The sequence below is a fragment of the Chryseobacterium piperi genome (assembly GCF_002285635.2).
In the GTDB taxonomy this organism is placed as follows: domain Bacteria; phylum Bacteroidota; class Bacteroidia; order Flavobacteriales; family Weeksellaceae; genus Chryseobacterium; species Chryseobacterium piperi.
On sequence record NZ_CP023049.2, the window covers coordinates 692,056 to 922,741 of the forward strand.

The 230,686-nt window shown below is 35.6% G+C and carries 204 protein-coding genes, 1 other RNA gene and 6 pseudogenes (2 of these 211 running past the window's edge); 118 read left to right on the forward strand and 93 right to left on the reverse strand.

The genetic code is table 11. The features are described from left to right. The 9 genes from CJF12_RS03060 to CJF12_RS03100 form a co-directional block, all read left to right on the forward strand. Positions 1-69 carry the end of an ATP synthase F0 subunit C gene (locus CJF12_RS03060; RefSeq protein ID WP_034681712.1) on the forward strand. Its footprint begins 150 nt before the window's first position, so 69 of the gene's 219 nt are visible here — the last part of the coding sequence; its start codon lies beyond the left edge, outside the window; it ends in the stop codon at positions 67-69. A gap of 98 nt (positions 70-167) precedes the next feature. Continuing rightward, on the forward strand, positions 168-662 hold the full coding sequence (locus CJF12_RS03065) for a F0F1 ATP synthase subunit B (protein ID WP_034681710.1): 495 nt from the start codon (positions 168-170) through the stop codon (positions 660-662). A 2-nt stretch (positions 663-664) separates the two neighbouring features. Further along, on the forward strand, positions 665-1,204 hold the full coding sequence (gene atpH, locus CJF12_RS03070; protein ID WP_034681709.1) for an ATP synthase F1 subunit delta: 540 nt from the start codon (positions 665-667) through the stop codon (positions 1,202-1,204). An 18-nt stretch (positions 1,205-1,222) separates the two neighbouring features. Continuing rightward, on the forward strand, positions 1,223-2,800 hold the full coding sequence (gene atpA, locus CJF12_RS03075; RefSeq protein WP_034681707.1) for a F0F1 ATP synthase subunit alpha: 1,578 nt from the start codon (positions 1,223-1,225) through the stop codon (positions 2,798-2,800). Positions 2,801-2,885: 85 nt separating this feature from the next. Next, positions 2,886-3,749, forward strand: a complete 864-nt coding sequence (gene atpG, locus CJF12_RS03080; RefSeq protein WP_034681705.1) for an ATP synthase F1 subunit gamma — start codon at positions 2,886-2,888, stop codon at positions 3,747-3,749. Positions 3,750-3,855: 106 nt separating this feature from the next. Then, entirely contained in the window at positions 3,856-5,214 is a 1,359-nt protein-coding gene (locus tag CJF12_RS03085) for a hemolysin family protein (RefSeq protein WP_034681704.1), read from the forward strand. A gap of 11 nt (positions 5,215-5,225) precedes the next feature. Beyond that, positions 5,226-5,531, forward strand: coding sequence for an ATP-dependent Clp protease adaptor ClpS (locus tag CJF12_RS03090; protein ID WP_034681703.1), 306 nt, complete (start codon positions 5,226-5,228; stop codon positions 5,529-5,531). Between the two features lie 140 nt (positions 5,532-5,671). Further along, positions 5,672-6,055, forward strand: a complete 384-nt coding sequence (locus tag CJF12_RS03095) for a hypothetical protein (protein WP_084675593.1) — start codon at positions 5,672-5,674, stop codon at positions 6,053-6,055. After that, a complete protein-coding gene (locus CJF12_RS03100; RefSeq protein WP_051887180.1) occupies positions 6,012-7,529 on the forward strand; it encodes a T9SS type A sorting domain-containing protein in 1,518 nt (505 codons plus the stop codon). The genes CJF12_RS03095 and CJF12_RS03100 overlap by 44 nt, the downstream gene beginning before the upstream one ends. A 132-nt stretch (positions 7,530-7,661) precedes the next feature. Here the strand turns inward: CJF12_RS03100 and CJF12_RS03105 are convergent. Further along, a pseudogene (locus CJF12_RS03105) lies at positions 7,662-8,998 on the reverse strand (IS1182 family transposase). A 177-nt stretch (positions 8,999-9,175) separates the two neighbouring features. Here CJF12_RS03105 and udk point away from each other — a divergent pair. The 21 genes from udk to CJF12_RS03210 all read left to right on the forward strand — a co-directional run bounded on the left by udk (position 9,176) and on the right by CJF12_RS03210 (position 30,629). Next, entirely contained in the window at positions 9,176-9,790 is a 615-nt protein-coding gene (gene udk, locus CJF12_RS03110; RefSeq protein ID WP_034685198.1) for a uridine kinase, read from the forward strand. A 1-nt stretch (position 9,791) separates the two neighbouring features. After that, positions 9,792-10,145 (forward strand): FtsB family cell division protein, encoded by a 354-nt coding sequence (locus CJF12_RS03115; RefSeq protein WP_034685197.1) that lies wholly within the window; start codon positions 9,792-9,794, stop codon positions 10,143-10,145. Between the two features lie 42 nt (positions 10,146-10,187). Continuing rightward, entirely contained in the window at positions 10,188-11,351 is a 1,164-nt protein-coding gene (locus CJF12_RS03120; RefSeq protein WP_034685195.1) for a methylmalonyl-CoA mutase family protein, read from the forward strand. Continuing rightward, positions 11,351-11,791, forward strand: a complete 441-nt coding sequence (locus CJF12_RS03125) for a DinB family protein (protein WP_034685193.1) — start codon at positions 11,351-11,353, stop codon at positions 11,789-11,791. The genes CJF12_RS03120 and CJF12_RS03125 overlap by 1 nt, the downstream gene beginning before the upstream one ends. Before the next feature lie 144 nt (positions 11,792-11,935). After that, positions 11,936-13,084, forward strand: a complete 1,149-nt coding sequence (locus CJF12_RS03130; protein ID WP_034685192.1) for a class I SAM-dependent methyltransferase — start codon at positions 11,936-11,938, stop codon at positions 13,082-13,084. A 132-nt stretch (positions 13,085-13,216) separates the two neighbouring features. Further along, complete coding sequence (locus CJF12_RS03135; RefSeq protein ID WP_034685190.1) at positions 13,217-13,492, forward strand: hypothetical protein; 276 nt, start codon at positions 13,217-13,219, stop codon at positions 13,490-13,492. A gap of 180 nt (positions 13,493-13,672) precedes the next feature. Then, the gene (locus tag CJF12_RS03140; RefSeq protein WP_034685188.1) at positions 13,673-15,052 is read left to right on the forward strand and encodes a dipeptidase; all 1,380 of its coding nucleotides are present in this window, start codon (positions 13,673-13,675) and stop codon (positions 15,050-15,052) included. A 312-nt stretch (positions 15,053-15,364) separates the two neighbouring features. Next, on the forward strand, positions 15,365-16,237 hold the full coding sequence (locus CJF12_RS03145; protein ID WP_034685186.1) for a T9SS type A sorting domain-containing protein: 873 nt from the start codon (positions 15,365-15,367) through the stop codon (positions 16,235-16,237). Between the two features lie 78 nt (positions 16,238-16,315). Continuing rightward, complete coding sequence (locus CJF12_RS03150) at positions 16,316-17,023, forward strand: SDR family oxidoreductase (RefSeq protein ID WP_084675647.1); 708 nt, start codon at positions 16,316-16,318, stop codon at positions 17,021-17,023. Between the two features lie 150 nt (positions 17,024-17,173). Then, complete coding sequence (locus tag CJF12_RS03155; protein ID WP_034685185.1) at positions 17,174-17,920, forward strand: electron transfer flavoprotein subunit beta/FixA family protein; 747 nt, start codon at positions 17,174-17,176, stop codon at positions 17,918-17,920. A gap of 43 nt (positions 17,921-17,963) precedes the next feature. Further along, entirely contained in the window at positions 17,964-18,911 is a 948-nt protein-coding gene (locus tag CJF12_RS03160) for an electron transfer flavoprotein subunit alpha/FixB family protein (protein WP_034685184.1), read from the forward strand. 107 nt (positions 18,912-19,018) lie between these two features. Then, the gene (locus tag CJF12_RS03165) at positions 19,019-19,618 is read left to right on the forward strand and encodes a bifunctional nuclease family protein (protein ID WP_034685183.1); all 600 of its coding nucleotides are present in this window, start codon (positions 19,019-19,021) and stop codon (positions 19,616-19,618) included. A gap of 20 nt (positions 19,619-19,638) precedes the next feature. Then, complete coding sequence (locus CJF12_RS03170) at positions 19,639-21,021, forward strand: nucleoside permease (protein WP_034685182.1); 1,383 nt, start codon at positions 19,639-19,641, stop codon at positions 21,019-21,021. Between the two features lie 309 nt (positions 21,022-21,330). Next, the gene (locus CJF12_RS03175; protein ID WP_034685207.1) at positions 21,331-21,726 is read left to right on the forward strand and encodes a hypothetical protein; all 396 of its coding nucleotides are present in this window, start codon (positions 21,331-21,333) and stop codon (positions 21,724-21,726) included. Then, entirely contained in the window at positions 21,713-22,129 is a 417-nt protein-coding gene (locus CJF12_RS03180; RefSeq protein WP_034685180.1) for a hypothetical protein, read from the forward strand. The genes CJF12_RS03175 and CJF12_RS03180 overlap by 14 nt, the downstream gene beginning before the upstream one ends. A gap of 53 nt (positions 22,130-22,182) precedes the next feature. Further along, positions 22,183-23,361 carry an acetyl-CoA C-acyltransferase gene (locus tag CJF12_RS03185; RefSeq protein WP_034685179.1) on the forward strand — a complete coding sequence of 393 codons (1,179 nt, stop codon included), beginning with the start codon at positions 22,183-22,185 and terminating at the stop codon, positions 23,359-23,361. Between the two features lie 106 nt (positions 23,362-23,467). Further along, positions 23,468-24,958, forward strand: a complete 1,491-nt coding sequence (locus CJF12_RS03190; protein ID WP_034685178.1) for an MFS transporter — start codon at positions 23,468-23,470, stop codon at positions 24,956-24,958. A gap of 213 nt (positions 24,959-25,171) precedes the next feature. After that, on the forward strand, positions 25,172-27,337 hold the full coding sequence (locus CJF12_RS03195) for a T9SS type A sorting domain-containing protein (RefSeq protein WP_034685177.1): 2,166 nt from the start codon (positions 25,172-25,174) through the stop codon (positions 27,335-27,337). Between the two features lie 188 nt (positions 27,338-27,525). Beyond that, the gene (locus CJF12_RS03200; RefSeq protein WP_034685176.1) at positions 27,526-28,452 is read left to right on the forward strand and encodes a mevalonate kinase family protein; all 927 of its coding nucleotides are present in this window, start codon (positions 27,526-27,528) and stop codon (positions 28,450-28,452) included. Between the two features lie 11 nt (positions 28,453-28,463). Further along, positions 28,464-29,393 (forward strand): UbiA family prenyltransferase, encoded by a 930-nt coding sequence (locus tag CJF12_RS03205; protein WP_034685175.1) that lies wholly within the window; start codon positions 28,464-28,466, stop codon positions 29,391-29,393. 63 nt (positions 29,394-29,456) lie between these two features. Next, entirely contained in the window at positions 29,457-30,629 is a 1,173-nt protein-coding gene (locus tag CJF12_RS03210) for a proline dehydrogenase family protein (RefSeq protein ID WP_034685174.1), read from the forward strand. 196 nt (positions 30,630-30,825) lie between these two features. Here the strand turns inward: CJF12_RS03210 and CJF12_RS03215 are convergent, their stop codons facing one another. Beyond that, positions 30,826-31,365 (reverse strand): helix-turn-helix transcriptional regulator, encoded by a 540-nt coding sequence (locus CJF12_RS03215; RefSeq protein ID WP_034685173.1) that lies wholly within the window; start codon positions 31,363-31,365, stop codon positions 30,826-30,828. A gap of 847 nt (positions 31,366-32,212) precedes the next feature. Between CJF12_RS03215 and CJF12_RS03220 the strand changes: the two genes are divergently transcribed. Next, positions 32,213-33,322 carry a M14 family zinc carboxypeptidase gene (locus CJF12_RS03220; protein WP_034685172.1) on the forward strand — a complete coding sequence of 370 codons (1,110 nt, stop codon included), beginning with the start codon at positions 32,213-32,215 and terminating at the stop codon, positions 33,320-33,322. Between the two features lie 51 nt (positions 33,323-33,373). Here CJF12_RS03220 and CJF12_RS03225 read toward each other — a convergent pair whose 3' ends face one another. Continuing rightward, positions 33,374-33,889 (reverse strand): DUF4920 domain-containing protein, encoded by a 516-nt coding sequence (locus CJF12_RS03225; protein ID WP_034685170.1) that lies wholly within the window; start codon positions 33,887-33,889, stop codon positions 33,374-33,376. A gap of 144 nt (positions 33,890-34,033) precedes the next feature. Between CJF12_RS03225 and CJF12_RS03230 the strand changes: the two genes are divergently transcribed. From CJF12_RS03230 to CJF12_RS20530, 6 genes are all read left to right on the forward strand, one after another. Then, entirely contained in the window at positions 34,034-35,449 is a 1,416-nt protein-coding gene (locus CJF12_RS03230; RefSeq protein WP_034685169.1) for an APC family permease, read from the forward strand. 184 nt (positions 35,450-35,633) lie between these two features. Next, positions 35,634-36,074, forward strand: coding sequence for a GPW/gp25 family protein (locus CJF12_RS03235; RefSeq protein WP_034685168.1), 441 nt, complete (start codon positions 35,634-35,636; stop codon positions 36,072-36,074). A gap of 15 nt (positions 36,075-36,089) precedes the next feature. Continuing rightward, on the forward strand, positions 36,090-37,973 hold the full coding sequence (locus tag CJF12_RS03240; RefSeq protein WP_034685167.1) for a type VI secretion system baseplate subunit TssF: 1,884 nt from the start codon (positions 36,090-36,092) through the stop codon (positions 37,971-37,973). Positions 37,974-38,530: 557 nt separating this feature from the next. Next, the gene (gene uvrA, locus CJF12_RS03245; RefSeq protein ID WP_034685164.1) at positions 38,531-41,359 is read left to right on the forward strand and encodes an excinuclease ABC subunit UvrA; all 2,829 of its coding nucleotides are present in this window, start codon (positions 38,531-38,533) and stop codon (positions 41,357-41,359) included. 282 nt (positions 41,360-41,641) lie between these two features. Continuing rightward, entirely contained in the window at positions 41,642-42,049 is a 408-nt protein-coding gene (locus CJF12_RS03250) for a hypothetical protein (RefSeq protein WP_034685163.1), read from the forward strand. Between the two features lie 163 nt (positions 42,050-42,212). Continuing rightward, entirely contained in the window at positions 42,213-42,347 is a 135-nt protein-coding gene (locus CJF12_RS20530; RefSeq protein ID WP_034685161.1) for a bacteriocin-like protein, read from the forward strand. Positions 42,348-42,392: 45 nt separating this feature from the next. On the opposite strand, the gene CJF12_RS03260 is transcribed toward CJF12_RS20530, so the two are convergent. Further along, positions 42,393-42,944 (reverse strand): nuclear transport factor 2 family protein, encoded by a 552-nt coding sequence (locus CJF12_RS03260; protein WP_051887298.1) that lies wholly within the window; start codon positions 42,942-42,944, stop codon positions 42,393-42,395. A gap of 140 nt (positions 42,945-43,084) precedes the next feature. Between CJF12_RS03260 and CJF12_RS03265 the strand changes: the two genes are divergently transcribed. The 3 genes from CJF12_RS03265 (at position 43,085) to CJF12_RS03275 (ending at position 44,570) form a co-directional block, all read left to right on the forward strand. Then, positions 43,085-43,597, forward strand: coding sequence for a DUF421 domain-containing protein (locus CJF12_RS03265; RefSeq protein WP_034685160.1), 513 nt, complete (start codon positions 43,085-43,087; stop codon positions 43,595-43,597). A 4-nt stretch (positions 43,598-43,601) separates the two neighbouring features. Beyond that, positions 43,602-44,102, forward strand: coding sequence for a GNAT family N-acetyltransferase (locus tag CJF12_RS03270; protein ID WP_034685203.1), 501 nt, complete (start codon positions 43,602-43,604; stop codon positions 44,100-44,102). Between the two features lie 273 nt (positions 44,103-44,375). Then, on the forward strand, positions 44,376-44,570 hold the full coding sequence (locus CJF12_RS03275; RefSeq protein WP_228379094.1) for a hypothetical protein: 195 nt from the start codon (positions 44,376-44,378) through the stop codon (positions 44,568-44,570). Between the two features lie 331 nt (positions 44,571-44,901). On the opposite strand, the gene CJF12_RS03280 is transcribed toward CJF12_RS03275, so the two are convergent. Beyond that, positions 44,902-45,216 carry a DUF4286 family protein gene (locus CJF12_RS03280; RefSeq protein WP_034685156.1) on the reverse strand — a complete coding sequence of 105 codons (315 nt, stop codon included), beginning with the start codon at positions 45,214-45,216 and terminating at the stop codon, positions 44,902-44,904. Positions 45,217-45,364: 148 nt separating this feature from the next. On the opposite strand from CJF12_RS03280, the gene gyrA reads away from it, so the two are divergent. From gyrA to CJF12_RS03310, 6 genes are all read left to right on the forward strand, one after another. Next, a complete protein-coding gene (gene gyrA, locus CJF12_RS03285) occupies positions 45,365-47,968 on the forward strand; it encodes a DNA gyrase subunit A (protein WP_034685154.1) in 2,604 nt (867 codons plus the stop codon). 24 nt (positions 47,969-47,992) lie between these two features. Further along, complete coding sequence (locus CJF12_RS03290; RefSeq protein WP_034685153.1) at positions 47,993-49,018, forward strand: tetratricopeptide repeat protein; 1,026 nt, start codon at positions 47,993-47,995, stop codon at positions 49,016-49,018. 180 nt (positions 49,019-49,198) lie between these two features. After that, positions 49,199-50,035, forward strand: a complete 837-nt coding sequence (locus tag CJF12_RS03295; RefSeq protein ID WP_034685151.1) for a 1,4-dihydroxy-2-naphthoyl-CoA synthase — start codon at positions 49,199-49,201, stop codon at positions 50,033-50,035. A gap of 65 nt (positions 50,036-50,100) precedes the next feature. Further along, complete coding sequence (gene menA, locus CJF12_RS03300; RefSeq protein ID WP_034685150.1) at positions 50,101-51,030, forward strand: 1,4-dihydroxy-2-naphthoate octaprenyltransferase; 930 nt, start codon at positions 50,101-50,103, stop codon at positions 51,028-51,030. A 12-nt stretch (positions 51,031-51,042) separates the two neighbouring features. Beyond that, entirely contained in the window at positions 51,043-51,489 is a 447-nt protein-coding gene (locus CJF12_RS03305; protein WP_034685146.1) for an SRPBCC family protein, read from the forward strand. A 135-nt stretch (positions 51,490-51,624) separates the two neighbouring features. Further along, positions 51,625-52,311 (forward strand): metal-dependent hydrolase, encoded by a 687-nt coding sequence (locus tag CJF12_RS03310; protein WP_034685144.1) that lies wholly within the window; start codon positions 51,625-51,627, stop codon positions 52,309-52,311. Positions 52,312-52,326: 15 nt separating this feature from the next. Here the strand turns inward: CJF12_RS03310 and ffs are convergent. After that, an RNA gene (gene ffs, locus CJF12_RS03315) (signal recognition particle sRNA small type) lies at positions 52,327-52,424 on the reverse strand. 132 nt (positions 52,425-52,556) lie between these two features. On the opposite strand from ffs, the gene CJF12_RS03320 reads away from it, so the two are divergent. The 15 genes from CJF12_RS03320 (at position 52,557) to CJF12_RS03390 (ending at position 67,449) form a co-directional block, all read left to right on the forward strand. After that, on the forward strand, positions 52,557-53,135 hold the full coding sequence (locus CJF12_RS03320; protein ID WP_034685141.1) for a DUF4199 domain-containing protein: 579 nt from the start codon (positions 52,557-52,559) through the stop codon (positions 53,133-53,135). 16 nt (positions 53,136-53,151) lie between these two features. Then, entirely contained in the window at positions 53,152-54,102 is a 951-nt protein-coding gene (locus CJF12_RS03325; protein WP_034685139.1) for a glycosyltransferase family 2 protein, read from the forward strand. 1 nt (position 54,103) lies between these two features. After that, entirely contained in the window at positions 54,104-54,496 is a 393-nt protein-coding gene (locus CJF12_RS03330) for a hypothetical protein (RefSeq protein ID WP_034685136.1), read from the forward strand. After that, positions 54,489-55,196 (forward strand): GIN domain-containing protein, encoded by a 708-nt coding sequence (locus tag CJF12_RS03335; RefSeq protein ID WP_034685134.1) that lies wholly within the window; start codon positions 54,489-54,491, stop codon positions 55,194-55,196. Before CJF12_RS03330 ends, CJF12_RS03335 begins: the two co-directional genes overlap by 8 nt. A gap of 104 nt (positions 55,197-55,300) precedes the next feature. Continuing rightward, positions 55,301-55,657 carry a four helix bundle protein gene (locus CJF12_RS03340; protein WP_034685132.1) on the forward strand — a complete coding sequence of 119 codons (357 nt, stop codon included), beginning with the start codon at positions 55,301-55,303 and terminating at the stop codon, positions 55,655-55,657. 88 nt (positions 55,658-55,745) lie between these two features. Then, complete coding sequence (locus CJF12_RS03345) at positions 55,746-57,461, forward strand: phospho-sugar mutase (RefSeq protein WP_034685130.1); 1,716 nt, start codon at positions 55,746-55,748, stop codon at positions 57,459-57,461. Between the two features lie 32 nt (positions 57,462-57,493). Continuing rightward, entirely contained in the window at positions 57,494-57,856 is a 363-nt protein-coding gene (locus CJF12_RS03350) for a four helix bundle protein (RefSeq protein WP_034685119.1), read from the forward strand. 43 nt (positions 57,857-57,899) lie between these two features. After that, positions 57,900-59,153 carry a pyridoxal phosphate-dependent aminotransferase gene (locus CJF12_RS03355; RefSeq protein ID WP_034685117.1) on the forward strand — a complete coding sequence of 418 codons (1,254 nt, stop codon included), beginning with the start codon at positions 57,900-57,902 and terminating at the stop codon, positions 59,151-59,153. Positions 59,154-59,442: 289 nt separating this feature from the next. Beyond that, positions 59,443-59,733: a DUF1272 domain-containing protein gene (locus CJF12_RS03360; RefSeq protein ID WP_034685202.1), complete on the forward strand. Its 291-nt coding sequence runs from the start codon at positions 59,443-59,445 to the stop codon at positions 59,731-59,733. A 95-nt stretch (positions 59,734-59,828) separates the two neighbouring features. After that, positions 59,829-60,554: a 3-deoxy-manno-octulosonate cytidylyltransferase gene (gene kdsB, locus CJF12_RS03365; RefSeq protein ID WP_034685114.1), complete on the forward strand. Its 726-nt coding sequence runs from the start codon at positions 59,829-59,831 to the stop codon at positions 60,552-60,554. 160 nt (positions 60,555-60,714) lie between these two features. Continuing rightward, a complete protein-coding gene (locus CJF12_RS03370) occupies positions 60,715-61,377 on the forward strand; it encodes a LolA-like protein (RefSeq protein WP_034685111.1) in 663 nt (220 codons plus the stop codon). Positions 61,378-61,430: 53 nt separating this feature from the next. Next, positions 61,431-62,006, forward strand: coding sequence for a glutathione peroxidase (locus CJF12_RS03375; protein WP_034685108.1), 576 nt, complete (start codon positions 61,431-61,433; stop codon positions 62,004-62,006). Positions 62,007-62,637: 631 nt separating this feature from the next. After that, positions 62,638-65,025 carry a GNAT family N-acetyltransferase gene (locus tag CJF12_RS03380; protein WP_034685106.1) on the forward strand — a complete coding sequence of 796 codons (2,388 nt, stop codon included), beginning with the start codon at positions 62,638-62,640 and terminating at the stop codon, positions 65,023-65,025. 11 nt (positions 65,026-65,036) lie between these two features. Next, on the forward strand, positions 65,037-65,639 hold the full coding sequence (locus tag CJF12_RS03385; RefSeq protein WP_084675646.1) for a GNAT family N-acetyltransferase: 603 nt from the start codon (positions 65,037-65,039) through the stop codon (positions 65,637-65,639). 10 nt (positions 65,640-65,649) lie between these two features. Then, positions 65,650-67,449, forward strand: a complete 1,800-nt coding sequence (locus tag CJF12_RS03390) for an IucA/IucC family protein (protein ID WP_051887299.1) — start codon at positions 65,650-65,652, stop codon at positions 67,447-67,449. A gap of 136 nt (positions 67,450-67,585) precedes the next feature. Here CJF12_RS03390 and CJF12_RS03395 read toward each other — a convergent pair whose 3' ends face one another. After that, positions 67,586-68,242 carry an NAD(P)H-binding protein gene (locus tag CJF12_RS03395; RefSeq protein WP_034685100.1) on the reverse strand — a complete coding sequence of 219 codons (657 nt, stop codon included), beginning with the start codon at positions 68,240-68,242 and terminating at the stop codon, positions 67,586-67,588. Between the two features lie 100 nt (positions 68,243-68,342). On the opposite strand from CJF12_RS03395, the gene CJF12_RS03400 reads away from it, so the two are divergent. Then, positions 68,343-68,696 (forward strand): MmcQ/YjbR family DNA-binding protein, encoded by a 354-nt coding sequence (locus CJF12_RS03400; protein WP_034685199.1) that lies wholly within the window; start codon positions 68,343-68,345, stop codon positions 68,694-68,696. Here the strand turns inward: CJF12_RS03400 and CJF12_RS03405 are convergent. Beyond that, positions 68,693-69,613, reverse strand: a complete 921-nt coding sequence (locus CJF12_RS03405; RefSeq protein WP_034685098.1) for a bifunctional riboflavin kinase/FAD synthetase — start codon at positions 69,611-69,613, stop codon at positions 68,693-68,695. The genes CJF12_RS03400 and CJF12_RS03405 overlap by 4 nt on opposite strands. 207 nt (positions 69,614-69,820) lie before the next feature. On the opposite strand from CJF12_RS03405, the gene atpD reads away from it, so the two are divergent. The 3 genes from atpD (at position 69,821) to CJF12_RS03420 (ending at position 72,602) form a co-directional block, all read left to right on the forward strand. After that, positions 69,821-71,329, forward strand: coding sequence for a F0F1 ATP synthase subunit beta (gene atpD / locus CJF12_RS03410; protein ID WP_034685095.1), 1,509 nt, complete (start codon positions 69,821-69,823; stop codon positions 71,327-71,329). A gap of 89 nt (positions 71,330-71,418) precedes the next feature. Beyond that, on the forward strand, positions 71,419-71,700 hold the full coding sequence (locus tag CJF12_RS03415; RefSeq protein WP_034685093.1) for a FoF1 ATP synthase subunit delta/epsilon: 282 nt from the start codon (positions 71,419-71,421) through the stop codon (positions 71,698-71,700). 80 nt (positions 71,701-71,780) lie between these two features. Beyond that, complete coding sequence (locus tag CJF12_RS03420) at positions 71,781-72,602, forward strand: hypothetical protein (protein ID WP_034685090.1); 822 nt, start codon at positions 71,781-71,783, stop codon at positions 72,600-72,602. A gap of 184 nt (positions 72,603-72,786) precedes the next feature. Here the strand turns inward: CJF12_RS03420 and CJF12_RS03425 are convergent, their stop codons facing one another. The 4 genes from CJF12_RS03425 to CJF12_RS03440 form a co-directional block, all read right to left on the reverse strand. After that, entirely contained in the window at positions 72,787-74,976 is a 2,190-nt protein-coding gene (locus tag CJF12_RS03425) for a B12-binding domain-containing radical SAM protein (RefSeq protein ID WP_034685085.1), read from the reverse strand. Between the two features lie 83 nt (positions 74,977-75,059). After that, positions 75,060-75,518: a glucosaminidase domain-containing protein gene (locus CJF12_RS03430; protein ID WP_034685081.1), complete on the reverse strand. Its 459-nt coding sequence runs from the start codon at positions 75,516-75,518 to the stop codon at positions 75,060-75,062. Positions 75,519-75,707: 189 nt separating this feature from the next. Further along, positions 75,708-76,979 carry an aminotransferase class I/II-fold pyridoxal phosphate-dependent enzyme gene (locus CJF12_RS03435; protein ID WP_185097164.1) on the reverse strand — a complete coding sequence of 424 codons (1,272 nt, stop codon included), beginning with the start codon at positions 76,977-76,979 and terminating at the stop codon, positions 75,708-75,710. Between the two features lie 77 nt (positions 76,980-77,056). Beyond that, entirely contained in the window at positions 77,057-78,094 is a 1,038-nt protein-coding gene (locus CJF12_RS03440; protein WP_034685075.1) for a PLP-dependent cysteine synthase family protein, read from the reverse strand. Positions 78,095-78,318: 224 nt separating this feature from the next. Here CJF12_RS03440 and CJF12_RS03445 point away from each other — a divergent pair, with 224 nt between their 5' ends. From CJF12_RS03445 to CJF12_RS03495, 11 genes are all read left to right on the forward strand, one after another. After that, on the forward strand, positions 78,319-81,804 hold the full coding sequence (locus tag CJF12_RS03445) for a glycosyltransferase family 117 protein (protein WP_095591051.1): 3,486 nt from the start codon (positions 78,319-78,321) through the stop codon (positions 81,802-81,804). A gap of 295 nt (positions 81,805-82,099) precedes the next feature. Next, positions 82,100-85,585 (forward strand): glycosyltransferase family 117 protein, encoded by a 3,486-nt coding sequence (locus tag CJF12_RS03450; RefSeq protein ID WP_034686516.1) that lies wholly within the window; start codon positions 82,100-82,102, stop codon positions 85,583-85,585. Between the two features lie 97 nt (positions 85,586-85,682). Beyond that, complete coding sequence (locus CJF12_RS03455; protein ID WP_034686518.1) at positions 85,683-87,167, forward strand: LTA synthase family protein; 1,485 nt, start codon at positions 85,683-85,685, stop codon at positions 87,165-87,167. 85 nt (positions 87,168-87,252) lie between these two features. Further along, complete coding sequence (locus CJF12_RS03460; RefSeq protein WP_034686564.1) at positions 87,253-87,783, forward strand: DUF1697 domain-containing protein; 531 nt, start codon at positions 87,253-87,255, stop codon at positions 87,781-87,783. Next, entirely contained in the window at positions 87,780-88,640 is an 861-nt protein-coding gene (locus tag CJF12_RS03465) for a hypothetical protein (protein WP_034686519.1), read from the forward strand. Before CJF12_RS03460 ends, CJF12_RS03465 begins: the two co-directional genes overlap by 4 nt. Continuing rightward, positions 88,640-89,449: a 3-deoxy-8-phosphooctulonate synthase gene (gene kdsA / locus CJF12_RS03470; protein ID WP_034686520.1), complete on the forward strand. Its 810-nt coding sequence runs from the start codon at positions 88,640-88,642 to the stop codon at positions 89,447-89,449. Before CJF12_RS03465 ends, kdsA begins: the two co-directional genes overlap by 1 nt. Positions 89,450-89,451: 2 nt before the next feature. Further along, entirely contained in the window at positions 89,452-89,967 is a 516-nt protein-coding gene (locus CJF12_RS03475; protein ID WP_034686521.1) for a hypothetical protein, read from the forward strand. A 40-nt stretch (positions 89,968-90,007) separates the two neighbouring features. Next, the gene (locus CJF12_RS03480) at positions 90,008-92,239 is read left to right on the forward strand and encodes a TonB-dependent receptor plug domain-containing protein (RefSeq protein ID WP_034686523.1); all 2,232 of its coding nucleotides are present in this window, start codon (positions 90,008-90,010) and stop codon (positions 92,237-92,239) included. A gap of 241 nt (positions 92,240-92,480) precedes the next feature. Further along, a complete protein-coding gene (locus CJF12_RS03485) occupies positions 92,481-92,858 on the forward strand; it encodes an HYC_CC_PP family protein (protein ID WP_034686524.1) in 378 nt (125 codons plus the stop codon). 118 nt (positions 92,859-92,976) lie between these two features. Beyond that, entirely contained in the window at positions 92,977-93,450 is a 474-nt protein-coding gene (locus CJF12_RS03490) for a DUF3347 domain-containing protein (RefSeq protein ID WP_034686525.1), read from the forward strand. A 248-nt stretch (positions 93,451-93,698) separates the two neighbouring features. Further along, on the forward strand, positions 93,699-96,404 hold the full coding sequence (locus CJF12_RS03495) for a multicopper oxidase domain-containing protein (protein ID WP_034686527.1): 2,706 nt from the start codon (positions 93,699-93,701) through the stop codon (positions 96,402-96,404). Between the two features lie 119 nt (positions 96,405-96,523). Here CJF12_RS03495 and CJF12_RS03500 read toward each other — a convergent pair whose 3' ends face one another. The 5 genes from CJF12_RS03500 to CJF12_RS03520 form a co-directional block, all read right to left on the reverse strand. Then, entirely contained in the window at positions 96,524-97,642 is a 1,119-nt protein-coding gene (locus tag CJF12_RS03500) for an FAD-dependent monooxygenase (RefSeq protein ID WP_034686528.1), read from the reverse strand. Between the two features lie 18 nt (positions 97,643-97,660). After that, positions 97,661-98,167, reverse strand: coding sequence for a GNAT family N-acetyltransferase (locus tag CJF12_RS03505; protein WP_051887360.1), 507 nt, complete (start codon positions 98,165-98,167; stop codon positions 97,661-97,663). Positions 98,168-98,169: 2 nt separating this feature from the next. Further along, positions 98,170-98,763: a hypothetical protein gene (locus CJF12_RS03510; RefSeq protein ID WP_034686530.1), complete on the reverse strand. Its 594-nt coding sequence runs from the start codon at positions 98,761-98,763 to the stop codon at positions 98,170-98,172. Positions 98,764-98,937: 174 nt separating this feature from the next. Then, the gene (locus CJF12_RS03515; protein WP_002979276.1) at positions 98,938-99,804 is read right to left on the reverse strand and encodes a sigma-70 family RNA polymerase sigma factor; all 867 of its coding nucleotides are present in this window, start codon (positions 99,802-99,804) and stop codon (positions 98,938-98,940) included. A gap of 211 nt (positions 99,805-100,015) precedes the next feature. Next, complete coding sequence (locus tag CJF12_RS03520; RefSeq protein WP_034686532.1) at positions 100,016-100,807, reverse strand: S1/P1 nuclease; 792 nt, start codon at positions 100,805-100,807, stop codon at positions 100,016-100,018. A 330-nt stretch (positions 100,808-101,137) separates the two neighbouring features. Between CJF12_RS03520 and CJF12_RS03525 the strand changes: the two genes are divergently transcribed. The 3 genes from CJF12_RS03525 to CJF12_RS03535 are packed head-to-tail and all read left to right on the forward strand — an operon-like array spanning position 101,138 to position 104,204. Continuing rightward, positions 101,138-102,079, forward strand: coding sequence for a type VI secretion system baseplate subunit TssG (locus CJF12_RS03525; RefSeq protein WP_034686534.1), 942 nt, complete (start codon positions 101,138-101,140; stop codon positions 102,077-102,079). A 54-nt stretch (positions 102,080-102,133) separates the two neighbouring features. After that, positions 102,134-103,036 carry a TssN family type VI secretion system protein gene (locus CJF12_RS03530; RefSeq protein WP_034686535.1) on the forward strand — a complete coding sequence of 301 codons (903 nt, stop codon included), beginning with the start codon at positions 102,134-102,136 and terminating at the stop codon, positions 103,034-103,036. Between the two features lie 28 nt (positions 103,037-103,064). Further along, entirely contained in the window at positions 103,065-104,204 is a 1,140-nt protein-coding gene (locus CJF12_RS03535; protein WP_034686537.1) for a hypothetical protein, read from the forward strand. Positions 104,205-104,339: 135 nt separating this feature from the next. Here CJF12_RS03535 and blaIND read toward each other — a convergent pair whose 3' ends face one another. Continuing rightward, positions 104,340-105,062, reverse strand: a complete 723-nt coding sequence (gene blaIND, locus CJF12_RS03540; RefSeq protein WP_034686566.1) for an IND family subclass B1 metallo-beta-lactamase — start codon at positions 105,060-105,062, stop codon at positions 104,340-104,342. A gap of 155 nt (positions 105,063-105,217) precedes the next feature. Then, positions 105,218-105,700: an Lrp/AsnC family transcriptional regulator gene (locus tag CJF12_RS03545; protein ID WP_034686538.1), complete on the reverse strand. Its 483-nt coding sequence runs from the start codon at positions 105,698-105,700 to the stop codon at positions 105,218-105,220. A 119-nt stretch (positions 105,701-105,819) separates the two neighbouring features. Here CJF12_RS03545 and CJF12_RS03550 point away from each other — a divergent pair, with 119 nt between their 5' ends. Then, positions 105,820-106,728 (forward strand): DMT family transporter, encoded by a 909-nt coding sequence (locus CJF12_RS03550; protein ID WP_034686539.1) that lies wholly within the window; start codon positions 105,820-105,822, stop codon positions 106,726-106,728. Between the two features lie 57 nt (positions 106,729-106,785). Here CJF12_RS03550 and CJF12_RS03555 read toward each other — a convergent pair whose 3' ends face one another. Then, positions 106,786-107,439: a metal-dependent transcriptional regulator gene (locus CJF12_RS03555; RefSeq protein ID WP_034686540.1), complete on the reverse strand. Its 654-nt coding sequence runs from the start codon at positions 107,437-107,439 to the stop codon at positions 106,786-106,788. Positions 107,440-107,524: 85 nt separating this feature from the next. On the opposite strand from CJF12_RS03555, the gene CJF12_RS03560 reads away from it, so the two are divergent. After that, a complete protein-coding gene (locus CJF12_RS03560; RefSeq protein ID WP_034686541.1) occupies positions 107,525-108,553 on the forward strand; it encodes a threonine aldolase family protein in 1,029 nt (342 codons plus the stop codon). Between the two features lie 61 nt (positions 108,554-108,614). On the opposite strand, the gene CJF12_RS03565 is transcribed toward CJF12_RS03560, so the two are convergent. Continuing rightward, positions 108,615-108,938 carry a hypothetical protein gene (locus CJF12_RS03565; protein ID WP_034686543.1) on the reverse strand — a complete coding sequence of 108 codons (324 nt, stop codon included), beginning with the start codon at positions 108,936-108,938 and terminating at the stop codon, positions 108,615-108,617. A 102-nt stretch (positions 108,939-109,040) separates the two neighbouring features. Beyond that, positions 109,041-109,541 (reverse strand): hypothetical protein, encoded by a 501-nt coding sequence (locus CJF12_RS03570; protein WP_034686544.1) that lies wholly within the window; start codon positions 109,539-109,541, stop codon positions 109,041-109,043. 253 nt (positions 109,542-109,794) lie between these two features. Between CJF12_RS03570 and CJF12_RS03575 the strand changes: the two genes are divergently transcribed. Beyond that, entirely contained in the window at positions 109,795-110,757 is a 963-nt protein-coding gene (locus CJF12_RS03575) for a hypothetical protein (RefSeq protein WP_034686545.1), read from the forward strand. Between the two features lie 136 nt (positions 110,758-110,893). Here the strand turns inward: CJF12_RS03575 and CJF12_RS03580 are convergent, their stop codons facing one another. The 13 genes and pseudogenes from CJF12_RS03580 to CJF12_RS19835 form a co-directional block, all read right to left on the reverse strand. Next, positions 110,894-111,454: a DUF4256 domain-containing protein gene (locus tag CJF12_RS03580; protein ID WP_034686546.1), complete on the reverse strand. Its 561-nt coding sequence runs from the start codon at positions 111,452-111,454 to the stop codon at positions 110,894-110,896. A 50-nt stretch (positions 111,455-111,504) separates the two neighbouring features. Continuing rightward, positions 111,505-111,894 carry a DoxX family protein gene (locus CJF12_RS03585; protein ID WP_034686547.1) on the reverse strand — a complete coding sequence of 130 codons (390 nt, stop codon included), beginning with the start codon at positions 111,892-111,894 and terminating at the stop codon, positions 111,505-111,507. A 225-nt stretch (positions 111,895-112,119) separates the two neighbouring features. After that, positions 112,120-112,699 (reverse strand): annotated as a pseudogene (locus CJF12_RS03590) (YdeI/OmpD-associated family protein). A gap of 224 nt (positions 112,700-112,923) precedes the next feature. Then, positions 112,924-113,382, reverse strand: coding sequence for an SRPBCC domain-containing protein (locus CJF12_RS03595; protein WP_034686548.1), 459 nt, complete (start codon positions 113,380-113,382; stop codon positions 112,924-112,926). 222 nt (positions 113,383-113,604) lie between these two features. Further along, on the reverse strand, positions 113,605-113,922 hold the full coding sequence (locus tag CJF12_RS03600) for an ArsR/SmtB family transcription factor (RefSeq protein ID WP_034686549.1): 318 nt from the start codon (positions 113,920-113,922) through the stop codon (positions 113,605-113,607). A gap of 408 nt (positions 113,923-114,330) precedes the next feature. Beyond that, positions 114,331-115,857, reverse strand: coding sequence for a phosphoethanolamine--lipid A transferase EptA (eptA, locus tag CJF12_RS03605; protein ID WP_034686551.1), 1,527 nt, complete (start codon positions 115,855-115,857; stop codon positions 114,331-114,333). Further along, a complete protein-coding gene (locus CJF12_RS03610) occupies positions 115,844-116,671 on the reverse strand; it encodes a phosphatase PAP2 family protein (RefSeq protein ID WP_034686553.1) in 828 nt (275 codons plus the stop codon). Before CJF12_RS03610 ends, eptA begins: the two co-directional genes overlap by 14 nt. A gap of 481 nt (positions 116,672-117,152) precedes the next feature. Then, on the reverse strand, positions 117,153-117,491 hold the full coding sequence (locus tag CJF12_RS20115; protein WP_228379109.1) for an EamA family transporter: 339 nt from the start codon (positions 117,489-117,491) through the stop codon (positions 117,153-117,155). After that, the gene (locus CJF12_RS20120) at positions 117,488-117,895 is read right to left on the reverse strand and encodes an EamA family transporter (protein WP_228379110.1); all 408 of its coding nucleotides are present in this window, start codon (positions 117,893-117,895) and stop codon (positions 117,488-117,490) included. Before CJF12_RS20120 ends, CJF12_RS20115 begins: the two co-directional genes overlap by 4 nt. 192 nt (positions 117,896-118,087) lie before the next feature. Then, a complete protein-coding gene (locus CJF12_RS03620; protein WP_034686555.1) occupies positions 118,088-118,600 on the reverse strand; it encodes a hypothetical protein in 513 nt (170 codons plus the stop codon). A gap of 37 nt (positions 118,601-118,637) precedes the next feature. Next, positions 118,638-118,877, reverse strand: a complete 240-nt coding sequence (locus CJF12_RS03625; RefSeq protein WP_034686557.1) for a hypothetical protein — start codon at positions 118,875-118,877, stop codon at positions 118,638-118,640. Between the two features lie 465 nt (positions 118,878-119,342). Next, positions 119,343-119,561, reverse strand: coding sequence for a bacteriocin-like protein (locus CJF12_RS03630; protein WP_034686558.1), 219 nt, complete (start codon positions 119,559-119,561; stop codon positions 119,343-119,345). An 80-nt stretch (positions 119,562-119,641) separates the two neighbouring features. Then, entirely contained in the window at positions 119,642-119,893 is a 252-nt protein-coding gene (locus CJF12_RS19835; protein ID WP_034686559.1) for a bacteriocin-like protein, read from the reverse strand. A gap of 310 nt (positions 119,894-120,203) precedes the next feature. On the opposite strand from CJF12_RS19835, the gene CJF12_RS03640 reads away from it, so the two are divergent. The 5 genes and pseudogenes from CJF12_RS03640 to CJF12_RS03660 form a co-directional block, all read left to right on the forward strand. Continuing rightward, complete coding sequence (locus CJF12_RS03640; RefSeq protein ID WP_034686560.1) at positions 120,204-121,478, forward strand: NAD(P)/FAD-dependent oxidoreductase; 1,275 nt, start codon at positions 120,204-120,206, stop codon at positions 121,476-121,478. A 215-nt stretch (positions 121,479-121,693) separates the two neighbouring features. Then, a complete protein-coding gene (locus CJF12_RS03645; protein ID WP_034686561.1) occupies positions 121,694-124,096 on the forward strand; it encodes a TonB-dependent receptor domain-containing protein in 2,403 nt (800 codons plus the stop codon). 58 nt (positions 124,097-124,154) lie between these two features. Continuing rightward, positions 124,155-125,150 carry a sensor histidine kinase gene (locus tag CJF12_RS03650; RefSeq protein WP_051887361.1) on the forward strand — a complete coding sequence of 332 codons (996 nt, stop codon included), beginning with the start codon at positions 124,155-124,157 and terminating at the stop codon, positions 125,148-125,150. A gap of 14 nt (positions 125,151-125,164) precedes the next feature. After that, the gene (locus CJF12_RS03655) at positions 125,165-125,920 is read left to right on the forward strand and encodes a LytR/AlgR family response regulator transcription factor (RefSeq protein WP_034686562.1); all 756 of its coding nucleotides are present in this window, start codon (positions 125,165-125,167) and stop codon (positions 125,918-125,920) included. A 55-nt stretch (positions 125,921-125,975) separates the two neighbouring features. Next, positions 125,976-126,422: pseudogene (locus tag CJF12_RS03660) on the forward strand (PhzF family phenazine biosynthesis protein); the annotation flags it as partial. A 104-nt stretch (positions 126,423-126,526) separates the two neighbouring features. On the opposite strand, the gene istB reads toward CJF12_RS03660, so the two are convergent. Together istB and istA are read right to left on the reverse strand one after the other, a co-directional pair. Continuing rightward, positions 126,527-127,270 (reverse strand): IS21-like element helper ATPase IstB, encoded by a 744-nt coding sequence (gene istB / locus CJF12_RS03665; RefSeq protein ID WP_034681199.1) that lies wholly within the window; start codon positions 127,268-127,270, stop codon positions 126,527-126,529. 41 nt (positions 127,271-127,311) lie between these two features. After that, positions 127,312-128,970: an IS21 family transposase gene (istA, locus tag CJF12_RS03670; RefSeq protein ID WP_228423525.1), complete on the reverse strand. Its 1,659-nt coding sequence runs from the start codon at positions 128,968-128,970 to the stop codon at positions 127,312-127,314. 44 nt (positions 128,971-129,014) lie between these two features. On the opposite strand from istA, the pseudogene CJF12_RS03675 reads away from it, so the two are divergent. Together CJF12_RS03675 and CJF12_RS03685 are read left to right on the forward strand one after the other, a co-directional pair. Next, positions 129,015-129,368: pseudogene (locus CJF12_RS03675) on the forward strand (PhzF family phenazine biosynthesis protein); the annotation flags it as partial. A gap of 315 nt (positions 129,369-129,683) precedes the next feature. Continuing rightward, a complete protein-coding gene (locus CJF12_RS03685) occupies positions 129,684-130,379 on the forward strand; it encodes a VIT1/CCC1 transporter family protein (protein ID WP_034688304.1) in 696 nt (231 codons plus the stop codon). A 13-nt stretch (positions 130,380-130,392) separates the two neighbouring features. On the opposite strand, the gene CJF12_RS03690 is transcribed toward CJF12_RS03685, so the two are convergent. Continuing rightward, entirely contained in the window at positions 130,393-130,902 is a 510-nt protein-coding gene (locus CJF12_RS03690) for a hypothetical protein (RefSeq protein WP_034688302.1), read from the reverse strand. Between the two features lie 354 nt (positions 130,903-131,256). Between CJF12_RS03690 and CJF12_RS03695 the strand changes: the two genes are divergently transcribed. The 3 genes and pseudogenes from CJF12_RS03695 (at position 131,257) to CJF12_RS03705 (ending at position 134,603) form a co-directional block, all read left to right on the forward strand. After that, complete coding sequence (locus CJF12_RS03695) at positions 131,257-132,192, forward strand: NAD-dependent epimerase/dehydratase family protein (RefSeq protein WP_034688300.1); 936 nt, start codon at positions 131,257-131,259, stop codon at positions 132,190-132,192. Positions 132,193-132,238: 46 nt separating this feature from the next. Next, positions 132,239-133,148: pseudogene (locus CJF12_RS03700) on the forward strand (helix-turn-helix domain-containing protein). 117 nt (positions 133,149-133,265) lie between these two features. Beyond that, positions 133,266-134,603: an IS1182 family transposase gene (locus CJF12_RS03705; RefSeq protein ID WP_095591034.1), complete on the forward strand. Its 1,338-nt coding sequence runs from the start codon at positions 133,266-133,268 to the stop codon at positions 134,601-134,603. A 130-nt stretch (positions 134,604-134,733) separates the two neighbouring features. On the opposite strand, the gene CJF12_RS03710 is transcribed toward CJF12_RS03705, so the two are convergent. From CJF12_RS03710 to CJF12_RS03765, 12 genes are all read right to left on the reverse strand, one after another. Then, positions 134,734-136,251: a TSUP family transporter gene (locus tag CJF12_RS03710; RefSeq protein ID WP_034687903.1), complete on the reverse strand. Its 1,518-nt coding sequence runs from the start codon at positions 136,249-136,251 to the stop codon at positions 134,734-134,736. Between the two features lie 4 nt (positions 136,252-136,255). Further along, positions 136,256-139,132: a TonB-dependent receptor gene (locus tag CJF12_RS03715; RefSeq protein WP_034687901.1), complete on the reverse strand. Its 2,877-nt coding sequence runs from the start codon at positions 139,130-139,132 to the stop codon at positions 136,256-136,258. Positions 139,133-139,504: 372 nt separating this feature from the next. Continuing rightward, positions 139,505-141,181 (reverse strand): NADPH-dependent assimilatory sulfite reductase hemoprotein subunit, encoded by a 1,677-nt coding sequence (locus CJF12_RS03720; RefSeq protein ID WP_034687898.1) that lies wholly within the window; start codon positions 141,179-141,181, stop codon positions 139,505-139,507. Between the two features lie 34 nt (positions 141,182-141,215). Continuing rightward, complete coding sequence (locus CJF12_RS03725; protein WP_034687896.1) at positions 141,216-142,928, reverse strand: diflavin oxidoreductase; 1,713 nt, start codon at positions 142,926-142,928, stop codon at positions 141,216-141,218. Beyond that, positions 142,918-143,763 carry a uroporphyrinogen-III C-methyltransferase gene (gene cobA, locus CJF12_RS03730; RefSeq protein ID WP_034687894.1) on the reverse strand — a complete coding sequence of 282 codons (846 nt, stop codon included), beginning with the start codon at positions 143,761-143,763 and terminating at the stop codon, positions 142,918-142,920. The genes CJF12_RS03725 and cobA overlap by 11 nt, the downstream gene beginning before the upstream one ends. Before the next feature lie 26 nt (positions 143,764-143,789). Next, positions 143,790-144,701 carry a cysteine synthase A gene (cysK, locus tag CJF12_RS03735; protein WP_034687892.1) on the reverse strand — a complete coding sequence of 304 codons (912 nt, stop codon included), beginning with the start codon at positions 144,699-144,701 and terminating at the stop codon, positions 143,790-143,792. A gap of 26 nt (positions 144,702-144,727) precedes the next feature. Further along, complete coding sequence (gene epsC / locus CJF12_RS03740) at positions 144,728-145,558, reverse strand: serine O-acetyltransferase EpsC (protein WP_034687890.1); 831 nt, start codon at positions 145,556-145,558, stop codon at positions 144,728-144,730. Positions 145,559-145,561: 3 nt separating this feature from the next. After that, a complete protein-coding gene (locus tag CJF12_RS03745; RefSeq protein WP_034687888.1) occupies positions 145,562-146,800 on the reverse strand; it encodes a sulfate adenylyltransferase subunit 1 in 1,239 nt (412 codons plus the stop codon). A gap of 86 nt (positions 146,801-146,886) precedes the next feature. Then, positions 146,887-147,795: a sulfate adenylyltransferase subunit CysD gene (cysD, locus tag CJF12_RS03750; protein ID WP_034687886.1), complete on the reverse strand. Its 909-nt coding sequence runs from the start codon at positions 147,793-147,795 to the stop codon at positions 146,887-146,889. A 10-nt stretch (positions 147,796-147,805) separates the two neighbouring features. Next, entirely contained in the window at positions 147,806-148,519 is a 714-nt protein-coding gene (locus CJF12_RS03755; RefSeq protein WP_034687908.1) for a phosphoadenylyl-sulfate reductase, read from the reverse strand. Between the two features lie 86 nt (positions 148,520-148,605). Continuing rightward, entirely contained in the window at positions 148,606-149,016 is a 411-nt protein-coding gene (locus CJF12_RS03760; protein WP_084675694.1) for an RrF2 family transcriptional regulator, read from the reverse strand. Between the two features lie 135 nt (positions 149,017-149,151). Continuing rightward, positions 149,152-150,126, reverse strand: a complete 975-nt coding sequence (locus tag CJF12_RS03765) for an IS110 family RNA-guided transposase (protein ID WP_095591053.1) — start codon at positions 150,124-150,126, stop codon at positions 149,152-149,154. Between the two features lie 683 nt (positions 150,127-150,809). On the opposite strand from CJF12_RS03765, the gene CJF12_RS03770 reads away from it, so the two are divergent. Then, positions 150,810-152,141: a hypothetical protein gene (locus tag CJF12_RS03770; RefSeq protein ID WP_051887293.1), complete on the forward strand. Its 1,332-nt coding sequence runs from the start codon at positions 150,810-150,812 to the stop codon at positions 152,139-152,141. Between the two features lie 270 nt (positions 152,142-152,411). Here the strand turns inward: CJF12_RS03770 and CJF12_RS03775 are convergent, their stop codons facing one another. The 7 genes from CJF12_RS03775 to CJF12_RS03805 all read right to left on the reverse strand — a co-directional run bounded on the left by CJF12_RS03775 (position 152,412) and on the right by CJF12_RS03805 (position 161,134). After that, a complete protein-coding gene (locus CJF12_RS03775) occupies positions 152,412-152,900 on the reverse strand; it encodes a GNAT family N-acetyltransferase (RefSeq protein WP_034685037.1) in 489 nt (162 codons plus the stop codon). Between the two features lie 151 nt (positions 152,901-153,051). Continuing rightward, positions 153,052-155,184: a zinc-dependent metalloprotease gene (locus CJF12_RS03780; RefSeq protein ID WP_168173092.1), complete on the reverse strand. Its 2,133-nt coding sequence runs from the start codon at positions 155,182-155,184 to the stop codon at positions 153,052-153,054. A gap of 293 nt (positions 155,185-155,477) precedes the next feature. After that, on the reverse strand, positions 155,478-156,743 hold the full coding sequence (locus tag CJF12_RS03785; RefSeq protein ID WP_034685035.1) for an NAD(P)/FAD-dependent oxidoreductase: 1,266 nt from the start codon (positions 156,741-156,743) through the stop codon (positions 155,478-155,480). 16 nt (positions 156,744-156,759) lie between these two features. Further along, a complete protein-coding gene (locus CJF12_RS03790) occupies positions 156,760-157,758 on the reverse strand; it encodes a 4-hydroxyproline epimerase (RefSeq protein ID WP_034685033.1) in 999 nt (332 codons plus the stop codon). Continuing rightward, on the reverse strand, positions 157,755-159,239 hold the full coding sequence (locus tag CJF12_RS03795; RefSeq protein ID WP_034685030.1) for an aldehyde dehydrogenase (NADP(+)): 1,485 nt from the start codon (positions 159,237-159,239) through the stop codon (positions 157,755-157,757). The genes CJF12_RS03790 and CJF12_RS03795 overlap by 4 nt, the downstream gene beginning before the upstream one ends. A gap of 16 nt (positions 159,240-159,255) precedes the next feature. Beyond that, on the reverse strand, positions 159,256-160,161 hold the full coding sequence (locus CJF12_RS03800) for a dihydrodipicolinate synthase family protein (protein ID WP_034685028.1): 906 nt from the start codon (positions 160,159-160,161) through the stop codon (positions 159,256-159,258). A gap of 88 nt (positions 160,162-160,249) precedes the next feature. Then, positions 160,250-161,134, reverse strand: coding sequence for an AraC family transcriptional regulator (locus tag CJF12_RS03805; protein ID WP_034685026.1), 885 nt, complete (start codon positions 161,132-161,134; stop codon positions 160,250-160,252). A gap of 187 nt (positions 161,135-161,321) precedes the next feature. On the opposite strand from CJF12_RS03805, the gene CJF12_RS03810 reads away from it, so the two are divergent. From CJF12_RS03810 to CJF12_RS03820, 3 genes are all read left to right on the forward strand, one after another. After that, positions 161,322-162,716: an aminopeptidase P family protein gene (locus tag CJF12_RS03810; RefSeq protein ID WP_034685024.1), complete on the forward strand. Its 1,395-nt coding sequence runs from the start codon at positions 161,322-161,324 to the stop codon at positions 162,714-162,716. Between the two features lie 13 nt (positions 162,717-162,729). Continuing rightward, positions 162,730-164,901, forward strand: a complete 2,172-nt coding sequence (locus CJF12_RS03815; protein ID WP_051887291.1) for a S9 family peptidase — start codon at positions 162,730-162,732, stop codon at positions 164,899-164,901. 97 nt (positions 164,902-164,998) lie between these two features. Then, complete coding sequence (locus CJF12_RS03820; protein ID WP_051887290.1) at positions 164,999-165,625, forward strand: DNA-3-methyladenine glycosylase; 627 nt, start codon at positions 164,999-165,001, stop codon at positions 165,623-165,625. 16 nt (positions 165,626-165,641) lie between these two features. On the opposite strand, the gene mug is transcribed toward CJF12_RS03820, so the two are convergent. Further along, entirely contained in the window at positions 165,642-166,142 is a 501-nt protein-coding gene (gene mug / locus CJF12_RS03825; protein ID WP_034685022.1) for a G/U mismatch-specific DNA glycosylase, read from the reverse strand. A 415-nt stretch (positions 166,143-166,557) separates the two neighbouring features. Between mug and CJF12_RS03830 the strand changes: the two genes are divergently transcribed. Beyond that, positions 166,558-166,875, forward strand: a complete 318-nt coding sequence (locus CJF12_RS03830; protein WP_034685019.1) for a DMT family transporter — start codon at positions 166,558-166,560, stop codon at positions 166,873-166,875. A 19-nt stretch (positions 166,876-166,894) separates the two neighbouring features. Here the strand turns inward: CJF12_RS03830 and xth are convergent, their stop codons facing one another. The 6 genes and pseudogenes from xth to CJF12_RS03860 all read right to left on the reverse strand — a co-directional run bounded on the left by xth (position 166,895) and on the right by CJF12_RS03860 (position 171,185). Beyond that, positions 166,895-167,668, reverse strand: coding sequence for an exodeoxyribonuclease III (gene xth / locus CJF12_RS03835; protein ID WP_034685017.1), 774 nt, complete (start codon positions 167,666-167,668; stop codon positions 166,895-166,897). A gap of 165 nt (positions 167,669-167,833) precedes the next feature. Then, entirely contained in the window at positions 167,834-168,445 is a 612-nt protein-coding gene (locus CJF12_RS03840) for a low molecular weight phosphatase family protein (protein ID WP_034685015.1), read from the reverse strand. 15 nt (positions 168,446-168,460) lie between these two features. Further along, positions 168,461-168,917 (reverse strand): annotated as a pseudogene (locus tag CJF12_RS03845) (DUF6428 family protein). A 57-nt stretch (positions 168,918-168,974) separates the two neighbouring features. Next, entirely contained in the window at positions 168,975-169,301 is a 327-nt protein-coding gene (locus tag CJF12_RS03850) for an ArsR/SmtB family transcription factor (RefSeq protein WP_034685013.1), read from the reverse strand. 124 nt (positions 169,302-169,425) lie between these two features. Beyond that, positions 169,426-170,184, reverse strand: coding sequence for a LytR/AlgR family response regulator transcription factor (locus tag CJF12_RS03855; RefSeq protein WP_034685011.1), 759 nt, complete (start codon positions 170,182-170,184; stop codon positions 169,426-169,428). Further along, on the reverse strand, positions 170,181-171,185 hold the full coding sequence (locus CJF12_RS03860) for a sensor histidine kinase (RefSeq protein WP_051887289.1): 1,005 nt from the start codon (positions 171,183-171,185) through the stop codon (positions 170,181-170,183). The genes CJF12_RS03855 and CJF12_RS03860 overlap by 4 nt, the downstream gene beginning before the upstream one ends. A 284-nt stretch (positions 171,186-171,469) precedes the next feature. Here CJF12_RS03860 and CJF12_RS03865 point away from each other — a divergent pair, with 284 nt between their 5' ends. Beyond that, a complete protein-coding gene (locus CJF12_RS03865) occupies positions 171,470-172,513 on the forward strand; it encodes a beta-ketoacyl-ACP synthase III (RefSeq protein ID WP_168173093.1) in 1,044 nt (347 codons plus the stop codon). Between the two features lie 1,050 nt (positions 172,514-173,563). Next, positions 173,564-173,833: a hypothetical protein gene (locus CJF12_RS03870; protein WP_157759836.1), complete on the forward strand. Its 270-nt coding sequence runs from the start codon at positions 173,564-173,566 to the stop codon at positions 173,831-173,833. A gap of 90 nt (positions 173,834-173,923) precedes the next feature. Here CJF12_RS03870 and CJF12_RS03875 read toward each other — a convergent pair whose 3' ends face one another. Next, positions 173,924-175,108, reverse strand: a complete 1,185-nt coding sequence (locus CJF12_RS03875) for an MFS transporter (protein WP_034685005.1) — start codon at positions 175,106-175,108, stop codon at positions 173,924-173,926. A 91-nt stretch (positions 175,109-175,199) separates the two neighbouring features. Between CJF12_RS03875 and CJF12_RS03880 the strand changes: the two genes are divergently transcribed. The 3 genes from CJF12_RS03880 (at position 175,200) to CJF12_RS03890 (ending at position 177,397) form a co-directional block, all read left to right on the forward strand. Then, positions 175,200-176,057 (forward strand): helix-turn-helix domain-containing protein, encoded by an 858-nt coding sequence (locus CJF12_RS03880; protein ID WP_034685003.1) that lies wholly within the window; start codon positions 175,200-175,202, stop codon positions 176,055-176,057. A gap of 116 nt (positions 176,058-176,173) precedes the next feature. Beyond that, positions 176,174-176,986 (forward strand): hypothetical protein, encoded by an 813-nt coding sequence (locus CJF12_RS03885; protein ID WP_034685001.1) that lies wholly within the window; start codon positions 176,174-176,176, stop codon positions 176,984-176,986. A 120-nt stretch (positions 176,987-177,106) separates the two neighbouring features. Further along, positions 177,107-177,397, forward strand: coding sequence for a DUF6150 family protein (locus tag CJF12_RS03890; protein ID WP_034684998.1), 291 nt, complete (start codon positions 177,107-177,109; stop codon positions 177,395-177,397). 87 nt (positions 177,398-177,484) lie between these two features. Here the strand turns inward: CJF12_RS03890 and CJF12_RS03895 are convergent, their stop codons facing one another. The 3 genes from CJF12_RS03895 to CJF12_RS03905 form a co-directional block, all read right to left on the reverse strand. Beyond that, on the reverse strand, positions 177,485-178,618 hold the full coding sequence (locus CJF12_RS03895) for an FAD-dependent oxidoreductase (RefSeq protein WP_034684995.1): 1,134 nt from the start codon (positions 178,616-178,618) through the stop codon (positions 177,485-177,487). A 774-nt stretch (positions 178,619-179,392) separates the two neighbouring features. After that, positions 179,393-180,142 (reverse strand): DeoR/GlpR family DNA-binding transcription regulator, encoded by a 750-nt coding sequence (locus CJF12_RS03900; protein ID WP_034684992.1) that lies wholly within the window; start codon positions 180,140-180,142, stop codon positions 179,393-179,395. After that, positions 180,136-181,320: an MFS transporter gene (locus CJF12_RS03905; RefSeq protein WP_034684991.1), complete on the reverse strand. Its 1,185-nt coding sequence runs from the start codon at positions 181,318-181,320 to the stop codon at positions 180,136-180,138. Before CJF12_RS03905 ends, CJF12_RS03900 begins: the two co-directional genes overlap by 7 nt. An 85-nt stretch (positions 181,321-181,405) precedes the next feature. Here CJF12_RS03905 and CJF12_RS03910 point away from each other — a divergent pair, with 85 nt between their 5' ends. The 4 genes from CJF12_RS03910 (at position 181,406) to CJF12_RS03925 (ending at position 185,282) form a co-directional block, all read left to right on the forward strand. Next, the gene (locus tag CJF12_RS03910) at positions 181,406-181,798 is read left to right on the forward strand and encodes a VOC family protein (protein WP_034684987.1); all 393 of its coding nucleotides are present in this window, start codon (positions 181,406-181,408) and stop codon (positions 181,796-181,798) included. Positions 181,799-181,899: 101 nt separating this feature from the next. Further along, positions 181,900-182,787: a LysR family transcriptional regulator gene (locus tag CJF12_RS03915; RefSeq protein ID WP_051887287.1), complete on the forward strand. Its 888-nt coding sequence runs from the start codon at positions 181,900-181,902 to the stop codon at positions 182,785-182,787. 135 nt (positions 182,788-182,922) lie between these two features. Continuing rightward, entirely contained in the window at positions 182,923-184,086 is a 1,164-nt protein-coding gene (locus tag CJF12_RS03920; RefSeq protein ID WP_034684986.1) for a DmpA family aminopeptidase, read from the forward strand. 56 nt (positions 184,087-184,142) lie between these two features. Next, a complete protein-coding gene (locus tag CJF12_RS03925) occupies positions 184,143-185,282 on the forward strand; it encodes a serine hydrolase domain-containing protein (RefSeq protein WP_084675642.1) in 1,140 nt (379 codons plus the stop codon). A 72-nt stretch (positions 185,283-185,354) separates the two neighbouring features. On the opposite strand, the gene CJF12_RS03930 is transcribed toward CJF12_RS03925, so the two are convergent. From CJF12_RS03930 to CJF12_RS19840, 5 genes are all read right to left on the reverse strand, one after another. Further along, positions 185,355-186,047 (reverse strand): MgtC/SapB family protein, encoded by a 693-nt coding sequence (locus tag CJF12_RS03930; RefSeq protein ID WP_034684980.1) that lies wholly within the window; start codon positions 186,045-186,047, stop codon positions 185,355-185,357. 252 nt (positions 186,048-186,299) lie between these two features. Further along, positions 186,300-186,959 carry a phosphatase PAP2 family protein gene (locus CJF12_RS03935; protein ID WP_051887286.1) on the reverse strand — a complete coding sequence of 220 codons (660 nt, stop codon included), beginning with the start codon at positions 186,957-186,959 and terminating at the stop codon, positions 186,300-186,302. A gap of 225 nt (positions 186,960-187,184) precedes the next feature. Further along, positions 187,185-188,648 carry a RagB/SusD family nutrient uptake outer membrane protein gene (locus tag CJF12_RS03940; protein WP_034684977.1) on the reverse strand — a complete coding sequence of 488 codons (1,464 nt, stop codon included), beginning with the start codon at positions 188,646-188,648 and terminating at the stop codon, positions 187,185-187,187. Positions 188,649-188,658: 10 nt separating this feature from the next. Further along, positions 188,659-191,619 carry a SusC/RagA family TonB-linked outer membrane protein gene (locus CJF12_RS03945; protein ID WP_034684973.1) on the reverse strand — a complete coding sequence of 987 codons (2,961 nt, stop codon included), beginning with the start codon at positions 191,617-191,619 and terminating at the stop codon, positions 188,659-188,661. 181 nt (positions 191,620-191,800) lie between these two features. Beyond that, positions 191,801-191,959, reverse strand: coding sequence for a hypothetical protein (locus tag CJF12_RS19840; protein WP_157759837.1), 159 nt, complete (start codon positions 191,957-191,959; stop codon positions 191,801-191,803). A gap of 238 nt (positions 191,960-192,197) precedes the next feature. Between CJF12_RS19840 and CJF12_RS03950 the strand changes: the two genes are divergently transcribed. Together CJF12_RS03950 and CJF12_RS03955 are read left to right on the forward strand one after the other, a co-directional pair. After that, positions 192,198-193,016 carry a DUF2490 domain-containing protein gene (locus CJF12_RS03950; protein WP_051887285.1) on the forward strand — a complete coding sequence of 273 codons (819 nt, stop codon included), beginning with the start codon at positions 192,198-192,200 and terminating at the stop codon, positions 193,014-193,016. 54 nt (positions 193,017-193,070) lie between these two features. Next, positions 193,071-193,922 (forward strand): helix-turn-helix domain-containing protein, encoded by an 852-nt coding sequence (locus tag CJF12_RS03955; RefSeq protein WP_228423527.1) that lies wholly within the window; start codon positions 193,071-193,073, stop codon positions 193,920-193,922. Between the two features lie 79 nt (positions 193,923-194,001). Here CJF12_RS03955 and CJF12_RS03960 read toward each other — a convergent pair whose 3' ends face one another. Beyond that, the gene (locus CJF12_RS03960) at positions 194,002-194,775 is read right to left on the reverse strand and encodes an SDR family NAD(P)-dependent oxidoreductase (protein ID WP_034684971.1); all 774 of its coding nucleotides are present in this window, start codon (positions 194,773-194,775) and stop codon (positions 194,002-194,004) included. 169 nt (positions 194,776-194,944) lie between these two features. On the opposite strand from CJF12_RS03960, the gene CJF12_RS19845 reads away from it, so the two are divergent. From CJF12_RS19845 to CJF12_RS03965, 3 genes are all read left to right on the forward strand, one after another. Beyond that, positions 194,945-195,085, forward strand: coding sequence for a hypothetical protein (locus CJF12_RS19845; RefSeq protein WP_157759838.1), 141 nt, complete (start codon positions 194,945-194,947; stop codon positions 195,083-195,085). Positions 195,086-195,154: 69 nt separating this feature from the next. Continuing rightward, on the forward strand, positions 195,155-195,325 hold the full coding sequence (locus tag CJF12_RS19850) for a lmo0937 family membrane protein (protein WP_034684968.1): 171 nt from the start codon (positions 195,155-195,157) through the stop codon (positions 195,323-195,325). A 72-nt stretch (positions 195,326-195,397) separates the two neighbouring features. Beyond that, positions 195,398-196,009 (forward strand): alpha-ketoglutarate-dependent dioxygenase AlkB family protein, encoded by a 612-nt coding sequence (locus tag CJF12_RS03965; RefSeq protein WP_034684967.1) that lies wholly within the window; start codon positions 195,398-195,400, stop codon positions 196,007-196,009. 14 nt (positions 196,010-196,023) lie between these two features. On the opposite strand, the gene CJF12_RS03970 is transcribed toward CJF12_RS03965, so the two are convergent. The 4 genes from CJF12_RS03970 to CJF12_RS03985 form a co-directional block, all read right to left on the reverse strand. Next, positions 196,024-196,479, reverse strand: a complete 456-nt coding sequence (locus CJF12_RS03970; RefSeq protein WP_034684965.1) for an NUDIX hydrolase — start codon at positions 196,477-196,479, stop codon at positions 196,024-196,026. 54 nt (positions 196,480-196,533) lie between these two features. After that, entirely contained in the window at positions 196,534-199,305 is a 2,772-nt protein-coding gene (gene acnA / locus CJF12_RS03975) for an aconitate hydratase AcnA (RefSeq protein ID WP_034684962.1), read from the reverse strand. Between the two features lie 213 nt (positions 199,306-199,518). Continuing rightward, positions 199,519-200,514, reverse strand: coding sequence for an aldo/keto reductase (locus tag CJF12_RS03980; protein WP_034684959.1), 996 nt, complete (start codon positions 200,512-200,514; stop codon positions 199,519-199,521). A 219-nt stretch (positions 200,515-200,733) separates the two neighbouring features. Beyond that, entirely contained in the window at positions 200,734-201,234 is a 501-nt protein-coding gene (locus tag CJF12_RS03985) for a CinA family protein (RefSeq protein ID WP_034684956.1), read from the reverse strand. Positions 201,235-201,634: 400 nt separating this feature from the next. On the opposite strand from CJF12_RS03985, the gene CJF12_RS03990 reads away from it, so the two are divergent. Next, the gene (locus CJF12_RS03990; protein WP_034684952.1) at positions 201,635-202,222 is read left to right on the forward strand and encodes a YciE/YciF ferroxidase family protein; all 588 of its coding nucleotides are present in this window, start codon (positions 201,635-201,637) and stop codon (positions 202,220-202,222) included. A gap of 200 nt (positions 202,223-202,422) precedes the next feature. Here CJF12_RS03990 and CJF12_RS03995 read toward each other — a convergent pair whose 3' ends face one another. Next, complete coding sequence (locus tag CJF12_RS03995) at positions 202,423-202,641, reverse strand: CsbD family protein (RefSeq protein WP_034684949.1); 219 nt, start codon at positions 202,639-202,641, stop codon at positions 202,423-202,425. A gap of 307 nt (positions 202,642-202,948) precedes the next feature. Between CJF12_RS03995 and CJF12_RS20335 the strand changes: the two genes are divergently transcribed. Then, positions 202,949-203,080: a hypothetical protein gene (locus CJF12_RS20335; protein WP_262483414.1), complete on the forward strand. Its 132-nt coding sequence runs from the start codon at positions 202,949-202,951 to the stop codon at positions 203,078-203,080. Positions 203,081-203,158: 78 nt separating this feature from the next. On the opposite strand, the gene CJF12_RS04000 is transcribed toward CJF12_RS20335, so the two are convergent. Beyond that, positions 203,159-204,967: a hypothetical protein gene (locus tag CJF12_RS04000; protein WP_034684946.1), complete on the reverse strand. Its 1,809-nt coding sequence runs from the start codon at positions 204,965-204,967 to the stop codon at positions 203,159-203,161. Between the two features lie 292 nt (positions 204,968-205,259). Between CJF12_RS04000 and CJF12_RS04005 the strand changes: the two genes are divergently transcribed. Then, positions 205,260-205,724 carry an SRPBCC family protein gene (locus tag CJF12_RS04005; protein ID WP_034684943.1) on the forward strand — a complete coding sequence of 155 codons (465 nt, stop codon included), beginning with the start codon at positions 205,260-205,262 and terminating at the stop codon, positions 205,722-205,724. Positions 205,725-205,826: 102 nt separating this feature from the next. On the opposite strand, the gene CJF12_RS04010 is transcribed toward CJF12_RS04005, so the two are convergent. The 5 genes from CJF12_RS04010 to CJF12_RS04030 form a co-directional block, all read right to left on the reverse strand. After that, positions 205,827-207,242 (reverse strand): efflux transporter outer membrane subunit, encoded by a 1,416-nt coding sequence (locus CJF12_RS04010; RefSeq protein WP_034684942.1) that lies wholly within the window; start codon positions 207,240-207,242, stop codon positions 205,827-205,829. Between the two features lie 5 nt (positions 207,243-207,247). Further along, positions 207,248-210,388, reverse strand: a complete 3,141-nt coding sequence (locus CJF12_RS04015; RefSeq protein ID WP_034684938.1) for an efflux RND transporter permease subunit — start codon at positions 210,386-210,388, stop codon at positions 207,248-207,250. Between the two features lie 34 nt (positions 210,389-210,422). Then, positions 210,423-211,544 (reverse strand): efflux RND transporter periplasmic adaptor subunit, encoded by a 1,122-nt coding sequence (locus tag CJF12_RS04020; protein WP_034684937.1) that lies wholly within the window; start codon positions 211,542-211,544, stop codon positions 210,423-210,425. A gap of 319 nt (positions 211,545-211,863) precedes the next feature. Then, a complete protein-coding gene (locus tag CJF12_RS04025; RefSeq protein WP_034684936.1) occupies positions 211,864-212,628 on the reverse strand; it encodes a LytR/AlgR family response regulator transcription factor in 765 nt (254 codons plus the stop codon). Then, positions 212,625-213,725: a sensor histidine kinase gene (locus CJF12_RS04030; RefSeq protein WP_034684934.1), complete on the reverse strand. Its 1,101-nt coding sequence runs from the start codon at positions 213,723-213,725 to the stop codon at positions 212,625-212,627. The genes CJF12_RS04025 and CJF12_RS04030 overlap by 4 nt, the downstream gene beginning before the upstream one ends. 240 nt (positions 213,726-213,965) lie before the next feature. Here CJF12_RS04030 and CJF12_RS04035 point away from each other — a divergent pair, with 240 nt between their 5' ends. Next, complete coding sequence (locus CJF12_RS04035; protein ID WP_034684931.1) at positions 213,966-215,540, forward strand: discoidin domain-containing protein; 1,575 nt, start codon at positions 213,966-213,968, stop codon at positions 215,538-215,540. A 106-nt stretch (positions 215,541-215,646) separates the two neighbouring features. Here CJF12_RS04035 and CJF12_RS04040 read toward each other — a convergent pair whose 3' ends face one another. Continuing rightward, entirely contained in the window at positions 215,647-216,570 is a 924-nt protein-coding gene (locus CJF12_RS04040) for a DUF3078 domain-containing protein (protein ID WP_034684929.1), read from the reverse strand. 303 nt (positions 216,571-216,873) lie between these two features. Here CJF12_RS04040 and CJF12_RS04045 point away from each other — a divergent pair, with 303 nt between their 5' ends. Beyond that, the gene (locus CJF12_RS04045) at positions 216,874-218,289 is read left to right on the forward strand and encodes an aminotransferase-like domain-containing protein (protein WP_034685042.1); all 1,416 of its coding nucleotides are present in this window, start codon (positions 216,874-216,876) and stop codon (positions 218,287-218,289) included. Positions 218,290-218,783: 494 nt separating this feature from the next. Here CJF12_RS04045 and CJF12_RS04050 read toward each other — a convergent pair whose 3' ends face one another. From CJF12_RS04050 to CJF12_RS04075, 6 genes are all read right to left on the reverse strand, one after another. Further along, positions 218,784-219,872, reverse strand: a complete 1,089-nt coding sequence (locus CJF12_RS04050) for an alpha/beta hydrolase (RefSeq protein ID WP_034684925.1) — start codon at positions 219,870-219,872, stop codon at positions 218,784-218,786. A 20-nt stretch (positions 219,873-219,892) separates the two neighbouring features. After that, the gene (locus tag CJF12_RS04055; protein WP_034684923.1) at positions 219,893-221,071 is read right to left on the reverse strand and encodes an acetyl-CoA C-acyltransferase; all 1,179 of its coding nucleotides are present in this window, start codon (positions 221,069-221,071) and stop codon (positions 219,893-219,895) included. 253 nt (positions 221,072-221,324) lie between these two features. Continuing rightward, positions 221,325-222,272, reverse strand: a complete 948-nt coding sequence (locus CJF12_RS04060; protein ID WP_034684921.1) for a hypothetical protein — start codon at positions 222,270-222,272, stop codon at positions 221,325-221,327. Between the two features lie 498 nt (positions 222,273-222,770). Further along, entirely contained in the window at positions 222,771-223,922 is a 1,152-nt protein-coding gene (locus CJF12_RS04065; protein WP_034684920.1) for an efflux RND transporter periplasmic adaptor subunit, read from the reverse strand. A gap of 7 nt (positions 223,923-223,929) precedes the next feature. After that, positions 223,930-228,267 (reverse strand): CusA/CzcA family heavy metal efflux RND transporter, encoded by a 4,338-nt coding sequence (locus tag CJF12_RS04070; protein ID WP_034684919.1) that lies wholly within the window; start codon positions 228,265-228,267, stop codon positions 223,930-223,932. A gap of 82 nt (positions 228,268-228,349) precedes the next feature. Further along, positions 228,350-228,682, reverse strand: a complete 333-nt coding sequence (locus CJF12_RS04075; RefSeq protein ID WP_051887284.1) for a hypothetical protein — start codon at positions 228,680-228,682, stop codon at positions 228,350-228,352. A 368-nt stretch (positions 228,683-229,050) separates the two neighbouring features. On the opposite strand from CJF12_RS04075, the gene CJF12_RS04080 reads away from it, so the two are divergent. Both CJF12_RS04080 and CJF12_RS04085 read left to right on the forward strand, forming a co-directional pair. Next, positions 229,051-229,809 (forward strand): IS5 family transposase, encoded by a 759-nt coding sequence (locus CJF12_RS04080; RefSeq protein WP_095591055.1) that lies wholly within the window; start codon positions 229,051-229,053, stop codon positions 229,807-229,809. A gap of 92 nt (positions 229,810-229,901) precedes the next feature. After that, positions 229,902-230,195, forward strand: a complete 294-nt coding sequence (locus CJF12_RS04085; protein ID WP_034687201.1) for a hypothetical protein — start codon at positions 229,902-229,904, stop codon at positions 230,193-230,195. On the opposite strand, the gene CJF12_RS04090 is transcribed toward CJF12_RS04085, so the two are convergent. Continuing rightward, positions 230,167-230,686: the end of a hypothetical protein gene (locus CJF12_RS04090; RefSeq protein WP_051887381.1), read on the reverse strand. It continues 599 nt past the right edge of the window; the window shows 520 of its 1,119 coding nt (coding positions 600-1,119); its start codon lies off the right edge, out of view — the gene reads right to left on this strand; the stop codon is at positions 230,167-230,169. The two genes, CJF12_RS04085 and CJF12_RS04090, sit on opposite strands and share 29 nt — an antisense overlap.

Below are 230,686 nucleotides of genomic sequence, written 5' to 3' on the forward strand. Positions count from 1 at the left end.
CTTATTGCTGCTGGTCTTATTGAAGGTGCTGGTCTTATCGCGATCATCTTTGGTGCTTTCATCAAGTAATTATCCTCAAAAAAACATTCTTAGCAGTAAAGCGGTTGGCTGCTGCTAAGAATTTTAAAAACAATCCATAATTAACACTTAAAAAAGAATTTACAGATATGGGAATTATTGAACCTGGAATTGGACTTTTGTTTTGGATGACGCTTACTTTTGTTATCCTGTTGTTTCTTTTAGCAAAATTCGCTTGGAAACCAATTGTAAATGCAGTAAATGACAGAGAAACTTCTATTGTTGATGCATTGAATCAAGCTAAATTGGCTAAAAAAGAAATGGAAGATCTTAAAGCTGATAACGAAAGAATCATTCGTGAGGCTAAAATTGAAAGAGATGCTATCCTTAAAGAAGCAAGAGAAATTAAAGATAGAATTGTAGGAGAGGCTAAAGATGTTGCTAAATCTGAAGGAGATAAATTGATTGCTGCAGCTAAGCAAACGATTGAAACTGAGAAAAACGCTGCTATGGCAGATATCAAAACTCAAATCGGTGCTTTATCTGTAAATATCGCTGAGTCTATCTTGAAACAAAAACTGGATAACAGTGAAGCTCAAAACGAGTTGGTTCAAAACTATTTAAATAAATCTAATCTTAACTAATAATGCTTACATCTAAAGTAGCTAAAAGATACGCACAAGGTTTGCTGGATTTCACAAATGAAACCGGGCAAACAGCTACTGTGTTTTCTGAAATGAAAGATGTAGCGAAGCTAATGTCTGAATCTACGGATTTGAACAAATTCTTCCTTACGCCTTACATTGACGCTAAAAAGAAAACAGAAGTAGCAAATGAGATTTTCAAAGGTTTATCACTTTCTTCTCAAAATTTAATCAGATTGGTGATTAGACAAGGTCGTGAAAGCCAATTGAAAAATATCGCTCAGGAATTTATCAACAAAGTTGAAGATATCAATGGAGTACAACGAATTAAACTGACTACTGCAACTGAGCTTTCAAAAGAAAATATTGATCAAATCTTAAGATCTACAAACTTGGTAAACAGTACTTCAAACTTTGATTTGAAGGTTAATGTAAATCCTAAACTATTAGGAGGGTATATTTTAAGAGTAGGAGACCAGCAGATCGATGCATCTGTTAAAAGTAAACTTAATCAGGTTAAAAAAGATTTTCAATTAAATTAAGATAAAAACAACCATACAATGGCAGAAATAAATCCGGCAGAAGTATCTGCGATCTTAAAACAACAATTGGCCAACTTCGACACTCAATCAAATGTTGAGGAAGTAGGTACAGTTTTAACCATCGGTGATGGTATTGCTCGTGTATACGGGTTAGAAAACGTACAATACGGAGAGTTGGTTAAATTTTCTAGTGATGTAGAAGGTATTGTACTTAACCTTGAAGAAGACAACGTAGGTGTTGCTCTTTTAGGAGAAAGTAAATTAGTAAAAGAAGGAGATACAGTAAGAAGAACAAACAGAATTTCTTCTATTAAAGTAGGGGAAGGAATGTTAGGAAGAGTAGTAGATACTCTTGGTAATCCAATCGATGGTAAAGGTCCTATTACTGGGGATTTATACGAAATGCCATTGGAAAGAAAGGCTCCTGGAGTTATCTTTAGACAACCGGTAACTGAACCTTTACAAACAGGTATCGTTGCTATTGACTCCATGATTCCTGTAGGAAGAGGGCAAAGAGAGCTTATCATTGGTGACAGACAGACAGGTAAAACTACTGTTGCGATTGATACGATCATCAACCAAAAAGAATTTTATGATGCAGGTCAGCCTGTATATTGTATATATGTTGCTATTGGACAAAAAGCGTCTACTGTAGCACAAATCGTTAAAACACTTTCTGATAAAGGAGCTTTAGCATATACTGTAATTGTTGCCGCTAATGCATCAGATCCGGTTCCTATGCAGGTTTATTCTGCTATGGCAGGTGCTTCTATCGGAGAGTTTTTCAGAGACACTGGTAGACCTGCTCTTATCATCTATGATGATTTATCAAAACAGGCTGTTGCTTACCGTGAGCTTTCTCTTCTATTGAGAAGACCACCGGGACGTGAAGCTTATCCTGGTGACGTTTTCTATCTGCACTCAAGATTATTGGAAAGAGCAGCAAAAGTAATTGCTGATGACAATATTGCAGGCCAAATGAATGACTTACCAGAGTCTTTAAAGCCAATCGTAAAAGGAGGAGGTTCATTAACAGCACTTCCAATTATTGAAACTCAGGCTGGAGACGTTTCTGCATATATTCCTACCAACGTAATTTCGATTACAGACGGACAGATTTTCTTGGAGACTGATCTATTCAACTCTGGAGTTCGTCCAGCGATTAACGTTGGTATCTCTGTATCGAGAGTAGGGGGTAATGCTCAGATCAAATCAATGAAAAAAGTTTCTGGTACATTAAAATTGGATCAGGCACAGTATAAAGAATTGGAAGCATTTGCTAAATTCGGTTCTGACCTTGATGCTTCTACTTTAGCAGTAATTTCTAAAGGAGAAAGAAACGTAGAGCTTCTTAAGCAGCCGGTAAACTCTCCACTTCCTGTGGACAGCCAGGTAGCAATGATCTACGCAGGTACAGAAAACTTATTAAGAAATGTTCCGATCAGAAAAGTAAAAGAATTCCAAGTGGAATATATTGCTTTCCTAAGATCTAAGCATCCTGAAACAATGGCTGCTATTAAGGCTGGGAAAATCGATAAAGATATTACAGACGTTCTTAAGCAAGCTGCTAACGATTTAGCTTCTAAATATAATTAAAAATTAGTTGATGGTTTTTGGTTGATAGTTGACAGAAATTTCTAAAACTAGCAACCAACAACCGACAACCAACAACTAACCCAATATGGCAAACTTAAAAGAAATACGAGGAAGAATCAGTTCAATTTCATCTACGATGCAGATTACACGTGCTATGAAAATGGTATCTGCTGCGAAACTTAAAAAAGCGCAAGATGCCATCGTGATGTTAAGACCTTATTCTGAAAAACTACAAGAAATCATCCAGAATGTAAATTCTAGTTCAGATCCTGATCAGGTTTCTATTTATGCTCAAAAGAGACAAGTTAAAAGAATTCTTTTTATCGCTGTTACTTCTAACAGAGGTCTTGCCGGTGCTTTTAATTCAGCAATCGTAAAAGAGCTTAATATCCAGTTTCAGAATAATTCTCAATATGATATTGAAGTTCTTACCATCGGTAAAAAAGCATTTGATGCTGTAAGAAGAAGCCGTACGGTATATGCAAATGAAAGTGCTGTTTATGACAATCTGAACTTCGATGCAGTTTCTAATCTTACTGAAGGGGTAATGACAAGTTTCAGAGAAGGAAAATTTGATGAAGTTTATTTGATCTATAATAAATTTATCAATGCTGCTACTCAGGAAGTAACCAGAGAACAGCTTCTTCCTATCTTAATGCCTGAAACGACTGAGCCTCAAGTAGAAACAGATTATATTTTTGAACCTAACAAAAATGAAATTTTGGATAACCTAATTCCAAAGTCGATTAAAACTCAGGTTTTCAAAGCTGTTTTAGACTCAGTAGCATCTGAACACGGAGCGAGGATGACTGCAATGCATAAAGCAACGGATAATGCCCAGTCTTTGAAAAATGATTTGGTGATATTCTATAACAAAGCAAGACAGGCTGCTATTACAAACGAGATCTTAGAAATCGTTTCAGGAGCAGAAGCTTTGAAAAATTCATAAAGAATTATTTTAATAAAAATACTAAAGCATCGAGTATATCGGTGCTTTTTTTGTTATTTTTATTTTATATATCTTTGTATAACTAAATTTTATATAACTTTCGTAAATGGACTCGGACATAGTCAGGCTTTTGTTAGCCTTGTTTCTTGTATTACTTAATGGCTTTTTCGTAGCCGCAGAATTTTCAATTGTTAAAGTTCGTTATTCACAAATCCAGTTAAAAGCTGCAGAAGGGGATTCTATGGCTAAACAAGCAGAACACATCATCAAGCACCTTGATGAATATTTGTCTGCAACACAATTAGGAATTACATTAGCTTCCCTGGCATTAGGTTGGGTAGGGGAAAGCGCATTACATCATATTGTCGAAAATATTTTTGTATCCATCAACTTTCAATTAAGCGCAGCATCGGTCACTACCATTTCATTGGTGATCAGTTTTGTTCTTATTACTATTATGCATATTGTGTTTGGTGAGCTTATTCCCAAATCAATTGCTATCAGGAAATCAGAAGCTACCACCATGGCAACTGCTGTTCCTTTACGTGTTTTCTACACAATTTTCAAGCCATTCATCTGGTTGATGAACTCTATGTCAAATGGAGTTTTAAGATTAATGAAAATTCACCCTGCTTCCGAACAGGAAATCCATTCAACGGAAGAGCTTCAGCTTTTGGTTAAACAAAGTGCAGACAGCGGAGAGATTGAAGAAGAAAACTATGAGATCATTAAAAATGCATTTGATTTTACAGATCATTCTGCAAAACAGATCATGGTTCCCAGACAGAATATTACTTCTATTGATTTTGAGGAAGATATCAATGATATTATTAATAAAATTATGGATAGCGGATACTCCAGAATTCCGGTGTATATCGACTCCATAGATAATGTAATAGGTATTTTATATACAAAGGAAATCATCAGGGAATTTGTTAAAAGAAAAGGAGAACTTAATCATGATGATCTGAAAATTTTAATGCGTGATGCCTTCTTTGTGGTAGGTAGTAAAAAGATTTCAGATTTATTGAAAATTTTCCAGCAGAAAAAGCAGCATTTAGCTATTGTAATTGATGAATTTGGTGGAACAGAAGGGATTATTACATTAGAAGATATTCTTGAAGAATTAGTAGGTGAAATTCAGGATGAAGAAGATGATGAGGATAAAATAGTAGATAAAATTGGGGACAATATCTTCTGGGTACAGGCTACACAGCCTTTGGAAGAAATTAATGAACATTTACCGAAGAAATTACCTCTTTCAGAAGAAAGTGAATACAATACTCTTGCTGGATTTATCCTTCATGGTTTAGAAGATATTCCCGGAGAAAATCAGGAGTTTGATCTTGATAATTATCATTTCAAAATCCTGAAAATGAATAATAAAAGTGTCGAGCTTGTCGAATTGGTCTATAACGAACCCAATATTGTCAATGAGCTCACAGACAAATTAGGAGAATTTTAAATAACAAAAAAATGATTTTTTATAACAGCATAAAAGATTATGAAAATCCCAAACGGCAGTACGAAGAAGAAGTTCTGGTCTTAGAAGATACAGATGACGTTTATAAGCTGATTGTACATAATGATGACGTTCATACTTTTGATTATGTAATTGACAGTTTGGTTGAAATTTGTAAGCATACTTTAGAACAAGCCGAACAATGTACCATTTTAATACATTATAAGGGTAAATGTACGGTAAAAACGGGATCAATGGAGCTTTTAAAGCCAATGCACGAAAAATTGATTTCACGGGAATTAACAAGCGAGATAGTATAGCAAAACCCTAACATTGTGTTAGGGTTTTTATATTGTGTAAATATGCAGGTAATTTAATGTTTTATTGAATTTTTATTAAAATTATGTATTGTGTTTAGATAATATTTCATAATTTAGTGAAACAACTTAAAAAATATTAAATGAAATTAAAATTTACTTCGCTAGCTCTTTGCGGGATGCTATGTTTTTCCGCATTAAATGCACAGACATCATCTTTTGAAACTTCGGCCAGAAGTTGGATCAAAGAAAACACAAGAAATTTAGGAATTCCAGGATTCAGTGAACTTACACTAAGTTCAGTGCGTAAGGGGAATATAGGGGAAACACTACGTTTTCAGCAGATGCTAAAAGACGTTCCTGTTTTCCAGTCTGAGATTGTAGTCCATTTCGATAAGGAAGGAAAATTAAGCTATACCGGTACAGAAAGTCTGAAAAAAAATCTAAAGGAGGTGAATACAACTCCTTCTATTTCTGCTGCTGATGCTTTTAAAAAAAGCCATCGTAGCCAGCAAAGCAGGCGGTGAGATTACCTATAAGGAAAATAAGCTGTTCGTATATGTTACAGATGAAGGAGATACAAAATTGGTTTACAGAGCTGTAATTGATCCTTATGAAAACCCTGGAAGCTGGGAAACGATCATTGATGCAAAGACAGGTGCTGTGATAAGCGTAAAAGACATTGCTGTATACCACCGCGGACATGAAGACGAGCAGCCTCATAAAAAAGACAAAGTAAATAAAACACAGAAACAGGCGAGTTTTAAAGCTTCCGGTTCAGGCTATGTATTTAACCCTGATCCGTTGTCAAAAACAGGATCTGCATATGCAGGTGATTTTGTAGATAATAATGATGCGACCAATACCAGCCTTGATAATGCCAGGACTCTGGTAACTTTATCAGATATAGAGTTTGCCAATAATGTTTACAAACTAAAGAATGCTTACGTAGAAATAAGAAATATCAGCGCACCTAATACAGGTTTATTCACGCAGGCTTCCAACCAGTTTTTGTTCAATAGAAGCCAGCTAGGGTTTGAGGCGGTAAATGTTTTCTGGCATGTTGATCAAAGTATGAGATACATCAATGAAACCTTGGGAATAATCTGCAGACCAAAAACTAATGGAGGAACTGTTCTTTATGATCCTCATGCTTTAAATGGAGCTGATAATTCGAGTTATAGTACTTCTGGAGTCCTGCAGTTCGGCCAAGGAGGTGTAGATGATGGTGAGGATGCAGATGTGATCATACATGAATTAGGACACGGAATCTATCACTGGCTTTCCGGAGGAGTTTCAAATTCTGATGGATTAAGCGAAGGGAGTGGCGATTATTGGGCACAGTCCTACAGCAGAAGTTTAAATCAATGGTCTTCAACAGCTCCTGAATATCAGTGGGTGTTTAACTGGGATGGGCATAACCAATATTGGGCAGGAAGAATCACAAACTATACTGTTACCTATCCGGGAACAGGGGCAATCCATACAAAAGGTCAAATCTGGGCTTCTGCACTCATGAGAATTTATAATAGAATAGGAAAAGAGAAAACAGATAGAGCCTTTTTAGAAGGATTGGGCTTAACAACCTCAAATACAAACCAGCAGAATGCAGCTATTGCTATAAGACAGGCCGGTATCAATATGTTGGGGCAATTCGGGTTCAATTGCAATGATATTTCGGTTATGACAGAGGAGTTTAAGGCAGCCGGATACGTTCTTCCTGAATATAATTGTGTATTGAGCGGAAGAGAGATCAAAAAAGAGATCAAAAAAGAAAACGTTGCTTCTGTATATCCAAATCCGGTTACTGATGTTCTCACTGTTTTATTAAAAGAAAACAAAGAAGAAAAAGTAGAAATTTATAATATGGAAGGACGAAAAGTTCTGGAAACGACAATCGGAAATGATAAAAACAAAATTGATGTTTCTCATCTTCAAACGGGTGATTATTTGCTCAACATAAAAGGAGCTGATGTATCAACCAAATTCATTAAAAAATAAGACTTATAATGAAAAGAGGCTGTCTCAAAAGGACAGTCTCTTTTTAGTATTTCATTGAAAAAAGATTTCGATATTTTGAATAAAAAAAATATCTTGGAAAAAAGAAGATATAAGTCAAAAAAGCAGTCTGTTTTAGGCTGCTTTTGACATTTTCTTTAGATTGTGGGCAATTGCGAGTATGCCGATTTCTACCTCGACTTTATTTTTTCCCCGAAGCATGAATCGTTTAAAATTTTTGTTGTGTTTGAGCTCTGCAAAAACAGGTTCAACATCATGGGATCTTTGTTTTCTGAGTTTGATGCCCTTGCTGGTATTAAGAAGTTTGAAAACCTTTTCTCTGATTTTTGCCAATTTAGGATTGTTTTGTGAAGTGGTTATTTGTCCCGATTTCTGATCTTTTCTGAAGTAATTATATTTAACATAAGCTTTTATTTTCTTAGATTTTAACAAGTTGTAATTTTCTTCTGAGCCATAACCAGCATCAGCAACAAGCTCTTTGGGAGCTTTATGATAGCTTTCTTCAAAACCCAGTAAATGAGTCGCTAATGTTTTGGTGTCTGTTGGGTTGGGATGAATTGAATAATGTAAAATGAATTGTCTATGGGTAGAAATTTGTAGATTGTAAGCGGGTTTTAGTTGTCCGTTTCGCATATGATCCTCCTTCATTCGCATAAAAGTAGCGTCTGTATCGGTTTTGGAATAGTAATTTCTATCTTCTAATAATTCTTGCTGTTTTTTATATTTCTCTAAATTATCTGCCCAGTTTTTCTTAGCATAATTCAGTTTCTGACGAACTTTTGAAGCTACTTTTTTATCTTTCAAAACTTCATTGATCTTTTCGATGGTTTGAGTTACTTTTTCAGAATCTACTTCTTTAAAATCAATACTTTCTGTATTTTCAAGCTCGTCTTTGGCAACTGTTTCTGCATAGTTCCAAAGCTCTTCTAATTGCTCTGCAATCCTTTCTTTGTGTTTTTTGACAGCTCTTCCCCAAACAAAAGTATAGCGATTGGCATTGGCTTCTATCTTGGTGCCATCTACAAAAGTGGTTTTCAGACTTACCAAACCTTCCTTTTCCAAAAGAAGAACAATTTGTGTGAAAATAGCTTTAATCTCACCTTTCAATCGTTCACTACGGAACCTGTTTAAGGTGTTATGATCGGGACGGCTCATTGCAGAGAGCCACATAAAATGGATGTTTTCTTTCAAGGCCTGCTCCATTTTGCGGCTTGAATAGATATTGCTTAAATAGCCATAAATCAAAACTTTCAAAAGCATTTTCGGGTGGTAGCAAGATGTTCCGCCAGGTTTGTAGGTTTTAATTAAGCTTTTGATATCCAAGCCATCAATAATGTTTGAAACAATTTTCACAGGATGTCGCTCATCAATCAACTCCGATAAATTGGGAGGAAAAAGCAGATTTTCTTTGGGGTGTAATCTTTAAAGACTACTTTTGACGTACTTAACACAATGCAAATTAATCAATTTGCAACTATTAGGAAAGCGAAAGCTTTCCTTTTTGCATAAAAAAGGCTATCTCTTTTGAGACAGCCTCTTTTTTTATTGAAGAAATTACTTGTCCATTCCTTTACTTGCATCCAACTAAAATAGTATATTTGTACCAATTATATAGAAACTCAAAAAGAATGCTTGTAATAGGAATTGCAGGGGGTACAGGATCCGGCAAAACTACAGTTGTTGATAAAATATTGCAACAGCTTGATATTGAAGGGATGAATATCCTATCTCAGGATAATTATTATCATGATAACCAAAATCTGACACTTACTGAAAGGGAAGCTTTGAATTATGACCATCCCAAGTCGATAGATTTTGAATTGATGCTGAAACATGTAAAAGCTTTAAAAAATAATGAGTCTATTGAACAGCCCATTTATAGCTTTGTTACTCATTCCAGAACCGGAGATCATGTGACTGTGGAACCTAAAAATGTATTGGTTGTAGAAGGTATTTTAGTACTTACTAATAAAGAATTATTGAAAGAATTTGATTTGAAAGTTTTTGTTCATGCAGATTCTGATGAAAGATTAATTAGGAGGATAAGAAGAGATACTCAGGAAAGGGGGAGAGACCTAAGTGAAGTATTACACCGTTACCAAACTACTCTAAAGCCTATGCATCAGGAATTTATAGAACCATCAAAAAATGAGGCGGATCTTATCATCCCCAATATGAGGCAAAATTCCGTAGCGATTGATTTTTTAACTACTGTTATCAAAAACTCGTTGAGAAAACATTAAAATGGCAAATAAATTAATTAAAGAGATACAGCCAAAATCTGAAGTGGTAAAGCTACTCCAGAAATATATTTTAAACAGATACTTTATTACGATCTGTTTATTTTTGGTCTGGATGATTTTCTTTGATAAAACTTCGTTTCTGGTAATTAATGAGCTGAACGGAGAAATTCACAAATACGAAGAACAATTGCAGTATTATAAAACGGAATACGAAAAAAATGATACGTTTTATAAGAAGCTGATGAACAATAAATCGGAAAAAGAAAAATACGCAAGGGAAAATTATTTTATGAAAAAGCCGGATGAAGAAATCTTTATTCTGGTGGTAGATAGCACGCATATATCTAAAAAATAATATTTCATACGCCTAAAACTCTTAATTATAATCTTCAACTAAATGTCAAATATAGATATACTTCCAGATTGGGAAAATTTAGTAAAAAAACAGCTTAAAACAGAAGATATTTATACCATTCTGAAAAAAGAAAACTTAGAGGGGATTGATGTAAAGCCTTTCTACAGCTCAGTTCAGAAACCTCTGGTAAACCTTCCAAAAGTTGAAGAAAGTACTCATTTGGTTGCCAAATATCACGAAAGTTTAGAAGAAGATGTTTTTGCATTTATACTGGATCAGAATGTAGAAAACCTTGAAGAAAAGACAATCTTCATTAACAATAAAGATCTGGCAGAACATATCAGCCCTAAAGATGAAGATCAGTATTTTTCATTAATTGATGTGTTTGATGAGAAAGAAGGAACAATTAATGATCAGCTTGCCAAAGAATTACTGGCTAAAAGTTTTAAAAGAAATATTTGTATAGATATTTCACTTCATCAAAATTCTGGAGCGGCGATATACCAGCAATTGGGAATTGCTTTAGCAAAAGCCAAAGAGCTTGTAGAAGTTTTTGGACCTGAAATTTTGAATAAATTAATTTTTAAAATAGCAATCGGAGGAAATTATTTCTTTGAGATGGCGAAAATAAGAGCTTTTAAACTGATCTTTAATCAATTTTCCAAAGAATATGGTCTCGATGATATCCCTTATATCTTTGCAGAGACTTCCTTAAGAAATAAGGCAACCTCAGATCGTGAAAACAATCTTATCCGTTCTACATTAGAGCTTGCTTCTGCGATGATCGCAGGTGCAGATGCAGTATACAGTACCAATTATCTGGTCAATAATAGCACAGATAACTCTGAAGAGATATCATTTAAGCAACAGATTGTGCTGGCTTATGAAAGTATTATCAATGTATTTGAAGATGCCTCTAATGGAAGCTATTATGTTGAAGACATAACAAAGCAAATTGCTGAAAAGTCATGGGGCTTATTTATAGAGCTGGAAGAAGCAGGAGGATATCTTGAATTACTCAAACAAGGTATGATTCAGAAAAAGATTTATGATCATGCCATTGAAGAACAAAAATGGGTTGAAGAAGGTAAAATAAAGCTAATCGGGGTTAATCTTTATCCCAAGCTGGAAGTGAAAAAGTCGGTAGAAGACTTATACAATGAAAAAGAGATAAAACCTGTCCGCTGGGCAGAAATGTTTGAGTAATGACAGAAAAACTGATTGATTTATTTGAATATACCCATCACTATAATCGGGAAATAATTAATTTCATTTCAGAAAATATCTCGAAGATTGATGATAAGACCATTGCATTGATCAATCATACCCTCAATGCTCAGCAAATCTGGAACTCAAGGATTCTGGGGAGTGAGCCTTTCGAAGTTTGGCAGATCAATCCTTTTGAAAATTTAATAGAGATCAATCATCAGAATTTTATAAAAAGCTTAGATATTGTTCAGAATTTTGATTTAGATACCAGGATTGGATATAGAAATTCAAGAGGAACGAAATTTGAAAACAGTATTTTTGAAATGCTTTTTCATGCGATCAATCACTCGACCTACCATCGGGGGCAAATCAATTCTCTTTTGAAACAAAACGACCTTCAACCATTGCTGACAGATTATATTTTTTATAAAAGATAAACTTGTTCGCTGAGTAGAATTATAAACTACGTTTTAACAACAGATTACACGAATTAGTACAGATGTTTACCTTAATTTTTCATATGGAATATTAATAAAGTATTGATAGTTAGTTTTTAAGTTATAAATATATTTGTGAGATCTGTGGGAAATAATATATTAATTCAAAAAGTTCAAGAGTTTATCAATGCAAACCTCCATTCAGATTTGCATGCATTGCTGCTTAAGAAATCCCCGTTTCCTGATGTTACCATGCAGGAAATTGTTCAACAGATAAAAGGAAAGCAGGTTGCAGAGAGAAAATTCCCATTTTTACTTCAGGATGGAATCATCTTTCCTCCACAGCTCAATCTGGAGCAATCATCTTCAGAAAAGACTGCTCTGTACAAATCTTCTATTTTAAATGGGACAAAATTTATTGATCTTACCAGTGGTTTTGGAATAGATGCTTATTACCTGTCTCAGAATTTTGACGAAATTACCTTAATTGAGCAAAATACAGAGCTTTTAAATATAGTAGAGTCCAATTGGAGAGCTTTGGGGAGAAAGGCAAAATTTCTCAATCTTAGACTGGAAGACTTTTTAAATGAAAATCAGGAAACTTTTGATGTTGTTTATTTAGATCCGGCAAGAAGGGATACTCAAAAGAATAAGGTTTTTCTTTTAGAAGACCTATCACCTAATATTCTTGAAATTCAGGATCATCTGGTATCGATGTCGAATGAAGTGGTGATTAAGCTATCTCCTTTGATTGATTTGAAATACCTGGTATCCGTTCTGAAAAATATATCAAGGATCGATATCATCGCTGTAAAAAATGATGTAAAAGAGATCGTGGTTTTCTTATCCGGGAAAAGTTCCGGGAAAATTGATTGTCATTGTGTAAATCTGGAAAGCAGTGAACCGGATTTTGTATTCAGGTTTGGAGATGGAGAAGTAGCACACTCAGAATATGGTGAGCCTGAAAAGTTTATTTACATTCCAAATCATTCCATACTAAAGGCAGGGGTTTTCAATTTGATATCAGAAAGGTTTCAGTTGAAAAAACTTCATCCTAACTCTCATATCTATACATCCCATGAAAGAAATAATCAATTTCCGGGACGAATTTTAGAAATGGAAGTTGTTGATAGTAAGCAGATTAAAAAGAAAGAACAATTCAATATTATTTCAAAAAATTACCCGTTGAAACCGGAAGAAATTAAAAAGAAGTATACTTTAAAAGATGGTGGAGAACATTACCTTATTTTTACACAATCCAAAAAAGGGAAAATTATTTTAAAATCAATGTAAAAATGTTGCCAAGAGATGCAAGATTTCTTAATTTTGGGCAATCAAAAATTTAAGCATGAAATCGCGGACTGTTTACTGGACGATTTAAAATAGACCGATTTCATATGACCTTTAAAAAAATAAATCTTACATATGAAAAAATTAATTATATGTTTAGCCGTTGCAACTGTAGCAGTAAGCTGTAAAAAAATACAAGCCGGAGGAAATAAGAATACCCTAAAACTGGAAGAAGGAGTAGAAAGATATTCTGATGATTCACAAGGTGGTGCAAAAGCTCACGGTGATGCTCATGGTGAAGCAGCAGGACATAAAGAAAATGCTGTTGCTGAAAAAAATGAGACTGAAGCTCCAAAAACAGATAGTACTGCTGCTGCAAAGCCTGCAGAAGCTGCTAAAGCTGAACACTAATTACGAGTACAAAATATAAAAAAGTCCTGCAGCAATGCAGGACTTTTTTATATGCACGAGTCACCGATTTCTGAGTATAATTTTTTAATTTCTAATAAATAGCGGTCAGCAGGAAAATTCTTTCTTTTTGTTTGCTCCTGCAGGCCATTTTTTATAATTTTAACCAAACAAAATTTTACAATGCAAGAGACATTAAATTACATCAACGAAAACAAACAACGTTTCGTGGATGAATTATTTGAGTTATTGAGAATCCCTTCTATTTCTGCAGATCCTGCCTATAAAGATGAAGTATTGAAATGTGCAGATGTGTGTGCAACCCATCTTAAAAATGCAGGTGCCGACAATGTTGAAGTATGCCAGACGAAGGGGTATCCTATCGTTTTTGGTGAAAAGATTTTAGATAAGAACCTGCCAACGGTTTTAGTTTACGGACATTATGACGTTCAACCGGCAGATCCATTAGAATTATGGAAAAAACCACCTTTTGAACCTTATATTGAAAAAACAGAACTTCATCCTGAAGGAGCAATCTTTGCCAGAGGTTCAGCGGATGATAAAGGGCAATTTTTTATGCATGTGAAGGCTTTTGAGGCAATGATGAAAACGAATACTCTTCCTTGCAATGTTAAATTTATTTTAGAAGGAGAAGAAGAAGTAGGATCCGTAAGTTTAGGAGATTTTGTAAATGAAAATAAAGAAAAGCTGGCTTGTGACTGTATTCTTATTTCAGATACACACATTTATAGTAACGAACAACCAACGGTAACTACGGGTTTAAGAGGGTTAAGCTATGTAGAAGTAGAGGTGGAAGGACCTAACAGAGATTTGCATTCAGGACTTTATGGTGGTGCTGTTCCTAATCCTATTCATGTGCTTTCGAGAATGATTGCCAAACTAATTGATGAAGATGGACACATTACAGTAGATGGATTCTATGATAATGTGGAGGTTGTTTCAGATGAAGAAAGAGCCGAAATGAATAAACTGAAAGATAATCCTGGGGAATTTAAAAAATCAATCGGATTAAAAGATATAGAAGGAGAAAAAGGATATACCACATTAGAAAGAACCTCTATCCGTCCAACTTTGGATTGCAATGGAATCTGGGGAGGGTATACAGGAGAGGGAGCTAAAACAGTGATTCCTTCAAAAGCTTTTGCGAAAATTTCAATGCGCTTAGTTCCTTATCAGACTCCGGAAGAAATTACTGAGAAGTTTACGAAATATTTTGAGAAAATTGCTCCGGATACCGTAAAAATAAAAGTAACTCCACATCACGGAGGAATGCCGTATGTTCTGCCTGTAGCAACTAAAGAGTTCTTAGCAGCCAAGCAAGCAATGGAATCTGCATTTGGAAAAGAGGTGCTTCCTTACAGAAGTGGAGGAAGTATTCCTATTACCTCTATGTTTGAAAAAGTTTTGGGCGCAAAGTCTGTATTAATGGGCTTCGGATTGGATTCTGATGCCATCCATTCACCTAATGAACACTACGGATTGTTCAATTTTTATAAAGGAATTGAGAGTATCCCTCTGTTTTTTGAAAACTATTCAAAATAATAGAATTTTTTGAAACATTACTTACTGGTCAGGTTGTACTGGTAGTAACAAAGATATTATTTAAGAGAATGCCTAAATTAGGTATTCTCTTTTTTTTGTTGTATTGTTATCCATTAAAAATATAATCTATGGTTTATTTTATTCATTAAATATTTAGATGTATAAAATGCTTATTTTCTAATGTTATGTTCTTTGTATTGTTTTATTTGTTTGTTGTTTGGTGAATTATTTTTGATTATTTGATTTATTTAATAAAATTTTTTTTAATCAAGAAAATAAAATATATTTACAATTTAAATTAAATTAAATATTATGAAGGAAATTTTTACATCTTTAGCGGTTGTAATACTTACAAGCGTTGCCCATTCTCAAGTTATTACACAAAATGCAGTTTCGAATACTGTATCACCTACAGGTTCTGTAGCGTGCGGAAGCCAGGCTAACGGCTATACTGCCGATAACTCTTATTACAGAGTATTTAAACTATCAGATTATGGTATTAATTACAGCTATAATATTACCAATATTGCATTTGGAGTACAGACTGCCAATACTACTTTCCCTGTAGAGGTTAATCTTTATACTTTGGTAGGTGCATTCCCAACTGGAACGCCGACTCTTTTAGGGACTACTAATGTTAATATAGCACCAGCTAATGCCGGTCAAATGGTAAGTACAGGAACAGCTTTATCGCAAACGGTTCCTGCTGGAGGAACATTTGTTGTTGAATTATATCATGATGGATCTACTGCTAATCCCCCTCAGTCTTTTTATTTAGGAACGCACCCGGGAGCGCAGACGGGTCTTTCTTACTTATCTTCAGAAACATGTGGAATAGATACGCCTATTGCAACAGGAACTGGAGCTCTAGCTGGATTTGCTTCAGCTAGATGGGTAATGACTATTACAGGACAGAATACTTTGGGTGTTACTGAGGTAATTAATTCAAAAGACCTGCAAATTTTTCCAAATCCGGTTAAAGATGTCCTGAAATTTAGATTTGGTAACAATTTGAAATCTGAAGCAATTGATATTTATGATATGAATGGAAGAGCTGTTACTTCTATTTCTAATAATAAAAATGTTAATGAAGTCAATGTATCAAGCTTTACAAAAGGGGCTTATATCTTAAAGGTAAAAGCTAATGACGGGAAAGTATATGTTCAGAAAATTCTTAAGGACTAATTCCTGACAAATCTTACACTATATAAAACGCTCTAATTGGAGCGTTTTTTTTATTTTAGAGAAATTAAAATTAATGACATGCTAGAGAATAAAGTGGCTTATATAACCGGAGGTACAAAAGGGATCGGTTTCGGAATTGCAAAAATATTGCTTAAAAATGGAGTTTCTGTTGCATTTTCGGGAAGGAAAAGAGAAGATGTTATGGAAGCTGAAAAGTTGCTTCTGCAATATTCGCCTCAGGTATTAGGAGTTGTTTCGGATGTCAGAAGTCTGGAAAGTGAAGAAGAGGCTGTAAAATCTATTATAGAGAAATTCGGTAAAATAAATTTTGTTATAGCTAATGCCGGACTAGGGATATTTAAGCCCGTGGATGAGTTAACATCCGAAGAATGGAACTCTATGATTGAAACTAATTTAACGGGCGCATTTTATACTTTAAAAGCTTCCGTGGAGGCACTAAAGAAAACGGAGGGATATTATATTACCATTTCAAGTTTAGCCGGAGCTAATTTCTTCGAAAACGGAACCGGTTATAATGCATCAAAATTCGGAGTAGTAGGGTTTACTCAGGCGGCGATGATTGATCTGAGAAAATATAACATCAAAACAACCGTGATAATGCCAGGTTCGGTAGCCACCAATTTTAATGGAAATATAGTATCTCAAAAAGATGAATGGAAAATCCAGCCGGAGGATATGGGGAATCTGGTACTGGATATTTTGAAAATGAATCCCAGGGTTTTACCCAGTAAGATAGAGTTTAGGGCAACAAAACCAGCCAGGTAAGTACTTCTAATGTATTGAATAATAAATTCATAAGTATTATGCATGCATAATATATTTTTTATTTATATTTACAGAAATTAATCAAACAAAATCTCTGCATAAAGGCATCGGGTTTTTATGCAATAAAAGGGAAATAATAAAATAGTACACATGAAAATATTAGTTTGTATTAGTAGTGTTCCGGATACTACTTCCAAAATTAACTTTACAGCAGATAAGTCTGCTTTCGACAAAAACGGAATTCAGTGGGTGATCAATCCTTTAGATGAATTTGCGTTGACAAAAGCGGTTAAACTTCAGGAGTCTCAAGGAGCTACAGTGACAGTAATTAATGTAGGAGATACTGCTACAGAACCTGTAATCAGAAAAGCATTGGCTATTGGAGCAAATGATGCAATAAGAGTAAACCTTGATCCTAAAGATAGCTATTCTACTGCTAAAGAAATTGCTGCAGTAGCTCAAAACGGAGGATATGACCTTATTCTTTGTGGTAAAGAATCTATTGATTATAACGGTGGTTCTGTTCCTGGGATGATTGCTCAGTTATTAAACCAGCCTTTCGTTAACGCTTCCGTAGGTTTAGACGTTAATGGAAGTGAAGCGACTGCTGTAAGAGAAATTGAAGGTGGGAAAGAAACTATTTCTGTAAAACTTCCTGCTGTTATTGCAGGTCAGAAAGGATTAGTGGATGAAAAAGATTTGATTATTCCTAATATGAGAGGAATTATGTCTGCAAGAACAAAACCATTACAGGTTGTTGAGCCATCTTCTTCAGAAGTGAAAGTTCAGGGAGTTTCTTATGATAGTGTTCCACCAAGAGCAGCTGTGAAAATGGTTTCTCCGGATAATCTGGATGAATTGGTAAGATTACTTCACGAAGAAGCTAAAGTGATCTAAATCTTTTAATTATTAAATTTTTTAATCTTTTAAATTTAAGAAAATGGCAGTATTCGTATACGCAGAAAATATAAACGGAGTTTACAAAAAAGCAGCTTTTGAGGCAGTCTCTTATGCTAAGGCTGTTGCAGATCAGGCTGGAGATACCGTTACAGCAATCTCTGTAAACCCTACTGATTCTTCAGATTTATTATATAAATATGGAGCATCAAATGTAATCAATATTAAAGACGAAGGTCTTAAAAACTTTTCAGCAAAAGCATTTGCTCAGGCAGTAAGTGAAGTAGCTGATGGAAATATTATTATTTTCCCACACACTACAGATGCATCTTCTATTGCTCCAATGTTGGCAGTGATGAAGAACTATTCTTTAATTACTAATGTTTTGGCAGCTCCGGAAAGCCTTTCTCCATTCCAGGTGAAAAGAAGAGCTTTCTCAGGAAAAGGATTTATGCATGCTAAAGCTGAAGGAAATGGAGTAATCGTTACGGTTTCTCAAAATGCTTTCGGAGTTAAAGAAAATGCAGTATCTGGATCTGAAGAGGTGAAAAATCTTTCAGTAGCTAACGAAGATACCAAAGTAATTTCTCATGAGCAAAGCTCAGGAAAATTAGACCTTAAAGAAGCTGAAGTTGTTGTTTCTGCAGGTAGAGGAATGAAAGGCCCTGAAAACTGGGGAATGATTGAAGATTTAGCTAACGTTTTAGGAGCTGCTACAGCTTGTTCTAAGCCGGTTTCTGATATCGGATGGAGACCTCATACAGAACACGTAGGGCAAACAGGTAAAGCTATTGCGCCTAATCTTTATATTGCTGTAGGAATTTCAGGAGCGATCCAGCATTTAGCCGGAGTAAACTCTTCAAAAACAATTGTAGTAATCAATAGTGATCCGGAAGCACCTTTCTTCAAATCTGCAGATTATGGAGTAGTAGGAGACGCATTCCAGATTATTCCTGCATTAACTGAAAAGATTAAAGCAATCAAAGGATAAAATTTAGTTTTATAACAAATAAAAAAATAAAAGTTCGGGTTTTCCGAACTTTTATTTTTGTCTAAAAATTAAAACCTACAATAAAAAATTAATTTATCTTTGTAGTTATGGATTATAAGCAACTAATTATTCGCGGGATATCGTACAGCCAGACCCAATCAGGGGCGTACGCATTATTATTGGAACATGAAGAAACACACATAAAATTACCAGTTGTTATAGGGAATTTCGAGGCACAATCCATTTCTCTTGGTCTGGAGAAAGATATTCATCCGCCGCGTCCTCTTACACATGATTTATTTACAAAATTTATAGTGTCAGCGAATTATGAATTGGTTTCAGTCATCATTTATCAAATCGTAGATGGTGTTTTCTTTTCAAATATTAATTTCAAAAATAAGGTAACAGAAGAAGAATTAATTCTGGATGCCAGAACCTCAGATGCCGTTGCAATGGCGGTACGATTTGATGCTCCTATTTTCACTACTCAACAAGTCTTGAACGAAGCCGGAATTCTTTTGGAACTGGAAGATGTTTCCAAAGAAGAACAATCATTCTCAGAAACAGTTCAAACCGAAGATAATTTACGTTCTCTTTCTATGGAAGAGCTTCAGAAATTACTCGAAGATGCTGTAAAAGAAGAAGATTATGATACTGCTTTAGAAATTCAGGAAGAAATCAAGAGGAGGAAAAAGAAAATAGACTAAAGAGATATTTACAACTAACTATGAATTTAAAATTACGACTTACCATCCTCAGCTTTCTGCAGTTTTTTGTTTGGGGGGCATGGCTGATTACGATGGCTAATTTTTGGTTCGGTACAAAACATTGGGAAGGGACTCAGTTTGGAGCTGTTTTCGGAACCATGGGGATAGCCTCTATTTTTATGCCGACCATCACCGGGATTATTGCCGACCGCTGGATCAATGCGGAACGTATTTTTTCGGCATTACAAATCCTTTATGGGATTGTTTTATTCATCTTACCACATACAGGAGACCCTGATTCTTTCTTTTATGTTATGCTTGTTGCGATGTGTTTCTATATGCCGACCATTGCTCTTGCCAATTCTATTTCCTATACGATATTAAAAAACAGTGATCTGGATGTAGTCAAAGACTTTCCTCCGATTCGGGTATGGGGGACGATAGGGTTTATTGTAGCAATGTGGATCACCAACCTTACAGGAAATAAAGCAACGGAAGGGCAGTTTTATATTGGCGGGGTAGTAGCCATCTTTTTAGGAATTTACGCACTTACTTTACCCAAGTGTCCACCACAAAAGCTAATCGACAAAAATGCACCTTTATCAGAACAGTTTGGGCTGAATGCATTTAAGCTTTTCGGAAATTACAAAATGGCATTATTCTTCTTATTTTCCATGCTTTTGGGAGCTGCATTACAGCTGACAAATGCTTATGGAGATGTTTTCTTAAGTGAATTTGCTCACTTTCCAAAGTATGAAAACTCCTTTGTTGTACAACGGTCAACAATCATTATGTCTATTTCTCAGGTTTCTGAGACTTTATTTATTCTTGCTATTCCTTTCTTTCTGAAAAAATTTGGAATAAAAAAGGTGATGCTGATGTCAATGTTAGCATGGGTTTTAAGATTTGCCTTTTTTGCTTATGGTATTCCGGATGGGTACGGTTTGGCTTTAATTATTCTTTCCTGCATTGTATACGGAATGGCTTTCGATTTCTTTAATATTTCGGGCTCTCTTTTTGTAGAGACTACTACTGATAAAAAGATTCGTTCTTCCGCACAAGGTTTGTTCATGATGATGACCAACGGCTTTGGTGCTGTTTTCGGAAGTTATATGGCAGGCTGGGCTATTGATAAATTTTTTACCCACAAGTTTACTAACGTATCAGATTTGTCTTCCTATTTAGAAACCACTCCTGATAATCCTGCGTTTTTAAGAATTTTGAAAGATTCATTTAATGCGGTGGTCAACTCTGATGGAACTTTGTCATCCATCGTTATGATGAAAGACTGGCAACAGATCTGGCTGTCTTTTGCTGCTTATGCATTGATATTAGCCATACTTTTTGCCCTTCTTTTTCAGCACAAACATGATCCGAAAGAAGTAGCTAATGTAAATCACTAATTTATTAAGCTTAGTATCGATATATTAAAATGCACCTTGCTAAAAGGTGCATTTTTTATTTTACAGAGAACCCTTTTCCAATTTTCCGTTTTGTAAATAGAAATAATTCATTGGTTACAGGGATCAGTTTATGGATGAAAAAAGTCCGGATTCTAATTTTTAATAGCCATGCTTTGATGAAAAACAAAAATAGGTTATCGATAGGAATAAGGATTTTTGATTTAACAATGTGATTTACAAGATTATGTGTTCGTTTTAAACATGCTTTTCGGACTGTGTTTTTTTTTGTATTTTGGTGCTTTAAGAAATATGAGAAATATTCAGTTCATAGGATTGGTATTGGTGATAGCTGGAAGCTTTTTACCATTGGTTCATATCCCTATTATCGGGAATTGGAACTACTGGAAATTGGATCACTATTTGGCAATTGCCTGTTGGATCCTCACTGCAGGTGCCCTTTTCGGACTGGTTAATAATCGTCCTAAAATGGTAAGGACTTTTGGTTTTTTGTTGATTGGGCTATTCATTTTTACGCTTATTGCCATTAAACTTCAGTCTTTGGATTATTTCAGCTTTCTGCCTTTTAAATCCTGGAGAGACACCTTTGCAGGTGTTGTAAAGCTGAAATGGGGCTGGATCCTTGAATTTTCAGGAGCTTTCTTATTATTATTGACAAGAAAAACACAAACATATGAAACATCTTAATTTTTTATTGATTACATTTCTATTAGCCGGTTTCACTGAAGTGAAAAGTCAAGGGAATACTTTTATTTCGGATGAGGAGACCAAGTGCACAAATATGAAAGAGGGAAAATTTTTACGCGTCGATACACCTGTTACTGAATGGGTAATGGTCATAAAAGACAATGTTCAGACCGAGTATTTTAATGACGGGAAAGATTATGTACGATCCAGGTTAGAATTTGTTTACGATTGTAATTATAGATCTATTGTCGTTGCGAAATCAAATGAGGAGAATCCGGTGAAACTAGGTGAAGTAAAGATTAATAAAATTGTGGCAACAGAACGTAATCTGATCAAAATATTATCCGAATGCGATCATAAGACTACAGAATTGATCTTAGATAAAGTAGAAAGTAATAATTAAACTCAGATAAAGTCAAAATTTTTACTAAAATTAAAAAATAGAATTATAAAAAAATGAAAGAAGTATTTATCGTTTCCGCAGTAAGAACACCAATGGGTAGTTTTATGGGTAGTTTATCAACTGTTCCGGCTACAAAGCTAGGAACTGTTGCCGTAAAAGGAGCATTAGACAAAATTGGTCTTGATCCTAAAAAGGTTCAGGAGATCTACATGGGGAACGTTTTACAGGCAGGAGAAGGACAAGCGCCGGCTCGTCAGGTTGCACTGGGAGCAGGACTTTCTATTGAAACGCCTTCTACTACAGTTAACAAAGTTTGTGCTTCAGGAATGAAAGCTGTAACGATGGCTGCACAGGCAATCAAGGCAGGAGATGTAGATGTAATCGTTGCTGGAGGTATGGAAAATATGTCTTCAGTGCCTCATTACTATAATGCGAGAATCGCTACAAAATTAGGAGATGTTAAAATGCAGGATGGAATGGTTCTAGACGGTCTTACAGACGTTTATAATAAAGTTCACATGGGAGTTTGCGCTGAAAAATGTGCAACGGATTACAGCATTTCAAGAGAAGATCAGGACCAGTTTGCGATTGAATCTTATAAAAGATCTGCAAAAGCATGGAGTGAAGGAAAATTCAAAGATGAGGTGGTTCCTGTTGAGATCCCACAAAGAAAAGGAGAACCTGTAATTTTTGCTGAAGATGAAGAATATAAATCAGTAAACTTTGACAGACTTCCGACGCTTCCGACAGTATTTAAAAAAGAGAACGGAACAGTAACGGCAGCTAACGCTTCAACATTAAATGACGGAGCTTCTGCTTTAGTGCTTGTTTCTAAAGAGAAAATGGAAGAATTAGGCCTTAAGCCATTAGCAAAAATAGTTTCTTATGCTGATGCAGCTCAGGAACCTGAAAACTTTACGACGGCTCCTGCAAAAGCTTTACCTATTGCTCTTAAAAAAGCGGGTCTGGAAATTTCAGATATCGACTTCTTTGAATTCAATGAAGCGTTCTCTGTAGTTGGTTTAGCTAATAATAAAATCTTAGGATTGGATGCTGCTAAAGTAAATGTAAACGGTGGAGCGGTTGCTTTGGGACATCCACTGGGAAGTTCAGGTTCAAGAATCATCGTTACTTTAATTAACGTATTAAAACAAAACAACGCAAAATATGGTGCTGCTGCTATCTGTAATGGAGGTGGAGGCGCTTCTGCTATTGTTATTGAAAATATATAACATTCTGTTTTAGAGTGTTCTACCATTAAGAAATAGATAAATTTTATAAATTTTCATCCATTTCTTAATGGTTTTTCTATTTTTGTGCAACTAATATTTATTTCACATGTCTGAAATTGAGAATCAACAACCTAAAAATATAAAGAATAATCCTAAGATTATGAAGGCCTGGGCCGTTTACGACTGGGCTAATTCGGTATATTCTCTGGTAATTACTTCTACTATTTTTCCTATTTACTATTCTATTCTTACCACTGCGTACGAAAAGAAAGAATATGTAACCGAAACAAAACAATGGATTGATGTCCCGGTAAGACACTTAATAAAAATCTTTGGAAAAGAATATCAGCCGGACGCTGTGTATGGTTATTCATTGACGATATCTTTCTTTATTGTGGTTTTGCTTTCTCCGTTTTTATCTTCTTTGGCAGATACCATTGGGAATAAAAAATCATTTTTGCAGTTTTTCTGCTATTTGGGAGCAACGTCTTGTATGGGATTAGCCATGTTTACGGGAATGCATAATGTCTTTTTAGGATTGCTCTTCAGTATTACTGCAAGTGTGGGGTTCTGGGGTAGTTTGGTATTTTATAATTCATTTCTCCCTGATATAGCAACACCTGACAAGCAAGATGCCCTTTCCGCTAAAGGATATGTGTACGGATATCTCGGATCTGTTGTTTTAGTGGTAATCTGTTTAATATTGATTCAGGTTTTTGCTAAAGGAGCGGCTCAGCAGCTATTATTTACAAGGATCAGCTTCCTGTTAACAGGAGCATGGTGGTTTGGTTTTTCCCAGTACACATTTAAACATTTACCTCAGTTTGGGAACGTTAAGGACAAGCTTCCTAAAGATCTGGTTTTATTAAATTATAAGAACATCTTTAAAAAGCATGAAGAGCAAGGTGGCTTTTTTGAGGTTTTTAAGGACAATATGAGCTTTTATAAAGATATTGCTAAGGAAAGCTTCCATGAGCTTTTTAAAGTGGGAAATGAGCTCTTTAAAGACAAAAATTTAAAATTCTTTTTATCCAGTTTTTTCTTTTACAGTGTAGGGATGCAGACTATTTTTTTGATGGCTACATTGTTTGGTAAAAGTGAAATCAACCTCGCTCAGGATAAGCTTATCGGAACCCTTTTGGTTATTCAGATTGAAGCGATTATAGGTGCGGTGATTTTCTCGAGACTTTCTAGAAAGATAGGAAATAAGAACGTTATCTCGATTGCTATTGTATTATGGATTGTAGCTTGTATTTGGGCATTCTTCTTAAATAAGGAAAACCCTACGGTAGAATATCAATTCTATGGAGTTGCTGCGGTAGTAGGGCTTGTGATGGGTGGTTTACAGGCTATGTCAAGATCTACTTATTCAAAACTTTTACCAGAAGACTCAATGGAGAATACGACGTTCTTCAGCTTCTATGATGTATTAGAGAAAATAGCGATTATTATAGGAACATTTATATTTGCAACCCTTATTGAGCATTTTAATAATATGCGTATAGCAGCTCTTTCTATGACCTTGTTTTTTGGAGTTGGATTGGTATTAATCCGATTTCTGAAAGTCAAAACACTTAAGAGCCGGGATACTTTATAAATAAAAACAAAAAATTAAAAGACGTTAGAAATAACGTCTTTTTTTATGACCATCCAAAAGTTGGTATACTAATAAATGATGGGTTTTTAATGTGTTTTTTTTAATTAAACTATATTTTTGTTGTATTTAAATCTGCTATTTGCTGTAAATTGTGATAATTAATCACATGATGTGGAATTTTTTTGTTTATTTGTATTAATTAATAATATGATAATGATAAAAAAAATTCTACTTCTTAGCATTTTTCTATGCTTTATTTTAAGTTTTTCTCAAGGTGTAAGACCTGTAGCCCAAAAAATATCAGAATATCACCATCAGGGCAAAAGTTTTGCAGGATATGATTTGTTTGAAGTTAATAAAGCTTCATCAAAAATGACTGAATATAAAAGAGCAGCTACGGATATTACAATGATGACTATTAGTTCTGCTGAGCTTAAAAGACTTGTTAAAGAGAAACCTGAAGTGATTGAAATGTCATTTCCATTCCAGGGAGATAAAAAAATTACTGTTGAATTATATAAAAACCAAATTTTCACCAGTAATTTTAAGGTAACTACCAATAAGGGAGAAATTATACCTTATACTCCTGGAGTATATTACCAGGGAATTGTAAAAGGAGATCAAACATCAGTGGTTGCATTTAGTTTCTTTGACAATGATGTGGTAGGAGTAGCGTCAACGTCTGTTCTGGGAAATGTTATCGTTGGAAAAGTGAAAAATTCTGAAGATTTCGTTAGTTATTCTGAATCTAAACTGACAGGAGCCAATCCATTTGTTTGTGGGGTAGATGAATTGAAGGAAAATCAGAATCAAAAAATCGCATTTGATCCCGGAACGAGCAAAAAAGCGGTAACGGAAAACTGTGTAAGAATTTATTACGAAGTTTGCTATAAGCCTTACCAAAATAATGGTTCCGACCCTGTTACAGTGACCAACTGGCTTACAGCAGTCCACAACAACATCGCAACACTCTACAATAATGATGATGTAAAGGTAGCATTAAATGAAATTTTTATCTGGACAACAGCTGATCCTTATACTGGAGCTCCAGGTGCTAATCTTAGTAGTTTTAGAACTAACAGGCCTACATTCAATGGAGATTTGGCTCATTTGATTAATGCTCCTGCTACAACAAGTGTTGCGTATCTCAATTCACTTTGTACGGGAAATAAATATGCTTATTCAGGGATTTCACAAACTTATTCCAATGTACCTGTGTACTCCTGGACGATACAGGCCATGACTCATGAAATGGGACATAGTCTGGGTTCTCCTCATACCCACGCATGTGCATGGAACGGAAATGGAACGGCAATTGACGGATGTGGAGCACAAGCAGGATATAGTGAAGGATGTAATGGTCCGATTCCTTCAACTACAGTTAAGGGAACCATTATGAGCTATTGCCATTTAATTTCAGGTGTAGGGATTAGTTTTAGCAACGGATTTGGCCCTCAACCGGCAGCACTGATCAGAAATACAGTAGACTCCAAAGCTTGTTTAGGGACTAACTGTACAACAGCTTGCAGTACTACCATTACTGCGATGAATATCTCGAATGTTACAGTAAATGCAGCGAATGCATCTATTACCGATGCTGTTTCTACATCATGGAAATATAAACTTACCACGATGGATGGCACTGTTGTAACATCAGGTAATACCACAACACAAAATCTTAATTTAACCAATCTCCAGCCAGCGACTTATTATAAGCTTTTAGTTGGTTCAAGCTGCTCAGGATCTAACGCCTATCAAAGGTCACAAATCTTTTTGACAGATGCTGACTGGTGTGGAGATGCTCTTTTTACCGATACAGGTGGAACTACAGGAAGTTATGGTGATAATGAGACTATTGTCAAAACATTTTATCCAAATTCCGGTTCAGCTCTCACTTTGAATTTTACAGAGCTTGCTCTGGAAGAAGATTATGATTATTTGTATATCTACAACGGACCTTCTACTACATCACCATTGTTTGCCAATGGTACATTAACAGGAAATACACTTCCGGGCCCATTTACTTCGACTCATTCGAGTGGGGCAATTACCGTAAGATTTGTTTCAGATCCTGGAGTGACGGAAGATGGCTGGAAAGCTAATTTCTCATGTGCTGTTTTAGGAATTGAAGAGGTTAGTACCAAAGATAATACGGTAAATATTTTTCCTAATCCTGCAAAAAATATGATCACTATTTCATCAAAAGAAAATCTGAAATCGTATAAAATGTATGATGCAGCCGGAAGAGTAGTTTTATCATCTTCTTCATTGAAAGGGAATAAACTTGAAGTTAATATCTCTTCAGTTCAGACTGGAAATTACGTGGTTTCTGTAGAAACAGATAAACAAACCGTTATCAAGAAATTAATCAAACAGTAATATAATTCCTGTTGTTATCGATCAAAGCCTGAATTTATCAGGCTTTTTTCATGTCAGGCTAAATAGCCATAAAAGGTGAAAAGATTTAGCATAATGGTCTTCTAACAATAAAAAATATAGGAATTCGGCCTGAATTTTGCTTATATTCAGCAGAATAATTTTAAATTTGCAAAAAGATTTATTGTCAAATGACGAACCCTCTATTTTATGCTAAAATAATTCTGTTTGGAGAATATGGGATGATAGAAGACTCTCAGGGTCTTGTTGTACCTTATAGCTTTTATAAAGGAGCCTTAAAATTCTCTGATCTGAATTCCGATTTTGAGCTGAAATCTAATCAGCACCTGCAGAAATACTCTGATTTTCTTGCGGAACTTGACCTGTCTGATGATTTCAAACTAAATATTGAAAGTTTTAAAAACGATATTTCAAACGGACTTTTCTTTGATTCTAATATCCCGCAAGGATATGGAGTGGGAAGTTCAGGAGCTCTGGTAGCTGCTATTTTTGAGAGATATTCAGTGAATAAACTTAATCCGGATACTATTTCAAAAGATAATCTGAAGAAATTAAAAGCTGTTTTTGGCGAAATGGAGAGCTATTTCCATGGTAAAAGTTCTGGAATGGATCCTTTGATCTGTTATATGAATCTGCCTATTCTTATTGAAAATAAGGAAAATCTGGACAGAGTTTCAATTCCTGATGGAGAAGAAGGTAAGGGAGCTATATTTCTTATAGATTCCGGGATGACAGGAGAGACAGGACCTATGATTCAGATTTTCTTTGAAAAAATGAAAACCGAAGGATTCCGTAAGACACTAAAAGAAGAATTTATCCGTTATAATAATGCTTGTATCGAATCTTTTCTGAAAAAAGATATGAATCCTTTCTTCAGAAATTTAAAAAAGCTTTCCCATTGGGCTTACGAACATTTCCGTCCGATGATTCCTGAAAGTATTTTTAATATCTGGAAAAAAGGACTTGATTCCAATGCATATTATCTTAAACTCTGCGGAAGCGGTGGTGGCGGTTATATTTTAGGTTTCACCAAAGATTATGAAAAGGCAGAAAAAATGCTTGATGGCTTTAATAAAGAAATTATTTACAGATTCTAAATATATTGGGAATGAATTCTGAAAAAGAAACTTTCCAATCAAAAAACTTTATATCTAAATCTTTATTTTATAGATTCTCACAATTCGTGGGCTTTCTCTTGGGAGCAAGGTTCTTTGTGGCTGCTTTGCTTACATTTGCCTTGTATGTTTCTACATTTTTTCTCTTTAATCAAGAGGAAAGCTTCAGAAAATTTGTCTTCGATTTTAAAGTCCATGGAATTATTTTCTGTACTGTTCTTACCATTTTGGCCGGAGGTATTATTAATCAATTCTATGATTTTGAAAAAGACCATGTAGTAAAACCATTTCGCACAAGGCTTCAAAGCTTTATTTCCCAAAAATATTTCTTATATGCTTATTTGTTTTTAAGCATTATTTCTTTAGGAGTGGCATGGTTTATTTCCCATAATGTTTTTATTTTCTTTCTGGTTTATCAGTTTTTTATGTGGTTTTATAGCCATAAGCTGAGCCGTATATTATTCCTGAATAACCTTACTTTTGTAAGTCTTACCCTTTATCCTTTTTTTGGAATGATGGTATATTATGAAACTTTTTCCAGAAAAGTTCTCTTAATGGCCATATTTCTTTTTCTTATCCTTTTATGCATAGACATCGTAAAAGATACCCTTACAAAAAGTGTAGATAAGGCATTCGGATATACTACAATTCCTAATTTTTTTAAAAACAAAACAGCGAAGATCATCATCATATCCTTGTTGATAATTACAATGGCAGTATCTATGAAACTGATTACCAAAACGGGAATTACAGGATTTATGGCCTATTACTTTGCCGGAGGGATATTTATTATGATTCTTTGCATCTATCTTATGCTTACTTACACCCGAAAGAGCAAGTTCGTTACACTCAATATATTAAGACTTTGGGTATTTGTAGGAATTGTTGCAATGCTTTTAAACGGAATTGAGAGTAAATTATAAAAATATTTTTTAAAAAGACTGAGGTTATTATTACCTTTGCAAAATTAAATTTAATAAAAAGGAATGCCCATTTTTAACGATACTAAAGTTGCATTTGCAGATAAAACAGATGCCCAATTGAAAAAAGCATATTGGATGTTTAAAATGATTGAACAGCCAGCTTTAACAAGTGTTGGAACCTCTATTCTTAATTTTACGGTTCATCATAATTTTCCGTTCGTTACAGGAATTGTTAAGAATACTTTATTCGAGCAGTTTTGCGGTGGTGAAACACGGGAAGAAAGTATGAAAGTAGTAAAGCAACTTTTCAAAAGAGGAGTTGGAAGTATTTTCGATTATTCCATTGAAGGAAAAGAAGATGAAGAAACGTTTGATGCGGTATGTAAGGAGATTAAAGATATCGTACGATTTTCCGTAGGTAATCCGGCTATTCCTTTTATCGTTTTTAAGCCTACTGCTTTCGGGAGAATGGATCTGTATGAAGCTGTGGGTAAAAATGCAGAATTGACGACAAGCCAGAAAGAAGAATGGGAAAGAGTTGTTAAAAGATTTGATGAGGTTTGTAAGCTTTGCCATGAACATGATAAGAAAGTTATGGTAGATGCGGAAGAAACCTGGATGCAGGATGCAGCTGATCATCTTTGTGAAGAGATGATGGAGAAATATAACCAGGAGAAACCTATTGTCTGGAATACCATTCAGATGTATAGAACAGGAAGGCTTGAGTATATGGAAGAACATTTACAAAGGGCAAGAGAAAAGAACTACTTCATCGGCTATAAAATTGTTCGTGGTGCCTATATGGAAAAAGAAAGAGCAAGAGCAGAGCAGAGAGGCTATGCAGACCCGATCCAACCTACCAAAGAAGCTACCGATAAAAATTACAATGCCGGAATTGATTTTGTGATGAACCACCTGGATAAAGTTTCTGCGTTCTTTGGAACCCATAATGAGATTTCTTCCGAGTTGGTGATGGATAAAATGAAAACCAAATCTCTCGAAAACGGGAATCCTCATGTTTATTTTGGACAGCTTTACGGGATGAGCGATAACATTACCTTCTATTTGTCAGATAAGGGCTACAATGTGGCTAAATATCTTCCTTATGGACCTGTAAAGGATGTTGTTCCGTATCTTACAAGAAGAGCCCAGGAAAATACTTCTGTTGCAGGGCAAACAGGAAGAGAGCTGGGACTTATCAAAAAAGAATTGGAAAGAAGAAAAAGCAATAGATAATTTATTGTAATCATAAAAAAAGAGGCAGTCTCAAAATGAGATTGCCTCTTTTTTGTTTTAACTACGAACGTGTCAAAAAAATTCGTGTATTCGTGGCTAAAAAAGAATGCGCATATATTTATTCAATATGAGATTCAGTTTCTGATTTTCAAAGCAACATTTTTATGCAGCTCCAAAAATTCTGCTAAATCATTTTTTAAGGTTCAAAACTTTCGAATTTTCCGTTTTCGTAGAATAAAACAATCCTTTTTATTTTATGACTTTGATTTCCAATAACTTGACTAATGATTTGTTCATTTGATCTTTCTAATCGCTGAGAATCCTTTATTTTTTCCTGTGATGTACCTTGATGAGCTATACTTGATTCTCGGGAGGTCGGTTTTGGACTGCTTATTTCTGCTTCTTCAATACCAAAATCATCATCATTGTTCATCATCGTAAATAAATCGGGAAGAGAAGTAGGCTTAACCTTATCCTCTTCAATTTCTTCCTGTGCTTTGATAGGAGCTTCCGGTAATTCAGACTTTAGCATTTCACCTTCACCATTCACCAACCAGTCCCAAAGAATCTCAGGGAAGTGTGATTTTATTTTTATGATAAACTCCAGGGAAGGCTTGTTCCTTCCTGATGTAATATGCGAAATAGAAGAACGCTGTACATCTACCTCGTCTGCAAATTCAGAAGGAGTCAGTTTAGAGTATTCGATAACTTTTGAAATTCTTTCATTTAAACTCATAAAAATAAGCTTTTAATCATTTTACAAATGTAAAAATATAATTTACAATTGCAAAATACAAATGTAAACAATTTTCAACTTATTCAGTATACAAAAGTAAACGATGTATTTTACTGATAAACAATAATTTATAATGTTGATAAAATTTAATCTCTATTTTTAATAAACAATTTATCCTCAAATTACATTTTTAAAAAGTAGACTTAAAGTAAAAGATGAGGTAAATATTTTATTGGTATTTCTCTGGTTGAATAACTTCGGTAAACATCCTATTGATGGTATTGTACTAATGTTTTTAATGTTAATTATACGTATATAGAGTAGGAGACTGGCTAAATAGCTGATTATATAGATAAATGATCAATTCATCCTATTATTATTAACCTGCTAAATGCCCAAAACCTCTTATATACCCTCATTTCATAAGTTTCTTAAGATAAAGGACCATGAGACGATATAAGGCCAATTAATGGAACAGTTAGGTAATTTTGTAAAATCTAAAATCGATCAAAATTTAAGAGCTAAATTCAAAATTTATTAACAATTTACATTTGTATATAATGCAAGTAACATACTTTTTCCACACTTTTTCATGTTTAAGTTAGTTACGCTCATTTGTTGATAAATAGAGTTTTAATCACTTAAAGTAAGGTTATAATTATAATTTATATAAACATTATAATATATTGAATATTATCTACTTGAATAATAGTAATTAAATTATTAGCAATCCACAATTTTATCCACAGACATTCTGTCTATTTACAATGTTTAATAAAGTTACAAATGTTAATTTCTTTTTCTGCTTAAAAATGGCTATTTTTGACTCTTGTAAATTATTATTCAAATGAAATTTGAACAGATCTACCGTGAGAATACCGATTTTCCTAATCGCTATATTTCCCCTGAAAAATTATTTTCTTACCTACAGACGAATCTCAGCGATTATATTCAAGAGATTGGAAAGTCATATCTTGAAAAGCCTATTTATAAATTAAGCAAAGGAACCGGTAACCTATCTGTTCTGGCTTGGTCGCAGATGCATGGAAATGAGTCTAACGCTACGCATGCAATGCTGGATCTGCTAATCAGCTTGGATAATGCTCCTGAACTGAAAGAAGAATTATTTACTAAAATCAAGCTGGATTTTATCTTTATGTTAAATCCAGACGGATCGGAAAGATGGACCAGACTTAATGCTGCAGATATCGATCTGAACAGGGATTTTCACAATGAAGCCAGCAAGGAAATTAAATTTCTTAAGAATATGGTTTCTGCGCATCCGTATGATTATGCATTAAACTTACATGAGCAGAGGACGATCTTTACCACTGACGGAATCCATCCGGCTACCCTCTCTTTTTTAGCCCCATCGGAAGATGAAGAGCGTACCGTTACGCATAACAGGAAAAAATGTATGGCAGTTATCGCCAGTGTTTATAATCATCTTAAAGAGTTAATTCCAAATCAGATCGGAAGGTATTCTGATGAGTTTTATCCTACATCTACAGGGGATAACTTTATTAAGGCAGGAATGCCGACTATCTTATTTGAAGGGGGACATTTTGTAGATGACTATACAAGGAAGGGAACACGTAAATACTATACTATTGCGCTTTACTACGCTTTGAAAGCAATCAGTGAGCTAAACTCTGATATTACGGGATGGGAATCTTATCTGGATATTCCTGAAAATAAAGAAACACATTACGATATTATATACAGGAATGTGAAACTGAATACAGATCATCATTGTGTGTTGGATATTGCAGTTCAGTACAGGGAAGTAAAAGAAGATGGAAAAGACGATATTTCTTTTATTCCTTTTGTAATGGAGGTGGGAGATGTAAAGAAAAAGAACGGATGGCTGGAAATAGACTGTGCAGATAAGAAATTTGTTTGTTCAACGAAATATCCCAAACTGGATGAAAAAGTAAATTTTACAATTGAAGAATAAAATAAAAAGCGGAACAATTTGTTCCGCTTTTTTTATCTAACCCTAAGGCTGTTAATTCACTACCTTAATTCCATTAGCTACAAACCTGATTTCTTCTTTAGGCTTTGTAATGGCATCAATTTCAGATTGTGGTTTCTTAGCGTCTTCTGCGTAATGCTTTTGTTCATCAACTGAAATTACTTTCCTTTCAGCATTGCCTTCTAATACTACATTTTTCCCTTTGAGAGCAGTAGGAACAAAAAAGGCGTAGTCTTTCATTTTAACGAAAAACTGAGAATCATCTTCAGTCTGTATCGTCAGCCAGCACCCTTTTTTCTCACAAACGTCAGTTACCTTGCCCTTAATTGCTACATTTTCTACTTTTTTATTATCTTTTTTAAGTTTTTTACCTAGTTTATCAACAGAAATTGCTTTAGATTCTGATGTAGAAGCTACTCCAGCTCCGTAGGTGTCTCCTATAACAGCATTTCCGGCCGGAGGAGAAAATTTCTTGGGTGAGGTTTCTTGCGCAAATGTTAGCGTAGAAGCACTGATTGCTACTGCAAATAGTATAATGTTGAATTTCATTTTTATTATTTTTTCCAAAAATAACAATAATAAATGAATTAATAAGTGCGAAAAACTTGTTAAAAAACAGCTGTAATCCCAAATTTAAAACAAATTTCAAAATCGAATGCTTATTTGTTTATATTTGAAAACTTTAAATAACGTATGCAGAAAAAATTAAAACTTTGGGATGCCATTATGCTGGTAATGGGTTCCATGATAGGAAGCGGAATCTTTATTGTAAGCGCCGATATGATGCGGAATTTAGGCTCTGGATACTGGATGATCGTGGTATGGGTAATTACAGGCATAATGACAGTAGCCGCAGCGATAAGTTATGGAGAGCTTTCTGCCTTATTTCCTAAAGCAGGAGGGCAGTATACCTATCTTAAAGAGATCTTCGGGAAGAGGATGGGATTCTTATATGGATGGGGACTTTTTACAGTTATTCAGACCGGGACAATTGCTGCTGTAGCAATGGCTTTTGGTAAATTTACCGCTTATCTCGTACCTGCTCTTAATGATGCCCAACCTATTTTTCAAAGTGGTGAATTTAAAATTACCTGGATACAGATATTAGCAATAGCGATTATTATCTTATTGACGTATATTAATACCAGAGGAGTGGAAAGTGGTAAACTGCTTCAGAATATTTTTACAGGGTCTAAAATCATTGCATTATTAGGCTTAATTGCGGCTGGTTTCATATTGGTTGATTTCTCACACCTTTCCGAAAACTTTGCATCCGGTTATGAGGCTTTCAGTAATCTTAAAAAAGATGCAGGAGGAGATTTTCTTAAGAATGGATGGGAACCAATAGGAGGAATGACTTTGTTAGGTGGGATTGCTGCAGCGATGGTGGGGTCTGTTTTCAGTTCAGTGGCCTGGGAAAGCGTAACTTTTGTATCCGGAGAGATTGATAATCCAAAGAAGAATGTCGTAAAATCAATGATTTTTGGTACATCAGCAGTGATGATCCTCTATATAGCCGTAAATTTTGTTTATCTGAATTCGCTTGACAGAGATTCTATTGCATTTGCAGCCAATGACAGGGTAGCGGTTGCTGCATCCCATCATATTTTTGGCAGTGCAGGAACCGTCATTATTGCTTTATTGGTGATGGTTTCTACATTTGGATGTGATAACGGTCTGATTCTGGCAGGTGCAAGGGTTTTCCAAACCATGGCAAAAGATGGAATGTTCTTTCAGGCGGCAGAAAAAAACAATAAAAATGAAGTTCCCGGAAATGCATTATGGATGCAGGGGGTCTGGGCTTCCCTTTTATGCTTAAGTGGTCAGTACGGAAATCTACTGGATATGATTTCCTTTGTTATTGTTCTGTTTTATATGATTACTGTTTTTGGCGTCATTTACCTAAGATTTAAACAACCTGATCTTGAGAGACCTTATAAAACGTGGCTCTATCCTGTTACCCCTATTATTTACTTACTGATAGGAGCAGGTTTCTGTATTTTATTGCTGATTTATAAACAACAATATACCTGGCCGGGATTCGTACTTGTTTTACTGGGATTACCGGTTTATTATTTTATCAACAGAAATAAAAAGGCCAGAGAATAGCTTTAATAAAAAGAATATTTCTGCTGATCTGAGTCTATCATGTAATTGCGGCTTCCAAAACTATTTGGAAGCCGTAAATTTTAAATCATTTTTAAATTCGGATAATATATTATTTCCTGAAAATGTTTAAATTGGTATTTTGTTTTATATCAATTAAACCATGAAGTAAAAACAAAGTTGACTTATGGACACACCAAATTACAGAATGCCTTTTGTTCCATCAACATTAATGTCCGAAGGAGGAAGTATTGATACCTGCGACATGGGAGAGAGCATCGCCCATAACATTATGCTGCTGATCACAACCAAAAAAGGCGAAAACAGATATGATGAAAATTACGGAAACGATGTTTGGAATCTTGAATTCGATAATGGAGTTACAAGCGCTGTTTGGGAAAACATTTTTATTAAAAGTCTTAAAAGACAGATACAGGAATATGAACCCAGAATTGTTCAACCGCAAATTGACGCTCACATCCAAATTGTAGAACATAGCTATGACACCAAAGAACATACGGAAATCAAGAAAAAAGTGAAGATTGCCATTAATGCCAAAATGGAGGCTACGGGTGATCGGTTCAGTTTTTCCACAGAATTATTTCTGAGTCCGATGTCTATTGATTAATATGTAATTAGAATTATGAATTTAGATCAGAATATTTATTCCAAAGAATCCGTAAAAGCAAGAATGCTTCAAAATGCGACCAAAGTCTGGGGATTAAAAAGTCCACAGTCTTTAGATCCTTTTGTGAAATTGCTAATCGATGCATTCAGTACGGAGATTTTTAAAGCAAATAACGAAATACAAACAGTAAATGCCAGAATCCTTGAAAAACTGGCTAAATTACTGACCCCATCTATTTATACTCATCCTATTCCTTCACATGCTATAGCATTTACCCAGCCTTATGAATCTTCCGAGATCTTATTGGGGCATACGGAGTTTTTTTTCAGAAAGCAAATGACTTCAACGGTAAAGTCGGAATCGGATAAACAGATCAATATTCCTTTCACACCTATCGGAAATGTAAGAATTAATAAGGTGCAAACTTCAGTCATGTTTGTTGGGAATACTTGTTACAGTATTGATGAAAGACTGAATAAAATTCCTATCGCAAGGTTTCAGGGGAAACCTGAAGATTACAGGAAAATAACTATTGGAGTTAATGTATCTAAATATACAAGTGAAAATTTTCCTAAATATTTAAGCTTGTTTTGCTCGAATCCTGCTTTTGAACATCTTGATTTTGTGTATAAGCTTTTACCTTACCTTACTGTTTCCAGTAATGGAAATCCTTTATTTGTGAGAGAAGGATTGTCTTATCTTAAAAACTCGCAGACTGAAGGTTACGAACAAATGTTTCGGGAACAATCAATCAGAACAAAAACGATAGAAGATATCAAGAGTATTTATCATCATAAATTTATTGAAATAACCGGGCTGTCTGGCAGTTTATTTTCTGATACAGGGCAGCTTCCTCAGAATCTGGATTTCCTTGAAGGCAGAGAAGAGATCGAAAAATATATTGAAGGGAAACGATTTCTGTGGTTAACCTTTGAATTTCCTCCTCAATTTTCGGCTGAAATTCTGGATAATTTTTCATTTGTATTCAATGCTTTTCCTATTTATAACAGAGGATGGAAAAAAACGGAATATAGTCTGGATATTATGGGGAATAATATACCTCTGGTGACGGATGAAGGTGAACACTTTTTATATGTAGATGAGGTCCAGGATGGAGAAGGAAGAAGATATACCGAAATTCCTTTTACTCCGGCTGATGATTTGAAGAAAGGATTGTACACTGTGAGAAAAGGGGGCATGGAACGGTTTACCAATAGAAATGCCGTCGATATGATTGCAAACGTATTAGAACTGACCAGAGATGAAATTGCGGCATTTTCTCTTTTGAACAGAGATAATGTGAAAGGAGTACTAAGTGAGATGTCGGATAAGATGAAATCAATGGTACAAAAGGTTAATAATGCTAAAAGAAGTATTAAGCAGGAGCTGAACTATGTTATTATGGAACCTGTCGAAAAAACAGATCATACTTATGCTTCTTTCTGGATTACCCATTGTACACTGGCTAATCATATGCGTCCGGGAACGGAGCTTTCCAATCAGTTAAAATCACAAACACTGGTACTTCTTACGGAAACTATTGGCGGTGCAGAAGAGCAAAAAGGAACAGATAGTATTCAGGCCTATAAATATGCCTTAACGACAAGAGATAAGATTATTTCCCTGGAAGATGTTAAAAACTATTGCAGAATGGTTTTAAAAGATGAGGTAAAAGAAGTAAGGGTGAAAAGAGGAACCATGATCAGTAATAAACCTAAAGAGGGATTCGTGCGAACGGTTGAAATTGAAATTATTCCACAGAACTATACTTTTTATGGAAGAGCTTACTGGGAAAACATGGCCAATATTCTCCGGAATCAAATTATTTCAAAAGCCATAGATGGGATTGAATATATGGTTCGGGTGAGCAATGAGGATACAGATTTTTTTGAGAATTAATTGAAAATAAGCTATAGAGAAGAAGGCCGGTAATGATTTATCGGCTTTTTTATTTTAATAGACCTGCCTAATCCGCATGATTTGAGAGAATTAGTAAAATTGTTGTATCATTGATTTTACAGATGTTTTAAACACAAAGTCGCAAAGTATTTTAGAAGAAACATGTTTTTAAGACGCAAGGGCGTTTCACTTAGCAAGGGCTAAATGTTTTTATTATCCCGCAGATTTCACAGATGTTTTAAACGCAAAGTCACAAAGTATTTTAGAAGAAACATGTTTTAAGACGCAAAGGCGTTTCACTCAGCGAGGGCTGAATGTTTATTATCCCGCAGATTTCACAAATAACACAGATGATTTTTATTACGGTGAGTAATCCATATTGAAGAATATATCTGTTTTTGAAACTTTCTGAGAAAATCACATTCTGATACGAGATGATCTTAAATAAATAAGGAACAATAACGATAGACATTTTCCATGTACTTTTTAACGTATAAATTTCATAAAATTCCGTATTTTTGCACTTTGTGATTTTCAGGTAAAATCATTCCCAAATTATGAGTAAATCAACAGAATATATAGAAGTTTACGGTGCCCGTGAGCATAATCTAAAAAATATTAATGTAAAAATTCCACGTAATGAATTGGTCGTAATTACCGGTCTTTCCGGGAGTGGAAAATCGTCATTAGCTTTTGATACGATTTTTGCTGAAGGGCAACGCCGTTATATTGAAACATTTTCAGCTTATGCACGTCAGTTCCTTGGAGGCTTGGAACGTCCCGATGTTGATAAAATTGAAGGACTTTCTCCTGTAATTGCCATAGAACAAAAAACGACGAATAAAAACCCGCGTTCCACTGTAGGAACCGTTACTGAACTTTATGATTTTCTTCGTTTATTGTATGCAAGAGTTTCAGATGCATATTCAATGTCTACAGGGAAAAAGCTGGTAAGTTATACGGAAGATCAGATTCTTGAAACCATTAAAGAAAACTATAAAGGTGAAAAGCTTATGCTGATGGCTCCGGTTGTTCGTTCCAGAAAAGGGCACTACCATGAGCTTTTTGTTCAGATGGCAAAAAAAGGATACGGACAGGCAAGAATTGATGGTGAGCTACAGGATATTGAATATGATTTAAAATTGGATCGTTATAAGACTCACGATATTGATATTGTAGTCGATCGTTGGATCATTGGGGAAAGCGCATCCGAAAGTAGAATGGAGAAGTCGTTGAGAACAGCGATGGAAATGGGTGAAGGGATTATCGGTATTCAGAAATTAGGAGGTACGGATATCGAGTATTTCTCAAAGAACCTCATGGATGCTGAGACCGGACATTCTCTGGCGCTGCCTGAACCCAATACTTTTTCATTCAATTCTCCAAAAGGGAGTTGCCCGGACTGTAAAGGACTTGGAACAATTAAAAAAATAAATACGGATTATTTTGTTGATAATCCAAAGCTATCCATCAACCAAGGGGCTTTATTACCATTAGAAGATATCAAGTCTAATAAATGGATCTTAGCACAGATTAAAAGTATTCTTGAAATTTTTGGCCTTGGATTGACAACTCCAATGAAAGATATTCCTGAAGAGGCATTAGACTATATATATAACGGTTGTCATAAAGAATTCAATAAAGATCTTAAGTATGCCGGGATTACTAAAAAGATAAAAATCAGCTTTGATGGATTGATTCCTTTTATGGAAGAGATTATTGAAGAAAAGGAATCTTATGAAGGAGTTCTGCTGGAAAGGCATTTTACAACAGAAGAAACTTGTCCTGAATGTCATGGTACCCGTTTACAGCCGTCAAGCTTAAGTTTTAAAATCGATGGAAAAAATATTGCTGAGGTCAATGCGTTGAGCCTAGCTGACCTTAAAGATTGGCTGCACGATGTTAAAGATAAATTTTCAGAGAAAAATAAGATCATTGCTCACGAAATTTTAAAAGAGATTGAAACCAGACTCCAGTTTTTATTGGACGTGGGATTAGATTATTTAAGTCTGAGCAGAAGTTCAAAAACACTTTCCGGAGGAGAGTCTCAAAGGATTCGTCTGGCTACCCAAATCGGATCCCAGTTGGTGAATGTATTATATATTTTGGATGAACCTAGTATTGGTCTGCATCAAAGAGATAATGAGAGGTTGATCAATTCACTTAAAAACCTTAGGGATATCGGAAACTCAGTGCTCGTGGTAGAGCATGATAAAGATATGATCCTTGAAGCAGATGAGGTTTTGGATATTGGCCCGAGAGCAGGGAAGTTTGGTGGTGAAATTCTTTGGCAGGGAAAACCGCAAGATTTATTAAAAGCAGATACGATAACAGCCGACTATATTACCGGAAAAAGAAAAATTGAAATTCCAGCTGAAAGAAGGGCAGGGAATGGAAAAAATATACTGTTAAAAGGAGCTACAGGAAATAACCTTAAAAATGTGACTCTTGATATTCCTCTTGGAAAGCTTGTGGTGGTGACAGGGATTTCAGGAAGTGGAAAATCTTCTTTGATTAACGGAACTTTATATCCGATTCTTAATAAACATTTTTACAGAGCAGTTCAGGAACCTTTACCTTATAAAAAGATTGAAGGACTTGAGAACATTGATAAAATTGTAGATGTTGATCAGACTCCTATCGGAAGAACTCCCCGTTCTAATCCGGCTACTTATACAGGAATGTTTACGGATATCAGAAACCTTTTTGCTGAATTGCCTGAAAGTAAGATTCGTGGTTATAAGCCGGGAAGATTTTCTTTCAATGTTAAAGGAGGAAGATGTGAAACATGCCAGGGTGGTGGCTTGAAAGTCATTGAGATGAATTTTTTACCTGATGTATATGTTCATTGTGAAACTTGTAACGGAAAGCGTTTCAACAGAGAAACCTTGGAGGTTCGTTATAAAGGGAAATCCATTTCCGATGTATTGGATATGACAATTGATGAAGCGGTAGATTTCTTCCAGCCTATTCCTAAGATTTTTGCTAAGGTGAAAACATTGCAGGATGTTGGATTAGGGTATATTACATTAGGACAGCAGTCGACGACTCTTTCTGGAGGAGAAGCTCAGCGTATCAAGCTGGCTACAGAATTAGCAAAGAGACAAACAGGAAATACCTTGTATATTTTAGATGAGCCGACTACTGGTTTGCACTTCGAAGATGTGAAGATTCTGATGGAAGCGATCAATCAATTGGTAGAACTTGGAAACTCATTTATTATCATTGAACATAATATGGATGTTATTAAGCTGGCAGATCATATTATTGATGTAGGTCCGGAAGGAGGAAAGTACGGTGGGCAGATTGTAGCCCAGGGAACTCCTGAAGAAATTGTAAAATCCAAGAAAAGTTTGACAGGTAAATTCTTGAAGAGAGAATTATAGAAAATATAAGTTTAAAACTTAAATACAAGAAGCCACAATAATTATTGTGGCTTCTTGTATTTAATGATAAATATTAATTGAAATAATAGGTTTTATGAATTTTTTTAGATTCTAATATTAATTTTTTAATTATTTTAAAAATTTATTTATTTGAAAATCAGTATTTTATGTTTTAATGTGAACTTAATGTTAACGACATGTGAATTTAGTATTAATTATTTTTAATATCTTTGATTCAGAGATACAGAATAAGTTCAATATATAATTTAAAACCAAAGAGTTATGAAAAATAAAATTCAAATATTTGTTGCTTCACTTTTCGTTTGTGGTTTCATGGTAGTTTCTAACCAGATGAAAGCTCAGACTACATCAAATAATAACACTATTCAGGAAGTGCAATTAAATAAAAATGATGCTTTCAGTGAAATAAGAAACCTGCTGATGGCTAATTTTGATTTTACCAACTCTGATTATAAGCAAGGAACTGTTAATTCACAAGTTCAGTTTGAAGTTTCTGATGATGGAAAGATTGTTAATGTACGTTCTAAAGGAGACTGTAAAAATGTGAGTAAAGAGATTGAAAACGTCTTAAGTCACCTTCAGTATAGAATTGACAGTAAGAAATTAAACGATAATATGATTGCATCTACCTATGTGATGCCTGTAAGGGTAGATATCAATAACAGATAAAATAAAATCTTTTATATAGGAGAGCCATACGGATTTATTCCGTGTGGCTTTTATTTTTTTGATAAAAACTAACTGTGAATAGTGAAAATTTTAAATATAAAATTGTAATAATTGAATAAAAAATTCGTTTTATTTTTAGTCAACTATTCAAAATTAAAACATTATGAAAAATTTAAAGAAACTTAACAAGCAAGAATTAAAAACAGTATATGGTGGAGAGCCTAAAAAGTATTGCGTATACTGTGAAAGATTAAATAAGATCGTATGCAGTGAAGCTCAAATTGCTCAATGCCCTTAAAAAAAGAAAGCAGCTAAAAATAGCTGCTTTTTTATTTGTTTTATTTTAATTATTCTCAGCGTACGAGATAAAAGCATTTAAACTGCTTTTGAGATCTGATGAGTTACTGATAGAATTATTAAAACTAATATTATCAATCTTCCACTGATGATCTGTGTTGATCAGATGAATGGTATCAGTCCAGATTATTTTAGGAGATACTTTATCATATTCAAAATCCACGGTAACCTTAGCCCTGTTGGAAATAATATCAATCGATTTAATATTATAAGAAGTATAGCCTTCATACAAGCTTGAGAATACAGCACCCTCAAGTAAAAGAGGTTTGTCTGTAGGGTAATTACTGCTCTTAACTTTTTTTATGTCAGTTTTCGAATTGTAGATGGACTTTTCTAGTATTTCTTTCAGATCAGAAGAAAATAGGTTGGTCTCAATAGGCTGATTATATAAAGCTTCGTTAGATTGACCATACACTCTATATAATTGGGTTACTTTCTGTTTAATTTCAGCATTGGCTGACTGTTTATTGTAATCGGGTTCGTTTTTACAAGAGGCTAATACTAAGAAAATACTTAGATAGAAAAAAAATCGTTTCATTTGTTGTGCTTTAGGGATTTAGACCCTTTTCATTGAATCACAAATTTTATACCAATTCTTTGCTTTTAAAAAAACATTCAACTTAAAATTTACTTCGGTATTTTAAGAATTCTTTACTACATTTGGATAAATAATTTCCAGTGAACTCCATTCTAGATGTAGTGGTACGCTCGCTTTGCGTTTACCTTTTTATGGTTATTGCAATCCGCTTGTTTGGTAAAAACCAGCTTTCTCAGCTTAATGCAGGGGATGTGGTTTTATTACTGCTTATTTCCAATGCGGTACAAAATGCAATGGTAGGGCCGGATACTTCTTTACAGGGCGGACTTATTGCTGCACTTGTTCTTTTTGTAGCTAATTTCCTCTTAAAAAGACTAATGTTTTCCAATCATTCCTTTGAGACTTTTATGGAAGAAGATCCTATAATTTTAATCAAAGACGGAGTGGTAAATGAAAAGGGGCTTAACAAAGTGAAAATTACTAAAGACGAGCTCGAAGAAGCAATACGAGAACATGGAGTGGAAAAGATTGCCAATGTGAAATTATCTATTCTGGAAGTTGATGGGAATATCAGTGTCGTGTCTGAAGATGATGAAAGTAAGCAAACCCACTATTCAAGAATCAAAAGAAAAAATAAAAGAAAATATCATTAAACAAATGAACTACGAGATCAGAGAAATGCTTCCCGACGATGAGGTACGGGTTTTAGAAATATTTCAACAGGGGATAGACGGCGGTATTGCTACATTTGAGACCGAAGTGCCTAATAGAGAAGTCTGGAATACGGAATTTTTTAACGATTGCAGATGGATATTGGAGAACGAAACCAGTGAAGTGGTGGGATGGGCTGCTTTGAAACCGGTAAGCAAAAGAGAATGTTTTAAAGGTGTGGCCGAAGTAAGCATTTATTTTGATTCTAATTACCAGGGAAAGGGTTTGGGTTCAGTCTTGCTGAAAAAGTTGATTTTAGACAGCGAAAACCATGGTTTCTGGACATTGCAATCTAACATCTTTCCCGAAAATGAAGCTTCGATAAAATTTCATCAGAAAAATGGATTCAGAACAGTAGGAATTCGAAAGAAAGTAGGGAGGCTGAACGGAGAATGGAAAGATCTGGTTATGCTTGAAAAAAGAAGTGAAACAGTTGGATTTGAGTAGTATTAGGTAGCAGGTTATAGGTGGTGGTGGAAAATTGAAGAGTTCGAGATTCGAGTTTCGGGTTTCGTGATTGTTGTTCAAGTTATTATTTTTGTTCTAACTTCTAACTTCTAACTTCTAACTTCTAACTTCTAACTTCTAACTTCTAACTTCTAACTTCTAACTTCTAATTTCCTTTTTGGCATTAAAATGGTTTATTTTCATTTCGGAATTTGAAATAATGAAAATATGAAAGGTTTGATAAAGATAGTAGGAGCTGTATCTATAGTGTTTATGCTCGCAAGCTGTACAGTACAAGAACGTCACTATCATGGAAGGAAAGGAATGCCGCCGGGACAGGCAAAAAAAGTGTATGGAGGAAGTGCCAGATACTATGCTCCCGGACAGGTGAAAAAGAGAACTTACTATTATGAATATGATGATAGAGGTCATAAGGATAAAAAGCGTAAAAAACATTACAGAGATTAGTATCTGATAATAAAAAAAAGCCTTGAAAAATCAAGGCTTTTTTTGTTTTTTTATATGAGGTCATAAAATAAATATTCGGAATACAATATTCTGGCATTCAGCTTGTTTGTATTATTTTATGTCATAAATAAAACATATGAAAACTTTCACCAAAATTATCGGAGTATTCATTTTGGCTGGTATACTGGTTTCATGCCTACATCGTCCGCCACTGCCTCCAAGACCGCCTGAGCCTCCAAGGCATCATGCGAGATAAGAAAGACATGTATTTGATTGAATATCAAAAGAAATAGAAAAGCACTGTAATCGTACAGTGCTTTTATCTTGAAAATTACATTCTTGATTTTTTTGGATTCAGGAAGGTATTGAAAATAATAACTTCGTCGCCAAACTTTTTTTCTACTATTTCAGCAATATTCACCAATTCGCTTTTAATGAAATCACTCCGGAGATCATCATTATCGAATATCAAAAGAAGGTTATAATTTTTTCCATCTTCGATATAATCACTATGTACTTCAGAAAGAATATATTTACTGACATCCATGAGATTTTCAGTCATTAAAACCAATGTTTCGTCCATATAATTTTCCCATTTCTCCAGATTATTTTTTGTACAGTGGAAAGTTATACTTAATACGCTCATATTTTAAGAATTTTTAAGATTTTGTGGATAAATTCTAGGACAAAAATCGGTAAAAATTTCGTAAATTAGCCCGTTAATAAAAATCCGAAATAAATAATTTTCAGACCCACAGCTAATGGTCTGACTATCATTATAATAAAATTTGTTTATGCAAAAAGAAGGAGAAAGACTAATTCCTATCAACATTGTTGATGAAATGAAGTCATCTTATATCGATTATTCGATGTCAGTTATCGTTTCCAGAGCGTTACCTGATGTAAGAGATGGCTTGAAACCCGTTCATAGAAGAGTGCTTTATGGTATGTATGGATTAGGGGTTTTTTCTAATAGAAAATACTTAAAATCTGCGAGAATTGTTGGGGATGTATTAGGTAAATACCACCCGCATGGAGACTCCTCTGTTTATGATGCAATGGTAAGAATGGCTCAGCCTTGGAGCTTACGTTATCCTCAGGTTGACGGCCAGGGTAACTTTGGTTCAATGGATGGTGACCCGCCAGCGGCAATGCGTTATACCGAGGCAAGATTGAAAAAGATCTCTGACGATATACTTGCTGATCTTGACAAAGAAACTGTTGATTTTCAGAATAACTTCGATGATAGCTTACAGGAACCTACTGTAATGCCTACCAAAATTCCAAATCTTTTAGTAAACGGAACTTCGGGTATCGCTGTTGGTATGGCAACGAATATGGCGCCACACAACTTATCTGAATCAGTAGATGCTATTACTGCCTATATTGATAACAAAGATATTACTATCGATGAATTGATGCAGCACATTGTTGCTCCGGATTTTCCAACAGGTGGAATTATTTATGGATATGACGGAGTAAGAGATGCATTCCATACAGGGAGAGGAAGAGTCGTTCTTAGAGCAAAAGTAAGCTTCGAAGAAATAGGAAACAGAAATGCTATTATCGTTACTGAAATTCCTTACCAGGTAAACAAAGCTGAAATGATTGCCAGAACAGCTGAGTTAGTGAAAGATGAAAAGATTCCTGGAATTTATGAGATAAGAGATGAATCCGATAGAAATGGACTTCGTGTCGTTTATGAATTAAAGAACGATGCTATTCCGAATGTTGTATTGAATCTATTATATAAATATACATCACTTCAGACATCTTTCAGTGTTAATAATATTGCTTTAGTACATGGAAGACCGGAGCAGCTGAATTTAAAAGATATTATTCATCACTTTGTAGAGCACAGACATGAGGTTGTTATAAGAAGAACTCAATTCGAGCTTAGGAAAGCAAAGGAAAGAGCACATATCTTGGAAGGATTCATGAAGGTGATCGGTACACAGGATTCATTAGATAAAGCTATTTCTATTATTCGTCACAGTGCTAATCCTCAGGCTGCAAAAGAAGGCTTAATTCAGGAGTTTGATCTTTCAGAACTTCAGGCACAGGCAATTCTGGATCTTCGTTTGGCTCGTTTAACCGGAATGGAACTTGATAAGATCCGTGATGAGTATGACGCAATTATGAAAGAGATTCAGAATTTGGAAGATATTCTGGCAAATGAAAGCAGAAGATTCGAAATTATTAAAGAAGAACTATTAGAAGTAAAAGAAAAATACGGAGACGAAAGAAGAACTGAAATCGATTATTCAGGTGGAGAGATGTCAATTGAAGACATTATTCCAAACGAATCGGTAGTTCTTACGATTTCTCATGCCGGATATATCAAAAGAACTTTACTTTCAGAATACAAAATTCAAAGTAGAGGAGGTGTAGGAAACAGAGCTGCAACAACAAGGGATGAAGACTTCCTGGAGTACATTGTTTCTGCGACGAACCACCAATACATGTTATTCTTTACAGAAAAAGGAAGATGTTATTGGCTAAGAGTATTTGAAATTCCGGAAGGTTCTAAAACAGCAAAAGGAAGAGCTGTTCAGAATCTGATCAACATCGAACCGGATGATAAGATCAAAGCATACATCAGAACAAACAACCTAAAAGATTCTGAGTACGTGAATCAGATGAGCGTTGTGATGGTTACCAAAAATGGAACAATCAAGAAAACGTCACTAGAAGCTTACTCTAGACCTAGGGTTAATGGAGTAAATGCGATTGAAATCAGAGATAATGATCAATTGTTATCTGCTTATTTAACAAACGGAACTTCTGAGATCATGATCGCTACTAAGAATGGTAAATGTATCCGTTTCCCTGAAGAGAAAGTAAGAGAAGTAGGTAGAGGTTCTATCGGGGTTCGTGGTATTATGATGGAGGATAATGATGAGGTAATTGGTATGATTGTTGTGAACGATGTAGAGAACGAAACCGTTTTAGTTGTTTCTGAAAAAGGATACGGTAAGAGAACTGCCGTAGAAGATTACAGAATTACAAACAGAGGAGGGAAAGGAGTGATCACTCTTAACATTACCGAAAAAACCGGAAATCTTATCGCTATTCAGAATGTAACTGATGAAGATGGACTGATGATTATCAATAAGTCTGGTGTTGCTATTCGTATGAATATGGATGAGATGAGAGTAATGGGTAGAAATACTCAGGGAGTGAGAATGATTAATCTTAAGAAAAATGATGAAATTGCAGCGATTGCAAAAGTAGCAATGGATAAGGATGTTGAGGAAGATTTGGAAGAAAATGGAGAAGGAGTAGATGTACCTGCTGAAAATGGCAATCCGGAGCTTAATGCAACACCTCAATTGAATAATAATTCAGAAAATGATACCCCGGCAGAAGATGCTGAGAATTCTGATTCTGAAGAATAAAGGTAAATAAAATAAATTGTTATTATGAAAAAGCTAATTTTAAGTATAGCGATCATTTCTTCAGCTTTTGTTTTTGGACAGAAGAAAGACGTAAATGCTCAGCTACAAGATGCTAACAAGGCAGCTATGGATGCATACAATGCAAAAAACTATGCTGTTGCGGCTCCAAAGTTTTTAGAAGTTTATAACTTGTTGAAAACTAATGGTCAAGATGATAAAGTATATATGTATTATGCAGGGCTTAATTACGCTTTAGCTAATAATATTGACGAAGCTACCAAAATATATACTGAACTGATCAATTCAGGATATACAGGAGTTCAAACCAACTACACGGCAAAAGATAAAAAGACAGGTCAGGTAGCTACCTATGATAAAGCAACATGGGAAATGTTGAAAAAATCAGCTGATTATTCTGATTTCAAAACAGAACAAACTCCAAGTGTTGAGCCTGATTTATATGAAACTTTATCTACTTTGCTTTTAAATGCAAAGAAAAATGATGAAGCTTTAGCTATTATTGAAAAGGGGTTAGCTAAATTCCCTAATAATGCGAAGTTGAAAGATTTCCAAAGTACAGCTTATTATCAGTCAGGAAATACAGATAAGTTTATTACTACGCTTAAAGAACAGTTAGCAAAAAATCCTAATGATGCTACCAACTGGTATAATCTGGGAGTAATGCAGTCTAAAAACCCTGCAAGTGCTGCTGATGCTGAAGCTTCTTTCAAGAAAGCTATCGAGTTGAAACCAGACTTTGCTAATGGTTATCAGAATTTAGTATATACTATAATCGGAGAAGATGATAAAGCAGTCAATGAAATCAATACACTTAGAAAAACTAAGCCGGATGATGCGACTAAACTGATTGAGGCAAGAAAGGAAAGATTCAACAAGGCTTTACCTTATGCTGAAAGCTGGTATAAAGCACTTCCTAATGATATCAATGCTGTTACTATGTTAAAAGAGATTTACAGCATTACTAAAGATCAGGCTAAAATGGCTGAAATGAAAGCTAAAGAAGCTGAACTTCAGGCAAAAGCTAAATAATTATTCTTTTACAAGAATCTATTGATTATAAACAAAAACCGGAACAAATTGTTCCGGTTTTTTTGTTTTTCCAGATCATAATAAGATTACAGAATTTCAATATTTTTTTAGACGATTATCCTCATTTTTGGACTTAAAAATTCTCTGTAATTCCGTATCTTTGAGAAAAATTTTTACAAAATGATTGAGTGGAAAACCGCCAAAGAATACGAAGATATTACCTATAAAAAATGTAATGGTGTAGCGAGAATTGCGTTCAACAGACCGGAAATTCGTAACGCTTTCAGACCTAAGACAACTTCTGAATTATATGATGCTTTTTATGATGCTTATGAAGACTCCTCAATAGGGGTTGTTTTGCTTTCAGGAGAAGGACCGAGTCCCAAAGACGGAGGCTGGGCTTTCTGTAGCGGAGGTGATCAGAAAGCGAGAGGACATCAGGGATATGTAGGAGAGGATGGAAGACATCGTTTGAATATTCTGGAAGTTCAGCGTCTGATTCGTTTTATGCCTAAGGTAGTCATCGCGGTTGTTCCGGGCTGGGCTGTTGGTGGCGGACATTCACTTCATGTGGTTTGCGATCTTACTTTAGCAAGTAAAGAACATGCTATTTTTAAACAAACCGATGCTGATGTTACCAGTTTTGATGGTGGATATGGTTCCGCTTATCTGGCCAAAATGGTGGGTCAGAAAAAAGCTCGTGAGATTTTCTTTTTAGGAAGAAACTATTCTGCTCAAGAGGCATTAGAAATGGGAATGGTGAATGCGGTGATTCCTCATGCTGAATTAGAAGATACTGCTTACGAATGGGCACAGGAAATCCTGGCCAAGTCTCCGACTTCTATCAGAATGCTGAAATTTGCAATGAACTTAACAGATGATGGTATGGTTGGGCAGCAGGTTTTTGCAGGAGAAGCAACCCGTTTAGCTTACATGACTGAAGAAGCGAAAGAAGGAAGAAATGCATTCCTTGAAAAAAGAAAACCGGATTTCGGGGATAATCAATGGATATCTTAACATTAGTAACAGGCAATGAGTAATTTTCACATTATTTATTGCTAATTACTTATTACTCATATTTTATGAAAGACTGGATAAAAGCCGCTAGGCTGAGAACTTTACCGCTTTCTTTAAGCGGAATTATTATGGGAAGCTTCATCGCCAAATGGAAACTGTATGGTGAAGGAGGAACCTGGGACTGGAAGATTTTTGCATTGGCACTTTTGGTAACTTTATTGTATCAGATTTTGTCAAACTATGCCAATGATTATGGAGACGGGGTAAAAGGAACGGATGCAAAAAGAATTAATGAGGCAGAAGCAAGAGCTGTAGCTTCGGGAAGAATTACCGCAAAGCAAATGAAGAACGCGGTCATTATATTTTCTGCACTATCTTTTATAGCAACAATCGTTTTGTTGTATGTTGCTTTTATTCCTGAATATATGAATGAGTTTTATATTTTTATAGGATTAGGAGTAGCAAGTATTCTGGCAGCAATCGGATATACGGTTGGGAAAAAACCATATGGCTATATGGGCTTGGGAGACCTTTTTGTATTTATCTTTTTTGGCTTGGTTTCAGTATGTGGAAGTTATTTCCTTTTTACGAAAACATTCAGCTGGGATATTTTATTGCCCGGAACGGCTGTAGGAATGATGAGTATGGCAGTTCTTAATCTTAATAACATGAGAGATATAGAAAGTGACAGGTTATCAGGAAAAAATAGCCTGGCATTAAGATTAGGCTTTAAAAATGCGATGATCTATGAGATGATCCTGTTGCAGCTTCCCCTTGTTTTAATTCTTATTTTTTTTGGAATAAATGGCTTTATACAATCACAAAATTATTACGTTTTCATTGTAATGATTCTGTTAATTCCTTTTGCTAAGTTGAGAAGAAAAATAATGTCGGTAAAAGAGCCTAAAGAGCTTGATCAATATTTGAAACAAGTGGGGATTCTCACTTTTACTATGGCTGTTCTTACAGCAATCGGACTTAATTTTTTTAACTAAAAAAAAATAATTATGAGTACTCCTGTTTATGTTGAAGCTCAGATGCTTATCAGAAAACCGGTTGAAGATGTTTTTGAAGTATTTATCAATCCTGAACTGACGACTCAATTTTGGTTTACAAAGTCCACCGGAAGGCTGGAAGAAGGTAAAACCATTACTTGGGAATGGGAAATGTATGGTGTGAAAAATAATGTCACTGTTCATGAAATCATTCCCAATCGATTGATCAAAACAGAGTGGGGAGATCCATCAAGTAATGTGGATTATGAATTTAAGGAAATGGAGAAAGGAACGCTGGTTGTGATTAAGAGCTATGGATTTACGCAGACGGGAGAAGAACTTCTAAAAACAATTAATGACAATACCGGTGGATTTACAACCGTTTTGGATGGATGTAAAGCGTATCTGGAACATGGAATTAATTTAAGATTGATTGAAGATAAGTTTCCTCAGAAATAGCGGTTTAGTATTCTTCGGTTTTAAATAAACACTAAATACGCAAATATTTTCACAAATTTCATCATAAATTTAGTTGTGAAATTATTGAGAAGATCTAAAAGCTATGTTTAAAAATAATTAAAAATAAAATTTAAAATGAAAATACAATTTTTAGGACAAAACTGTTTTTTGTTTACATACAAAGACAAGACGATTTTAAGCGACCCTTTTTATAATTATAAAAAAGCAGAGTCGGGATTTGATATTTCGGCACAGAAAATCGATTATATTTTATTAACACATGCTCACGGAGATCATATTGCGGATGTAGTGGAAGTATTGGAGCACCATCCGGATGCCACTGTAATCGGGGTGCCTGAGGTTTGCGCTTATTTCAAAACAGCAAAAAATAAAGATGATGTAAACTTAGGGGGATCGGCAAAAATCGACGATCTTAAAATTTCTATGGTTCCGGCTCACCATACAAGTTCGTTCCCGGATGGAAGCTATGGAGGCGTTCCTGTGGGGTATATCTTCAGGTTACCTGAGGGAAAGAATGTTTATTTGGCAGGTGATACAGGAGTAATGGCTGATATGGAATTATTTCCAAGATTATACGGAAAGCTTGATTTATCCATTTTACCAATTGGAAGCCATTATACAATGTGTCCGAGAAAAGCAGCATTTGCAGCAGCAGAATTATTGAAAACTCCAAAAGTAATCGGATGTCATTTTGATACATTTCCAGCGATTGAGATCAATCATGAAAGTGCATTAAAACATTTTAGTGATAAAAATGTTGAACTTGTTTTGCCGAAATTGGGAGAGGAGTTTGAATTTTAAACTAAGAGAAATAAAAAATGGCAAGCTATCTACATCACACCGCTACGACCAATTACCTTTGCTGTGTTCCCACCCTGGAGGATTCTCAGGAGCTGGTTGTGTAGGACTTGCCGGTGCAAAGATAGGAATTAATTATAAATTTGAAAATAATATTACAGAAAAATGAACGAAAAAATGCTTTATAAGAGCTAAAATACTGACATATAGAGCAATAATTTTTAAATAATTTTTCTAAAAATAAGAATATGACGAAAAGTCCATCCACATTAGGAATTATACTATTTATCGCTACAATGATTGTTTTTTTTATAGCGTACTTCTTCTTCTCAGGAATTCAGTATTTTGATACATCACTCAAAATCAATGCATTCGTATTACCCGTTCTCTATGCCGGTGTTGCATTCTGGTCGGTAAAATCCCACTGGAACAATCATAAAATGGGTTTTAGAGAAGCTTTTAAAAGATCTTTCGTTCCCATGTTTATTGGCGGAATTCTTTCCATCTTCAGCATTTATGCATTCTTAAATTTTGTTGATACAGATGCTAAAAAGCTGTTGAATTACCAATATGTTGAAAGACAAAAATCAGAGCTGGATACAGAGTATCAGTCTGCAAGAAAAATTTTAAAACATCAAAAAGATATTGATGAGCTGGATCAAAAATATAATGAGCGGGTTCAAAGCTTTTCTCCGGAAGCGGTTAAAGGAAAAGATATGCTTACAGCAAGTCATTTTTCAGGATATTTTGCAGCAATTCTTATATTTTACGTAGTTTTGTCACTGTTTTTCGGAGCGTTTTTCAGAACAAAAACGATTCACCAATAATTTTTATAAAAATTAAATGAATTTATCTATAATTATTCCGCTATTGAATGAGGAAGCCTCTCTGGAAGAATTGTTTTCCAGGATTGATACTGTTTGCAAAACAAACAATTTATCATATGAAGTTTGGTTTGTAGATGACGGAAGTACAGATTTATCGTGGAATATTATTGAGAACATGAAGGTTCAGTATCCTCAGATTCACGGTATTAAATTTTCCAGAAATTATGGAAAGTCCCAGGCGCTCCATGCTGCTTTTGAAAGAGCGAACGGGGAAGTGGTTGTTACCATGGATGCTGATTTACAAGACTTTCCTGAAGAGATTCCGGAATTATACAAAATGGTCATTGAAGACAATTATGATATTGTATCAGGTTGGAAGAAAAAACGTTTTGATAACGTAATGACGAAAAACGTTCCTTCTAAACTGTTTAATGCAGCAGCAAGAAAAGTTTCTGGTGTGGAACTTCATGATTTCAATTGTGGCCTAAAAGCCTATAAAAAACAGGTGGTTAAATCCATTGATGTTTACGGAGACATGCACAGATATATCCCTGTTTTAGCTGCTAATGCAGGATTCAGAAGAATTACAGAAAAAGAAGTTCAACATCAGGCACGACCTTACGGAACTTCAAAATTCGGAACCGAAAGATTTATCCGTGGTTTCCTTGATTTAGTAACTCTTTGGTTTGTAAGTCGTTTTGGCGGAAGGCCTATGCATTTCTTCGGTGCAGTGGGAACAATTATGTTCATTTTGGGTTTTCTTTCTGCACTTTGGCTGGGAGTTTCAAAATTAATTGATGTATCAAGAGGTATTTACGGACATCTGATCACCAATAATCCATGGTTTTTTATTGCACTTACCATGATGATTATGGGAACACTTCTTTTTATCGCAGGATTCTTAGGTGAAATGATCATCAGAACCAACAGAGAGCATAAAAACTATAATATTGATGAAGTGATATAGTATGGAAAATAATCTGCCAAAAATATATTCGAAAACGGCTATTTTAGGTTTTTCTATTCTTCTTTCTACGCTTTTTGGAGGGGTTTTACTGTATCAAAATTTATTGGATGTTAAAAAGAAAAAAGAAGCCTATATTGTACTGGGAATATCCATATTGATTACCATTGCCAGTATTATTATTGTTAATATACCAGAAAATCCTAAAAGTTCATTAGCTTACCTATGTGGTATAGGTGGAGGAAGTTTACTCTCGTATTATTTTGTTCCAAAATATTTTCCAAATGAGAGCGAATATCCTAAAAAGGCACTTTGGAAACCTATTATAATAGGATTAATGATCACAGCATGCTTTGTTGCAATTCTAATATATTCTAATTCTATTGAAAATGCTTAAAAGAAATTATTATTTATTAATCTTGATTTTTGTACTTTCTTCTTGCGGAAAAATAGCTCCCAAAGGAAATATTGAGAAAAAAGATATTGATGTTTCAGAATTTGTGAATCTGGATCTTGAAGGAAAGTTTAGGGTCTTTTATGCAAGAGGTCCCAAAAACTTTGTGGAAATAGAGACATATCCCAATATTGCTGGAAACCTGAAAGTTGATGTAAAAGACAAAACCCTTTTAATCAAGGAAAAAAGAGGAACAAAAAGAGTGGATTTTTATAATGTAACCATTTACTCTAAATACAATCTTGAGAAAGTTTCTATTTCAGATTCTGTAGAAATGAACATTTCTAGCGAAATAAAAACCGATAATTTTAAGCTTAATCTTAAGAATAATGCTACATTTATAGGTTCAGTGAATACAAGAAGAGCAGAAGTAGAGATGGTGAACAGAAGTAGAGCGAACTTTTTAGGAGAAACAAAAAATGCTGTAATCAAAATTTCTGATACCGCAAGTTTAATAGCTCCCTACTGGAAAATCACCAATCTGAACATTGATTCCAAAAATGGAAATTACGCTGAAGTTAATGTAAAAGATTCTTTGAAAGGTCACATCCAGAATACAGCTAAATTTCTTTATTATAATGATCCGATCCGTGCTTTTAAAATTGATAAAACGACGAGGGTTGAGAATAAGAGACTGGAATAGAGAGGTATAAAGCTGGATGCTGGAAGAAAGAAGAAGGAGGTTAGAAGCTAGAGGAATTGAAGTACTGCGTATGGTGGAAGAGAGATAATATATTAAATTAAGTAATGAGTTTTAAATTTGAGAAATTAATTATCTGGCAAAAATCTATGGACTTTGGTGAGAAAATTTTTAATTTATCTCAAAATTTTCCAAAAGATGAGGCTTTTAATTTAACTTCACAAATTCGGAGAGCTTCGGATTCTATTGCTCTTAACATTTCAGAAGGAAGCATTTTGCAATCAAAACCGGAGTTTAAAAAATTTTTAGGATATTCTATTCGTTCTCTGGCTGAAGTAGTAACCTGCCTTTATAAAAGTAAAAATAGAAAATACATTTCTGAAGAGAACTTTAATGAAGTGTATATGGAGAGTTATCATTTGATGAATCAAATTATAGCTTTCCGAAATCAAATAAAAGAATAATAAATATGTGCTGGAAAGTGAACGTAGGACTATGGGAGTTTCCTACTTCCAACATCAAGCTTCCAGCTTTTAAATAACAAAATACAATATGACAACATTAGAAAAAGCAAAACTTTGGTTAAGTGATACATTCGATCAAGAAACGAGAGATGCTGTTCAACTTCTTATTGATAGCAATTCCCCTGATCTGGAAGACTCTTTTTATAGAGAGCTCGAATTCGGAACCGGAGGGATGAGAGGAATTATGGGAGTTGGAACTAATCGTTTAAATAAATATACTTTAGGGCAAGCTACACAGGGACTTGCGAATTATATGCTAAAGCAATTCCCTAATGAGGAAATCAAGGTAGCTATTGCTTATGATGTACGTAATAATTCCAAAGAATTTGGAAAACTGGTTGCTGATGTTTTAACAGCTAACGGAATTAAAGTACTGCTTTTCAAAGATCACAGACCTACTCCTGAATTATCTTTCACGGTTCGTGACAAAAAATGTAACGGTGGAATTGTTTTAACAGCTTCACATAATCCACCAGAATATAACGGATACAAAGTATATTGGAATGACGGAGCACAAATTGTTCCGCCACATGATGAAGCAATCATCAATGAAGTATATTCTGTGAAGTTTGATGAAATTAAATTTGATGGGAACGATGATCTGATCGAATGGATCGGAGAAGAGCAGGATGATGTATACATCGATGCTTGTATTGAAAACTCTACTTATCAGAACGTAGGAAAAGAAAACTTGAATATTGTATTTACTTCCATTCATGGAACTACCTATACAACGATTCCAAAGGCTTTAGCAAAAGCAGGATTTAAAAAAGTAGACCTTGTTAAAGAGCAAATGATTCCTAGTGGTAACTTCACTACAGTGGAATCTCCTAATCCTGAAGAACCGGCAGCATTGGAAATGGCTATGGATTTGGCAAGAATTACAAATGCTGATATTGTTATTGGAACAGATCCTGATGGAGACCGGTTAGGAATTGCAGTAAGAAACCTTGATGGTGAAATGCAGTTATTGAATGGTAACCAAACCAACACTATTCTAACCTACTATATTCTTAATGAATGGAGAAAACTGGATAAAATTACAGGGAAGGAATTTATAGGCTCTACCATTGTAACTTCAGATATCTTCTTTGATATTGCCCAAAAATTTGGAGTGGCTTGTAAAGCGGGTCTTACAGGATTTAAATGGATAGGTAAAATGATTCGTGAGGCAGAAGGAAAAGAAAAGTTTGTATGTGGGGGGGAAGAAAGTTTCGGGTTTATGACCGGAGATTTTGTTAGAGACAAAGACTCTTGCGGTAGTATTTTGCTGGCTTGCGAAATAGCAGCATGGTGTAAAGCTAATGGCAGAACGATGTATCAGTACATGATAGAAATTTATCAGGAAACCGGAATGTATTATGAAGGATTGGTCAATCTTGTAAGAAAGGGTAGAGATGGAGCTGAAGAAATCCAGAACATGATGAAAAACTTCCGTGAAAACCCACCTAAGCAGATTGCAGGTTCTCCGGTTGAAGAAGTAAAAGATTTTAAAGAACAAACCAACTTTATCGTTTCCAAAAATGAGAAGCAGGTAATGAATGAGATTCCAAAATCTAATGTTCTGATTTATTATACGCAGGACGGAACTAAAGTGTGCGTACGACCTTCAGGTACAGAACCTAAAATTAAATTTTACATTTCTGTAAAAGATATAATTACATCTGAAGCAGATTTCAGAGAAAAATTGGAATCTTTGGATGAGAAAATTGATCAGGTAAAGAAAGACTTAGAATTAAATTAATAAGATAAGTTATAAGTTTTGAGTTATAAATTATGAGTGAAAGTATTATTGGGAAAAAGAGTTTTGAATTCGCAATATGTATTGTTAACTTTTATAAGAGATTTAGTTCAGAAAAAAAAGAATTTATATTATCTAGACAAATTTTACGATCAGGGACATCCATTGGAGCGAATGTAAGAGAGGCACTAAATGCTCAAAGTAAAATGGATTTTATTCATAAATTATCTATTTCACAAAAAGAATGTGATGAAACTATTTACTGGCTTGAGCTCTTATTTGCAACAGATTATATATCAAAAGAAGAATTTGAAAATCTAAGGAATCAAGCATCGGAAATTTTAAAGATAATCAGAAGCATTATTATAACGACTAAAAATAAAACTCATAACTCATAATTAATAACTTATAACATCGTAAAACAATAAATATTTAAATAAAGTGAAAGTTTCAAAATTAGCGGCGAACCTGATTGGTTCTGAAATTGTAAAAATTGGTAATGAAGTAAATGATTTAAAAGCAAAAGGAGCGGAGATAGCCAATCTTACTATTGGTGACCTGAATTCTAATATCTATCCGATTCCTGCAAAATTGAAGGAAGAGATTCAGAAGGCTTATCAGAATAATCTGACGAATTATCCGCCTGCGAATGGACTTTTATCTTTAAGAACAGAGGTTTCTAAGGATCTTAAGAACCGATGGAATCTTGATTATTCTCCGAATGATATTCTGATTACTGCAGGTTCCAGACCTTTAATTTATGCAGTTTACAAAACTATTGTTGATGAAGGAGATAAAATTATCTATCCGATACCTTCATGGAATAATAATCACTATGCATACCTTACATCAGCTGATGCCGTTGAAGTGAAAACAACACCGGAAAACAATTTTTTACCTACTGCTGCAGATCTTAAGCCTCACTTAAGCGGAGCTGTTTTATTAGCGCTTTGCTCACCATTGAACCCTACGGGAACGATGTTTACAAAAGATCAGCTTTCAGAAATTTGTGAACTGATTTTAGAAGAAAACAAAAAAAGAGGTGCAGATGAAAAGCCGTTGTACTTAATGTATGACCAGATTTACTCTAATCTTACTTTTGATGCTAAACATTTTGATCCTGTTTCTCTTTTTCCAGAAATGAAAGAATACACGATCTATATTGACGGTATTTCAAAATGTCTTGCTGCGACAGGTGTTCGTGTTGGATGGGGCTTTGGTCCTGCTCATATCATCGACAAAATGAAAGCGTTACTCACTCACGTAGGAGCATGGGCGCCAAAACCGGAACAAGAAGCTACCGCAAAATTCTATCAGAATACAGAAGATGTCAATACTTTTGTACATGACTTTAAAGGAAAGCTGGAGGAAATCCTGAAAGTTTTACACAAAGGAATCCAGGACCTTAAAGGAAAAGGTTTGGCAGTAGAAAGCATTGAACCGATGGGAGCTCTTTATCTTACGATCAAATTAGACTATATTGGTAAAACTAAACCAGATGGTACTGTGATTGAAAACTCTTCTGATCTTGTATTTTATCTGATCAATGAAGCTGGAGTAGCATTGGTCCCGTTCTCTGCCTTTGGAGAAGAAAAATCAGAACCTTGGTTCCGTGCTTCCGTAGGTGGATTAGCAGTAAATGAAATCGAAGTGATGATGCCAAAACTTGAGCAGGCACTGAACGGTTTGAAATAAAATAAATGTCCACAATTAATTATTGGTGGCTAAGAATTTTTCATTACAATAGGCTGTCCGAAAAACAGACAGCCTATTGTTTAAATTTCAAATAATCTTTATCTTAAAATAGGGTTTATTTAAAGGTAAATCGCGAAATCGCTGATTTGCTAAATTGTGGATTTAACGAGTGTTTGCATCTCGATGAAGAGAATGCTCTTAAACCTATTTTTTGTTATCCTATCTCTATATTCTTATTATTGTAGATTGATTTATAAAAATTATTATCCTTTGAAAAGCAGTTAAAATGATGCTTGAAATTAGACCAATATGTGAACATTGTGGAAAACAATTACCCAATGAGAGTCAAGAAGCAATGATTTGTACTTTTGAATGTACATTTTGTTGTCATTGTGTGGAAACGATACTTGAAAATGTTTGCCCCAATTGTGGAGGTGGTTTTGAGAAAAGACCGGTGAGGCCGAAAGAGAAACTTGTAAAATATCCTGTTAAAACTGAGCCTTATCTGAAACCTGTAAATTTGGCAGAGTTTGAAAGTTTAAAGAACGAAAAGAAAAATATAAAACCTCACGACAGATAAATAACTACAGTATGGTATTCAAACGGTACATCTGGTATGTCTTTACCCTATAAAACTTTAAAATAAAGAAAACTATAAAAAATTAGAATCAAGCAATGAAGATTATAGCCGTTATTCCTGCTCGTTATGAAGCAAGCCGCTTTCCAGGAAAATTAATGCAGATTTTAGGAGAGAAAACCGTAATTACCACGACTTATCAGAATGTTGTAGAAACGGGACTGTTTGATGAAGTCTTTGTAGCCAGTGATTCGGATATTATTTATAATGAAATTGTTGCTAATGGAGGAAAAGCTGTGATGACCGGTCAACATGAAACAGGGAGTGATCGTATTGCAGAAGCTGTTCAGAATATTGATTGTGATATTGTGATCAATGTGCAAGGGGATGAGCCTTTTCTTAAAACAGAGCCTTTAAGACAGCTTATAGAGGTTTTCAGACAAGATGATAATCAGGAAATATCTTTAGCTTCCTTAAAAATAAAACTTACTGAAAAAGAAGAAGTTGAAAACCCTAATAATGTAAAGGTAATTACAGACAACAATGGATTTGCTCTTTATTTCAGCCGTTCTGTAATTCCGTTTCACAGGGAAACTTCTTACAAGGTAGATTATTTTAAACATATTGGAGTGTATGCATTCAGGAAACATGCCTTGCTCCAATTTTCTAAGTTGGAAATGAAGCCTTTGGAAATTTCAGAAAAGATTGAATGTATCCGTTATCTGGAATACGGAATGAAAATCAAAATGATAGAGACTAACTTTATAGGTGTAGGGATCGATACTCCCGAAGACTTGGAGAAAGCCCGAAAACTGATAGGTTAAGATAGCTGAATCGCAAAATCGCAGACTCGCAAAACCGTTATATTCATACAATTTAGCGATTTAACATCTTTACGATTATATGGTTTTACATTTTTACGAATTTGGTTTTTTACAAATTCGCCTTATATTTGAATTATAAATTGAATTAATTAATTAATTAATGAAGAAATTACTTTTAGTACTCGTCCTGATCTATTCGCAAATAGCATGGGCACAGACCGCAAAGGAGATTATAGATAAAAATATTGAATTATCCGGTGGACTAACGAACTGGAAGTTATTAAACTCAGTATTGCTGCAGGGTAAAGTAATTTTAGGAATCAAAGATGAATACCCGATCAAAATTTATCAGCAACGTCCCAATCTAACCAAGACCGTTCTTACCATCAATAATAAAGAAACTGCTATTGAAGGGTATGATGGAAGTAAGGGATATGCAATGAATTATGCAGCTAATAAAGTTCAGGAGTATCAGAGCTATGTTGCCGAAAGTTTTGATAACGATTTTATTGAGTGGGAAAATAAAGGTTTTGATGCAAAATATTTAGGGAAAGAAAAAGTAGGAGAGATCTATTGCCATAAAGTAGAACTTACAAAAAATGTCAATAAGAACTTTTATTACTTTGATACGAATACGTATATGCTCTTAAAAGAAGTAAAGAAGGATGAAACATTAATTTATTCTGATTACAAAAAAGTGGGTAATCTGGTAATGCCTTTCAGAATAGAGTCTTCAAGTTCTAAAAAAGATGGTGACTTTGTCATGCAGATTAATAAGATAGACGTTAATAAAGTATTTCCGGGTAATACTTTTAAATTCTAAAATACGCATTCATTAAATAATTGCAGTAAATTGCAAGCTAATAATATATACTCATGAAAAAGATTTTTTTATTGCTGCTATCTTTTGTAGCCTTCTTACAGAGTTGTACTAATCAGAAAAGTGAAATTTCTAAAGCTAAAACCAACGAACTTATGGGAAAAACAATATATGATTTCAAAGTTGAAAGCCTGGATGGCAAAGAAATCAATTTTGCTGATTTTAAAGGAAAGAAAATCCTTATTGTAAATACTGCCTCAGAATGTGGTTTTACTCCACAATATGCTGATTTGGAAAAGGTATATGAAGAGTATAAAGATAAATTGGTAGTTGTTGGCTTTCCTGCGAATAATTTCGGAGGTCAGGAGCCGGGAACCAATACTGAGATCGGAGCTTTTTGCCAGAAAAACTTTGGGGTAACATTTCCATTGGCCGCTAAAGTTTCTGTAAAGGGAGATGATACTGCTCCCATTTTTAAGTACTTGACAGAGAGAGACTTAAATGGTGTTAAAAATACAACCATCCTTTGGAATTTTACCAAATTCTTAGTAGATGAGAATGGCAAACTAATCGACAGCTTTGTAAGTACTACAAAACCGACAGATCAGGCAATTACGAAGTATTTGAAATAAATATAAAAAGTAGATTTTTACAAAGTGGATGGGTTTTCATCCACTTTTTTTATGCCCCTATTTTTAGTATTTAGATTAATGAGAGGGCAGTCGTCAGATCAAGTGTTTTTCGCAATACAGACTGAAAGTCTGTGAAGGTAGTTCGGAAGAAAAATGTACTGAGACTTTGTTTTGAACCTTACAGATTAAAGATGTAAGGTTTTTTCTTTTTTTCAACCAATAAGAGATAAAAATGCAAATTTTAGGACTTAAATAATTTCAAAAACATTGATTAATACATCAATTACTGGTGAAAAAATTATAAAAAACTAATTTTTTTAGCCTGGTTTTAGACTGTATGTATAGGAGTAATTTATTGATTAAGTGTTTTTTATAGACTATTTCATTTTACTTCCTTAACCCTAGCTGATATTTTTTTTAGAAGAGGAGATTGTATTATACAAATTATTTTTATTTTTGTTTAGAATAAATATAAATAATAATCAAATGAAATTGAAAGAAAAAATAAGAGCTATTAGGCAAGAAAGTACACCCATTACATCTTATCTCACTGGCCAATTCTAATTCCAAATTCTGGATTACTAAAATTGATTAAGCCTGTAAAAATAATAATTAATTAAAAGATCAAAAGATGGGTACATATAAACCTGTATATAGCACCACCATTCCGGATTTTGGAACTATAGATTTTCGTCCGCTTCAATTGGAAACAGATGCTATAACCATTCACGATTGGGTCAATCGTGATTATGCACAATATTGGGGAATGCAAGGAAAAGACCTCGAAGAAGTTCGTTTAGAATATGAAAAAATTATCAAAGAATCTGATGTCTTTATAGGGTTGGTCAATGGTGAAGTTTCATTTTTACTGGAACGCTATAACCCACAATTAGATATCATTGGGAATTACTATGCTGCGAAGGATTATGACTGTGGTATTCATATTATTGTGGCACCACCAACAAAACCAATACATCAGTTTACGTGGCATATTTTTTCAAGTATTATCAAATTTATTTTCAGAGACCTAACGGTTGAACGTATCGTAGTTGAGCCGGATATCAGAAATAAGAAAATGTTTGATATCTGCCACCGCGTAGGTTTTGAAGATGCTGATATCGTGCACTTACCACATAAAACTGCTTTACTGGCATTTTGTACAAGAGAACAATTCATTAAAAAAATAGATTCATTTAACCTTAATTATACCGAGATGAACAACGAAAATCAATTAGAGTTTCCGGAAAAAGCAATTACTCATATACAACCTGGAGTTTGGGAAAAAGCCAATCGTTTGCTGTTAAAAAAAGCTATCTGTGAGTTTTCGCATGAACTTTTAATAGCGCCTGTTTTAGAAGCTGATCATCAATATTCACTGACCTCTGATGACCAATCGATTCAATATACTTTTAAAGCAGAACCACTTGCGATGAACCATTTGAATATTGAAGTGAATTCGATCTCAAAATATGAAAATGGGGTATTAATTTCTTTAGACGCTGTTGATTTTATTCGGGAATTTAAAACCAGCTTAGGAATTTCGGAGCAACTACTTCCTTCCTACATAGAAGAAATTATCAGTACATTATACGGAAGCTGTTATAAATTATTAAAAGAGAACTCCACATCCAAATCATTGGCCAATTCTGACTTCCAAACTATTGAGCAGGCTATGATGGAAGGTCATCCTGGTTTTGTTGCCAATAATGGTAGAATCGGTTATAATAGTATGGATTATAAAGCTTATGCACCCGAATCCGGAAACCCGTTTAAAATTTTGTGGCTTGCCGGACACCGTGACAGAACAGTTTATGCCGGAACTCAGAAGCTGGATTATGATAGTTTAATTCAACAGGAATTAGGATCAGAAACCATTGCAAAATTCAATGCTACTATTTCAGAACAAGGACAAGATCCTGACGACTATTTCTTTATTCCTGTACATCCATGGCAATGGTTTAATAAACTGGCTAATTTATTTTCTCCTGAAATTGCGAAACAAAAACTGATATGTGTAGGGTATGGCCCCGATTTATATCAGGCACAGCAATCTATCAGAACTCTATTTAATCTTAGTAATCCTAAAAAGTTATATACCAAAACATCACTCTCTATATTAAATATGGGCTTTATGCGAGGCTTACCTGTATTTTATTTAGGAACAGCTCCGGAGATGGCAGAATGGTTAGATCAATTATTAAGTGGGGATCCGTATCTTCAAAAAGTTGGTTTTGGAATGTTGGGTGAAGTTGCTTCTGTAAGTTATATCAATCCATATTTTGAAAGTTTTGGAAAGCATAACCCATACAATAAAATGATTGCTTCGTTATGGAGAGAAAGTCCGGTTGCAAAACTTAAAAATAACGAACAGCTAATGACAATGGCAGCACTTCTGCACCTTGATAAAGACGGAAACTCTCTATTATCTGAGATTATAAAAGCATCTTCGTTATCCATAGATCATTGGCTTTCTGAATACTTCAAGGTTTATTTAAGTCCTTTATTACATTGCTTTTATCAGTATGATTTGGTATTTATGCCTCATGGAGAAAACATTATTTTAGGATTGGAAAATCATGTTCCGGTGCGTTCTTTTATGAAGGATATTACTGAAGAAGCAGCTATCCTGAATCCTGATGTTGTGATTCCGAAAAATATAGACCGAATTTATGCGGAAGTCCCTGAAGATGTAAAATTATTATCAATATTTATTGATGTTTTTGATGGATTTTTCCGTTTCATGTCGGCTATTTTAGTTTCGAGTGATGGATACTCTGAAGACCGTTATTGGGAATTGGTAGCAGAGTGTATCTCTGATTATCAGGAACAGAATTCACATTTAAATGCCAAATTCGAACAATATGATTTATTTACAAATGAATTCCAATTGTCTTGTCTCAACCGTTTGCAGCTTAATAATAATAAAACGATGATTGATCTCGATGATCCTGTAGCTTTATTGCAATTTCAAGGAAAATTGCAAAATCCGATTGCACCGTATAAAAGAATAATCGCTTAATCCAGATACAGATGAATAATACAATAACTCATCCTGATAATAATGCGCCAACGGATACTGATATTGTTTTTGTAAAAACAATTCCAGGTTTAGGTGTTTTTGAGCTACGTCCAATTGATATAGAAATGGATATCCCGTTGATTCATGATTGGGTTAACCGTGATTATGCCATTTATTGGGAGATGAATGGATTTTCCCAAGAAGAAGTAAGGGAGACTTATTACAATATTCTGGAAAAAGCAGAGGTTTATGTTGGGGAATTTAATAACAAGGTTACTTTCTTATTAGAATGTTACGATCCTCAAGATGATATTGTTGGCGAATATTACGAATCACAAAAAGGGGATAGGGGCATGCATATCCTGGTTGCTCCTGCAGAGAAAAATATTCCGAATTTTACCTGGAGTATTTTTACGGTCATTCTTGATTTTATTTTTAGTGATGGTAAAAATAAACGTATCGTGGTAGAACCCGATGCAAGGAACCATAAAATTCATTCATTGAATAGAAGAGCAGGATTCGTTTTTCAACAAATCCTTGATTTGCCTCACAAACAAGCTCATCTTGAAATTTGTACCCGAGAAGATTATTATCATGCATTACAAACGATTTAATTTAATATCAATGATAACACCTACCCAAAATATACAACACCTAACGAAAAAAAATTGGGACAAAGCAAATGCTGTTTTGCTGAAGAAAACCTTGAGTGAATTTGCACACGAATTATTAATTCAGCCGGTTTCCAAGGGGAATAACTCTTATATTGTTTCTTCTCCCGATAAGAAGACTGAATATACTTTTGAAGCCACCATTTTAGCTCTAAATCATTGGTCAATTCCCGTCGATTCTATAAAAAGAACAATCGAAGGAAGAAATTGTCCTTTACGTTTATTGGAGTTCATAATTGAATTTAAAGATATTTTAGGAATAAGCAGTAGCTTACTACCAACATATCTAGAAGAAATAACAAGTACATTATACAGTACCGCATATAAAATTGCCAATGAAAAATATACTTCAAAAGATTTATTAGCACTGGATTACCAAATTATTGAACATGCAATGACTGAAGGGCATCCTTGTTTTGTAGCTAACAGTGGTAAAAATGGTTTTAATATTGATGATTTTGAAGCGTTTTCTCCGGAAGCGAATACTCCTGTAAAATTATTATGGATTGCCGGAAATAAGAGTAGGGCGACATTTACAGCCATTGACACGTTAGATTATCAGCAGGTATTACAACAGGAATTATCTGCAGAAAATATTACAGCGTTTGAAAATATATTGAAATCTCAAGATTTAAATAGTGAAGATTATTATTTCTTTCCTGTACATCCGTGGCAATGGTTTAATAAACTGGCTTTGATTTTTGCTCAGGATATTGCTGAAAGCAATTTGGTTTGTTTGAGATATGGGGATGATGATTATTCTGCACAACAATCGATTCGTACATTTTTTAATACCTCTTCACCGGAGAAATTCTATGCAAAAACAGCACTTTCCGTAATTAATATGGGATTCATGCGAGGGCTGTCTCCATATTATATGGAAAGTACACCAGCAATCACCGAATGGGTAGCCAATCTTGTTGAAAATGATTCGTATTTACAACAAAAAGGCTTTACGCTTTTGGGGGAAGTGGCTACAATTGGATATCGCAATTTTCTATACGAGCCTTTAGGTCGAAGTATTCCACATAATAAAATGTTAGCTACCTTATGGCGCGAAAGTCCGATTCCAAAACTTTCGGAAGGACAAAGCATTATGACGATGGCGGCTTTGCTGCATATTGATCAGTCAGGAAGTGCTTTTATTGTTGACCTGATTGAGAAGTCTGGGATTAGTGCGAAGTCCTGGATAAACCATTATTTAGACGCTTACCTTTCGCCTTTATTACATTGTTTTTATGAACATGAAATGGTTTTTATGCCTCATGGTGAAAACCTGATTTTAATATTAGAAAATCATATTCCCATAAAAGCGATTATGAAAGATATTACTGAAGAGGTAATGCTTTTTAATGGGCAAATTCCATTGCCTGAAAAAGTAAAGCGTATCCATATTGATATGAAAGAGCCCTTGAAAATATTATGTATTTTTAATGATATTTTTCAATTCTATTTCCGTTTTCTTTCCGCTATTTTATCCGAGAGCAAAACGCTTTCAGAAGAAGATTTCTGGTCAGCGGTTGCTGACTGTATCCACCAATATCAGCTGTCACAACCTCATTTACATGAACAATTTAAGAAATACGATTTATTTGTATCTGAATTTGACTCATGTTGTCTTAATCGTTTACAGCTGCGTAATAATAAACAAATGCTTGATTTAGCAGATCCACCTGAAAGCCTTCAGTTCGTTGGGAAGCTAAAGAATCCTATAGCTGTTTTTAGCGAAACTTTAAATCCTGTTTTAGACTGATGTAAGGAAAACTAATCTGGCTTTGAAACTATCTTTTTTATCCTAATTCAGCAAGAACTGGAATACAAGAGATAAAAAAGATAGTTCCATTTGGAGTATCAATTTTATTCTATTTTGGTTTGATAATTCGATCAAATTAGCGGTCCGTCTTTTCTGCAAAACAGAAAATATTTCCTAGCTTGATGCTGGAGTATCCATTACTTTTAATCTTTGCCGAATTGATCATAGCTTTTGCTAAAACATCAGTAGGTAGCGGTTTCTGACTTTCTAAAAGGCCAATCTTATTGGCAAATTTTATAATCCGGCTTCCCAGAACTTCCCCGGTTCTGTCAGAATCTTTTCTTTCCAGCATTCCGGGTTTGAAAATAGTAATCTTATTAAAATGGAGTTGTTTTACAGCATCTTCAAGTTCACCCTTCATTTTCGAGTAGAATATTTTAGATTTTGGGTTGGCCCCATATGCTGAAACTAAAATATAATCATCTACATTATTTTGCTTGGCGGCTTTGGCAAACTCATATTGATAATCAAAATCAACTTTTCTCTGAGCTTCTTTGCTTCCGGCAGTTTTCAATGTTGTTCCAAGACATGAAAAGGCAACATCTCCCTGTACAGAATCCATCCATTCTTCCGGCTTGTCAAAATTTACTACATGAACCTTTAGTTTATCACTTTTAACGTCAATTGGCTTTCTAACAAAAACATCGACTTCCTCGAAATCTTTATCATTCAATAATTGACTGACTAAATCTTTTCCTGTAGCACCTGTTGCGCCAATGACCAAAGCTTTCATAATAGAATGTGTTGTGTTGGTATTTTGTTTCTTAAATTTACTAAATTTGATTCAAAGAAAAAAATATTACTCATTACCCATTATTAATTACCCAAACGTTATGGATGCCAATGAAATACTAGATTACTGTCTTGCGAAAAAAGGTGTTGCCGAAAGTTTTCCTTTTGATAACGAAACGCTTGTGACCAAAGTGGGGACCAAAATATTTTTGTTGATGAGCCTGGAAAGGCAGCCCTTAAGTATTAATGTAAAAACAGATCCGGAATGGAGTGCTGAACTCCGGGAGCAATATCCACAAATTACCGGTGCTTATCATATGAATAAGACGCATTGGAACACCGTATCTATCGATGGTTTGAAAAGAGAGCTTATTTTAAAACTGATCGATCATTCTTATGATCTTGTATTTAAGTCTTTAACTAAAAAAATGAAAGAGGAAATTAGCAACAATTAAAAATCAAATGCTTCTGTAAGCCTTTTATCTTCATCTAATCTTTCGATTAATTTTTCAAGACCTTCAAATTTAATTTCTTCGTGTAGGAAATCCCTAAACTTCACAGTGATATTCTGATCATAAATATCTTCGTTAAAGTCAAGGATATAGACTTCAACCGTTAGAGCTTTACCACCTACTGTTGGATTAGTTCCAACACTCAACATCCCTTTATACTGTTGACCTTTTACTTCAACTTCAACAATATAAGCACCTTTTTTAGGTAATAATTTGATAGATTCAGTATTGATATTGGCTGTAGGATAGCCGATTGTTCTTCCTATTTTCTTTCCGTGAATTACTTTTCCTGAAACAGCGTAAGGATATCCCAATATCTCATTGGCTTCTTTAATATTTCCTGCAAGAAGGGCATTTCTGACTTTGGTAGAACTCACATTATATTCATGAAGATTAATAGCCTCCATTTGTTCAACTTCAAAATCTAATTCTTTTGACAGCTTTTGAAGAAGTTCAAAGTTTCCACTCTTATTTTTCCCAAAAGAATGGTCATATCCTATAATAAGGTATTTCACATTCAGTTTGTCAATCAGGATCTGGCGAACAAATTCTTCTCCGGTCAGATTTCTGAATTCTTCATCAAATTCTTTCAGAAATAAATTATTGATGCCATACTTTTCCATCAATAATGTTTTTTCCTCCACGGTGTTTAAAAGTTTTAAATCTTCATTAGGATTAAAAACAAATCTGGGATGGGGCCAAAAAGTAAGGATAGCAGTTTCCAAATGATTTTCTGCACCCACTTTTTTTAATTCATCAATAATACATTTGTGCCCAAGATGCACTCCGTCAAACATACCTAAAGACAATGCCAAAGGCTTTTGAGAGGAATAATCTTTAAAATTCTTAAAAACTTTCAAAACGAAAAAATTTGATTGCAAATATAGATATAATGTAACAATCTATCAATATAACGATGTGCCAATATTTTTTGTAGTTAAAATATGATTGTCAGATCGGTAAACTTCTCCATTGATAAATTTGTAAAAAGTATGATAAAAATCTTTTTTTTAGCAATTGTGGGTTTATGAAGAATCATTATATTTGCACCAAGAAAAAATTTAGCAATGGCAAACCAAATTAAAGGAAAAATTTCTCAAATTATTGGTCCTGTAATCGACGTAGTTTTTAATAATGTGGAAGCAATTCCAAGTATTTATGATGCTTTGGAAATTACAAAAGGGAACGGTGAAAAAGTAGTCTTAGAGGTAGAACAACATATTGGTGAAGATACAGTAAGATGTATTGCAATGGACGCTACAGATGGTCTTCAAAGAGGGCAGGAAGTAGTAGGATACGGAAATCCTATTACGATGCCAATCGGTGAGGCTGTGAACGGAAGACTATTCAACGTTGTTGGTGATGCTATCGACGGACTTCAAAATATTTCTAAAGAAGGTGGTCTGCCAATTCACAGACCAGCTCCAAAATTTGATCAATTGTCAACTTCTGCGGAAGTTTTATTTACAGGTATTAAAGTAATCGACTTAGTTGAGCCTTATGCAAAAGGAGGTAAAATTGGTTTGTTCGGTGGTGCCGGAGTAGGTAAAACAGTATTGATTCAGGAGTTGATTAACAATATTGCAAAAGGACACGGAGGTCTTTCAGTTTTCGCCGGAGTAGGTGAAAGAACGAGAGAAGGAAATGACCTTTTAAGAGAGATGCTAGAATCTGGAATCATCAAGTATGGTGACGCTTTCATGCACTCTATGGAAGAAGGTGGTTGGGATCTTTCTAAAGTAGATTTAGAAGCAATGAAAGATTCTAAAGCTGCATTCGTTTTCGGACAGATGAACGAGCCACCAGGTGCGAGAGCTAGAGTTGCACTTTCTGGTCTTACATTAGCTGAGTATTATAGAGATGGTGGAGAAAGCGGACAAGGTAGAGACGTACTTTTCTTCGTAGATAATATCTTCCGTTTTACACAAGCGGGTTCTGAGGTATCTGCACTTCTTGGTCGTATGCCTTCTGCGGTAGGTTATCAACCAACGCTTGCTTCTGAGATGGGAGCGATGCAGGAGAGAATTACTTCTACTAAAAACGGATCTATTACATCAGTACAGGCAGTATATGTACCTGCGGATGACTTAACTGACCCGGCTCCAGCAACTACGTTTGCTCACTTGGATGCTACTACCGTATTAGATAGAAAAATTGCTTCTTTAGGTATCTATCCAGCAGTAGACCCATTGGCTTCTACTTCTAGAATCCTAGCTCCTGAAATTATTGGAGAAGAACACTATAACTGTGCTCAAAGAGTAAAAGAAATTCTTCAAAGATATAAAGCACTTCAAGATATCATTGCTATCCTTGGTATGGAAGAACTTTCTGAAGAAGATAAATCTGTTGTTTACCGTGCTAGAAAAGTTCAGAGATTCTTATCTCAGCCTTTCCACGTTGCAGAACAATTTACAGGTATTCCAGGATCACTAGTAGATATTAAAGATACGATCAAAGGATTCAACATGATTATGGATGGTGAATTAGATCACTTACCAGAAGCTGCTTTCAACTTGAAAGGAACTATCGAAGAAGCTATTGAAGCTGGACAAAAAATGTTAGCTGATAACGCTTAATAAGTTAGACATGAGATATCAGATACTAGACATGAGACTTTAAAAGTTGTCTGAAATCTGAGATCTGAAATCTTTTAATCTAAATTAAAATGAATATAAAAATTTTAACACCAGAGTACGTAGTTTTTGAAGGCGAAGTAAACTCTGTATTGCTGCCAGGTAAGAATGGTGAATTTCATATCATGAAAAACCACGCAGGAATCGTTTCTTCTTTAATCAACGGTAAAGTAAAATTGTATACTAATTCTATCGAAGAAGGATACGCTAAACACTTTACAAGGGAGAATGAAAAAGATTCTGTTTTTTCTTATCCTATCAAAAGCGGTGTTGTAGAATTTAATCATGATAAAGGGATTATCCTTTGTGAGTAATTAAATGAAAAGCTAAATATATTTTCAAAAAGTGTAACTTTGGTTACACTTTTTTTTATGTGTTGTAAAAATCTGATTCTATGAGGAAAAGTATAATCATGTTGTTTACAGTTTTGGGTATGCTGCTGAATGCTCAGAATTTCAAAACGAAAAGAGGCATTATAAGCCTTGATGGAGTGCATGTCGCAAAAATATCTAACAAATCAAGTGAATATACTTTCATGGATTTGAAAGAGACTCCCATCTATACCATTCGATTCATTGATAAAAGTATCGTAGACTCAGTAAGAGATAGCTATATCCAGCTGAACAGGGTTTATAACAGAGAGAAGACATTAGACCTGGACTACATTTCTCCATCCGCATTTTCAGGCGAAGAAAGGTCTGCTGTATACACCTCAATAAAAGGTTTAAAGCTCATTGATAATAAAGGAATTAATATCAAGAACCTGGATGAACTTTTTAACAACAACCCTAAACGAAAACTTGACAGCAAAACAAAAGATGCTTACTCTACGAGAAGTAAGATCGACAGGCTGAAAATTGAAGTGAATAGTGTAGGGGAGATTCTAAGTAATGGAGTTCCTGTAGGGTATTTCACCAACTTACCGGTAAGCTTCGGTTCCGATGATACTATTTCAGAAAAAACCCTTTTGGATATTGAGATTTATGATGCTAAAAGCAAGTACATCGGTAAATATATTACGACAACAAAACAGATTAAGACTGCTGGTGGAAAAACGTTCACTCTTTATAGGGAAATTTCGGGAAGAGCTTCGATTTTAAAATTTCCGACGTATAAATCTATTGCAGAACGGATGGCAATTTTAGATCCGAATTTTATTAAAGTTCAGGAGAAAGTGATTGTTGGGCAGGTTGTGAAGGATGGCGTTGAGAAATAAAAGATCTATCATTTAGTTGGATTCGAAATTTATTTGCTAATCAATCTGCTTCGTTTTCAAAATATTCAAATGAATCTGCATAAACTTTGTCATTCCGTAGGAATCTCAACGAACCTTATAAAAGTCAGAATCTAGATTCCTACGGAATGACAAAATCGATGTTAAAATTTTTTTAAAATTAAGATTACAAACTCAAAATAACGCCATTATCCTTTAGTTGCTGTACCGGCTTTGAAAACCAAAATAATTCGAAATCCTCAAAATTCTCTTCAAATTGGGTTTTCAATTGTTGAAGAGTAATTTTTTTACTACTCACTTTAGAGTTTTCTTCGAACATTCTCATGAGCCATTCCGCTTTTTCCTGTTCCATATCTACTTTTACAATATTTGTTTTTAAATGGAACGTGAGCTGTGTATATGGCCATGAATTTTGTTTTTTCGTTTTGATGTAATTCTCACGGATTACATTTCTATCCAGAAAAATAACTTTTGAATTCCCTTTAAATGAAAAATTCTCTTCCTCTAAAAGACAATCATGAATATAATCCGGATGAACGGTTGTTTTCGGAATTTTAAAAGTGAACCAATCCTGTAATGGAATGTCGAAATTAATTCCATGCATATAATTAAAAAGGGATTTTTTGAGACCAAAGCTAAACTGGCTATGATCGATTCCCGTTTTATCTGTGAAATCAATATCATTATTAGCAAACAGAATTTCCTGTTTGATAGGGGTAACTCCAAATTCTTCAGGATTTAAACCAACCGGTGAATGAGCGGTCATAGCAAACTGATGCCAAAATCCACTCTGTAAAATCCCCATTTCAAATAATTGCCTAACCATTTCTAAAGAATCAATGGTTTCCTGAACAGTCTGGGTAGGGTAGCCGTACATGAGATAAGCATGGATCATAATCCCCGCTTCTGTAAAATTTCTGGTTACCTGAGCTACCTGTTCTACTGAGATTCCTTTATCAATTAGTTTCAATAAACGATCGCTGGCGACTTCCAATCCTCCGGAAACGGCAACACAACCGGACAGTTTCAGTAAAAAGCATAGGTCTTTAGTAAAGCTTTTTTCAAATCTAATATTGGTCCACCAAGTAACGACTAAATTTCTCCGTAAAATTTCTAAGGCGACTTCTCGCATTAAAGCGGGTGGGGCAGCTTCATCCACGAAATGGAATCCTGTTTCTCCTGTACTTTTGATAAGTTCTTCCATTCTGTCTACCAGAATTTTTGCAGAGATAGGCTCATAAATTTTAATGTAATCCAGAGAAATATCACAGAATGTACATTTCCCCCAATAGCAGCCATGAGCCATTGTCAGTTTATTCCATCTTCCGTCACTCCATAAGCTATGCATTGGGTTAGCGATTTCGATAACGGAAATATATTGATCGAGGAGCAAATCCGTGTATTCCGGTGTTCCAATCTCGGATTGCTTATAATCGTGTCTTTTTGAATTATTTATATAAGTAACTTTCTCATTTTCAATTAAAAAAGTTCTTTTGAATTCGGCAGTTGTGACGGGAATATTTAGATTTTCATAGAGAAGTTCAATGGGAAGTTCTCCGTCATCTAAGGTGATAAAATCAAAAAATTCAAAAACCCGGCTATCTTTTATTTCTCTTAATTCAGTATTGGGGAAACCACCACCCATCGCAGTTTTGATATGGGGAAAATTTTCTTTAATGAATTGGGCACATCTGAAAGCAGAATATAAATTTCCGGGAAAAGGGATAGAAAAACAAACCAGTTTAGGTTGAACAAATTCCAGTTTTTCCTTTAAGATTTGTAGAGTAATATTATCAATAAACGTCTGCTGGCCTTGTAATTTCAGATATAATTCATCAAAAGAATTAGCACTTTTCCCCAGGCGCTCAGCATACCTGCTGAAACCAAAATCAGCATCCACATTTTCAACAATATAGTCTGATAAATCTTCCAGATATAACGTTGACAGATGTTTAGCTTTATCCTGTAACCCCATATTTCCAAAAGCAAATTCCATATCATCTAACTGATTGAATCGGGAGGCTTCCGGTAAAAAGTTCATGCTGCAGATCTGTCTTGCCAAAGTGGGATTTTTCCCTTGAAGAAAAAGTATAACCTGATCAATGGTTCTTAAATATTCTTCCCTTAAAGCAAAAATCCTTTGAGAGTTTTCTGATGCGTTTTGAAGACTTATTTCCTTATTGAAAATAGTTTGGAGTCCTTCTTTAGAAAATAAGTCCAGAATAACTTCAATTCCCAGATCCAGCTGATAGCTGGAAATATTTTTGGTATTTAAAAAACCTTTAATATAAGCTGTCGCAGGATAAGGAGTGTTAAGCTGAGTAAAAGGTGGAGTGATAAGAAGAAGATCTTTCAATAGGAAAATTTTTACAAATTTATTTTAAATTATTATATCCGGACTGCACAAAAAATAAGAGTTTGTAAAAAATAATATGAAACCTATTTCTGTAAGCCAAACTTAGCAATAGTTGAATTTATTTTTTTCATCCATTCGTTGGGTTTTGTAGAGTATCCCGAAGAAGCAATGGCTTTAACCCAATCATTATAGTTGTTGTTATCTTTTAGCTGATTATAAAGCTTTTTTCTGGAAAGCATCCGGCAAAAGGCCTCATAACTTTCGCGTACAGAATTAAAACTCTTAAATCTGGAAGTATTAACATCATTTTTTCCCACAATGCCAAAATGATTGTTAAGTGTTTTGCTGGCTTTGCTGGTACCGGCTCCTGATTCAACAATAGCAATAGCCAAAATGATTGAACTCGGAATTCCATACTGCTTTGACAGTTCCGTAGCGATATTTTTATGATCTTCAATATAAGAACGCTGAGCATTAGCTGTTGTAAAACAAAAAAAGAAAAAGCTGATGATCGCTACTTTAATATATTTAGAATTTTTCATATAAATTCATTTTGACGCAAATTTATTAGATAAAATAATGAAGCTTAAAAATTTTAACGATGTTTAACGAATAGGGTAGTCTGATTCATTTTTCTTTTCGACAATTATCCGGAATAGATTCCAATACAAAAACGGATAGATGAAGATAAAAAAGGCCATTGTATTTCAAATGACCTTTTATATTTTATTTTAAATTGCTTTAAACTGAATATTATTCTCTTTAAGATAATGTTCAGCTTGCTCTTTGTAATGCCCACTCATTAATTTGTCGTGAATAGCTTCAAAAGCAGCCAATGTTTCATTAATTTCAGAATCAGTGTGAGATGCTGTTGGAATTAATCTTAATAAGATCATTCCTTTAGGAATTACAGGATAAACAACAACAGAAGTAAAGATACCATAGATCTCTCTTAGGTCTTTTACCAGAAGGGTAGCTTCTACGGGTGTTCCCTGCATCATTACCGGTGTTACACAAGTATTACTATCCCCGATGTTGAACCCTCTCTCTTTAAGCCCGTTTTGTAGTTTATATGTATTTTCCCAAAGTTTTGCTTTAATCTCCGGTCTTGTTCTTAATAATTCCAGTCTTTTAAGACCACCGATTACCATTGGCATCGTAAGAGATTTAGCGAAAATCTGAGATCTTAAATTGAATTTTAAGTATCTGATGACTTCTTTATCTCCGGCAATAAAAGCTCCAAAACCTGCCATTGATTTGGCAAAAGTAGAGAAGTATACATCAATCTGATCCTGGCATCCCTGCTCTTCTCCAGCTCCGGCTCCTGTTTCTCCAAGAGTTCCGAAACCATGAGCATCATCTACCAATAGTCTGAAGTTATATTTTGATTTAAGGTCACAAATTTCTTTAATTTTTCCCTGCTGGCCTCTCATTCCGAAAACCCCTTCAGTGATTACAAGAATACCCCCTCCGTTCTCTTCAGCTACTTTAGTAGCTCTTTGAAGGTTTTTTTCAAGACTTTCAATATCATTGTGTCTGTACGTAAATCTTTTTCCTGAATGAAGTCTTACACCATCCACGATACATGCATGTGAATCTACATCATAAACGATTACGTCATTTCTGTTAACTAAAGCGTCAATAGTGGAAACCATTCCCTGGTATCCAAAGTTTAATAAATAAGCAGATTCTTTTTGAACAAAATCAGCAAGCTCTCTTTCCAGTTGTAGGTGCTGTTCTGTTTCTCCGGACATAGCTCTTGCTCCCATCGGATAAAACATTCCGTATTGAGCAGCAGCCTTTGCATCAGCTTCCAATACTTCAGGATGATTACATAATCCTAAATAATCATTAGCACTCCAGAAGATTACTTCTCTTCCCTGAAACTGCATTCTAGGTCCGATAGGCCCTTCAAGTCTTGGGAAAATAAAATAGCCTTCTCCATAATCTGCAAATTGTCCAAGAGGTCCTGGATTTTCTTTTATTCTTTCAAAAATATCCAACATTTTATTAGTAATTTTAAGTAAAAAAGCCTTTTGTGATCTACAAAAAAGGCTTTATTGTATAGTATTTGTTATTTTTATTTGATGAATTCTGTTTTAAACACTTCATCGTAGTTGTGTACACAATTATTGACGAAGCCTTGTTCAGCCATCCATTTGTCGCTATATACTTTGGTTATATATCTTGATCCGTGATCCGGATAGATGAGTACAACCAGATCGTCTTTTGAAAATTCATGAGACTGAGCATATTGTATAAGGCCCTGTGTTACGGCACCTGTCGTATATCCACCCATGATGGCTTCTTTTAATGCAATTTCACGCGTTCTGTATGCTGACATTTCATCATTCACCCTTACAAACTCATCTACTTTTTCAAAAAGCAAAGCACCTGGAATCAGGTTTTTTCCCATTCCTTCAATCTGATAAGGATGAACATCTTCTTTATGAATTTCTCCGGTTTCATGATAGCTTTTCAAAATAGAGCCATCAGCATCTACTCCGATAATCTTGATATCCGGATTTTTTTCTTTTAAAAATTTTGCTGAACCTGATAACGTTCCACCAGTACCGGTGCACGCAAAAAGGTGGGTAATCTTACCTTCCGTCTGTTCCCAGATTTCAGGTCCCGTAGTTTGGTAATGGGCATCAATATTCAATTCGTTAAAATACTGATTGATGTATACCGAATTAGGTGTTTCTGCAGCAATTCTCTTTGCTACTTCATAATAAGACCTGGGGTCGTTAGCCGGAACATTCGCCGGACAAACATACACTACAGCACCAAGTGCTTTAAGATAGGCAATCTTTTCAGGTTTAGTTTTATCACTTACTGCTAAAATACATTTGTATCCTTTGATGATGCAAACCATTGCAAGAGAAAACCCGGTATTCCCAGATGTAGTCTCTACAATTACAGAATCTTCTTTTAATAAACCTTTCTTCTCAGCGTTTTCTATAATATGAAGTGCGATTCTATCTTTAGTGGAATGTCCAGGATTATATGATTCTAACTTGGCATAAACGGTTGCAGGAATATCTTTCGTTACAGTATTTAGCTTCACCATAGGAGTGTTTCCTATTAGGCCAAGGATATTATCGTAAACATTACTCATTATTTGTTATTTTTCAATAAAAATCTGAGGGCAAAAATACAAAAAAATAAATAATTTCTAAACTTTTGTTTGATTTCTAAGTCGCCATCAGATAATTAGTTGTTTTTTCATCTTCAATCATTGTACCAATATGCTCTCAAATACTACATCAGTATTTTTAAAATATGTTAAAATCAGCATAAAATGAGATAAAAACCCTATTTTCGCGTAATTGATTTTATACTATGAAAAACTGGACTTTTAGGCAATGGAACACCGTTTTAGGGTGGATTATTTTCGTCATTGCATTTTTCACGTACTTGTCAACCATAGAACCCAACTTTAGTTTTTGGGATTGTGGAGAGTACATTTCTTCTGCTGTAAAATTAGAGGTAACACATGCCCCGGGAGCTGCTTTATTCCAGATTGTGGGTGCTGTTGCGGCTATTTTTGCATTGGGGAAAGGAGAAAATTATTCTATCGTAATCAATGCGATGTCTGCGCTATTCAGCGCCTTTACTATTTTATTTTTGTTCTGGACCATTACTCACTTTGTAAGAAGGTTACTGAACAAAGATTTTGAAGAAGTAACGAAACATCAGGAAATATCCATTCTTTTTGCCGGTGTAATCGGAGCTTTATGTTTTACATTTTCTGATACTTTCTGGTTTTCGGCTGTAGAAGGAGAGGTATATTCCATGGCTTCTATGTTTATCGCTCTTTTGGTATGGTTGATTACAAAATGGGAAAATGAATATACGGCTGCGGATAATGAAAGATGGATCATTCTTATTTTCTTTATTGTAGGACTTTCAGTAGGGGTGCACATGATGTGTATGTTGTCTATTCCAGCAATCTGTCTAGTATATTATGCAAGAAATTATAAGTTTACCTGGAAAAGCTTTATCTGGGCTAACTTAATTACATTGGGAATTTTAATTATCGTATTTAAGATTATTTTCCCATTAATCATGACCATGTTTGGAAAACTTGAAATATTCTTTGTGAATGGTTTAGGGCTTCCTTTCCATTCAGGAACTATTGTCGCTTTCCTTCTTATGGTTGCGATCTGCTACTTCATTATTAAATATGCGAGAAGAAGTAAGAAAAATGTTTATCAGACCGTTGCTTTATCTGTTGTTTATATGATGATTGGTTTTTCATGCTGGATGGTAATTCCAATCAGAGCGAATGCTAATCCACCGATGAACCTTAATGATCCGGATACGGCTATTGGAATGCTGGATTATTATAATAGAGAGCAGTATGGAGACTGGCCAACGATCTACGGGCAAAACTATACGGCTTTTCTTGATGCTAACGGAATTGAAAAAAATGAAGACGGAAGTTTTAAAACAAAGAAAACCGGAGAAATTTTCGAGAAAGATGAGAAAACCGGTACTTACCGAAAGACCGGAGATCGTTTCAATTATGTTTTCAGCAAGTCTCAGATCAGCTTAATGCCGAGAATGTTTAATGAGGATAAGGCGGTGATGGCCAACTACATTTCGATGTATGGAGCACCTGATTTTACCTTTAACTATGGAAATGAAGATGTAGCTGATAATCCTCAGGCGAAGGAAATTTTTGATGACCTTAGAAAGAAATACGAAGATAAGTCCATTACTGCTTCTGATTATCTGAAAGTAAAACCATACAATCTTATTAATGTTCAAAAGCCTTCTCTGGCTCAGAATATGGATTATTTTATTACATTCCAGAACGGATATTATTTTGTACGATACCTGATGTGGAATTTTGTTGGAAGACAAAATGACTTGGAAGGAAATATGGAAAGCACAAAAGGAAACTGGATTTCCGGATTCTCTTTCATTGATAATGCGTTGTGGGGAAACCAGGATAAAATGCCGGCTAAATTTAAAAACGAAAGTACGGTAGCCTTTTTCTTCTTACCCTTAATTTTAGGATTAATTGGATTCTTCTTCCAGCTGAACAGAGACTTTGGAAGATTCTATGCGATATTATCATTATTTGTTATAACCAGTGTAGGGATTATTTTCTACACAGGGGTAAAACCTTTCGAACCGAGAGAAAGAGATTATGCAATGGTGGGCTCATTCTATGCTTTTGCCATATGGATTGGTTTAGGAGCGGGTGCTATTTTATGGTTCATTCAGTCTAAAGTAAAATCTAATGCAGCTAATATTGTTGCCGGAGTAATATTATTAGGAGTTCCTTTCATGATGGGATTCCAGAATTATAACGTACACGACAGAAGTAACCGATATACGGCTTATGATTATTCATACTCAGTATTAAAATCATTACCAAAAGAGGGAATCTTATTTGTATATGGAGATAATGATACATATCCGGTTTGGGCTATTCAGGAAACTGAAAGATTCCGTGATGATGTTAAAGTAATCAACTTTACACTTTTATCTACTCCATGGAATATCGATCAGGTAAAAAGAAAAACCTATAATGCGAATCCAATTCCGAGTCAGTTGACACATGAAGACTACAGGGATGGATCTAATGATCAGGTTTATTTAATGAAGAAAGAAGATTGGAAAAATATTTTTGATAATCTTCAGCAGCAAGGAGCTCCTGCCACGGAATTCCAATCTTTCAGAAAATATCTTACACAGGATTCCATTACCTTAAAAGAAGCGGTGAATTTCATTAAAATGAAATCTCCGGAGAAAGATGAGATTTTAAAAATGATCTTTGGTGAAGCTCGTTATGAAAAGTACAACTTCCTTCCGGTAAGTAAATTTATCTTACCTGTGAATAAAGACAATGCATTAAGAGCAGGAATCATTAATCAGGCTGACTTGCCTAATGCAGTCAATCAGATCATGATCGATTATAAAGCCAATACATTATATAAAAGCAACCTGATGATGTTTGATATTCTGGCTAATTTTGACTGGAAAAGACCGATCAACTTCTCTTCAGGAGGTATTTATGACAGTGAAAATATTTTCTATCTGGACGAGTATCTTCAGTTTGACGGTTTCAGCTACAGGTTGATTCCTATCCACACGCCACCAAACAATGATGGTGATATGGGAAGGGTAGATGCCAACTCATTATATAATGTGGTGAAAAACTTCAGATGGGGGAATTTTAAAGATTTAAATACCCATTTCGATGAAACAGCTACATCTAATATTATCAGTTACAGAAGCTCGGCAAGCAGAGCGGCGGCAGCACTTTCTCTGAGCGGACAGAAAGCTAAAGCAGTTGAATTATTGGATTTGGCAGCAAAAGAAATTCCAGTAGAAAAATACAATGATCCACGTTCATTAAGCTCTATTGTTTACGGATATATCGTAGCGGGTCAGGAGCAAAAAGGATTAAAGCTGGCAGAAATTCTTAAGAAAGGAATTTTTGATGAATATGATTATTATCTAAGTCTTGCTCCTGGTGAGCAGAGGTATCTGAGAAGAGCAATGGGAGCAAAACCTATGGAATATTCTCTTGTGGTATCTGCTGTAACAACTGCTTACACTGCAATTGGCCAAAAAGATAAGGCCTATGATTATTTAGTGAAGTCCATAGAACCTATTGATAAAAAATTCAATGTATTTGTCAAAGACCTTCAGCAGATGGGCAAAGAAAAAGCGATGAGCGAATCTGAAAATGTACAGAAGATTACACCATTCTACCAATATCTATTTGATATTATGGCGCCTTTTGATTCCACTTATTCTAAGGAAAAAGAAAATCAGATTACCACAGCTATTATGAAAGCAACACAATAGAAACAGTATATTTTAAAAACGGAACTTCGGTTCCGTTTTTTTTTGTTTTAAAAGTAAATGGATTTATTAAAAACTGAATAGTAATTTAAATGTACAATAAGCTATATCTGAATATGTCATAACCATATCATTAAAAAATTACAAGTCTAATATTAAAAGGTATTATTAAGTAAATTATTAAGAACAATAGCTGTTGAAAAGGGTTAAAAAAAAGTATCTTTGAAATCCTGGTGAGTAAAAGAGTTTAACTGGATGAAAAATTACTTAAAAAAGATATTATAAATTAACTTTTTATATGAAGAACTGGACTTTTAGGCAATGGAATACCGTTTTAGGATGGATTATTTTCGTCATTGCATTTATTACTTATTTATCAACAATAGAGCATTATTTGAGTTTTTGGGATTGTGGAGAGTACATCTCTTCTGCTGTAAAATTAGAGGTAACACACGCCCCGGGAGCTGCTTTATTCCAGATCGTGGGTGCTGTTGCGGCTATTTTTGCATTAGGAAAAGCAGATAATTATGCAATTGTCATCAATGCGATGTCTGCGCTATTCAGCGCATTTACTGTTTTATTTTTGTTCTGGACCATTACTCACTTTGTAAGAAGGTTACTGAACAAAGACTTTGAAGAAGTAACGAAACATCAGGAAATATCCATTCTTTTTGCCGGTGTAATCGGAGCTTTATGTTTTACATTTTCTGATACATTTTGGTTTTCAGCTGTAGAAGGAGAGGTATATTCCATGGCTTCTATGTTTATCGCCCTTTTGGTGTGGCTGATTACAAAATGGGAAAATGAGTATAAAGCTGCGGATAATGAAAGATGGATCATCCTTATTTTCTTTATTGTAGGACTTTCAGTAGGGGTGCATATGATGTGTATGTTGTCTATTCCAGCAATCTGTCTAGTATATTATGCAAGAAATTATAAGTTTACCTGGAAAAGCTTTATCTGGGCTAACTTAATTACATTGGGAATTTTAATTATTGTATTTAAAATTATTTTCCCATTGATTATGACGATATTTGGAAAACTGGAGATACTATTTGTAAATGGTTTAGGACTTCCTTTCCATTCAGGAACTATTGTCGCTTTTCTTCTTATGGTTGCGATCTGCTACTTCATCATTAAATATGCGAGAAGAAGCAAGAAAAATGTTTATCAGACCATTGCTTTATCTGTTGTTTATATGATGATTGGTTTTTCATGCTGGATGGTAATTCCAATCAGAGCGAATGCTAATCCACCGATGAACCTTAATGATCCGGATACGGCTATCGGAATGCTGGATTATTATAACAGGGCACAATATGGAGACTGGCCAACGATCTACGGGCAAAACTATACGGCTTTCCTTGATGCTAAAGGAATTGAAAAAAATGAAGACGGAAGTTTTAAAACGGAAAAGACAGGTGATATCTATGAAAAGGATGAAAAAACCGGTACTTACCGAAAGACCGGAGATCGTTTCAATTATGTCTTCAGCAAGTCTCAGATCAGCTTAATGCCGAGAATGTTTAATGAGGATAAGGCGGTGATGGCCAACTATATTTCGATGTATGGAGCACCTGACTTTACCTTTAACTATGGAAATGAAGATGTAGCTGATAACCCTCAGGCTAAGGAAATTTTTGATGACCTTAGAAAGAAATATGAAGATAAATCCATTACTGCTTCTGACTATCTGAAAGTAAAACCATACAATCTTATTAATGTTCAAAAGCCTTCTCTGGCTCAGAATATGGATTATTTCATTACATTCCAGAACGGATATTATTTTGTACGATACCTGATGTGGAATTTTGTTGGAAGACAAAATGATTTGGAAGGACACATGGAAAGTACTAATGGGAATTGGATTTCCGGATTCTCTTTCATCGATAATGCGTTGTGGGGAAACCAGGATAAAATGCCGGCTAAATTTAAAAATGAAAGTACGGTGGCTTTTTTCTTCTTACCATTGATCTTAGGATTAATTGGATTCTTCTTCCAGCTGAACAGAGACTTTGGAAGGTTTTATGCTTTGTTGTCTTTATTTATTCTAACAGGTGCGGGAATTGTTTTCTATACAGGAGTAAAGCCGTTTGAAGTAAGAGAAAGAGATTATGCAATGGTAGGGTCTTTCTATGCTTTTGCCATATGGATTGGTTTAGGAGCGGGTGCTATTTTATGGTTCATTCAGTCTAAAGTAAAATCTAATGCAGCTAATATTGTTGCCGGAGTAATATTATTAGGAGTTCCGTTCATGATGGGATTCCAGAATTATAATACTCATGATCGTAGTCGTAAATCGGCTGCTCACGACTATGCCTATTCATTTTTAAAGTCTTTACCAAAAGAAGATATTATGTTTCTGTACGGAGATAATGATACATTCCCGGTTTGGGCTATTCAGGAAACTGAGAGATTACGGGATGATGTAAAAACGGTTAATTTTACATTGCTTTCCACTCCTTGGTATTGTGATCAGGTAAAAAGGAAGACCTATAATGCTAGCCCTATTCCAGGAGAACTTACGCGTGAAGATTATAAAGATGGTGTAAACGATCAGATTTATATTATGAAAAAAGAGGACTGGCAGAATATATTCAGTAATCTTCAGCAGCAAGGAGCTCCTGTCACGGAACTTCAATCCTTCAAAAAGTATCTAACTCAAGATTCCATTACTTTAAAAGAGGCCATAAGTTTTATCAAACTGAAATCTCCGGAGAAAGATGAGATTTTAAAAATGATCTTTGGTGAAGCTCGTTATGAAAAGTACAACTTCCTTCCGGTAAGTAAATTTATCTTACCTGTGAACAAAGAAAACGCTTTGAAAGCAGGAATTATCAACCCAAGTGATTTGCCGAATACCGTTGATCAGATCATGATTGATTATAAAGCTAATACACTTTTTAAAGGTAACTTAATGATGTTCGATATTTTTGCCAATTTTGACTGGAAGAGACCAATCAATTTCTCTTCGGGAGGAGTTTATGATAGTGAAAATATTTTCTATCTGGATGATTATCTTCAGTTTGATGGTTTCAGCTACAGATTGATTCCTATCCATACGCCACCGAGAAGCGATGGTGATATGGGAAGAGTAGATGCTAATTCATTATATAATGTCGTGAAAAATTTCAAATGGGGTAATTTTAAAGACCTGACCAACCATTACGATGAAACTGCAACATCCAATATTATAGGTTATAGATCAACAGTTAGCAGAGCTGTAGGAGCATTATCATCTACCGGACAGAAAGCTAAAGCAGTTGAATTATTGGATTTGGCGGCAAAAGAAATTCCGGTAGAAAAATATAATGATCCACGTTCATTAAGCTCTATTGTTTACGGATATATCGTAGCGGGTCAGGAGCAAAAAGGATTGAAGCTGGCAGAAATTCTTAAGAAAGGAATTTTTGATGAATATGATTATTATCTAAGTCTTGCTCCTGGTGAGCAGAGGTATCTGAGAAGGGCAATGGGAGCAAAACCTATGGAATATTCTCTTGTGGTATCTGCTGTAACAACTGCTTACACTGCAATTGGACAAAAAGATAAGGCCTATGGCTATTTAGTAAAGTCCATAGAACCTATTGATAAAAAATTCAATGTATTTGTTAAAGATCTTCAACAGATGGGCAAAGAGAAAGCGATGAGCGAATCTGAAAATGTACAGAAGATCACGCCATTCTACCAATATCTATTTGATATTATGGCACCTTTTGATTCCACTTATTCTAAGGAAAAGGAAAATCAGATTACCACAGCTATTATGAAAGCAACACAATAGAAACAGCATATTTTAAAAACGGAACTTCAGTTCCGTTTTTTTTTGTTATTGTATTCATTCATTTTTAAGATTATATTTGTGCAGTTAAAGAAGCACAATGTCTGAAAGAACAAATAAACTCCCAATTTATGCTGTCATTTGTACAGTAGTTTTTAAACTCATTTTTTTACTGACGCACCATATTCAGGAAGATGCGTTCATTACCTGGAGGGTAGCTCAGAACCTAATGGACTATGGAGTTATAGGATTTAACGGAGATACTAAGATTTCAGCGTCTACGACGCATTTGTATGTTTTTGTCTCTTATCTTTTCAATCTTATCTTTGGAAAAGAATATTTTATTGAGCCTATTCTTATTTTTAATTCTATTCTTTTCACGATAGGAAGTTTGTTCTTATCGCACCTGCTTCTTAAAAATCCATGGCATAAAGCCATCTTTATATTTTTGTTCGGAATTTTACCGCCTTCTATAAAGATTTCTATTTTAGGAATGGAGTATGGACTTCTTTTTTTCCTGGAAATGGCATTGCTATATTATGGCTTTAAAAAAGAAAAAAAGTGGGCGCTGATCCTGCTTCCTGTATTTATTTTATTTACGAGAATTGACACGGTTATTTTCTTAGGGATTGTATTTCTGGTAGATACTTTTTACAATAAAAAAATAAGATGGAGTTATATTCTGGGTGGAATCTTAGGGATTTCCGTCGCTCTTTCTTTCAATTGGCTGTATTTTGGAGAATGGGTTAACAATACCATTGTCGCAAAAAAACTTCTCTATGATAAAAATTTCACCTTAAATCAGGATATAGAATATTTCAGACTTAATTACGGAAACTTTTGGGGAATGCTAAAAGTGCCGGGTGATTTTAATCCGCTCACCATACTTATTCTGATTTTTGAATTGGTATGCTTTATATTTCTTATCCGGCAGAAGGAAAAGAGAAATTACTTTTTATGGATGCTTTTTCTTTTCGGTTGGGCCAAACAGTTCATTTTCCTTTCTCAGAAAAGTCTTTTTGATTGGTATTATTGGGTGCCGCAGATTCTCCTTTTTGTTCCGGTGATCATATTTGTATTGGAACAGAAACAGAAAAGAAGACTATGGTTATCTTTATTAATCATTTTCTATATCCTGCCGATGCTGATTTTCCAGACGGTTCATTCTATTGCTACAGGAAATGGAGAATGGAACTACAGGAGGTCAATAGGAATATTTTTGAACTTCTATGAAAAAGATAAGAACCAATGGATTCTATTGGAACCTGCAGGGTATATTCCTTATTTCTCCGGATTGAAAACGATTGATGAAGTCGGATTGGTAGATAAGCAGATTCAGAATGAAATTAAAAAAGATAAGCCACATTACTGGATCAATACGGTAAAAAACAGAAAACCTAAATATTTACTTTCTTATAATAACTTATTCAATGGTCCCGATGCAGAATATTATAAAGAACATTACAGATTATTGGAGGAATGCAGAATAAATAATTATCTGAAAAGTGATAATAAGATTCTGGAGAAGATTTATAGACTGAAGCCATCAGGAACTGATTATAATTTATATGTGAGGGTGAAATGATACGAGTTGAGAGGTACGGGATATCAGATTAGCTGTAAAAATGGTAACTCGAATCTCGACCCCGAATCCTAAAAAACTAAAAACTATGAAATACTGTGCTTTTCTCAGAGGAGTCAATGTAAAAGGGACCAATATGAAAATGGTTGATGTCTGCCAGGTTTTTAAAGAAGTAGGAATGGAAGACGTAAATTCCATTCTGGCATCCGGAAATATTGTATTTTCTTCTGATAAACATGCAGCAGACCTCAAGGTAATTCTTGAAAAAGCAATGTCTGATTATTTTTCTTATGAGGCTTTTTTGTTCATTAAATCTCAGGAAGAAATTGAGCATTTCTGGAGCGGAAATCCTTTTGAGAAAAATGAGGATCTTCATATTTATACTTTTGTCGGAAATAAAGAGATAGAAGGTATTCTTATGAAAGAATTTGATATGGCTTCTAAAACTGAAAATGAGAGAGCTCAAATTGTTAATGGGGTATTTTATTGGCAGGTTCCTAAAGGAAATACGCTGGATTCAAGCTTTGGAAAAATATTGGGTAAGAAAAGTATGAAAGATCAGTTTACGAGTAGAAACATCAATACTTTTGAAAAAATATTGAAAAAAATGAGTTCATGATAAAACTATTAACCATCACTTTTTTAGCTGCTTGTGTTTCTATATCTGCACAAACTGTTATTCCTTTGAAATTTGATAAGAATATTCCGGATTCGGAAAATAACTGGGTTGCTTTGCCTAAATCAGACAAAGAGAAAACCTATCATGTTGGGTTTATCTATTTTGATGAATATGCGGGATATACGTATAGAAATGCGGGAATTTTAACAGATGAAAACAATCAGCTGAATTATACTGAAGATGAAGATTCAAAGAAGAGGTTATTAATAGCACGAATGGGCAACCTAGAATATAAAGTGGCTGAAATTTCTCCGGATTTATTAAAACGATTTAATTTGCCTGCTCAACCGGATTGGTTGAAAAACTATTTATCCTCAGGATCTGAAAATGATAAAGTTCTCAATAGAGCAAGCAAAATGAATGGTGCTAATTTTCCCCAACTAGCACTTCCAAAGTTAGAAAAGCTCTATCAAAATAATTTTAAAACTAATAAAGTGTATTTTGAGCTTGCCTTTTCATATAATGCACTAAAAGACTTCGCCAATGCGGAAAAAATCTGTATGGAAGCCATGCGTAATAAAATTTCTGATGATCTTATCAATAAAGAATATATTTATTCGTTATTACAACAGAAAAAGACTAGTGAAGCGGATACTTTTTTAAGTGGAGCGCTGGGGAACTTTATAAATAAAGACAATAAAGCAGAATCGATGATGAATATGGTGGCTTTTAATGCCCAGTATAAGAATATAGATTTAGCTGAAAAATGGCTAAATTTACTAAAGAAAGAAAATGACGAAAAGTACAAGCAAAATATAGAACAGCTAGAAAATATAATAAATAAAAATAAAGATTAATGATTCAGTATTTAGATAATATCCAACACAAAGATTCAAAAAACTTCTTTCTTATTGCCGGTCCATGTATTATTGAAGGTGAAGATATGGCTTTGAGAATTGCTGAAAAAATTATAGAGATTACTAATAAATATAATATTCCCTATATTTTTAAAGGAAGCTTTAAAAAAGCGAACAGAAGTAGAGTAGATTCATTTACTACCATTGGGGAAGAGAAATCTTTGGAAATCCTGAAAAAAGTTGGAGAAACCTTTAATATTCCGACTACAACAGATATTCATGAAAACGAACATGCAGCTTTAGCAGCTCAGTATGTGGATGTTTTACAAATCCCTGCATTTTTAGTGCGTCAGACTGATTTATTGGTTGCTGCTGCTGAAACAGGAAAATGTGTGACGCTTAAAAAAGGACAGTTTCTTTCTCCGGAATCGATGAAGTTTGCGGTTCAGAAAATTACAGATTCTAACAATCAAAAAGTAGCGATCATTGAAAGAGGAAATTCTTTCGGATATACAGACCTGATTGTAGACTACAGAGGTATACCGACAATGAGAACGTATGCTCCGGTAATTCTGGATGTTACGCATTCTTTACAACAACCTAACCAAAACTCTGGTGTTACAGGAGGAAGACCAGAGTTAATTGAAACCATTGCTAAAGCAGGAATTGCTGTTGGAGCGGACGGACTCTTTATAGAAACACATCCTACACCAGAAACAGCATTGTCTGATGGAGCTAATATGTTAAGATTAGATTTATTAGAAGATTTGTTACAAAAATTAACGAGAGTTAGAGAAGCCATTCTATAAATATGAAAAAACTATTAATACTTTTTGCCTTTTCTTTTTGCTCCTTTATTTATTCTCAGAAAAGAGATTCCTTACAAATTGTTTTGCCTCCAAAGTATAACCTACATTTGGCTGAAAAGCAGGAAAATGATAAAATGGTCATGATGGAATATATTCCGAAGGGTCAAAACTGGGATAATTATGATATCATTGTTACAAAAATAACGATAAAAAATGCTGCAAAAGTTCCATTACAAAATTTTTTTGAGAGCCAAAAAAAGATTGTTGAAGGAAAAGCTGATAACCTAAGAGTTAAAGAATTGTCCAGGAATAAAGAAAATGAAAGAGAGTATATTCTTTTCACTATGAAAGCAGATTCTTATAAAGATTCCAAAACCACAGAATCTCAGGTGTATTACATTGCAAAAGGTGAGCAAGATGTATTTATCTTTATTTCAGCTATAAAAGAAAAAAACTTACCTGATGAATTTGTCAAGGAATGGGCAAAAGTTTTTGAGCAAAGCCAAATTATCAAATAAAATTTATAAATTCACTTCTTGAAATTTTAAAATATTTCTTTTGAAAAAACTAGTTTTACCGCTGAGCCTTATGGTTCCCATGTTAGTCTTCTCCCAAACTAAAAAAAGAGATACTACAAAAGTCACCGATATTGAGGAGGTCGTTTTCCAGAAAAAAATAAAAGGAAAAACAACCGACCTTACAACGGTGAAAATCTCAGCAAAGGATGCTAAGAATGTAGCCAGTATTTCGGGAGGGATAGAAGGGATTCTTAAGACGTTACCTTCCGTAAATTCAAATACAGAGCTTTCTTCGCAGTACATGGTTCGTGGTGGAAACTATGATGAAAACCTTATCTATATTAATGATATTGAAATATACAGACCTTTCCTGATCAGAAATTCTCAACAGGAGGGACTCAGTATGATTAATCCGGATATGGTTTCAACGGTTAATTTTTCTGCCGGAGGATTTGAACCCCGATATGGAGATAAAATGTCGTCTGCCTTAAATATCTATTACCGGGAACCTGAAAAGTTTGAACTTTCAGGAGAAGCTAGTTTGATTGGCGGAAGATTAACGACTGGTTTTGCATCAAAAAATAAAAAACTGACCGCTTTATTTTCAGGAAGATACAGGAATACCAATCTGGTACTGAATACCCTGAAAGAAGATACCAACTTTAATCCGACTTATTGGGATTTTCAGTCCTATATCAACTATCATATCAATCCAAAGCTTAGCTTATCATTTATAGGATATTATTCTAAAAATGATTATGAAATGATTCCTAAAGAAAGAAGTGTAGATTTCGGAAGTCTTCAAAGACCTCTTAATCTTACTGTCAATTACGCCGGAAAGGAAAATGATCAGTACAAAAATATGATGGGGACGCTTTCCATGAATTTTAAGCCTTCAGATCAATGGAAGTTTACTTTGGATGCTTTTGCGTATCAAAATAGGGAAAGAGAATATTATTCGATTGCTTCTGCTTATATATTGCAAACATTTGATCCTATTACAGGAGCGCCGATAACTACTTACGATACAGGAGGACAAATTGATCATGCAAGGAATGACCTTTTTGTAAGAACTTATGGAACTCAGTTCAGAGCGCGTTTTTCACCTAATGTGAATACCGATATTGAAGTAGGGTTCAAATACGAGAAAGAAAACCTGAATGACCTTACCAATGAATGGAAATTGGTAGATTCTGCGGGGTACAGTATGCCAAGGCCTATTGATGATCCGAGATTTGGAACTCCGGGAGACCTTAAGCTTATGTACAGAATTGCAGGAAATAATCAGATCGAACCTACCAGATTATCAGCCTATGCCCAGTATTCTCAAAAATTTTTCTGGGGAACTAATAAATTTTTTGTTAATGCAGGAGCAAGAGTAGCACACTGGAGCTTTAATAATGAAACTATTTTCTCACCAAGATTACAGTTTGCCATTAAGCCGGACTGGGATACGGATATGTTGTTTAAGCTTTCGGGAGGGGTGTATTATCAGGCACCTTTCTATAAAGAAATTAAAGATTTGGACGGAAACTTTAATAATACGATTAAATCACAACGTTCTCTACAAGCCATTTTAGCGAATGATTATGAATTCCAGATGTATGATAGACCCTTCAAACTGACAACAGAGGTATACTATAAGAAAATGAATGATCTGATTCCTTATTATATGGATAATGTACGGATCCGATACTCAGGGAGAAATAATGCTTCCGGATATGCTTATGGAATTGATACCAGGTTATTCGGGGAATTTGTTCCCGGCGTAGATTCATGGTTATCTGCAAGTTATGCCAGAGTCTATGAAAATATTGATGGAAGAGGAAATATTCCGAGACCTACCGATCAAAGATTGAGATTTGCAATGTTTTATCAGGATTATATGCCACAATTCCCATCGATGAGGGTGAATCTTACCTTGACCTATGCTATGGGACTACCAACAGGAGCGCCCATTATATTAAACCAGGATGGAGCTCCGGATGTAGGCGCTGCTTACCAATACCAAAGAACTTTACCTTCTTATAAAAGAGTCGATATCGGATTATCTAAAGTATTTATCGATTCTAAAGACAAAAAGAAAACCTATGGATTCTGGGGTAATTTCGAAGAACTTATTTTAGGGGTACAGGTTTTCAATGCATTTAATATCAGGAATACAGTAGCCAATCAATGGATTACAGATGCTAATACCAACTTTATGTATCCTGTACCGGTTCGTTTGACCGGACGATTCTTTAATGTGAAACTTGAGTTTAAGATTAAATAAATAATAAGGTCGCAGATATCAGCTAGGTATATTTAAAAATCTGCTCAATCGGCAAGAGATATAATAATAAAACACTTCTGAATTTTCAGAAGTGTTTTATTTATGTGTTAAAATATTTTCTATATGCAGATTATTACTATATTTTTTTAATCTGTATTGACGTTATTTGCCGAATTTTATAACAAGATTACATAATTTTATAACAACTGATAGGAAGATATTTTTACCTTTGCTTCAGCATATGAAAAAGATTCTTGCCATATTGTTTTCTGTTTTCTACTTTGGATTTTCTTCCGGAGCTGTTTTCAGTATTCATTATTGTATGGAAGAATTTGTTTCTGTGAGCCAGAAAAGTAGTGATATATGCGGTAAATGTGGTGTTAAAACCAAAAAAGACTGTTGTAAAACAGAAATCAAAATTGTAAAAGTTGATGATTCTCAGAAATCAGACTTTTTAAAAGTTGATTTCCTAAAACAGATGGCAGCGTTTGAGAAACATGAATTTTTCTTTACAGATTCCTCTTTTTCAACGGTAAAGTTTACCTCTATTCAGATCAATGCACCGCCTGAAACAAGGTCTGTACCTATTTTTATTACCCATTGTAATTTCAGAATTTAGAATTAAGTTTTTGTTTGATGCTTTCATCAGTACAAACGATAAGCATGGTCGCATGATATCATGCGATTTCAAAACTACTATTGATTAAACAACTTATTTAATTCTAAAATTTAAAACAATGAAAAAATATATCATCACCGCAGTATTCTCTTTATTTTCAATGATTTCTATATCAGCTCAATCTAAATCGAATGCTCAGGTATCAAAGCTTTATCAAAATTATATTACGATCAAAGCAGCATTGGCATCTGATGATGCAGATAAGGCTTCCAAAGCGGCAACTGAATTCATTAAAACTGCTTCAACAATCGACTATAAAGTCGTTTCAGAAGGTAATCTAACCATTCTTAAAAAAGATGCTACCGCTATTTCTGAAGCTAGAAATATCAATAGTCAGAGAGAGAATTTCTTTAATCTTTCTGATAATATGATCGCTTTAACAAAGCAATTCAAACTTTCCGATAAACCTGTATTTGTACAATATTGCCCAATGGCTGACGGAAGCTGGCTAAGTAGCGAAAAACAAATCGTCAATCCTTATTACGGAAGTAAAATGCTTTCTTGCGGAAGTGTTAAATCAGAGATTAAATAATATGATCCGGGGATGGGAAATTTAAAAGCGGGAGGAAATGAAGTGGGAGGCTGGATGTTATCATTGAACGGGTATTTCTGATAGCTGTTGCTTAACCTACCGGTATTATTAAATAGAATTTCCATATTCCTGATTCAGATTAAGTAATCAATGTATTTATCTTTAAAATAATAAGTTGTATAGCTTTTGTTAAAATTTACTTTAATTGAATAACAAAGCTGTACAGCTTAAAATGAACTCGAAATATTATGAGAAAACTAATAATATTTCTGCTGTTTTTGTTCTCTGTTTTCACTTTCGCACAAGCAACAAAGTCTTATTATACCTGCCCGATGCATCAGGAAGTAGTTTCCCAAAAACCTGGAGACTGTCCGAAATGTGGGATGACCTTGGTAAAAAAGGCTGTTACAGCTCAATCTAAAATTGTTGAAAAACAAGACGCAAAAACTCAGAATAATAAAATAAAAGAAATCAGGGAAAAGAGCAATCTTGAATCAAAAACTAATAACAAGAAAACCTCAATTTCTAAAGCAGACACAAGTTTGCAAACACAGTATACTTGTTCCATGCATCCTGAGGTTATTACTGATCAGCCGGGAAAATGCCCTAAATGTGGGATGGAACTGGTACCAAAGGAAGATAGTAAGAAGGTAGATGTTCAGGATCAACATAAAGAGACTTCAGTACTGAAAAGGAATTCTGAAAACGGTAAGGTTACCTTTGGAGGAAAAACGGTCCGTTACGATTTGTACGTGAAAGATACGATTGTCAATTTTACAGGGAGAAACCGTAGAGCTATTGCAGTAAACGGAAAATTACAGGCTCCTACCTTATATTTTACAGAAGGAGATACTGCAGAAATTTATCTTCATAATATGTTGAAGGAAAATACCGGTTTTCACTGGCATGGAGTTATCCTGCCTAATGAACAAGACGGAGTTCCATATCTTACCACCAAACCCGTACTGCCTGGTGAAACCCATCTATATAAATTTAGAGTTTCCCAGAATGGAACCTACTGGTACCACTCGCATCAAGGACATCAGGAACAGATTGGGATGAATGGAATTTTGGTTTTCAAAAAAAGAGAGGGTGAACCTACAGCAGAATATACTAAAGAAATCCCTGTGCTTTTAGGAGACTGGAGTGATGAGGATCCTATGCAAATTGCAAGAAGACTTCATATGGCCAATACAGACTGGTATTCCATTAAGAAAAATGCGGTTCAAAGTTATTGGGAAGCGATTAAGTCTGGAAATTTAGGAACAAAAGCTTTGAATGAATGGAAAAGAATGAAAGCGATGGATGTAAGTGACGTATATTATGATAAATTCCTTATCAACGGTTTACCGAGTTCTGAATATGCTCATTTGAAAGCTGGAGATAAGGTACGGTTGCGGGTGGCCAATGGAGGGTCATCGACTTATTTTTGGTTGAACTATGGTGGTGGAAAAATAAAAGTGGTGGGTAATGACGGAAACGATGTGGTTCCTACAGAAGTGGACCGATTGATTGTTGGTGTCTCGGAAACCTATGATATTGAAGTTACCATTCCTGAAAACAAAAGCTTTGAGTTCCGGGCAACTTCTGAAGATAGAATTGGTCATGCTTCATTATGGTTGGGATCTGGAGAAAAAATACAAGCCCCGGATCTGCCAAGATTGAAACTTTTTGAAGGGATGAAAATGATGAATGGAATGATGGAGATGAGTGGTAATATGAAACCGATGAATATGACGATGGGCAATCAGATGATGGATATGAATGAAGTGATGTACCCTGAGCTTCCAGAAAGCCAACGGAAGATGACTATGAAGCATATGAATGAAATGATGGGTGTCATGACCAAAGAAAAGAAAAATGATGAACATTCTGAGCCTTCAGGAATGGATATGAAGGAAGAAAAGACCATTAAAAGGTTATCCTATAATATTTTAAAAGCCCCGGAAAAAACGATTCTATCTACCGAAAATATAAGGGAACTGAAGTTTACGCTCGAAGGAAATATGAACCACTATTTATGGACGCTCGACAACAAAACGGTTACTGAGACAGATAAAATTCTGGTAAAGAAAGGGGAGATCCTTAGAATAACGATGTATAATAACTCGATGATGCGTCATCCCATGCACCTACACGGACATGATTTTAGACTGATCAATTCCAAAGGAGAATACTCACCCTTAAAAAATGTGGTGGATATTATGCCGATGGAAACGAATACAATAGAATTTGTGGCCAACCAGGATGGTGATTGGTTTTTCCACTGTCATATTTTGTACCATATGATGGCCGGAATGGGAAGGATATTCAGCTATGAAAATTCGAAACCTAATCCACAACTTCCCAATAGAAAGTTAGCGTGGAAGAATTTCCTGAAAGATAACAGAATGGTAAGCTCCATGGCTATGTTGGATATTGCGAGTAATAAAATACATGCAGAGACAATGACAATGTTCGGTCCAAGATGGGCAAATCTTAATGAGTTTCATTCCAACTGGGATTTTAACCATTTTGATGGTAATTTTAAAGTCGGAAGATTTTTAGGAAAATTCCAATGGGCACTTCCTTATGCAGGATTCAGGATTCAGAAAAATCATGAGATTATGGAAAGACAGATGGCAGAAGGAATGGGAATGGATTTTCAGGGTAAGAAAACCTGGTTTGGGCAAAATAAAGCAGCTAAAAATAAAGCATCATTTATCGTCGGTATGCAATACCTTTTACCTATGCTGATCACAGCAGATGCAAGTGTGGATCAGAATGGTAAAGTATTATTAGAATTAAAAAGAGAAGATATCCCTATTTCCAGAAGAATCAGAGGAAACTTCAGTATTAATTCTGATGGAGAGTTTACGACCGGATTACGATATATTGTCCAGAAATGGTTTTCTATTTCCGGAAATTACGATAACGAAATGGGATGGGGAGCTGGTATTACCTTGACCTACTAAATAAAAAGGACTGTCGCATAAGGCAGTCTTTTTTTATTATATACTTAAAGGTTTTTATGCAACCATAGATGGCACAAATGTTTACAGATGGTTGTATATATTTTCAGATGGAATTTAGTTTACCTTTCCAATTGTATTAATCTTTCGATCATTTTTTGACTGGTACTTTCCGGCATAAGGCGCATTAAAAAATTTCGTAAACCGGTTCCATGATCCCATAGTGACATTTTCCCTATTTGCCGACTTGCACTAACGATATAATCCACTTTTTTTCTCCTTATTTTTTGAAAGTCTTCAAAAACAGCATTAAAATCTTTAGTTTTCTCCAATAGCTTTCCAATAATGTATGCGTCTTCTATTGCCTGACATGCTCCCTGTCCCATATTAGGGGTTGTTGCATGCGCTGAATCTCCAATCAGGCATAAGTTGTCGGAATACCATTTGGGGATGGGAGAAAGGTCTGTAATATCGTTTATAATAACATCATTTATATTAGTTGTGTAAATAATGTCTTTCACTATAGGGCTGAAATCATTAAAGAGAGATAGTAAATCAATATCCGGATAAAAATCTTTATCCTTAATTACAGCATACCAATATACTTTTGTTGGCGATATTCTGACAAAACCAAATCGCTTGGCTTTCCCCCATATCTCTAAGGCTTCGTGGTGATACTTTTCAGGGAGATTGTAATTTACTAATCCACGCCAACATTTTTGTCCCGAGTTTCTGATCTTTCCGGTTTTAAAAATCTGATTTCTGATTTTAGATTTGATGCCATCTGCTCCGAAAACGATTTCACTTTCTACAGCTGTTCCATTTTCAAAATGTAGAGTATAGTGATCCTTTTTTTCAATTTTTTCTAAAGTATGATTGAGACGAATGCTTTCAAATCCAACGTTTTCAGCAAGAACTCTTTGTAATTCTGCTCTGTGAATTGCTACATTACTCACATTGAACTTCTTTTCGTATTCGGTACTGTTTGTGGTTGAAATAGATCTTAAAGATGCATCCGTTATTGAAATTCCATGAATTGTATTTCCTGCGCTTTCAATTTTTTCTTTTAGGTGGAGCTGGTCGAATACCTGCATGGCATTCATGGCCATCATAATTCCGGCTCCTACAGGTCGTATTTCCGGGGCAGATTCATAAATTTTAAAATCCAGATTATGCTGCTTAAGAATATTCCCAAGGGTAAGACCACCAATGCCGGCTCCAATGATCGAAATTGAATTCATCTGGCTTTATTATTTATCCTATAAAGTTAGGATATAATTTTCAGAAACTTTTTTAAATCCATATTTTTCAAAGAAGTGGTGAGCCCCTTTATTATCAATTCCACTTTCCAACAGAATAAAATTAATATTCCAGTTTTTTGATTCCAGGATGGCTTTTTCAAGAAGAGCACTTCCGATAGACTGCCCACGGACAGAGTTATCTAACAACATATCTTCCAATACAGCATACTTTTTAAACCCACTATTGATAACATTGAAAAGAAGCATTCCGATGATATTTCCTTCATTATTTTCTGCAATTAGAATCTCTAATTTCGATGAAGAAGAGCCTTCAGAATTAAAATCAGAGGTAAGCTGTTCCGTTAATATAGATTCCAGGTTAGGACTCCATTCATGTGAGTTTTCAGCACGGCCGGAGATGATTTCTCCATGAGAAATATAAGATTCTGTTTTATGGGTGATGAAGAAATTGACTAATTCCTTCACACGGCTTTTATCATTGAGCCATTGAGTGGTATATTGCATTATTACTTTAGGTTTTTAAGTTCATCCAACAATTGGTGCTGTTTATTGATGAAAGTATTTAAATCATCCGATTTTAAAGGATGAGCGTTTTGGTATTTTTCTATTTCAGGTAATGTTTTTTTAGTTTTGAAAACGGTATACAGGTCATTCATTCTCGTTTCATTGGCATTGACCTGAGCAATTAAGTCTTTTACATGCTTGATTTTAGAGAGGTATTGATCAGAGCTGTTTTCAATAGCTTTTGTAATTTCCTTTTTCAGAAGAGAATCACTTATAGAGTTGACATGATAACGGGCATCACGATAGTATAATTCTGATTTATCAAGAATTTTATTGTATTCAGAGATGACTTTGGCAGCTTCTCTGTTGGTATTTTCTATTTTATCATCAAGGGCCTTAAGGTTTTGATCATCTTTAATGAGCTCAAAATAAATCTGATCAATGATGTCCTGGCCTCTTTTACTTTTTAAGGAACCTGATAGAGGGGTAGCTGCATTATCAACTACATTATCTGCTACAGATGTCGTTTCGGATTTATTTTCTGTGCATGAAAATAAGAGGATAGTGAGAGATAATGGATAGAGTATTTTTTTCATAAAGTGTTTTTTGCGAATCTGTCATTTCGAGGATAGGAGAACTTTCTTAGTTTTTGTATTCGGAATGAAAATCGTGTTCATTGATTTTACCAGATTAGTTTACATTTAAGACACAAAGATAAAAAAAAGCGGAGTCTGAAATCAAACTCCGCTTATTAATTATTAAGCCTAAAATTATTTACCTAGATAAGATTTTAAAATCTTGCTTCTGGTATTGTGTTTTAGTCTTTTGATCGCTTTTTCTTTGATCTGACGAACTCTTTCTCTGGTCAGATCGAAAGTTTCACCAATTTCTTCTAAGGTCATTGGGTGTTTTCCGTTCAGTCCGAAGTATAATCTTACCAAATCAGCCTCTCTCGGAGTTAAAGTATTCAATGCTCTTTCGATTTCAATTTGAAGTGATTCAAGCATTAAGTCTTTATCCGGGCTTGGAGATTCTCCAGAACGTAATACATCATAAAGGTTAGAATCTTCACCTTCTACTAAAGGAGCATCCATAGACAAGTGTCTACCGGAGTTTTTCATAGATTCTTTAATATCCTCTTCGCTCATGTCTAGTACTTCAGCAAGTTCTTCCGGTGAAGGAGGTCTTTCATTTTCCTGTTCAAGGTGAGCGTATGCCTTATTGATTTTATTGATTGAGCCAATTTTGTTTAGTGGCAATCTTACAATTCTTGACTGTTCAGCCAACGCCTGTAAAATTGATTGACGAATCCACCAAACTGCGTAAGAGATAAATTTGAAACCTCTGGTTTCATCATATCTTTTTGCAGCTTTCATAAGTCCTAAATTTCCTTCATTGATCAAATCGGGTAAAGAAAGACCTTGGTTTTGGTATTGCTTAGATACAGAAACTACGAAACGAAGGTTGGCTTTAATTAACTTTTCCAATGCGGCTCTATCACCTGCACGGATTCTTTGTGCCAATTCTACTTCTTCGTCTGCAGTAATCAATTCTACCTTACCAATTTCCTGCAAATACTTGTCTAGTGAAGCAGTTTCCCTGTTGGTAACCTGCTTAGTAATTTTTAACTGTCTCATTTATTTTATCCTCAAACTAGAGTTACTATATATTATACGTTTGAGAAGGTGAAAAGGTTACACCAGTTTTAATTTTTTTTGAACTTAAGCTGAATTTTATAAAAACAAAAAAGACGAAACCGAAGTTCCGCCCTGTATATTTGTTTGATAGTTGATAGTTGATAGTTGAGGATTGCTGTATTTGCTACCCACCAATAATCATAACCTATAACTAAAATAAATCATTCAACAGTTTTGCTAATCTTAAACCACCGTAGAGAAGCTGTCTTTCCAGGGTATCATTGAATTTATACTGGTAGTCATACGATAATTTTGAACCATCGGGAGTCTGTGCATAAATTCTATTGGCAATTTTATGAGAATCATATAACCAGTCTTCCAATGTTCCGTATTGAATCTGCTTTACTTCATCTTTTGTCTTAATATCCAATAATGCTGAATATTCTGTATAGCTGTATTTTTGAGAATCTACTAGTTTCCCGTCCCAAACAGAGTGTAGATTCGTTTTATCACCAAAGTATGTTACGTTAATTTTATTTCCACCTAAATCATCTGCTCTTCCTACATGTAAAGGCTGTGCAAGATCTCCCATAATATGGATAAGGAAAATCAAAGCAATTTTTCTATCCTTTTCAAGGGTGTTTTTATCTTTTACCTGAGCCGATAATGTTTTCACTTGTGAGTAAAGACTAGGACCAGCCTGAGCTTTAAGGTTCCGCTCAAATGTTTTGAAGTCAGCCTGTGGTTCAATATTCACATAATGCCATGCAGAGGCTTGTTTCCAAACTCCTGTTGTATCAGATTTAATAAAATCAGGCCAATTAGCCCAATAGGCAAGACGTTCTTGGCCCATTATTTTTCTGATTTCTCTCCTTGCTTTTCCGGAAAGGTGATTTTCTGCAATTTCTGCAATAATTCTGTGCCCTGTTAATCCCCATGCATAGGAGTAAAGAGAAGAGGCGATGAATGCTAAAATTAAAATTTTAGAACAAATACTTTTCATTATAAATAACATTTTCAGTTTGCAAAGATAGAGTAGGTTTTTCTAACTGAAAGCAAAAAAAAGTAATTTCTTACTTTAGAAATAAGATTAAAAGGTCATCTCAATTTAAATTGTCCGTATCATTAGAGATCTTAGGTTAACTTCTGTTAACAGGACTATTTTTTTATTTCTTGACTTTTATGTTAATTTGGTTGTGATTGTATAAAAAAATGATATTTTTACCTGTATTAATAATATTATGAAGTCTGAAATATAAAAATTGTATAATAATTTTTTTTCAATGTCGCGAGATATATTATCTTTACAAGCCACTTAATCACAGGAAACACTATGTATGAGAATAATATTGTAGATATGCATTACAATAAGCTGCAGACCGATTTTAAGGCCGAATCGGTAGCGGTTAATCTTTTGAAATACCACAGGGCAGTAAGCAATATCTTCATTGAACGAATCGGAATTAATGACAGGGCTTATTTAAAGGACATTAAAAGTATTTCGAGCAATTACTTAGGATTTGACGAGGAAGTTTTTACAATAGAAACTTATAGAGAAGGGATATATGATTACCTTCCGGAAGGTCTGTTTCATCCGCCTTCATTAAGTACTTCGAGAAAAAATGTAGAAAGTGTCGTTAAGGAAATACGTAAACAGAAGCGGGTAGAAGAGGATGCACGAAAATTTTTCCGTCCATTTGAATTAGAGATTTTTTTTACGGAAATCAGTGCTTTGCTGAAGGAGTACGATTTTGATATTTCCAGTGACACGGATACTTTACTGGATACGGTAAGTGAACTTTGGCCGGTGGTAGAATTACTGGAGAAGGAAGATGCTTATGTTTTTATGCATATTCTCCCTTTTTTTCACCAGATCCGCGGTGATAAGCGATGGTTTGAAAGATGTTTAACCGCTTTTCTCAGAGTTCCGGTAGAAATAACATTTACACCGAATATTATAGATGATATAGAAGAGAATGATGATTCTATGTTGCTGGGAAATTCAAGACTGGGAGTTACTTACATCCCAAGTGGAAGGCATATGGATGGACAAAGAAACTGGGTCGTGAATATAGGGCCTATACCTTACGAAAATATGAAAATGTATATTCCGGGGAATCCTTTCAGAAAAGTACTTCAGGCTTTATATGATTATTTTCTTCCTGTAACCGTAGATATTATTGAGAATTTTATCACAGAGAAAAAAGAATATTCATTCAAGCTGGAAGATGACGAAAGAAATGCCAACCGCCTTGGATACTCTACTTTCCTGTAAAATATTTTAGTATATTTACAAGCACCAATACAATATAAATCTGAAAAACAACAAATGGAAATTTCTTCAGTAAAAGGAATCTTTTTAAGATATATTTTAATGCCTTTAATAGCAGTGATTATGATGATTATACTGGGTGTAATCAGAAGAAATAAACCTGCCATAAAAATTAAAGTCATTATCATTTATTTTTTGCTTTGTAGCTTATGTCTGGCATTGCCTGGTTTTTTCGGTTTTGCCGGAAATCTCTTTAATCCGTACTGGTATCTTATTGCACAAATCATCTATCTTATTTTTGGAATTATCCATGTTAACCTGTTTCACCGATATTTTAAAAAGCATATTGACTCTGTGCCGATGAGCATCTTATTTGAATCTATTCTTTCACTGACGTGTATTGCTTTTGGAGGGTATCTTTTTGTACTCTTGTTTAACTGGATGAGTAGGGGAACCGGATATGCAGTTATGTCAGCCACCAGTATTATCATATTTGTTGTTCCAATGGTATTCTACTATTGCTATATTCAGTTTATCAGTATTCCGGTTGATATTTATAAAACCTGGAGATATTCTCCGGATCAAAGGCTACCGGATTTTGAAGGTGCTGATTTTGACAGGTTAATGGTCCTGAATGTAGAATTAAGCAAAAACCTGGAAGATGCCAACCGATTTAGAATAAAAGCTAAGACCTTACCGACGGGAGTTACATTCGGAGATTGGTTTTATAGGGTTGTAGACGATTATAATCATAAAAACCCTAAGTCTGTCATCCATCTTACTGACGAAGAAAGGGAGTCTTATTATTGGATATTTTACACGAAAAAATCGTTTTTCAGCTTTAGAAAATATATAGACTTTAACCAGGATATTATTACAAACAACATTTCTGAAAATGAAGTCGTTATTTGTAAAAGGGTTATTCAACATGAAGAAGAGGGAGTAACCAGAAAATCATAATCACCACACACAAATTAAAAGTATTACTATGATACAGCCTATTAAACATTTTGCAATCAATTGGGTCGATGGGATGAAAGTTTCTCAGCAGCACCTTAATGATCAGGATAATTTTTTAATTGATACGATAAGAGATTCAAACTCTCTTGGAATTACACCATATAATTACGGGCTTCTTCCTATTTCCAATGAATTCACAGATAAAACGATTTTTGACGTTCATAATACAGCGACAAATGATGTCCAGTTGGTTATTAAACGTTGCAGTGCAGTTTCTCTGGCTGGATACAGGATTGAACTGAGCGATAGGAGAGTGAGCGTAAAATCGTTGGCTAAATCGATGAATGAAGAGCAGGCTGACGGGGAATATTACATTCTGATTTCAGTTAATCCTTTTGATAAAGTACCTTTTGGAGATATAGATCCGGAAGAGATTCCGCCGCGTCATCCCAATGCGCAACCTAACTATCACATAGAATTATTGCCTGTAACTTCTTTGAACAGCAATTACTCAGGGGGAAATTATCTGATTGTGGGTAAGGTAGATTTAAAAGGTAATATTGCTCAGGTTAATTCTAATTTTATTCCGCCATGTACTTCTATTCAAAGTCATCCGGTATTGGTTGATTATTATACAACCTTTGCCAAATCGATAGGAAACCTTCAACAATACGCTTTCAAGATTATTCAAAAAGCGTCACATAAAAATCAGAATACGGCATTAGCACAAAACGTTAAGCTCTTGTGTACTACACTTGTCAATACCTTTGGGGATATGTATTTTCAGTTTAGAAATATCATTCCATGGCAACCACCTGTTTTTTTAATTGATTCTTTCGCAAAACTAGCGCTTCGTTTGTACAATACGACTCAGGTTATTGTTCCTGCGGAACTGGAGGAAATGCTCAATTACAGTCTGGAATGGAGTGAAATAGCTCCTCATACATTGCTTAATCAGCTTTCCATTGTTGCTGAAACCAATTATGACCATAATAATTGTGGGGAACCATTACTGTATATTCAGCAGATGCTGAGAAGCCTGGAGACGATTTTCTCTAAGCTGAGTGAACTTGATTATATCGGTCAGAGAAAAGAGAATATTATTGTTAACGAACAAGAAGTATCTAATAATGCCAACCCTAAAAGAGGCTGGAGTGTATTAGACTAATTACTTATCAATTCTAAATAAATTATCCCGTTTTCACGGGATTTTTTTGTTGCCTGGAACAAAGTTTAACGGTTAGTTTTCATAAAAAAGACCTGTCATTTCGTATCAGGTCTTTTTTATGTTTTCTTCTGTATTTTATTTTTTGTTGAGGAGTTCCAAAGTATGTTCTACATGGCCGCCGCCTTCCCATTCGTCGTGTCCGGGAATTATCAAAGTGGCTCCAGCATATTTGGTTTGTAACTTTGCCATAGTTTGTGGCCACTGTTTTACGTTTGCTTCTCCTGTATATCCTAAATCTGTTGCGATTTTGCTTTTGACCAGGCATCCGCCGTCCAATACTTTGTACTTGGGAAACCATACGACCACGTTATCAACCGTATGTCCCTCGCCAAGGAAATCCACAACAAACTCTTCACCACCGATACGGTAAGGTTTTCCTGTTTTAATGATCTGTGATGAGGTTGCCTTTCCTTCTTTTTTCAGAAGTTCATTGGTTTTTGCTGTAGCATAGGTTTTAATTCCTTTTTTGTTGAAAAAGCTTAAATCTCCTGCTCTGTCTTCATGGGAGTGTGTAGCAAATACAGCAATTACAGGTAAGTTATGACGTTTTTTTATAGTATCCATCAGGCTTTGATATTGTGTTTTTTGCCATGGAACATCAAATAAAACAACCCCTTTTTTAGTAATAAGATAGACTGCATTGGCAGAGTATTCTTTACCACCAAAAACTCCGAAAGACTTGTAGATATAAAGATTGGGCTGAATAGGAGGTTCGATAACAAAATTTCGTACCTGTGCGTTTATTAACGAACTTAAACACACCATAGAAACAATAAAAAATTGAATGCTTTTTCTCATAATTTTTTTAGGATAAATATTAAAATTGCACTGCTCTTTAGAAAGATGAAGCTTCGGCAGAATGTTTTGCAAACCTAACTAAATTTAAAATACTAAGCATTTATCAAGAACAATTTTAACCGTTTTTTAACGGTTGCATACCATATTCATAAGCTTTATTCAAGCTGGTTTAAAATGCTTAGTGGTATTTCCAGACTGGATTTCATGGTATCCATTGATACTAAGGTTTTAAAATGTTTAATATTATTGGTATTGTAAAATATTTTGCGGGTAAGCTGTTCGTAATCTTTCATTGAGGGAACAACAATTACCAGTACAAAGTCAGCTTCGCCGGTTACATAATAACATTGCTGTACTTCGGGAGTTGAAATGAAAACTTTTTTCATCTGATCAACCAGACTGATTTTATCACTTTCCAAGAATACTTCAACGATCAATGTTATCGAATGTTTCAACTCATCAATATTGATTACCGAAACATCTGCTTTGATGATTCCTTTTTCCCTCATTCTTTTAATCCGTCGTTGAACGGCTGCTGCAGACAAGCCTATATGCTCGCCAATATCCCTTTGCGGAGTCAGGTTATCCTTTTGCAGGATCCCAAGAATCAGCTTGTCAAAATGGTCTAAATTTTTCAAAACTTGAAACGTATTAATTGGTGAAACAAATTTGCAAATAACCTATGAAAATTCATAAAAAAACAACCTGTTTTTGATGCATTTTTGCATTCTAATAAAAACTATTTGTATTATACCATATGGGAGCGTTTAAAGGTTTTTTCCTGGCGGTTTTAGCAGCATTGCTTTGGGGAGTATCCGGTACTTTTGGACAATTTTTGTTTCAGCAGCGCGGTATTAATATCGAATGGATGATTACAGTTCGGATGCTGGTATCGGGGATTTGCCTGCTTCTGTTTGCCAGATTCGGAGAGAAGTTGGATCTTTTTGAAATCTGGAAAAATAAAAAAGATGCTATTCAGCTTGCAGTATTCAGCATTACCGGAATGCTAGCGGTACAATATACTTATTTTGCGGCGATTAAATATTCCAATGCTGCGACAGCAACGGTTCTTCAATATGCCGGACCTGTCGTGATTGCCATTTATCTGGCTTGTAAAAATAAAAAGGTTCCTATTCTGCTAGAGCTTCTGGCTATTATTTTAGCCGTATTAGGAACATTTTTACTTGTTACCCATGGGGATATCGATCAGCTCTCTATTTCCGGGACTGCTTTGTTTTTTGGTTTGGCTTCTGCTGTTGCATTGGCTATTTATACCTTACAGCCTGTTCGACTGTTATCTAAATATAAATCTTCTGTAGTGATAGGTTGGGGAATGTTCTGTGGAGGCTTTGCATTTAGCTTTGTTAAAGCTCCGTGGGATGTTGAAGGAGTCTGGGACATACAGACCTATTGGTATACAGCATTCATTGTTATATTTGGAACATTGACTGCATTTTATGCCTATTTAACTGCGGTACAGATTATTGGTGGACAGAAAACCAGCTTGCTTGCCTCTGCGGAGCCACTTTCCGCTACTATTTTAGCTGTATTGTGGCTGCATGTTTCTTTTTCAACGATTGACTGGTTGGGAAGTCTGCTTATTGTTTCGACTGTATTTTTACTTAGCAGAGCATCAAAAAAAGTGATCAAAACAGAGCCTGAATAATAAGGAATGTAATATATAAAAAAGGTGGCAGAGATTTTCAGTGCCGCCATTCTTTGATTATTTTTTTACCAGTATTTTTTCCGTTGCTTTTTTGCTGAGAATTTCTTTTTTACCCTCGATTTCAATGGTTACCGATTTGTCAAAGTTTTCAATTTTAATGACTTTAATTTTGGTATTTAAAAGCAGTTTTCTTTCGTTGAGATAACTTAAAAATGCGTCGTCAGAAAGGGTTACAGAAGCAAAAATAACTGTTTCGCCTACTTCACAATTGCTCAATTTCTGCAAATCCTGTGCTATGATATTTCCGTCTTTATCAGGAATCGGCTCTCCATGAGGATCAAACTTTGGATAATCCAGAATTTCATCCATCTTATCAAAGAATACCTGTGAATGTACATGCTCCAGCTGTTCGGCAATTTCATGTACATTTTCCCAGCCAAAATTCATTTTCTTTACCAGAAACATTTCTGTAAGCCTGTGTTTGCGTACTACCAGCGCGGCCTCCCTTTTTCCTTTTTCAGTGACACGGAGCGGTTTATAGGTTTCGTAGATGACCCAGCCTTTGTCTGCGAATTTCTTCATCATATTATTAACGCTCGGCATTTTTACATTTAAAAATTTGCTCAGTTCGTTAATTGTTACTTTTCCTTCATTATCAATCAAATGAAACAAAGCCTTCAGATAGTTTTCTTCTGTTAATGTTGTTTTCAAAATGTTAGATGATTTTCAATACAAATCTAACAAAATATTATTAAAATTCCATGCTTGTTGCAGGAAGTTTTTTTAATTTTACAGTATGAAATTCTCATTCAAAAACGATTATTCAGAGGGATGCCATCCTCATATTTTACAATCTCTTTTACAGCATAATCTTGATCAGCAGGCCGGCTATGGTGAAGATGAATATTCTTTACTGGCAAAAAAACTGATCAAAGAAAAAATTAATAATAAAGACTCTGAAGTCTATCTGGTGTCGGGGGGAACACAAGCTAATCTGATCGTTATTTCTTCGATTTTAAAACCTTACCAGTGTGTCGTTTCAGCTTCTACAGGACATATTTTGAATAATGAAGCCGGAGCGATCGAAGCAACCGGTCATAAGGTTTTAAGTATTGAAACTGCAGATGGGAAATTAAGACCATCTGATATTGTTCCTGTTCTGGAAGGACATATGAATGTTCCACATCAGGTAATGCCAAAACTGGTCTATATTTCCAATTCTACGGAACTGGGAACTGTTTACAATCATCAGGAGCTGAAAGAACTTTCCGACTTTTGTAAACGAAATCAACTGTATCTCTTCATGGACGGTGCAAGATTGGGGCATGGATTAACGGCTGAAATTAGTGATCTTACACTGGAAAAGGTAGCTCAGCTGACTGACATTTTTTATTTGGGTGGAACTAAAAACGGAGCTTTAATTGGAGAGGCTATAGTGCTTAATAATCAAGTACTTCAAGAAGATTTTGCCTATAATATTAAGCAAAAAGGAGCACTGCTGGCAAAGGGTAGATTATTGGGAATTCAATTTGCAGAGCTGATGAAAAATGACTTGTATTTTGATCTGGCCCGTCACGCTAATCAGCAGGCAATGAAGATCAAAAATGCTTTGAAAGAAAAGGGATTCGAATCGTTGTCAGATACCTATACCAATCAGATTTTCCCTATTTTACCTCATGATTTAATTCAGGTGTTATCGGGGAAGTTTGATTTTTATGTGTGGAAAAAAATCGATGAAAATTTTTCTGCTATCCGTCTTATTACTTCCTGGAATACTCCTGATGAAGCAGTGAATGATTTTATTGAAATTATTAAAAATTTCTAATCTATCATAAAATAAAAACAGCCTTATAGGCTGTTTTTATTTTTTATTTCTTGAAGCTCTATTAATTCTGTTGCTCAAGGATTTTTTTGAGACCTTCGACTACTTCATTTTCAAGCTGTTTGATCTTTTCCTTTTTTGTCATAATATAAATAGCAATTGGAAACGAGAAGATCAGGTAAAACATAGACATGTCATTATTGGTCTGTGTGCTTACCCTACCTGTTTCAGGATGAGCGTTTATTTTGACATTTCCGGTGATCGTAAAACCACTGGTACGGACTTGTAATGCTCCAAAGCTCGTTTGGATTTTATACTTAGGAAATGTATTCCTAAGTCCTTCGATAAGTTCGCTTTTTGAAAAAGGCTTGAATTGTAAACTTTGCATAAAGTTGTGATTAGTTGTTAGTATTCAAATGAATTAAATTCTTGTATAGCAAATACTATGCGTAAATAATTTAATAATTAATGAATAATAACGAAAAATATTTTATTTCAAAGCTTTTGTAATCATTGCACAATCTGCCGTTTCCATTTTGGGACCATCTTTGTATGTAATTTTCTTTTCATTTGCATACTTACTCTGTCCATTTTCTTCTTTATGATCGCCAATTCCTTCAATTAAAGTATTGTCTTTTTGAATAAAGAAAATGTCACGTTTGCTCTTTGTACCTTCAGATTGAAATTCGTACGTTAATTTTAGTGTATCTCCTGATTTAAAACCAGTTACATCTCCTTTGGAGCTGTCTTTCTCATTGTTTTTATAGACTAATTTTCCGCTGATCGTTCCCAGATTATCATCAATAGATGCAAAAACACTATCTTTTCCAATGACTCCCAAATAGCAAAACGATTTCGGCCCCAAAGTATCTACTACAGTTTCCACAACAGCTGTAGAATCTGTCTCTACTTTTGGAGCTACCGTTTCTGTTTTTTTATTACAGTTCATTAAAAATATACCTAATGAACTTAACATTATTAATTTCTTCATATCCTTAGTTATTATATTTAATCAAATTCGTTAGTGCTAAATTAATAATACTAATTACATATGAAAGAAAATTACATGTAAATAAAAAAAATATTTTTTAGAAGTGAAATTATGTAGGATAAAATTTGGATATATCAGTATTTGTCTAATGGCTGAGAATCGGTTAAAAAAAATATTTCCGGATATTTTATCGTAGAGCGGAAAAATAATTAGGCACGAAAAATGTTTATAAAAGAGAAATCAAAATACGCTTATGCATAAATTTTTTAAACTGGTTACACTTGTTCTGATTATACACGGAATGAATTTCCTAAAATCACAAACCCCTCAAAACTATATTTATACTTCTTCAGGTGATCTCCATAGTATAGAAAAAATGATTACCCGAAAAGATATTGGTGGAGTTCAGATTGTTTATAACTGGAAGTCTCTGGAACCTGAAAAAGATGTTTATGATTTTTCAGGCATCGAAAAAGATCTGAATTATTTAATCCAATTAGATCGAAAATTATTTATCCAGCTTCAGGACAGATTTTTTGAACCGCAAGCCCGATACGTGCCGGACTATATTCTGAAGGACAAAGAATATAACGGTGGGTTAGTTCCTCAATATGATAATCCCGGTGAAAACCAACCGATTGGGAATGGATGGGTAACCCAGCAATGGAACCCTGAGGTCCGTAAGAGATTTCAAAAATTGTTAGGAGAACTGGCTAAAAAGTTTGATGGAAAAATTCAGGGAATTAATCTGCCGGAAACAGCTATTGATCTTAATATCAAAAAAGATAAAACGGGTTTCAGCTGTGATGCTTACTTTCAGGCAGAATTGGAAAATCTTAAGTTTACAAGAAGTGTCTTTGAGAAATCTTATGTTTTGCAATATGTCAATTTTTTTCCTTGTGAATGGGAAAATGACCATCAGTATATGTCAAGATTATTTGAGTTTGCTGAAAAGAACAATATAGGTTTGGGTGGTCCGGATATTGTTCCAGGAAAAAATGCTCAGATGAAAAATTCTTATCCTTTCTTTAATCAATATAAAGGAAAACTCTCTCTGGTTGCTATGGCTGTGCAGGAACCAACTTTAACATATAAAAATCCAAAAACGGAGAAACCTTTTACTAAAGATGAATTTGTGAATTATGCACAAAATTATCTTGGTGTCAATATTATATTCTGGAGCGTGGAGTCGCCATGGCTTGAGCGTGAGTTATGAGTGTTCATTGATAAGACTCTAAGAATAATATATTAATTTTTTTTTCTCGCAGATTTTTCAGCTATAAGATTATGCAACTCAGATCAGCAAAATCTGCGAGAGTATAAATAAACATTGAAATTTTAAAAATTATTTCTCAAACTCTCAAACTCCCTCTAAAACCTCTTGCTGCATAATAAGAATCAGCGCCGTTATGATACATAAATACCATATTGTATCGACGGTCACAGAAAATAGCTCCTCCCAGTTCTCTGATATGAGCCGGAGTCTTTACCCAACTTGATGTTTTCAAATCAAACTTTCCTAATTCCTGAAGCTGGCGGTACTCATCTTCTGTTAATAATTCAATCCCCATTTCTGAGGCTTTATCAATGACGTTGCTTTCTGGCTTGTTGGCTTTTCTTGATTCCCAGGCTTGATAATCATAGCATAGGCTTCTACGTTTAGGGCTTTCAGGAGAACAATCAAAAAAAATATATTCATCTGTTTTTTGATCATATCTTACTACATCAGGTTCGCCTTCAGTTTCTTCCATTTCATTTAATGACCATAGCTTTTCAGGATGAGCTTCCAGTTTTGACTGGATTTTATTCCAATCCAAATTTTTATGACGGGGTTTATTTTTCTCAAAACGGGTTTTTAGTGTTTTGAATAATTCTTCGGTTTGTTCTTGGTTTAGTTTTTTATTGTTTTTCATAAGAGTGGAATTGGTGTGGTTATTTTTCTTTTAAAAGTATTCAAAATTTATTAAATCATTTTTCTGTCAGCAGGCCTGAAGTACCAGGAAATTATAGTTAGAATTAATAATAATAATGAAGCGAATATTTTACTAAAGTTATGGTCTGACGCCATATGTGAAATAATAGCTCCTGACATAACAAAGAAAAATCCGGCATAAGCCCATTCTTTTAATAAAGGGGTTTTAGGAATAAGTACAGCGATAACGCCTAAAATTTTCCATACTCCGATAATGATCATAAGATAAATAGGATATCCCAGACTTGTAAAATTTTCTACTTCATCTTTGTTTTTTAAAAGCTGGACAATAGCTGTAGAAATCATTCCTAATGAGAGCCATAGCATAAAAATCCAGTAGATGATCTTGTTTCTTTTTTGAGATTTTGTTGATGTTTCCATGATGGTGATATTTAGTTTAAATTATTTGATTATGGTTATGAATGCACAAATTGCTTCATTATTAAGATATTGTATATTGCTTTTATTTTCAAGTTCTTAATCAAAAGAGAGTTGATTTTATTCGTGCATTCGTGGCTTTAAAAATTATTGTTATGAATGCACGAATGTTTCTATAATCAAAAGCGGGAAAGCTTATTTGTAGCTTTACCAATTAAAAGCAACTTGTTAATCGTTTAGTCCTTTTCCTATATGAATTTGTGGGATATATTTCTCAATCCTTGATTCTCTGGTTTTAGATTGTTTAGCCGAAGAAAAGTAGAGTAGATAAGCCCTTTGTCTTCCGGGAGTTAAATCTCCGAATGCTTTTTTCAATTCAGAATTCTGATCCAATCTACATTGAAATTCTTCCGGCATGGTGAATTCCTTTGTTTTTTTCATCTCTACCTTCAGTCCAGATTTTTCTACTTCTAACGCTTCGTACATATAGGTTTTGATCACTTTTTTCAAGACCGGAAATCTCTTTAAGATCGGTAAAACGAATCTGTCTTGCTCCTTGTACATTTTCAGTTTGCTGGATAAGTATATGTTGAGGGTCATCTAGTAATGTGCCTTTAAAAAAGAGTAGGGCACAATATTCTTTAAATCCATGGATCAGAAAAATATTTTTTCCATGGTAAGTATAACAGGGACAGCCCCATTTTAATTCCTCTTGAAGGCCTGTATCTAAAGCAATTGCTCTTAATTTTTCAAATTCTTTCTGCCATTGTCCGGCTTTGTCAAAGAAAAAATCAACTTTTGGATTCATGTTTGGGAGTTTATGATTATGACTTACGTGATTCGGGTTCAGAGGTTCGTGTTTGAGAGTGTGAGAGTATTAGAGTTTTAGGGATACGAGTTGTGGGGTTTAAAAGTTTTAGAGTTTTAGAGTAGGAGAGTTAAGGTGCGTTTAGATGTATTATTTTTGTTCTAACTTCTAACTTCTAACTTCTAACTTCTAACTTCTAGCTCCTGCAGCCTAATATCTACTACCTATTTAAATGCTTCTTGCAGTCTATTATGAGCCTTATTGATTCCCTGAGCGAAAGGTAATTTCAGCATCTGATCTCTATAGTCCACTGATTTATAGATGATATGGATAGTTAATTTACTGGTGGTGTCTGTTAGCTTTTCAAACGTCAAAAATTCAAATTGGGGTGGGAAAGGCGCATTTTTCATTTCAAAAGTTCGGGTAATTTGTTGATTGGGAACGAGATCATGAATCGTTCCATGAGCACTGAACACAACATTTCCCTGAGGGTCAGAAGTCTCAAACAAATAACTTCCATGTTGCGTATTTTCCATTTTTAAGACTTTGATTCCCATCCATTGTTCAAAAATTTCCGATTCTGTATAAGCCCGAAAGACTAATTCTACCAGGAGGTCAAATTCTCTGACGATTTGTATTTCCTGTTTGTTGTCTTCGGCGTGAATTTTAGTTTTTAGTTCCATGATTTTGAGTTTTTGGTGTTGTGAGGTTCGTAGTTCGGGTTACGGGTTTGAGAGTTTTAGAGTGGGAGGGTATTAGAGTTTTGGAGTTGCGAGGTTCGTGGTTCGGGTTCTGAGGGGTAAGAGTTTTAGAGTTATGAGTTTGAGAGTGATGTTGAAAAAATGTATCCTTATCTCGCATCACGTAACTTGTAACTCACATCACGTAACTCGAACCTCATATCCCTAAGCTTTATATTTCTTCATTATATCCTCCAATTTATTAAATCTGTCGTCCCACATTTTGCGGAAGGGGTCTATAAAGTCGGCTATTTCTTTCATTTTATTGGGATTTAGGTGGTAGATCATTTCACGGCCGTTTTGTTCCTGGGTTAAAAGTTCACATTCCGTAAGGATTTGTAAATGTTTGGAAACGGTAGGCCTTGCTGTATCAAAATTTGAAGCAATGGCTCCGGCAGTCATTGCCTGAGTAGATACCAATATCAGAATTGATCTTCTGGTTGGATCCGCTATTGCCTGAAATACATCTCTTCTTAAATTCATTGTGTAGTTATTTGACTACAAATATATATGAAGTTATTTAACTACACAAATTTTTTTTAAGAAAATTATTGGCTGCCGATTTTATAATTCTTTAATAGATCGGCTAGGTGTATTATGCTTCAGTATTTACTGTATTAGAAAAAATGCAAGGGGATGTCCAAAGCTATGTGGGGGAAGATATTCAAAACCTGTGTTTAAAGTTCAGTTTGTTAAAGTGGCTCCAACGTTTAACAGTGCTGCTAAAAGATATTTTGGTAGCGTGATGTTGGAAGAGAATGGCCAGGATAGAAAAGTAATCGATGAAGGAGAATTTAATCTTTAATATTTTAGGAAGTATATCTATTGAAAAGCCTCTTGTTATATTTAACAAGAGGCTTTTGATTCTATTTCTGAGTTGTAATATGACTATTATTTAAAGATGTTCATTTCTTCATTATAAACAGGACTTTGTATCCCTAGAAAATTGAGAACACTGTGAAAGACATTGTTTTGGGATAATACTTTATCCTTTTCAGGTTTAAGCTGTTTGGAACCATCCGATACCCATACTATAAAAGGGATTTCGTATTGTTCTTTAGGGGCAATACTTAATGGAACTCCATGCATATAAAGATTTTTTTCTCCCAAAGATTCTCCATGGTCTGAAACAAAGAGCATAGCACTTTTGTATTCTTTTAATTGTTTAAGATCTTCAATGACGTTATATAGGATATAATCTGTATAAATAATGGTATTGTCATAAGCATTGATAAGTTCCTGTTGGGAGCAGTTTCCTAATTCAACACTGTTACAAACAGGTTTAAAAGTTTCGAACTGGGCCGGATATTTCTTACTGTAACTAGGTCCATGGCTGGTACTGGTGTGCAGGACGATTAATATTTTATCTTTTTTACTTGCTTCTATTTGTTCTTTGAGGCCGCTCAAAAGAATTTCGTCATAATTACAACCTTCGCCTTTGCAACCAGGCATTAAACTTTCTTTGGTCTGATAGTTTTTAATATGAACGGGAGGCTCTCCCCAGTTGGTGGTTCTCCAAATGACCTCTACATCATTTCTGTATAGATAATTAGGCAAAATTTCATACAGCTTATCAGAGTTGGTATGTTCTAAAATACATTTTACACCGGCAGTGGTGTATGTTGCACAGGATGTTGCTTTAAAGCTCGATAAATTTGGAACCTTAGAAAGTAGGGGATTGGTGTTCTTTCCATATCCGTACAAAGAAAAGTTTTGGCTTCTTGCTGATTCTCCTATCACTAAAACGACAACAGATTTCTCATGATCTTTGATAGTTGCTTTGGGTAATAGGATCTCTTTTTCATTTTTTTTGTATTCATGAATATAGAAAAGGGAAGTATTGACCGAGTAAGACCACGGCATGGCAAGACCACCTAATGTTTTTGAATTTTTATCAATCCATAACCAGTTACTCGCATTGACAAATGCCAAAACAAGCATGAATAATAAGGAAAGAGAAGAAGTGATTAAAAACTTTTTAAGAGGAACATTGATAATTTTAACCTTAATGATATAGATACTGGGTAGTATACCCAATAGAATCACATACAGTACCAGTTTTATTGAGAAAAAGCTGCTGGACTCCTGATAATTGGTGTTGAAAACATTCCCAATCATACTTTCGTCTATGATAACACCATAAGTATTAACAAAATAGACAGCGATTGAATTAATAATGAAAGTGAGTACCAATAAAAATTTTCCCACATAACGCGAAAGGAAAAATATGAGGTAATAAACAAAAAAATTGGCAACCAACATGATGATAATCAGGCTAATGATGAGAATAATACCATTGAAACTTTTATAATCAACATTATTAAAGACAAAGGTGAAAAAGGGAAGGTGAAAAAATAAAAAATTAAGGACGCTCATTAACAAAGCGAAACCCGATAATTTCAGACTACTTTTTAACATAAATGCGGGTAATTATATATAGAGAAGTGATTAGACTCATGAGTGAAAGATAAAATATAACGAGGTTTTCATTAAGTATTTTATTGATTAAAATAATAATACAAACTATGAGGATTAATATGGCAACAAGATAGTAATTTTTATGTTTGATCCATGTCCATAGATTATATTTTTGACTGATAAAAATACCTACAACTCCAGCGATATATCCTAAAATACTCCCGATGATGACATCCAGAGGATAATGAGCGCCAACGCCGACTCTTGTGAAGGCAAGAATTAGCCCTATAATGATTATGGCACTGCACCAGATGATTTTGTATGTAAGCTTTTTAGGCATAAAGGCAAACAGTAAAATAGTGAGTACCACAAAGATTGTTATAGAATGCCCGGAAGGCAGACTGTTACGTCCGGATAAAGTTTTTCCTATGATTACAAAAGTTTTGTTATCAAATACAGCAGCAGGTCTAGGAATGGTAAATAATGCTTTAAAAGAACTACACAATAGAGCTGAAGTTAATGATGCCGGAACTATAGCTTCCCATATTTTGGGAGCATAAACAATGAAAATTGTTAAAAATGACAAAAAAATAAGCGCATCTCCAAATTGGGTAAGGTTGTATTGTATATTGGGATATTGTGATAGTTTTGAATTTAGAAAAAAGAAGCAGTGTTTTTGAATGTGTACGTATGATTCGATAGACAGGGCATCTTGCCTATAAAGAAAAAAGACTATCGAAAGGAGTAGTAAGGCGGGTAAATACAATAAAGTTAAGCTAACTTTATTGTAATTATTAATAACAGTTTTGTTCATATCATTTGGTTTTTTAAATCTTTTTTAATAAACTATAGTTTTTTATTCTTGTTTATTGGTTGTTTTATTGTATTAATTCGTATAATTTCCTATTTTATATAAAAACATTTATAAGCTTCATGTCTTTTTAGCTTGTAAAATTATTATTATAGATATTGATATTTTCTATGGAAAATATATCAATAAAATTATTTTTGTAAGTATATTTTTATATTAAAATAAAATTAAATGTTATAAAATTAATTTTAAAACTCTGATTATCAAACTGTTATTTTCGGCCGTAAGATATGAAAATACTTTTTCTCTTTGAAAAAAATTAATGACTTTTAAGACTTTTTTTTAAAATCAACATTTTTCTTAAATTTTTAATTAAAAACATTGTTGGTGAACTATAGGTGTTTAAGCTAAAAATAAATTATCACATATGTGTGATTTATTGTATTTGAAAAATCCTTCTTATAATGATAAGAAGGATTCGGTATTACTTTCTTTTAACTGATATCAAGGTTTGCATGACTACTGAGGTTACGATCAGCGAGAGCCCTATATAAAAGGCAAGATTGACCTGCTTGCTTTCATTAAAGAATATAAATGCCAGGATAATGGAATAAACAGGTTCTAAATTGAATGTTAAATTGACTGTAAATGCTGGAATCGTTTTTAAAACTTCCGCGAATATGATGTACAAACCTACAGTACAGAAAACAACCAGAATAACCAAATATCCCATATCTTTAAAGCTTGGAATAATGCTTTGTACAGGGAAAAAATGCAGATAAAACGGTAGGAGAGCCCCTAGAAAAACGGTTCCTCCGATCATCTGGTAGTAGTTAATGACTTCCCCAAAACGGTTAACAGACTAAGCAAAAGTTCTGAAATTTTAAACGGCTCCCGATCTATGATGGGTTTGAATAGAGCTGTGAAAAAACTGGTCAGGCAAAAACAAACTACACCAATGGAAATATTGGAGTACTTGATACTACCGTAAAAAAATAACCAATGTAAAGTAAGCAATAATCCAACCCGGGCTATATGGATTTTTTCCCGGGCGGAAATGCTACAGCGGATTCTCAGCGATTTGAGAACAATGAATAAAACGATAGAAGAAAGCAAAAGCCGGTACCAAACCAATAAACCTTCATTAAGAGTTATCAGTTTTCCAAATATACCGGTAAACCCTGCCAGTATAACACCGGCATGCAATAATAAATAGGATTTTTTCATGGATGATCTGTCTGTCCTGAGGACAAAGATTTTAATTAATATTGAGTCAAATTGGAAGTATTAGAAAACAGCCGATAAAAATTTTACCCGCGTTTGTTGATACTTCAGTGTAATCCTGAAATATTAAAATCTTGGAGGAGGAAGACAGCTCGCGTGATTCATAGCTATATAATTATAGTGGTATGTTATAAATTATTGAAATGTAATTTCCATTCCTTCATCTTTCATCTCTTTAAATGCAAGATCAAGATCCATAAGGTATTCCAGAAACAGGAATCCTTTTTTAGTAGTTGACAGTATTGTTTTAATCGCTAATAAAGCCCCAAAAGCTGTGCATTTTGCCTGGCCTCCCGGATGCGATGCGATTACTCTTCTTGTGATTTCTTTACCGGATAGGTCTATACCTTTGGCTTCAATATACAAATCCATTGAAGGTGTATTGGTCTTAGCCATTCCTATAGATTTTTCTGCAGATACTTCGAATCGAACGGATTTAGCTTCAGTCATCCCGGCCACGGCTGCAGTATCCATAATAGTAATAGGAAAGCCTGTGCCTTTGAGTCCATCGGCCATGATGATCTCTCTAGATTCTTTGCTTTTGATCCATGATCCATGGTTTCTTAACATCACATCACCATACTCTTGATCTAAATCTCCTACGGATAACGGACCTAAAAGATCATCGGGATCATTATTCGCAACCATTTCTATCTGATCTATTTGTTTGAATTCTTTAGCAATTTCATGTACTAATATCTGAATTTTTTATTTCTTCAGGAACCTGGTCATCCTTAAGATTGAGCATGACCGTACTGGCATTTCCTAATTCATTGACAAGTGATTGTCCTTTGTCAGGAGTTCTGCCTGCGATAAGGATATGGGATTGCGGGTAATACTTTCTGACAAGTTTCGCAATATTGGATCCTACAATACCGTATCCGCCGGCAATGAAGATTTTAAATGACTCCGAGTTTGTTTCCATGATAATTATTTTGATTGGTCATGTTAAGATACAAATTTAATAGGTAGAGACCAATAGAAAGGTAGATAACTTGGGTTATAAAAAGTCCTATAATTTATATTATGTTAAATTGCATATGTGTGAAGAATTGAAACGTCACACAGATCGTTCCAATATGTTTTTCATCATACAACACGCATAGAAATTTTAAGCTCTTTAATTATTTTATGTCTAATGCGTTTAAGTTCATTTTAAAAATTATCTTCTGATTTTCGCCCCAACTGACTATTGGCAGATTACTTTTTGTTGCGTCATAAAATCATGAAGAAATTCTACACAATGACAAATACCTGATGAACTCTCCATTGATCAATTAGGAGTTTTGTGATTTCTATTAGACTAATTGTTGAAGATTATCTGGTTGTTGATATTTATAAAAAAACCGCCCTAAAGAGCGGCTTTACTATTTAATAAACGTTGATGGTCTTAACAGGCTGTTCCACATGCAAGTAGTTTAATCTGGATTACTCCATTTACTACGCACTGTACATTACACAAAGTATTACCTACCAGTACACTCGTATCATGCAGTACGCCTTGCACTACTCCACCTAAGCCCCCTATTACACCTCCAATATTGTCAAGTAATCCATTTCCTGAAATGGTTTTTAGTTCGTCTCTGTTTAGTTTTTTTAAATTTTTCATGATTATCCTTTTATTTGGTTAATTTTTTATCAAAAAAACCGCTCTAAAAAGAGCGGTATATTTTTATGGACTTGCTTATTTTAGCAAGTAGATCCGCAAGAAAGTAGTTTAATTTGGATTACTCCATTCACTACGCACTGTACGTTGCATAATGTAGTACCTACAAGAACACCTGTATCATGTACAACACCTCCAACGATAGTACCTACTCCGTTTACCACTCCTCCAACTACACCTCCTAGACCACCGATAACACCTCCGATGTTATCGAAAATTCCTTCACCTGAAATAGTTTTTAACTCATTTCTGTTTAATTTTTTTAAATTTTTCATGATATAATTTTTTATATGGTTAATACATCACTAAGATATGAATAATTAGAATATGTTGATATTTTTTTTGAAAAAATAATTAAATATTTTTATAATTTAATATTCCATTAACATAAGTCTTATTTAATGAATATACCGCAAGTTTAATTTTTCCAATATAATTGCTATTTCTGACCATTTGCTAAATAATTTTCGAAACAGTAAGGTGTGGTTTGGAATGTTAATGTATCGTTAATTTCTTACAGGTTTTATTTTAATTTTTGGTACTATTGTTGGATGATTGGATAAGTACTTCAAATATTAATTCAGTATGAAAAAACATATTATAATTGTTGGTGGTGGATTTGCAGGAATTAATCTTATAAAATCCCTAAAAAAGGATCAACGATTCCGAATTACACTGGTTGATGTAAATAATTATCATTTTTTTCCACCGCTTATTTATCAGGTGGCCACTTCTTTTATTCAGGCTTCTAATATCAGTTATCCGTTCCGTAAGTTATTTTCAAATTATAAAAATGTTAATTTTCATATGGGCAGCTTGCTTAAAGTTGATCCTGAACATAGAACTATTGAGACGGATACGGGAGATTTAAGTTATGATTATCTGGTTCTGGCTTTAGGTACGGAATCTAATTTTTTTGGCATGGAAAATGTGCAGAAAAATGCTCTTCCCATGAAAAATATCAAAGAAGCTCTTTATTTGCGGAATCATATGCTATTAAATCTTGAGGAAGCAGCTCGAAATAAAGATCCTGAGGCTGTTGAAAGACTACAAAATGTTGTAATCGCAGGTGGCGGTCCTACCGGGGTAGAATTAGCAGGAATGCTTGCAGAAATGGGAAGATATATTGCCGAGAAAGAATATCCGGAAATAAAAGTGGGTCATTCTAATCTATATCTCATTGATGCTTTACCTGCTTTACTTTCACCGATGAGTACTATGGCACAGGAAACGGCTTATGAGACTTTAAAAAAACTGGGCGTAAAGATCCTGCTCAATGTTTCGGTAAAAGATTATGTGGATAACAAAGTAATGTTGTCCGATGGCACTTCCATCAGTACTCAAACGTTGATCTGGACATCCGGAGTAGTAGCCCGGGAAGTTCCGGGAATTCCAAAAGAAAGTATTGGAAGAGGAAGAAGAATTCTGGTGGATGCCTATAACCGGGTTGAAGGAACGCAGGATATCTATGCACTAGGAGATATTTGCCTGCAACTTACCGATCCTAAATTTCCCCAAGGACACCCACAGCTTGCTCAGGTAGCGATACAACAAGGGAAAAATCTGGCTGAAAACTTAATTAGTCTGGCGGATGAAAAAACGCTTGCTCCTTTCTCATATAATGATGAGGGAAGTATGGCTATTATTTCAAAATATAATGCAGTAGTCGATCTTCCTAAATTTTCTTTTAGAGGTTTTACGGCATGGCTTACATGGCTGTTCATTCATATTATACCTCTTGTTGGGTTTGGTAGCAAAATCCGTCTGGCATTAGACTGGTTTAGATTGTTTATCACGAATAATCCTTCTATACGATTAATTCTTTATCCCAAAAGATCAACGGATAAAGATCGGCAATAAAGAAATTTTCATATTCATTATTGGTCTTTCATAAAATAGGACTCTCTTATCTACTTTAATGTAAAACAAAATCGTTAAGAGAGTCCTTATTTTACCATGGCTTAATTTTTTATTTAAAATATTCCCCAACCTATTTCATAATTCCCTGAATCTGTTTAATACGACTATTGTAATGATCTCTGATTGTGGATTTTTGTGGTGCTTAATAAACAGATATGGCCCCAATAAATTTCAATTTCAGATGTAGATTTCTTTCTATTATTATGCTGATGGGCACACTTGCTATCTTCGCACAAAATACAATAAATGGATTAATCTTAGGCCCAAATCATAAAGGACTTTCCAATATACCGGTTGTTTTGGTTTCTTCAAAAGACAGTCTTTTTAACAAAATTACTTCAACGGACAGTATAGGAACATTTAATTTTGAAATTAACCAATCTGGAGTTTATTTAATTCATATCAATAGTATCAATTTTAAACAGTATAAAAGTCACCCGTTTAACCTGGATATGAATGCTAAAACAATACTTCAATTCCCAGAAATTGTTTTAGAGGACAAAGTTACGACTATAAAAGAAGTATTAATTACAGCTAAAAAACCTCTTTTTACCCAAAAAACTGACCGATTGATTTTCAATCTTGAAAACTCTTTAACTTCACAAGGAGGAGATGCAATAGATGTGTTAAAAAACACCCCTCTATTAAAAGTAGATGAAACGAGTATTTCAATGATTGGTAAGAATATTTTAAATGTACTTATCAATGGAAGGCCGGTTGCTCTTAATGGCGAGGCTTTGATTTCTTATCTCAGTACAATTTCGAGTGATACAATATCAAAAATAGAAATTATTACGACACCACCTGCCCAGTATGCCGCAGAGGGAAATGCAGGGCTTATTAATATTATTTTAAAGAAAAATCCTCATTTAGGCTGGAATGGAAGTTTGAATTCTTCTATAACTCAGCGCACCTATTTTTCCAATAGCAGCAGTATCAATTTAATTTATCAAACGGAAAAATTTAGCTTTACAGGTAATTTTCTATACAACAATAACAGGATTTCAGCTTATGAAAAGGATCAGAATTTATTTTCAAGTGGTTTTTTCAGTAATAACAGACAGGATAAAATAACGTATTCTAAAGATTTTGCTCCTTCTGTCAATGTTAATTATAAGCTTAATTCCAGGACTGATTTATCGTTAGTTTATGAATACAACGGCTCTGATTTTGCATCTGATGATCAGTCTACCAATTTATTTTATGATCATTCTGTTTTGAATAACAAACTGTCAAATAAAGGCTATGGCACGATAAAAAGTAATTTCCACCGCATTCATGGGTATGCTACTCATAAGCTGGATATGAAAGGAAAATCAATTGATTGGGGCTTTCAGTGGCTTGATAATAGAATTGAAAATCAACGAAATAATGAGATCAATAATAATCAGGAATTATCATATACATTGAACTCTTCCCTAAACAATTATAAATTAGGGATATCGAGTTTGGATTTTGACCTTCCTTTTAATGCCATCCATATTAAAACCGGAATGCGTCATACTTTCCTAAACAATAATAGTGACGTCAGTTTTTTTGATATAAAAAATGAAAATCCTATCCTAAATCCTGCATTAACCAATATATTCAAGTATAAAGAAAGTATTATCTCACTCTATTTTTCTTCAGAAATAAAGTTAGGAAATCAATGGATTGCTCAGGCCGGACTGCGCTATGAAGATACTCACTATGTGGGAAGATCTCAGGCAGATGATAAAACAACTGAAATAATTTATGGTAATTTTTTTCCAACCTTTTATATCAACTATAAACATTCAAAAAAATCAGATTATTCTTTTAAATATTCAAAAAGAGTCAGAAGACCAAAATTAGAACAGCTCAATCCATTTCAGTGGTTTGTCAATCCTTTTCAATATGTAGAAGGCAATCCATTGCTCAAGCCTTCTTTTTCAGATAATTTTGAATTGACTTATTCCAATAATTCTAATTTAAGTGCTACACTATATCATTCTATTACAAAAGGTCAGGTCAGCTATATTGTTCAGTTTTTAGATGAAGGTAAAATACAGCGGTACAGTTATTATAACCTATTGGATGTATACCAATATGGGATGTATGCTAACTATAGTTTTACGAAACTGAAAAATATGGAAACTCAGCTCAGTGGAGGCTATTATTGGCAAAAAACAAAATCAAAAGATGCTTCTCTAGTTCCTCCTACTCATGGGAATGGTGCTCATATTTCATTAAATAACATGTATAAATTGAGCGGTAATAACTCAGTTCAGCTCAATTATAGACATAATTTTCCAAGCTTTGATGGTACTCTAAATACCAGAGCATTTGGATTTTTAACTTTGGGTTATAGAATAAGCCTTTTAGCTAAGCGGCTGGATATTGGATGTACTTTATCTACGATCATTAGCAAAAGAAATGAGATTGCATACCAACAGGTTAGAAATAATGCTGTTTTAAATGGACAAAATGAATATGACTATCAAAGTATACGTTTCAATTTAATATATAAATTTGGCAATAATAAGGTTAAAGGGAGCAAACAGAAAAATGAAGCTGAAGAAACATCCCGGATTAAATAGTATTTTTAAGTTTGCAAAAGCCAGATTAAGCCATTATTAAAGTAACTAACAATTCTCAATGAAAAAAATATCGTCCATCCTATTTATTTTGCTGATTCTGGCTTTATTCAATGCTTTTCAGGTTTGGATATATTATAGAGTGAGGCTTAACGGAGATATCAACTTTTATGATATTCCGGGGCATATTACTACTTTTTTGTATTCACTTGGCTCATTATGTATCACATTGATGGTCTGGAACTGGTTGAGCACGTTTGGAGTCAGGAAATTAAAATTTGTTTATGTCTTTTTCTTAAGCATTCCTCTATTTGCTATTTATACATCAGTAATACATATCATTATAAGAACTTACTATGGAGGGCCTACTTCCTTTGATCTCCTTTGGGGTAATATTATTTTTACATTGTCTATTTCTCATTTTTATATTTCAGGATTTACGATTGCTTACCTGTCTTTTAAAGAAACCAATACTTTAACGAAAGAGCTTATGGAGTCTAAGTATGAGATTGAAAATATGCAATTACAAACGTTGAAAAAAAATATAGAACCTCACTTTTTATTTAATAATTTAAGTATTCTTTCTTCTTTAGCTCGAAAAGATTCCAGCCAGGTAGATGAATTTATTGAAAACTTCTCAGATGTTTATCGTTATTTCTTATTGCACAATTCTGTAGATAGTGTTCTTTTAAAAGATGAGTTGGCATTTTTAAAGAAATATATTGCTTTAACTACAAAACGGTTTGGAGGTGCCTACTCTATTGTTCTTAAAATTGAAAATGAAGAAGGATATATTGTCCCTTTTGCCTTACAGATTTGCTTGGAAAATGCCATCAAACATAATGAAGGCAGTGAAGAAAGTCCATTGCTTATTGAACTCAAAAGAACCGGGGATTGTATAAGCGTTACTAATCCGATCCGGCCTGTTGAAATAAGCTTAAATACAGGATTAGGGCTTTCAAATATCACGAAAAGATATCAACTTCTTTTTGGGAAAACGGTAACTTATCAATCTCTTAATAACCATTTTGTGGTTGAATTACCTGTTATTAATTAACTTATAAAAATTCTATGATGAAGATTGTGTTAATAGAAGATGAAGATCTTAATGCAGAACAACTTCTTTTTTATATTAGAAAATATGATCCTGCAATTAACGTATCAGCCATATTAAAAAGTAATAAAGAAATTAAAGAATGGTTTACAAAAAATCAGGCACCCTCCTTGGTGTTTTGCGACATTAAGTTGCTTGATGGTAATGTCTTTTCTTCTCTACATAGCAACCTCATTACTTGTCCCATTATTTTTACAACTGCTTTTAATGACTTTTATCAAGAAGCTTTTGATAGCAATGGTATAGCCTATTTATTAAAGCCGATCAGTTTCAAAAGTTTTGAATTAGCCATGGATAAATTTAAACGGTTAACTCCAGCTTATGAAGCAATCGACTGGTTGAGTATATCGTCCGTGATTAAGAAGATAAGCACTCAGTATAAAGAACGCCTTCTGATTAAAACCAATACGGGTACTTTGCTTTTAGAGGTTAAAAATATCATGTATATTTCAACAAACTCAGGAGTTTGCCAGGCTACTGATCATAAAGGGAGAAGTTACGAATTCCGGCAAAAGCTTTCTGATTTAGCTGATGATTTAGATCCGGATATTTTCTTTCAGATTAATAGAGGTGAAATAATAAACATTAATTTTATTGAACTGATTGAACCATATTTTAACGATCGATTATCTATTAAAATTATTAATCATTCTAAACGATTAGTTACTTCTGCTGCAGTAACCCCTGAATTCAGGAAATGGATAGAACGTTAAAAAGAATGTTCCACAAGAAATAATTTTTATTTTTACGTTAGTAAATATATAACTCATGAAACTAGAATTATATCAGATTGATGCCTTTACAGATGAGCTATTCAAAGGAAATCCGGCGTGCGTTGTCCCTTTAAAAAGCTGGCTTCCGGACGAACAGCTTTTGAACATCGCAAAAGAAAATGCTGTTGCTGAAACTGCATTTTTTATTGATCATGGTGAAAAAATACAATTACGCTGGTTTACTCCCGAGATCGAAATGGATCTCTGCGGACATGCGACACTCGCTACAGCCCATTGTCTGATCAGTATTTTAAATTATCCTAAAAATGAAATTCTTTTTGAAACCAAAAGCGGGATATTAACGGTTACCTACGAAAACGACTTGTATTCTCTTAATTTTCCTTCAAGGATGCCTGTACCTGCTGTTCTGCCGGATGCTTTTTCAAAATCATTAAATATCCAGCCAAAAGAAGTGTACCAATCAAGAGATTATGTTTTAGTGTAAATTCCAGTGATATTGACCACCTAATTCCTGATTAAATTGACCACTAAGAATGAAGTCAAAAAAGGTGTCTAAAAGATGGTTTAAAAATATAAAATAAATCTTTACTCTGAGCTGATTTTCTGATCAGCTTTTTTTCTTCTCATCGATTCTCCTTTAAGGTCTATTCTCAGGGAGTTGTGAACCATTCTGTCAAGTATTGCATCGGCTATTGTTTGTTCCGCAATGACTTCATGCCAGGCACTTACAGGCAGTTGCGAAGCAATAATAGTGGAACGTTTTCCGTGTCTGTCTTCTATAATCTCCATAAAATCCTGACGTTTAAGATTATCCAGGGATTGTAATCCAAAATCATCAAGGATAATAAGATCCTGCTTTTCTATTCGGTCTATCTCTTTAAGGTAAGATCCGTCTGCCTTAGCCATCTTAAGCTTTGAGAAGAGTTTGTTGATGCTGAAGTACATGACTTTATATCCCATTGTACAGGCTTTGTATCCAATGGCAGTTGCGATAAAACTTTTTCCAACTCCTGTACTGCCTGTAATAAGAATATTCTGTTTCTGTGATATAAAATCGCAGGAAGATAATCTTCCAATAGTATTCTTATCAATATTTCTGGAAGAAGAGGCCGTAATCTCTTCCATAAATGTCCTGTATCTGAACTTAGCTGTGGTAATCAATCTTTCTACCTTTCTGCTTTCCCTGTCGTCATACTCGGATTCAATCAAGTAGGCTATAAGTTCATCATTGGTATAGGAGATACTTCCTGTTTCCATTGTTGTGGAAAACGCCCTGTGCATCCCGTGGAGCTTTAAATGTTTCATTTTTTCTAATGTTGCCTGATTCATAGGTTTTGTATTAATGATTTAATTGTTAATGATTGTAGATGTTACTGATAGTATTTTCCGCCCCTTATGTTTTTGTGTTTAGGCAGTTTCTTTTCTTCAAAAAATGCATCGTCATCGGTTAGATTATCCAGCCCTCTTTCCAGAATACTTTTAATCATGGCAAGGCTGTATTTTTCATATCCCAACGCTCTTTTACAGGCATTGTCAAGTCTTATGTTGCCGATCTTTTTTGATAATGAAAGGATTCCCAGGCAGGTTTTATAGGACTGCTCAGGATGCTGTTTCTTTTCCAGGATTTTGATGATGTACTGCTCACAATATTCCCCGACAGACCTTCCCCAAGAGATAAACCGGGAGGGATTCCATTCAGTCATAAACTGATAAGATGAAGGCATATGTTCTTTTACAGTCGTATACTGATATTTAGCCAGGATTCTGTTATGGAATGCTATTCTGCGCTGGTCATAGTAAATCTCGACTGTATTTTTACTAAAAATAATGTTTACTTTTTTACCAATATAGCTGAACGGAACACTGTAATAATGCTGGTCTTTACTTAAATATACATGGCTGGTCTTATGAACGGTAGCACGTGCAGAATGCTTGAGCTGGTACATCATAGCTGGTAGTGGGGATAATGCATGTCTTTCAACCTCACGGAAAACATCAGCCCTGGAATACTTCTTTCTTTTCATGGGAGCTTCATTATATCCTTCCAGCAGGTTTTCTATAGCTTTGTTCAATGCTTCCAGGCTAAAGAAGTGATCTTTACGCAATGGAGCAAAAATGCGGGTATACACAATGCGTACCGCATTTTCAACCAAAGCCTTATCCTTGGGATGATAGGTACGCGTAGGAAGTATTGTAGTGCTATAGTGGGAAGCAAAATCCAGAAGAGAATCAGTGATGACAGGTTCGTACTTATGGCTCTTTTTTACGGCTGTACGCAGGTTATCGGTAACAATAGCTGCGGGAACTCCTCCATAATAATGCAGGGTTTTGGTAAGACTTCCAAGAAAATCTTCTTTCCCCTGGGTTCTTGTAGCTTCTACGAAGGTCATGCCACTGGCTCCAAGTATGGATACGAAGACCTCAACTTCCTGTTGTTCTCCTGTTTCTTTATTAATAATGTGAAGTTTTTTTCCTGTATAATCCACAAAAAGTTTATCCCCAGCCTTATGTTCAATATGCATGGAAGGGTTCACCTTTTTACACCATTCCCGGTAATGATGGCAAAAGCGGGAATATTGGTAGCCTGAAGGGTATTTATCTATGTATTCTTCCCATAGCAGATAACGGGTGACCCCAACACGTTTTAGTTCTTTGGATATGTAAGGAAACAACGATTCAAGTTGTTTTTTAATATTGGCCTTATCCCTTATATCGGTTGGCGGAGTCTCGAATAAATCATCTAAATCTTCATCACTCAGCTCTATCAGCTCGTCATATGTAAGCTGGTGTTCATGGAACAGGCTGATATACTTTTTAGCAGTATTGCGTGAGATACCCAGTTGTTTGCTTATCCGCAATTTACTTACCCCCTGGGTGTATAATCGTAATAATTGTTTAATGTTCAACATGTCTATTCTTTTGTTAGCCATTTGGTATTTTTTGGCTAAGTTATTCAAGACACGTTTTCTGACTTTTTTTTGGGGGTCAATTTGCTCAGGAATACCATGGTCAATTTGCTCAGGAATCAACTGATCATTTTCACAGGATTGAGATGGTCAATTTTGAAGGATTCTACATTTTAGTATATGATTCTGAAAATGATATTAAAAATATTAAGATTGACCGACAGTTTTTTGATCTGATCAATATGGATCCCGGAGGTGTTATTGTAACGGCAAAAGGTGATGATAGCGATTTTGTTTCAAGGTTTTTTACACCTCAGGCCAGTATTCTGGAAGATCCTGTAACAGGATCTGCGCATTGCTCTCTAATCCCTTTCTGGTCCCAAAGATTAGATAAAAAGACTCTTTTTGCCATTCAGCTTTCGGAAAGATCCGGAAAACTTTATTGTGAAGACAGGAATGAAAGAGTGATGATCTCCGGGAAGGCGAAAACCTATTCTGAAGGGTATTTTTGGATAGAATAATAGGCTTTGTATCTGGGATTATAAGAATTATTCGTGCATTCGTGGCTGTTTTTTTTTGCCACGAATACCCTTTAAGTTTTTTTTCATACTATGATATTTTACAGACAAATATCAGGAGCATTTTAAAAGTAAAAAATCCGAATCTTGTGATATTCTTTGATTTAAAATATATATCAGGTATGGATTCTGTGATTATTTCATTAAATTTAGGATTAGATAACCATGGCATTGTTCTACCGAACCTGCCTTTCACGGCGGTATAAGAAATCAGTCTTATCCCATTTTGTAACGGAATATTTTAAAGGATTTGATACTATGCATCATCAATTGGAAAAACATTATGTGAACAGAGTTGGCTGGCTTCGTGCAGCTGTTTTGGGTGCTAACGACGGATTATTGTCCACGACCAGTATTGTTATAGGAGTGGCAGCAGCAGAATCGCAGCGTAACACAATTGTTCTGGCTGCTTTGGCTGGAATGATTGCAGGAGCTTTATCCATGGCCGCAGGTGAATATGTATCGGTGAGTTCACAGGAAGACACCGAAAAGGCTGATTTGCTCCGTGAAAAAAGAGAGTTGGAAGAAATGCCGGAAACAGAACTTAAGGAACTGGCAAAAATTTATGAAGCACGCGGTGTAAGTAAAGAGACAGCCATGAAGGTTGCTACTGAATTAAGCGAACATAATGCGTTGGAAGCCCATGCAAGAGATGAATTGGGAATTAATGAAATTACACAGGCCAAACCTTTTCAGGCAGCTATTGCCTCGTTAGGTTCTTTTGCTGTGGGAGCAATGCTTCCTTTTATCGTTTCCCTGCTTGCACCTATTGATCAGATGGTCTATTTTCAATATGGATTTTCAATTGTTTTCCTGATGTTATTAGGTGCGGTTTCGGCTAAAACAGGAGGCTCAAAAATAGGAATTGCTGTGGTAAGAATATGTTTCTGGGGGACAGCTGCAATGGGGATAACAGCTCTGATAGGACATTTTTTCGGAGTTACTGTCTCGTAATATTGGGATCTATTTATTTGTTTTTATGAATACCAATTGTTTTTAAGGCTGTAGCGCTTAGGTAGATTTCATCAAAAACAGTCAGTGACTCTACATCTTTAAACGTTTGTGGTTTTAAATCGGTTTTATTAAAAGATAGCTCTATGGATTCATCATAAGAGGCTACAATTCTGACCACTGAGTAGCCATTGTAAGCAACAGTAAATCCTTCAAAAAAGCATTTTTGTTCCGCTTTCTGATAGATTCTATATTCTTCAAACCCCATACTGTCACTGATATTGTTTGTTTTTTTCTTGTTATGCTCCAGCGAATTCCAAGAGGTATAGTTTTTAGGCTCTTTTAAAACGTTTCCATCAGCATCTACCGGTACAAACATTCCTAGTGTTAAAGGATGTTTGAGAAAATTGGCATAATTATTCATCAGATTTAATGTCTGAAGATCTGCATATCCTTCGTTGGAATAATATTCAATGACAAAAGTAGTCATTGGGATAAGCTTATGGGAAGCATCAGTTACCATCATTAATATTTTCTTTGTCGTAAATAAGTGTGATATTTTGGCAAATATACAAGTTTAGTATAAATACACCCCCTTCCCTATGCCTAAGAATGTAGTATAATACGGACTTTTCCGGTATTTTTTCTTAGAATAAATAAGGTTAGTTATTGCGATTTTGAAATCTACCCATGAAATAAGCTATTATCAAGTTGTTTGAAATAAATTGAGGGAAGTTGATGGACCTTAAAACAATTGATATCAGATCATACAAGTCCCCAGCAGAGATTGTGTTACAAATTCAAGTAATTAGGATACAGTTTATTGGAAGTTATGCCCGAATTTTGCATAAGAATAAAAGACCCAAATAAACACAAAATTATGCAAACTATATTAGGTGCCAATGGCCAGATTGGAGAAGAGCTAGCAAGAGAACTAAAACGTCACTATACATCCGATATCAGAATTGTCAGCAGAAATGCTAAAAAAGTCAATGATACGGATACTGTTTTTTCGGCGGATCTTTCAATAAGAGAAAGTGCTATCGAAGCAGTAAAAGGCAGCGAAATTGCTTACTTTACATTAGGCCTGCCAATGAACTCTGATCTCTGGGAAAAACAATTTCTTCTGATCACAAAAAATGTTATTGAGGCCTGTAAGATTAATGGAACCAAATTGGTCTTTTTCGATAATACTTATATGTATCCTCAGAATGATGCAGTGCTTACTGAAAATACAAAGTTTGCTCCTGTCGGGAGAAAAGGTATGGTAAGAAAGAAAATGACGGAGATGCTTTTGAAAGAAATGGAAGCCGGCGAAATGGATATCGTTATCTGTCGCGCTCCTGAATTTTATGGGCCAGGAAAAACACAAAGCATTACCAATACATTTATTTTTAATGCGATCAAAGATGGGAAAAAACTGAAAGTTCCTTTATGGGATAATAAGTTGAGAAGTCTGATATGGACTCCCGATGCCAGCAGAGCTGCTGCGTTGATTGGAAATACACCGGACGCATTCGGACAAACCTGGCACCTTCCGATAGATGATCATCGGTTAACTTACAAAGAATTCATTGCTTTGGTTTCAAAAGTGTACGGAAAAGAGTTTAAATATTCTATTATTCCTAAATTTGCTTTCAAGCTGGGGGCATTGTTTAATAAAAATGCGAAAGAGTTGCAGGAATTGCTTCCGAGATATGAGCACAACAATCTTTTTGATGATTCAAAATTTAAAACACGTTTTCCTAATTTTCAGGTAACTACTTACAAGCAAGGAATAGAACAGATAAAAAAGGAACAGCAGGTTGCCCGTTAATTAAAATTAATCATCAAAGCTCTTTACACCACATAAATGACACAAAATGAAAGTACCAGAAAGAGTCACTTCAATTACTGCCTTACATAATCTTTTAAAGCTAAAAAGGCCTTTAAATCCTTTAATCAGCGTTTTTGATTTCAACGAAGTTTCTATAAGCTCCGATGCGATTCTCAGCTCTGTGACTACAGATTTTTATGTCATTGCCATTAAAAAAGATTGTGCAGGAAGATGTAAATATGGTCAGCAGTATTATGATTTTGAAGAGGGGATCATGTATTTCATAGCACCTGATCAGGTGGTACAGTTTGAAGATATTTTACTTTCTGAGGTCAGGGGCAGTGTCCTGGTCGTTCATCCTGATTTTTTTCAGGGATATCCGATAGCTTCTTCTATCAGGGATTACGGATACTTTTCATATTCTGCCAATGAAGCATTGCATCTTTCCGAAAGAGAAGAAAAGTCGATAACGGATATTGTAGATAATATCCGAAAAGAAACAGAAAATAATATGGATGTTTTTACGCAGGATCTTTTAGTTTCTAATATTGATCTTCTTTTAAAATACTGTGACCGGTTTTATAACCGTCAATTCCTGACCCGGAAAAAAGTTAATAATGACCTTCTTACCAGATTAGAGAATTTATTGGATGATTATTTTAAAAATGACAACCTGAGACTTAATGGTATCCCTTCTGTTCAGTTTTTAGCGGGAGAATTAAACATCACTCCTAATTATCTTAGTGATATGCTGCGGGTTCATACCGGGAAAACGACACAACAACATATTCAAAAAAGACTGATCGATAAAGCTAAAGAACTGCTATCCACAACATCCATGTCCGTTTCTGAAATTGCTTACCATCTGGGATTTGAGCATCCACAGTCCTTTCACCGGTTGTTTAAAAACCGGACATCCATTTCCCCCATTAGAGTTCAGACAGAATTTTAATTAAATAAAAATATCGTTGATAATTATAAATGTAAGAGGCTGTCTCAAAAGAGATAGCCTTTTTTATGCAAAAAGGAAAGCTTTCGCTTTCCTAATAGTTGCAAATTGATTAATTTGCATTGTGTTAAGTACGTCAAAAGTAGTCTTTAAAGATTACACCCCCAAAGAAAATCTGCTTTTTCCTCCCAATTTATCGGAGTTGATTGATGAGCGACATCCTGTGAAAATTGTTTCAAACATTATTGATGGCTTGGATATCAAAAGCTTAATTAAAACCTACAAACCTGGCGGAACATCTTGCTACCACCCGAAAATGCTTTTGAAAGTTTTGATTTATGGCTATTTAAGCAATATCTATTCAAGCCGCAAAATGGAGCAGGCCTTGAAAGAAAACATCCATTTTATGTGGCTCTCTGCAATGAGCCGTCCCGATCATAACACCTTAAACAGGTTCCGTAGTGAACGATTGAAAGGTGAGATTAAAGCTATTTTCACACAAATTGTTCTTCTTTTGGAAAAGGAAGGTTTGGTAAGTCTGAAAACCACTTTTGTAGATGGCACCAAGATAGAAGCCAATGCCAATCGCTATACTTTTGTTTGGGGAAGAGCTGTCAAAAAACACAAAGAAAGGATTGCAGAGCAATTAGAAGAGCTTTGGAACTATGCAGAAACAGTTGCCAAAGACGAGCTTGAAAATACAGAAAGTATTGATTTTAAAGAAGTAGATTCTGAAAAAGTAACTCAAACCATCGAAAAGATCAATGAAGTTTTGAAAGATAAAAAAGTAGCTTCAAAAGTTCGTCAGAAACTGAATTATGCTAAGAAAAACTGGGCAGATAATTTAGAGAAATATAAAAAACAGCAAGAATTATTAGAAGATAGAAATTCCTATTCCAAAACCGATACAGACGCTACTTTTATGCGAATGAAGGAGGATCATATGCGAAACGGACAACTAAAACCCGCTTACAATCTACAAATTTCTACCCATAGACAATTCATTTTACATTATTCAATTCATCCCAACCCAACAGACACCAAAACATTAGCGACTCATTTACTGGGTTTTGAAGAAAGCTATCATAAAGCTCCCAAAGAGCTTGTTGCTGATGCTGGTTATGGCTCAGAAGAAAATTACAACTTGTTAAAATCTAAGAAAATAAAAGCTTATGTTAAATATAATTACTTCAGAAAAGATCAGAAATCGGGACAAATAACCACTTCACAAAACAATCCTAAATTGGCAAAAATCAGAGAAAAGGTTTTCAAACTTCTTAATACCAGCAAGGGCATCAAACTCAGAAAACAAAGATGCCATGATGTTGAACCTGTTTTTGCAGAGCTCAAACACAACAAAAATTTTAAACGATTCATGCTTCGGGGAAAAAATAAAGTCGAGGTAGAAATCGGCATACTCGCAATTGCCCACAATCTAAAGAAAATGTCAAAAGCAGCCTAAAACAGACTGCTTTTTTGACTTATATCTTCTTTTTTCCAAGATATTTTTTTTATTCAAAATATCGAAATCTTTTTTCAATGAAATACTAAAAAGAGACTGTCCTTTTGAGACAGCCTCTTTTTTCAGGTTGTTATATCAGTGATTTTATAATGGTGATCATACTCATGATAATAACCACTACTCCAACTACAATAAACATTTTTTTTGTAGGGAGCTTTGAAGTAAGCATGGCTGAAAAAGGAGCTGTAAAAACACCACCCAGCAAAAGGCCTAAGACAATATTCCAGTGGTGAATTCCAATGGTGAAAATGAAAGTAATGGCACTAGTCAGGGTGAGTAAAAACTTGGCTACTGTAGAACTTCCTACCACATATCGGGGAATTCTGCCTTCTTTGATCAGGGTTCCGGTAACCAAAGGACCCCAGCCACCGCCGGCAAATGAGTCGATAAAACCTCCTACGAATCCCAGCACTCTCAGATTGGTTCTTTTCTTAGGTTTAGCGTGGCTGGGCTTTTTTTCCTTAAAGGCGTTTTTAAGAATATTCAATCCGAGGTATAAAGTATAGCAGGCAATGATAGGTTTTATAATATGGGCATAATATTCGCCATAATGAGAGAGTGTTAATGCTCCGATTATGGCTCCGACGATGGCCAAAGGGAATAAAACCCAGACCATTTTTTTGTTGACATTTCCTAATTTATAATGGCTGAAACTTCCGGCTGCTGTAGTGAAAGATTCTGCAGAGTGAATGCTTGCACTGACTACGGGAGGCGGAACATTAAGTAATAATAAAATGGTTGTGCATATAACCCCATAGCCCATTCCCATTGATCCGGCAACAATTTCTGCCATAAATCCCGCAAACAGCATCCAGTAAAAGATATAACCGTCTTTGCTCATAAATTCCTGAATATCACCGGAGAGGTTGAATTGGTAAATGATAATTCCCAATATTCCGAAAAGAAGTAAACCCCCTATGATTGCCAGATAGATATTGGCTCTTCGCTGGACTGTTTTTGTAATACTGATCAGCTTTTCAATTTCCAGATCCGGTTGGGAAAGACTGCCTTTTTCTTCGTGGAGATATCCTGTCGTCAGTCTGTTCAGTTCCTTCACTTTATAATTGAAATCTCCTGTTAGCTGATTGCGTATGTTCTGCATATTCTCCAATAAGGTATCCATCTCATCAGGAATGGCTTCAGTAAGTATTTCTCTTAGTCTCTTTGCTATGGTTGGAGATTTTCCGTTGGTTGAAATCGCAATTTTAAGGCTTCCTTTTTTCACAATAGAGCCTAAATAGAAATCACATAGTTCAGGCTTGTCAGCAATATTAACCAACACGTTATTTTGATGAGCATGATCCCGGATCTGTCCGGCCAATACAAGATCATTGACCGCTATCACTGCAAGATCTGTTTCTTTGAAATCATGATCATGATAAGCTCTTTCAAACAATGTTAAATTGGGATACTGATCCTGTAATAATCTGACTTCAGGAATGATTTCCTTAGCAACGAGTCTAATCGAAGTTGCGGGAGAATTCCCCAGTATTGATTCGAGCTTTTCCAGGGCAACTTTGCCACCACCGATGATGAGCAGTGACAGTTTTTCCAACTTCAGAAATATAGGATATAAGGAGTTACTCATTTGATCATAATTTTAAGTCATAGGTAAAAGCGAGATAATATAATCCTCCGATTTCAGGACCTGCGGCATATTGGAAATATCGACGGTTGAGAAGATTGGTAGCTCCAATTTTTACATTTGCATGGATTTCAGGAAGCTTCCATGTAGCTTGAGCATCTATTGTATAGTAGGCAGGGATTTTTCCTGATGCTAAAGGGCTTTCCCATAAAAAGCTGTTCTGCCATCTTGCTACAAGAGTAACCCCAATATTTTTGATAACTTCTCTGTTGCCTATACTGACGTTCGTCATCCATTTAGGAGTATTAAAAGCCGTAATAAACAGATCCGAATTGTTGTTGGATGCCAGATCATTATAAGAAACATTAACGTTAATATTGTAATTATTTACAATATTGTATCGAATGCCTAAAGAGGTTCCATAACTCTTGTAGCTATTATTACTATTGGTATATACTCTATATCGGTTTTGTTGGCTTCGATTAGCCATATCAAGTACAGCCTGATCGCTACCTACATTACCGTTTCTGGGAACTGCTACTTCTACCTGTCCAAGGAACCCTTCATAGATGTTGTAATAGAAATCCCAATCCAGTACCAGCTTATTATTAAAGAATACAGATTTATAGCCTACTTCGAATGAATTAATCTTTTCAGGTTGTAGCCTTGGTAAATTGGCTACCACTAAAAGTTGTCTGTTATCCAAAGCAGCCTGATTCTGGGTTTTTCCTCCATTTACATCAGCATTTACTGCAGAAATAAATCTATCGATAGAGGAAAGAGTATATGAGTTTTCCAAATATCCTAAGCCCTCATTCACGGTTGAAAGACCTCCTACTCTTCTTACATTTCCATTATTAACAAAGGAAAATGCTTCAAATAGTGAAGGAAAACGATATCCATTTTGGAAAGAAGCCCTGAAGTTATGTTGGTTGACAGGTGAATAGACAATACTTATTCTCGGATTTAGCTTTGCTTCAAATTCCGGATTTCTGTCTACTCGTAGAGCTGCATTAAGTTTTAATTTATCATCGAAGAAAAGTTTGGTAACCTGAGCAAAAATGCCATATTTTTGATAGGTGACATCTTTACCGAACGTGCCGTCAGGTAAAGGAGTGTTTCTTTCGTTAACAGGTCTGCTAAAATCCACGAAATTATTTCCGTCTGGAGTAATGCTGTATAAACGGTAATCTATACCCGCAAGCAAATTAAATATTTTTACCAATCTGCTAAGATCATAAGTAAGCTCACCCTGATAAAAACGGGATTTTTGTTCCAGTTTGGCTCCTCCGGTTGCCGGTGCTCCTGTAATTCCTGCATTGGCAGAATCCCAGTTATTAATCCCGATAATAGTATTCCTTAGCTGATCAAAAGCAGCTGTTCCAGGCAGGACCCTATTTTTGTCGGCTTCTTGTCTTGCGAGGATAAAAGCATCATTCAGGTTGGCTCCTGCATTAATGCTGTTTTGTAGTGACGACTGGAATATATTTCTCCAGTTGTTATTGGAAAGATTGGTCAGATCCAGATTGTCGGCCAAAGGTTTCAGATTATAGGAATCTCCGGTATTTTCTATGGATACATAAGCTCTGAATGTAAGTTCTTTACCCGTAAGTTCTACCTTATGGTTTTGAACCGTTGCATTTTGTAAACGAATTTTATTACCTCTTTGAAAAGTTCCGTCCAGTAATCCGTATCGGTACACATAAGACGTTCTCCATTGATCCCCGAAACGGTAATATAATCCTGCATCAAATTTGATGTTTTTGACTTCAGGGCTTACTAAATCTCTCTCAAAATAGCCTGTTCTTGAAACATTAAATGTAGTAGGTTTTCCATTGTAATCTACATTGACGGAAACCTTATTATTTCTTTCATCTCCATATTTGTTCCAAAGATCCTGTGCAGGATTGTTGGCTAATGGAAAATTAGGATTGGCGGTAATTGATGGATTGGCATTCTGATCGGTTTGGTTATTTGAAATCCAATCGACTCCACTAAAGTAAGAAGCGTTCACCTTGATCGCCAGATTTTTATTTAAAACTTTTGCGAATCTTATCGCGCTTTCTCCTAAAGTGCTTATTCTATAATTCACATTATCAACATGATTCACGCCACCCCGAAAATAAACACTCAGTCCTTCAGAGGTAAAAGGATCTTTGGTTTGAAGGCTGGCGAGTCCATTGATGGCATTCATTCCATACAAGGCAGAAGCGGCGCCCGGAGTGACTTCCATAGACTGAATATCCAGTTCTGTGGGACCTATTGCATTTCCTAAAGGAACTCCCAGAGTTGCCGACTGTACATCAACTCCATCTACCAATTGCATAAAACGAAAGTTATTGGGGGAATTGAATCCCCGGGAATTGGGAACCTTTAAAGTAAGGCTGGAAGTTAAAAGCTGTAACCCTTTTACATTCTCCAACGTTTCATAAAATGAAGCTGCCGGGCTTTCCCGAATGGCTCTGATATCGATTTTTTCAATAGCTATGGGGGATCTCAAGACTTTTTCCGGAACCCGGGAAGCAGAAATAACCACTTCATCGATAATGGCATTTTGCGGATTGAGTTCTACAGCTATTTTATGGGATAGTGATAATATTTCAACCGTTTGGCTGGTGAATCCCTCTTTATTGATAATAATTCTAAAGGGAACTTTAACTCTTGTTCTTATTTTAAAATTTCCCTGTTGATCAGTTAATGCAGTGTCTTCTGTATTTTCGACCTGCACCTTTACTGTGGCAATTCCTTTCTGAGTATCTGTGTTTTTGATGATTCCGCTTAACTCAATAAGCTGTTGTTGTGCTTCTGCCAGGTTAAAAAATAAAAGAGTTAATATTATGATACCTGTTTTTTGCAGAAAATATCCCTGCCTTTCGTTTTTCATTTTTTATCAATTTTAGGTTAATGGAATGGAGGCTGTTTAAACTTTTTAATAAGGGATGATTCAAGTATATTTTTAACTACAAATGATATAAGGTTTTTAACACTTTAGTTTTTTGAAAATCTTTAATTTTCTGCTTATGTGAACTTATCTATACGCTAGAATTGTGAAGTTACTTACGTGATCTTAAGTGTTAAAAAAGGCTTTTATGACTTTTGTGGTTTAAATAATTTAAACAGTTGTAATGTTAGGTTGATTGATAATCAACAACATATGCCCATTCGTTCGCCTAAAAAAAGAGGGTTCTGTTTTTTTATTTTTTCGGGATGGTAAAGAAGGTTTATCATATTTCTATTTAGTTTTTTTCTTTATGTTTTAATTTAGACTTTGCAAGTAACGGTATGAAAAGTCACCAAATGTTTCTTCTGACTGTTTTTCCTGTACATAAATTCCGAAAAGCTCATCCAGAGTTTCAAGAATCTCCTCCTCTCCTATATTTTCTTTAAACTTCGTATTGAGGCGAAGTCCTAAACGATCTCCTCCGATATGAAGGTTATATTTTCCGTAAGCAGTCCCCACAAATCCTATTTCAGCATTGGGAGATCTTCCACAGCCGTTTGGACATCCGGTCATTCTGATGGTAATATCTTCCTCCAAAAGACCATGTCTTTCTAACACGGGCTCTATTTTTGTGACTAAAGAAGGCAGATAACGTTGTGCTTCCGCTAAAGCTAACGAACAGGTGTTCAGAGCTACACAGGCTACTGAATTTTTTCGTAGCGCACTGGCTCCTTCAGTAGATCCGGAAATTCCAAATTCTTTCAGCAGAGCGTCTACTTCAGGTTTGTCTTCCTCATGGATATCAGAAAGAATCAGATTTTGGTTACAGGTAAACCGGAAGTTGGCTTTGCCGGTTTCAGCAATTTTCAATAATCCTGATTTTAATGGATAATCACTGGTTTCCAGAACTCTTCCGTGTTCTACAAATACGGTATAAAACCACTTTCCTTCATGATTTCGTATCCAGCCATAACGGTCTTTTCTTTGCTCAAACTTAAATTCTCTTGCAGGTTCAAACGCAAAGCCTGTTCTTTTCTCAACTTCGGTTCTGTATCCATCAATTCCCAGTTTATCAATCGTATATTTTAATCTGGAAAGTTTTCTATCACTTCTGTTACCGAAATCACGCTGTACCGTAATAATCTCATACACCGCTTTTAAAACTTTCTCTTCAGTATCCACAAAGCCTAATACGGAAGCTAAGCGTGCATAAGTAGCATCATTTCCGTGAGTAGCTCCCAGTCCACCTCCGGCAGCAATATTATATCCTACAATCCGGTTATCTTCAATAACGGCAATCAGTGCAATATCATTGATGAATACATCCACATCATTATTGGGTGGAAGGGCAATTCCAATTTTCAGTTTTCGGGGAAGGTAACGGTCCTGGTAGAGAGGATCTTCTTCAGCTTTTCTGTCAATGATGGATTCATTATCAATCCATATATCATAATAGGCTTTGGTCTTCGGCAGACACATTTCACTTATTTTTCCTGCCAGTTCATACGTCTGCTGATGCAATGGTGATTCGGAAGGATTTGCCGTACATGTCACATTTCTGTTAACATCACCACAAGCCGCGATCGAATCGAGATGCTTAAGATTAAAGCTCTGAATTGTTGGTCTTAAATGAGACTTTAAAATACCATGCAGCTGAATGGTTTGTCTTGTCGTTATTTTTATGGTTCCCGTAGAATGGTCTTCGGCAATTTCATTAAGGCCTGCCCATTGTTCAGCTGTTAAAAATCCTCCAGGAAGCCTCAACCTGATCATGTAAGAATAGAGCCATTCCAGTTTTTTATTGACACGCTCCTCCCGTCTGTCTCTATCATCCTGCTGGTACATTCCATGAAATTTGATAAGGGTTTGATCGTCCTCTCTTATCGATCCTGTGAAATCATCGGAAAGGCTTTCTTTTAAAGTTCCCCTAAGTCCGTTGCTTCCGGTTTTAATTCTTTCTACCGGTGAAAGGTTATCTTTATTATTGCTCATAATTGTTTTCTTTTACGATTTAATTCTGCCTTATTTAATACACATCTTTGGCGTATCTGCCATTAAGCTCCATTTCTTCGAGGTAGCTCAGGGCTTCTTCTTTACTGCGATTTCCCTGTTCGCGGATGATACTCAGGAGCGTTTTCTCTACGTCACGGCTCATCGGATCTTTAGTACCACAAACATATACCGATGCTCCCCCTTCCAGCCACTGAAATACTTCCTGAGCCTTTTGCTCCAGTTTATGCTGAACATAAATTTTTTCAGAACTATCTCTGGAAAACGCCATATCCAGCCGGGCTAATGTTCCTGTTTTCAGAAAATCCAGAATTTCTGACTGGTATAAAAAGTCGGATATAAAATTCCTGTCCCCGAAAAAGAGCCAGTTTCTTCCTTCTGCACCTTTAGCATCCCGTTCCCATAGGAATGACCTGAAAGGAGCGATTCCCGTTCCCGGACCAATCATGATGATATCTTTATCCTCCTGAGGAAGTCTGAAATGTCCGGCTTCCTGGATGTAAAATTCAAAATTCTCTCCTTCTCTAAATTCGCTGAGAAATCCACTGCATAGACCATTTTGTTTCTGATCGTCAACAAAAAATTCTGATCTGGAAACAGTGATATGTACTTCTGTATCACCATGCGCTTCCAAAGAAGAAGAAATGGAATAGAGACGTGGGGCCTGACCGGTTAAGATGCTAATAACCTGTTCAAATTCATCCGCATTTTTCACAGGATAGATCTGAAGCAGATTGAGCAGACTCAAACGGATGTCCGAAGGAATTGTATGACCTGTGATCTGAGCATATTGTGCTACGGTTGTTTTAAGCAGATAGCTGATATTTAAATACTTGATCAGGAGTTCATCTGCAGTGGCGGTCACTTTCGATGTCTCAATTCGTTTTTCCGGATCAATCCCTGTCAGGGTGATGATCTCATCTACTACACTTCTTGAATTAAAAGGAATAATTCCAAGAGCAGCGCCGGGATGATAGGAAATAGGCTCATCCGTTTCTATTTCTATGTGGTAGGTTTCTTTTTCAGAGGTAATGTCATTCAGATTAATGATGGCCGAAACCCTTCCGTTATATTTTTTTCTGCCTGCTGAAACATGCCCTGTTGAGGTATTTTTTACTGTACTTGCAGAGGTTTTATTGATTGTTTCTACTATATGTTCAATCCATCTGCCCGCCTCTTCCTCGTAATCAATATCACATTTTTTTAAAGGAATGATTCGCTGAGCGCCTAATACTTCAAAACGAAAATCTACATCTTCTCCTGTTTTACAGAATAATGGATAACTGCTGTCCCCCAATGCCAGAACCCCGAATTTAAGATTGCTGAGATTGATTTCATTTTCATGGATATAATCATAGAATTTTCTGGTAAGAAGAGGAGGATCCCCCTCTCCTTGCGTACTTATAATCACAAAGAAAAATTCCTCTTTATTCAGATCCTTAGGTTTATATTGGGAGAGATCAGCCAGCTTTACCTGGATTCCTTTTTTCTTAATAATTCCAGCCAGTGTTGTGGCCAGCTTCTTACTATTTCCTGTTTCCGTTCCATAAGCAAGGGTTATTTTCCTGGTAGTCGTCTGGCTGACGTGATTTTCCTGCTGAGGTGGCTGAGCCGTCGTCAGAGGAGCTCCGGCAAGACCTGCCAGATAACCGCTGGCCCAGATGGTTTCGTCTCTTGAAAAATCACCGGATATTTGTTTAAGGATATTAAATTTGGCTTCAGACAGCATATTCGAAAAAGTTTTGAGTTTTTGATACTAAGCTTCCATTCACAACCGATTTAAAATACAGACCTTCCTGCTCTGCATTTTTCAGCCACGAAAATTCTTTATGAAGACCAACTACTTTGCCTATGATTACCAGTGATGGAGAAGCAAAGTTTTTGTCTGCAAAATTCTTTTTAAATTCATCAAAATCAGACGTGTATACCTTTTGAAAAGGGGTTGTTGCCTGCTCAATAATGGCAATTTCCTTTTCGCGGGAAACATCCAGACTAATGAATTTCTCTACAAGTGCCATTAGATTTCCTTTAGACATATAGAACACAAGAGTATCGTTAGTGCCAGCCAGCTCCTTCCAATAGGTTTCCGTAAGAATTTCAGATTTGTAATAGGTCAGAAACCGGACTGATGTAGCGTAGCCTCTTGCAGTCAACGGTATACCCGCATAGGCTGCGGCTCCTAAAGCTGCAGTAATCCCCGGAATAATCTCAAATGAAATATGATTTTCCTTCAACGTCTGTAACTCATCAAGAATATTAGAAAATATGGAAACATCTCCCCCTTTAAGTCTTACGACAGTTTTATTCTGACGTACATAATCAACCATTAAGGTATTGATGTGTGATTGAGGAGTAGATGCTCCTTTACTGCATTCCTTGCCTACATAGATGATCTCCGTATTGCCGGGTGCATACGATTCTACAATCTCCGGGCTTACCAGACGATCACATAAGATGACATCTGCTTTACCTATTGCTTTTACTGCTTTTACCGTGATCAGATCAGGGTTGCCGGGTCCTGCACCAATAAGATAAACCATTGGTGCTGTGTTGTTTGGATTCATTTGAAAATCGGTGTTAGTGGTGAAGTTTAGAAGAGACCCTCAATAGACAGATACCTTTCACCGGTATCATAATTTACGGTCAGAATTTTAGATCCTGCCTGTATTTCAGGTAATTGTTTTGCAATAGCAGCTAAAGCTGCCCCGGTTGAAATTCCTACAAAAAGGCCTTCTTCTTTGGCTGCTTTTAAAGTATGTTGATAAGCTTCTTCTTTACCTACCGTGATCACCCCATCCAGGAGTGTTATATCCAATATGGAAGGAATAAATCCGGCACCCAGACCTTGTAAAGGATGTGGTGCAGGGCTTCCTCCGCTCAATACCGGAGATAAATCAGGTTCCACAGCAATTACTTTAACATTAGGGTATTTTTCTTTTAATACTTTTGCGATACCTGTAATATGTCCGCCGGTTCCTACACCTGTAATCACATAATCCAAACCATCAGGGAAATCATTTAAAATTTCCTGGGCTGTAGTTTCAGCGTGTACTTTAACATTGGCAGGATTATCAAACTGTCTCGGGATCCATGAATTGGGAGTTTCCTGTGCCAGCTCATTAGCTTTTTCTATGGCTCCCTTCATTCCTTTTTCCCTTGGAGTAAGAACAAATTCAGCTCCGTAGGCTTCCATAATTTTACGACGTTCAATACTCATGCTCTCAGGCATAACCAGGATAAGTTTGTATCCTTTTACAGCAGCCACTAATGATAGTCCGATACCAGTATTACCACTGGTTGGTTCGATGATGGTACTGTCTTTATTCAATAGCCCTTTGGCTTCTGCATCCTCGATCATTGCCAATGCAATTCTGTCTTTGATGCTTCCTCCGGGATTACTTTTTTCTAATTTAATCCAGATCTCGTGACCGGAACTGAAAAGCTTATTAATTTTAACGACCGGTGTATTTCCGATGGTTTCCAGTGCATTTTGAAATTTCATACCAATACAATTTTTATTTTTTGATTTTATATCACAAAGGTTAAAGATTCCGGTAATAATCCGTTATCCTTAATTTTTATTTCACTTTTGTTATAGACTAAAGAATTAGGTGGAACATCTTGGGTGATCCATACATTTCCTCCGATAATACTATCTCTGCCTACAGTTGTATTCCCTCCTAAAATAGTAGCTCCTGAATAAATAATGACATGATCTTCAATATTAGGATGCCTTTTTTGGTTGGCCTTTTCTTTAGAGACATTCAATGCTCCCAGGGTAACTCCCTGATAAATTTTGACATGATTGCCGATAACTGCCGTTTCTCCAATCACAATTCCGGTTCCATGATCGATGAAAAAAGATTTGCCGATCACTGCTCCCGGATGAATATCAATTCCTGTCCTGCTGTGTGCATATTCTGAAATTACACGCGGCAATATTTTAATTTCCTGATTCCATAGCTGATGCGAGACACGGTATACATAAGTGGCAAAATATCCGGGATATGCAAGAAGTATTTCTTCCTGTGAATCTGAGGCAGGATCAAACTCTAATATAGATTTTGCATCCAGCACCAGCTGATCATAGATTTCAGGTAAAGCATCAAAAAAGCTGTCAGTCTGTACTTCTGCCAGGTCTCTGTCTCCGGTAATGGTATAGATCAGGTCAAAGAGAATCTGATTCAGTTCAGAAAACTCCTTTTCCAGTTGATCTGCATTGCCTGCATTTTGGGACAGAAAAAGAACGTCGTACAGTGTAGTAACAAAAACTTCGGCTTTTACTTTATCAAAGAACCTATGGGCTGTATTCTGCCTGCTGCTGCCAATTCTTTCAATTAAATAATGGAAAGCTTTCATATCCTATTGAATTATGCATGCTGCTACAGTGGAGTTTGATGTTTCATCCACCAAAATTGCAGATCCTGTTTTCTTATTATTAATAAATCTATCATAAACCAGAGGCTGTGCTGTCCGTAAAGTGACCTTTACAATTTCATTAAGCTTGATTTCACCTTCTGCTTTTTCCTGTATAAGGGTATTCACATTGATCTTATAATCCACTTCTTTTACTACTGCCTTTACCAGTCTGCTGTTTTGTTGCAGTAAATATTTGTTGCCTGGCTGCAATGATTTCTGATCGAGCCAGCACAAAAGAACTTCCAGATCTTTTTCGACGGTTGGAACCTGTTCTTCGGTGGTAAAAAGATCACCTCTACTGATATCCAGGTCATGGGTTGTGTGAATCACTGCTGGCTGTCCTTCCACTGCCAGATCCTGTTCTGTTCCATTGATTTCTATTTTAGCAATTTCGGTTGTTAAGCCCGCCGGAAGTATATGAATTTTGTCTCCTTTCCTGAATTGTCCGCTTAGTATTTGTCCGGCATATCCCCTGTAATCATGTAGCTCCTCTGTTTGAGGGCGAATCACATACTGAACCTGAAAACGGCTGCCGGTATTCAGTTCTTCATGAAGGGTAACCTGTTCCAGGTATTCCAATAGAGAGCTTCCTTCATACCAATCTGTTTGAGATGACACGGAAACAATATTATCTCCTTTAAGCGCTGAAATAGGAAAATAACTTACATCTTTCAGGCCGAGACTATCAGCAATCTTTGCGTAATCCGCTTTTATGGTTTCAAAAACCTCTTTTGAATACTCTACCATATCCATTTTATTGATAGCTACAGCAACTTTTTTGAGCTGTAGTAAAGATGCTATAATAGAATGTCGTCTCGTCTGCTCGATGACTCCTTTACGGGCATCGATAAGAATGACCATCAGGTCGGAATTGGAAGCACCGGTAATCATGTTACGGGTATACTGTACATGGCCGGGTGCATCAGCAATAATGAATTTTCTTTTGGGTGTTGAAAAATACCGGTAAGCCACATCAATGGTAATTCCCTGTTCTCTTTCAGCCCTTAAACCATCTGTTAAAAGTGCCAGATCGACACCGTCTTCATTTTTGTTTTTAGAATGCTTTTCGAGTACTTCCAGCTGATCCTGTAAAATACTTTTGCTATCGTATAGCAGTCGTCCGATAAGAGTACTTTTACCATCATCTACGCTTCCTGCTGTTATAAATCTTAAAATATCCATCCGTTGTTTATTATGAGTAATAAGTAATGGGTGATGTGTAATACGGTCAATTTCATTACTTATTGCCTATTATTCATTTTTATTTATTAAAAATAGCCTCCTTTTTTTCGGTCTTCCATTGCTGCTTCCGTTACCCTGTCATCGATTCTGGTTTCTCCACGTTCAGAAATTCTGGTAGCAAGAATTTCTTCGATAACACCATCTATGGTAGCTGCTTCAGACTCTACGGCTACGGTACAGGTCATATCTCCTACTGTACGGTAACGTATTTTTTTTATGGCTACTACATCGTTGGCTTCCAGGGAAGCATGTTGAGAATTGGCAATCCATTGCCCGTTCAGGTCTACTACTTCGCGGTCATGAGAGAAGTATATGGAAGGTAATGCGATCTTTTCCTTGCGGATATAGTTCCAGATATCAAGTTCGGTCCAGTTGCTTATCGGAAATACTCTGACATTCTCCCCTTTCTGAATCTTTCCATTGAAAATATTCCATAATTCCGGGCGTTGTAATTTTGGATCCCATTGTCCGAACTCGTCTCTTACAGAAAATATTCTTTCTTTTGCGCGGGCCTTTTCCTCATCCCTACGTGCACCTCCGATACAGGCATCGAATTCAAATTCTTCAATAGTATCTAATAAGGTATAGGTCTGCAACCAGTTTCGGCTGGGAAATTTACCTTTTGGTTCCGTGAGTTTTCTTTTTGCGATCGTATCTTCTACTTTGCGTACGACTAAATCTACTTCCAGCTGCTGTACAAGCTGATCTCTGAAGCCCAGAACTTCCTGAAAATTGTGTCCGGTATCTACATGAACAAAAGTAAAAGGAATCCGTCCATGGCGAAATGCTTTAGAAGCAAGGTGTGCCAACACAATGCTGTCTTTTCCACCGCTGAATAAAAGTGCAGGCCGTTCAAACTGCCCCGCTACTTCTCTTAATATGTAGATTGATTCGGATTCTAACTGATCCAGATAATTTAAGTGATATACTGACATTTTTTCTTTTTTATTGATGAATATGTAAACCGCATTCTTTTTTATTAGCGTCTTCCCACCACCAGCGGCCTGCTCTGAAATCTTCGCCTTCTTTTATTGCTCTTGTACAGGGTTCACATCCAATACTCACAAATCCTTTTTTATGCAGATGATTATAAGGTAAATGGTAGGCTTTGACATAATCTGTCACCTGTTCCGAAGTCCAGTGAAGCAATGGATGAAATTTGATGATCTGATTATCTTCATCCCACTCTAGTTGGGGCATATTTTGCCTGTTGGCAGAGTGTTCCGATCTCAGGCCGGTGATCCATACCTTATATCCCTGCAATGCTTTTTTCAGGGGATGCACTTTGCGGATTGTGCAACATGCTTTTCTCTGCTCCACCGACTGATAAAAAGAATCAGGTCCGTTTTCAGAGACAAAGTTTTTTATTTCTTCCGTATCAGGATAATATGCTTTGATATTCTTTTTAAAGAAAGCTCTTGTGGCAGTCCATGTTTCATAAGTCTGCTCAAAAAGTCTTCCTGTATCAAGCGTAAAAATATCGATATCCAGGTCTTTAATCAGATGAGTGATCACCTGATCTTCATAACTAAAGCTGGTAGAAAAGATAAGTTTATTTGGAAACGCATCTGTTAGTATCTGTAAAAAATCGGCTTGAACAGACGTTTCAGAAGTTTTTTTCAGTAATTTATCGAATTCTATTTTGAGTCTATTTTCCATTTGCATTGAAATTGTTCTTTGCAAATATATATAAATCCTATTAACTCTACCAAATTAGTAGAGTTTAAAATTAAAAAAAATTATTTCTACTTAAGGAATGAGGTTAAAGTCGCCTCTATCATGCTTTTTCTGGTTTTTTCCCTTACAATAATAAGCTCTTTTCTAAGATAGCAGGTCGCTTCATCCACGCAATCGTCGCAAGGTTCATAGAAATTTAAGGATACGCACGGAGTTAGTGCTATAGGTCCTTCAAAAATACGGTAAAGATCAGCCAGAGTGACATCATCGGGAGATTTAAGCAAATAGTAACCACCGGCTTTCCCTTGCTTACTGTTCACCAGTTTTACGCGTTTCAGCTCCAAAAGAATCTGTTCCAAAAATTTTTTAGGAATATTTTCATCTTGTGCAATAACAGAAGTGGACAGAAAACCCTGATTGTAATTTCTTGCTAATCTGACCATTGCTTTTAAAGCATATTTGCAACGTTTGGACATCATAATGGATGCAATTTATAACATTTTCTCTGATTAATGAAATGTTTTCAGATTGTGTTAGTAAAGGCAAAAAGGCTAAATCGCGGAATTGTTGAACCGTAAAGCTATAAATTCAACGAAAATTTGTCATTTCGATTTCTATGACATTTCCAATTGATTTTGATAAAAAGTTTTGTTTTTAATTAACGAATAAATTCGGTGTATAATTTTGTTTCGTACCGCATTTAAAACAGACATTTTATTTTTACCTTCTGACACTTTTCTTAGATAGTAGACAGCCAAATCATTTTTAAACCGAATAGCGCTCATTGCAGCGAGATGAAGAATTTTTTTTAATTCCTTATCTGCCAGGGGGGATACTTTTGATTTGTACTTCAATGAAGTACCAGATTGATACTCAAATGGCGCTACACCAGCATAGCAGGACATTTCTCTGGCAGATTGTATCTCGGTAAAGCCGTTGGTTTTAATAAGCATGTTAGCAGCCAAAACTTTGCCTACACCTGGTATCGTTTGAATTCGATGATATTGATCTTTCAAGACTTCGTCATTTTCAATAAGATAGAGGATTTTATCTTCAATGAATGAAATCTGTTTGTCTAATAAGGCAATGAAGTCCTTATTGAGTTTTAAAAGGTCTTTATCCTGCATTCCTTTTAGAAGCGACTGGTCTGCTAACTGGGTGAGTAAAGCTGCTCTTATTTTAACACGGAGTCTTCTCTCAGTATTTAAGAGTTTGATTTTTTGTAGTGTTTTACTGCAAGGACTCCAGATACGTAGATCAATATGGTGTTTTTCTAAGAATAAAGCGATTCTTTTACTGTCTATTTTGTCATTCTTATCTCTTACCAGGCCTATACTTCTCTTTATATGAAGTGGATTAATAACATAAACCTTAAATTCAAAAAGGGGTAAAACTTCATAAAGGTGATAATTATAACGGCCAGTATTCTCCATAGCTATCATCACTTGGTGTTCTTTAAATTCTTTAAAAAACTTTTTTAATGCTTTTACCGTGTTTTCTATCGTAAAAAACTGAAAGGTAGAATCAATAAGTACACTAATATCGAGAGTAAGCTTGCTCACATCAATGCCAATAATTACATTTTTCATAAATTTGTTTTTGCATATTAATAAGAAGAGATCTTATCATTAACTCAACTCCTTGATAATGGGTCATTAGCCCGAATTTCTATCTGAGATTGTGATAAGAAAGTGTTTAAGTCTTAATCGAAATATGAGTTTTACTCTAAGACAGGGTTAGTTTACTTAAACACTTTTCTCTTCTTTAATTCTATAAATTTAACTATTTACAAATCTAAAGGACGATAGGAGAAATCTCTTCATATTCTTAACTTCTAAAATAATTCTTAATTTTTTCTCACTCTTTGCTAAGTGGAAACGCCCTTGCGTCTTAAAAACGCTTTATTTTTAAGTCCTTTGCGATTTTGCGTTTAATCATGCTCAGCTACTTTTAACACAAGGATAATCAGAATGCTGTATATTTTTAAACTCTCGCAGATCAAGCGGATTTAGCAGATTTGAATAGCCGACATTCTCTTTGTTGAATGAAACGTCCTTGCCCTTAAAAGTGGATTAGTTTTAAAATCCTTTGTAATCATAATTTTAGGAATTTTCCCTATGTTTTAAGCAGTCTATATTAATTTTTTTCAAGTAGTATTTTCGTTTTCCTAAAAAATGTATTTTTCATAAGACAATAGAAAGCTAAAGAACTATAGTTATTAGGAGATTTGAAATGATAGATTTTTACTCTTTACAATCAAATGATAATAGATATGGAACAAAAAATTAAATTCTTAAGTGTTTCGGGGATGCTTATCATTTTGTTAAGCTGTAAACAATCGATCCAAAATTTTAATTCCCATAGAAGCCCTGTAATAGACAAAAAGGTGGTATATAATGAATCTTTATTTCCGAGTTATAATGCCAATTATACTCCACCCTCGGGAATGAAGACTTTTGAGCTAAGCCAAAACTATCCGAAAACATTGACTATAGAAAGCTATCCCTGGCAAAATATTAATTTTATAGAAGACCCTGAACTCTATATGCAGACAGTTCTAAGTTATTGTCTGGAAGGTAATACGGAAATTGATTTTAGGGGTCAGGAAAACAAAATCAGAAAATGGTATCATGCTCCATGGCTTCATGATGATGGAAAATATTTGAATAATGAATATATAGGAAACGGTCGCGAATATATCCATGGCCTTACAAGAGAGTTTGCAACTCCTAAATATAAAATACATGATCGACAGGATATAGAACTTGAAAACTGGGCAGTAGGGATGTATAATCCTCCCGGAGGATATACGTTAGGTCAGGTTTGGCCGGGACCTAAACAAAACCCGGATCCCCAAAAGGCGAACTTTCCTGAAGGAACGGTAAGTTTTAAATTATTATTTACAGATGCACCTGTAAACAAGATTCCTTTTCTGAAAAACACACTTGAATGGAATGGCAACATCTATTTATGCAACCCTAATACCGATTGTAGTAATGTCATAAGAAGGGATCGTACCGTTCGCCTGTTACAAATAGATATAGCGGTCAAAGATAAAAGAGCGTTAAAGACGGGCTGGGTGTATGGGACTTTTATATATGATGGCTTACATACAGGAAAGACTATTTGGGAGAGAATGGTTCCGGTAGGATTAAGCTGGGGAAATGATTCTAATATAGCTAAAGATATACATCGTGATGGAGCATTTATTAATCATGAATTAAAAGAATCGTTTATCAATGCCTCGCTGATACATCCGGAAGGAAAAAATAATAAGTCTACTTATCTGCGCTATCACGGATTGGGAGGCAGGCTCAACGGACCAATTGACAATCCTTTATCTTCATGTATTTCGTGCCACGGTAACGCAGCTGTGAACGATCAGGGACATACTTTACCGCTGGGAGATTTTAAAGCAGGTATCACAAGATCCAACTACCCTTTTGAATCATTCCAACAATTTTTTGCAGATATCGCTCCGGGTGCGAATGTAATACAACATAAAGGTGAGGCGTATATAACAACAGATTATTCTTTGCAAATTTCTAATGGAATTAAAAATTATTATGCGAATAAAAGAGCTTTGAATAGCAGAGCGAAGTGAAAAGCCGTTTGCCATTATCTGTATCCTAATATTGAGCTACTTTTTAACACAAGGATAAATTTATCAAAGAGTTGCTTCGCTTATGGAGTTTATGTTACCTTACTATGTTGAGATTCCTTCATTCCGCTTCGCTCCATTTCTGAAATCGAAGATTAGACGAAGTCAATGACAAATTGGGATGGTGAAAGTTATCTCTTCTTTGCTGAGAGAAACGCCTTTGCGCCTTAAAATGCATTGCTTTTAAAATCCTTTGTGTCTTTGTGTTTAATTTTAACCAAATTTAAAATAAGCTACCTCACCGTTTTCCCGTACCAGGTTTTCTATTCGGATGAATCCATTTTTTACAAGCACTTTTTGTGATCCTATATTGTGTAGGTCGGTTATTGCAATAATATCTTGATGATTATCTAATGAAAGACAATAGTCTACCAGAGCTTTACATACGACAGTAGCAACTCCTTTTCCCCAATAGTTTTCACTTAAAACGTATCCTATTTCTGTTTGGTTAAGATTATCAGCAAAGATTCTGACTACACACATTCCTATAAAATCATTATTCTGTGCATTAAATATGCCCCATCTGCCTAAGGAGCCTTCCTGATAATCAGCCAATGCTTTGGCAAACATTTCTTTATATTCTTCAGGGCTTTTGTAAGGTAGAAAGCTGGTAACATTTTCATTTTCAAAAAGGGATAAGAATAAATCGAGTTCCTGGGGGGCAAATTCCCGTATGATAATGGTATCGTTTTTATAGTACATAAGAATAATTTGCGTTTGAAATTGATGAATAAAATTACGTAAATAAACTCACAATTGCCGGTAAAATATGATAATATTCGTTATAAAGCAAAAATGGGCTTAAAAAATTAAGCCCATATTTTATTCAACAAGTGAATAATAGCGTTTGATCCTATTTTTTAATGAATTTTTGGGAAGATTTCCCTAAAGAAGTTTCAATATCAATTAAATAAGTTCCGCTTAGGAAGTTTTTAACATCAACCTTATCACCAATAACTTTAGCTTTCATTTTTCTTCCAAGCATGTCGTAAACAGAAATTGATTTAATTTTCCCTTTTGTTTTAATATTCAATACATCAGAAACTGGATTTGGATAGATGGATGTTTCTGAGTTTGTTGTATCAACGTCTGAAGCGGATAATGAAGTGGATAATGATGATGTACAAGGCGTTGTAATACTGCCATATGGTTGTGTATTATATCCAAACTCAGTTACAGAATAATTTGAACCATTGGCCCCAACAATCAGTTTGAAATAGCCGTTAATATTGTAACCTTCGAATTGGTTTCTAAAGCCAACATAAGCGGTTTTGCCAGACCAGGTAGTGTATGTAGGGGTGTACACGTCAAGTTGTCCAGGAGTACCAGTTGGATAACCTATATTATTTGCATTACTTATAGTGGTACAAGACGGAATTAAACTAATATTTCTTGTCCCTACCCCACATACTAATCCTTTCCAATAGGTTTCCAATTTTAATTGATTTGCGCCATAGTACCAAGCACCATAGCCTGCATCATCACTAAGCTCCGGGTTAATGATAAAATATTTCCAAGGTGCTCCGGAGTTGGTTGTTACTGCAGTTGGTGTTGGATTGGCATAACTTTCCAGAGGAGTTCCTGTAACTATTTTATAGGGATCTTTGTAAGAAAAAGTTAATGCCAAAGATGTAGTTGATCCTAATGAAGTTAAGCCTCCTGTTATAGCCGGATTTAGGAATGTAATTGATGAATTCAGGACCTGACTTTTAGGATGACTGGTTGCCGCACCATTTATGGTAAGTGTAGCAGTAGAAGGGCTTGTAACTGTTATAGTTGCTGTTTGTCCTGCTGGCAATGAAGAAGTGAAATGTGTTCCTGCAATAAGAGTTGTTCCATTCGATACGGCAAATGTTGCTCCGTTTAGGGTAATGGTTGATGTAGGAGCAGATGCTACTGTTCCATCTAATGACACGGCTCCATTATTGTTTAAGTTCTCTGTAAAGGTACTGTTGCTAAGAGTTAATTTAGGTGGAGTATTGGCAACTCCGGTTGCGGCTAAGTTGGCAGGCTGCCATAAATTTATTCTTGACGGGTGATTTAATGCGGCTAACATTCTATTAACTTGTCCATTCGTAAACATTTTATAACAACCAGCGGAACCATTGTATCCCATATAGTTTTCAACGTTCACTTTTTGTCCAAGACAATTGTTTCCAGCTGTACATCCTAATCCAGAAGAATTATTTTCTACAGGGGTGTCAGCAACTCCGTCACCATCATTACTAGGGTTCGCAGTTGAACAAAGAACATTGAACGTGTGTTGAAGATTTAACCAATGCCCAAATTCGTGAGTGAATGTATCAGAAAACTCGTTTGAAGCCACAGTTCCTGCAGCATCATATATATAACGGCCATTATAAACAACTCTTGCTGTATTTACTGAAGCCATGTATGAATCCGGATACCAGGCAACTCCCGATTGATATAAATCTTTATTAGCATATAGATCATTTTGTATATACACATTCATATACTTTGTATTATCCCATGCATCTGCGCCAATTTGTGCATCATATCCGCCTCCGTTGCCATATCCACTTTTGAAAGGGTGAAATACTACTCCGCTTGTTGCTTTTCCGGTTGGGTCAATTTTAGCTAAGCGGAATTCAATACTTAATGTGCCCCTAATAGGCTGGAAGTAAGAATCTATAGTGTTTGAATCAGTATTAGTTCCATTGAAATTTAAGTTGATTTGTTGCAGCAAGTCAACTACTTTTTGGTAATTTACTTTTACATTACTCTGAGATTCTCCATACACATGAAAAACTACAGGTATGATATAGGTTGGAGCGTTGACCTTTTTATTCAATGGAGTTTTGTTTGATTCCATTTTTTTTACAAAATCTTTGGTGAATTTTTCAAAATTTTCATATTCAGCTTTAGATTCAGGGTGCAGTTCAAAATGTTTTTTCATCATTTCATCTGCTTTACACTCATGAGGTCTATTTTCTTGAGCAAAACCTATTATTGGAAATAGGGACATAAGTAATAATGTTTTAATTTTCATGATTTTTTGGATTTGTATGTTAATAATTTATTTGAATAATCAAATTGTTTTGGGCTTAATCAACCTATTTAATTTGATCTAGAATGATTTTTGTCTGTAAATTTTGATAGTCGATATCTCCCATGCTTTTGTATACAACTTTGCCATCCTTTATAATAAAGTTCTGTGGGATAATGCTTATCCCATGATTGCTAATTTTCTGGAAACTCTTTCTTTAAAAAAGTTTAAACAGGTTCAAATAATAATTTTGTGTGTTATGTGATGTTTATTTAACTAAATCTTTCAGGATTAAAGATTCTGATATCAACAGTGGGTTTCTCTTCATTAGCAATTTCAGACACTGTTTTTCCGAAAACAGGTCCAAGACTTAAGCCCATCATTCCGCCACCGCCTGCAATAATCAGATTTTTTAGTCTGGAGGATTGTCCTAAATAAGGAAGGCCATCCGGTGCACAGGGCCTGTATCCAAACCATATTTCAGATTCTTTAGGCAATTTTACCTGAAAATCAGGCATATATTTGGGAATAGAGTTTACAATCCCTTCTACTCTTTTCATATTCACCTTATCATGATGGGAAGCCAGTTCCATAGTTCCTCCAAAACGGATCTGCCCGTTCATAGGGGTTACTGCTACTCTGGCTTCCAGTAATAATGCGGCATGTTCTAATGTACTAGTTGGATTTTCAGGACTATGCATGAATGAATACCCTTTTCCGGGCATGAGCTGAATCTTAATTCCAGCTTTTTGGGCAAGCTCAGGTAAAAATGAACCACCGGTTATAATAACACGATCAGCCAAAAACTTCTTACCGTTGGCGATTACTGCTTTAATAGTGTCTCCAGTGATTTCATAGGCTGTTACTTTATGGTGTGTATGAAAGAGGACTCCGTTATTTTTAAGATAAGAGATCATTTGCTTCATCAACTTTATTGGATTCATATGGCCATCACATTGGTAATTGATTCCTCCTATGACCTCCAGTTGGGTATTGGGTTCCAGCTCCTGAATTCCTTTTTTATCCAGAATATCAACAGGCAATCCTAAACTGATGGCTTTATGGGCTAGCTCTGTTTCTTCTTCGGCAACTTTTTCGGTTTTATAAAGCATCAGGATTCCGTTTTGATTTAATTCGAAATCAAATTCTTCTTTTCCTGCAATTTCATTGTAAAGGCTGCTACTTGCGAGATTAAGATCTCTGATTGCCTGTGCAGAACGGTCTACATGTTTTTGATTGGAATGTTTCAGAAATTTTAATCCCCAGGATAAAAGTTGGGTACTCAGCGATGGCTTTACATAAAACGGACTTTTACTGTCGAACATCCAACGGATTCCCTGTGCAACAACTCCGGGAGCAGCCAAAGGGGTAAAATGGCTGGGTACAATCATGCCTGCATTGCCATAAGAGCAATTATTGCGAAGGTCATTCTGCTCCAGAATTTCTACCTGCCAGCCTTTTTCCAAAAGGTAATAGGCTGAACTTAGCCCTGCGATGCCTGCACCTATAATGAGTGCTTTGCCTTTATTTTGTGTCATAAATTTATTACAGAATTTACATTACCTGAAATCCCTGCCAATAAGGATCTTCATCATCAATAATAATCTGGTTGTAGCCGGTAATTCTAGCCCAGCCTTCTACTGACGGGATAATAGCCGGTTTACCATCAACGGCAGCTGTTCCTTCAATTCTTCCGATAAACTGAGATCCGATATAACTTTCATGGATGAACTCTTCGCCTTCTTTTAATTTACCTTTTGCGTACCATTGAGCCATTCTTGCTGAAGTTCCTGTTCCACAAGGAGAACGGTCTAAGGCATTTTCACCTACTAATACGGCATTCCTTCCGCTGGCTTTAGGATCTGTAGGAGTTCCCGTCCATTGAATATGGCTTAAACCTGAAATATGTTCGTTTTCAGGATGAATGAACTCATATTTTTCATTAAGCAAGCTTCTGATGATCTTTCCATAGTGAATAAGCTGACTCGCGGTAAAATCAGAAATATCTCTAAAGTTTTCCTGAGGATCAATGATGGCGTAAAAGTTTCCACCATAGGCCACATCAGCCTTTATGACTCCAAGATCCGGGCATTCTACTTCAAGGTTTTCAGCATACAGAAAAGATTTTACATTGGTCAATTTTACCGATTTTACTTTCTTCCCTTCCTGGATATAATCTATAAGGATAAGTCCTGCAGGGGTTTCCAATCGTAGTTTTCCCGGAATTTTAGGAATAACCAAGCCTTCTTCTATGGCAATGGTAACTGTTCCTATGGTGCCGTGCCCGCACATCGGAAGGCAGCCACTGGTTTCAATATATAAAACTCCGATGTCATTTTCTTCATCAATAGGTGGGTAAAGAATACTTCCGCTCATCATATCATGGCCGCGGGGTTCAAACATTAATCCTTTTCGGATCCAGTCATATTCTTTCATAAAGTGAAGCCTGCGCTCCATCATGGAATTTCCTTTCAAAATAGGTCCTCCACCCGCAACAAGACGTACAGGGCAGCCACAAGTATGCGAGTCTATGCAAAAAAATGTTCTGTTCATACGGTTTCTAGTTTTAATGATTTTACATTCACTTCCCCATCTACGATTCTGCTGATCTGCAATGGGTTTTCATTCTTCAGTTCTTCCGGTAAGAATTCATCCGGCCAGTTCTGAAAAGAAATGGGGCGAACAAATCGTTTCACGGCATCCGGACCTACGGAAGTAAAACGGGAATCTGTGGTAGATGGGAACGGCCCTCCGTGTTGCATGGCATACACCACTTCCACTCCGGTAGGTATTCCGTTGAATAAGAGTCTTCCACATTTATCTTTCAAAAGATGAATCAGTTCAGCGTTTTCATGGACATCATCTGAAGTGGCTGCAACAGTAATGGTTAACTGTCCTTTTAGGTTTTGAGCGATCTGTATAAGTTCCTCTTTGCTTTCACAAGTGACAATAATTCCAAAAGGTCCGAAGACTTCTTCGCTCAGCACAGGATTATTGAGAAAACTTTGTGCATTGGTTTTTATAATCGTAGCATTTCCTTTCCCTTCTTCTGCTTCCGTTGTAGCAATGACTTCAATACCCGGCTGACTTATTGCATTGGATGTATGCTTTGCAAAGTTTTCATATATGCCATTGTGCAGCATATTGGCAGGTATAATTTCATGAATTTCATTTTTTAATGCAGAAATAAAGCGATCCAGAGATGGTCCTTTAACAGCAATAAATACTCCTGGATTGGTACAGAACTGTCCTACTCCTAATGTTAATGAACTTATATATTCTTTAGCTAAAACTTCTGCTTTATTTTCCATCAAGTGTTGAAGGGCAAATACAGGATTAATGCTTCCCATTTCTGCAAATACAGGAATAGGATTTTCTCGACGATTGGCTATATCAAATAAGGCTTTTCCTCCACTGTATGAACCCGTAAATGCTACGGCATGAATATCTTTGTGCTGCGCTAAATAAACTCCTGTTTCATAAGAGGTTCCGGTAATATGGCTGAAGATCCCTTCAGGCCATCCAAATTCTTTTACGGCATTGGTGATAGCATCAGCCATCATCTGGGAGGTCTTAGGATGGGCAGGATGGGCTTTTACAATAACCGGGCAGCCTGCTCCTATAGCACTTGCCGTATCACCTCCTGCTGTGGAAAAAGCAAAAGGAAAATTACTGGCTCCAAAAACTACAACAGATCCTAATCCTATATTGTATTTTCTGAGATCTCCTTTCTGCTTTTCAGGTTGGGGAAGATCAATTCTCGGCTCAATGTAGATCCCCGAAGCTACTGCTTTTGCATAACTTCTCCATTGACCTATTGTTCTGGCTTTTTCACCGGTAAGTCTTGTCTGAGGTAATGAAGTTTCAGCATGAGCAGTCGTTAAAAGTTCTTCTCCTAAAGCTTCAATTTTATCGGCAACAGCATTCATGAATACTGCCCGTTGTTTTATCGTTGTACTTTTTAGGAACTGATATGCTTCGGAAGCCATCTGAACCCTTATCTCAATGTTTTCTTTTGATGTTTCTTCAATCATAGCTTTTGTTTTGGTGTTAATCTAATACTGGGCGATTTGTTCTGCCTTCTTCAATTATTTTATTGACTCTTTCAGCTTCTTCACCCTGAAGTTCAAGACGTGGTGCTCTTACATAAGGATTACTGATTCCTTCAGTGGTAGCAGCCAGTTTGATATACTGAATAAGCTTTGGATGAATATCTAACTCTAATAATGGCATAAACCATCTGTAAATGGCTACTGCTTTATCATATTCCCCTGTTTTGGCATAATTATACATGGCCATTGTTTCATGAGGGAAAGCGTCTACAAGTCCTGCTACCAATCCATCAGCACCAAGCATCAGCGTTTCAAGGCAGATAGTATCTACTCCACCCAGAATTTTAATCCTTTTTCCAAAACGGTTAATCATTCTGGTTACGTTGGCCAGATCTCTGGTGGACTCTTTAACCGCCTGAATAGTTGGACATTCAATAAGCTCATCAAACATTTCCAGGGTTACATAAATTCCATAATCAACAGGGTTGTTATAGATAAGGATAGGAAGGTCTGTAGCTGTGGCAACGGCTTTGAAGTATTCTATCACTTCACGACTATCGGCTTTATAACGCATTGGGGGAAGAAGCATTAATCCATCAGCTCCCAGTTCTTTTGCTTTTTGGGCAAAGTTTATGGCATTTTTGGTTGTATTTTCAGAAAGGTTAAGGATAACAGGAATTCTGCCCTGTGTAATCTTTTTGGCATATTGAAGAAGTTCAAATTTTTCTTCGGTTTCCAGTGCACTGGCTTCTCCTAATGTTCCGGCAAGGATAATACCATGAACTCCGGCTTTAATCTGGGCTTCTGTATTAACAGCAAACATTTCAAAATCAATCTTTCCTTCCTTCGTAAAAGGAGTTAATACAGCAGGATAAATCCCTTCCCAGTTTAGTTTTGTACTCATATCAAATAATATTTATTCAAAACTAGGTGAATTTTAAAATGATAAATGTTAATATTTTAATAGATTTTAACCGTATTTTAACATGTAGCTATTCGTGGTCAAAAGTAGCTTCTTTATAATGCTTCAGGTATTCTTTGGGTGAATATTTCATAATAGATTTAAAAACCCGGTTGAAATTGGTTAAGCTATTGAATCCACTGTTGAAGGCAACGGAAGAAATGCTGTACATACTGCTTGAGGTTAATAATCTACAGGCTCTTTGTACTCTTAACTCATTAAGATATTTAATATAAGTAATCCTGGTGCGCTTTTTAAAGGATCTGCAGAATGCCTGAGGGGTCATACAAGCTTCTTTAGCAATGGCATCAAGAGTTAATTTTTGTTGGGTAAAGTTTTTCTTAATATAATTTTGGGCATCTATAATTCTCTGGTCATTATCTGAAATATGATTAGGCAGATTTTTTTCTGAAGATAAAGGAATATGCAAATGTCTGTTTTGCATCAGGTGGTTGAGAATCTTTATAAAACCTATGATTTGCTCTATGCCTTGAGTCTTTTGTAATCCTGCCATGCTTTCTCCTACACTTGATTTTAATTTGGGGGCGACCTGAAACCCTACTTTTGAATGTTCAATGAAGTTTTTAAGTTCTTCAAATTCCGGTAAGTCAAAAAAAGCGGATATTTTTTTATCAGGATCAAAGAAAATGGAAATAGCATGAACTTTTTGCTTTTCATTTTCTGCAAAATCTCCTTTGAACACATGCGACTGATTGGCTCCCAAATAGAAGATATCTCCGGGCTCAAAGGTAAAAAGGTTCTGTTCTATGGCAAGAGTACCATGCCCCTTAAGGATCCACATAATCTGTGTTTCCGTATGCCGATGGAAATAAGGATAAAAATTGGGCATTATATCTTCCTGAATACGGATACTTTTATTGGTGTCGGCAGGGACTGAGAATTGAAGACTTTTCATACAATCAATACTTTAGGCAGTGAATGAGCAGAGGTGTTAAAATATTGTTGAATTTAAGTAAAATATGAACATTAAATATGATATTAAAATACAATCTTTACATTTCTATTATTTTAATGAATAAAGGCCTTAAAATAGTACAAAATCGTAACTTTAAACTTTTAAAATAAAAACTATTCATAAATATATGTTTTCAGTACAAACTTATCAAGACAGAAGAGCTGTATTGCAAAGCAATGTAGCGGGTGGAATTCTATTGTTTTTAGGAAATATAGAAAACCCTGTAAATTTTGAGCATAACCCTTATTATTTCCGTCAGGACAGTACCTTCCTGTATTATTTGGGGATCCAGGAACCGAAAATTGCTGCTATTATTGATATCGATGAAAATAAGACTATTGTTTTCGGAGATGAATTAAGTATCGATGATATTGTATGGATGGGCAGACAGGAAACTTTGAAAGAAAAAAGTTTAAAATCCGGGGTTCAGGAAACTTTACCATATGATGAGCTTTCAACATACGTACGAAAGGCGCAAGACTCCGGTAGAAAAGTACATTATCTTCCTCCCTATCAGTCTTCGAATAAAATCCTGTTGAGTGATCTTCTGGGCATTAAAATAGCAGAGCTACAACCTTCTGTTGAAATGATCAAGGCAGTTGTAAAACAACGTTCAGTAAAAGAAGCTCAGGAAATTGTACAGATAGAACAGGCTGTTAATGTATCCAATGAAATGCATTTGCTGGCTATGCGTATAGCTAAGCCGGGTGTTAAAGAATATGAAATAGCAAATGCTATTCAACATCTTGCAGGAAATAAAGAGTGCCCAATGTCCTACCCTCCTATTGTTACGATTAACGGAGGTATACTTCATAATCATTATCGTCTTAATACCCTTAAAAACGGGGATCTTTTCCTAAATGATTCCGGAGCTGAAACGGCTATGGGATATGCAGGTGACTTAACACGGACCTTCCCCGTCAGTAATGCTTTTAGTACCAAGCAAAAAGAAATATATGAAATCGTCCTGAATGCTTTTGAGAATGCCCAGCGCCTTTTAAGACCGGGTATTCCATTTAAGGATATTCATCTGAAAGCTTCACAGCATCTGGTAGAAGGACTTATTGATTTAGGGCTCATGAAGGGAAATTCTGAGGAAGCTGTAAAAAATAATGCCCATACTTTATTTTTCCAATGTGGCCTGGGGCATATGATGGGACTCGATGTTCATGACATGGAAGATCTTGGAGAGCAATATGTAGGATATACTGAAGGAGAACCAAAAGATACTCAAACATTCGGGCTTAAATCTTTACGTTTAGGCAAGTCTTTAGAATCGGGATTTGTAGTAACCGTTGAGCCGGGTATTTATATAATTCCTGAACTAATCGATATATGGCAAGCTGAAAATAAAAATGCTGACTTTATCAATTATGATCGTGTCAATGAGTACCGGGATTTTGGAGGGGTGCGAATTGAAGATGATTTCCTGATCACAAGTGATGGATACCGGCTTTTAGGAAATGGATTGATTAAAACCGTTGAGGAAATTGAAAATTACAGAACAGAACATTTAGCTTAATCAAATACTTTATATGAGAAACATAAAAAAACTAGTTAAAATTGCGTTATGTTTCCTGTGCCTGTCGCCGCTTGCTGCACAAAAAGCACAATGGACACCTGATGGCAATGCCTATTATTCATTTACTAAAAACGGGATCGAAATTGTCAATCTATTGAGTCCCGGAAAAAATCAGACTTTTTTAAGTCCTAGTGAATTAATTCCCTCCAGAAGTTCTGAAGCCTTAGATGTTCAGAGCTTTCAAGTATCCCCTGATGCAAAAAGTTTACTCCTGTTTGCCAATACCCAGAAAGTATGGCGGGACAATACACGGGGAGATTACTGGATTTTTGATAAAAATACAAAAAAGCTTACCCAGCTGGGGAAAGGTTTACCGGCTGAATCATTAATGTTTGCTAAGTTTTCTCCGGATGGGAAAAAAGTAGCTTATGTGTCTAAACATAACATTTATATTGAAGATCTTTCAAGCAATAAGTTCAACAAAATCACTACTGATGGAACGGAGAGAATCATTAACGGTACTTTTGACTGGGCTTATGAAGAAGAGTTTGGGACTCAGGATGGTTTCAGATGGTCTCCGGACGGAAGTAAAATTGCTTACTGGAAATTGGATGCACGGGGAACTAAAAACTTCCTGATGATTAATAATACGGATAGCTTGTATTCATTTACCATTCCGGTAGAATATCCTAAAGTTGGCGAGAACCCTTCGGGTTGCAGTATCTGGCTATATGATTTGGCTACCCAATCTTCAAAAAAGGCTAACATAACAGGAGATGAGGTACAGCACTATGTTCCGAGAATGGAATGGGTATTGGATTCCAAATCTATTATTCTTCAGCAATTGAACAGAAAGCAGAATGAAAGTAAAATTATAATCGCAGATGCCAGCTCGGGAGCCAGTAAAACGATTTATACCGAAACCGATCCTGCATGGATTGATATAAAATCACGATGGAATGATAATGATCCTAGTGGATGGGACTGGATTAATAACGGAAAAGAATTCCTGTGGCTTTCTGAAAAAGATGGATGGAGACATATTTATAAAATAGATTTAAACGGAAAAGAAACACTGATTACAAAAGATGCTTTTGATGTTATAAAACCGGAATTTTTTGATATTCCGAATAAACTTATTTATTTCATAGCTTCCCCAAAGAATGCTACTCAGGAGTATTTATATAAAGTAAGCCTGAATGGTGGCAAGGCAGAAAGGGTTACTCCCGAAGCTTACCCGGGCTCTAATGCTTATACTATTTCACCCAATGGAAAATTGGCTATGTTTAATAACAGCAGTGTGAATGGACACTCTATCGGAAGTGTTATATCACTTCCGGATCATAAAGAACTGGTAGTGGCAAAAAATACTGCAAAAGCAGACCCTGCTAAGTCTAAAGCAGAGTTTTTCCAGATCACTACACAAGACGGCGTTACTATGGATGGATGGGTGGTAAAACCTAAGAATTTTGATCCTAATAAAAAATATCCTATTGTTTTCACTGTGTATGGAGAGCCAGGAGCACAAACGGTAACAGACAACTTCTATACAGGCTGGAACAGTTTGTATATAGGTGATATGGCTCAGGACGGTTATTTATATGTTTCTCTTGAAAACCGTGGGACACCAGCACCCAGAGGACGTGAGTGGAGAAAGTCTGTTTATCGTAAAATAGGACAGCTTAATATTCGAGATCAGGCAATGGGAGCAAAAGCTTTATTTGCCAAATGGCCTTACGCAGATACTTCCAGAGTTGCAGTATGGGGCTGGAGCGGTGGTGGATCTTCCACACTGAATCTTTTGGGGCAGTATCCGGATATTTACCAAACGGGAATAGCCATTGCTCCGGTAGCTAACCAGCTGTTCTATGACAATATTTATCAGGAAAGGTATATGGGACTTCCACAAGAAAACAGAGAGGATTTTGTCAATGGTTCTCCCCTGGCTTATGCCAAAAATCTGAAAGGAAATCTCTTATTGGTTCATGGAACCGGAGATGATAATGTACACTACCAGAATACGGAAGCGTATATTAATGAATTGGTAAAATACAATAAACAGTTCCAGTTGATGTCTTATCCTAACAGAACACACTCCATTAGTGAAGGAGAAGGAACGTCACTCCATCTGGCTACGATGTTTACCAAATATTTGAAAGAGCATTGTCCTCCAGGAGGAAGATAATACATAAAAAAATCCCACATGATTGTGGGATTTTTTTATGTAGTTTAGCTAGCCTAGCATCTTATAGGGATTGTAATTTTCGCTACCTTTGATTGGTATGAAAAATAAACAAGCTAACGTGAAGCTCTCGTACTCTTATTATCAAAATCAGGATGTTGTTTTTTTAGCCAAAGATCTTTTGGGAAAAGTACTTTTCACACAGATCGATGGTAAAGTGACAGCTGGGATTATTGTAGAAACGGAAGCTTATTTTGGGGTTATTGATAAGGCGTCTCATGCCTATGGCGGACGAAGAACAGATAGAACCGAAACATTGTATAGCCAGGGTGGAATTTCTTATGTCTATTTATGCTATGGCATCCATCATCTCTTTAATATTGTAAGTTCAGTACAGGATGAGCCTCATGCTGTATTGATTAGAGCTATTGAGCCATTAGTGGGAAAGGAAATCATGGAATCCAGACGAAAGATGCCTGTTACTAAACCCGCAATTTCATCAGGCCCGGGTTCTGCTGCTAAAGCATTGGGAATTGACCGGTCTTTTAATAAAAAAGATCTAACGGGAGAGGAAATCTGGATTGAAGATCGTAAAATCAGATATACCTCTGATGAGGTTATAGCAGGTCCTCGTATCGGAGTGGCTTATGCTCAGGAAGATGCCCTTCTCCCCTGGCGCTTTTTTGTTAAGGGTAATACATACGTAAGCAAGCCGAATAAAGGTTAACTACAGATATTATATTTCACGATTGAATTGCTGCATATAATTCTGAATACGAGCTCACAAGATCATCCAGAGTAAAGCCACGGTTTAAACCACTCGGATTAGGGAGGATCCAAACCTTGGCACCACAAAAGTCTTCGGGCTGTTTTCCCCATACAAGTTGCTTTTTACCTGAAAAAGCCTGATACGCTGCTTTTCCCAGAAAAGCAATATATTGAGGTTTGAATTCTGTGATTTTAGCTTTAAAGGTTTCAAGAGATTGGTCAAATTCTTCTTTTGAAAGCTCATCTGCACGGGACGTTGCCCTTGCTACTGCAGTGGTGAGGCCATATCCGAAATCCAAAATGGTTGACCCATTGACTGGTTCGATCTGATGAGGTGTAAAACCGGCCTGGTGAAGGACTTTCCAAAAACGATTGCTTCTCCCTGAAAAATGAAGTCCATCTCCTGCGGATTTTAAACCCGGATTGATTCCGCAAAAGATAACGTTCAGGTCTTTTGCTATAATATCTATCAGCATTGTTAGAACTGTATGTTAATTGTTTGTTTATAGCAATTTATAAAAATTTAATGGGTTCTGGGCTATCTCTTTATATTAAGATTGATGTAAAAAATCATCATACTTCTATAGTTCAGAGATTTCATCTTGGAAAATGGACACTTCAGTATCCAATTTGGTCAGGTCATCAGATTTACTTTAATAAAATCATTATTTAATAATAATTTTACCATACAATTGATTGCTGTACGCTTAGTTACTCATAGTTTTCAGTTTTTATAAATTGCAGCATGGATTAAGAACCAATAAAAATCTTTTGTACAGTAGTAAATTCCTTGTAGGCCTAAAGGCCAATTGTAAACTTAATCGTGTTGAATAGGATTGGTATGTTTCCAGTCCTATTTTTTAAATTAAGAATAATAAAATATCGGATCATATGAATTGGATTGCTTTAATTATTGCCGGAATTTTTGAAATTGGCTGGCCGTTAGGAATTAAAATGGCACAACAGCCTGGGTATAGTAAATTTGTCTGGATTCTTTTTGCTGTCGCATGTATGGCAATGAGTGGCGGATTTCTTTGGTATTCTCAGAAGACGATTCCTATTGGTACAGCATATGCTGTCTGGACAGGAATTGGTGCAGTAGGTACCCTTTTAGTAGGTATTATGTTTTTTAATGACTCTGCCAATATACTCAGACTCATGTCCGCATTATTGATTGTCGTGGGAATAGTGGGACTGAAAATATTTTAGAAATACATAATCTTATTATTTATTGATTCTTCAGCTGAATCCATACTGGAGCATGGTCACTACTCTTTTCCCAACCCCGGACATGACTATCAACGCCACCGGATTCCAGCTTTGGAATAAGGTAAGGGCTCAGTAAAATATGGTCAAGCCTGATACCGGCATTGCGTTCGTATGCTTTGTATAAATAATCCCAGAAAGTATAGATTTTTTCCTCAGGATATAATGACCTGATAGAATCCAGCCAGCCCTTTTTTAAAAATTCCTGATATGCTTTCCTTACTTCAATTCGATAAAGAGCATCATTTTCCCAGCGTTCAGGCTTATAAACATCGAGCGGGCCTGGAATAATATTAAAGTCTCCAATCAGGATGGCGGGAAGCTCCATTTTGATTAGCTCATTGGTTCGTTTCTTTAGACGTTTGATCCACTCCAGTTTATAATCAAATTTTGGTCCCGGATAAGGATTGCCATTAGGGACATAAAAACAGCATATGACAATTTGATTGATAATAGCTTCTATGTAACGGCTTTGAATATCTTCAGGATCTCCCGGAAGGGCATTCTGAACTTCTGTAATGTCATATTTTGAGAGTATGGCGACACCATTCCAGCTTTTTTGACCACGCCATATAGCCTGATAACCGGCAGCATTAATTTCATTTATGGGGAATCGCTCTTGTGGCGCTTTTAGTTCCTGGAGACAGACAATATCAGGCTTGCTTTCTTTTAACCACTGAAGCAAAACCGGCAACCTTCCGTTCACACCATTGACATTATATGTTGCTATTTTCATATCAGTATTATTAAGTGGTTGTATACTAGAAATATGGGGCAATAATTATTCCATAAAGATGGTTTAAATCTTATTGAAAAATCATATTAAACAATATAATGGAGATCTAAAGTAATTTGATATTCAATACCTTAAAAATACCGCGTAGTGGCTTTCATCATTATTTTACTGGCTGATCAGAGAAAAAGTATAAAACATTTCTGCTCCTATTTGTAAACTTCTTTCTTTGTAAGTTATTGTCTGCTCAGGAGTATGATCGGATATTTTCGGATCTTCATATGTTATTGGAATGCGTACTTCTGCTCCGAAAACCAAAGGGCATTCTCCATCTGCTTGTGTGCATGTCATTACAGCAACAAAACCATTAGCAGGATTAAATGGATCATTGTATTTTTTTGAAAAACCTATGATAGGAAGCGAATTTTCATCGTATCTTATAGCATAAACAGGGTTTTCGAAATCAGAAATTTTTTGAATAGAAAATCCCTGTTCATCCAATACATGAAGGACTGCAGGGAATATTGATGTTTCTTCTGTCCCTCCTGAATAGCATGCTATACTCGGGATATTAAAATAAGCAGCTGCCATTTGTGCCCAAATCTGTGACAGCTGACTTCTCCTTGAGTTGTGCGTACAGATAAAATGAAGGTTGATCAGCTTTTTATCTGTAAGTTTATTTTGAATGAATTCAGCCAATGGTCTGAGTATAGCCTTCCTTTCTTCGGTGATTTCTACATTTTGCAGTAATTCTATTGTCTGTTGGAGTTTGGTGAACATCATTAATTAGTTTATTTAGCAGCATCCGGAATCCGGAGAACAGCATGAGTTCTGACAACGGGAGCTTTTGTTTTTCCTCGGGAATACCACAAGCTTCTCCGGCTAGGCAGGCTGTTGTTTTGTTCTTAAGTATAAAGGTCTTTCCATTGAAATCCAGATCGTATTTACCAATTGTATTGTCTTGATATTCAACCTCAATCTCTTCATCTTCGATTCCCAATTGTTCCTCAGATAGTTTGATAATACTTAAAAGTTTGGATGGCTTTAATCTGTGTTCAAAATCATTGGCATTCCATAGCTGGAAATTGATGACTTTTTCATTCCGTATTGTTCCTCCGCAGTCGATGAAAAGCTTTGTTATTGTCCCTACTTCAGTAACGTGGAAGTGTTCAGGAACGAAGTGACCATTTTCTAATTGAAATTCAACATTAGTCAATGTGGGTAAAATTTTTTTGATCTCAGATAATCTCATGTTCTTATTTTATTTGTTTATTGCAATATTACGATGGTTTGATTTAAAAAAAATGCATCAGCAGCATTTTTGGATGGTAGTAGTGGAAATTATTTTTGAAAAGTATTCTTTTAAGATCTCAAAAGTTTTTTCATCAATACAGTAACAAATTGAAGTTCCTTCAATACTTCCTTTAATTAATCCGGCATTCTTTAACTCTTTTAAGTGTTGGGAAACAGTAGCCTGAGCCAAAGGAAGTTCATTGACAATGTCTCCACAAATGCAAGTATTCACTTTTAGTAAATATTCGATAATAGCAACTCTGGCTGGATGTCCCAGTGCTTTAGCAATACCTGCTATTTTATTTTGCTGCTCTGTAAAATGATCCGTTTTGGTTGCTCCCATTGCTTTATTTTATATCGCAATATTACGATAAATAATGAAAATAACCAAAAAACTATTAATGATATAACTTTTGAGGAAATGGATGGATTAGAAACTAACACTTTTTTATTAGCATTTTGTCTTATCAGAAGTCCAGCCAATCTTTAAAATAGGATGATTTTTCTTTACTGGCAAAAATCTCCAGTTCCGGATTATTTTTCAGTGTTATGCGCAGTTTACCATGGTAATAGTTATAGATTTCTAATATGGCACTGATATGGACAATATACTGACGGTTGACCCTGAAGAAAAATTTCGGATCAAGCTCTCGTTCTAAAACTTCCAATGTCTGATTGATGATATATTCTTTACAGTCATAGGTGACAATACGGGTTATTTTTGATTCACTGTAGATATGCGCTATATCAGAGACAGGCAGTGATATGAATTTATCTCTGAAGGGAATTAAAAACCTTGACCGGAATTCCTTTTTATGATTGCTTAAAGATTCAATCACCTTATTTATTTTTAAATCTGTGGAACGAAGCGGCTGGCTTTCCCATTTTAAAATTGTTTGTTCCAACTCTGCTTTTTCTACAGGCTTCAGTATATATCCTATACTATTCTGTTTAAAGGCTTCTACAGCATATTCATCAAAAGCTGTGGTGAAAATAATGGAACTTTGTATGGTAACCTGTTCAAAAATTTCAAAGCTTAAGCCGTCTAAAAGCCTGATATCCATAAATACCAAATCAGGATGAGGGTTGGATTGAAACCAGTTAACAGAATCTTCAACACTTTCCAAAACGGTAAGTACTGTATAATTAGGGCGTAATTCTTTTAATATGCGGATAAGTTTCTCTGCATTTAAGCCCTCATCTTCAACAATTAGAATATTGGTCATTTTATTAATGGAATTAGTACGGTAAATTCTTTATTATCCTCTGATATCTCTGGAACTTTTTCCGATACCAGGGAATATTTGGTGATGATATTGTTTAATCCTATTCCAAAGGTATTTATTTTTTTACTCTTAAGATTAAGGCTATTGCGCACAATTAAATATTCATCATCATTACAACTTTCTATTGTAATCTGTAGCGGAGAATTTGTAGTTGCTTTATTATGCTTGATAGCGTTCTCTATCAGGAGCTGCAAAGTAAATGGCGGGAGACGGTAAAACTCAAAATTGGAATTCACTTCCACTGAAAAGTTAACGTGCTCGCCTGTTCTTATCTTTACTAAAAAGATGTAGGCTTTCAGAAAATTTAATTCTTCAGATAAGAATATAAGCTCTTTGTCCAGGTTCTTCAAAAAGTAGCGGTAAAGTCTGGAAAAGTTTTCAGCATATTCGTAAGCCACCTTTTGATCCTTTAAAATTAATTCAGATAAAACACTTAAGTTGTTAAAAATAAAATGTGGATCAATTTGTAATTGAAGGTTTTTTAATCTTAATTCTGCTTCAATCTGACGCTGTTCTGCCAGTTTTTGATTTAATACTGCCGTTCTTACTTTTTCTTCAGCGACTTCCACAGTTGCTAATTTAAACTTTCTTAAAAAATGGTTTCCAATATATAAAGTAGCCATACACAATGAAGTAAGCATAGAAACAATACCACATTGAAGGAACAAATTTTTTCTGCTCTCGAATAAATAAGCCGGATTGTCTCTGGAAATTATGAATATACTGATGAAAGTGGAAGTTAATACAAGAATAATTAATACCAGAGTCTGTAAAAACAGTCTTGATAAAGTATTCTTTTCCCAGGTGAGATAACGATTCAGATACTGATCTATGCGCAGGTATAATTCAATAATAATGCCCCAGGCAAGTAAATCTAACCCCCACTCTATAACTAATTTTGAAATAGGATAGTTCCAATAACTTTTCCAAAATAAAGACATTGGATCGATCCAATAGAGAATAAAATTGGATACAATAAAACAAAATAATATGAGTAACAGTCGCGTGATAATCATTATAAAAAACTTCAGTTAAAACTTTATACTAATGTATTAAACTTCAGTTAAAAAAAATATGAGTTCAGTCGTCAATTTATCCGGTTCAGTCTGCTTTTTATTTTTTTTGGACTAAAAATCTTAGATTTTTGTGTTAGCAAAGTTGACTCAAAGAGGGATAGTGACTACAAGAGTATACTATTTAAATAATTTTAAAGCTAAACACGATGATGAAAAAAAATTATGCAAACATTGTTGCACTCGGAGGATATAAGCCAAAATTCGCAAGAACAAATTCATTTTTAGAAGGCATTTTGGATACCACTGAAGACTGGATTGTAAAAAGAACTGGAATTCACGAAAGGAAGATTGAAAATGATCGGTATGCTACATCGGATATGTCCGTATTTGCCATACAGGATCTGCAAAATAAATACGATGTGGAGTTGGAAGATGTAGATGCCGTCATTGTAGCAACATCAACACCGGATTATAAAATGCCTTCTACTGCTCATGTTGTTTGTAAAAAAATGAATTTTAAAAATGCTTTGGCATTTGATTTAAATACGGCTTGTTCCGGTTTTCTATACGCTTTGTCGGTAGGGAATTCTTTCATTGAAAGTGGAAGATTCAAAAAAGTACTTATCGTAGGGGCTGATAAAATGAGTTCCCTGATAGATATTAATGATCGAAATACCACTGTTATATTTGGTGATGGCGCCGGTGCGGCATTACTACAGCCCTCACCAAAACAGAGTTTTTTAGAATCTCTTTTTGAAACAGATGGTGAAAATCAGGAATCATTAATGGTACCTTCTGGCGGGTCTCAGGATCCTATTAACCTTACGAATGTTCTGAAAAGAAACCATTTTCTAAAACAAGAAGGAAGGGTTGTTTTTAAAAAGGCAGTAAGCTCGATCACGGATATTTGTAGAAAAGTGCTTGAGAAGAATGATATGTCTGCTGAAGATATAGACTGGGTTATTCCACATCAGGCTAATATGAGAATTATAGAGTCTGTTGCTAAGAATCTGGGAATAGAAGAATCTAAAATGCTATCTAACCTGAAAAATTTAGGAAATACAGCAAGTGCTTCTATTATCTTATGTTTATCAGATTATCATCATTTATTTAAAGAAGGTGATAAGATTTTATTGACATCCTTTGGTTCAGGTATGGCGTGGGGAGCCACTGTTTTTGAATGGGCGAAAGTAAGTCCGGCTTATGAATTTCAGGAGATACAAAATAGCGGATTAGAAGTGAGTTGTGAGTAATAAACATTCTTTGAAAAATTGTTTATTATTAACTATCAGTGAATATATATTTTGAGATGAAAAACTAAATTATTGTAAATTTTTTTACTTTTTTTTCAGACGGTTCGATGGTTCGTACCAATACAAATACAAAGCAGGCTCCGTAATCTGCTTTGTATCACTGTATTTTTTTGGCTAAACGCAAAGTCGCTGAGAATTTTAAAATAATGTGGTAAAGGTATTTCGATGGCTATCCAAATCTGCTAAATCTGCCTGATCTGCGAGAGTTTAAAAACATGCAGCATTCTGATTATCTTTATGTTAAAAGTAGCTGAATATGGTTAAACGCAAAGGCGTTTCACTTAGCAAAGAGAATGTCGGCTATTTAAATCTGCTAAATCTGCCAGATCTGCGAGAGTTTAAAAACATGCAGCATTCTGATTTATACTTGTGTTAAAAGTAGCTTACATAATTAAACGCAAAGTCGCAAAGGATTTAAAAATAAAGCGTTTTTTAAGACGCAAGGGCGTTTCTCTTAGCAAAGAGAATATCAGCTATTTAAATCTGCTAAATCTGCGAGAGTTTAAAAATATACACCATTCTGATTTATACTTGTGTTAAAAGCAGTTGAGCCTGATTAAGCGCGAAGTCGCAAGGTTTTTAAAAATAAAGTGTTTTTAAGACGCAAGGGCGTTTCACTTAGCAAAGAGTCTAATCTTCGATTTTAGATTTCTCACTTTGTTTCTTGATAAACGTTATCCATATGCTTAATAATCTTAACAACTTAACTCCAAACTTAATGGTTCAATTTAAAATATTAAGAATTATTTTAGAAGTTAAGAATATGAAGAGATTTCTCCTGTCGTAAATGACAAACTTTCGCTAAATCTACGGTTTTACAAATCAACGATTCAGCAATTTTACAATTCCGCGATTTAGCCTTTTTGCTTTTACAAACAATAGAAGTTTACCCCAGCCAGAACATTGGTGAACACATTTTCGTACTTCAAAGTAATCATCCCCCAGATGTAATGGATTTTTTATAACTTGATGCAACCAAATTATAAAATAATGGATGATAACAATAAGTATATAGTCTATGCTGTGGGAGAAGATGGAACGCGGAATAAGATTGATGCAGAATCAATTATCATAACAATTAATGATGAAGAAATAGAAATTCCACTTAGTGCACCGCATCCTGTCTTTCAGGGAAAGCTGACTTTAGTAACGGGATCAACTGTTAAAGGCAGAGAGGATGAAAGAGGAATCGGTGTCCATTTTGTTATTGAGCCTGGCGCGTCCAATGTCATTCATGTGACTCCAAAGAAAAATGGCTAAATGTAATCCCACCATTTGTATCACATACATCAGCCTTATTCCGAAACTTCGGAATAAGGCTGATTCGTATTGACAATCCTGATCGGATATTTATGATTCGCAAACAGAGGGTGTCATATTTATTTTTTCACTTTTCTCTTCTGTTTCTTGTTTTTTAGGGAATGTAATGAAGCTTAGTCCTAAAGTAACTGCCAGCAGAGCAATACTGATCCATACAATCTGATGAATTCCATATTGTGTAATGATAAATCCACCTACAAATGCTCCTAATGATATTCCGATATTGTAGCATGAGGTTAAAAGGCTATTCACAAATTCTAGTGCCTGATGGGGCACTGCTTGTGTAGTCCTGATATTGGGTACCAAAAATCCTCCGGTGTGAACCATTCCCCAAAAAGAAACAATAACAACCATTGCGGTAAAAATACCTCCAAAGTAATAAGCCAATATCTGAACAGAAATTAATAAAATAAAAAATAATCTGGCGGTCAACACTACATTTCTATTCAAAGCCATTCCCATAATCCAGTTTCCTAAAATTCCCAGACTTCCAAACAGAAGCAGCATAACACTGATCTCGGCTCCATTCATATGGGTAATTTTTTCGAGATAAGCAGCCAGATATGTATAGCTGGAAAACATAGCGGCAAGAGTAAGGATAGTAGATATAAGGTTTAGCCAAAGCTGCGGACTTTTTAATACATACAACTGGTTCTGTGATGTTTTATCTTTATTTCCGGGTATAGAAGGCACAAAAAATAAGAGTCCCAGAAAAGCAATAAGACTTATAAAGCTGCTCAGGAAAAATGATGCCTGCCAGTTATTAAAGAAATCTGCGGCGTAAGTGGTTATAGGAACTCCCAATACTGTAGCAAGACTAAGACCGGTCATCACAACTGATACAGCTTTAGGGCCACCTTGTTTAAATGCAATGGCCATAGAGATATTCCAGAATAGAGGATGCAGAAAGGCCGGTAAGATTCTGGCAACCATAAGAATGGTGAAATTGGTTGAAAATGCCGAAAGAATATTGGATAAAACAAATATACCCAATACCATACATAACAAAAGCTTACGGTTGATCTTAGTAGTCAGTGCAGTGATAAACGGAGAAGAGATGGCAACGGTAATCGCAAAAGCACTTAGCAACCAGCCTGCCGTGTCAATAGGCACATGAAATTCTCTGCTGATGGTTGGAAGAATCCCGATGACGCCGAATTCTGTAGTAATAATACCAAAGGCTCCCAGAGCCAATATGTAAATCGATTTTTTCATTGATGATAATTAATTTTTCTGTTTCACAAAATTGGACAGAAAATTTTTATTAAATCAGTATAATTTCATGATAAAATAGTAATTTTACAGCATGAAAAAAGAAAATATAGATCAGCTGGTAAAGGTGGAATATTATAAAACTGAAGATTGTCCGGTAAAGAATCACTTGTTTTCTTTTTTCCAGATGGTCTATGTGATCTCCGGTTCCGGTTTTTTTAAAATTAATAATAATATAACAACCTATAAATCTGGAAGTCTCATATTACTTACCCCCAATGATCATCACAGTTTCGAAATATCCGATACAACAGAATTTTTGTTTGTAAAATTTAGTGAACGCTACATCAGAGAGTATAACTGGAACAATATTAATTGTATAGAATGCTTATTATACCATGCTTCCCATCTGTCAGGATGTATTCTTGGGAATAAACCGGATGAGTTTCTGGTGAAATCGATAGTTGATTCACTTCTTCATGGTATGAAGCATAATGACCTTTATAACGAGGACCTTACATTGCATTATGTCAATGCATTAATTGTAATTGCAGCCAGAAATATTTCAAAGATGAAGCCGGCTAATGCTCACATCAATGCTGATAAAAGAATATTGGGCATCATAGATTATATTCAGGGTAATATTCACGATCCTCAATTATTAAAAGCTTCAGTCATTAGCCAGAAATTTGGCTTGTCCGAGACTTATTTAGGAAGTTATTTTAAGAACCAGTGTGGAGAAACTATTCAACATTTTATTTCAAATTATAAAATGAGATTGATCGAGCATCGCCTGATGTTCAGCGATATGAGAATCAATGAAATTGTGAGTGAATTTGGTTTTGCAGACGAAAGCCATTTAAATAAATTTTTCAAAAAACGTCATCAAATCAGCTTAACGGAATTTCGAAAGAAAAGACAGGTTGTGAATGAATCTGTTGAGATTAATTAATTCATCCGTTTGGATTCAATCAAGAAATATTTACATTAGGTTTACCTGGAAAAAATTAAATTTGTGAATGCAACTGATCATTTCAGTATGCATAACTTTTTAATAAAAGCCTCCATATGAAAAAAGCTTACTCCTCTATCCTACCGAAGAAATTTCTATTCGTATTCGTATTATTTTGTTTGCAATGTATTAATGCCCAGAAGGCAAACAATGAATTGCATGGTTATTACGAAGAAAAAGGAAGTGAAACGTTTTATAAAAGTTTTAGTTTTGATGGAAATGGAAAGGTAATGATCGGTGGAATGGACTATGGGGATTATTTTACAAGAAATGACAGTATTGTGATCTATCCTGACAAAAGTATTTTTATTCTTAAAATCAATAAGGGTCAATTAAAAGGAATTTCATCATGGGTTGAAAAAGGTGTTTGGGTTCCCAGAAAAGATACGATTGTTGCTAACCATAGAACAGATTCGGGAAAAGCTCAAAAAAAGGCTGAATTATTGGCTGAGTATTTCGATAAAACGAAAAAAAGTAATGACTTTGAGGTTCTGTTTTCTGATGAGTTTTCAAAAATGAACGAGGGTCTTTGTAATAAAGGACTGGCTAAAGCCTGCATGAACCTTTTTGGAATAAAAATGCTTCAGTATACTCCGGGTGTGTTAAGCAGTCCGGATAAAATAGCTTCTAAAAAGATAAAGCCTCACCCTGAATTGATTGCTCTTTCTTCAAAAATTATCAGCCTTGGTGAACCTGAAGGATATACTGTTCTTGGCTCTTATTATTATACGTTAGGCTTACGTGACAAGGCTTTTCAAACATGGGATGAAGGAGAAAAGAATGGAAGTATAAAATCTGGGACGACTAAAGCTATGATTGAGTTTGAAGAGGAACTGAATGCTGAAGTAAAAGATTCGGGTAAGGAATAAATGAAAGTTTCTACACTTCGTAAGATGCTGTAATCCATTTAATTATAAATTAGTATCTTTCGGTGAGTATATAGTGACACTGTCATAGTACTGAATTTTTTAACCCAAATACAAAAAGAAATGCCGAAAGTAAGTATCAAAAATTCACAATCTGCAAGCGACCTGAAGGTTTATGAAACCGATGTGAAAAGTTTAGCTGATCTGCTTGTTTATAAAACGAATTCAAAACTGAAGGCTGAAGCAAATGAAGCGTTCTGGTATATTGAAAAATTTGACACCTTTTCAGATCTGGATGTTTACTTTTCAGATTCTAAAGCGACTGCGGATGTGTTGGTTCATTTTGTAAGTGATGACGGAAGTGCGGGATGGCAAAGTGAGCATCGGTTAAAAGGAAAGCTGACGAAAATATAGCTGTCTGATTCAGAATAATTAAAAAATAACGATCTAAATACAACAAAACCAGCAAGCTTGCTGGTTTTGTTGTATGTGCTAGGAGACTTAATCAAAAAATTGTAGAAAAGAAAACCCAGGCTCATGCATTTCTTTTTCATTGGTACTTGAATCAAGTTGCGCTTCAGCAGCATATACCTTCATTTTTTGTTCATAATCCTCAACAGCGGATTCTATAGTATCAAAGTTTCCATTCGTTAGGTTTTCGGATAAGGTCAACGCATCGACTAATCCGATATTTACACCCTGACCGGCAAAAGGAGGCATCAAGTGTGCTGCATCACCAATAAGGGTTATTGGAAGAGGACGCTTATTTTTCCAGGAATTTAAGGGTAATTTTCTGGTAGGTAATCCAACAAAAAAAGAGGTTACCTGAAACAAGTGTTGAAAAGGTTCACTCCAGTTGGATAGCCGTTTTGAAAGATATTGAATTACACTTTCATTGTTTTGAAAGTTTAAAATATGACCATGATTCCATTCCTCCGGCTTTTGAATGATTAAGCCATAAGTTAGCGAACCATTATTATAAGGATTGATAACAAGTAAATTACCCTCATTTACGGTCATCAATCTACTGCCATTACATAACTGATATATTTCAGGACATTGGATTTCCGGTTGGGGAACATCACCTTGTATGATAAAACTACCGGTCTCTTCAATTTCTGTATCAGTTATATAGCTTCTTGCTTTTGACATTCCGCCATTAGCAACGATCACAAAATCTGCAGTGGCATCAGGTTGATTTTCGAACTGTAACAGCCATTCTCCATTATGTACTTCGAGATGGGTTAATTTTCTGTCCCAGACAACAGTGTCAGGTGTTAAGCTATCAAGAAGTATTGTTCGGAGCTGATTCCTGTTTATTTCAGGATTATCGTATTGATTTTCAGGCGTAGTTTTTCGGGTGTGTAATACCTGGCCTTGTTCATTGGCAAAGACAATTCCCATAGGAATGGCAGTAGCATAATATTTTTCGAGCAGTCCGGCTTTTTTTAGCGCTTCCTGTCCAGAACTTTTATGCAGGTCAAGGGTACCTCCCCAGATTCTGGTCTGAGCATCTTGGTCTCTCTCATAAACGGTTACCTCTACTCCTTTTTGTTGAAGTAGTCTGGCCATTGTTAAACCTACAGGTCCGCCACCGATAATAGCTACTTTTTTGTCTTTTAGTATATTTTGCATGTCTTTAAATTTTGTGTATTTATTTGATTACAAAATTCTGGAATGCAATTGAAGAAGGATTGTAAAAATGCGACAAAATAATATAGTTAATCGCAAAGACGCAAAGTATTTTAAAAGTAATGTATTTTTAAATGGCAAAGGCGTTTCACTCAGCAAGGATTGAAGCTTTTATTGTCCCACAGATTCCACAGATAACGCAGATATTTCTTGTCTGTGGCTAAACCTAATTTTTGTTATTAACTTCGTCTAATCTTCAATTTGAGAGCGAAGTGAAGGAGAATCTCAACACAGGAAGATAACATAAGCTTCATAAGCGAAGCCATTCTTTGCTAACTCTCAATATGCAGTATGATTATTAACCTTTGCGTTGAAAAACAATTGAGTATAGTTAAACGCAAAGACGCAAAGAATTTTAAAAGTAATGTATTTTTAAGGCGCAAAGGCGTTTCACTCAGCAAGGATTGAAACTTTTATTGTCCCACAGATTCCACAGATAACGCAGATGTTTCTTGTCTGTGGCTAAACCCAATTTTTGTCATTGACTTCGTCTAATCTTCGATTTCAGAAATGAAGCGTAGCGGAATGAAGGAATCTCAACAGACATAGGAGATTTTAACACTTTAGTTTCTTTAAGTTCCATCAAACTGCATAAGAAGTACACTTAAGTTCTAAAAAAATCAGAGATTTTTATAAAATCTGCTCAATCCTCGAGATTCTAAAAATTATTATTCCACAGATTCCTCATATCAAGACAAACCGGATTAAAAGCCATCATTATACGATTTGAACAGATAAGTTTCTCAGACTGTCTAACTCCTGGTCACCTGAAGCTAAATCGGTAATGAGGATGTCAATATCCAGAAGATCACATATTTTAAGAGGTTCTGTACGGCGAAGTTTATTTTGATTGGCTAGTGCGATGATCTTTTTTGAAGATTTAATCATAGTCCTTTTCGTTTCCACATCGGTAATAGATGTTGCAAATGCACCGAATTCAGCATCTACTGCACAGGTTCCCATGATAAAAAGGTCAGCAATAAATTGAGAGGCTTCATTACAGGTGGTAGCTCCGGTAGTAACTGCCAGATCATTATCATATATACCACCTAAAAGGATCAGCTCTACCCTCTTAAACTTGCTCAATACAGGAATAAGTGATGTATTGTTGGTAATCACGCGTAGACGAATGTCCAAAGGCATATAGTTCGCTACAGCACCAATGGTTGTGCCACCGTCCATAAAGACGGTCATTCCATCTTTAATAAACTGTTGTGCCTTCAGAGCAATGATATTTTTTTCATTGGCCAGAAAGGATTGTCTGTCATGAAAAGAAAGCGGATCTTTTTCTCTTAGCATGGCTCCACCACGGACTTTAGATAATAGTCCATTACGATGAAGCTGTTCGATATCTCTTCTTACGGTATCTTCAGAAACGTGCATTGCCAAAGCTAAATCTTCAAATTTTACTTTGTTTTTTTTCTTTAATTGACTGAGGATTAACTCAAAACGTTCTTCTCTTAGCATGATGACGGATTCTTTCTGAATTTATAAATAACAGCGACCAAAACAAAGAGCAAAGCTATCATTTCAAAGGCAACGGTCAAAGAAAAATGATGAGCAATAAACCCTAATAATGCAGGGCCTGCCAGCGATCCGGCATAGCCTATTGTCGTAATAGCAGGAATGGCAACTGTGGAGGAAATTCCGGAAATTCTTCCGCCTTCACTGAAAAATACGGGAACGATATTCGCAGCACCCACTCCAAGTAATGTAAACCCTGCAAGTGATAACGGTATCCACGTACTGAATGTCAAGATCATCACACCTAATGATGCAATAATACTTCCTCCAATGACAACGATCCGGCTATTTAATTTACTGATAAGAGAGTCTCCGGACAATCTCATTACAGCCATGGCTACGGAAAAAGCAGCATATCCTATTCCTGAAAACTCAGGTTCTACTCCTTTGGTATCTCTTAGGAATACGGCACTCCAGTCCAGCATAGCTCCTTCAGATAGAAACACAATAAAACACATCAATCCCAGCACTAAAATTTTTGAATCCAGCCACTGAAATCGGGAGGTGTTTTTATTCTCTACATCGACATGAGAAAACTTAAGAATAATTTCTCTTTCCGTTTCATAATCAAACAGAAATCGAAACTGAATCACTAAAAGGAAAATAAGTAGAATGGATATACTTACTGAAGCATAAATAGGATTTAGCCCTAACTTCATGAGAAATCCCAATCCCAGTGATCCGAAAAGTCCTCCAACACTAAAAAGTCCATGCAAAGAAGACATGATTGGTTTTCCGTATTCATTTTGTACCTGTACGCCATGAGCATTCATGGCAACATCAATAGTTCCAATGCTGCATCCGAACGCGAAAAGAACAGCACCCATCAAATAGATATTGGATATGATTAACAGCCATGGAAGGAGTATAGCACTAAGTAAAACACTTACGGCGATAATTTTACGGGTTCCCAACCTATTGATCAGAATGCCGGATAAAGGCATCATCAGCAATGCACCACCACCAAGTAATAATAACAATAGACCTAAATCTGCTTCATTTAATGCCAACCTGTCTTTGGCAAGCGGAACCATAGGTGCCCAACTGGCAATCCCTAATCCACAAACCAGGAATATCAGTTGTGTGGCTGTTTTGGCTTTTGCAACTCTGTTAAATTCCATTAATTAACTATTTTGTAATGCAAACTTATGCAAATTTGCATAAGTTTGCAAATATATTTTCTAATTAAAAATATAAACTTTTACAATGAAAATTGAACATATTGCCTTATGGTGTCATAATTTAAAACTGATGCAAAGGTTCTATATAGATTATTTTGAGATGGTAAGTAATGAAAAATATGAAAATCCTGCCAAGGGATTCGCTTCCTATTTTTTATCTTTTAAAGAAAATTCTTTTGTGAGGCTTGAGTTGATGCACCGACCGGATATTATGGATAATGACAATACAAGAGGAATGATCATGGGATATGCTCATCTGGCAATATCTGTCGGTAGTAAAGAAAAAGTAGATGCTCTTACCTCCAGATTACGCCATGATGGTTTTCATATTATCGGAGAACCCCGTACAACAGGTGATGGATATTATGAAAGTATTGTAGGAGATCCTGAAGGGAACTGGATAGAGATCACTGAATGATTTCCAATAATTTTTCTCTGGTGATAAATAATTTATAGTTTACTATAAATTATTTTATAGCAAAAAGGAAAAATTGAATCAGGATATATTTAGATTTGCGTATGGTAAATTTTGAATGGTATCGATCTTTTAAAGCAATATATACAACGGGTACATTAACCGGTGCTGCACAGGAACTACTTATTTCACAGCCTAATGTGAGCCAGCATTTATCTGCATTAGAAGCTCATATCGGAAAGCAGCTGTTTGAAAGAAAGCCAAGAAAAATGGTGCCTACAGATTACGGCAGACTGTTTTATGTACAGATTATTGATGCTATAGAAAAGCTGGAGTATATAGAAGCCGAATTCCGCTATACGCGCCCATGCCATATACCGCTTACCTGCGTTGGAATTCAAAGTGAGCTTTTTTATAATGTTCTTGCTCCTAAAATCAGCAAAGTTCCGGCAAACCTGGTTTTTGAGTTTGAACCTATGCATGAGTTGATACGGAAGCAGGAAAGAGGAAGATTGAATTTTACAATTTCTCCTCACCAGACGCTCGAAAAAAATATGATTTGTGAACCTATTTTTCAGGAGAAGTTTTTATTGATCGGCAGCTCTGATTTTGACACATCATTATTCGATGACTATATCAGCAAGGGAAATATGGATCTTGCTGAAAAATGGCTGACCAATCAAGACTGGTATGCTTATGACAGTGACCTTACTCCAATCAAAAAGTTTTGGATGGAGAATTTTAAAAAACGGCCCCATATTAAACCCCGTTTTATTATTCCGGATTATAATTCTATTCTAAAAGGAATGAGCAGTTGTGGTAATGGGATTACTGTAGCGGCTGATTTTGTAGTAAAAGACCTTGTTGAACAAGGAAACTTAAAAGAAATATGGAATACCAGCAGTAAAACATCCAATATTCTCTATCTTACGTATAATAAAAACCAGGTATCATCTGAACAAATAGAGATGATGCGAAAACTATTTAAATAACCACTGAATGATTCTAATTCTATAGCTGGCTTTTAATAACAATCAAAAAAATTAACTGATCAATAGAACAACACGACTTTAAAATGGTGTTGGAGGATTCCTTATTTCAAAACTTAAAATTTTAGAAAAATAATTATGAAAAAATTAATAATAGCTTGCCTGTTTTTATGGGGACAATCTTTTATTTTTGGGCAGAAACCCAGAGCCAGGGATATTGGTATTCCGTTTAACGGGATTACAGGGAAATTTAATGCCATTACAGATGTAAAAGGTGTAGAAGTGGGTTACAGCACCATTATTTCAGGACAGGGTAAAAATACTATTGGGAAAGGACCTGTAAGAACCGGGGTTACTGCTATCCTGCCCAGAGGAATTAACAACAATCCTGTTTTTGCCAATTGGTATTCGCTGAACGGAAATGGTGAAATGACAGGAACAACCTGGGTAACGGAATCAGGGTTTTTGGAAACACCAATTATGATTACCAATACGAATAGTGTGGGTGTGGTAAGAGATGCCGTTCTCAAGTGGTTTGTAGAAAAGCGCTGGTATAAGGAAGACTGGTGGTATACTTATCCTGTAGTAGCAGAAACATATGATGGCTTTTTAAATGATATTTATGGCTTTCAGGTTAAGGAGGCAAATGCCTATGAAGCGCTCAATACGGCCAGATCAGGAAAGATTCAGGAAGGGAATGTCGGTGGAGGCACAGGAATGATGTGCCTTGGTTTTAAAGGAGGTACAGGAACTTCATCAAGGGTTGTGAAAATTGGAGATTCTATTTACACAGTGGGAGCTCTTGTGCAGACTAATTTTGGGAGGAAGGAATCGTTGACGATTGCCGGAGTACCGGTAGGAAAAGAACTTAAAGATACTGTGGGTAGCGAGCTGAAATTACCTTCTCAATCCTATCGTAAAGAAGGTGACGGTTCTATTATTGTGGTGATTGCTACAGATGCTCCCCTGCTCCCTCATCAGCTCAAGCGTATCGCCTCAAGAGTCCCTCTGGGAATTGGAAATGTAGGCGGCTACGGTATGAATAGCTCGGGAGATATTTTTATTGCTTTTTCTACGGCTAATCCTGCTGCCTTCCAAAGAAAAGAATTTTCTACAGTCGATATCCTTCCTAATGATTTGATAGACCCTTTATTTGAAGCAACTGTGCAGACTGTTGAAGAATCTATTATTAATGCTATGGTAGCAGCAGAAACAATGGAGGGAGTCAATGGAAATAAATCCTATGCTCTTCCGCATCAGGCTGTTATTAAGATCTTAAAAAAATATAAAAGAATACCATAAGAGGCAAAACGTTTTGCTTCAGTGTAATAACCAACATCAATTAATAAAAAGTTTCTATGAAAAAACTAAGGTTTATAACAGCCTTGACTGCTGTTTTTTTGGTAATGAATTCTTGTGAAGAAGACAGGTCTACCGATGTGCCTGCTGAAAATCCTAATGCCCAGAAGTATCAGCGTATCGTTGATAAATTTATGGAAGCAGGTGCTGTAGGAGTTAATATTGCTGTCATATCTCCCGCAGGAACATGGTCCGGATCGGGTGGATTGGCTGATCGGGAAAAAAATATCAAAATGACTACCGATAACCGGCTTCGCATCGGGAGCATGACCAAAATGTTTGCCGCAACAACTGTTTTGAAACTGCAGGAAGAAGGATTGCTGAATATCAAAGATAAAATTAATAAATACCTTCCTCATAGTATTACAGACCGTATTGCCAATGCCAATGATGTAACGATTGAACAATGCCTTAATCATAGAGCTGGAATCCGTAATTATTTACCGGATATCGCTTCCGGCGTTTTTGATGGAAGTATTGCTAATTATTCTGCGGAGCAAACTCTTCAGCTTATTTATGATAAGCCGGCTGATGATCCTGTTGGCAAAGGATATTATAGCAATTCCAATTATCTGTTGCTTTCGCTGATTATTAAAAAAGTAACGGGAAAAGAGTCTTATCAGGTAGTCAATGAAAAAGTGATTACACCTCTGGGGCTGAAAAATACTTCTGCCAGTACCCAGCTTCCGGCGCTACTTACGAGATCCTATTATTCTGAAACCACTGACGGTGCTCTGACTGATGTAACAGATATAGACAATAATGGAATCGGAGGTGAAGGAGCGATAGATGGCGGTATGATTTCAACAGCTTCTGATATCGTTACATTTACAGAAAGCCTGTTGACGAATAAACTCCTCTCCCCGGCATCGATGCAGCAGCTTCAGACTTTTGTAGATAATGATCCCAATCGTTTAGAACCTGACCTGAAATACAATAAACAATATGGGCTGGGACTGATGAAATTAGATACTAATCAAGGAGTAGCTTTAGGACATGACGGGCATGTATTCGGGTTTGGAGGTAAATCGTATTATTTCCCTCAACAAAAGGTCACCATATGTATATTGCTTAATACCTGGTCTCCAAAAGTAGTAGCATTACTTAATGCAAAGGATACATTTAATTTATTTTTTTAAATCAATTAAGTAGCTTAATATAAAGAATCAGTCCCAAATTTGGGACTGATTTGTGTTTAATACGGCTTCTGTTTATATCTGTGAATTGATTTCATTTATTCCTTCGGTCGATTTAAATTCATCTAATGCGGACAATATTTTAGATGGGACCGAATTATAGTCAAAGGTTACTTTGAGCTCGTCAGAAGAACTGTCCTTATTGCTATGTATGAATATTTCACTTGTACTTAATTCATACTTCATCAATATGCTTTCAATTTGTCCCAGGCTAATCAGTTTAGAATTGTAGAATAAGGTCATTGTTTTGCCTCTTGTGCTTTTAAAAAACCTCTTTTCAAATGGTTTTAAAAGGCTTAGGATAATGAGTATAATCAATGCAGCAATACATGCTGGGAAATATAAGCCTCCGCCAACGGCTAATCCGATACCAGCAACAGCCCATAATCCGGCAGCAGTAGTAAGTCCTATGATAATCTGAGGTCTCAAAAATAAGATGGTACCGGCACCCAGGAAGCCTACTCCACTGATAACCTGAGCAGCAATCCTTGAAGGGTCGAGTACGATTGAGGGTTTGCCCATAATATCACTAAAACCAAATGCTGAAACAATCATAATTAAGCATGAGCCTACACAAACCAGCATATGTGTTCTTAAACCAGCAACTCCTTCTTTTCTCTGTCTGTCCCAACCAATAAGGCCACCTAATACAGCAGCAATAAGCAAACGAATAGCTATTTCCTGATTGGCTAAATGGTAATTGATCATATTTCTTTAGAATTAGGGTTTGATGAAAATATATTAAGTGTTTATTAATTTTTTAATTGAAATATTTAATTATTAATCATAAAACAACTTATGAAAATATACTCGCAAAAACGATACCATTTGGGGGAAGGGAGGAATTGTAAAATTGAAGAATAGTAAAATCGTGAAACGGCGAAATCGCGGAATTGCCCAACGGCTAAAGTGGAGGCATACAATTGTGAAGAGGCTAAATTGCAAAATTGCGGAACAGCTTTATGAAGTCGGTTTCATATTCTTAACATATACGGATCCCATTGCGAACAGGCAGATAACCCCTACAATAAATCCACCTAATACATCCGTAAACCAATGCGCTCCTAAATAAATGCGGGAAAATGCTCCCAGAAAGATCATTACAAGACATGCTGTTATAAGAAGAATTCTTAAACTATATTTTATCTTCTTCATATGAAGGAAAATAAGTATTAATGCGCCGAAAAATACAGTATAAAATAAAACATGACCACTGGGAAAGCTTTGATATTGAGTTTTTTCTAAGAGTACCACCAGATCCTGAGAAGGACGAGGTCTGTTGATGAGTATTTTAAGAATCAGTCCGACAATACCGGATAATAAGGTTGATAAAATAAGCAGGGCTTCATTTTTATATTTTAATAATACCAATACAAGAGCAGTAAGAGCAACCATGGCTATAGATACAGGAGTTCTTCCTAGCCAGCTGATGCCGATCATCAGGGTATTGAGGTTTTCAGTTTGATTTTCCTGAATTTCTCTTGAAATATGAAGATCAAGATATTCAGGAGAAATAAACGTAACAAATACGCTTAATAAAATAAATATAATAAGAAGGCTGATGAGCGTTGCATAAAATAAAAGTTTTTTATTAGCCTCTAAATAGGTTATGAATTTCATATGCTAAAAATTAATCATGACAAGATAGCGATCCAATTTCAAATTAATTTTGAATTTTTCCTGTAAGATCAATCCATTTCATCATTTGTAACGCTAGGGAATCCTTGAAACAAAATGTATGCTAATGCTGCATTTTGTTTAGAATTATTTATAAAAAAAGCCGGAGCTTACTACTCCGGCTACAAACATTAATGGTTTGTTATATGAATGAATTGCGTTTTACTTTTAATCGTTCTGTTTGATCTGAGGGTTATTGTTGATCTCCTTATTAGGGATCTGGAATCTGAATTTATCTGGTGATAGATTAAACCTTCCGAATGTATGGTTAGTTCCCGGGTATACCCTTTCTAAAGGGATGTTTAATCTTTTCATGTCAAACCAGTCATATCCTTCTCCCCAAAGCTCAATTCTTTTCTGTAGAATGATTTCGTTGATCAGCTCACTTCCGGTTTTTGTAGATAAGATATAAGCATTGTTTCTTTTTGAAGTAATTTCAAATAAGACTTGTCTGGCTTCTGCTTCCCTTCCTTGTCTGGCGAGAGCTTCCGCTTCTATATAATACAATGAAGAAGCCCTGATGTAGATATAATCACCTTCAAAAAGTGTGGGATCTTTAAATTTCCAACTCACATAAGGCGGATAGTTTTTTGTCTTTGCATTAAAAGTGTAAGTAGCATTCTGGCTGCCATTGAACACTTTCTTACGATAATCGGTTTCTGGGATCGCTTCGTAAAGACGTTTATCTATCAGCTTGTGAATTCTTGCAGCACCGGCATATCCTTCATTGGTATTATCAAACATTGAGAAGAACGAAGCATAATAATTTCCGATACTCATCGTGGATATCGTGTTGTGGAAACCCCATAATACTTCCGGATTATTAATATTGGAAAATCCTGTAGTGGTATATTCATTTTCAGTCATCAGTGTTACTCCTTGTTTGCTTTCACTGGCATACTTGCCTGCTTTGATATAGTCTCCTGTCTGTAAATAGATTTCAGCGGCAATAGCTTTCGCCGTCCTTTGATCGATCTGAGCTCTGGACGGCCGTGCATAGGTATCCAGAAGGGCAATGGACTCTTCAATATCACTCGCAATCTGATGGTAAACTTCCGATACTTTAGCTCTGGGAAGTCCCTGGCTTTGATTACTGCTTGTCAGAACAAGCGGAACTCCCGGATCAGACTGATGCTCTTTGGAGTCATTGGCGTAAAAGCGGATCAGGTAAAAATAAGAATAGGCTCTCAGAGCAAGTAGTTGTCCTTTAATTGACCGATTATTAGAGTTGTCAGTCTTCTTTAAATCTTCCAGAAGTTTATTAATGACAAATATTCTCGCATAAAAAGTAGTCCAGACAAACTCTGATGCTGAATTGCTGGCATTGGTAGCATCGTAATTATAAAACATACCTAAATGCTGGTTGGTAGACTGTATGACATCATTAGACATCAAGTCTGATCCTGCTTTTATAGCCATAATTCCAAAATCAGAATGTGCGGTTGTTCCTCCGGCACCGTGACTGCGGAGATCAAGGTATATGCCGCCGAGTATTTTTTCGGGCGATGACTGGTCTTTAATCAGTTGTTCACCTGATATGTCCCCATCCGGAACTGTATTCAGGTCATTGGCGCAGCTATGGATCATCATGCCTACTGATATTGCTGCAATAAAGTATTTTATTGTTTTCATATTTTTTTTATTAAAATGTTAGTTTAAAGCCCAGGGAAACACTTGATAGCAATGAATACTTGTATGCATCCGATACACCGGTTAATGAAGCTCTTGGATCATAGCCTTTTCTCTTAGACCACAGATATAGGTTGTTTCCTGTAAGGTAAATTCTTAAGCCGGACAGGCCGATTTGTTGCGGAAAACCTTCCGGCAGCTGATAGGATAAAGTAATGTCCTGAAGGCTGATGTAATCTGATTTAATCAGGTAGAGGGTCGAATTTCCATTTTGATTGGTTGATGTCAGGTCTACACGAGGCAATTCAGCATTAGGATTTTCCGGTGTCCACGTCTTACTTAAATCCGTTGAGTAATTGGAAGCATAGGTGTCCGAATGGAATAATGTTCTGTAAATATCATCATACCCATATCCGCCGAACTGATAAGCAAAATTTACTGCCAGACTGATTCCTTTATAGGTAAAGTCTGTTCCGAACCCTCCGTATACTTTTGGGATAGCCGATTTCCCCGTATTGTAATCGGTGGCTTCTTTATAGTTTTTTGTAACCGTTGTTTCCTCCTGCTGGGTATTCGGATTAATCACTGTGCGATACCATTGTGCATCTCCGTTATTAGGATCAACACCGGCAAACTTTTTCAGATAATAAGTATATCGATCCCCTCCTTCAGTCAGAATAAACAGCCCTGAAACCAAGCCGGTATTCCTTTGTTCCGCAGGTAATTTGGTGATTTTATTTTTGTAATGGGTGGCATTGGCATATACATTCCATTGAAGTTGATCGGATTGAAGAATCTCCACACTCAGGTTGGCCTGAACGCCTTTATTGATCATATCCCCGATGTTGCCGTATTTTACATACGAACCAGCATTAGACGGAGGCAACGGAAGCGTATAAATCATATCCGATACTTTTCTTTCAAAATAATCGGCGTTCAGATTGATCCTGTTTTTGAGAAGAGAAATTTCAAATCCTGCATTCAGATTCTTGGATGTTTCCCATTTTAAATCCCTGTTTCCTTGTTTCTTGAGGGATAAAACCGGCTTATCATCTCCAAAGTTGTTGATACCATATATATCCTGATAGGCATAATAGTCCCTTGTGCCATTATCCAGTAATATATTATCATTTCCTTGTTGTCCGTAAGAAGCTTTTAGCCTTAAGGAATTAATTACAGTATTATCTTTCAGGAAGTTTTCCTTAGCAATATTCCATGCCACTCCCAAACCGTAAAAGGTACCCCATCTGCTGTCCGGAGAAAAGACTGAAGAACCGTCTCTACGGATGTTGGCGTTAAAGAAATATTTTCCATCATAATTATAGAGTAATCTGGAGAAGTACCCTTCCACTGCATATTCATAACCACTCCCGGATAAGTCCGTAATTTTCACAGCATTGTCAAAGGATAGTGAATTCGGTAATAAAAGCTGTTGTTTGGATCCGGAAAACCCATCACTTTTCATTTTATTTAATTCATGTCCGATCAGGATGTTGAAATTATGCTTATTTAATTTTTTCTGATAGGTAAGCAATTGCTGATGGTTCAAAGTATATCTGAATAGAGACTCTCTGGAAATGGTTCCTCCTACAGATGAAGAAGTCCCCCCTACTGTATTTCCATATTGCAGGTTTCTTATGTTTTCCAGATAAGCTCCGAAATTATAAGTGAAATCCAATCCTTTTATGATCTCATAATTCAATCCCAGGTTGGCATTGGTAATATTATTAGCTGTCTGGAATTTGTCAGACTGGAGGTTTCCCACTGGGTTTTCAAACACGGCATACGATCGTGTAGCTCCATTAGGACCTTGTCCGTCACCATAATCATACAATTGGTTTCCATTGCTGTCATAGACAGGCTGGTAATTATTATCTCTTAAGAAAACAGGATAAAAGGGAGCTATGTTCCGGGCAAACTGAAAGGGGTTTGAAAAACCTCCGGATTCACCAAAGTCCTGCTTACTGTAAGTATACGATAAATTACTGGTCAACTTCAATTTGGGGGTGATGGAATAATCGAGATTAGACCTGATCCCGAATCTTTCAAATCCTGATGCAATAAGGTAGCCTTGGTCATCTAAATAATTTAATGAGGTGTATGATTTTATCTGCTCGCTATTCGCATTAATTCCTACGCTGGCTTCTCTCCTTAATCCGGGCTTGAATAATAGGTTTTTCCAGTTATCCTGATATAATAATCTCGCATTGGGATTAAAAGAGCCATCCTGCGCAATCAAACTGTTAAACGCAATACTATAGGCGTTATATCCTAGTTTGTTTAATGCTGCAAGACCCACGTCATGAGGGCTCGCTCCGGAAGGAACGGCTCCCGGTTGTTTCAGTCTTGCGATCTCTCCAATTCTGGCCCGGTTATAAAATGCCGTATAATAATCCTGTGGCGAAGTGTATACAGAATAATCCTGAACAGATCTGAAATTAACTCCTGTTCGGACATCTGCTTCGACATGGAGGCCTGTAGACTTACCTCTCTTCGTATTTACAATGATCACTCCGTTGGCTCCTCTGGAACCATATAAGGCATTGGAAGAAGCGTCTTCAAGAAAAGAAATACTTTCGATATCTGTTCCAGGAATGCTGTTGAGGTTTCCATTATAAGGAATGCCGTCAAGTACGATTAACGGATCACTTGATGCATTGATGGAACCTATTCCACGCATCCTGATAATCGGTTGGGAGCCTGGCTGGCCAGAGGATACGACCTGTACCCCTGCTACTTTACCTCCGATTCCCTGAAGGATATTTCCATTTTGAAGTGTAGACAGGTCTTTGGCTTTTAATGACTGTACAGATCCTGTTATTTCTTCTTTCTTTTGCTTTCCAAAAGCAACGACCACCACTTCTTTTATGGACTGTTCTTTGGTGGAAAGGCTGTCCCTGTTTTGTTGTGCAAAGCCAAACTCCGCAATTAGGATCATGGCCAAAGCACCAATCTTGCATTGGTTTTTCTTCATTATATTAATTTTAAGTAGAGATTTAAAAATGAGATGTACGCTTCCTGTTATTTCCGGTTAGGAAATAATAATCCTCTTCCCTATTTTTCAGAGGGATGCTAAATAATTTTGACCTTTACAGGAGATTACCTGTTAAAAATTGAAATTAGGAGGTTGAGTTCCGGAGGAATAAGCGTAGCTATTAAAGCTTTATCATCATATGGTCCACTATCATATCAAAGCACATCGGGTAGAAAGTAAGTTGGTGCTGTGAAAGGCAATGATCTGCATTATATTCACAAGAAACAGATGCAGCTGCCATAATGGTATTCGGATAAGAAGTAAAGGATTTCTTATTCATGAGAATAAAGTTTATTTTTTTAACTGTGTCAAAAGTATTTAATTATTCACAATACCTAATCAAGCAAGGATATGAAATAAATCATATTAGTCTATTAATTTAGTGGACTAATAAATATGTATAGTCAATGGTGTAAAATACCCTATTCCAGAATTCTTCCAGATTTTGTCCCGATTTTCGACACTTTAAAAGATATTTCAATAATAAGTAGCGTTAAAAAGCCTTTAAATTTGTGATAATGGAGAATGTTTTGTGTGTACAATCGTTTAAATTAAAAAAAATTACCGGATCCTTATTGCTGTTTGGAAGTCTCCTTTTACACGCCCAGATCAGCCCGCCAGGTCTGGGAGAGGCTAACACAGCATTCTGGGGTGCGTTTGGAGTCCGACGCCAGTTGGATTCGTTAGGCACTAAAGAGGCCTTAAGCTATATTGCCATAGGACGCAAAAGTGAGCCCGATAATGATAACTTATTGTCCAAGCAGGCTATTGTTGTACTGAATCATGAGGTATACCATTCTTTTACTCCCCACCAGCAATACAGTTATGCCTTCAGTTACCGCCGACAGCCCCAATATAATGAGGTTTCACCTTATGAAAAAGAGGGATTGGAACAGGAGTTCAGAATCTATGGTAGATATGCCTATACTTTTAATCTTGGTGAAAGATGGAAGCTTAAAAATACGGTGCGTCAGGAATTCAGGAAGTTTTTTGATCCCGATTTCCATCAGGTTGAAGAGAATTTACAACTAAGAACCCGTCTTAAAAGTCAGATCACCTACACGCTCTCATCAGAAAATCATCAAAAGTTGGCATTAAGTGTTGAAGGCTTATTTTCTGCAAGTTATCTTAATGAACCGGATCCTGAATGGACTCCATTCGGATATCGGGAAATGCGTATTGCTGCTTATTATATGTTTCGTATTCCCAACTCTCCTTTTACGGTAGATATTGGATACATGGACGATCTGATTAGAGGAAGTGAAAGTATTCATAAAGGCGGTGTTCATTATATTGCCGCTGATTTGATCTGGGATTTGCCTTATCATAAGAAATAATTTGGCCTATAAAAAAATCTTTAAAAAAAGTTGTATATTCAAATACAAAATGAATTGGATCCATTGAAAACAGATTACAACATTGCCGAGTTTTCGAAATATGCTAATATTGGAATATCTAAGAGTCGTGTATTACATCTTATCGATTATGAGGAACACAAAAACATAAGGCAAAGCTCAAAACCTATTCAAATTAATTTTTATATGTTATCTATTCACATTGATTGTGATAAAGAAAACTCATATCTCTATATAGACCGTCCGGGAGAGCTTATAGAATGGAATTTGCAAAATCCTTTATCTGGGTATCAGATTTTGATTACTCCTCAATTATTGAATCAATATGGTTGGGATTTAAGTTTTACCCATTACAATAGTAATGAAGGACTTTCTATGAAGAAAGATGAAGAGACTGTATTACTGGATTTGTTTGAAAAGGCTCTTATGGAGTATAAAAAAGAAGTTTTTTCAGAAGGTATTATATTGGGATATGCCATTATAATCTTATGCTACATCGATAACTTTTATATCCGTCAATTCGAAACAAAGAGCAAACTATATAATAAAGTGGTAACAGATTTCTATCAGTATTTGGAAATCTATTATGAAGAAAAAGTAAACCTTCCGGAATTGCCTTCTGTTACCTATTTTGCTCAAAAGCTGAATCTGTCACCTAATTATTTTGGAGATGTTATTAAACATTTTACAGGTATTGCTCCACAAGAGCATATTCGCGAGTATCTGATACGGGTTTCTAAAAATAAATTGAGCCAATCTACTCTTACAATAAGTGAGATTGGTTATAGTCTTGGTTTTAATTATCCTACTTATTTTACCCGTTTTTTTAAAAAAGAAACAGGGATTACACCTACGGCGTTTCGTAACGAGTGCTTATTGGTAAAGTAAAAAATAGCGAATAGAAAATCTCTACTCGCTATCACTACTTAACTAAAGTGATAATTATTCATTATCTTAAATACTTAAATTACATAGATGAACCCAGGTCTACTTTTAGTATAACCCCATTAACCCCTTTGCCCATATCAGATGATAAGAAAAGAATAGCATTGGCCTGATCAATAGCCTCCATAGGTGCTAATTGATTGGTATATAGAGGGTCATACGTTGCCATCTTGGTTGCTACTGTGCCCATTTCTATCGTTCCTTCGGTCCATGGTTTGGTCATATCACTAATCGTTAAACCTGGTGCTACAGCATTGCAACGAATTCCCGTTCCTGAAAATCGGATAGCAATATTTTTAGTTATGGTATTCATAGCACCTTTTGTGGAAGCGTAAGATAGACCTGAAACGGGTAATTCGCCGTTAGTAGAACTTACGTTTATGATAACCCCTGAATCCCGAGGAATAAAGTGTTGAATGGCTTCTCTACAATAACGAAAAACGCCAGCGTAATTGACTTGAGTAGTCTTTTCAAAAAGCTCATCTGTTGTGTCCTCTACGGAAAACAAATCATTAGTAGCAGCATTGTTAACCAATATATCCACTTGCCCGAAAGTTTCAATCGCTTTTGAAAAAACAGCTTTTGGAGTCTTTGGATCAGCAGAGTCTGCTACCAGACCAATTGCTTTTCCACCAGAGGTAACAATTTCTGCTATTGCCTCATCGATTTCTTTTTGATCTAAGGCTGTAATGACAACATTGGCTCCTTCTTCAACAAATAGTTTTGCAGTAGCAAATCCGATTCCTCTACTTCCACCAGTGATTACTGCAGTTTTGTTTTCTAATAATTTTTTCATCTTGAATAATTTTTAACTAATGATTTATTTGATAACTTTTAGCTAATGATTTATTTGATAACTTTTAGCTTATAAATTGTAGCTAGGTGCTATAAATTTATTTATAAGTCTTTATTCTTTTTCAAAGATAAATCAGTCTTCTTCCGTCTGATTAAAACAAATTACGGTAATGATGAAACAAATTACAGGTGCCTGCAGCATTTCCACTCATGAACCTGAAATTGAAGGTTATACTCAAAATGTGAGGGAGTTATTTCCGGAATTAAGAAAAGAAATCATCGTACTTGATCATAAACTCTCGAGAAAATAAACGCTTTTTTAAGCCTAAAAGGCATAAAATATGCTATTATTTATGTAAATCACTTAAAAATATACAATTATGAGAAGTTTATTATGGTTAGTAGCCGTCATTTGTATCGTTGTTTGGCTTTTAGGAATGTTAAACATCATACCCGGAATTAGTACGGGATATTTAGTTCATGTTTTACTGGTTATTGCCATTATTGTAGTTCTTTACAATATTATTTCAGGCAGAAAACCGCTTGATTAAGTTTTAAAATAATGAATATCCTTTATTGTGGACACTTCCCAATAAAGGATATTTTTATTACGATGTGTTATCATGGATCAGCTAAGTTTATTTAATTCAGACGAATATTATCAGTTTCCCCAGGAGCTCTTAGAGTATACGGAACATTTTTTACAGGAACATGAAGCTACTGCATTGGAGAGAAAACTGATGGAGACGGTCTCGTGGAATCAGACAACACAAAAAATGTATGATAAAGTAGTGATGACTCCACGCCTGACAGCATGGTTTGGTGATGAGGGAAAATCTTATGAATTGGGTGGAAGCCGCATTAAGGTTAATTCATGGCCGCCTGAGCTGGTTTCATTGAAACAAAAGATAGAAGCATTTACCGGATATCGGTTCAATTCTGTTTTACTGAATCTATACCGGGACGGCAATGATTCTGTTGCCTGGCATCGGGATAAAGACAATGAGTTGGGTGAACGCCCTGTTATTGCATCTGTGAGTCTCGGACAGGTAAGGAATTTTGATTTCCGGAAAGTGGATGATCACCGGCAGAAATACAGCTTATCTCTACCTCATGGTTCACTATTGATTATGAAAGGTAATTTACAGGTACATTGGGAACATCGGATTGCAAAATCAGCAAAACCCATGAAACCCCGGATTAACCTTACTTTTCGTTTAATCCGGGAATTATAGGGTATATACATTTATTATTGCAATAGGTTTTCCAGTTCTTCAAGAAAGGATGTCTGTGTAAGATTAATGCGTTTTTTTGCTTCATCTGAATGAAACCACTGCCATTGATCAACTTCCGGTATTTCTAGCAATCGGCCTGATTTTGGAGGCCATTCTATCTGTAAGGTATTGCTGTACAATTGAGATGTTTCAATATCTCCTTCCGTTGCCCATGCATAAACCAATTTTCCTGCTTTTTGCCTGAGCGGAGATAATTCCAGAAATTCTCCCTGTATAGCTTTTCCTGTTTCTTCTTTAAATTCGATAATTGCACGATCCAGAGGATTTTCATCCGGTAAAATTTCGCCTTTAGGGATGGACCATGCACCATGATCCTTGTTTTTCCAAAATGGGCCTCCGGGATGTACCAGAAAATAAAACAGATCGTCATTTTCTTTTTTATACAATACAATCCCTGCACTTGCTTTCATTTGAACTTATATTTATTATATCATACTTTCTGCAGGTGTGCAGGGTTTCCAGGACTAATTATTTTTTAGATATTCCCGTAAAACATATTGTAAAATCCCCTGATTCTTATAGTATTCAATCTCTATGGCAGAATCCAGTCTTGCTTCTACGGTAAATACGGTTTCTTTTCCTGACGGATGGATGGCTTGTACATTCAGGATTTTATGTGGCGTTAAGTTTTCCTCAAGCCCTGTAATATTGTAAGTTTCCGTTCCATCTAATCCTAATGATACTGCGCTTTCTCCGGCATTAAATACCAATGGAGCAACTCCCATTCCCACCAGATTGCTTCTGTGGATCCGTTCAAAGCTTTCCGCAATCACAGCTCTTACTCCAAGGAGAAACGTACCTTTGGCGGCCCAGTCACGGGAAGATCCGGAACCATATTCTTTACCTGCCAGAATAATCAGCGGGGTATGATCACTTTGGTATTGCATGGCCGTATCAAAGACGGTTTTAACTTCTCCTGTCGGTAAATAACGGCTATATCCTCCTTCTATATCGGCTATTTTATTTTTTATTCTTACGTTAGCAAAAGTTCCTCGCATCATTACTTCGTGATTTCCTCTTCTGGATCCATAAGAGTTAAAGTCTTCATTGTTGACGCTGTTGCTTTTCAAATAGCTTCCTGCAGCAGAATCTTCTTTAAATGATCCGGCAGGTGAGATATGGTCGGTGGTTACAGAATCTCCAAGATATAAAAGAACTCTTGCATTTTTTATATCGGTTACCGTATCCGGATTGGCTTGAATATTTTCAAAAAACGGAGCTTCTTTGATATAGGTTGAGTTTTTATTCCATTCAAAATTCTGATCTAAATTGACTTCTAAATCCTGCCAGTCTTCTGAGCCATCGAAGATCACATTATACACATCTTCAAAGTCCTGTTGTTTCATGCATTCATTGATGGTATTTTGAATATCTTCCCGTGAAGGCCAGATGTCTTTTAAATAGACAGGTTGTCCGTTAGGGTCATAGTCCAGTGGATCTTTAGTAAGGTTAATGTCCACTTTTCCAACCAGAGCATAAGCAACCACCAGCATTGGAGACATTAAGAAATTCATTTTCACCTGTGGGTGCACCCGTGCTTCAAAGTTTCTGTTTCCGGAAAGTACCGAAGCTACAACCAGTTCTCCCTTATCAACAGCGGTAGCGATAGCAGGCGGAAGCGGTCCCGAGTTTCCTATACATGAAGTACATCCGTAGCCAACTGTGTGAAAACGAAGCGCTTCAAGGTCTGTATTTAATCCTGATCTTTCCAGGTATTTGGTTACTACTTTAGATCCCGGAGCCAGCGAGGTTTTAACCCATGATTTGGTTCTGAGGCCTTTTTCTATGGCATTTCTGGCCAAAAGTCCGGCACCGATCATAACCGCCGGATTTGAGGTATTGGTACAGCTGGTAATAGCAGCAATCACAATACTTCCGTCACCTAAGATGAATTCCGAATTATTTTGTTTAATCCTTACGGTTCGAAGAGTATCCTGGATCACTTCCGAATGAAGTTCACCTTCAATAGGTACTTTACCAAAAGTAAATTCTGTTCCTGATCCGCCATCAGCCAGCCAGGCATATTCTGTTCTTTTGGAAACCGGTTCATAATTACGGTGATGTTCATCTTTTAAAACTTCTGAAAATCTTTGGCTGAGATCCTTTACTAAAATTTTATCCTGTGGTCGTTTAGGACCTGAAACGGTAGGTTCAAGGGTTGATAAGTCAAGTTCAGCTACGGAAGAATATTTAATTTCTTCCTGTCCTGTTCTCCATAGCAGGTTTTCTTTGCAATACTCTTCAACGATTTGAATCTGTTCCTGGGAACGGTTAGTAGAATGCATATATTCCAGAGTACGCTTGTCGATAGGGAAATACGTAACGGTACAGCCGAATTCCGGTGACATATTGGAAATAGTTGCGCGGTCTGTTACTGTCAAATGATCCAACCCTTCTCCAAATACTTCAACAAACTTGCCTACTACTCCTCTATCCCTTAATATTTTGGTGATAGAAAGTACCATATCCGTAGCAGTACAATGATCCGGAATCTTTCCGGTCAATTTCAATCCTACTACTTCAGGACATGTAAAGAAGATAGGCTGTCCCAGCATAGCGGCTTCTGCTTCTATCCCTCCAACACCCCATGCAATAACTCCAATTCCGTTCACCATTGGGGTGTGAGAATCTGTTCCTACCAATGTATCCGGGAAGAGCCATCCGTCTCTGCTGATTACCCCTTTGGCCAGATACTCCAGATTAACCTGGTGGCAGATTCCCATTCCGGGAGGAACTACTGTAAAGTTATTCAGTCCGGATTGTGCCCATTTTAAGAGCTCATACCTTTCTTTATTTCTTTCAAACTCCAATTCTACATTTTTATCATAAGAATAATCCGTTCCAAAAAAATCAACCTGAACGGAATGATCAATTACCAGATCCACAGGAATGGCAGGGTTTATCTTTTGCCCGTCTTTTCCCTGTCTCACAAATTCTGCACGTAAAGAGGCCATATCTACTACTGCCGGAACTCCTGTAAAATCCTGCATTAAAATTCTGGCAGGCTTGAAAGGGATGTCCTTATCAACCGGAGCTGGTGTCCATTTTAGCAAGGTGTCAATATGCTCGTCCGTGATACTGAAACCATCATAGTTTCTTAATACATTTTCTAAGAGAATACGGATGCTGAAAGGAAGATGGTCTACACCTCCCGGAAGATTTTTTAAAGAACTGTAATTATACTTTTTTCCATTAATAATAAGTTCCTGTACAGATTTTGCATTTGGGGTGTTCATTGCGGGTGTTTTTTAATTTTAATACTTACTTCCAAGTTACCCAAAAAAAAGAAACAGGGAAAGAACATTAGTATATATTAACACTATACGACATTGTTTTTCTTTAGTCTATTTCTATTTTAGAAAATGAAAGGTATTTATTTGATAGATTTATCCTGGCAGCAGTAACACTGCCAGGTTTTATTTTAGGTTTATTTATTGTCCAGACTAATTCTATCGGTAACTTGGAGTCTGCGCTTTTTCATAGATCAGTCCTTCAGACTTTAATTCGTTCCAAAAATCAGGGGGAATAACCGTATTTAATGCTTCTACATTATCTTTTACCTGTTCCGTTTTACTGGCTCCGGGAATGATTGAAGCAAATTCATCAGCTGCAAGGACAAACTGTAATGCTGCATGTACAATGTCCGTATCATATTTTTTGGCAATTTCTGCAATGCGATCTCGCTTTTGGGACATTCCTTTAGGAATGACGTCTTTATAATTATAACGGTCTCTGCCAGTTATAAATCCTGAATTATATCCTGCTCCGGAAACCAATTGAACGCCAGCTTTTTTTACAGCTGGAAGGAGGCGGTCCACAGCATCTTCATGCTCCAGAATTGAATATTGGGTTGCGGAAAGGCAGATGTCAGGATCGGCAGCTTCAATACAATCCAGAATAGGTTCAATTTTATTGACTCCCATTCCCCATGCTTTGATGATTCCCTGGTCTCGTAAATCGGAGAGAACTTTAAACGCTCCTTTTTTAGCTTGTTCCAGAAAATAAGGATAGCGGTCTCCTACCTGATCTTCCGATAAATCATGAATGTATACAATATCAATGGCACTTAAGCCTGTTCTCTCTAAACTCTCATCAATCGACCTTTTAACGGCATCTGCTGTATAATCATGTCTGAAATCATAATTCAATGGTTTTTTCCACATGGTAGGCGGAACTTCAGATTCGGGAACTTCTTTAAATAATCTGCCTACTTTTGTAGAAAAGATAAAATCACTTTTATCTTTAGTTTGTAAAAAATTCCCAAATCTTCTTTCGCTTTTGGTAAGGCCATACCACGGAGAAGTATCGTAATACCGGATGCCCAAATCCCAGGCGGTTTGTAAAATCTTATGGGATTCTTCATCCGTTATATTTTGGAAAGCTGTTCCTATAGCTACTCCTCCGAGTCCTAACTGATATTCTTTTGTTAAAAAATCTGATTTCATATAATACTATTTAAAATGGGTTATAAGATAAAATGCAAACATTATGCAATCGGTTTGGGTGATTTGTTTTATATCATCTACTTATGGGGAATGGATTAAAAAATGAATTTTTCATAATAAAATTTTGAAGTATAAGGCTGCTTTTACATCAGATAAAAACACCATGATTAAATCAATAGTCATGATGTTTTGAATAAGCAATAATTACTTAAATTGGGATTACTTTAATATAAGCTGCTGGTTAAGCTCACTTTTAAAGCATCCTAATATAAATTCAGCATAATACAATTGAGCATTCATTGCTGAAGTTTTTTGAGGTAGTTCTATTTTTTTGGAAAGAACAATTTCATTTTTATAATGAATGGAAAAAAATGCGAAAATATTATAATCCGATTGCCGGGTCGGCGCCGCATATCCCGTAATAGCAATGGACCAATGGGTTGAAAACAATTTGGCAACACTCAAAGCCATGGTATTGGCTATTTGTTGTGAAACACCATCAGATTCTTCCGCTTCTTTCCTGTCAACATCTAAAATTTTCACTTTTTCTTCAGTGTTATAAGCAGTCACTCCTCCTTTATAAAATAAAGAAGCATTCTGCATTTGTGAGAAAGAAAACTGCAAAAAACCAGACGTTACACTTTCAGCAACGGAAACTGTTTCATTGATTGTGAGTAATGATTCGCTAATATAGTCGAGTAAAGTCTGTTGAAGTTCCATGAGATTCTATTTATGCAGGATTAATTTTTTATTTTATAATTTCCTAAACTATTGATTAATAATTGTTTGAGTCAATCACGCACTACCCCTTTCAGTATGATGTTTCTCTGAAAGGGCAACTAGGATTTTGTGATTTTTACGGTCCTTTATTTTATATATTTTCCATGATGTGAGGTATTGGAATTATGAAATCCCATGATTAAAAAAATATGAAGAACATTACCTCAAAACCACCTTTCAATTAAAATAGCAGAGTATTTTCAAATAATATACAAAATATATTATATACTATTCAAAAAACAAGCCAATAAATTATTAAGTAATTATAAATGTATTTAAAATTTTAAAATGTCTTTGGCTTTATTCTTGTTATGATTAATGAATCATTAAAAATATTATTATGGCAACAACCACCAAAAAATCAAACAGCACAAAGACGAGTAACACGAAAAGTAAGACAAGTGCTGCCTCTGCAAAAAAAGTTCCGGCAAAAAAAAATGCAGCAAAGGAACTGAAAGATTTATTTGAAGATGGCTTAAAAGATATTTATTGGGCTGAAAAAGCATTAACCAAAGCATTGCCTAAAATGCAAAAAAATGCTACCGATAAAAAGTTGAAAGACGCTATTGGTGCTCATTTGGCTGAAACCAAAAACCAGGTTAAAAGGTTAGAAGACTGCTTTGCTGCTATGGGAAAGAAAGCTCAGGCTAAGAAGTGTGATGCAATGCAGGGGCTATTGGATGAAGGAAAAGGTATTATGGAAGAAACCAAGCCTGGTGCTGTACGTGATGCCGGCATTATCGCAGCATCTCAGAAAGTGGAACATTATGAAATAGCTACCTATGGTACGTTAGCAGCCTATGCTAAGGTTTTAAAACAAAACAAGTGTCTCAGGTTACTTCTCAAAACATTAGGAGAAGAAAAAAAATGTGACGAACTTCTTACCAGTATCGCTGATACTGCTCTTAATAAAAAAGCAATGAATTAATAAGCATTTAAAAGTTTTCGTAAGTTGAATTCCCTGATAAGTTTATCAGGGAATTTTTATTGAGAGCTATTTTTTGTCAATATCGACAAAGGATATACAATTATATTATAAGGGACCGAAACTCATGAGTCGCGGCCCCTTGTTTAAAACTCTTCGAAAACATATGTACTATTTTCTTGAAGTCCTAAATAATAAATGATTTATGATAAATTGATTTTCTTAATAATATAAATTACTTCTTCGCGATTTTTACTCAGCCTGTACCCCATTCTACCCAACAATTCTCCTTCCTTTCCTTCTTCATATTTCAGATCAGATTCGGTTAACAGTGAAAACTTTTCTTTCAACTGCTTTGAAAGCATTTTCCAGTCACCCGTAATTTTAAAAGATTCGTTACCATTATTGTGATTTGTGTCCATAATTTGGTGTATTAGGTGTAATTGAATTATTACTATACAAAGATCATCACTTTTAAATGGGTACTCTTGTCAATTGTTGTAAAAAGCTTATACATATCACGGGTATTGATGCTATTTCGCATTTAATTACTCTTCAGAGAAGCTCGCTAAATTCATATGTTGAAATGAAAATTGGAAAACAAACTGATTGTTGGAATGAAAAGGCTGAGAAAGTATGATTTATACAACAAATAAAAAGATAAGTATACATCTTTTCTTATTTTATACATGAACTTTACCATATACTAAATCAAAAAGAAAGAGAAATATGTCAAAAGAGAAAAATGGTAAAGGTAAAACGGCACCCATGAAAACAGCAAAGGAGAAAAGAGCCGATAAAGTATTGAAAAGGAATGTGAAAGAGGAAGTAGATGAAAAACAAAATGTTAAAAAGCCATAAGCCGGAACTCAGAATATGAGAAAAACAGCCTCTAATTACAGAGGCTATTTTAAAATCTAACAATTAAAAAAAGAAAATTTATTTTTCAACCTGCGGTATTTCAATTGCTGATAATATAAGCCTGTGCTCTTCCAGTTCAAGGAATAGACTTTTAGATTCAGCGGTGAAAAAGGATGAAGTTTTAAATAGACTAGCATAATAAGTAATGCCTTCTAAAATATTTTTTTTGAATACATTCCATTTTTTAGATTGAGAATGAGTAATGTTTATTGATGCGTTACTCATTTCTTTTTTCAAATGGTCAATATACATTTTCAATTCATTGATAAACATATTCGGACGTTTGATATCGGACAGGATATTGGTATTTCCGTAAATATGCTTCACCATTTCGTTCAGCGATACTTCTTTATCGAAAAAAGCAAGATTAGGTCCGGGGCAGATAACGACGCCTTGCTTTTCACCTTTAGTTTCGATGTGTTGTTCAAGGTAAGCGGAATTGACCAATCCTACACAAAGACAGGCTTTGTCGGTGATCTCTGTTTTTCTTTTATGGAACTGATCTTTTGTTAAGGAATGTTCTTGTGCATACAATTCCTTCAACTTAATATCCTGGTATTTTTTAGAAGCTGTGCATGTTCCCTTAGGAGAAAATTCCTTACTTAGTGCAAGAAGTTTTTTAGGACAAGAGCTTCCATATTTTTCAACAGCTTCTTTTTTATATTTTAATATTTCATTTGAGGTTCCTCGTACTGTATTAAAAGGAACTCCTAGTGGCGAAATATTACTTAGATAAAAATCTTTTTCTTTTGATTTTATCAGAAGCTGTCTGGTTTCTGTGTCTACTGAAGTGGCTTCCGGGACCAACAGAAAAGGTGAGCCCCATCCGACGCTGTCGACATCATAATTCTTTAATAAAAATTCATGTTCTTCAGCTGTGCCTACTCCACCTTGTACGGTAATTTTCATTTCCAGCGGTTCTGTAATCGGATGCCTGCCTTTTTGTGCTAAAGCAGTTACCATTAAAGCATGGGCAGACTGGATCAGCTCGTTTTTTTTCTGCTTAAATTCTTCCATAATAGGACCTAATAATAATCCTTCGGTAGCGAAAGCGTGTCCACCGCAATTCAAACCGGATTCTATTCTGTATTCGGAAATCCAAAGCCCTTTTTTAGCCAGAAAATTTCCCTGGATCATAGCAGAGCGAAAATCGCTCACTTTCAGTATGATTTTCTTTTTCAAAATACCGTTGGAGTCGGGAAAGAAATCGTCAAATTCCTCAATATAACTGTACAGCCGCGGATTCAGTCCTGCAGAAAGCACCATAGAAGAAGATAATTTACTTTGTGCAAATCCGCGTAAAGAAGCGTGAGCATCGTTATAGATTACAGGAAGTTGTTCATTTTTTATGAAATTATCTTTATCCACTTTTGTCATAATATTGACATCGATGCTTCCCGGTTTAAGATGGGTTTCAATAAAATTTTTAATATGGCTTCCAGCATTATCTTTCTGTTCCAGAAGAATCTGTAACCCATTTTTCAAAACGGAAGTATTGGGAAGCATTCCTATAAAATTCTTGAGTGTTTCTTTATTCCGTGTGATCTCCTGTTTGAAAGACTCAAACTTTTCATTCACGATGTCATCCACCATATCCAGATAGGCTGTAATTCTTTTGGCTCTGTAATCTTCTGTCTTTGTTGAGATTCCGATATAATCCAGATTGAATTTCTTAGTGTAGAAATTTTTCATTCTCTCAATAATCTCATCATCTATAATGGAAATAACGGAGGAAATTCCATATTGAGCCACCCGTATAGGACTGTCTATAGTATACGCCAGCCCCATAACAGGAATATGGAAGTTGTGTAAAGGTTTATTTGTCATTGTATTTTGATAAAAATTCTTGCTTTTTAATACTTATAAAGCTATCATTTTACCGGTAATTATGCATTGAATACTATTTTTAATATTGAAAACATGTTAAATATCATACGGATATAGAGAATTAATATAAAATTCCATTTATTTTATACGATTTTCTACTAAAATATACGAATAGGGTAAGTTAGAATAAAGATTGGTGGTATATTAGCATAGGAAAAACCCGGTAATTGATGTAAATCATCTCCGGAAAGATATACCTTTAGAAGAAATTCCATCAAACTTAAAGAATATAATGATACATCAACTTCAACGTGAACAGCAACTTTATTGTGATATTGAAACCGCCTGGAAGTTTTTTTCATCAGCGAATAACCTGTCTGAAATTACGCCAAAGGATATGAATTTTATTGTTCTAACAAAACTGGAGGATGATGAAATCTATGAAGGAATGTTGATAGACTATTACATCTCTCCTTTGTTAGGAATTAAAATGAGATGGCAGACTGAAATTAAACAGGTTTCTTTTCAAAAGAGCTTTACAGATTTCCAGAAAAAAGGCCCTTATAAATTATGGAATCATTTTCATGAATTTATTCCTAATGAAAACGGAGTATTGATGAAAGATACTATTGATTATGAACTCCCGATGGGATTTTTGGGTGAAATTGCCCATGGTCTTTTTGTGAAAAAGAAACTGGAACATATTTTTAACTACCGCTATCAGGTATTAAATAAGTTGTTTAATAGGGATTTGTAACAGTTTATATAACAATCAATTAAATCATTTAATTGATGTTAATAAAAAAGTAGGACAAGGCGAGCTTATCCTACTTTTTTATGATTTAATAACCGGGTAAATCTAATTAACCCCACCACCCAAAGCTCTGTAAAGGTCTACTTCGGCATTCAGCTTTTCAAGATTGGTATTGATGTATTCAAGGTCATTTTGCAGTTTATTATTTTGCGCAGTGATTACTTCTAAATAATTGGCCATTCCACTCTTATACAATTTGAGGGCGTCATTGATTCCTTTATCTAAAATCGCCGTTCTTTCCTCGAGCAGTACCAGCCTTTCGGAAGTACTTTGAGATTTAGCCATGGCGTCTGATACTTCTGCTACAGCAGTCATCATGGTTTGTCTGAAGCTGATGGCTGCTTTTTCCTGTTCGATCAGAGCGGTTTCATAGGCTGTCTTAAACTGTCTTTTTTGTAAAAGAGGTAATGCAAGATTAGCGGCCAGCGTTTTAGTCAGTGATCCCGGAAGATCGAACCACGAATTGAACTTATAAGAATTAATCCCAATCTGTGGGCTAAGGCTGATGCTTGGATACATTGCCGCTTTTGAAAGACCGGTTTTCGCATTGAAACTAATCACTGTCAGTTCAGCTGCTTTCAAATCTGGTCGACGGCTTAAAAGCTGAGCAGGAACTCCTTCCGATAATTGATTTTCAGGGACCATATTTTTTAAATTGTTTCCTCTTGCAATCTTACCCGGATATTCACCACAAAGAATACTCAGGGCATTCTCCTGCACAGAAATATTCTGATTAGCCATTGGAATCAGGAGCTCAGCTGTTTTTTTCTGAGCTTCCGATTGTTGTATCGCCAGTGAGTTAATTTGCCCCGATGTAAACTGGAGTTTCATCATCTGTAAAGTACGATCACTTAATTCAATATTATTCTTGGCAATTTTTAGCTGTTCGTCCAGGCCGATCAGATTGTAATATGCCTGGGCAACCTGTACAATGATCCGGGTTTTGAGGGCGGTCATATTTTCTTTTTGAGCAAAATATTCAGCTGCTGCGGATTCCTTCTGCATTTTTGTTTTCCCCCAAATGTCCACCTCCCATGAAAATTGTACGGTAGCACTGAAATCATCAATATATTTGGTTCCTATAAACTGTTCATTAAGTGAACCGTTTAAACTGTTTTTGGATGGCCACGCCCTGTTAGCTCCGGCACTGAAATCTACTGTAGGCATGATGTTATTTTTTGCCTGCTTATAAGCCAAATCTAACTGCTCCATATTTTTAAGCGCTGTATGAATTTCATTATTTTTCATGAGCGCTTTCTCTATAAGACCGATAAGCTGTGGATCTTTGAAAAAGGTCTTCCATGGCAGGATAATGGTATCCCCTGTTATCTGGGAAGTTTCTTTATAATTTTCGGGTATATTAAGCTCCGGCCGGGTATATTTTTTCCCTACGGTACAGGCGAGCAGGAAAGATGCTATAATACCTGTGACAAGGAAGTTTTTTATATGTGATGGTATCATTTTACTTATTTTGATGGTATAACATTCTGTTTTTTAGATGAAAGCTTTTCATCAATGTATTGGAAAAACATGTATAGTACAGGAATTACAAATACTCCCAGTATTACTCCGCTCAGCATTCCCATGGCTGCACTTACACTGATCGATTTATTACCTGAAGCCATCCCTCCTGATGAAAGCATCAAAGGAATCATTCCTACGATAAATGCCAGAGAGGTCATAATAATTGGACGTAATCTGGATCTCGCTCCTTCCACGGCTGATTCGAGAATAGACATTCCTGACTTTCTGCGCTGAACAGCAAACTCAACAATAAGGATGGCATTTTTGGCTAAGAGGCCGATAAGCATAATAAGTCCCACCTGTACATAGATGTTGTTATCAAACCCTATTGCTTTTATTCCCAGAAAGGCTCCTATAATACCTGTAGGAATAGAAAGCATAACGGCCAGAGGAAGGATGTAACTTTCATATTGAGCTGCAAGAAGCAGGTAAACAAAAAGAAGACAAAGCCCGAAAATAGCGGTAGTCTGATTTCCTGATGATTTTTCTTCCAGACTCAGTCCGGTCCATTCATAGCTGTAATCAGAAGGTAGTTTTTCCAACGTTTTTTCTAATTTGGCCATCAATGCTCCATTACTTACTCCCGGCTTTGGTGTTACATTAATATTCAGTGAATTATATAAATTATAACGTCCTACGGATTCAGGTCCATACACCTTTTTTAAAGTAATCAGAGTATTAGCAGGAACCATTTCGCCTTTATTGTTTTTGACAAAAATATCATTGAAGGCATCTACATCCATTCTGAAAATACCATCAGCTTTGATATTGACTCTGTAAAATTTCCCGAATCTCGAAAAATTCTGTGACTGATCTCCTGAAAAGTAAGTCTGAACACTTCCCAACAGATTGGAAATACTTACGCCCAGCTGTTTAGCTTTATCTTCATTTACTTCCAGCTCCATCTGCGGATAATCTGCCCTGAACATGGTATATGCAAAAGCAACTTCCGGAGTTTGCATAAGCTGTCCGATAAGTTCATCAGCTTTTGCCTTAAGGATTTGGGGGTCTCTGCCCATTCTGTCCTGAAGAACGATTTCAGCATCATTAGTCATTCCATATCCTTCTACAGGAGGCATTCTGAAAGTCATGACGCTTCCTTCCTTGATCACCGATAGTTTTTCATTGATGATTTCCATAAGCTCATCAATATCCTGTACTTTCTCCCTTTCTTTTTTTGGTTTTAATTTTACAAACCCCATGGCATAGGCAGGTCCTGAACTATTGCTCAATAAATTATAACCTGTAATAGAAGTATTTTCATCAATAGCTTCCACTCCTTTTAAAATCTTATTAATACTGCCAGAAACCTCTGTAGTTTTCGTTAATCCTGTTCCGGGAGGCATACTTAGAGTGTACATAAACAAACCGTCATCTTCCATAGGCACGAAACTTTTTGAAGTAGAAGTCATCAGCCATGCTGCAAGAGCGATTACGCCTACAACCAGTCCCCCGCCAATCCACTTTTTATGGATGAGAAATTTCACTCCTTTTACATATCGACCGGTCATATTGTTAAAGCTTGCATTAAATGCTGTAGCGAACCTTTTTCCAAAGGTTTTTTTCTCACCATTAGTATCATGGGCATGGTTGTTTTTTAAGAATACGGCACATAAAGCAGGGGTTAACGTCAAGGCGTTTACTGCAGAAATAATGATGGCAATGGCTAATGTATAAGCAAACTGCTTATAAAATAATCCTGCAGATCCTGACATGAATCCGATCGGAATAAATACCGCTGACATAACCAGGGTAATTGAAATTACAGCTCCTGTGATTTCGTTCATCGCTTTATGAGTAGCTTCTTTTCCTGTAAGGTTGGTCCCTTCCATATTACTGTGCACGGCTTCTACCACAACAATGGCATCATCGACAACGATACCGATAGCTAAAACAAGAGCAAAAAGTGTTAATACATTGATGGTGAATCCTAATACCAAAAGGAAAAAGAATGTACCTACAATAGCTACAGGAACAGCAATGGCTGGGATAATTGTCGACCTGAAGTCCTGTAAAAAGATAAATACAACGATAAAAACAAGGATAAAAGCTTCAATTAAAGTAGATTTCACCTGACCCGTTGCTTCATCCAGTCTCTCTTTTGTACTAATCACTTTGCGGTATTTTACTCCCGGAGGAAAAGATTTAGATAGCTGTTCAATGGACTTATTAACCCCAATTTCTATTTCATTGGCATTGGATCCTGTGGTCTGCATGATAGCAACGGTTACAGCATTTTTACCATTGGAAAGGTTATCTCCACTGTAAGAAATGGAACCAAATTCCACTCTGGCTACATCTTTAAGCCGGATCAGCTTTGTTCCATCATTTTTAACGACAATGTTTTCAAACTGCTCAGGTTTATTTTTTTTCCCTTTATATCGCATAACATATTCCAATGAAGCATTGGATTCTTCCCCGAGTTTACCCGGAGCAGATTCCAGACTATGGTCTGCAACTGCGTTTGAAATGTCAGCAGGTTCCAATCCGTAAGATGACATTTTCTGTGGATTCAGCCAGATTCTCATGGAGTAATCTTTAACCCCGAAAACCTGCGCCTGGCCTACACCTTTTACTCTTTTTATCTGTGGAATAAGATTGATATTGGCATAGTTCTGCAAAAAGGTTTCGTCGTATCTTGTATTGTCATCCGTATAAATATTAAACAACATAATCATGCTGTTTTGCTGCTTTGAGGTAGTCAGTCCCATTCTTACCACTTCCTGGGGTAAAATAGGGGTAGCCTGCTGTACTCTGTTTTGTACATTAACGGCAGCCTGGTCAGCATTGACTCCCTGCTTAAATATAATTGAAATCGAGAACGTTCCATCGTTACTCGCATTCGACTTGATGTATTCCATGTCTTCTACTCCATTGATCTGTTCTTCCAATGGGGTAACTACAGAACGGATGACGGTTTCGCTGTTTCCTCCGGGATATGATCCTGAAACCATGATCGTAGGAGGTGATATATCCGGAAATCTTGTTACGGCGAGTTTGCTAAGACCTATAATTCCAAGAATAACAATGATCAGGGAAATTACAGTTGCCAATACCGGCCGGTCTATTATTTTTTTTAACATGTTTTGATTTTCTGAGAATGAAACATTATTTTCACTATTTTGAAGGGATGATTTTAGGAAGTACTAAAGCACCTTCCGTAAGAGCATCGATTCTGTTGACTGCAATCTTATCACCTGCTTTTACTCCTGAGGCAACAAAATAGTCATTGATCGTACCTCCTGAAATCTCGATCGGAGACATCACTACCTTATTTTTAGAGCTCAGTTTATAGACAAAGAATCTATCCTGAATATCTTTTACTGCGGTTTTTGGAAGCTTGATAACGTCATCTATGGACTGATGAATCATCACTTTTGCTGTTCCTCCGGCACGTAATAATTTGTCAGGATTCTGAAAGATCGCTTTCATCTGCATACTCCCGGTACTGCGGTCAAAATTACCACTGGCATTTTCCAATTGTCCTTTATAAGCATACGTAGAGCCGTCCGGAAGGATAAGGTCAACATTTCCCGTATGATCTTCAGAAGCGATTTTTGCTTTGGTATATCTGAGGAAGTCTGCTTCATTCATTGAGAAATATACATTTACTGTATTGATATCCGATAGTGTGGTCAATGGTGAAGGATCAGAAGGACTAATCAGGTTTCCGGTCCTGTTGGGTATTCTTCCGATGTATCCGGCTACCGGAGCTTTGATATAAGTAAAGCCTGCATTGATTCTTGATGATCCTAAAGCTGATTTAGCCTGGTCAACCTGTGCTGTAGCTGCCTGATAACTGGCTTGTGCTGTTTTTAACTGCATTTCGGAAACCACCTCTTCTTCTACCAATGGCTTTAGCTTTTCTACTTCAAGTTTGGCGGTGGTCTGGTTGGCTAAAGCTGTTTTGAGAGCTGCGTTACTATTGTTGACCTGTTCATTATACACCGAAGGATTAATTCTGAAAAGCGTCTGTCCTTTTTGGACATACTGTCCTTCCTTTACATATACTGCTTCCAGATAGCCGGTGACCTGGGCTTTAATATCTACATTATCCCGTCCTTCAATACTTCCGGGATAACCGGATGAAATATCTGCATTTCCGGATTGAAGTTGGATAAAATCCGTTGGGAGTGCTGATACTTGTGAAGTTGCTTCCTGGCTGTTTCCTGAATTACATGAATGTAAGAAAACTGCTGCTGTGAGTACGAATAGAAAATAACCTTTTTTATAGTTCATGAGCTGTGATTTACTGATTACTTACTACAAAATAATCGTAAAAAAAGGTCATTAATAGAAGGAAATTTAGTGAAACAGCATTATTTAGAGGTGAAACGTTTAATATTAAAAATGAAAAGAAAAGTGGTTTAATTGATATTTCATTCTTAATTTATGAAACCGAAACGAAGTGAATATAGAATTCCATCTTTGCATTAGATAGGTGATCTGGCAAAAGATGTATTTTCTAAGATTTTCCGTTAGAATAAAACACTAGTATTTAATTCTAAACATCAGTTATTGAAAAGTATCTTTAGCTCAAAATTGATGCATGCATTGTTTAATAATCCATCCATGCTTTTAATGCTGATGCTTTTTCCCTGCTTACAATCACTTCAATATCCGGATGCTTAAGAAGTTCAAGCTTAAGTTTTCCATTGAAATGATTAAATACTTGTTTTACAGAATCAATATTGATGATGAATTGCCGGTTGGCTCTGAAAAATATTTTAGGGTCGAGCTGTTTTTCGAGTTCTTCAAGGGTTTGAGGAACACACTCTGTACTACCTGTTTTTAACACTGCTTTATTCACTCCTAATTCGGTGAAGAAATAAAGAACATCTTCTGCAAGCAATGTTTTGTAACCGTCACGATGTGCCAGCAAAAACCGCTTCCTATAGTCTTTAGGTTGTATGTAGTTCAGTAATCCTTCTATAGCAGTTCCTACATAAGGAATTGCTTCCATAAAAGTTTCGTATTGTTTAAGCGCAGCTTCCAGTTCGTCTTCTTCTATAGGTTTTAGGAGATAATCGATACTGTTATACTTAAATGCTTTTACCGCATATTCGTCATAAGCAGTGGTGAATATAACCGGGCATTTGATCTCGATTTGATTAAAAATTTCAAAGCTTAACCCGTCTGCAAGCCGGATATCCATCATAATCATATCAGGAGTTGTATTTTCCTGAAGCCATTTCACCGAGGAAGCTACAGAATCTTCCACAGAAACAATTTCTGCTTGAGGTCTTAATTTTAAAAGTAATCTTTGTAAACGGTCTGCATTGGGTTTTTCGTCTTCTACGATTAAGATCTTATTAAGTTTCATAATAATGGTATTTTAGCGATGAAATCTTTTTCTGTTTTTAGTATCAGCGGTTTTCTCTCTCCCAGTAATTCAAACCGGTTCATGATATTTTTTACCCCTACCTTGGCTGATGCGGTTTTATTAACCAATGGCGATAAGGTATTATAAACCACAAGGTTTTTGCTGGGTAAAGTATATATTTTTATTTCTAATGGGTTAGATTTCAGGGTCTGGTTGTGCTTGATAGCATTCTCTACCAAAAACTGCAATGTTAATGGCGGGATCAGCATGCTTTTGTAGTTCTCATCAATGGAAATATTGAAGACTACTCCATCTCCTATTCTCTTTTTAATAAGGAAAATATAGGAATCCAGAAACTTAAGTTCTTCTTCCAATGCGATGCTGTCTTTTTTTGAATTGATCAGGAGATAACGGTATACTTTAGAGAAATTCTCTGCATATTCATATCCTAACTGTTGGTTTTCCAGAATAAGCTCAGATAATACACTGAGATTATTGAAAATGAAATGAGGGTCGATCTGTAATTTCAAAGCCTGGAGCTCTGCTGCCATGGCAGCCTGTCTGTGTTTGGATGCTCTAAGCTTATGCTGGCTGACTTCAAGTGCTGATTTTTTCCAGTTTTCCAGCAAAAAATCTCCCGTATTAATGGCACTTATAATTAATGAAACAATAATATTGGTGGCAATCCACTGCCCGAGTAAGGTCATCTCTTTACGGTAATCAATTTCGGGCATGTTTTCCGTTTTAGAAAAGATATAATTGATGATGATGACCAGAAGAACACTTCCTATGATTTGAAGAAAGCCTTGTATAAAAACCCTGTTGATATTGCGGTTACTCCACGGAAGCAATTTATTCAGCTGATGGTCAATGAATATGCTCACTTCGGAAATGATAATGGAAAATAGCGCTACCCAAAAGAGGTCATTGATCAGAAAATACAGAGGCTGATTGATATATCCTTGCCAGGCCGGATCAAAGGGATCCATCAGATAGGAAAATATATAAAATGAAAATAAAGCCACTGTCCAGATCAATAATCTTTTTTTAGTGGCTGAAAGAATGAGTTCTTTTCTTATTTTACTTCTTCTTTTCATAGAAAGAATACGGTTTCAGGTTTAATGATTTTGTAAATATAGATATTGATCTTTAAAAAGTCCTTTGATTTTTCGTCAAGCAGGAAAAATTTGACCTGAAATGCTAAATGAATAGTTTAAAACGTTGTCCCTATATTAGAGTATCTATTATTTTAGGGCCCAATTTAGTTTGAATATATTACTCTAGTGTGTGAGATAATTTTTATATTGTAGGTGTATATTTATTAAAACCAACAAATTATGAAAGGAAAACTATTTAATTTACTATTAAGTGCATTTCTATTGGTCTTCATCCTGAACTCCTGTAATGATATGACACCTGATGAAAATGAAGGCTCTCAAAACGAAACTTCAATCACTAATACCTGGAAAGATAATCCTTACAAAGTGAATGTAATCTATTTTGTCCCCAACGATTTAGATACGATTCCGGGATATCAGAAAAGATTGAGTAACATTATGTTGCATGTACAAAAGTTTTTCGGAGACAATTTGAAAAGAGCAGGCTATGGCTATACCTCTTTTGGATTAGATCTTTTGTCTGATACCCGAGTGAATATTATAACCATTAGAGGAACAAAAGGAAAAGACTCTTATCCCTATTCAGGCGGCGGTGGGGCTGTATTGAGTGAAGTGCAGCAATATTTTATGTTGAACCCAGGACAAAAGAAAAGTGAACATAGCTTAATTATCATCCCTTCCTATAATTCAGATCCTAATAATCCAGGAGGACCACCATTTTATGGTTTAGGTAGGGATTGTTTTGCGCTGGATTATCCTGAAATGGATACGGATAAGTTTGGATTACCGGGAACAGCAGGAAACCTTGCTACAAAATGGATAGGAGGTCTTGCTCATGAATTGGGACATGGCTTGAATGCTCCTCACAATAAGGAACATAAGACCAATATGTCTACCTTAGGGACGGCATTAATGGGGTCAGGGAATTCTACTTATGGAAAATCACCGACTCATATTACCAATGCTCACTCAGCCATATTTTCTCTGTCACAGCCATTTTCGAAATCCATCAGAAGTGATTGGTATAGTGCTGTACAGAACAAGCTGGAAAGTGTAAAAGGAGAGTTTCGTGATAATAAAATTATAATCAGTGGAAACTATACTTCAAGTCTACCAGTAAAGGCGGTTACTGTTTACCATGACCCTTTTCCTGCGGGAAAATATTATGCAGACTATGATGCTCTGGCATGGAATGTCCAGCCAACTGGAGGAAACAGCTTTTCTGTAGAAAGCTCACTGGATGATTTTCATACCTTATCAGGAAAGTATCAGTTAAGAATTGAGTTTCATCATGAAAACGGAACAGTGACCACCAACAGTTATCAATATGAGTTTGTTAACGGAGTGCCTAATGTTTCAATAATTAATACAAGAGATTTATTGAATAGATCAGCATGGCAGGCTATTTCTACGAATAGCCAGGAAGCAACCGATGGCGTTATCGGAAATATTCTGGACAATAATTTTGATACCGTGTGGCATACAGTATGGAGAACTGGCGAAGCACCACTACCCCATCAGTTTATAGTAGATATGGCCTCTGCAACTTCCGTTAACGGCTTTGCATTTGCCAATCGCAGTAATTTAAATGGTGCGATGAAAGATATTGAAATCTTTAAAAGCAATGATAATATCAGCTGGACGAGTATAGGAACATTCGCGCTCATTGCCCAACAGAATTGGCAATATGTGGATCTGCCACAAAACGAATCTATGAGGTATGTAAAAGTTAAAGTTAACTCTACCAATGGAGGTTTTCAATACACTCATCTGGCTGAGTTCGGAGCTTATTAATTATTGGCTCTTTTGATCATTCAGAAAGATGATTTAAAGTCTAATTATTACAAAAGAGACTAGCTTTTAAAGCTAGTCTCTTTTGATTTTTTGATGAATGAATATATTATTTTTTCATCCAAGACTGATTGTCTTTATTATCAGAACGTTTTCTACCTTTATCAATATTATAAGCAAAACCTACTCCTAATGTTTGTTTTAGCTGTGTTCTTCTGATCTGGTTGTGATCATACATTAAGTCTAAAGTAATATTGGTAGATATGAATTTGTTAATTTTCATGTTTAAGATCCCACTATAAGCAAGTACCAATCTATCCGGGTGATCTAAATAGTTTGAAAATACAGAACCTGTATTGATCAAACTGATATTGTCCATAATTTTCACTTTGTAAATAGCAGTTCCTAAGAAACCAAATTGGAATAATGAAGAATCTCTATTATTTTTCAATCCATAGCTTCCTGCATATTGAAGATCTTTATCCAATACAAAAGTCCATCTTCCGTTAGCCGGACGTAATGTCATGGTGAAATTATCGTTAGGTCTGTAAGTAAAACCTACCCCTGCATTCAGATATCCAGGAGCCATAAAGTTTGAAATCTTTTTAGCATCAGGATTATTCCCATCTTCATATCCAGGTGCAAACTGACTTTGTAAACTTAGTCCACCAGATACATACCAGTTTTTAGCAATCTTTCTACCATAGTTTGTAGAAAGGTTGATAACATCCTGTGTTTTTCTTGATCCTACTCCCTGAGTGTTATTTTGTCCATAACCAAGAATAACGATATTTTCCCAAAGATCTTTTCCCTTTTCGTAAGTAAGGTTATAATTAACACCGGCAAGCCAACCTACGTTGTTAGCTCCACCCCCAACCCAGTTGGAAAATGCAGCCTGGTTCAGCATTAATGTGTTCTGACCTTGGATACTCCATGCTTTGGTCGTATCTACTACGGGAGCATCAGTTTTTGTTTCTTGTGCAAAAGCGAGTGTTCCAAGAGAAATGGAAACGGCTAATAAAATTTTTTTCATAATTTAAAAGATATTGGTTGCAAAAATAGAAAATATAATTTTTGTTAAAAATTATTAAAAAAGACTAAATTTATTTAAAATTAAGATTTTTTATAATATGATTCAAAAAAATAAATGAATGGTATTTTATAAAAGTCTCATTTTTATATAAAAAATTATTGTGTAAACTTTAATAATGATAGAAATCAGTTGATTTTTTATGTCATTTATTTATGAATATAGTTTTACGTTAATGATTTGAAGAGCACTATCTTAGTAGCGTGATTAAAATTCTTAATTTTGCAGAATATGGAAACTGATGGGATGAAAAAAGAGATTCTATACTTAAAAATAGCAGGAATTATTGAGAAACAAATTCTCAATGGAACCTTGCGACTAGGGGAAAAAATTCCTTCTATCCGTACAGTACAAAAAGTATATAATGTAAGCATTAATACGGTAAGGCAGGCATTCCTCGAACTGGAAAGTAAATCTTTGATAGAGTCTGTACCCAAATCAGGATACTTTGTAAGTAAAGCTTCCCAAAGAAAGTTTTCACTTCCCTCAGTAATTATACTGGATTCATTACAAAAAGAAAAGCATCCTGAAGATCTGTTTCATAAAACATTTGCTTCATCAGAAAATACAGATATTACTCATTTTTCTCTGGGACTACCTGAGAAAACGCTTTTGCCGATTGCAAAACTGAATAAAAGTGTGGCCGCGGTTATGCGGAGTTTGGCTAACGGTGGGGTGACTTACGAGTCAGTACAAGGGAATCTGAATTTCAGAAGAACTGTTGCCAGATGGGCGTTTATGTTGGAAGGAAAGATTACAGAAGATGACGTAATAGCCACTTCAGGAGCGATGAACGGGATGTTTACTTGTTTGATGGCGGTTACAAAACCAGGCGATAAGATTGCGGTTGAAAGTCCTGCCTATTTTGGAATTTTAAAGATGATCAGTGCTATGGGACTGGAAGCTGTAGAAATTCCTTCCGATCCTGTTACCGGATTAGATCTCGATGCGCTTAAAAAAGTTTTACCCACGATCAGCGCCTGCTGCTTTGTGGTTAATTTCAATAATCCTATGGGGACCTTAATGCCTGACGATAATAAAAAGGAATTGGTAAGAATGCTGACAGAACGCGATATCCCTCTGATAGAAAATGATATATTCAGGAATGTGTATTATGGATTAGAAAGGCCAAAACCTTGTAAAGCGTTTGATGAAGCAGGAATCGTGATGTTGGTTAATTCCGTATCCAAAACACTGGCTCCGGGATATCGGGTGGGCTGGATTATTCCCGGAAAATATAAAGATAAAATCATCCAGCAAAAGCTGATACAGACAATTTCCACTCCTGCTCTCTATCAGGAAACCATTTCTCATTTTTTGGAAAACGGAAGATATGATCATCACTTGCATACTTTCCGGAAAACTGTACACTCAAATTGTCTGAAACTTTTACAGGGAATTGAGGATTATTTTCCTGATAATACAAAAGTGTCTCAGCCGGCAGGAGGTTTTATGTTATGGGTGGAACTGGATAAAAAAATTGATACAGTCCAACTTTTTGATATTGCTATAAGACAGAATATAAGTTTTGCACCGGGAAGAATGTTTACACAGTACAATCAGTACAATAATTGTATGAGATTGAACTTTGCAATGAACTGGAATGAGAAGATTAATGCCGATTTAAAGACACTGGGACAGATTGTTAAGGACGCTTACTAAATCTGTGCCCTAATAAAAATCAGCAACTGTATCTGTATCTGCCCTATCGATTGACCTAAATTTGTAAACACAAAACCAAATGAGAAAAAAATTGATGGGGCTATCACGTAAGATGTGTAGCTTCATCTTTTTTTTTGTACTCTACTTCTCATCTTTTTATCTTGAGATGAATCAATAAGTCTTCTTTTTTTAAATTCTATTATTTAGATTTTAACGCTAGCTCTATCCTGAATGCTTTCGTAGTATTTTTTGACGCCTTAATATGGGACCAAATTTTCGAATTGACGATTATTTCGGATTATTTACTTCTTAATTAATTTAATATTATGTTTATGGGTGTAAATAAATTAAAAATATTAATAAAATTACAATGCGAAACATAATATGTTTGTTATATTTGCCAACGAAATAATTTTTTTTCATCATTTGTGTTTTTTAAGGCCTCCCTAGGGAGGCTTTTTTAGTAGAGGAACTATCCAGTTTTTTTAATCTTATTATTTACAAACTGGTTTTACTTCATTTAATAAAGTGACTAGCATTTTCCCCGGTTCTTCAAAAGGGATCATATGAGCTGAATTTTCAAACCATATTCCTTTTTTTACAGGAGCTTTTACATTTTGTAGCCATTGGGAAGTTGGTTCTGAAGGTGTTGTGTAATCATGTCTTCCCATAAACATAAATACAGGAATAGGAAATTGATGAACGTTTTTAAAATTGACATTGAGGAACTCGGGAAGGATTTTTTCTAATGTAAAAAGGCTTCCTTTACCAATAGCTTTTACATCTTCATAAGAATACTCCGGAGATAATAATGGGGCTTGAAAAAAATACTTTGAATCATTTTTAAATGCTGTTAAGCCTCCATAATACTGAGGCCATTTTCTTGCAACAATAATTCGGGCTCTTGTAACAGGAGTATTTCCCGGATATGGTGCAATTGATGCCAATTCTTTTAGGGCTGTGCTGTTATTCAATCGGGTCGCCTCTTTTAGAGCATAATCAACGCTTAAGCGTTCATTGTCTTTCGTGTTAATAATTTGTCCGATTCCAACATAGGCATAAAACAAATCCGGTCTTTTCAATGCAGCATTCATAGAAATTACCGTACCCCAGCTATGACCCATCAGGATCAGCTTTTTCTTTTTATATTTCTTTTTAATTAATTCTGCCAGCTGTATGGCGTCATCAACATATTGAGTGATTTTTATGGTATTGTTTAGATGTAAGGTATCATTTGCGTTATATGTTTTACCAGATCCTCTTTGATCATAGTTTACTACTGTGAAATATTCTTCAATAGGTCTTTGAAACATCCACATTACCGGAGAGATTGGAGATGCCGGGCCTCCATGTACGAATAAAATTATCGGATTTTCTTTATTTTGTCCTCTTGCATATACCCATTGATCTACCCCACCAATATGGACTTTGTATCTTTCCTGAATTCCGTTTGGATTAACAATAGAATCAAGATCTTGAATAATTTCTTTGGCTTTTGCATATTCATCGGAAGGCTGCTTATGCTGTCCAAAAAGCCCCATTGAATAGAGCAGTAACGTCAGAAATAAAAATTTGTTTCTCATAAGTTTTTTATATTTTGGTATTAACCATTTAAATTCTCAATAACCATGGCTGAAGCTCCCCCACCTCCATTGCAGATGGCAGCTACTCCATATTTTCCATTTTCCTGTTTCAGAACATTGATGAGTGTTACCAGAATTCTGGCTCCCGAAGCTCCTATCGGATGACCGATGGCTACTGCTCCTCCATAAACGTTAACCTTTTCCGGATCAAAACCTAAGATTTTCTGATTAGAAAGGGTAACTGAAGCATATGCTTCATTGATTTCAAAATAATCTATTGCTGAAAGATCAAGATTAGCAGTTAAAAGTGCTTTTGGAATTGCCAAAGCAGGAGAAGTGGTAAACCATTCAGGAGCTTGGGCAGCATCTGCATAACCTATAATTTTGGCCAGCGGTTTCAGCTGGTATTTTTCTACAGCTTCAGCTGAGGCTAGAATCAAAGCTGCTGCTCCATCATTCAGATTACTAGAATTAGCAGCTGTAAGCAGTCCATCTTTTTCGAAAACAGGTTTTAGCTGGGTTATTTTTTCAGGAATAAGTTTATCAATATCTTCATCTCTATCTATAGTAAAGGTCTCCTTTCCTTTCTTTATTTCAATGGGAATAATTTCATTTTTAAATTTTCCCTGAGCTGTTGCATTTTGTGACTTTTGATAAGAAGACAAAGCGTAGTCATCCAGTTCTTTCCTGGTATGACCATATTTTTTTATACCCAGCTCTGCTGCGCTTCCCATATGGAAATCATGATAAACATCCCATAATCCGTCTTTAGTCATTCCGTCGGTAAGGGTAAGGTCACCTAGTTTTTTCCCATTTCTTATAAAAGCATAATGTGGAACATTGCTCATACTTTCCATACCTCCGGTTATAATAAGATGTTCCAATCCTGTTTGAATCTGCTGAGCTCCCAATGAAGTAGCCTTCATCCCGGAAGCACAAACCTTATTGATGGTCGTAGCATCTTTGTCATAAGGAATATCAGCAAAAATAGCAGCCTGTCTTGCGGGGGCCTGTCCTACTCCTGCACTGAGTACGTTTCCCATATAAACACTATCTAATAATTCAGGTTCTAATGAAATGCTTTGATACGCTTCACGAATGGCCATAGCGCCTAATTGTGGTGCGGAGAAAGCAGATATGCTGCCCAATAATCCTCCTACCGGAGTGCGTTTTGCTGATACAATAAATACTTCTTTCATGATATTTTTATAGATTTTATTTTAGTGATTTTTAAGATAACCATAAAGGTAAGAAATATAAATATCAGATTAATAATGATATAGCTGTTTTGTGTCGCTTATAAAAAAGATACTTTATTAGATTTGGCAAAACCTGAAACCAATGCTTACTTAAAAATAAAACGTCTGACCAGTTTATAATAAATCCGGTCAGACGTTTTTTGTCTTATTTGCAATAAATAGTCTATAAAAAGAAAGTGTCTGTTTAAGCTATTTAGAATCTTGCTTTATTCAAATCAAGTAAGAAAATATTCAGACTTTGATGAATCGACCATACTGAAGATTGGACTTGGTTGATCATCGAAGAACGAGTATACAAATCTGCTGCTGTATAAGCCCCTCCTTCACTAAAGACGATAGATTTGGCCGCTTCTTCTTTGCTTCCTTCAAATTGTGCATCTATCCACCATTCTCTCAGATCTTCCAATAAGGATTTACCCTTGACGGTACCCAGCTTTTTTTCCGACAGCATATACCAAACAAAAGGAGAAAAGTTTTTAGGTTCAGATCCTGTCCAAAAATCATTAAGCAAATTGGTTTTATGGTAATAATTAACTTTTTTCCCTTTGGCATTCAGGGTCATAAACCCTAATCCGGCTCCAGCAATTCCAGCACCAATAGCTACTCCATTATTAGCATCATCATTTTTAATCAACACACCAGCTGCTACAGCTGCAGCCCCTATGACAAAAGATGTTGCCCAAATTCTGTTGATGCGTTTGGCATTCAAATTATCTACATAATTAATCATCTCGCGGGCCCGGTCTGCCTCACAATTAATTTCTGCAGAAACTGAAGAAAGTTCTGATAATGCGAGGGTTACTTTATTATTGATATCAGCTTTTAATTCTATATACCGGACTTTTGCGGCAATGGTTGTATCTCTCTTTAGCTTTGCCAGCTCCCTTGCTTCTTTTACAGCATCCAAGGCATTTAATACAAGGATGTCTTTGTCTGAGAAGTAGGGTTTTAATTCAGTATTATTGGCCAACACAGAATCTGAGGATTTATTGATGTGAATGGTAGTGTATTGTGATTTTAATAGCGTACTACAGTGGTCGTCTGCTGCTAAGGATTTTACTGTAGAATTAAATCTGTTATTCGTGGCACAAGAACATAATGTAATAGCTAATAGTAGCCAAAATAATCTATTTTTTTTCATTTTCTAGTTTATTAATTTTTAACTCAATTGTTTTTTCATCTATGATTAGAGGGCAAATTAATGGCAAAAATATAATATAAAAATTCAAAATCCCAGCTTTTATAAGGGCTTATGGTATTTGTAAAAAAGATAAATTATATAACGAATTGGATGTGATAGTTGGGTATGCAGGTGAGAACCATTTTTCTGACTTTATTTTCTCTGAAAGTAAAGTCGATTCGTTATAGGTAAAATCCACCGGTATGATACGGTATAAACCTTGTCGTTCCCTCAGCATATCTGAAAATTTTTATTTTTATGAAAATTACGAAAAAAATGAAATGAAAAAAGAAAATAATTTATTGATATTTAATTTATGTGATGTAAATGTGTTATAAAATTGCGGTATAGATAATATGATTAATTATTTCGTAAAATGAATGATTTTGTTCTCATGATACCCCATTAAAAAAGGGGTTCAACTAGTGAACACCCTTTGTAATGATTTTTATAATCTGTTTATTCCGTCTTATTTTTAAGCATCATGAGAAGGTCATAAGCTCCTTTCTGGACAATTCTTTTATCATTAAGAAAATCTGATTTTAGAATTTCTGTAAACTGATCATCTGAAATACCGGTGATTACAGGAATCATTTTATACTGACGATTTCCCATGTCTTCAAAAATATAATTCTTATTTTCAAAGGAAACGACCGATTCATTAGGTAAACTCGGGGTAGTTCTTCCTCTGATTTTTACTTCCGCATTAATATACATTCCCCTGATCAGTTCTGAATTAGAACTACTTAGTTGGGCTACTGCAATTGATGAACCGCCATTTTCGATATTGGGTACCGTGCTTATGATCTTTGCCATGTATTTCCGATCCGGATTCTGATTGTTGTAAACTTCAATCTGCTGCCCTGTTTTAATGTCGTTGACATCATTCTCAAATACCTTTAATTCTAATAATAAACCGGAAGGATTGATCAGTTCAAATAAGGTATCGGAAGGATTGATGTATTGTCCGTTGTTGACGAATATTTTACTGACAAAACCGCTAAAAGGAGCATGAATGCTTATTCTACTTCGGATATTTCCTGAGTTCAGACCTTGGGCGCTAACTCCTATAATTCTTAATTTTTCTTCCAGTCCTTTTAAAGTTGCATGCAGTGTTGAGTAATCTGCCTGTGCCGTTTGTAACGTTTTATCACTGCTTGCTTTACTGGTATTAAGGTCTTTCTGGCGATTGAGATTGAGTCTTGCCGATTCAAGCTGGGCTTTGGTAACAAGGTAGTCTTGCTGGAGCTGGATAAACTGAGGATCTTCTACTACTGCAAGTATCTGTCCTTTACGGAAATGGCTTCCATTGATAACATTAATGGATTTAATATGCCCACCCATAATACTGGAAAGAGAGCTGATATGAGACGGGGATATTTCTACCTTTCCATTCAGCCTTACCAGTTTGTCCATATTTTTATTCTGAATAATGGCGGTGCTAATTCCTGCAGTTTTTATCTGCTGGCTGGTTAACTGAACGGTATTCTGATCTTTTCCGACCAGTTTTTTGTTTTCATAAACCGTAGTTTCCGCTTCCTTTTTTCCTGAACATGAAGATACAATAATTGCTGTGGCAAGAATATATGTGGATGTTTTTTTGAAATACATTGAACGATTATTTTGAAATTAAGAAATTGAGTTCTGTTCCGATTTGGTTTAGTTTTTCTATATTCTCGATATAGTCTACCTTTATTTTCACGGCCTGGTTGGTTAAGATTACCCAGTTCAGGTAATCGATTTCTCCGGCTTCCATTTGCTTTTGTGCTGTTTTTAATATCGTTTCCGATTTTGGCAGTTGCTTGTGGTCATAATTTTCAATGATTTTTAACTGATTGACATAAGTGCCTACCAATTGTCCATATCTGTTCTTCAATTCAATTTCCTTTCTTTGGTATTCATTTTCAGCAATGGTAACTTTAGCTTTCGTAGCCTTTGCCAATGCACGCTGACCCTTAGTAAACAGAGGAATTCCTACGCCGATCTGAACCGAACTAAAACGATTGTTATTAATGTTTTTCATGCTCTGATTCGTATAGCCGATCAGCAGGTCAGGAAGGAGCTTACTTTGCTGCCATTGGGCTTCTGCTTCATTCACTTTAATCTGTTGGTTCAGAAACTGTAATTGGGGATGTTGTCTGATAAGATCCTCAGAAGCCTGAAGATGTACTCCTAATACAGGTTGTTCTGCAATGGGTTGATAAGGCTGATCGGACTGCAGCAATACCTGGAGCTGAAGCCTGGCTACATTCAGATCATTTTCCAGAATATTCAATTGTATTGTGGCCTGTTCTCGTTGGATCTCTGCAGTAGATTCTTCTAATATATTAGCTTCTCCCTTTTTTAAACGTAAGCTTGCTTTATCAGCAAAGTTGTTGTACAGCTGGCTGATGTATTCAAGAACTTTTTTCTTTTCCTGAAGAACAATAATGCGATAGAACACCTCCGAAACCTCTTTGGTCAGCTGAGTCTTGGTCAATTGTTGGTTCATTACGCTGGACATCCATTCAGCATCCAGCATTTGTTTTCTTTTAGAATAAACGGTGGGAAAGCTGAACCGCTGAGATACTGAAATTGAATTATCGGTCTCCTCACCTTGAATCTGACCTAATCCACCCATCACTTCCAATTGAGGAATATCCAGATAGCTGGCTTTTAGCTTTTCCTGATAGGTTGAAATTAGTTTTGAATTTTTAAAAGTTCCGTTTTGCTGGAATGCTTTATCCAGTGCCTGATCATAGGTGATATTCTCCTGTGCGCTTAAGCTTCCGAAAGAAATAAGAAACAGGATGACAGTAAGCTTTTTATAGTTGTTTTTTTTAGAAAATTTCATTTTATTTTTATTAATGCGTTCAAATAAGACATACAGAATAGGTAATACAAATAAGGTTAAAAGTGTGGCCAGCATTAGGCCTCCGATAACTACAGTAGCCAAGGGTCTCTGTACTTCGGCTCCTGCTCCATTGCTTAAAGCCATTGGTAAAAACCCTAAAGAAGCCACAAAAGCAGTCATCAAAACCGGACGAAGCCTGATTCTGGTTCCCATTAAAACAATTCTGCTGGTATTGGTAATCCCGTTCTTTTTCAACCGATTAAACTCTGATATCAAAACGATTCCGTTAAGTACTGCAACTCCGAATAATGCGATGAACCCTACTCCGGCACTGATACTGAAAGGCATTCCTCTTAAGGCTAAGAAATAGATTCCTCCTATGGCTGATAATGGAATTGCTGTATAGATCAGTAAACTATGTTTTACAGAGCCGAAAGCAAAGAACAGTAACAGGAAGATCATGACAAGTGAAATAGGAACGGCAACTCCCAGTCTTGCCTTTGCTTCATTTAAATTTTCAAAAGCACCACCATAGGAAATGGTATATCCTGAAGGTAATTTTAAATCTTTATCAGCTTTTTGCTGAAGTTCTTCTACAATACTCTGTACGTCTCTTCCCCGGACGTTAAATCCTACAACAATTCTTCTTTTGGTATCTTCCCTCTGAATTTGGTTCGGACTGCTTTTCAGCTCTATTGTAGCCAACTGGTGCAATGGAATCTGTTCTCCTGTTGCAGTAGGTACCAGAAGGTTCTGAATACTGGTGATGTCCTTTTTATGCTCATTATCCATACGGACTACCACATCGAACTTTCGTTCCCCTTCATATAAAGCTCCGGCAGTCTGTCCTGCAAAAGCCATATTGATTACTCTGTTAATTTCCATGACAGAGATATTATAACGGGAAAGTTCAGCACGGTTATAGCCGATCACCATCTGAGGTGCTCCAACCACGGGTTCAAGATAAAGATCCTGGGCTCCTTTTACCGTATTGATGATACCTCCTAGCTTTTTAGCATATATAGCAAGACTGTCCAGATTTTCTCCATATATTTTGCATACAACATCCTGTCTGGCGCCTGTCATCAATTCGTTAAAACGCATTTGTACAGGAAACTGAAATCCGGTCGTTAATCCTGGAATCACCTGTAAAGCTTTGCTCATCTTTTCCGACAGTTCGGGGAATGATGTTGCTGATGTCCATTCTTTTTTTGGTTTCAATACGATGATCATATCTCCTGCATCCATAGGCATTGGCTCCGTAGGAATTTCAGCACTTCCGATTTTAGTAACTACTTTTTGTACTTCCGGAAACTGCTTTAAAAGAATGCTGGCAGCTTGTGTGGTTGCTTTTTTAGTTTCATTGATATTACTTCCCTGGAGAATTCTCATTTCAACGGCAAAATCCCCCTCTTCGAGTGAAGGAATAAATTCCCCACCCATTCTGGAAAGTGTAAATACAGCTCCTGCAAAAAGGATAAGTACGCTTAAAATAATGGTTTTCCGATACTTCAATGCTTTCATCAACAACTTTTGATGACCATTTTCAACGCGGGTCATTATTTTATCTGAAATCGTATCTTTTGTTTTCTTCTTTCTACTCAGGATAAGAGAGCTCATCATGGGAATATAGGTAAGGGAAAGTAAAAATGCTCCGATCAACGCAAAGGCAACGGTTTGTGCCATGGGTTTAAACATCTTTCCTTCAATTCCCTGCAGGGTAAAAATAGGCAGGTAAACGATCAGGATAATGATCTGGCCAAATACGGCACTGTTGACCATTTTCGTTGCAGAGTCCGAAACCTGTCCGTCCATTTCTTTTTGGCTTAGTAAATTATCTTTTCCGAAATGCTTTTTATGGGCAAGTTGGTGAAGTACAGCCTCGACAATAATAACGGCACCATCTACGATGAGCCCGAAATCCAAAGCTCCAAGGCTCATTAAATTTCCACCTACTCCAAACAGGTTCATCATGATAATTGCGAAAAGCATAGCCAACGGAATAACGGATGCTACCAAAAGGCCTGCTCTGAAGTTTCCTAAGAAAAGAACAAGGATGAAAACGACAATTAAGGCTCCCTCCATCAGATTGGTTTTCACTGTACTGATGGTATTGTTAACCATTTTAGCACGATCGAGAAAAGGTTCGATAACGATGCCTTCCGGTAATGTTTCCTGAATTTTTTCGAGCCGTTGTTTGATATTTCCAATGACTTCATTAGCGTTCTCACCTTTTAGCATTAAAACAATCGCGCCGGATACTTCCCCCGTATCATTGTAAGTCATAGCGCCATATCTTGTGGCATATCCGATTTTAACGTTAGCTACATCTTTAATATGAACCGGAATTCCTTCTCTGGTATTGGAGACCTGGATGTTTCCAATATCTTCTGTACTTCCTAAAAGTCCTTCACTACGGATGAACAATACCGTTTCTTTCTTTTCAATATAGGCTCCTCCGGTATTCTGGTTGTTTTTTTCCAATGCATTGAAAACATCATTGATATTAATATCAAATGCCTGGAGCTTATTGGGGTTAATGGCTATTTCATACTGTTTCAGTTTTCCACCGAAACTACTTACATCGGCAACACCTTTGGTTCCAAGAAGCTGTCTTCGGATTACCCAATCCTGAATGGTTCTGAGCTCGGTTTCATCATAGATGTTTTCGTAGCCTTTTTTAGCCCGAACAACATATTGAAAGATCTCTCCCAATCCGCTGGAAATAGGACCCAGCTCAGGCTTCCCGATTCCTTCCGGGATGTTTTCCTGTACGATCTGCAAACGTTCCTGTACCTGTTGGCGGGCCCAGTAAACATCCGTATTGTCATTAAAAACGATGGTAACAAGAGACAGTCCAAAACGGGAAAAACTACGCAGTTCTGTAATTCCGCTGATATTACTCGTAGCCTGTTCAATAGGGAATGTAACTAATCGTTCAATATCCGCCGCACCATATGATGGAGCTACAGTGATCACCTGAACCTGATTGTTGGTGATGTCAGGCTGTGCATCGATAGGTAGTTTTGTTGTTTCATAGATCCCAAGAAGGATCAGCCCTAAAGTAAAAAGGGCAATAATGAGTTTATTCTTTACAGAAAACTCAATAATTTTATTTAACATGAAAAAATAATTAATTGATAGATAACAAGGTTTTACTGCTTTAAATGAAATTTTAAAGCATAGTTGTTTTATTTAAAATCAATTAAGAAAGGCGCGGTGGCTGGAAAATCCTGGAAAGGTAAAGGCTGGAAAAGTCTTTTTCCTGATAAATACTATTTTTTTGAGGAATATGAATTTCCTTTATAGCTTCAATTTGAAAAATGGTTTCCGGAAGCTGAGCATATACCATCAGTACGATCGGAGGATTAATGAATGGCAATTTCTGATCGGTATCCCAGTCGTGGTCTTTCTTATGGTTGTCATAATGCTCTACCAGAAATTCTACACAATTACCATCGTATTCCATAAGATGTTCTATAAAGACCGGAGCCTTTAGTACTTCCGCCATATTGGTGGTGGCAAGCACGTAAATCATAGAACAAAATATAGAAATCAACTTCAGCATATAGGGCAAAGATAAGCCTTTTTAGCCTTTTTTATATGAATCAATTGTTAAAAAATGGTGTATTTATGGATGTTTTACTCTTTTTTAAATGTTTTCATGAATGGTATGGTATTCGTTATGAAGTCTTTACGATCATTTATTTTTGATGAAAACAAAAGTTACTTGTTGTAAGTTTCATGGCTTTGAGAAAATGGTAATCAGAGGTTTAACTGTTAAAAAATAATATATTGTAAATTATTAATAGTAAGAGCCTGTTTAAAAAAGTAATAATAAAAATAGTAAGGGTTAAAAGTTGCATAAAAATTGTCATTTTAGAGTTGCAAAAGAAAAAAACATCAATGTATCCAACAGACTTAACCCAAACTCAGTGGCAATTTATAAAAAAAGCATTAGATTTTGATGACAGAAAACGAAAATATGATTTGGTTGTCATTTGGAATGCTATCAGTTATTTAGTAAAAACAGGCTGTCAATGGAGACTTTTACCTCATGATTTTCCCAAATGGCAATTGGTTTATTACTATTATTCAAAATGGTCAAATCTGGAGATTTTCGATTTATTATTATCAAAATTGAGAGAGGAAGTACGACGAAACAGGGGTCAGAAAGCGCAGGCAAGTTTAGGAATTATTGACAGTCAAAGTGTTCGTTGGGGAAATAACCGTTCACTCAATGGCTTTGACGGAGGTAAAAAAATAAAAGGAATCAAGAGACACGTTGTGGTAGACAAAAATGGTTTTTTGTTAGCCGTAATGGTAAGTGTAGCCAATGTTCATGACAGTAAGGCTGCATTGTTACTGATCAAAACACTGCGATATTTACTAATTCCGCTTCAGGTAATCCTGGCGGACGGAGGTTATAGAGGAGAGATTATTGAGGAAATAAGAATTAAGTTTAATTATATCATTCAGATCGTAATGCGGAGTGACAAAAAAGTAAAAGGGTTTGAGCCAATTCATAAACGATGGATTATAGAGCGTACATTTGCTTGGTTTGATAACGATAGAAGATTATGCAGAAATTATGAACTCTTAATGGAATCCTCTGAAAACATGGTCAAATTATCCGCCATAAAATTATTACTGAATAAAATTTAAACAGACTCTAAGATATTTATCAATTTCCCAGTATTTTTATAAATTAGTAAGATAAAAACACAACTAAATTATTTCAAAAATTGTTTTATTCAATGATAAATGGAGAAGATTTTACAGGAATGTCGATAGATTTATTAAAGAGAAAACTCATCTCCCGGTATGTATATATCATGTTTCTTGTTTTGGCAATTTATGTACTTATTTTCTATTTTGTTTTAAATATGAATCTTCTGGCCGGTTGTACTCTTATTTATCTTGGATTAGCTTTATATACTTGGTTGCTCATACGCGAAAAATATAATATAAAAACGCTGGTTCATATTCACTTAATTTCGGCACCTTTGTTTGCTGCATTTATTATGCTGGCATTCCTGCAGGAACATTGAGGTTTCCTCCGGCATCAGTAAGCTGTCCTCCATAAAACGTAGAATAATTCCACATTAATATCTTGGGAGCTGAAGAATTATTTCTGAGTAAAACATTGTTTTCAGATCCACTTGCTGTAGAGTTCGTATTATTCGTGGCAGTTGCAGAAGCATTTTGTAAAGAATGTCTCATGAATACTTTTACGGTATAAAGGCCATCCGGGGTTTTAGCATCTACTGTAAAGCCTTTAACGCCTGTATCTGGATCCGTTACAAATTTCATATAATCCATTACCGCAACTTGCTGAATATCTGCATTGATCTGAGTTCCAACAGTTACTGAACTGCATCCTGCAAGTCCGGGATTAGCTGCTGTAAAAGGACTAAGATCAAAGGTAATACCTACGGGAGAACTCTGAGAAGCATTGGGAGTACCTTGTATTGTAAAAACCAGGGTACCGGAACCTTTGTCTAATTTACCGTCAGCAATGGTAGCCGTTACATTGGTATTC

Coding starts and splice junctions, on each gene's coding strand:
- CJF12_RS03495 (WP_034686527.1), top strand. CDS start 93,699: ATGAGAAAACTAATAATATTTCTGCTGTTTTTGTTCTCTGTTTTCACT.
- CJF12_RS03180 (WP_034685180.1), top strand. CDS start 21,713: ATGAAACATCTTAATTTTTTATTGATTACATTTCTATTAGCCGGTTTC.
- CJF12_RS03995 (WP_034684949.1), bottom strand. CDS start 202,641: ATGGACACAAATCACAATAATGGTAACGAATCTTTTAAAATTACGGGT.
- CJF12_RS03525 (WP_034686534.1), top strand. CDS start 101,138: ATGTATGAGAATAATATTGTAGATATGCATTACAATAAGCTGCAGACC.
- CJF12_RS03970 (WP_034684965.1), bottom strand. CDS start 196,479: ATGAAAGCAAGTGCAGGGATTGTATTGTATAAAAAAGAAAATGACGAT.
- CJF12_RS04030 (WP_034684934.1), bottom strand. CDS start 213,725: ATGAAAAGAAGAAGTAAAATAAGAAAAGAACTCATTCTTTCAGCCACT.
- CJF12_RS04035 (WP_034684931.1), top strand. CDS start 213,966: ATGAAAGGAAAACTATTTAATTTACTATTAAGTGCATTTCTATTGGTC.
- CJF12_RS03145 (WP_034685186.1), top strand. CDS start 15,365: ATGAAGGAAATTTTTACATCTTTAGCGGTTGTAATACTTACAAGCGTT.
- CJF12_RS03595 (WP_034686548.1), bottom strand. CDS start 113,382: ATGGAACTAAAAACTAAAATTCACGCCGAAGACAACAAACAGGAAATA.
- cysD (WP_034687886.1), bottom strand. CDS start 147,795: ATGTCAGTATATCACTTAAATTATCTGGATCAGTTAGAATCCGAATCA.
- CJF12_RS04080 (WP_095591055.1), top strand. CDS start 229,051: ATGTATCCAACAGACTTAACCCAAACTCAGTGGCAATTTATAAAAAAA.
- CJF12_RS03930 (WP_034684980.1), bottom strand. CDS start 186,047: ATGATCAATTACCATTTAGCCAATCAGGAAATAGCTATTCGTTTGCTT.
- CJF12_RS03815 (WP_051887291.1), top strand. CDS start 162,730: ATGAGAAACATAAAAAAACTAGTTAAAATTGCGTTATGTTTCCTGTGC.
- CJF12_RS03220 (WP_034685172.1), top strand. CDS start 32,213: ATGAAATTTGAACAGATCTACCGTGAGAATACCGATTTTCCTAATCGC.
- CJF12_RS03755 (WP_034687908.1), bottom strand. CDS start 148,519: ATGGAAAATAGACTCAAAATAGAATTCGATAAATTACTGAAAAAAACT.
- CJF12_RS03135 (WP_034685190.1), top strand. CDS start 13,217: ATGAAAAAATTAATTATATGTTTAGCCGTTGCAACTGTAGCAGTAAGC.
- CJF12_RS03915 (WP_051887287.1), top strand. CDS start 181,900: ATGGTAAATTTTGAATGGTATCGATCTTTTAAAGCAATATATACAACG.
- CJF12_RS04000 (WP_034684946.1), bottom strand. CDS start 204,967: ATGACAAATAAACCTTTACACAACTTCCATATTCCTGTTATGGGGCTG.
- CJF12_RS03820 (WP_051887290.1), top strand. CDS start 164,999: ATGAAAAATAAACAAGCTAACGTGAAGCTCTCGTACTCTTATTATCAA.
- CJF12_RS03715 (WP_034687901.1), bottom strand. CDS start 139,132: ATGAAAAACGAAAGGCAGGGATATTTTCTGCAAAAAACAGGTATCATA.
- CJF12_RS03925 (WP_084675642.1), top strand. CDS start 184,143: ATGAAAAAACTAAGGTTTATAACAGCCTTGACTGCTGTTTTTTTGGTA.
- CJF12_RS03370 (WP_034685111.1), top strand. CDS start 60,715: ATGAAGAAATTACTTTTAGTACTCGTCCTGATCTATTCGCAAATAGCA.
- CJF12_RS03380 (WP_034685106.1), top strand. CDS start 62,638: ATGGGTACATATAAACCTGTATATAGCACCACCATTCCGGATTTTGGA.
- CJF12_RS04085 (WP_034687201.1), top strand. CDS start 229,902: ATGATAAATGGAGAAGATTTTACAGGAATGTCGATAGATTTATTAAAG.
- CJF12_RS03115 (WP_034685197.1), top strand. CDS start 9,792: ATGGCAAATAAATTAATTAAAGAGATACAGCCAAAATCTGAAGTGGTA.
- CJF12_RS03260 (WP_051887298.1), bottom strand. CDS start 42,944: ATGAAACGATTTTTTTTCTATCTAAGTATTTTCTTAGTATTAGCCTCT.
- CJF12_RS03125 (WP_034685193.1), top strand. CDS start 11,351: ATGACAGAAAAACTGATTGATTTATTTGAATATACCCATCACTATAAT.
- CJF12_RS03195 (WP_034685177.1), top strand. CDS start 25,172: ATGATAAAAAAAATTCTACTTCTTAGCATTTTTCTATGCTTTATTTTA.
- CJF12_RS03875 (WP_034685005.1), bottom strand. CDS start 175,108: ATGAAAAAATCGATTTACATATTGGCTCTGGGAGCCTTTGGTATTATT.
- CJF12_RS03980 (WP_034684959.1), bottom strand. CDS start 200,514: ATGAAATCAGATTTTTTAACAAAAGAATATCAGTTAGGACTCGGAGGA.
- CJF12_RS03610 (WP_034686553.1), bottom strand. CDS start 116,671: ATGAACAAAACTGTTATTAATAATTACAATAAAGTTAGCTTAACTTTA.
- eptA (WP_034686551.1), bottom strand. CDS start 115,857: ATGTTAAAAAGTAGTCTGAAATTATCGGGTTTCGCTTTGTTAATGAGC.
- CJF12_RS03935 (WP_051887286.1), bottom strand. CDS start 186,959: ATGAAATTCATAACCTATTTAGAGGCTAATAAAAAACTTTTATTTTAT.
- CJF12_RS03550 (WP_034686539.1), top strand. CDS start 105,820: ATGGGAGCGTTTAAAGGTTTTTTCCTGGCGGTTTTAGCAGCATTGCTT.
- istB (WP_034681199.1), bottom strand. CDS start 127,270: ATGAATCAGGCAACATTAGAAAAAATGAAACATTTAAAGCTCCACGGG.
- CJF12_RS03865 (WP_168173093.1), top strand. CDS start 171,470: ATGAAAAAAAATTATGCAAACATTGTTGCACTCGGAGGATATAAGCCA.
- kdsA (WP_034686520.1), top strand. CDS start 88,640: ATGATTCAGTATTTAGATAATATCCAACACAAAGATTCAAAAAACTTC.
- CJF12_RS20530 (WP_034685161.1), top strand. CDS start 42,213: ATGAAAAATTTAAAGAAACTTAACAAGCAAGAATTAAAAACAGTATAT.
- CJF12_RS03805 (WP_034685026.1), bottom strand. CDS start 161,134: ATGAAAAGTCTTCAATTCTCAGTCCCTGCCGACACCAATAAAAGTATC.
- CJF12_RS03695 (WP_034688300.1), top strand. CDS start 131,257: ATGCAAACTATATTAGGTGCCAATGGCCAGATTGGAGAAGAGCTAGCA.
- CJF12_RS03745 (WP_034687888.1), bottom strand. CDS start 146,800: ATGGATATTTTAAGATTTATAACAGCAGGAAGCGTAGATGATGGTAAA.
- CJF12_RS03440 (WP_034685075.1), bottom strand. CDS start 78,094: ATGAGTAATGTTTACGATAATATCCTTGGCCTAATAGGAAACACTCCT.
- CJF12_RS03530 (WP_034686535.1), top strand. CDS start 102,134: ATGGAAATTTCTTCAGTAAAAGGAATCTTTTTAAGATATATTTTAATG.
- menA (WP_034685150.1), top strand. CDS start 50,101: ATGAAAGACTGGATAAAAGCCGCTAGGCTGAGAACTTTACCGCTTTCT.
- CJF12_RS03770 (WP_051887293.1), top strand. CDS start 150,810: ATGGAACAAAAAATTAAATTCTTAAGTGTTTCGGGGATGCTTATCATT.
- CJF12_RS03515 (WP_002979276.1), bottom strand. CDS start 99,804: ATGAGACAGTTAAAAATTACTAAGCAGGTTACCAACAGGGAAACTGCT.
- CJF12_RS04010 (WP_034684942.1), bottom strand. CDS start 207,242: ATGATACCATCACATATAAAAAACTTCCTTGTCACAGGTATTATAGCA.
- CJF12_RS03200 (WP_034685176.1), top strand. CDS start 27,526: ATGACGAACCCTCTATTTTATGCTAAAATAATTCTGTTTGGAGAATAT.
- CJF12_RS03710 (WP_034687903.1), bottom strand. CDS start 136,251: ATGAGTAACTCCTTATATCCTATATTTCTGAAGTTGGAAAAACTGTCA.
- CJF12_RS04070 (WP_034684919.1), bottom strand. CDS start 228,267: ATGTTAAATAAAATTATTGAGTTTTCTGTAAAGAATAAACTCATTATT.
- CJF12_RS03250 (WP_034685163.1), top strand. CDS start 41,642: ATGAAAAATAAAATTCAAATATTTGTTGCTTCACTTTTCGTTTGTGGT.
- CJF12_RS03065 (WP_034681710.1), top strand. CDS start 168: ATGGGAATTATTGAACCTGGAATTGGACTTTTGTTTTGGATGACGCTT.
- CJF12_RS03640 (WP_034686560.1), top strand. CDS start 120,204: ATGAAAAAACATATTATAATTGTTGGTGGTGGATTTGCAGGAATTAAT.
- CJF12_RS03400 (WP_034685199.1), top strand. CDS start 68,343: ATGGATGCCAATGAAATACTAGATTACTGTCTTGCGAAAAAAGGTGTT.
- CJF12_RS03570 (WP_034686544.1), bottom strand. CDS start 109,541: ATGAAGAAATTAATAATGTTAAGTTCATTAGGTATATTTTTAATGAAC.
- CJF12_RS03415 (WP_034685093.1), top strand. CDS start 71,419: ATGAATATAAAAATTTTAACACCAGAGTACGTAGTTTTTGAAGGCGAA.
- CJF12_RS03290 (WP_034685153.1), top strand. CDS start 47,993: ATGAAAAAGCTAATTTTAAGTATAGCGATCATTTCTTCAGCTTTTGTT.
- atpH (WP_034681709.1), top strand. CDS start 665: ATGCTTACATCTAAAGTAGCTAAAAGATACGCACAAGGTTTGCTGGAT.
- CJF12_RS03325 (WP_034685139.1), top strand. CDS start 53,152: ATGAATTTATCTATAATTATTCCGCTATTGAATGAGGAAGCCTCTCTG.
- CJF12_RS03870 (WP_157759836.1), top strand. CDS start 173,564: ATGGATGATAACAATAAGTATATAGTCTATGCTGTGGGAGAAGATGGA.
- CJF12_RS04055 (WP_034684923.1), bottom strand. CDS start 221,071: ATGAAAGAAGTATTTATTGTATCAGCAAAACGCACTCCGGTAGGAGGA.
- CJF12_RS03320 (WP_034685141.1), top strand. CDS start 52,557: ATGACGAAAAGTCCATCCACATTAGGAATTATACTATTTATCGCTACA.
- CJF12_RS03880 (WP_034685003.1), top strand. CDS start 175,200: ATGAAAAAAGAAAATATAGATCAGCTGGTAAAGGTGGAATATTATAAA.
- CJF12_RS03340 (WP_034685132.1), top strand. CDS start 55,301: ATGAGTTTTAAATTTGAGAAATTAATTATCTGGCAAAAATCTATGGAC.
- CJF12_RS03295 (WP_034685151.1), top strand. CDS start 49,199: ATGATTGAGTGGAAAACCGCCAAAGAATACGAAGATATTACCTATAAA.
- CJF12_RS03945 (WP_034684973.1), bottom strand. CDS start 191,619: ATGAAGAAAAACCAATGCAAGATTGGTGCTTTGGCCATGATCCTAATT.
- CJF12_RS04075 (WP_051887284.1), bottom strand. CDS start 228,682: ATGATTTACGTGCTTGCCACCACCAATATGGCGGAAGTACTAAAGGCT.
- CJF12_RS03520 (WP_034686532.1), bottom strand. CDS start 100,807: ATGAAAAGTATTTGTTCTAAAATTTTAATTTTAGCATTCATCGCCTCT.
- gyrA (WP_034685154.1), top strand. CDS start 45,365: ATGCAAAAAGAAGGAGAAAGACTAATTCCTATCAACATTGTTGATGAA.
- CJF12_RS03190 (WP_034685178.1), top strand. CDS start 23,468: ATGTCTGAAATTGAGAATCAACAACCTAAAAATATAAAGAATAATCCT.
- CJF12_RS19850 (WP_034684968.1), top strand. CDS start 195,155: ATGAGAAGTTTATTATGGTTAGTAGCCGTCATTTGTATCGTTGTTTGG.
- CJF12_RS03420 (WP_034685090.1), top strand. CDS start 71,781: ATGAGGAAAAGTATAATCATGTTGTTTACAGTTTTGGGTATGCTGCTG.
- CJF12_RS04020 (WP_034684937.1), bottom strand. CDS start 211,544: ATGAACTATAAAAAAGGTTATTTTCTATTCGTACTCACAGCAGCAGTT.
- CJF12_RS03990 (WP_034684952.1), top strand. CDS start 201,635: ATGGCAACAACCACCAAAAAATCAAACAGCACAAAGACGAGTAACACG.
- CJF12_RS03460 (WP_034686564.1), top strand. CDS start 87,253: ATGAAATACTGTGCTTTTCTCAGAGGAGTCAATGTAAAAGGGACCAAT.
- CJF12_RS20115 (WP_228379109.1), bottom strand. CDS start 117,491: ATGATCGGAGGAACCGTTTTTCTAGGGGCTCTCCTACCGTTTTATCTG.
- CJF12_RS03910 (WP_034684987.1), top strand. CDS start 181,406: ATGAAAATTGAACATATTGCCTTATGGTGTCATAATTTAAAACTGATG.
- CJF12_RS03270 (WP_034685203.1), top strand. CDS start 43,602: ATGAACTACGAGATCAGAGAAATGCTTCCCGACGATGAGGTACGGGTT.
- CJF12_RS03390 (WP_051887299.1), top strand. CDS start 65,650: ATGATAACACCTACCCAAAATATACAACACCTAACGAAAAAAAATTGG.
- CJF12_RS03950 (WP_051887285.1), top strand. CDS start 192,198: ATGGAGAATGTTTTGTGTGTACAATCGTTTAAATTAAAAAAAATTACC.
- CJF12_RS19840 (WP_157759837.1), bottom strand. CDS start 191,959: ATGAATAAGAAATCCTTTACTTCTTATCCGAATACCATTATGGCAGCT.
- CJF12_RS03280 (WP_034685156.1), bottom strand. CDS start 45,216: ATGAGCGTATTAAGTATAACTTTCCACTGTACAAAAAATAATCTGGAG.
- CJF12_RS20335 (WP_262483414.1), top strand. CDS start 202,949: ATGTCAAAAGAGAAAAATGGTAAAGGTAAAACGGCACCCATGAAAACA.
- CJF12_RS03505 (WP_051887360.1), bottom strand. CDS start 98,167: ATGCAATATACCACTCAATGGCTCAATGATAAAAGCCGTGTGAAGGAA.
- CJF12_RS03535 (WP_034686537.1), top strand. CDS start 103,065: ATGATACAGCCTATTAAACATTTTGCAATCAATTGGGTCGATGGGATG.
- CJF12_RS03090 (WP_034681703.1), top strand. CDS start 5,226: ATGATTTTTTATAACAGCATAAAAGATTATGAAAATCCCAAACGGCAG.
- CJF12_RS04060 (WP_034684921.1), bottom strand. CDS start 222,272: ATGAAAAAAAATAGATTATTTTGGCTACTATTAGCTATTACATTATGT.
- CJF12_RS03795 (WP_034685030.1), bottom strand. CDS start 159,239: ATGATTGAAGAAACATCAAAAGAAAACATTGAGATAAGGGTTCAGATG.
- CJF12_RS03375 (WP_034685108.1), top strand. CDS start 61,431: ATGAAAAAGATTTTTTTATTGCTGCTATCTTTTGTAGCCTTCTTACAG.
- CJF12_RS03725 (WP_034687896.1), bottom strand. CDS start 142,928: ATGCTGTCTGAAGCCAAATTTAATATCCTTAAACAAATATCCGGTGAT.
- CJF12_RS03445 (WP_095591051.1), top strand. CDS start 78,319: ATGAAAAACTGGACTTTTAGGCAATGGAACACCGTTTTAGGGTGGATT.
- CJF12_RS04025 (WP_034684936.1), bottom strand. CDS start 212,628: ATGAAACTTAATAAGATCTTAATCGTAGAAGACGAAAAACCCAATGCA.
- CJF12_RS03165 (WP_034685183.1), top strand. CDS start 19,019: ATGGATTATAAGCAACTAATTATTCGCGGGATATCGTACAGCCAGACC.
- CJF12_RS03940 (WP_034684977.1), bottom strand. CDS start 188,648: ATGAAAACAATAAAATACTTTATTGCAGCAATATCAGTAGGCATGATG.
- CJF12_RS03490 (WP_034686525.1), top strand. CDS start 92,977: ATGAAAAAATATATCATCACCGCAGTATTCTCTTTATTTTCAATGATT.
- CJF12_RS03760 (WP_084675694.1), bottom strand. CDS start 149,016: ATGATGTCCAAACGTTGCAAATATGCTTTAAAAGCAATGGTCAGATTA.
- CJF12_RS03655 (WP_034686562.1), top strand. CDS start 125,165: ATGATGAAGATTGTGTTAATAGAAGATGAAGATCTTAATGCAGAACAA.
- CJF12_RS03335 (WP_034685134.1), top strand. CDS start 54,489: ATGCTTAAAAGAAATTATTATTTATTAATCTTGATTTTTGTACTTTCT.
- CJF12_RS03840 (WP_034685015.1), bottom strand. CDS start 168,445: ATGTTCACCAAACTCCAACAGACAATAGAATTACTGCAAAATGTAGAA.
- CJF12_RS03850 (WP_034685013.1), bottom strand. CDS start 169,301: ATGGGAGCAACCAAAACGGATCATTTTACAGAGCAGCAAAATAAAATA.
- CJF12_RS03185 (WP_034685179.1), top strand. CDS start 22,183: ATGAAAGAAGTATTTATCGTTTCCGCAGTAAGAACACCAATGGGTAGT.
- CJF12_RS04005 (WP_034684943.1), top strand. CDS start 205,260: ATGATACATCAACTTCAACGTGAACAGCAACTTTATTGTGATATTGAA.
- CJF12_RS03780 (WP_168173092.1), bottom strand. CDS start 155,184: ATGTCCCTATTTCCAATAATAGGTTTTGCTCAAGAAAATAGACCTCAT.
- CJF12_RS03620 (WP_034686555.1), bottom strand. CDS start 118,600: ATGGTTGCGAATAATGATCCCGATGATCTTTTAGGTCCGTTATCCGTA.
- CJF12_RS03510 (WP_034686530.1), bottom strand. CDS start 98,763: ATGAAAAAAATACTCTATCCATTATCTCTCACTATCCTCTTATTTTCA.
- CJF12_RS04050 (WP_034684925.1), bottom strand. CDS start 219,872: ATGAGAAACAAATTTTTATTTCTGACGTTACTGCTCTATTCAATGGGG.
- atpG (WP_034681705.1), top strand. CDS start 2,886: ATGGCAAACTTAAAAGAAATACGAGGAAGAATCAGTTCAATTTCATCT.
- udk (WP_034685198.1), top strand. CDS start 9,176: ATGCTTGTAATAGGAATTGCAGGGGGTACAGGATCCGGCAAAACTACA.
- CJF12_RS03120 (WP_034685195.1), top strand. CDS start 10,188: ATGTCAAATATAGATATACTTCCAGATTGGGAAAATTTAGTAAAAAAA.
- CJF12_RS03645 (WP_034686561.1), top strand. CDS start 121,694: ATGGCCCCAATAAATTTCAATTTCAGATGTAGATTTCTTTCTATTATT.
- CJF12_RS03275 (WP_228379094.1), top strand. CDS start 44,376: ATGCTCGCAAGCTGTACAGTACAAGAACGTCACTATCATGGAAGGAAA.
- CJF12_RS03170 (WP_034685182.1), top strand. CDS start 19,639: ATGAATTTAAAATTACGACTTACCATCCTCAGCTTTCTGCAGTTTTTT.
- CJF12_RS03625 (WP_034686557.1), bottom strand. CDS start 118,877: ATGGAAACAAACTCGGAGTCATTTAAAATCTTCATTGCCGGCGGATAC.
- CJF12_RS03100 (WP_051887180.1), top strand. CDS start 6,012: ATGCTTTTAAAAAAAGCCATCGTAGCCAGCAAAGCAGGCGGTGAGATT.
- CJF12_RS03160 (WP_034685184.1), top strand. CDS start 17,964: ATGGCAGTATTCGTATACGCAGAAAATATAAACGGAGTTTACAAAAAA.
- epsC (WP_034687890.1), bottom strand. CDS start 145,558: ATGAAAGCTTTCCATTATTTAATTGAAAGAATTGGCAGCAGCAGGCAG.
- acnA (WP_034684962.1), bottom strand. CDS start 199,305: ATGAACACCCCAAATGCAAAATCTGTACAGGAACTTATTATTAATGGA.
- CJF12_RS03205 (WP_034685175.1), top strand. CDS start 28,464: ATGAATTCTGAAAAAGAAACTTTCCAATCAAAAAACTTTATATCTAAA.
- CJF12_RS03450 (WP_034686516.1), top strand. CDS start 82,100: ATGAAGAACTGGACTTTTAGGCAATGGAATACCGTTTTAGGATGGATT.
- CJF12_RS03720 (WP_034687898.1), bottom strand. CDS start 141,181: ATGAGCAATAATAAAGATAACCTTTCACCGGTAGAAAGAATTAAAACC.
- uvrA (WP_034685164.1), top strand. CDS start 38,531: ATGAGTAAATCAACAGAATATATAGAAGTTTACGGTGCCCGTGAGCAT.
- CJF12_RS03330 (WP_034685136.1), top strand. CDS start 54,104: ATGGAAAATAATCTGCCAAAAATATATTCGAAAACGGCTATTTTAGGT.
- CJF12_RS03465 (WP_034686519.1), top strand. CDS start 87,780: ATGATAAAACTATTAACCATCACTTTTTTAGCTGCTTGTGTTTCTATA.
- CJF12_RS03895 (WP_034684995.1), bottom strand. CDS start 178,618: ATGCAAAATATACTAAAAGACAAAAAAGTAGCTATTATCGGTGGCGGA.
- CJF12_RS03430 (WP_034685081.1), bottom strand. CDS start 75,518: ATGAAAAATTCTAAATATATTAAAGTAGCGATCATCAGCTTTTTCTTT.
- CJF12_RS03860 (WP_051887289.1), bottom strand. CDS start 171,185: ATGTCTTTATTTTGGAAAAGTTATTGGAACTATCCTATTTCAAAATTA.
- blaIND (WP_034686566.1), bottom strand. CDS start 105,062: ATGAGAAAAAGCATTCAATTTTTTATTGTTTCTATGGTGTGTTTAAGT.
- CJF12_RS03395 (WP_034685100.1), bottom strand. CDS start 68,242: ATGAAAGCTTTGGTCATTGGCGCAACAGGTGCTACAGGAAAAGATTTA.
- CJF12_RS03690 (WP_034688302.1), bottom strand. CDS start 130,902: ATGATGGTAACTGATGCTTCCCATAAGCTTATCCCAATGACTACTTTT.
- CJF12_RS03905 (WP_034684991.1), bottom strand. CDS start 181,320: ATGGAATTTAACAGAGTTGCAAAAGCCAAAACAGCCACACAACTGATA.
- CJF12_RS03235 (WP_034685168.1), top strand. CDS start 35,634: ATGGACACACCAAATTACAGAATGCCTTTTGTTCCATCAACATTAATG.
- CJF12_RS03920 (WP_034684986.1), top strand. CDS start 182,923: ATGAAAAAATTAATAATAGCTTGCCTGTTTTTATGGGGACAATCTTTT.
- CJF12_RS03785 (WP_034685035.1), bottom strand. CDS start 156,743: ATGACACAAAATAAAGGCAAAGCACTCATTATAGGTGCAGGCATCGCA.
- CJF12_RS03485 (WP_034686524.1), top strand. CDS start 92,481: ATGAAAAAGATTCTTGCCATATTGTTTTCTGTTTTCTACTTTGGATTT.
- CJF12_RS03965 (WP_034684967.1), top strand. CDS start 195,398: ATGGATCAGCTAAGTTTATTTAATTCAGACGAATATTATCAGTTTCCC.
- CJF12_RS03305 (WP_034685146.1), top strand. CDS start 51,043: ATGAGTACTCCTGTTTATGTTGAAGCTCAGATGCTTATCAGAAAACCG.
- CJF12_RS03345 (WP_034685130.1), top strand. CDS start 55,746: ATGACAACATTAGAAAAAGCAAAACTTTGGTTAAGTGATACATTCGAT.
- CJF12_RS03225 (WP_034685170.1), bottom strand. CDS start 33,889: ATGAAATTCAACATTATACTATTTGCAGTAGCAATCAGTGCTTCTACG.
- CJF12_RS03800 (WP_034685028.1), bottom strand. CDS start 160,161: ATGAGTACAAAACTAAACTGGGAAGGGATTTATCCTGCTGTATTAACT.
- cobA (WP_034687894.1), bottom strand. CDS start 143,763: ATGAATCCAAACAACACAGCACCAATGGTTTATCTTATTGGTGCAGGA.
- CJF12_RS03500 (WP_034686528.1), bottom strand. CDS start 97,642: ATGAATTCAATTTCGATCATTGGAGCCGGCATTGGTGGTCTTACCCTT.
- CJF12_RS03455 (WP_034686518.1), top strand. CDS start 85,683: ATGTCTGAAAGAACAAATAAACTCCCAATTTATGCTGTCATTTGTACA.
- CJF12_RS03900 (WP_034684992.1), bottom strand. CDS start 180,142: ATGCTAAGAGAAGAACGTTTTGAGTTAATCCTCAGTCAATTAAAGAAA.
- CJF12_RS03585 (WP_034686547.1), bottom strand. CDS start 111,894: ATGGAAACATCAACAAAATCTCAAAAAAGAAACAAGATCATCTACTGG.
- CJF12_RS03350 (WP_034685119.1), top strand. CDS start 57,494: ATGAGTGAAAGTATTATTGGGAAAAAGAGTTTTGAATTCGCAATATGT.
- CJF12_RS03890 (WP_034684998.1), top strand. CDS start 177,107: ATGCCGAAAGTAAGTATCAAAAATTCACAATCTGCAAGCGACCTGAAG.
- CJF12_RS03310 (WP_034685144.1), top strand. CDS start 51,625: ATGAAAATACAATTTTTAGGACAAAACTGTTTTTTGTTTACATACAAA.
- CJF12_RS03560 (WP_034686541.1), top strand. CDS start 107,525: ATGAAATTCTCATTCAAAAACGATTATTCAGAGGGATGCCATCCTCAT.
- CJF12_RS03155 (WP_034685185.1), top strand. CDS start 17,174: ATGAAAATATTAGTTTGTATTAGTAGTGTTCCGGATACTACTTCCAAA.
- CJF12_RS04045 (WP_034685042.1), top strand. CDS start 216,874: ATGAAAAAAGAGATTCTATACTTAAAAATAGCAGGAATTATTGAGAAA.
- mug (WP_034685022.1), bottom strand. CDS start 166,142: ATGCTGATAGATATTATAGCAAAAGACCTGAACGTTATCTTTTGCGGA.
- CJF12_RS03775 (WP_034685037.1), bottom strand. CDS start 152,900: ATGTACTATAAAAACGATACCATTATCATACGGGAATTTGCCCCCCAG.
- CJF12_RS03830 (WP_034685019.1), top strand. CDS start 166,558: ATGAATTGGATTGCTTTAATTATTGCCGGAATTTTTGAAATTGGCTGG.
- CJF12_RS04015 (WP_034684938.1), bottom strand. CDS start 210,388: ATGTTAAAAAAAATAATAGACCGGCCGGTATTGGCAACTGTAATTTCC.
- CJF12_RS03790 (WP_034685033.1), bottom strand. CDS start 157,758: ATGAACAGAACATTTTTTTGCATAGACTCGCATACTTGTGGCTGCCCT.
- CJF12_RS03140 (WP_034685188.1), top strand. CDS start 13,673: ATGCAAGAGACATTAAATTACATCAACGAAAACAAACAACGTTTCGTG.
- CJF12_RS03960 (WP_034684971.1), bottom strand. CDS start 194,775: ATGAAAAAATTATTAGAAAACAAAACTGCAGTAATCACTGGTGGAAGT.
- CJF12_RS03885 (WP_034685001.1), top strand. CDS start 176,174: ATGAAAAAAGCTTACTCCTCTATCCTACCGAAGAAATTTCTATTCGTA.
- CJF12_RS03475 (WP_034686521.1), top strand. CDS start 89,452: ATGAAAAAACTATTAATACTTTTTGCCTTTTCTTTTTGCTCCTTTATT.
- kdsB (WP_034685114.1), top strand. CDS start 59,829: ATGAAGATTATAGCCGTTATTCCTGCTCGTTATGAAGCAAGCCGCTTT.
- atpA (WP_034681707.1), top strand. CDS start 1,223: ATGGCAGAAATAAATCCGGCAGAAGTATCTGCGATCTTAAAACAACAA.
- CJF12_RS03150 (WP_084675647.1), top strand. CDS start 16,316: ATGCTAGAGAATAAAGTGGCTTATATAACCGGAGGTACAAAAGGGATC.
- CJF12_RS03600 (WP_034686549.1), bottom strand. CDS start 113,922: ATGAATTTAAGAAGAGATGTATTTCAGGCAATAGCGGATCCAACCAGA.
- CJF12_RS03685 (WP_034688304.1), top strand. CDS start 129,684: ATGCATCATCAATTGGAAAAACATTATGTGAACAGAGTTGGCTGGCTT.
- CJF12_RS03810 (WP_034685024.1), top strand. CDS start 161,322: ATGTTTTCAGTACAAACTTATCAAGACAGAAGAGCTGTATTGCAAAGC.
- CJF12_RS03210 (WP_034685174.1), top strand. CDS start 29,457: ATGCCCATTTTTAACGATACTAAAGTTGCATTTGCAGATAAAACAGAT.
- CJF12_RS03215 (WP_034685173.1), bottom strand. CDS start 31,365: ATGAGTTTAAATGAAAGAATTTCAAAAGTTATCGAATACTCTAAACTG.
- CJF12_RS19845 (WP_157759838.1), top strand. CDS start 194,945: ATGATGAAACAAATTACAGGTGCCTGCAGCATTTCCACTCATGAACCT.
- CJF12_RS03085 (WP_034681704.1), top strand. CDS start 3,856: ATGGACTCGGACATAGTCAGGCTTTTGTTAGCCTTGTTTCTTGTATTA.
- CJF12_RS04040 (WP_034684929.1), bottom strand. CDS start 216,570: ATGAAAAAAATTTTATTAGCCGTTTCCATTTCTCTTGGAACACTCGCT.
- CJF12_RS04065 (WP_034684920.1), bottom strand. CDS start 223,922: ATGTATTTCAAAAAAACATCCACATATATTCTTGCCACAGCAATTATT.
- atpD (WP_034685095.1), top strand. CDS start 69,821: ATGGCAAACCAAATTAAAGGAAAAATTTCTCAAATTATTGGTCCTGTA.
- CJF12_RS20120 (WP_228379110.1), bottom strand. CDS start 117,895: ATGAAAAAATCCTATTTATTATTGCATGCCGGTGTTATACTGGCAGGG.
- CJF12_RS03360 (WP_034685202.1), top strand. CDS start 59,443: ATGCTTGAAATTAGACCAATATGTGAACATTGTGGAAAACAATTACCC.
- CJF12_RS03240 (WP_034685167.1), top strand. CDS start 36,090: ATGAATTTAGATCAGAATATTTATTCCAAAGAATCCGTAAAAGCAAGA.
- CJF12_RS03095 (WP_084675593.1), top strand. CDS start 5,672: ATGAAATTAAAATTTACTTCGCTAGCTCTTTGCGGGATGCTATGTTTT.
- CJF12_RS03565 (WP_034686543.1), bottom strand. CDS start 108,938: ATGCAAAGTTTACAATTCAAGCCTTTTTCAAAAAGCGAACTTATCGAA.
- CJF12_RS03630 (WP_034686558.1), bottom strand. CDS start 119,561: ATGAAAAATTTAAAAAAACTAAACAGAGACGAACTAAAAACCATTTCA.
- CJF12_RS03575 (WP_034686545.1), top strand. CDS start 109,795: ATGCATAAATTTTTTAAACTGGTTACACTTGTTCTGATTATACACGGA.
- CJF12_RS19835 (WP_034686559.1), bottom strand. CDS start 119,893: ATGAAAAATTTAAAAAAATTAAACAGAAATGAGTTAAAAACTATTTCA.
- CJF12_RS03230 (WP_034685169.1), top strand. CDS start 34,034: ATGCAGAAAAAATTAAAACTTTGGGATGCCATTATGCTGGTAATGGGT.
- CJF12_RS03385 (WP_084675646.1), top strand. CDS start 65,037: ATGAATAATACAATAACTCATCCTGATAATAATGCGCCAACGGATACT.
- CJF12_RS03580 (WP_034686546.1), bottom strand. CDS start 111,454: ATGAAAAACAATAAAAAACTAAACCAAGAACAAACCGAAGAATTATTC.
- CJF12_RS03175 (WP_034685207.1), top strand. CDS start 21,331: ATGAGAAATATTCAGTTCATAGGATTGGTATTGGTGATAGCTGGAAGC.
- xth (WP_034685017.1), bottom strand. CDS start 167,668: ATGAAAATAGCAACATATAATGTCAATGGTGTGAACGGAAGGTTGCCG.
- CJF12_RS03985 (WP_034684956.1), bottom strand. CDS start 201,234: ATGGAACTTCAACAGACTTTACTCGACTATATTAGCGAATCATTACTC.
- CJF12_RS03855 (WP_034685011.1), bottom strand. CDS start 170,184: ATGACCAATATTCTAATTGTTGAAGATGAGGGCTTAAATGCAGAGAAA.
- CJF12_RS03765 (WP_095591053.1), bottom strand. CDS start 150,126: ATGAAAAATGTAATTATTGGCATTGATGTGAGCAAGCTTACTCTCGAT.
- CJF12_RS03650 (WP_051887361.1), top strand. CDS start 124,155: ATGAAAAAAATATCGTCCATCCTATTTATTTTGCTGATTCTGGCTTTA.
- cysK (WP_034687892.1), bottom strand. CDS start 144,701: ATGAAATTTCAAAATGCACTGGAAACCATCGGAAATACACCGGTCGTT.